231 protein-coding genes, 2 tRNA genes and 1 pseudogene (1 of these 234 running past the window's edge) are annotated in these 221,261 nt (G+C 67.8%); 74 read left to right on the top strand and 160 right to left on the bottom strand.

What is annotated here, in order from left to right; translation table 11 throughout:
* The 3 genes from pdhA to eno all read right to left on the bottom strand — a co-directional run.
* On the bottom strand, positions 1–730 hold the 5' portion of the coding sequence (pdhA, locus tag D1610_RS12255) for a pyruvate dehydrogenase (acetyl-transferring) E1 component subunit alpha (protein ID WP_118864471.1). 317 nt of this gene lie to the left of the window's left edge; 730 of the gene's 1,047 nt are visible here — the first part of the coding sequence; it begins with the start codon at positions 728–730; its stop codon lies beyond the left edge, outside the window.
* Between the two features lie 81 nt (positions 731–811).
* Positions 812–1,123 carry an FtsB family cell division protein gene (locus D1610_RS12250; protein WP_118864470.1) on the bottom strand — a complete coding sequence of 104 codons (312 nt, stop codon included), beginning with the start codon at positions 1,121–1,123 and terminating at the stop codon, positions 812–814.
* 143 nt (positions 1,124–1,266) lie between these two features.
* Positions 1,267–2,544 (bottom strand): phosphopyruvate hydratase, encoded by a 1,278-nt coding sequence (eno, locus tag D1610_RS12245; protein ID WP_118864469.1) that lies wholly within the window; start codon positions 2,542–2,544, stop codon positions 1,267–1,269.
* A 144-nt stretch (positions 2,545–2,688) separates the two neighbouring features.
* On the opposite strand from eno, the gene D1610_RS12240 reads away from it, so the two are divergent.
* The 5 genes from D1610_RS12240 to D1610_RS12220 all read left to right on the top strand — a co-directional run bounded on the left by D1610_RS12240 (position 2,689) and on the right by D1610_RS12220 (position 4,772).
* A complete protein-coding gene (locus D1610_RS12240) occupies positions 2,689–3,234 on the top strand; it encodes a hypothetical protein (protein WP_118864468.1) in 546 nt (181 codons plus the stop codon).
* Positions 3,235–3,241: 7 nt separating this feature from the next.
* Positions 3,242–3,589 (top strand): phage holin family protein, encoded by a 348-nt coding sequence (locus tag D1610_RS12235; protein ID WP_147414330.1) that lies wholly within the window; start codon positions 3,242–3,244, stop codon positions 3,587–3,589.
* A complete protein-coding gene (locus tag D1610_RS12230; protein ID WP_118864466.1) occupies positions 3,586–3,942 on the top strand; it encodes a DUF3618 domain-containing protein in 357 nt (118 codons plus the stop codon). Before D1610_RS12235 ends, D1610_RS12230 begins: the two co-directional genes overlap by 4 nt.
* The gene (locus D1610_RS12225; protein ID WP_118864465.1) at positions 3,939–4,481 is read left to right on the top strand and encodes a hypothetical protein; all 543 of its coding nucleotides are present in this window, start codon (positions 3,939–3,941) and stop codon (positions 4,479–4,481) included. Before D1610_RS12230 ends, D1610_RS12225 begins: the two co-directional genes overlap by 4 nt.
* Before the next feature lie 63 nt (positions 4,482–4,544).
* Positions 4,545–4,772, top strand: a complete 228-nt coding sequence (locus D1610_RS12220; RefSeq protein ID WP_118864464.1) for a DUF4170 domain-containing protein — start codon at positions 4,545–4,547, stop codon at positions 4,770–4,772.
* A 36-nt stretch (positions 4,773–4,808) separates the two neighbouring features.
* On the opposite strand, the gene D1610_RS12215 is transcribed toward D1610_RS12220, so the two are convergent.
* The 5 genes from D1610_RS12215 to carA form a co-directional block, all read right to left on the bottom strand.
* The gene (locus tag D1610_RS12215; protein WP_182466809.1) at positions 4,809–5,390 is read right to left on the bottom strand and encodes a rhomboid family intramembrane serine protease; all 582 of its coding nucleotides are present in this window, start codon (positions 5,388–5,390) and stop codon (positions 4,809–4,811) included.
* A gap of 53 nt (positions 5,391–5,443) precedes the next feature.
* Positions 5,444–5,920, bottom strand: coding sequence for a transcription elongation factor GreA (gene greA, locus D1610_RS12210; RefSeq protein WP_118864462.1), 477 nt, complete (start codon positions 5,918–5,920; stop codon positions 5,444–5,446).
* Positions 5,921–6,002: 82 nt separating this feature from the next.
* The gene (gene carB, locus D1610_RS12205) at positions 6,003–9,335 is read right to left on the bottom strand and encodes a carbamoyl-phosphate synthase large subunit (RefSeq protein ID WP_118864461.1); all 3,333 of its coding nucleotides are present in this window, start codon (positions 9,333–9,335) and stop codon (positions 6,003–6,005) included.
* Complete coding sequence (locus D1610_RS16875; protein WP_147414329.1) at positions 9,335–9,793, bottom strand: hypothetical protein; 459 nt, start codon at positions 9,791–9,793, stop codon at positions 9,335–9,337. The genes carB and D1610_RS16875 overlap by 1 nt, the downstream gene beginning before the upstream one ends.
* Entirely contained in the window at positions 9,790–10,989 is a 1,200-nt protein-coding gene (carA, locus tag D1610_RS12200; RefSeq protein WP_118864460.1) for a glutamine-hydrolyzing carbamoyl-phosphate synthase small subunit, read from the bottom strand. The genes D1610_RS16875 and carA overlap by 4 nt, the downstream gene beginning before the upstream one ends.
* 141 nt (positions 10,990–11,130) lie before the next feature.
* Between carA and D1610_RS12195 the strand changes: the two genes are divergently transcribed.
* The 4 genes from D1610_RS12195 (at position 11,131) to rpoD (ending at position 16,074) form a co-directional block, all read left to right on the top strand.
* Complete coding sequence (locus D1610_RS12195; RefSeq protein ID WP_118864459.1) at positions 11,131–11,583, top strand: GatB/YqeY domain-containing protein; 453 nt, start codon at positions 11,131–11,133, stop codon at positions 11,581–11,583.
* 169 nt (positions 11,584–11,752) lie between these two features.
* Positions 11,753–12,151: a GIY-YIG nuclease family protein gene (locus tag D1610_RS12190; RefSeq protein WP_118864458.1), complete on the top strand. Its 399-nt coding sequence runs from the start codon at positions 11,753–11,755 to the stop codon at positions 12,149–12,151.
* A complete protein-coding gene (gene dnaG, locus D1610_RS12185; RefSeq protein WP_118864457.1) occupies positions 12,148–14,001 on the top strand; it encodes a DNA primase in 1,854 nt (617 codons plus the stop codon). Before D1610_RS12190 ends, dnaG begins: the two co-directional genes overlap by 4 nt.
* A gap of 42 nt (positions 14,002–14,043) precedes the next feature.
* On the top strand, positions 14,044–16,074 hold the full coding sequence (gene rpoD / locus D1610_RS12180; protein ID WP_118864456.1) for an RNA polymerase sigma factor RpoD: 2,031 nt from the start codon (positions 14,044–14,046) through the stop codon (positions 16,072–16,074).
* Positions 16,075–16,210: 136 nt separating this feature from the next.
* On the opposite strand, the gene D1610_RS12175 is transcribed toward rpoD, so the two are convergent.
* Entirely contained in the window at positions 16,211–17,596 is a 1,386-nt protein-coding gene (locus tag D1610_RS12175) for a YadA C-terminal domain-containing protein (protein WP_222927004.1), read from the bottom strand.
* A gap of 151 nt (positions 17,597–17,747) precedes the next feature.
* Here D1610_RS12175 and D1610_RS12170 point away from each other — a divergent pair, with 151 nt between their 5' ends.
* The 3 genes from D1610_RS12170 (at position 17,748) to D1610_RS12160 (ending at position 20,329) form a co-directional block, all read left to right on the top strand.
* On the top strand, positions 17,748–18,659 hold the full coding sequence (locus tag D1610_RS12170) for a PAS domain-containing protein (protein ID WP_118864454.1): 912 nt from the start codon (positions 17,748–17,750) through the stop codon (positions 18,657–18,659).
* Positions 18,660–18,740: 81 nt separating this feature from the next.
* The gene (locus D1610_RS12165; protein WP_245942200.1) at positions 18,741–19,409 is read left to right on the top strand and encodes a DUF6975 family protein; all 669 of its coding nucleotides are present in this window, start codon (positions 18,741–18,743) and stop codon (positions 19,407–19,409) included.
* A 77-nt stretch (positions 19,410–19,486) separates the two neighbouring features.
* On the top strand, positions 19,487–20,329 hold the full coding sequence (locus D1610_RS12160) for an AAA family ATPase (RefSeq protein WP_118864452.1): 843 nt from the start codon (positions 19,487–19,489) through the stop codon (positions 20,327–20,329).
* Here the strand turns inward: D1610_RS12160 and D1610_RS12155 are convergent.
* Entirely contained in the window at positions 20,326–21,393 is a 1,068-nt protein-coding gene (locus D1610_RS12155) for a class I SAM-dependent methyltransferase (protein WP_118864451.1), read from the bottom strand. The two genes, D1610_RS12160 and D1610_RS12155, sit on opposite strands and share 4 nt — an antisense overlap.
* Before the next feature lie 157 nt (positions 21,394–21,550).
* Here D1610_RS12155 and D1610_RS12150 point away from each other — a divergent pair, with 157 nt between their 5' ends.
* Positions 21,551–22,729 (top strand): vWA domain-containing protein, encoded by a 1,179-nt coding sequence (locus tag D1610_RS12150; RefSeq protein WP_118864450.1) that lies wholly within the window; start codon positions 21,551–21,553, stop codon positions 22,727–22,729.
* Here D1610_RS12150 and D1610_RS12145 read toward each other — a convergent pair.
* Together D1610_RS12145 and D1610_RS17110 are read right to left on the bottom strand one after the other, a co-directional pair.
* Positions 22,726–23,190 carry a ferritin family protein gene (locus D1610_RS12145; RefSeq protein WP_118864449.1) on the bottom strand — a complete coding sequence of 155 codons (465 nt, stop codon included), beginning with the start codon at positions 23,188–23,190 and terminating at the stop codon, positions 22,726–22,728. The two genes, D1610_RS12150 and D1610_RS12145, sit on opposite strands and share 4 nt — an antisense overlap.
* A 30-nt stretch (positions 23,191–23,220) precedes the next feature.
* The gene (locus D1610_RS17110; RefSeq protein WP_182466808.1) at positions 23,221–23,367 is read right to left on the bottom strand and encodes a hypothetical protein; all 147 of its coding nucleotides are present in this window, start codon (positions 23,365–23,367) and stop codon (positions 23,221–23,223) included.
* A gap of 174 nt (positions 23,368–23,541) precedes the next feature.
* On the opposite strand from D1610_RS17110, the gene D1610_RS12140 reads away from it, so the two are divergent.
* Entirely contained in the window at positions 23,542–23,847 is a 306-nt protein-coding gene (locus D1610_RS12140; RefSeq protein ID WP_118864448.1) for a hypothetical protein, read from the top strand.
* Between the two features lie 2 nt (positions 23,848–23,849).
* On the opposite strand, the gene D1610_RS12135 is transcribed toward D1610_RS12140, so the two are convergent.
* On the bottom strand, positions 23,850–24,935 hold the full coding sequence (locus D1610_RS12135; RefSeq protein ID WP_281268979.1) for an anhydro-N-acetylmuramic acid kinase: 1,086 nt from the start codon (positions 24,933–24,935) through the stop codon (positions 23,850–23,852).
* Between the two features lie 115 nt (positions 24,936–25,050).
* Here D1610_RS12135 and tyrS point away from each other — a divergent pair, with 115 nt between their 5' ends.
* Together tyrS and D1610_RS12125 are read left to right on the top strand one after the other, a co-directional pair.
* Positions 25,051–26,265: a tyrosine--tRNA ligase gene (gene tyrS, locus D1610_RS12130; protein WP_118864447.1), complete on the top strand. Its 1,215-nt coding sequence runs from the start codon at positions 25,051–25,053 to the stop codon at positions 26,263–26,265.
* A gap of 81 nt (positions 26,266–26,346) precedes the next feature.
* Positions 26,347–26,670, top strand: coding sequence for a PilZ domain-containing protein (locus D1610_RS12125; protein ID WP_118864446.1), 324 nt, complete (start codon positions 26,347–26,349; stop codon positions 26,668–26,670).
* Positions 26,671–26,854: 184 nt separating this feature from the next.
* On the opposite strand, the gene recG is transcribed toward D1610_RS12125, so the two are convergent.
* Positions 26,855–28,918, bottom strand: coding sequence for an ATP-dependent DNA helicase RecG (gene recG, locus D1610_RS12120; RefSeq protein ID WP_118864445.1), 2,064 nt, complete (start codon positions 28,916–28,918; stop codon positions 26,855–26,857).
* Positions 28,919–28,993: 75 nt separating this feature from the next.
* Here recG and D1610_RS12115 point away from each other — a divergent pair, with 75 nt between their 5' ends.
* Together D1610_RS12115 and mfd are read left to right on the top strand one after the other, a co-directional pair.
* On the top strand, positions 28,994–29,260 hold the full coding sequence (locus D1610_RS12115) for an FAD assembly factor SdhE (protein WP_118864444.1): 267 nt from the start codon (positions 28,994–28,996) through the stop codon (positions 29,258–29,260).
* Positions 29,257–32,715: a transcription-repair coupling factor gene (gene mfd / locus D1610_RS12110; protein ID WP_118864443.1), complete on the top strand. Its 3,459-nt coding sequence runs from the start codon at positions 29,257–29,259 to the stop codon at positions 32,713–32,715. Before D1610_RS12115 ends, mfd begins: the two co-directional genes overlap by 4 nt.
* A gap of 90 nt (positions 32,716–32,805) precedes the next feature.
* Here the strand turns inward: mfd and D1610_RS12105 are convergent, their stop codons facing one another.
* The 4 genes from D1610_RS12105 to D1610_RS12090 form a co-directional block, all read right to left on the bottom strand.
* Positions 32,806–33,375 (bottom strand): hypothetical protein, encoded by a 570-nt coding sequence (locus D1610_RS12105; protein ID WP_118864442.1) that lies wholly within the window; start codon positions 33,373–33,375, stop codon positions 32,806–32,808.
* 150 nt (positions 33,376–33,525) lie between these two features.
* A complete protein-coding gene (locus D1610_RS17405) occupies positions 33,526–33,969 on the bottom strand; it encodes a YybH family protein (RefSeq protein ID WP_281268981.1) in 444 nt (147 codons plus the stop codon).
* A gap of 119 nt (positions 33,970–34,088) precedes the next feature.
* Positions 34,089–34,511, bottom strand: a complete 423-nt coding sequence (locus D1610_RS12095) for a hypothetical protein (protein WP_118864440.1) — start codon at positions 34,509–34,511, stop codon at positions 34,089–34,091.
* Complete coding sequence (locus tag D1610_RS12090) at positions 34,508–36,220, bottom strand: putative bifunctional diguanylate cyclase/phosphodiesterase (RefSeq protein WP_118864439.1); 1,713 nt, start codon at positions 36,218–36,220, stop codon at positions 34,508–34,510. Before D1610_RS12090 ends, D1610_RS12095 begins: the two co-directional genes overlap by 4 nt.
* Before the next feature lie 269 nt (positions 36,221–36,489).
* Here D1610_RS12090 and moaA point away from each other — a divergent pair, with 269 nt between their 5' ends.
* From moaA to D1610_RS12070, 4 genes are all read left to right on the top strand, one after another.
* Positions 36,490–37,506 carry a GTP 3',8-cyclase MoaA gene (gene moaA, locus D1610_RS12085; RefSeq protein WP_118864438.1) on the top strand — a complete coding sequence of 339 codons (1,017 nt, stop codon included), beginning with the start codon at positions 36,490–36,492 and terminating at the stop codon, positions 37,504–37,506.
* Entirely contained in the window at positions 37,503–38,276 is a 774-nt protein-coding gene (locus tag D1610_RS12080; protein WP_118864437.1) for an NAD kinase, read from the top strand. Before moaA ends, D1610_RS12080 begins: the two co-directional genes overlap by 4 nt.
* Positions 38,277–38,351: 75 nt before the next feature.
* Positions 38,352–38,426 (top strand) — tRNA-Asn (locus D1610_RS12075).
* A gap of 181 nt (positions 38,427–38,607) precedes the next feature.
* Positions 38,608–39,651 (top strand): rod shape-determining protein, encoded by a 1,044-nt coding sequence (locus D1610_RS12070; protein ID WP_118864491.1) that lies wholly within the window; start codon positions 38,608–38,610, stop codon positions 39,649–39,651.
* On the opposite strand, the gene D1610_RS12065 is transcribed toward D1610_RS12070, so the two are convergent.
* The 4 genes from D1610_RS12065 to D1610_RS12050 form a co-directional block, all read right to left on the bottom strand.
* Complete coding sequence (locus tag D1610_RS12065; RefSeq protein ID WP_118864436.1) at positions 39,648–40,394, bottom strand: sulfite exporter TauE/SafE family protein; 747 nt, start codon at positions 40,392–40,394, stop codon at positions 39,648–39,650. The two genes, D1610_RS12070 and D1610_RS12065, sit on opposite strands and share 4 nt — an antisense overlap.
* A 10-nt stretch (positions 40,395–40,404) precedes the next feature.
* Positions 40,405–43,146 carry a preprotein translocase subunit SecA gene (secA, locus tag D1610_RS12060; RefSeq protein ID WP_118864435.1) on the bottom strand — a complete coding sequence of 914 codons (2,742 nt, stop codon included), beginning with the start codon at positions 43,144–43,146 and terminating at the stop codon, positions 40,405–40,407.
* 86 nt (positions 43,147–43,232) lie between these two features.
* Positions 43,233–43,493 (bottom strand): hypothetical protein, encoded by a 261-nt coding sequence (locus tag D1610_RS12055; RefSeq protein WP_118864434.1) that lies wholly within the window; start codon positions 43,491–43,493, stop codon positions 43,233–43,235.
* Positions 43,494–43,571: 78 nt separating this feature from the next.
* Positions 43,572–44,162, bottom strand: coding sequence for an energy transducer TonB (locus tag D1610_RS12050; RefSeq protein ID WP_118864433.1), 591 nt, complete (start codon positions 44,160–44,162; stop codon positions 43,572–43,574).
* Positions 44,163–44,261: 99 nt separating this feature from the next.
* On the opposite strand from D1610_RS12050, the gene argJ reads away from it, so the two are divergent.
* A complete protein-coding gene (gene argJ / locus D1610_RS12045) occupies positions 44,262–45,485 on the top strand; it encodes a bifunctional glutamate N-acetyltransferase/amino-acid acetyltransferase ArgJ (protein WP_118864432.1) in 1,224 nt (407 codons plus the stop codon).
* On the top strand, positions 45,482–45,931 hold the full coding sequence (locus D1610_RS12040; RefSeq protein ID WP_118864431.1) for a GFA family protein: 450 nt from the start codon (positions 45,482–45,484) through the stop codon (positions 45,929–45,931). Before argJ ends, D1610_RS12040 begins: the two co-directional genes overlap by 4 nt.
* Positions 45,932–46,123: 192 nt before the next feature.
* Here D1610_RS12040 and D1610_RS12035 read toward each other — a convergent pair whose 3' ends face one another.
* The 8 genes from D1610_RS12035 to D1610_RS12000 form a co-directional block, all read right to left on the bottom strand.
* On the bottom strand, positions 46,124–46,684 hold the full coding sequence (locus tag D1610_RS12035) for a hypothetical protein (protein WP_118864430.1): 561 nt from the start codon (positions 46,682–46,684) through the stop codon (positions 46,124–46,126).
* Positions 46,685–46,789: 105 nt separating this feature from the next.
* Positions 46,790–47,110, bottom strand: coding sequence for a thioredoxin TrxA (gene trxA, locus D1610_RS12030; RefSeq protein WP_118864429.1), 321 nt, complete (start codon positions 47,108–47,110; stop codon positions 46,790–46,792).
* Between the two features lie 55 nt (positions 47,111–47,165).
* Positions 47,166–50,567 carry a double-strand break repair helicase AddA gene (gene addA / locus D1610_RS12025; RefSeq protein ID WP_118864428.1) on the bottom strand — a complete coding sequence of 1,134 codons (3,402 nt, stop codon included), beginning with the start codon at positions 50,565–50,567 and terminating at the stop codon, positions 47,166–47,168.
* A complete protein-coding gene (gene addB / locus D1610_RS12020; RefSeq protein ID WP_118864427.1) occupies positions 50,560–53,484 on the bottom strand; it encodes a double-strand break repair protein AddB in 2,925 nt (974 codons plus the stop codon). Before addB ends, addA begins: the two co-directional genes overlap by 8 nt.
* On the bottom strand, positions 53,477–54,238 hold the full coding sequence (locus tag D1610_RS12015; RefSeq protein ID WP_118864426.1) for a nucleotidyltransferase family protein: 762 nt from the start codon (positions 54,236–54,238) through the stop codon (positions 53,477–53,479). Before D1610_RS12015 ends, addB begins: the two co-directional genes overlap by 8 nt.
* The gene (locus D1610_RS12010; protein WP_118864490.1) at positions 54,235–55,221 is read right to left on the bottom strand and encodes an aminoglycoside phosphotransferase family protein; all 987 of its coding nucleotides are present in this window, start codon (positions 55,219–55,221) and stop codon (positions 54,235–54,237) included. The genes D1610_RS12015 and D1610_RS12010 overlap by 4 nt, the downstream gene beginning before the upstream one ends.
* On the bottom strand, positions 55,206–55,649 hold the full coding sequence (tsaE, locus tag D1610_RS12005; protein WP_118864425.1) for a tRNA (adenosine(37)-N6)-threonylcarbamoyltransferase complex ATPase subunit type 1 TsaE: 444 nt from the start codon (positions 55,647–55,649) through the stop codon (positions 55,206–55,208). The genes D1610_RS12010 and tsaE overlap by 16 nt, the downstream gene beginning before the upstream one ends.
* The gene (locus tag D1610_RS12000) at positions 55,646–58,000 is read right to left on the bottom strand and encodes a sensor histidine kinase (RefSeq protein ID WP_118864424.1); all 2,355 of its coding nucleotides are present in this window, start codon (positions 57,998–58,000) and stop codon (positions 55,646–55,648) included. Before D1610_RS12000 ends, tsaE begins: the two co-directional genes overlap by 4 nt.
* 110 nt (positions 58,001–58,110) lie before the next feature.
* Between D1610_RS12000 and D1610_RS11995 the strand changes: the two genes are divergently transcribed.
* The gene (locus D1610_RS11995) at positions 58,111–59,229 is read left to right on the top strand and encodes a TIGR03032 family protein (protein WP_245942192.1); all 1,119 of its coding nucleotides are present in this window, start codon (positions 58,111–58,113) and stop codon (positions 59,227–59,229) included.
* 47 nt (positions 59,230–59,276) lie between these two features.
* Here D1610_RS11995 and D1610_RS11990 read toward each other — a convergent pair whose 3' ends face one another.
* The 3 genes from D1610_RS11990 to D1610_RS11980 all read right to left on the bottom strand — a co-directional run bounded on the left by D1610_RS11990 (position 59,277) and on the right by D1610_RS11980 (position 64,737).
* Complete coding sequence (locus D1610_RS11990) at positions 59,277–62,438, bottom strand: TonB-dependent receptor domain-containing protein (protein WP_118864422.1); 3,162 nt, start codon at positions 62,436–62,438, stop codon at positions 59,277–59,279.
* A gap of 124 nt (positions 62,439–62,562) precedes the next feature.
* Complete coding sequence (gene ahcY, locus D1610_RS11985; RefSeq protein ID WP_118864421.1) at positions 62,563–63,972, bottom strand: adenosylhomocysteinase; 1,410 nt, start codon at positions 63,970–63,972, stop codon at positions 62,563–62,565.
* Between the two features lie 207 nt (positions 63,973–64,179).
* Positions 64,180–64,737, bottom strand: coding sequence for a YqgE/AlgH family protein (locus D1610_RS11980; protein ID WP_118864420.1), 558 nt, complete (start codon positions 64,735–64,737; stop codon positions 64,180–64,182).
* A 112-nt stretch (positions 64,738–64,849) separates the two neighbouring features.
* Between D1610_RS11980 and D1610_RS11975 the strand changes: the two genes are divergently transcribed.
* The 3 genes from D1610_RS11975 to D1610_RS11965 all read left to right on the top strand — a co-directional run bounded on the left by D1610_RS11975 (position 64,850) and on the right by D1610_RS11965 (position 67,246).
* Positions 64,850–65,332 carry a peroxiredoxin gene (locus D1610_RS11975; RefSeq protein ID WP_118864419.1) on the top strand — a complete coding sequence of 161 codons (483 nt, stop codon included), beginning with the start codon at positions 64,850–64,852 and terminating at the stop codon, positions 65,330–65,332.
* 111 nt (positions 65,333–65,443) lie between these two features.
* The gene (locus tag D1610_RS11970; protein WP_118864418.1) at positions 65,444–65,716 is read left to right on the top strand and encodes a hypothetical protein; all 273 of its coding nucleotides are present in this window, start codon (positions 65,444–65,446) and stop codon (positions 65,714–65,716) included.
* Positions 65,717–65,794: 78 nt separating this feature from the next.
* Entirely contained in the window at positions 65,795–67,246 is a 1,452-nt protein-coding gene (locus tag D1610_RS11965; RefSeq protein ID WP_118864417.1) for an AMP nucleosidase, read from the top strand.
* A 148-nt stretch (positions 67,247–67,394) separates the two neighbouring features.
* Here D1610_RS11965 and D1610_RS11960 read toward each other — a convergent pair whose 3' ends face one another.
* The 4 genes from D1610_RS11960 to recR all read right to left on the bottom strand — a co-directional run bounded on the left by D1610_RS11960 (position 67,395) and on the right by recR (position 70,738).
* Positions 67,395–68,750: a DNA recombination protein RmuC gene (locus D1610_RS11960; protein ID WP_118864416.1), complete on the bottom strand. Its 1,356-nt coding sequence runs from the start codon at positions 68,748–68,750 to the stop codon at positions 67,395–67,397.
* A 2-nt stretch (positions 68,751–68,752) separates the two neighbouring features.
* Positions 68,753–68,875, bottom strand: a complete 123-nt coding sequence (locus D1610_RS17530; protein ID WP_281268978.1) for a hypothetical protein — start codon at positions 68,873–68,875, stop codon at positions 68,753–68,755.
* A 244-nt stretch (positions 68,876–69,119) separates the two neighbouring features.
* Positions 69,120–69,650, bottom strand: a complete 531-nt coding sequence (def, locus tag D1610_RS11955) for a peptide deformylase (RefSeq protein WP_118864415.1) — start codon at positions 69,648–69,650, stop codon at positions 69,120–69,122.
* Between the two features lie 491 nt (positions 69,651–70,141).
* Positions 70,142–70,738: a recombination mediator RecR gene (gene recR / locus D1610_RS11950; RefSeq protein WP_118864489.1), complete on the bottom strand. Its 597-nt coding sequence runs from the start codon at positions 70,736–70,738 to the stop codon at positions 70,142–70,144.
* Positions 70,739–70,790: 52 nt separating this feature from the next.
* On the opposite strand from recR, the gene fmt reads away from it, so the two are divergent.
* On the top strand, positions 70,791–71,729 hold the full coding sequence (gene fmt / locus D1610_RS11945) for a methionyl-tRNA formyltransferase (protein ID WP_118864414.1): 939 nt from the start codon (positions 70,791–70,793) through the stop codon (positions 71,727–71,729).
* On the top strand, positions 71,726–72,463 hold the full coding sequence (gene truA, locus D1610_RS11940; protein ID WP_118864413.1) for a tRNA pseudouridine(38-40) synthase TruA: 738 nt from the start codon (positions 71,726–71,728) through the stop codon (positions 72,461–72,463). Before fmt ends, truA begins: the two co-directional genes overlap by 4 nt.
* 257 nt (positions 72,464–72,720) lie before the next feature.
* Here truA and D1610_RS11935 read toward each other — a convergent pair whose 3' ends face one another.
* From D1610_RS11935 to D1610_RS11910, 6 genes are read right to left on the bottom strand one after another with little or no spacing between them, the layout of a single operon-like run.
* Positions 72,721–73,896, bottom strand: coding sequence for a class I SAM-dependent RNA methyltransferase (locus D1610_RS11935; protein ID WP_118864412.1), 1,176 nt, complete (start codon positions 73,894–73,896; stop codon positions 72,721–72,723).
* Positions 73,881–74,639 carry an NAD(P)H-hydrate dehydratase gene (locus D1610_RS11930; protein ID WP_245942190.1) on the bottom strand — a complete coding sequence of 253 codons (759 nt, stop codon included), beginning with the start codon at positions 74,637–74,639 and terminating at the stop codon, positions 73,881–73,883. Before D1610_RS11930 ends, D1610_RS11935 begins: the two co-directional genes overlap by 16 nt.
* On the bottom strand, positions 74,636–74,998 hold the full coding sequence (locus D1610_RS11925) for a hypothetical protein (protein WP_425453219.1): 363 nt from the start codon (positions 74,996–74,998) through the stop codon (positions 74,636–74,638). The genes D1610_RS11930 and D1610_RS11925 overlap by 4 nt, the downstream gene beginning before the upstream one ends.
* Positions 74,979–76,700: a dihydroxy-acid dehydratase gene (ilvD, locus tag D1610_RS11920; protein WP_118864410.1), complete on the bottom strand. Its 1,722-nt coding sequence runs from the start codon at positions 76,698–76,700 to the stop codon at positions 74,979–74,981. The genes D1610_RS11925 and ilvD overlap by 20 nt, the downstream gene beginning before the upstream one ends.
* Before the next feature lie 10 nt (positions 76,701–76,710).
* Positions 76,711–77,427 carry an N-formylglutamate amidohydrolase gene (locus D1610_RS11915; protein ID WP_118864409.1) on the bottom strand — a complete coding sequence of 239 codons (717 nt, stop codon included), beginning with the start codon at positions 77,425–77,427 and terminating at the stop codon, positions 76,711–76,713.
* Positions 77,424–78,140 carry an enoyl-CoA hydratase/isomerase family protein gene (locus tag D1610_RS11910; protein ID WP_118864408.1) on the bottom strand — a complete coding sequence of 239 codons (717 nt, stop codon included), beginning with the start codon at positions 78,138–78,140 and terminating at the stop codon, positions 77,424–77,426. The genes D1610_RS11915 and D1610_RS11910 overlap by 4 nt, the downstream gene beginning before the upstream one ends.
* Positions 78,141–78,188: 48 nt before the next feature.
* Between D1610_RS11910 and D1610_RS11905 the strand changes: the two genes are divergently transcribed.
* Positions 78,189–80,015, top strand: coding sequence for a DUF885 domain-containing protein (locus D1610_RS11905; RefSeq protein ID WP_118864407.1), 1,827 nt, complete (start codon positions 78,189–78,191; stop codon positions 80,013–80,015).
* Here D1610_RS11905 and D1610_RS11900 read toward each other — a convergent pair.
* From D1610_RS11900 to D1610_RS11890, 3 genes are read right to left on the bottom strand one after another with little or no spacing between them, the layout of a single operon-like run.
* The gene (locus tag D1610_RS11900) at positions 80,008–80,841 is read right to left on the bottom strand and encodes a 4-(cytidine 5'-diphospho)-2-C-methyl-D-erythritol kinase (RefSeq protein WP_118864406.1); all 834 of its coding nucleotides are present in this window, start codon (positions 80,839–80,841) and stop codon (positions 80,008–80,010) included. The two genes, D1610_RS11905 and D1610_RS11900, sit on opposite strands and share 8 nt — an antisense overlap.
* 4 nt (positions 80,842–80,845) lie before the next feature.
* Positions 80,846–82,444 (bottom strand): tetratricopeptide repeat protein, encoded by a 1,599-nt coding sequence (locus D1610_RS11895; RefSeq protein WP_118864405.1) that lies wholly within the window; start codon positions 82,442–82,444, stop codon positions 80,846–80,848.
* A 28-nt stretch (positions 82,445–82,472) separates the two neighbouring features.
* A complete protein-coding gene (locus tag D1610_RS11890; RefSeq protein ID WP_118864404.1) occupies positions 82,473–84,128 on the bottom strand; it encodes an electron transfer flavoprotein-ubiquinone oxidoreductase in 1,656 nt (551 codons plus the stop codon).
* A 131-nt stretch (positions 84,129–84,259) separates the two neighbouring features.
* On the opposite strand from D1610_RS11890, the gene D1610_RS11885 reads away from it, so the two are divergent.
* The 4 genes from D1610_RS11885 (at position 84,260) to D1610_RS11870 (ending at position 87,755) form a co-directional block, all read left to right on the top strand.
* Positions 84,260–84,949: a uracil-DNA glycosylase family protein gene (locus tag D1610_RS11885; RefSeq protein ID WP_118864403.1), complete on the top strand. Its 690-nt coding sequence runs from the start codon at positions 84,260–84,262 to the stop codon at positions 84,947–84,949.
* Positions 84,946–86,694, top strand: coding sequence for a lytic transglycosylase domain-containing protein (locus D1610_RS11880; RefSeq protein ID WP_245942187.1), 1,749 nt, complete (start codon positions 84,946–84,948; stop codon positions 86,692–86,694). The genes D1610_RS11885 and D1610_RS11880 overlap by 4 nt, the downstream gene beginning before the upstream one ends.
* The gene (gene moaB / locus D1610_RS11875; protein ID WP_118864402.1) at positions 86,684–87,211 is read left to right on the top strand and encodes a molybdenum cofactor biosynthesis protein B; all 528 of its coding nucleotides are present in this window, start codon (positions 86,684–86,686) and stop codon (positions 87,209–87,211) included. Before D1610_RS11880 ends, moaB begins: the two co-directional genes overlap by 11 nt.
* A 64-nt stretch (positions 87,212–87,275) precedes the next feature.
* Positions 87,276–87,755, top strand: a complete 480-nt coding sequence (locus tag D1610_RS11870) for a GAF domain-containing protein (RefSeq protein ID WP_118864401.1) — start codon at positions 87,276–87,278, stop codon at positions 87,753–87,755.
* Between the two features lie 4 nt (positions 87,756–87,759).
* On the opposite strand, the gene D1610_RS11865 is transcribed toward D1610_RS11870, so the two are convergent.
* Positions 87,760–88,242: a YbjN domain-containing protein gene (locus D1610_RS11865; protein WP_118864400.1), complete on the bottom strand. Its 483-nt coding sequence runs from the start codon at positions 88,240–88,242 to the stop codon at positions 87,760–87,762.
* A gap of 106 nt (positions 88,243–88,348) precedes the next feature.
* Between D1610_RS11865 and D1610_RS11860 the strand changes: the two genes are divergently transcribed.
* Positions 88,349–89,428 carry a PA0069 family radical SAM protein gene (locus tag D1610_RS11860; protein ID WP_118864399.1) on the top strand — a complete coding sequence of 360 codons (1,080 nt, stop codon included), beginning with the start codon at positions 88,349–88,351 and terminating at the stop codon, positions 89,426–89,428.
* On the opposite strand, the gene D1610_RS11855 is transcribed toward D1610_RS11860, so the two are convergent.
* The 3 genes from D1610_RS11855 to D1610_RS11845 are packed head-to-tail and all read right to left on the bottom strand — an operon-like array spanning position 89,425 to position 92,082.
* Positions 89,425–90,408, bottom strand: a complete 984-nt coding sequence (locus D1610_RS11855) for a glycoside hydrolase family 5 protein (RefSeq protein WP_222927003.1) — start codon at positions 90,406–90,408, stop codon at positions 89,425–89,427. The genes D1610_RS11860 and D1610_RS11855 overlap by 4 nt on opposite strands.
* Positions 90,405–90,932 (bottom strand): hypothetical protein, encoded by a 528-nt coding sequence (locus D1610_RS11850; protein ID WP_118864398.1) that lies wholly within the window; start codon positions 90,930–90,932, stop codon positions 90,405–90,407. Before D1610_RS11850 ends, D1610_RS11855 begins: the two co-directional genes overlap by 4 nt.
* A 25-nt stretch (positions 90,933–90,957) precedes the next feature.
* Positions 90,958–92,082 carry an acyltransferase family protein gene (locus D1610_RS11845; protein WP_222927002.1) on the bottom strand — a complete coding sequence of 375 codons (1,125 nt, stop codon included), beginning with the start codon at positions 92,080–92,082 and terminating at the stop codon, positions 90,958–90,960.
* 246 nt (positions 92,083–92,328) lie between these two features.
* Between D1610_RS11845 and D1610_RS11840 the strand changes: the two genes are divergently transcribed.
* The 4 genes from D1610_RS11840 (at position 92,329) to D1610_RS11825 (ending at position 100,068) form a co-directional block, all read left to right on the top strand.
* Positions 92,329–95,547, top strand: a complete 3,219-nt coding sequence (locus D1610_RS11840; RefSeq protein WP_182466807.1) for a TonB-dependent receptor — start codon at positions 92,329–92,331, stop codon at positions 95,545–95,547.
* A gap of 86 nt (positions 95,548–95,633) precedes the next feature.
* Complete coding sequence (locus D1610_RS11835) at positions 95,634–97,151, top strand: tryptophan halogenase family protein (protein ID WP_118864396.1); 1,518 nt, start codon at positions 95,634–95,636, stop codon at positions 97,149–97,151.
* Positions 97,152–97,153: 2 nt separating this feature from the next.
* Complete coding sequence (locus D1610_RS17400) at positions 97,154–98,599, top strand: tryptophan 7-halogenase (RefSeq protein ID WP_118864395.1); 1,446 nt, start codon at positions 97,154–97,156, stop codon at positions 98,597–98,599.
* Entirely contained in the window at positions 98,596–100,068 is a 1,473-nt protein-coding gene (locus D1610_RS11825; RefSeq protein ID WP_245942185.1) for a tryptophan halogenase family protein, read from the top strand. The genes D1610_RS17400 and D1610_RS11825 overlap by 4 nt, the downstream gene beginning before the upstream one ends.
* Here D1610_RS11825 and D1610_RS11820 read toward each other — a convergent pair.
* Positions 100,065–100,805 (bottom strand): GntR family transcriptional regulator, encoded by a 741-nt coding sequence (locus D1610_RS11820; RefSeq protein ID WP_118864393.1) that lies wholly within the window; start codon positions 100,803–100,805, stop codon positions 100,065–100,067. The two genes, D1610_RS11825 and D1610_RS11820, sit on opposite strands and share 4 nt — an antisense overlap.
* A 55-nt stretch (positions 100,806–100,860) precedes the next feature.
* Positions 100,861–101,916, bottom strand: a complete 1,056-nt coding sequence (locus D1610_RS11815; RefSeq protein WP_182466806.1) for a glycosyl hydrolase family 18 protein — start codon at positions 101,914–101,916, stop codon at positions 100,861–100,863.
* A 118-nt stretch (positions 101,917–102,034) separates the two neighbouring features.
* Between D1610_RS11815 and D1610_RS11810 the strand changes: the two genes are divergently transcribed.
* The 3 genes from D1610_RS11810 (at position 102,035) to D1610_RS17105 (ending at position 105,071) form a co-directional block, all read left to right on the top strand.
* Entirely contained in the window at positions 102,035–104,569 is a 2,535-nt protein-coding gene (locus D1610_RS11810) for a family 20 glycosylhydrolase (protein ID WP_118864391.1), read from the top strand.
* Positions 104,566–104,700, top strand: a complete 135-nt coding sequence (locus D1610_RS17525; protein ID WP_281268977.1) for a hypothetical protein — start codon at positions 104,566–104,568, stop codon at positions 104,698–104,700. The genes D1610_RS11810 and D1610_RS17525 overlap by 4 nt, the downstream gene beginning before the upstream one ends.
* Positions 104,701–104,819: 119 nt before the next feature.
* Positions 104,820–105,071 (top strand): hypothetical protein, encoded by a 252-nt coding sequence (locus tag D1610_RS17105; RefSeq protein WP_182466805.1) that lies wholly within the window; start codon positions 104,820–104,822, stop codon positions 105,069–105,071.
* Positions 105,072–105,134: 63 nt separating this feature from the next.
* Here D1610_RS17105 and trxB read toward each other — a convergent pair whose 3' ends face one another.
* From trxB to D1610_RS11780, 5 genes are all read right to left on the bottom strand, one after another.
* Complete coding sequence (gene trxB, locus D1610_RS11800; RefSeq protein WP_118864390.1) at positions 105,135–106,100, bottom strand: thioredoxin-disulfide reductase; 966 nt, start codon at positions 106,098–106,100, stop codon at positions 105,135–105,137.
* A gap of 104 nt (positions 106,101–106,204) precedes the next feature.
* Positions 106,205–106,281, bottom strand: a tRNA-Met gene (locus tag D1610_RS11795).
* Between the two features lie 58 nt (positions 106,282–106,339).
* Positions 106,340–106,846, bottom strand: a complete 507-nt coding sequence (locus D1610_RS11790) for a 2'-5' RNA ligase family protein (RefSeq protein ID WP_118864389.1) — start codon at positions 106,844–106,846, stop codon at positions 106,340–106,342.
* A gap of 37 nt (positions 106,847–106,883) precedes the next feature.
* Positions 106,884–108,743, bottom strand: a complete 1,860-nt coding sequence (locus D1610_RS11785) for a potassium transporter Kup (protein WP_245942205.1) — start codon at positions 108,741–108,743, stop codon at positions 106,884–106,886.
* Between the two features lie 199 nt (positions 108,744–108,942).
* The gene (locus tag D1610_RS11780; RefSeq protein ID WP_118864388.1) at positions 108,943–109,383 is read right to left on the bottom strand and encodes an Lrp/AsnC family transcriptional regulator; all 441 of its coding nucleotides are present in this window, start codon (positions 109,381–109,383) and stop codon (positions 108,943–108,945) included.
* Between the two features lie 135 nt (positions 109,384–109,518).
* On the opposite strand from D1610_RS11780, the gene ald reads away from it, so the two are divergent.
* Both ald and D1610_RS11770 read left to right on the top strand, forming a co-directional pair.
* Positions 109,519–110,613, top strand: a complete 1,095-nt coding sequence (ald, locus tag D1610_RS11775) for an alanine dehydrogenase (protein WP_118864387.1) — start codon at positions 109,519–109,521, stop codon at positions 110,611–110,613.
* A gap of 1 nt (position 110,614) precedes the next feature.
* Positions 110,615–111,286, top strand: a complete 672-nt coding sequence (locus tag D1610_RS11770) for a spermidine synthase (RefSeq protein WP_118864386.1) — start codon at positions 110,615–110,617, stop codon at positions 111,284–111,286.
* Here D1610_RS11770 and D1610_RS11765 read toward each other — a convergent pair.
* Entirely contained in the window at positions 111,283–112,296 is a 1,014-nt protein-coding gene (locus D1610_RS11765; protein WP_118864385.1) for an inorganic phosphate transporter, read from the bottom strand. The two genes, D1610_RS11770 and D1610_RS11765, sit on opposite strands and share 4 nt — an antisense overlap.
* A 12-nt stretch (positions 112,297–112,308) precedes the next feature.
* Positions 112,309–113,415 (bottom strand): DUF47 family protein, encoded by a 1,107-nt coding sequence (locus D1610_RS11760; protein WP_245942203.1) that lies wholly within the window; start codon positions 113,413–113,415, stop codon positions 112,309–112,311.
* 175 nt (positions 113,416–113,590) lie between these two features.
* Here D1610_RS11760 and D1610_RS11755 point away from each other — a divergent pair, with 175 nt between their 5' ends.
* The gene (locus D1610_RS11755; protein ID WP_118864384.1) at positions 113,591–114,022 is read left to right on the top strand and encodes an MAPEG family protein; all 432 of its coding nucleotides are present in this window, start codon (positions 113,591–113,593) and stop codon (positions 114,020–114,022) included.
* 174 nt (positions 114,023–114,196) lie between these two features.
* On the opposite strand, the gene D1610_RS11750 is transcribed toward D1610_RS11755, so the two are convergent.
* From D1610_RS11750 to D1610_RS11475, 58 genes are all read right to left on the bottom strand, one after another.
* Positions 114,197–114,403 carry a hypothetical protein gene (locus D1610_RS11750; RefSeq protein WP_147414327.1) on the bottom strand — a complete coding sequence of 69 codons (207 nt, stop codon included), beginning with the start codon at positions 114,401–114,403 and terminating at the stop codon, positions 114,197–114,199.
* 175 nt (positions 114,404–114,578) lie between these two features.
* Positions 114,579–115,283: a gp53-like domain-containing protein gene (locus D1610_RS11745; protein ID WP_118864382.1), complete on the bottom strand. Its 705-nt coding sequence runs from the start codon at positions 115,281–115,283 to the stop codon at positions 114,579–114,581.
* Between the two features lie 16 nt (positions 115,284–115,299).
* Positions 115,300–115,935 (bottom strand): YmfQ family protein, encoded by a 636-nt coding sequence (locus tag D1610_RS11740; RefSeq protein ID WP_118864381.1) that lies wholly within the window; start codon positions 115,933–115,935, stop codon positions 115,300–115,302.
* Positions 115,932–116,981 (bottom strand): baseplate J/gp47 family protein, encoded by a 1,050-nt coding sequence (locus D1610_RS11735; RefSeq protein ID WP_118864380.1) that lies wholly within the window; start codon positions 116,979–116,981, stop codon positions 115,932–115,934. The genes D1610_RS11740 and D1610_RS11735 overlap by 4 nt, the downstream gene beginning before the upstream one ends.
* The gene (locus tag D1610_RS11730; RefSeq protein ID WP_118864379.1) at positions 116,978–117,439 is read right to left on the bottom strand and encodes a phage GP46 family protein; all 462 of its coding nucleotides are present in this window, start codon (positions 117,437–117,439) and stop codon (positions 116,978–116,980) included. Before D1610_RS11730 ends, D1610_RS11735 begins: the two co-directional genes overlap by 4 nt.
* On the bottom strand, positions 117,436–117,711 hold the full coding sequence (locus D1610_RS11725) for a hypothetical protein (RefSeq protein WP_147414326.1): 276 nt from the start codon (positions 117,709–117,711) through the stop codon (positions 117,436–117,438). The genes D1610_RS11730 and D1610_RS11725 overlap by 4 nt, the downstream gene beginning before the upstream one ends.
* On the bottom strand, positions 117,708–118,049 hold the full coding sequence (locus D1610_RS11720) for a hypothetical protein (RefSeq protein ID WP_118864377.1): 342 nt from the start codon (positions 118,047–118,049) through the stop codon (positions 117,708–117,710). The genes D1610_RS11725 and D1610_RS11720 overlap by 4 nt, the downstream gene beginning before the upstream one ends.
* Positions 118,046–118,564, bottom strand: coding sequence for a phage baseplate assembly protein V (locus D1610_RS11715; protein WP_182466804.1), 519 nt, complete (start codon positions 118,562–118,564; stop codon positions 118,046–118,048). The genes D1610_RS11720 and D1610_RS11715 overlap by 4 nt, the downstream gene beginning before the upstream one ends.
* The gene (locus tag D1610_RS11710) at positions 118,561–119,619 is read right to left on the bottom strand and encodes a phage baseplate assembly protein (protein WP_118864375.1); all 1,059 of its coding nucleotides are present in this window, start codon (positions 119,617–119,619) and stop codon (positions 118,561–118,563) included. The genes D1610_RS11715 and D1610_RS11710 overlap by 4 nt, the downstream gene beginning before the upstream one ends.
* Positions 119,612–120,829 (bottom strand): DNA circularization protein, encoded by a 1,218-nt coding sequence (locus D1610_RS11705; RefSeq protein WP_118864374.1) that lies wholly within the window; start codon positions 120,827–120,829, stop codon positions 119,612–119,614. The genes D1610_RS11710 and D1610_RS11705 overlap by 8 nt, the downstream gene beginning before the upstream one ends.
* Positions 120,826–122,385: a tape measure protein gene (locus tag D1610_RS11700; protein WP_118864373.1), complete on the bottom strand. Its 1,560-nt coding sequence runs from the start codon at positions 122,383–122,385 to the stop codon at positions 120,826–120,828. Before D1610_RS11700 ends, D1610_RS11705 begins: the two co-directional genes overlap by 4 nt.
* Before the next feature lie 103 nt (positions 122,386–122,488).
* Positions 122,489–122,833, bottom strand: coding sequence for a phage tail assembly protein (locus tag D1610_RS11690; RefSeq protein ID WP_118864372.1), 345 nt, complete (start codon positions 122,831–122,833; stop codon positions 122,489–122,491).
* Positions 122,833–123,201: a phage tail tube protein gene (locus D1610_RS11685; protein ID WP_118864371.1), complete on the bottom strand. Its 369-nt coding sequence runs from the start codon at positions 123,199–123,201 to the stop codon at positions 122,833–122,835. Before D1610_RS11685 ends, D1610_RS11690 begins: the two co-directional genes overlap by 1 nt.
* A gap of 48 nt (positions 123,202–123,249) precedes the next feature.
* Positions 123,250–124,716: a phage tail sheath subtilisin-like domain-containing protein gene (locus tag D1610_RS11680; RefSeq protein WP_118864370.1), complete on the bottom strand. Its 1,467-nt coding sequence runs from the start codon at positions 124,714–124,716 to the stop codon at positions 123,250–123,252.
* A gap of 3 nt (positions 124,717–124,719) precedes the next feature.
* The gene (locus tag D1610_RS11675; protein ID WP_118864369.1) at positions 124,720–124,917 is read right to left on the bottom strand and encodes a DUF2635 domain-containing protein; all 198 of its coding nucleotides are present in this window, start codon (positions 124,915–124,917) and stop codon (positions 124,720–124,722) included.
* A complete protein-coding gene (locus tag D1610_RS11670; protein WP_182466803.1) occupies positions 124,914–125,552 on the bottom strand; it encodes a phage protein Gp37 in 639 nt (212 codons plus the stop codon). Before D1610_RS11670 ends, D1610_RS11675 begins: the two co-directional genes overlap by 4 nt.
* Complete coding sequence (locus D1610_RS17100) at positions 125,549–125,725, bottom strand: hypothetical protein (RefSeq protein WP_182466802.1); 177 nt, start codon at positions 125,723–125,725, stop codon at positions 125,549–125,551. Before D1610_RS17100 ends, D1610_RS11670 begins: the two co-directional genes overlap by 4 nt.
* On the bottom strand, positions 125,725–125,922 hold the full coding sequence (locus D1610_RS11665; RefSeq protein ID WP_118864367.1) for a hypothetical protein: 198 nt from the start codon (positions 125,920–125,922) through the stop codon (positions 125,725–125,727). Before D1610_RS11665 ends, D1610_RS17100 begins: the two co-directional genes overlap by 1 nt.
* Positions 125,919–126,182 carry a hypothetical protein gene (locus D1610_RS11660; RefSeq protein ID WP_222927001.1) on the bottom strand — a complete coding sequence of 88 codons (264 nt, stop codon included), beginning with the start codon at positions 126,180–126,182 and terminating at the stop codon, positions 125,919–125,921. Before D1610_RS11660 ends, D1610_RS11665 begins: the two co-directional genes overlap by 4 nt.
* A 208-nt stretch (positions 126,183–126,390) precedes the next feature.
* On the bottom strand, positions 126,391–126,906 hold the full coding sequence (locus D1610_RS11655) for a phage virion morphogenesis protein (RefSeq protein ID WP_118864365.1): 516 nt from the start codon (positions 126,904–126,906) through the stop codon (positions 126,391–126,393).
* Positions 126,906–127,313, bottom strand: a complete 408-nt coding sequence (locus tag D1610_RS11650) for a gp436 family protein (protein ID WP_147414325.1) — start codon at positions 127,311–127,313, stop codon at positions 126,906–126,908. Before D1610_RS11650 ends, D1610_RS11655 begins: the two co-directional genes overlap by 1 nt.
* Positions 127,314–127,401: 88 nt before the next feature.
* On the bottom strand, positions 127,402–128,064 hold the full coding sequence (locus tag D1610_RS11645) for an HI1506-related protein (RefSeq protein WP_147414324.1): 663 nt from the start codon (positions 128,062–128,064) through the stop codon (positions 127,402–127,404).
* Positions 128,052–128,945: a Mu-like prophage major head subunit gpT family protein gene (locus tag D1610_RS11640; protein WP_118864362.1), complete on the bottom strand. Its 894-nt coding sequence runs from the start codon at positions 128,943–128,945 to the stop codon at positions 128,052–128,054. Before D1610_RS11640 ends, D1610_RS11645 begins: the two co-directional genes overlap by 13 nt.
* Before the next feature lie 16 nt (positions 128,946–128,961).
* On the bottom strand, positions 128,962–129,375 hold the full coding sequence (locus tag D1610_RS11635; RefSeq protein ID WP_118864361.1) for a hypothetical protein: 414 nt from the start codon (positions 129,373–129,375) through the stop codon (positions 128,962–128,964).
* Positions 129,372–130,409, bottom strand: a complete 1,038-nt coding sequence (locus D1610_RS11630) for a phage protease (RefSeq protein WP_118864360.1) — start codon at positions 130,407–130,409, stop codon at positions 129,372–129,374. Before D1610_RS11630 ends, D1610_RS11635 begins: the two co-directional genes overlap by 4 nt.
* A gap of 222 nt (positions 130,410–130,631) precedes the next feature.
* Positions 130,632–132,416, bottom strand: coding sequence for a phage minor head protein (locus D1610_RS11625; protein ID WP_118864359.1), 1,785 nt, complete (start codon positions 132,414–132,416; stop codon positions 130,632–130,634).
* Between the two features lie 3 nt (positions 132,417–132,419).
* A complete protein-coding gene (locus D1610_RS11620) occupies positions 132,420–132,893 on the bottom strand; it encodes a hypothetical protein (protein WP_118864358.1) in 474 nt (157 codons plus the stop codon).
* Positions 132,893–134,530, bottom strand: coding sequence for a DUF935 domain-containing protein (locus D1610_RS11615; protein WP_147414323.1), 1,638 nt, complete (start codon positions 134,528–134,530; stop codon positions 132,893–132,895). The genes D1610_RS11620 and D1610_RS11615 overlap by 1 nt, the downstream gene beginning before the upstream one ends.
* The gene (locus D1610_RS17095; RefSeq protein ID WP_182466801.1) at positions 134,530–134,676 is read right to left on the bottom strand and encodes a hypothetical protein; all 147 of its coding nucleotides are present in this window, start codon (positions 134,674–134,676) and stop codon (positions 134,530–134,532) included. Before D1610_RS17095 ends, D1610_RS11615 begins: the two co-directional genes overlap by 1 nt.
* Positions 134,677–134,685: 9 nt before the next feature.
* Positions 134,686–136,209: a phage terminase large subunit family protein gene (locus tag D1610_RS11610; protein ID WP_118864356.1), complete on the bottom strand. Its 1,524-nt coding sequence runs from the start codon at positions 136,207–136,209 to the stop codon at positions 134,686–134,688.
* Positions 136,206–136,331, bottom strand: coding sequence for a hypothetical protein (locus D1610_RS17520; RefSeq protein ID WP_281268976.1), 126 nt, complete (start codon positions 136,329–136,331; stop codon positions 136,206–136,208). Before D1610_RS17520 ends, D1610_RS11610 begins: the two co-directional genes overlap by 4 nt.
* A 95-nt stretch (positions 136,332–136,426) precedes the next feature.
* Positions 136,427–136,996 carry a DUF3486 family protein gene (locus D1610_RS11605; RefSeq protein WP_118864355.1) on the bottom strand — a complete coding sequence of 190 codons (570 nt, stop codon included), beginning with the start codon at positions 136,994–136,996 and terminating at the stop codon, positions 136,427–136,429.
* A gap of 1 nt (position 136,997) precedes the next feature.
* Positions 136,998–137,300 (bottom strand): VpaChn25_0724 family phage protein, encoded by a 303-nt coding sequence (locus D1610_RS11600; RefSeq protein ID WP_118864354.1) that lies wholly within the window; start codon positions 137,298–137,300, stop codon positions 136,998–137,000.
* Positions 137,297–137,668: a hypothetical protein gene (locus D1610_RS11595; protein ID WP_118864353.1), complete on the bottom strand. Its 372-nt coding sequence runs from the start codon at positions 137,666–137,668 to the stop codon at positions 137,297–137,299. The genes D1610_RS11600 and D1610_RS11595 overlap by 4 nt, the downstream gene beginning before the upstream one ends.
* On the bottom strand, positions 137,665–138,141 hold the full coding sequence (locus D1610_RS11590; protein ID WP_118864352.1) for a hypothetical protein: 477 nt from the start codon (positions 138,139–138,141) through the stop codon (positions 137,665–137,667). Before D1610_RS11590 ends, D1610_RS11595 begins: the two co-directional genes overlap by 4 nt.
* A complete protein-coding gene (locus D1610_RS11585; protein WP_118864351.1) occupies positions 138,138–141,860 on the bottom strand; it encodes a phage head spike fiber domain-containing protein in 3,723 nt (1,240 codons plus the stop codon). Before D1610_RS11585 ends, D1610_RS11590 begins: the two co-directional genes overlap by 4 nt.
* On the bottom strand, positions 141,851–142,102 hold the full coding sequence (locus tag D1610_RS11580) for a hypothetical protein (protein WP_118864350.1): 252 nt from the start codon (positions 142,100–142,102) through the stop codon (positions 141,851–141,853). Before D1610_RS11580 ends, D1610_RS11585 begins: the two co-directional genes overlap by 10 nt.
* On the bottom strand, positions 142,056–142,601 hold the full coding sequence (locus D1610_RS11575) for a hypothetical protein (protein WP_118864349.1): 546 nt from the start codon (positions 142,599–142,601) through the stop codon (positions 142,056–142,058). Before D1610_RS11575 ends, D1610_RS11580 begins: the two co-directional genes overlap by 47 nt.
* Positions 142,598–143,248, bottom strand: coding sequence for a glycoside hydrolase family 108 protein (locus D1610_RS11570; RefSeq protein WP_118864348.1), 651 nt, complete (start codon positions 143,246–143,248; stop codon positions 142,598–142,600). The genes D1610_RS11575 and D1610_RS11570 overlap by 4 nt, the downstream gene beginning before the upstream one ends.
* A gap of 56 nt (positions 143,249–143,304) precedes the next feature.
* Positions 143,305–143,724, bottom strand: a complete 420-nt coding sequence (locus D1610_RS11565; RefSeq protein WP_118864347.1) for a hypothetical protein — start codon at positions 143,722–143,724, stop codon at positions 143,305–143,307.
* Complete coding sequence (locus D1610_RS17090; protein WP_182466800.1) at positions 143,721–143,876, bottom strand: hypothetical protein; 156 nt, start codon at positions 143,874–143,876, stop codon at positions 143,721–143,723. Before D1610_RS17090 ends, D1610_RS11565 begins: the two co-directional genes overlap by 4 nt.
* Complete coding sequence (locus tag D1610_RS11560) at positions 143,873–144,601, bottom strand: gp16 family protein (RefSeq protein ID WP_118864346.1); 729 nt, start codon at positions 144,599–144,601, stop codon at positions 143,873–143,875. The genes D1610_RS17090 and D1610_RS11560 overlap by 4 nt, the downstream gene beginning before the upstream one ends.
* Positions 144,598–144,999 (bottom strand): helix-turn-helix domain-containing protein, encoded by a 402-nt coding sequence (locus D1610_RS11555; protein WP_118864345.1) that lies wholly within the window; start codon positions 144,997–144,999, stop codon positions 144,598–144,600. Before D1610_RS11555 ends, D1610_RS11560 begins: the two co-directional genes overlap by 4 nt.
* On the bottom strand, positions 144,996–145,250 hold the full coding sequence (locus tag D1610_RS11550; protein ID WP_118864344.1) for a hypothetical protein: 255 nt from the start codon (positions 145,248–145,250) through the stop codon (positions 144,996–144,998). The genes D1610_RS11555 and D1610_RS11550 overlap by 4 nt, the downstream gene beginning before the upstream one ends.
* Positions 145,247–146,203 carry an AAA family ATPase gene (locus D1610_RS11545; protein WP_118864343.1) on the bottom strand — a complete coding sequence of 319 codons (957 nt, stop codon included), beginning with the start codon at positions 146,201–146,203 and terminating at the stop codon, positions 145,247–145,249. The genes D1610_RS11550 and D1610_RS11545 overlap by 4 nt, the downstream gene beginning before the upstream one ends.
* A gap of 71 nt (positions 146,204–146,274) precedes the next feature.
* Complete coding sequence (locus D1610_RS11540) at positions 146,275–146,508, bottom strand: hypothetical protein (protein ID WP_147414322.1); 234 nt, start codon at positions 146,506–146,508, stop codon at positions 146,275–146,277.
* 44 nt (positions 146,509–146,552) lie between these two features.
* On the bottom strand, positions 146,553–148,499 hold the full coding sequence (locus D1610_RS11535) for a transposase domain-containing protein (protein WP_118864341.1): 1,947 nt from the start codon (positions 148,497–148,499) through the stop codon (positions 146,553–146,555).
* Positions 148,496–148,954 carry a hypothetical protein gene (locus tag D1610_RS11530; protein ID WP_118864340.1) on the bottom strand — a complete coding sequence of 153 codons (459 nt, stop codon included), beginning with the start codon at positions 148,952–148,954 and terminating at the stop codon, positions 148,496–148,498. Before D1610_RS11530 ends, D1610_RS11535 begins: the two co-directional genes overlap by 4 nt.
* 263 nt (positions 148,955–149,217) lie before the next feature.
* Positions 149,218–149,853, bottom strand: a complete 636-nt coding sequence (locus D1610_RS11520) for an HNH endonuclease (protein ID WP_118864338.1) — start codon at positions 149,851–149,853, stop codon at positions 149,218–149,220.
* Positions 149,850–150,089, bottom strand: a complete 240-nt coding sequence (locus tag D1610_RS11515) for a hypothetical protein (protein ID WP_118864337.1) — start codon at positions 150,087–150,089, stop codon at positions 149,850–149,852. Before D1610_RS11515 ends, D1610_RS11520 begins: the two co-directional genes overlap by 4 nt.
* Positions 150,079–150,429 carry a hypothetical protein gene (locus tag D1610_RS11510; RefSeq protein WP_118864336.1) on the bottom strand — a complete coding sequence of 117 codons (351 nt, stop codon included), beginning with the start codon at positions 150,427–150,429 and terminating at the stop codon, positions 150,079–150,081. The genes D1610_RS11515 and D1610_RS11510 overlap by 11 nt, the downstream gene beginning before the upstream one ends.
* A complete protein-coding gene (locus tag D1610_RS11505; RefSeq protein WP_147414321.1) occupies positions 150,426–150,719 on the bottom strand; it encodes a hypothetical protein in 294 nt (97 codons plus the stop codon). Before D1610_RS11505 ends, D1610_RS11510 begins: the two co-directional genes overlap by 4 nt.
* Positions 150,716–150,934, bottom strand: coding sequence for a hypothetical protein (locus D1610_RS11500; RefSeq protein ID WP_118864334.1), 219 nt, complete (start codon positions 150,932–150,934; stop codon positions 150,716–150,718). The genes D1610_RS11505 and D1610_RS11500 overlap by 4 nt, the downstream gene beginning before the upstream one ends.
* Positions 150,931–151,116, bottom strand: coding sequence for a hypothetical protein (locus D1610_RS11495; RefSeq protein WP_118864333.1), 186 nt, complete (start codon positions 151,114–151,116; stop codon positions 150,931–150,933). The genes D1610_RS11500 and D1610_RS11495 overlap by 4 nt, the downstream gene beginning before the upstream one ends.
* Before the next feature lie 11 nt (positions 151,117–151,127).
* The gene (locus D1610_RS11490; protein ID WP_118864332.1) at positions 151,128–151,319 is read right to left on the bottom strand and encodes a hypothetical protein; all 192 of its coding nucleotides are present in this window, start codon (positions 151,317–151,319) and stop codon (positions 151,128–151,130) included.
* Positions 151,316–151,585, bottom strand: coding sequence for a hypothetical protein (locus D1610_RS11485; RefSeq protein ID WP_147414320.1), 270 nt, complete (start codon positions 151,583–151,585; stop codon positions 151,316–151,318). The genes D1610_RS11490 and D1610_RS11485 overlap by 4 nt, the downstream gene beginning before the upstream one ends.
* Complete coding sequence (locus D1610_RS11480; RefSeq protein WP_118864330.1) at positions 151,582–152,688, bottom strand: ParB N-terminal domain-containing protein; 1,107 nt, start codon at positions 152,686–152,688, stop codon at positions 151,582–151,584. Before D1610_RS11480 ends, D1610_RS11485 begins: the two co-directional genes overlap by 4 nt.
* 2 nt (positions 152,689–152,690) lie before the next feature.
* The gene (locus D1610_RS11475; RefSeq protein ID WP_118864329.1) at positions 152,691–152,942 is read right to left on the bottom strand and encodes a hypothetical protein; all 252 of its coding nucleotides are present in this window, start codon (positions 152,940–152,942) and stop codon (positions 152,691–152,693) included.
* 110 nt (positions 152,943–153,052) lie between these two features.
* On the opposite strand from D1610_RS11475, the gene D1610_RS11470 reads away from it, so the two are divergent.
* Positions 153,053–153,460, top strand: coding sequence for a helix-turn-helix domain-containing protein (locus D1610_RS11470; protein ID WP_118864328.1), 408 nt, complete (start codon positions 153,053–153,055; stop codon positions 153,458–153,460).
* 19 nt (positions 153,461–153,479) lie between these two features.
* Here D1610_RS11470 and D1610_RS11465 read toward each other — a convergent pair whose 3' ends face one another.
* Positions 153,480–153,857 carry a hypothetical protein gene (locus tag D1610_RS11465; protein WP_118864327.1) on the bottom strand — a complete coding sequence of 126 codons (378 nt, stop codon included), beginning with the start codon at positions 153,855–153,857 and terminating at the stop codon, positions 153,480–153,482.
* Positions 153,858–154,126: 269 nt separating this feature from the next.
* On the opposite strand from D1610_RS11465, the gene D1610_RS16870 reads away from it, so the two are divergent.
* Genes D1610_RS16870 through D1610_RS11455 form a run of 3 tightly spaced genes read left to right on the top strand, consistent with a single transcriptional unit; the run spans position 154,127 to position 154,905 of the window.
* Positions 154,127–154,339: a hypothetical protein gene (locus D1610_RS16870; RefSeq protein ID WP_147414318.1), complete on the top strand. Its 213-nt coding sequence runs from the start codon at positions 154,127–154,129 to the stop codon at positions 154,337–154,339.
* Positions 154,336–154,581: a helix-turn-helix domain-containing protein gene (locus D1610_RS11460; protein WP_118864326.1), complete on the top strand. Its 246-nt coding sequence runs from the start codon at positions 154,336–154,338 to the stop codon at positions 154,579–154,581. The genes D1610_RS16870 and D1610_RS11460 overlap by 4 nt, the downstream gene beginning before the upstream one ends.
* A gap of 33 nt (positions 154,582–154,614) precedes the next feature.
* Positions 154,615–154,905 (top strand): hypothetical protein, encoded by a 291-nt coding sequence (locus D1610_RS11455; protein WP_118864325.1) that lies wholly within the window; start codon positions 154,615–154,617, stop codon positions 154,903–154,905.
* Between the two features lie 391 nt (positions 154,906–155,296).
* Here D1610_RS11455 and D1610_RS11450 read toward each other — a convergent pair whose 3' ends face one another.
* The 12 genes from D1610_RS11450 to D1610_RS11395 form a co-directional block, all read right to left on the bottom strand.
* Positions 155,297–157,183 carry an XrtA/PEP-CTERM system amidotransferase gene (locus D1610_RS11450; protein WP_118864324.1) on the bottom strand — a complete coding sequence of 629 codons (1,887 nt, stop codon included), beginning with the start codon at positions 157,181–157,183 and terminating at the stop codon, positions 155,297–155,299.
* Entirely contained in the window at positions 157,184–158,626 is a 1,443-nt protein-coding gene (gene xrtA / locus D1610_RS11445) for an exosortase A (protein ID WP_425453221.1), read from the bottom strand.
* Positions 158,627–158,736: 110 nt separating this feature from the next.
* Positions 158,737–159,909 carry a TIGR03087 family PEP-CTERM/XrtA system glycosyltransferase gene (locus D1610_RS11440; RefSeq protein WP_118864322.1) on the bottom strand — a complete coding sequence of 391 codons (1,173 nt, stop codon included), beginning with the start codon at positions 159,907–159,909 and terminating at the stop codon, positions 158,737–158,739.
* On the bottom strand, positions 159,909–160,952 hold the full coding sequence (locus D1610_RS11435; RefSeq protein WP_118864481.1) for a FemAB family XrtA/PEP-CTERM system-associated protein: 1,044 nt from the start codon (positions 160,950–160,952) through the stop codon (positions 159,909–159,911). Before D1610_RS11435 ends, D1610_RS11440 begins: the two co-directional genes overlap by 1 nt.
* 5 nt (positions 160,953–160,957) lie before the next feature.
* On the bottom strand, positions 160,958–161,800 hold the full coding sequence (locus tag D1610_RS11430; protein WP_118864321.1) for an XrtA system polysaccharide deacetylase: 843 nt from the start codon (positions 161,798–161,800) through the stop codon (positions 160,958–160,960).
* Positions 161,801–161,811: 11 nt separating this feature from the next.
* The gene (locus D1610_RS11425) at positions 161,812–162,837 is read right to left on the bottom strand and encodes an ExeA family protein (RefSeq protein ID WP_118864320.1); all 1,026 of its coding nucleotides are present in this window, start codon (positions 162,835–162,837) and stop codon (positions 161,812–161,814) included.
* Positions 162,838–162,850: 13 nt separating this feature from the next.
* Positions 162,851–164,452, bottom strand: coding sequence for a hypothetical protein (locus D1610_RS11420; protein WP_118864319.1), 1,602 nt, complete (start codon positions 164,450–164,452; stop codon positions 162,851–162,853).
* On the bottom strand, positions 164,449–165,417 hold the full coding sequence (locus tag D1610_RS11415) for a P-loop NTPase (RefSeq protein ID WP_118864480.1): 969 nt from the start codon (positions 165,415–165,417) through the stop codon (positions 164,449–164,451). Before D1610_RS11415 ends, D1610_RS11420 begins: the two co-directional genes overlap by 4 nt.
* 10 nt (positions 165,418–165,427) lie before the next feature.
* A complete protein-coding gene (locus D1610_RS11410) occupies positions 165,428–166,963 on the bottom strand; it encodes an XrtA system polysaccharide chain length determinant (protein WP_118864318.1) in 1,536 nt (511 codons plus the stop codon).
* Between the two features lie 13 nt (positions 166,964–166,976).
* Positions 166,977–167,615 (bottom strand): XrtA/PEP-CTERM system exopolysaccharide export protein, encoded by a 639-nt coding sequence (locus D1610_RS11405; protein WP_118864317.1) that lies wholly within the window; start codon positions 167,613–167,615, stop codon positions 166,977–166,979.
* A gap of 108 nt (positions 167,616–167,723) precedes the next feature.
* Positions 167,724–168,935: a pyridoxal-dependent decarboxylase, exosortase A system-associated gene (locus tag D1610_RS11400; protein ID WP_118864316.1), complete on the bottom strand. Its 1,212-nt coding sequence runs from the start codon at positions 168,933–168,935 to the stop codon at positions 167,724–167,726.
* Positions 168,932–170,413, bottom strand: a complete 1,482-nt coding sequence (locus tag D1610_RS11395) for an AMP-binding protein (protein ID WP_118864479.1) — start codon at positions 170,411–170,413, stop codon at positions 168,932–168,934. The genes D1610_RS11400 and D1610_RS11395 overlap by 4 nt, the downstream gene beginning before the upstream one ends.
* A 134-nt stretch (positions 170,414–170,547) precedes the next feature.
* Between D1610_RS11395 and D1610_RS11390 the strand changes: the two genes are divergently transcribed.
* From D1610_RS11390 to D1610_RS11380, 3 genes are read left to right on the top strand one after another with little or no spacing between them, the layout of a single operon-like run.
* Complete coding sequence (locus D1610_RS11390; protein WP_118864315.1) at positions 170,548–170,820, top strand: acyl carrier protein; 273 nt, start codon at positions 170,548–170,550, stop codon at positions 170,818–170,820.
* Positions 170,817–171,524 carry an alpha/beta hydrolase family protein gene (locus tag D1610_RS11385; protein ID WP_118864314.1) on the top strand — a complete coding sequence of 236 codons (708 nt, stop codon included), beginning with the start codon at positions 170,817–170,819 and terminating at the stop codon, positions 171,522–171,524. Before D1610_RS11390 ends, D1610_RS11385 begins: the two co-directional genes overlap by 4 nt.
* Complete coding sequence (locus tag D1610_RS11380; RefSeq protein WP_118864313.1) at positions 171,509–172,288, top strand: hydrolase 1, exosortase A system-associated; 780 nt, start codon at positions 171,509–171,511, stop codon at positions 172,286–172,288. The genes D1610_RS11385 and D1610_RS11380 overlap by 16 nt, the downstream gene beginning before the upstream one ends.
* Before the next feature lie 110 nt (positions 172,289–172,398).
* On the opposite strand, the gene D1610_RS11375 is transcribed toward D1610_RS11380, so the two are convergent.
* The 5 genes from D1610_RS11375 to hutI form a co-directional block, all read right to left on the bottom strand.
* A complete protein-coding gene (locus tag D1610_RS11375; protein ID WP_245942181.1) occupies positions 172,399–173,409 on the bottom strand; it encodes a cupin-like domain-containing protein in 1,011 nt (336 codons plus the stop codon).
* Positions 173,410–173,478: 69 nt separating this feature from the next.
* A complete protein-coding gene (gene hutU, locus D1610_RS11370) occupies positions 173,479–175,137 on the bottom strand; it encodes a urocanate hydratase (protein ID WP_118864312.1) in 1,659 nt (552 codons plus the stop codon).
* Between the two features lie 3 nt (positions 175,138–175,140).
* A complete protein-coding gene (hutG, locus tag D1610_RS11365; RefSeq protein WP_118864311.1) occupies positions 175,141–175,929 on the bottom strand; it encodes an N-formylglutamate deformylase in 789 nt (262 codons plus the stop codon).
* Positions 175,930–176,071: 142 nt separating this feature from the next.
* The gene (gene hutH / locus D1610_RS11360) at positions 176,072–177,592 is read right to left on the bottom strand and encodes a histidine ammonia-lyase (protein WP_118864310.1); all 1,521 of its coding nucleotides are present in this window, start codon (positions 177,590–177,592) and stop codon (positions 176,072–176,074) included.
* Positions 177,583–178,773 carry an imidazolonepropionase gene (gene hutI / locus D1610_RS11355; protein ID WP_118864309.1) on the bottom strand — a complete coding sequence of 397 codons (1,191 nt, stop codon included), beginning with the start codon at positions 178,771–178,773 and terminating at the stop codon, positions 177,583–177,585. The genes hutH and hutI overlap by 10 nt, the downstream gene beginning before the upstream one ends.
* Before the next feature lie 59 nt (positions 178,774–178,832).
* Between hutI and D1610_RS11350 the strand changes: the two genes are divergently transcribed.
* Genes D1610_RS11350 through D1610_RS11340 form a run of 3 tightly spaced genes read left to right on the top strand, consistent with a single transcriptional unit; the run spans position 178,833 to position 181,888 of the window.
* Positions 178,833–180,176, top strand: coding sequence for a formimidoylglutamate deiminase (locus D1610_RS11350; protein WP_118864308.1), 1,344 nt, complete (start codon positions 178,833–178,835; stop codon positions 180,174–180,176).
* Positions 180,177–180,208: 32 nt separating this feature from the next.
* On the top strand, positions 180,209–180,862 hold the full coding sequence (locus D1610_RS11345; RefSeq protein WP_425453220.1) for a histidine utilization transcriptional repressor HutC: 654 nt from the start codon (positions 180,209–180,211) through the stop codon (positions 180,860–180,862).
* 48 nt (positions 180,863–180,910) lie between these two features.
* Complete coding sequence (locus tag D1610_RS11340) at positions 180,911–181,888, top strand: NAD(P)H-dependent flavin oxidoreductase (RefSeq protein ID WP_118864477.1); 978 nt, start codon at positions 180,911–180,913, stop codon at positions 181,886–181,888.
* Here the strand turns inward: D1610_RS11340 and D1610_RS11335 are convergent.
* Together D1610_RS11335 and D1610_RS11330 are read right to left on the bottom strand one after the other, a co-directional pair.
* The gene (locus tag D1610_RS11335) at positions 181,885–182,346 is read right to left on the bottom strand and encodes a DUF1465 family protein (RefSeq protein ID WP_118864306.1); all 462 of its coding nucleotides are present in this window, start codon (positions 182,344–182,346) and stop codon (positions 181,885–181,887) included. The genes D1610_RS11340 and D1610_RS11335 overlap by 4 nt on opposite strands.
* A 69-nt stretch (positions 182,347–182,415) precedes the next feature.
* Positions 182,416–182,613 (bottom strand): YdcH family protein, encoded by a 198-nt coding sequence (locus tag D1610_RS11330; protein WP_118864476.1) that lies wholly within the window; start codon positions 182,611–182,613, stop codon positions 182,416–182,418.
* Positions 182,614–182,778: 165 nt separating this feature from the next.
* Between D1610_RS11330 and D1610_RS11325 the strand changes: the two genes are divergently transcribed.
* Positions 182,779–182,937, top strand: a complete 159-nt coding sequence (locus D1610_RS11325; protein WP_118864305.1) for a YdcH family protein — start codon at positions 182,779–182,781, stop codon at positions 182,935–182,937.
* A 42-nt stretch (positions 182,938–182,979) separates the two neighbouring features.
* Here the strand turns inward: D1610_RS11325 and D1610_RS11320 are convergent, their stop codons facing one another.
* The 4 genes from D1610_RS11320 to D1610_RS11305 form a co-directional block, all read right to left on the bottom strand.
* Entirely contained in the window at positions 182,980–183,345 is a 366-nt protein-coding gene (locus D1610_RS11320) for a PilZ domain-containing protein (protein WP_118864304.1), read from the bottom strand.
* A 70-nt stretch (positions 183,346–183,415) separates the two neighbouring features.
* Positions 183,416–183,865 carry an RNA polymerase-binding protein DksA gene (gene dksA, locus D1610_RS11315; protein WP_182466810.1) on the bottom strand — a complete coding sequence of 150 codons (450 nt, stop codon included), beginning with the start codon at positions 183,863–183,865 and terminating at the stop codon, positions 183,416–183,418.
* Positions 183,866–184,519: 654 nt separating this feature from the next.
* Positions 184,520–185,110: a hypothetical protein gene (locus D1610_RS11310; RefSeq protein ID WP_182466797.1), complete on the bottom strand. Its 591-nt coding sequence runs from the start codon at positions 185,108–185,110 to the stop codon at positions 184,520–184,522.
* Positions 185,111–185,218: 108 nt separating this feature from the next.
* Positions 185,219–185,659, bottom strand: coding sequence for a host attachment family protein (locus tag D1610_RS11305; protein WP_118864302.1), 441 nt, complete (start codon positions 185,657–185,659; stop codon positions 185,219–185,221).
* Between the two features lie 90 nt (positions 185,660–185,749).
* Between D1610_RS11305 and serS the strand changes: the two genes are divergently transcribed.
* The 3 genes from serS to D1610_RS11290 all read left to right on the top strand — a co-directional run bounded on the left by serS (position 185,750) and on the right by D1610_RS11290 (position 188,961).
* Entirely contained in the window at positions 185,750–187,015 is a 1,266-nt protein-coding gene (serS, locus tag D1610_RS11300; protein WP_118864301.1) for a serine--tRNA ligase, read from the top strand.
* 110 nt (positions 187,016–187,125) lie between these two features.
* Positions 187,126–187,896 carry a 5'/3'-nucleotidase SurE gene (surE, locus tag D1610_RS11295; protein ID WP_118864300.1) on the top strand — a complete coding sequence of 257 codons (771 nt, stop codon included), beginning with the start codon at positions 187,126–187,128 and terminating at the stop codon, positions 187,894–187,896.
* A 39-nt stretch (positions 187,897–187,935) separates the two neighbouring features.
* Positions 187,936–188,961, top strand: a complete 1,026-nt coding sequence (locus D1610_RS11290; protein ID WP_118864299.1) for a potassium channel family protein — start codon at positions 187,936–187,938, stop codon at positions 188,959–188,961.
* Here D1610_RS11290 and D1610_RS11285 read toward each other — a convergent pair.
* Positions 188,958–189,365: a DUF1761 domain-containing protein gene (locus D1610_RS11285; protein WP_118864298.1), complete on the bottom strand. Its 408-nt coding sequence runs from the start codon at positions 189,363–189,365 to the stop codon at positions 188,958–188,960. The two genes, D1610_RS11290 and D1610_RS11285, sit on opposite strands and share 4 nt — an antisense overlap.
* A 115-nt stretch (positions 189,366–189,480) precedes the next feature.
* Between D1610_RS11285 and rimO the strand changes: the two genes are divergently transcribed.
* On the top strand, positions 189,481–190,818 hold the full coding sequence (gene rimO, locus D1610_RS11280) for a 30S ribosomal protein S12 methylthiotransferase RimO (RefSeq protein ID WP_118864297.1): 1,338 nt from the start codon (positions 189,481–189,483) through the stop codon (positions 190,816–190,818).
* Between the two features lie 9 nt (positions 190,819–190,827).
* Positions 190,828–192,219 carry a leucyl aminopeptidase family protein gene (locus D1610_RS11275; RefSeq protein WP_118864296.1) on the top strand — a complete coding sequence of 464 codons (1,392 nt, stop codon included), beginning with the start codon at positions 190,828–190,830 and terminating at the stop codon, positions 192,217–192,219.
* Here the strand turns inward: D1610_RS11275 and tpiA are convergent.
* Entirely contained in the window at positions 192,216–192,962 is a 747-nt protein-coding gene (gene tpiA, locus D1610_RS11270; protein WP_118864475.1) for a triose-phosphate isomerase, read from the bottom strand. The two genes, D1610_RS11275 and tpiA, sit on opposite strands and share 4 nt — an antisense overlap.
* Before the next feature lie 109 nt (positions 192,963–193,071).
* On the opposite strand from tpiA, the gene D1610_RS11265 reads away from it, so the two are divergent.
* Entirely contained in the window at positions 193,072–195,012 is a 1,941-nt protein-coding gene (locus tag D1610_RS11265; RefSeq protein ID WP_182466796.1) for a peptidylprolyl isomerase, read from the top strand.
* A complete protein-coding gene (gene trpE / locus D1610_RS11260; protein ID WP_118864294.1) occupies positions 195,009–196,496 on the top strand; it encodes an anthranilate synthase component I in 1,488 nt (495 codons plus the stop codon). Before D1610_RS11265 ends, trpE begins: the two co-directional genes overlap by 4 nt.
* A gap of 4 nt (positions 196,497–196,500) precedes the next feature.
* Here the strand turns inward: trpE and D1610_RS11255 are convergent, their stop codons facing one another.
* The 5 genes from D1610_RS11255 to D1610_RS11235 all read right to left on the bottom strand — a co-directional run bounded on the left by D1610_RS11255 (position 196,501) and on the right by D1610_RS11235 (position 200,398).
* Positions 196,501–196,770, bottom strand: coding sequence for a hypothetical protein (locus tag D1610_RS11255; RefSeq protein ID WP_222927000.1), 270 nt, complete (start codon positions 196,768–196,770; stop codon positions 196,501–196,503).
* Positions 196,771–196,897: 127 nt separating this feature from the next.
* Positions 196,898–198,703, bottom strand: coding sequence for a M2 family metallopeptidase (locus D1610_RS11250; RefSeq protein ID WP_118864292.1), 1,806 nt, complete (start codon positions 198,701–198,703; stop codon positions 196,898–196,900).
* Between the two features lie 60 nt (positions 198,704–198,763).
* A complete protein-coding gene (locus tag D1610_RS11245; protein WP_118864291.1) occupies positions 198,764–199,525 on the bottom strand; it encodes an alpha/beta fold hydrolase in 762 nt (253 codons plus the stop codon).
* A complete protein-coding gene (locus tag D1610_RS11240; RefSeq protein ID WP_118864290.1) occupies positions 199,506–199,949 on the bottom strand; it encodes a GFA family protein in 444 nt (147 codons plus the stop codon). Before D1610_RS11240 ends, D1610_RS11245 begins: the two co-directional genes overlap by 20 nt.
* Positions 199,946–200,398 (bottom strand): GFA family protein, encoded by a 453-nt coding sequence (locus D1610_RS11235; RefSeq protein ID WP_118864289.1) that lies wholly within the window; start codon positions 200,396–200,398, stop codon positions 199,946–199,948. The genes D1610_RS11240 and D1610_RS11235 overlap by 4 nt, the downstream gene beginning before the upstream one ends.
* Positions 200,399–200,599: 201 nt before the next feature.
* Here D1610_RS11235 and D1610_RS11230 point away from each other — a divergent pair, with 201 nt between their 5' ends.
* From D1610_RS11230 to D1610_RS11220, 3 genes are read left to right on the top strand one after another with little or no spacing between them, the layout of a single operon-like run.
* Positions 200,600–201,001, top strand: a complete 402-nt coding sequence (locus D1610_RS11230; protein ID WP_245942179.1) for a MarR family winged helix-turn-helix transcriptional regulator — start codon at positions 200,600–200,602, stop codon at positions 200,999–201,001.
* Positions 200,994–202,073 (top strand): HlyD family secretion protein, encoded by a 1,080-nt coding sequence (locus D1610_RS11225; RefSeq protein ID WP_118864287.1) that lies wholly within the window; start codon positions 200,994–200,996, stop codon positions 202,071–202,073. The genes D1610_RS11230 and D1610_RS11225 overlap by 8 nt, the downstream gene beginning before the upstream one ends.
* Positions 202,070–203,602: a DHA2 family efflux MFS transporter permease subunit gene (locus D1610_RS11220; protein WP_118864286.1), complete on the top strand. Its 1,533-nt coding sequence runs from the start codon at positions 202,070–202,072 to the stop codon at positions 203,600–203,602. Before D1610_RS11225 ends, D1610_RS11220 begins: the two co-directional genes overlap by 4 nt.
* Position 203,603: 1 nt before the next feature.
* Here the strand turns inward: D1610_RS11220 and D1610_RS11215 are convergent, their stop codons facing one another.
* From D1610_RS11215 to soxR, 3 genes are all read right to left on the bottom strand, one after another.
* Positions 203,604–204,632 (bottom strand): aspartate-semialdehyde dehydrogenase, encoded by a 1,029-nt coding sequence (locus tag D1610_RS11215; protein ID WP_118864285.1) that lies wholly within the window; start codon positions 204,630–204,632, stop codon positions 203,604–203,606.
* Between the two features lie 160 nt (positions 204,633–204,792).
* Positions 204,793–207,027, bottom strand: a complete 2,235-nt coding sequence (locus D1610_RS11210; RefSeq protein WP_118864474.1) for a S9 family peptidase — start codon at positions 207,025–207,027, stop codon at positions 204,793–204,795.
* Positions 207,028–207,281: 254 nt separating this feature from the next.
* On the bottom strand, positions 207,282–207,725 hold the full coding sequence (gene soxR / locus D1610_RS11205) for a redox-sensitive transcriptional activator SoxR (protein ID WP_118864284.1): 444 nt from the start codon (positions 207,723–207,725) through the stop codon (positions 207,282–207,284).
* Positions 207,726–207,792: 67 nt separating this feature from the next.
* On the opposite strand from soxR, the gene D1610_RS11200 reads away from it, so the two are divergent.
* Positions 207,793–208,182, top strand: a complete 390-nt coding sequence (locus D1610_RS11200) for a VOC family protein (protein WP_118864473.1) — start codon at positions 207,793–207,795, stop codon at positions 208,180–208,182.
* Positions 208,183–208,416: 234 nt separating this feature from the next.
* Here D1610_RS11200 and D1610_RS11195 read toward each other — a convergent pair whose 3' ends face one another.
* Positions 208,417–209,154, bottom strand: coding sequence for a polysaccharide deacetylase family protein (locus tag D1610_RS11195; RefSeq protein WP_118864283.1), 738 nt, complete (start codon positions 209,152–209,154; stop codon positions 208,417–208,419).
* Between the two features lie 80 nt (positions 209,155–209,234).
* Here D1610_RS11195 and D1610_RS11190 point away from each other — a divergent pair, with 80 nt between their 5' ends.
* Positions 209,235–210,224: a patatin-like phospholipase family protein gene (locus D1610_RS11190; RefSeq protein WP_147414317.1), complete on the top strand. Its 990-nt coding sequence runs from the start codon at positions 209,235–209,237 to the stop codon at positions 210,222–210,224.
* Between the two features lie 142 nt (positions 210,225–210,366).
* On the opposite strand, the gene rplS is transcribed toward D1610_RS11190, so the two are convergent.
* Together rplS and trmD are read right to left on the bottom strand one after the other, a co-directional pair.
* A complete protein-coding gene (gene rplS, locus D1610_RS11185) occupies positions 210,367–210,753 on the bottom strand; it encodes a 50S ribosomal protein L19 (protein ID WP_118864281.1) in 387 nt (128 codons plus the stop codon).
* A complete protein-coding gene (gene trmD, locus D1610_RS11180; RefSeq protein WP_118864280.1) occupies positions 210,750–211,487 on the bottom strand; it encodes a tRNA (guanosine(37)-N1)-methyltransferase TrmD in 738 nt (245 codons plus the stop codon). The genes rplS and trmD overlap by 4 nt, the downstream gene beginning before the upstream one ends.
* 71 nt (positions 211,488–211,558) lie before the next feature.
* On the opposite strand from trmD, the gene D1610_RS11175 reads away from it, so the two are divergent.
* Positions 211,559–212,476, top strand: a complete 918-nt coding sequence (locus D1610_RS11175) for an NAD(P)/FAD-dependent oxidoreductase (RefSeq protein WP_118864279.1) — start codon at positions 211,559–211,561, stop codon at positions 212,474–212,476.
* On the opposite strand, the gene D1610_RS11170 is transcribed toward D1610_RS11175, so the two are convergent.
* From D1610_RS11170 to ffh, 5 genes and pseudogenes are all read right to left on the bottom strand, one after another.
* Positions 212,469–212,852 (bottom strand): type II toxin-antitoxin system VapC family toxin, encoded by a 384-nt coding sequence (locus D1610_RS11170; protein ID WP_118864278.1) that lies wholly within the window; start codon positions 212,850–212,852, stop codon positions 212,469–212,471. The genes D1610_RS11175 and D1610_RS11170 overlap by 8 nt on opposite strands.
* Entirely contained in the window at positions 212,845–213,120 is a 276-nt protein-coding gene (locus D1610_RS11165; RefSeq protein ID WP_118864277.1) for an AbrB/MazE/SpoVT family DNA-binding domain-containing protein, read from the bottom strand. Before D1610_RS11165 ends, D1610_RS11170 begins: the two co-directional genes overlap by 8 nt.
* A 30-nt stretch (positions 213,121–213,150) precedes the next feature.
* Positions 213,151–213,669 carry a ribosome maturation factor RimM gene (gene rimM / locus D1610_RS11160; RefSeq protein ID WP_118864276.1) on the bottom strand — a complete coding sequence of 173 codons (519 nt, stop codon included), beginning with the start codon at positions 213,667–213,669 and terminating at the stop codon, positions 213,151–213,153.
* Positions 213,670–213,873: 204 nt separating this feature from the next.
* Positions 213,874–214,338, bottom strand: a pseudogene (rpsP, locus tag D1610_RS11155) (30S ribosomal protein S16); the annotation flags it as partial.
* A gap of 36 nt (positions 214,339–214,374) precedes the next feature.
* Entirely contained in the window at positions 214,375–215,838 is a 1,464-nt protein-coding gene (gene ffh, locus D1610_RS11150) for a signal recognition particle protein (protein WP_118864274.1), read from the bottom strand.
* A gap of 225 nt (positions 215,839–216,063) precedes the next feature.
* On the opposite strand from ffh, the gene D1610_RS11145 reads away from it, so the two are divergent.
* Positions 216,064–217,683 carry a putative bifunctional diguanylate cyclase/phosphodiesterase gene (locus D1610_RS11145; RefSeq protein ID WP_118864273.1) on the top strand — a complete coding sequence of 540 codons (1,620 nt, stop codon included), beginning with the start codon at positions 216,064–216,066 and terminating at the stop codon, positions 217,681–217,683.
* On the opposite strand, the gene D1610_RS11140 is transcribed toward D1610_RS11145, so the two are convergent.
* Positions 217,658–218,236, bottom strand: coding sequence for a DUF924 family protein (locus D1610_RS11140; RefSeq protein ID WP_118864272.1), 579 nt, complete (start codon positions 218,234–218,236; stop codon positions 217,658–217,660). The two genes, D1610_RS11145 and D1610_RS11140, sit on opposite strands and share 26 nt — an antisense overlap.
* On the opposite strand from D1610_RS11140, the gene mtaB reads away from it, so the two are divergent.
* From mtaB to D1610_RS11125, 3 genes are read left to right on the top strand one after another with little or no spacing between them, the layout of a single operon-like run.
* A complete protein-coding gene (gene mtaB, locus D1610_RS11135; RefSeq protein ID WP_118864271.1) occupies positions 218,235–219,437 on the top strand; it encodes a tRNA (N(6)-L-threonylcarbamoyladenosine(37)-C(2))-methylthiotransferase MtaB in 1,203 nt (400 codons plus the stop codon). The genes D1610_RS11140 and mtaB overlap by 2 nt on opposite strands.
* A complete protein-coding gene (gene ftsY, locus D1610_RS11130) occupies positions 219,434–220,360 on the top strand; it encodes a signal recognition particle-docking protein FtsY (protein ID WP_118864270.1) in 927 nt (308 codons plus the stop codon). The genes mtaB and ftsY overlap by 4 nt, the downstream gene beginning before the upstream one ends.
* 3 nt (positions 220,361–220,363) lie before the next feature.
* Complete coding sequence (locus D1610_RS11125) at positions 220,364–220,993, top strand: septation protein A (RefSeq protein WP_118864269.1); 630 nt, start codon at positions 220,364–220,366, stop codon at positions 220,991–220,993.
* The last annotated feature ends 268 nt before the right edge of the window (positions 220,994–221,261 follow it).

Here is a 221,261-nt window from a genome sequence, read left to right as displayed (position 1 = left end):
CGGCCGCGCCGCGCACCGCGAGCACGTCCATCCCGTCGACCTGCAGCCCCGGGATGCGGAACGATTCGCCGCGGCGGTAGAGCTGGTCCTCGGCCGACGCGCGGTTGACGCTGGTGCCCATCGCATACTGGTTGTTCTCGATCACGAAGATCACCGGCAGCTTCCACAGCTCGGCCATGTTGAACGCTTCGTAGACCTGGCCCTGATTGGCCGCGCCGTCGCCGAAATAGGTCATCGCGACGCCATTGTCCTTGGCGTATTTGTGCTTGAAGCCCAGCCCCGCGCCCAGCGACACCTGCGCGCCGACGATGCCGTGGCCGCCGTAGAACTTATGCTCGACGCTGAACATGTGCATCGAGCCGCCCTTGCCCCGGGAGATGCCCGCGGCGCGCCCGGTCAGCTCGGCCATGATCACCTTGGGATCGATGCCGTAGGCGAGCATGTGGCCGTGGTCCCGATAGCCGGTGATGACGCTGTCGGTGTCGCCGTTCAATGCCGATTGCAGCCCGACCGCGACCGCTTCCTGGCCGATATAGAGATGGCAGAAGCCGCCGATCAGGCCGAGGCCGTAGAGCTGCCCGGCCTTCTCCTCGAAACGCCGTATCAACAACATCTGCTTGTAGAAGTCGAGCAACTCCCCCTTCGACGCCTCGAAGCGGACGGGCTCGGCGGGACGTTCGCGATTGGGAATGGCGGGCGCGGAGGCGCGCTTTGCGGGTGCTTTAGCCAAGGTACGGACAACCCTTGTTCCGGGGAAGGACGGGCACGGCCTATAGGCGCGAACTTGCCGCTACTGCAACCGGCCTTGAGGTCACTTCAGCGGCAGAATGACGTCGTCAGGGTGCGCGACGTTCAGCTGCTTGCGGACAAGCTCGTCGACCAGATCGGGATTGGCCTTTTTGGGGTCGAGCAGCGCCACGCGATTCTTGAGCTCGGCGCGCTTGGCTTCCAGCTTCTGAAGCTCCGCCTGCCGCTTGCTCATCTGGCGGCTGTAGTCGCCATAGGCGAGGATGCCGTTCGATCCGAACAGCGCATAGCCCGCAAAGATGGTGATCACGACGAAGGTGATCGCCGGCGCGCCCGTCCGCTTCAAAAGGGCCAGAATCTTGGGGTTGCGCCGCATGTTTATCATGAATCACAACAATGGAGGGGAAGCAAGCGTTTTCGCCGCCTTCGTCGCCCCTGCGCAGGCAGGGGCCTCGGGCGGCAAACGCGATTTCAGAAGTGCCACAAACCCAGCGGCCCCTGCCTGCGCAGGGGCGACGGTCACGCCTTCAGCACGCTGCGACCGGCATAAATCGCCGCGTCGCCCAGCTCCTCCTCGATGCGGATCAGCTGGTTGTATTTGGCCAGCCGGTCCGAACGCGCAAGGCTGCCGGTCTTGATCTGCCCGCAATTGGTCGCGACCGCGAGGTCGGCGATGGTGGTGTCCTCGGTCTCGCCCGATCGGTGAGACATCACCGCCGTATAGCCGGCGCGCTGCGCCATGCTGACGGCCTCCAGCGTTTCCGAAAGCGTGCCGATCTGGTTGACCTTGACCAGCAGCGAGTTGGCGAAGCCCCCATCGATGCCGCGCTTCAGCCGCTTGGGGTTGGTCACGAACAGATCGTCGCCGACCAGTTGCACCTTTCCGCCCAGCTTCTCGGTCAGCGCCTTCCAGCCGTCCCAATCGTCCTCCGCCATGCCGTCCTCGATCGAGAAGATCGGATATCTGGCGACCAGATCGGCAAGGAAATCGACATTCTCGGATGAAGAAAGGGTCTTCCCCTCCCCCACCATCTTGTATGCGCCGTCCTTGAAATATTCGGTGGCGGCGCAATCGAGCGCCAGCATCACGTCGTCGCTGGGCTTGTAGCCGGCGCTCTCGATCGACTTCATGATGAAGTCGAGCGCATCGGTGGTGCTGGCCAGGTTAGGCGCGAAGCCGCCTTCGTCGCCCACCGCCGTCGCCAGCCCCTTGTCGTGCAGCGCCTTCTTGAGCGTATGGAAGATCTCCGAGCCGCAGCGCACCGCCTCGCCGATATTCTCCGCGCCCACCGGCACGATCATGAATTCCTGGAAGTCGATCGGATTGTCGGCATGCTCGCCGCCATTGATGATGTTCATCATCGGCACCGGCAGCACATGCGCCGCGACCCCGCCGACATAGCGATAAAGCGGCAGCCCGCGCGCATCGGCCGCGGCCTTCGCCGCCGCCAGGCTGACGCCCAGGATCGCGTTCGCGCCCAGCCGGGACTTGTTGGGCGTGCCGTCCAGATCGATCATCGCGCGGTCGAGATCGGCCTGGTCCTCGGCTTCCAGCCCCAGCACCGCCTCGGCGATCTCGCCATTGACCGCGGCGACCGCTCTATCCACGCCCTTGCCCAGCCAGCGCGTCTTGTCGCCGTCGCGCTTTTCGACCGCCTCATGCGCGCCCGTCGAGGCGCCCGAGGGCACTGCGGCGCGCCCGAAGCTGCCGTCCTCCAGCATGACATCGACCTCCACGGTCGGGTTGCCCCGGCTGTCGAGAATGCGGCGGGCGTGCAGATCGATTATTGCGGTCACGAAACGAACCCCTATGTGATGGTGCCAGTCGCGGCGCGCTCTATCGGCACTCGCGCACGGGGGCAAATCCTTGGGCGGGGCGGAACCCTGCACCACGGCGCGGGTTGGAGCGGTGCAACGAATTTCTAGCGAGGACGATGAGAAATGGCTGTCGAACCCACCATTCCGCCCCAGCCCGCCGAGCCGGTGAAAGCCGGCGCGACCAGGAAGGCGACTGCGGCGAAGCCCGCCGCGCCCAAGGCGCGCGCGGCGGCGGGAACGGTCAAGGCGGACGCGAAGAAGGTCACGCGGCAAGCGACGGCCACCGTTCGGCAGGAAGCCGGCAACCTGAAGCGCAAGGCGTCCGACAAGGCGCATGCGCTGGCCGATCAGGGCAAGGCCGCCGCCACCGAGCGGCTCGACGGTTTCTCGCGCCTGATCGACGATGCGGCGACGCAGGTCGATGACCGGCTGGGAGCGCAGTACGGCGATTATGCGCGCAGCGCCGCCGATGCGGTTGCGGGTCTCGCCTCGACATTGCGCGGCAAGGAGGTCGACGATCTCGTCGCGGACGCGCGCGCCTTCGTGAAGAAAAGCCCGGTGATCGCGGTCGGCGCCGCCGCGGCGGTCGGCTTCGTCCTTGCGCGGCTGGTCAAGGCCGGCCTCGACGCCGCCGATCGCGCTGCCGACGGCCGCGAAGATCGCGCTTGATCTCCGCATGGAGCAAAAGGGGAACACCGACAGTATCGTCGGCCTGGTCACCAGGCTGATCGACGACGTCGAGCGCTTCGTTCGCGCCGAGATCAGCCTGTATCGTGCCCAGCTGTTCGATCGGCTGAAAGAGGCGCAGACCGCCATCGTCATGCTGATCGCCGTGTTCATGCTCGCCCAGGCGACGCTGTTCACGCTGCTGGTCGTGCTCGTGCTGATCCTGCGCCGCTGGATCGGCATCTATTGGGCGTCGGCCATCGTGATCGGCCTGGCGATCGTCATCATGGCCTTGCTCGCCAGCGCCGCCCTCAAGCGAATCAAGGCCGCGACGCGCGTGTCGGAGGGGGACGAATGAACACGCCGCCGTCCGATAGTCTTGCCCGCGCGACCGCGCGTTCGATCGCCGCGCGTCAGCAGCTGGCGGATACGCTGGTCGATCTCCAGTCGCGCCTTTCGCCCGATCGCCTGCTCCGCGACGGTCTGGATGAACTTCGCGACGCCGCGGCGGATATGGGCCGCGACGCGATCGACCAGGTCCGCTCCCGTCCCGGCCAGGCGATCGCGGTGGCCGTCGCCATCGTCATGTTCCTGGCGCGCGACCGGATCGCCGATCTTGTTTCGTCCGCCGGCCGCAAGGCGGTGAAACCGCTTCGCCGGCGGCGAGTTACTCCCAGGACAGTTGCAAATCCAAGGAAGGACAGGCCGTGACCGATCCCCAGCCCACCCCCGGCGCAGCGAACCAGCGCAGCGGACGCGTCCAGGCCGCCCGCGACGCCATTGAAGAGACCGCTCACAATGCGCGCGAGACGATGGAGCAAAGCTACCGCAAGGCGCGCGCCAAGGCTTCTTCCGCCTATGCCGGCGCGAAGGACGGCGCAGGGCATGCTGTTCAGGCGGGCAAGCGCACCGCGCGCACCGCTGCGCGAAAGACAGCCGACACGGTAGACAGCGCGCCCCTCGCAGTGCTGATCGGCGGCCTTGCCGTTGGGGCGCTTGCCGGCGGGCTGTTGCCGCGCACCCGACGCGAGGCGGAGGTGCTCGGCCCGGTCGGCCGCAAGGTCACGGGCACCGCGACGGCGGCGGCGCGCGCTGCCAGGACGGCGGGCAAAGATCAGCTCGATGCCGCCGGCATCACCACCGACAACGCCCGGTCGCAGCTCTCGAGCCTGGTCGAAGGCGTGTTCCGGGCGCTGGCCGAGGCGGGCAACGCCGCCACCGCGGAGGTGAAGCGCGCGCCAAGAGGATAGGGTGGCCAATCCTGGCGGAGGCGGCTATGCGCGCCGCAAGACGCCTCCCCACAAGGATTTGACATGAGCAAGCTGCACCTGGTGTTCGGCGGTCGCGTGCGCGATCCGCAGACGCTGGAATTCACCGATCTCGATTCGCTCGACATCGTCGGGCTGTTCCCGGACTATAAGAGCGCCGAAGAGGCCTGGCGCGGCGCCGCGCAGCGCACGGTCGACGATGCGGAAATGAAATATGTCGTCGTCCACCTCCACCGCCTGCTCGATCCCGAGGCGGAAGGCGTGAAACTGTAATATTCGTCGCCTCTGCCTCCGCAGGAGCGACGGAACTTACGCGTTCCTGTAGCGCCAGCGCACCAGCGGCCGGGCCAGGGCCACGCCGGCGATCAGCCCGCCCAGCGGCTCGATGACGCTCACCGAGAATTCTAGGCTGCTCGCCGCCAGCATGAAGAGCAGCTGGATCGCCACCCAGATGCCGGCAAGCGCAGCGATCTGGACGATCCGCCGCTGCCGCTGCGCGATGGGTATCCCGCGCGGAACGCCGTACAGCATCAGATAGGCGCCGACCACGGCGAACAGCGCCGGGGTCGATCCCGCGCTGGCGATCGGCGATCCCGGCGTCAGCAACAGCCGCGCCAGCGCGCCGCCATAAACGCCGGCGACGAACACCGCGCCCAGCCCAGCCGGCCCGATGGCCTTTTCGACGAACCGTCCGGCCAGCAGCAGGAAGAGCCCGTTGAACACCAGCACGATGATGCCGGTCGGAAGGAACTGCGACGCGAGCGGCGTCAGCAGCGCCCGCACCGGGCTCTGCACCCACGCGCCGGACGAGAATTCGAGCGGAATGAAGCCGAACCGGTTGGCCGCTTCCTGCAGCCCGAGCGCGAACAGCGCGAACAGGAAGACGAACACCGAAAACGCGATCAGCGCGTCGGTGAAGCGGCCCCGCGGAAGATGGATCCCGTTCAGATGAACTCGATCTTGGAGACGAGGTAGTAACGGTCGCCGGCGGGCACAGAGACCTCGACCTCGTCCTCCACCTTGCGGCCGATCAGCGCGCGGCCCAGCGGCGAGTTGTAGCTGATCCGTCCGGACTTTGCGTCCGCCTCGGTCTGGCCGACGATCTGGTATTTGACCGGCTTGTCGTCCTCGTCCAGCAGCGTCACCGTCGCACCGAACACGATCTTGTCGCCGGACAGGTCCTTGGGGTCGATGATCTGGGCGCGCGACAGCTTGTCCTCGATATCGTTGATCGAGGCCTCGATCTGGCCCTGGCGCTCCTTCGCCGCATGGTATTCGGCGTTTTCGGACAGGTCGCCATGCGCGCGCGCCTCCTCGATGGCGTCAACCACCTGCGGGCGCTCTTCCTTGAGGCGCTTGAGGTCCGCGGTCAGCTTGTCATGGCCTTCCTGCAGCATCGGCATCTTTTCGACCGTCGCCATGCTTCAACCCTTCGTCAAAATCCCTTTTCCCCGCCCGGGAGCCTCTCCGCCCCGGCCGGTCGCGCAACTCGATTGTGGGAGATCAATTGTGCGAGTGCGAATAATAGGACTGCAAGGGTTGGACTTCAAGACTCGCCCCGGCGAGCGCCACGATCGCCCGTGCCGCCGCCACGCTGGCCGAAGCGGTGGTGTAGGACGGCACGCGCTGGCCCAATGCCGCCATGCGGATCGCCTTGGAATCCTTCAGGCTCTGCCAGCCCTCGGTGGTGTTGAAGATCAGATCGACCCCGCCGTCCTTGATCCGGTCGACGATGTGCGGCCGCCCCTGCGCCACCTTGTTGATCCGCTCGACCGCGATGCCCTGCGCCGCCAGGAACTCGGCGGTGCCGCCCGTGGCGACGATGGAGAAGCCGTGATCGGCGAGGATCCGCACGCCGGGCAGCACCACCGGCTTGTCGCTGTCCTTGACGCTGACGAAGACGGTGCCCGCGGTCGGCAGCTCATTGCCCGCGCCGAGCTGGGATTTGGCGAAGGCGGTGGCGAAATCTCGGTCGATACCCATCACTTCGCCGGTGCTCTTCATTTCCGGCGACAGTACCGGATCGACCCCCGGGAAGCGCGCGAAGGGGAATACCGCCTCCTTCACCGCGATATGGTCGACCTGGCGGTCGATGCGCGGAAGGTCCTTGAGCCTCTCGCCGGCCATCACCCGCGCGGCGATCTTCGCGACGGGCGTGCCGATCGCCTTGGCGACGAAGGGCACCGTCCGGCTGGCGCGCGGATTGACCTCGATCAAATAGACCTTCTGGTCCTTCACCGCGAACTGGATGTTCATCAGCCCGCGCACCTTGAGCGCACGCGCGAGCAGCTCGGTCTGCCGCTCGATCTCGGCGACGACGTCGCTCGACAGGCTGTGCGGCGGCAGCGAGCAGGCCGAATCGCCCGAATGGACGCCCGCCTCCTCGATATGCTGCATCACGCCCGCGATCACGACATCGTCGCCGTCGCACAGAGCATCGACATCCACTTCGATCGCGTCGCGCAGATACTGGTCGATCAGAACCGGCGATTCGCCGGATACTTGCACCGCGGTCTGGATATAGGATTCGAGCTGCTCGGGCGAATCGACGATCTCCATCGCGCGCCCGCCCAACACATAGCTGGGTCGCATAAGGATGGGATAGCCGATCCGCTCGGCGACGGTCAGCGCTTCCTCGCGGCTCCGCGCGATGCCGTTCGCCGGCTGCAGCAGCTCGAGCTGCGCGATCAGCTTGGCGAAACGCTCGCGGTCCTCGGCCAGGTCGATCGCGTCGGGGCTGGTGCCCAGGATCGGGATGCCGGCATCCTCCAGCGCCTGGGCGAGTTTCAACGGCGTCTGCCCGCCGAACTGGACGATCACGCCAGCAAGCGTGCCGTTGGACTGCTCGACATGCAGGATCTCCAGCACGTCCTCGGCGGTCAGCGGCTCGAAATAGAGGCGGTCGGAGGTGTCGTAATCGGTCGAGACGGTCTCCGGATTGCAGTTGACCATGATCGTCTCATAACCGGCATCCTCGAGCGCGAAGCAGGCGTGGCAGCAGCAATAGTCGAACTCGATCCCCTGCCCGATCCGGTTGGGCCCGCCGCCGAGAATGACGACCTTCTTCCGATCGGTCGGCGCGCTCTCGCACTCGGGCTCGCCGAAGCTGGGCGCCTCATAGGTCGAATACATATAGGGCGTCTTCGCCTCGAACTCGGCGGCGCAGGTGTCGATCCGCTTGAACACCGGACGTACGCCCAGCTTGTGCCGCGCCTTGCGCACCTCGGCTTCGGTGACGCCGCCGGTCATCGCCTTGACCGTTTCGTGAATCAGGCCCGATCCGCGCGCCACGCCGCGCTCGTTTCCGCGCAGATTGGCGGATTTGAGCGCGAGGAAGGCGAGCCGCTTGTCGGAAAAGCCCATGCTCTTCAGCCGCCGCATGCCCGCCGCATCGCGTGGCAGGCCCTGGCGGCAGACCGCTTCCTCGGCCTCGACGATCTCGGCGATGCGCTCGATGAACCAGGGATCGTATTTGGCCAGCGCGCACACCTCGGCGACCGAGAACCCCTCGCGCAGCGCCTGTGCGGCGATCAGCAACCGATCGGGCGTCGCCTTCGAAAGCGCCGCCTCGATCTCCTCGCGCGGTGCGCCCGCCAGCGCCTCGACTTGGTCGAAGCCCGACAATCCCGTCTCCAGCCCGCGCAGCGCCTTCTGCATGCTCTCGTGGATATTGCGCCCGATCGCCATGACTTCGCCGACGCTCTTCATCGCGGTCGACAGCACCGGCTCGGCGCCCTTGAACTTCTCGAAGGCGAAGCGCGGGATCTTTGTGACGACATAGTCGATCGTCGGCTCGAACGATGCGGGCGTCGCGCCGGTGATGTCGTTGTCGATCTCGTCGAGCGTGTAGCCCACCGCCAGCTTGGCCGCGACCTTGGCGATCGGGAACCCGGTCGCCTTGGAGGCGAGCGCCGAGGAGCGCGACACGCGCGGGTTCATCTCGATGACGACCAGCCGCCCGTCCCTGGGATTGACCGCGAACTGGACGTTGGAACCGCCGGTTTCGACGCCGATCTCGCGCAGGCACGCGATGCTCGCGTTGCGCATGATCTGATATTCCTTGTCGGTCAGCGTCAGCGCCGGCGCGACGGTGATCGAATCGCCCGTATGCACGCCCATCGGATCGACATTTTCGATCGAGCAGATGATGATGCAGTTGTCCGCGCGGTCGCGGACCACCTCCATCTCATATTCCTTCCAGCCGAGCAGCGATTCCTCGATCAGCACCTCGGTGGTGGGGCTGGCGTCGAGCCCCTTCATCACGATCTCGACGAATTCCTCGCGGTTATAGGCGACCCCGCCGCCGGTGCCGCCCAGCGTGAAGCTGGGGCGGATGATCGCCGGCAGGCCGACCTTGTCCAGCCCCTCCAGCGCCTCGTCGACCGAATGGGCGATCGCCGAGCGCGCGCTTTCCAGCCCGATCTTGTCCATCGCCTCGCGGAACTTCAGCCGGTCCTCGGCCTTGTCGATCGCCTCGGCGTCGGCGCCGATCATCTGGCAACCGTATTTCTCCAGCGTGCCGTCGCGAAACAGCGCCAGCGCGGTGTTGAGCGCGGTCTGCCCGCCCATCGTCGGCAGCACCGCGTCGGGCCGCTCCTTCGCGATGATCTTGGCGACGATTTCGGGCGTGATCGGCTCGACATAGGTCGCATCGGCCAGCTCGGGATCGGTCATGATCGTCGCCGGGTTCGAATTGACCAGGACGATGCGGTAGCCCTCCTCCTTCAGGGCCTTGATCGCCTGCGTCCCCGAATAATCGAACTCGCACGCCTGCCCGATAACGATAGGCCCCGCGCCGATGACGAGGATGGAGGAAATGTCGGTGCGTTTGGGCATTAGATCGCTAGATTCTCAATGAGCGCAGACCAGTCAGCATCGGAAATCTCAGATGCCTGGAACGCGAAGTTTCCTTGAACGGTGATCAAGTGTTTCCGGGGATCGCTTCGCCCTGTTTCATGCATACTCGGCAGTAGCAGTTTCGCCTGTTCCACCGACATTGATCTGGTCGGATTGCCGAGTGGCTTGATGCTAAACGGCAGAACCCAAGGTTCTGACCAGATATTGGTCACCGTTTGTTGTGGATCAGGTTTCGAATACACCACAAATGGTGTCGTGTAGGCCGTAGTCTCCGTGCAATATAAAATACCGAAAGCGCCAATTGGCATTTTCTGAGCTTTGGTAAGACGGCCCTTGCTAAAAGATTCGTTCTTTGACGACCCAACCGCCCATTGTCCGGACCCGATACCAGCCCAGATGTTAGTCAAGCTATCCGAGGCAAACCCGTAGATTTTCATTGCTGCTTCTTTCCCAGCATCCCTACAAACCGTTCGAACAGATAGAAGCTGTCCTGCGGGCCGGGGCTGGCCTCGGGGTGGTACTGGACGCTGAAGGCGGGTTTGTCGGTCAGTTCGAAGCCCGCGTTGCTGCCGTCGAACAGGCTGACATGCGTCTCGCGCGCATTGGCGGGGAGCGTCTCGCTCAGCACCGCAAAGCCGTGGTTCATGCTGGTGATCTCGACCGCGCCGTCGGCGAGCCGCTTGACCGGATGGTTGGCCCCGCGGTGGCCCTGGAACATCTTGCTCGTCCTGGCGCCCACCGCCAGCCCGAGCAACTGATGCCCCAGGCAGATGCCGAAGATCGGCTTGCCCGTCTCCAGCAGCTCCTGGATCACCGGCACGGCATAATCCCCTGTCGCCGCCGGATCGCCGGGGCCGTTGGAGAGGAAGATGCCGTCGGGCGCCTGCGCCATCACCTCATCGGCGGTGGCGGTCGCGGGCAACACGGTTACTTCAGCACCGGCCTTAATAAGGTTGCGGAAGATATTGCGTTTGCTACCATAATCGATCGCAACGACATGCGGCCGCCGGTTTTCGCCGATAGTGTGACTTTCGTGTGACTTTCCGGCCACCTCATACCCCGCGCCCAGCCGCCAGACGCCGTCTCCCCAGCCGAAATGCGTCTCGGTGGTCACGTCCCTGGCCAGGTCCATCCCCTCCAGCCCCGGCCACGCCTTGGCCATTTCCACCAGCGCGGGAATGTCTAAAACTCCATCGGCCGAATACGCGATCACGCCGTTGGGCGCCCCACCCTCCCTGATCCGCCGGGTCAGCGCGCGCGTGTCGATGCCGGCGAGCCCGATCCGCCGGTGCGCCTTCATCCACTCCTCCAGCCGCTGCGTGCTGCGGAAGCTGGAGGGCGCGGTCACGTCCTCGCGCACGATGATGCCCAGCGCATGGGGATCGTCCGCCTCGATATCCTCCTCGTTCGCGCCGACATTGCCAATATGCGGGAAGGTGAAGGTGATGATCTGCCCGGCGAAGGAGGGATCGGTCATCACCTCCTGATATCCGGTCATCGCGGTATGGAAGCAGACTTCGCCCACCGCCGCGCCCTCGGCACCGAAACCGCGGCCCCACAACACCTCTCCGGACGCCAATACCAACGCCCCTGTGGCTCCTTCAGGCGCGGGCATGGGTTTGGCGTCGGCCATGGGGGCGGGCACTCCGTGGGTCTGGTTGTCGCGATGTCGCTAAGAGCCGTCCGCTAGAGCCGCCCTCCCCTTGCGTCAATCTATTAAACCGGCGCGGGCGCGGCTAAGCTCTCCGCTTTCCCGACGAAACGAGACCAACGCATGATTCGCGACGACATCAAGGCCGCCCAGATCACCGCGATGAAGGCCGGCGACAAGCAGGCGCGCGCGGCGATCGGCCTGATCCAGAGCGCGCTCAAGAATCGCGACATAGAACTGCGCACCGGCACGCCGCCCGCCGATGACAATGCGACCGTCGTCGAGGTGCTGCAGAAGATGGTCAAGCAACGCCGCGAATCGATCGAAATGTATGTGAAGGGCGGCCGCCGGGAACTCGCCGACGCCGAAGCCGCCGAGATCGCGGTGATCGAGCGCTTCCTGCCCCAGCAGATGGGCCAGATGGAAACCATCGCCGCGATCGAGGCGATCAAGGCCGAGCTCGACGCGACGGGCATGAAGGACATGGGCCGCGTGATGGCAGCGCTCAAGGAACGCCACGGACCCCAGTTGGACATGAGCAAGGCGAGCGGGCTGGTGAAGGCGGCTTTGAGCTAGTCAAAGGACGCTCAACGCCCCACTCCCGTTCGTTTCGAGCGAAGTCGAGAAACGCGCCCCGAGCGCTGCGCAGACGTTTCTCGACTTCGCTCGAAACGAACGGTTTAGGGATGAAGCAGGATCGGGCACAATGCTCGACTCCAATCGGATAGGCGGGCATTGAGCCTGGATGGCATTCTGGGTCTATCTCCTGCGCTGTTCGGATGGGCGTTACTATACGGACCATACCGATGACCTGGAGCGGAGGTTCGCCCAGCACCAGACTGGCGGCTTCTGCGATTTCACGTCCCGCCGGCGACCGGTGACGCTAGCCTGGTCGGAATATTTCCAGACGCGGATAGAAGCGCGCGAGGCCGAACGGATAGTCGGTGGCTGGTCTCGCGCGAAGAAGGAGGCGCTCATCCGGGGAGATTGGGGCACAGTCTCTTTCTTTGCGCGACCGCCTAAGGAACGTTTCTCGACTTCGCTCGAAACGAACGGAGCTAAGGAAGCGGAAGCTCAACATTTGCCCCCACAACCAACCCCGTTCGTTTCGAGCGAAGTCGAGAAACGTAACCCCACCCGATGAGTCTCTCCCCCGCCTTCCTCGACGAACTGCGCGCCCGTACGTCGCTGTCCGCGCTCATCGGCAAATCGGTGAAGCTCCAGAAGGCCGGGCGCGAGTGGAAGGCGTGCTGCCCGTTCCACAACGAGAAATCGCCCAGCTTCTACGTCAACGACGACAAGGGCTTCTACCATTGCTTCGGCTGCTCGGCGCATGGCGATGCGATCCGCTGGATGACCGACCAGCGCGGGCTGCCCTTCATCGATGCGGTCAAGGAACTGGCGCTGGCGGCGGGGATGGAGATGCCCGCGATGGACCCGCGCGGCGCGGAAAGGGCCGCCGCCCAAGCGGGCCTTCATGACGTCACTGAACGCGCCGCCAGATGGTTCGCCGAGCAATTGCATGGGCTCGATGGCGCGGAGGCGCGCAGCCTGCTCGAACGGCGCGGGGTGAAGGCCGAAACCGCGCGCGCCTTCGGTCTGGGCTTCGCGCCCGATTCGCGCACCCGGCTGAAGGCGGCGCTCAAGGATGTCGGCGACGAGAAGCTGGTCGAAACCGGTCTCCTCATCCAGGTCGACGACAAGGAGCCCTATGACCGGTTCCGCGGCCGGCTGATGATCCCGATCCGCGACGTGCGCGGCCGCGCCATCGCGTTCGGCGGCCGCATCATCGGCGACGGCGAGCCCAAATATCTCAACTCCCCCGATACCCCGCTGTTCGACAAGGGCCGCACGCTGTTCAACCTCGATCGCGCCGCCGGCCCCGCGCGCAAGGCGGGGCGGATCATCGTCGTCGAAGGCTATATGGATGTGATCGCGCTCGCCCAGGCGGGCGTGGAGGAGGTGGTCGCTCCGCTCGGCACCGCGCTGACAGAGGCGCAGCTCGAACGGCTGTGGCGCATCGCCGACGTGCCGCTGATCTGCCTCGACGGCGACAGCGCGGGGCAGAAGGCCGCGTTGCGCGCCGCGCACCGCGCGCTGCCGATGCTCGCGCCGGGCCGCAGCCTCGCCTTCGTCATCCTGCCCAAGGGCCAGGACCCGGACGATCTGGTGCGCACATCGGGCCGCGCCGCATTCGAGGCGCTGGCGAAGCGCGCCGAGCCGTTGGTCGACCTGCTCTGGGCGAGCGAGCACGCCGCAGAGCCGCTCACCACGCCCGAGGCGCGCGCCGGTCTCAAACGCCGCCTGGGCGAGCTTGCCCGCGGCATCGGCGACGCCGGCGTGCGCGAGGAATATCTCGCCGAGTTCCAGCGCCGTTTCGCCGCCTTGTTCGCCGGCCCGGCGCAACGCCCCTTCCAGCGCGAGCCCTGGAAGAAGGGGCAACAACGATCCCTGTTCCGCCCCGATCTCGCGCCCGTCACCGCCCAGGCGCGCACCAGCGCGGCGACGCCGATGGACGCCATCCTCGTCAAGGGCGTGCTCGCCGGGCTGATCCGCAATCCGGAGGAGATTTCGCGCCATGCCGAGACGCTCGCCGCGCTGAAACTGTCGGACGGTCCGCTCGCGCGGCTGCTCGACGCGGTAATCGACGTCGCGCTCCATGATCGGGCGCTTGATAGCGACGCGCTCGTCACCATATTGGCGACGTCCGGCTTCAACGAGGTGGCGAGCGAGTTGCTGAGGGCCGATAGCCTCCCCTTTTCCTTCACGAGCAAGGCGTCCGATCCCGAACGCGCTCGCGAGGACCTGCACGAGGCGATCGGCGTGATGGCGACGCGGCCCGCGCTCGACCAGGCTTTGGCGCAGGCCACCGCCAGGATGGAAACCGCGTTCGATGAGCAGGCTTTCGCCGAGCAGCAGAGGCTGCGCGCGCTGAGGGCCGAACTCGACGAACGGCTTGCAAATCTGATGCAGGCGGACAAGGACGAATTATAATTGCGGGCAAGCGGCGGCTGCCGGGCATTTTGAGGGTTTTTAATGGCGAAGGCGAACACGGCGGATGTGGCGGATACGGGCGAGACAGGCGGCGATGCGCCGCTGATCGACTTGAACGACGCGTCGATCAAGAAGCTGATCGCGCGCGCGAAAAAGCGCGGCTACATCACCTATGATCAGCTCAACGAGGCGCTGCCGCAGGACCAGATGTCCTCCGACCAGCTCGAGGACGTCATGTCGGCGCTCAACGAGATGGGCGTCAACATCGTCGAGAATGAGGAAGCCGGCGAGGACGGCGAGGACGAGCAGAAGGCCGAGGACGAGGTCGAGGCGGTCGATTCGGAAGATGATGGCCTGACCGTCGTCGAGAAGAAGAAGGAAACCGTCGACCGCACCGACGATCCGGTGCGCATGTATCTGCGCGAGATGGGCGCAGTCGAATTGCTCAGCCGCGAGGGCGAGATCGCAATCGCCAAGCGCATCGAGGCCGGCCGCGACACGATGATCCTCGGCCTGTGCGAAAGCCCGATCACCTTCAACGCGATCATCGCCTGGTCGACCGCGCTCAACGAGGGCACCATGCAGCTGCGCGAGATCCTCGATCTCGATGCGATGCTGTCGAAGGATCCCGCGCCCGAAAGCCTCACCGACGAGGACGAGGGCGACGGCGAGATATCCGAGAAGACCGCCGGCCCCTCCTTCAAGGAGGAGGACGAGCCCGAAGAGGCCTCCGCCGACGAGGATGACGAGGAGTCGATGACCGAACGCCGCGCCAAGCGGCCTTCGGACGACGAGGAGGAGGACAACACCCTCAGCCTCGCCCAGATGGAAGAGACGCTGAAACCGCAGGCGTTGGAGAAGTTCGCGGCGATTACCGCGCTCTACAAGAAATTCTCCAAGGTCCAGCAGCAGCGCATCGGCGCGATGGGCGCGGGCGGCGAGCTGTCGGGCGCCGAGGAGCGCAAGTACCAGAAGCTGCGCGAGGAGCTCACCGCCGAGGTCGAGAGCGTCCAGTTCCACCAGGCCAAGATCGAATATCTGGTCGACCAGCTCTACGCCTATAACCGGCGCCTGACCGCGCTCGGCGGCCAGATGCTGCGCCTCGCCGAGCGGCACAAGGTCAACCGCAAGGATTTCCTCGACCGCTATATCGATAACGAGCTGGCCGAGAACTGGCTCGAATCGGTCGCCGGCATCGACAAGAAATGGGCGAACTTCGCGGCGAACGAAGCTGCGGCGGTCGACCGCATCCGCACCGAGATCGCCGAGATCTCGCAGGCGACCGGCATGGCGCTCGGCGAGTTCCGCCGCATCGTCAACATGGTCCAGAAGGGCGAGCGCGAGGCGCGCATCGCCAAGAAGGAGATGGTCGAGGCCAATCTTCGCCTCGTCATCTCGATCGCCAAGAAATACACCAACCGTGGCCTGCAGTTCCTCGACCTGATCCAGGAAGGCAATATCGGCCTGATGAAGGCGGTCGACAAGTTCGAGTATCGCCGCGGCTACAAGTTCTCGACCTACGCCACCTGGTGGATCCGCCAGGCGATCACCCGCTCGATCGCCGATCAGGCGCGCACCATCCGCATCCCGGTGCACATGATCGAGACGATCAACAAGCTGGTCCGCACCAGCCGCCAGTTCCTCCACGAGCAGGGCCGCGAGCCCACACCCGAGGAGATGGCCGAGCGGCTTTCAATGCCGCTCGAGAAGGTCCGCAAGGTGATGAAGATCGCCAAGGAGCCGATCTCCCTCGAAACGCCGATCGGCGACGAGGAGGATTCGCATCTGGGTGACTTCATTGAAGATAAGAATGCCGTCATCCCGGTCGATGCGGCGATCCAGGCCAACCTCAAGGAAACCGTCACCCGAGTCCTTGCGAGCCTCACCCCGCGCGAGGAGCGTGTGCTTCGCATGCGCTTCGGCATCGGCATGAACACCGATCACACGCTCGAGGAGGTCGGCCAGCAGTTCAGCGTGACCCGCGAGCGCATCCGCCAGATCGAGGCGAAGGCGCTCAGGAAGCTCAAGCACCCGAGCCGCAGCCGGAAGATGCGCAGCTTCCTCGACCAGTAGCTACAAAGGCCTCAAAGCCGAAAAAGACCCCGGCGGACGATGCGCATGTCCGCCGGGGTGCTATCCGCCTGCCGTCAGGAGTGGGTGGCAGACGACGGACCTTCCCGTGATGTGGGGAAAAGGAAGGCCCGATCCCTCAGAAGTGAAACCCGACCGACGCGTTGTAGCTGACGGTCCCGCGGCGCGCGTCGATCGCGGCGCCTGCACGCAGCACCGGCGCATGCTCGCTGTCGAACGCCTTGGAGAGGCCCATGGCGAAGGCGACCTCCTCGCCCTTGCCGCCGATCGCCGCGCCCATCATCCCGCGCCCGGGCATGAAGGATTGCGGCAATCCGGCGAGCGCCGATGTGCCCGCGGCGATCGCGTTCATATCCTTGCGCAGCACCGCATTGTTCTCGGCGATCAGCATGCTCGCGCCCTCGCCGACCCGGTCCATCAGCTGCGCGATGCTGCTGTCGGTATAGGCGTTGGCGGAGGCGAGCGTGGCGGCGTCTCCGGCCTGCATCTGGGCGACGTTGGCGGCATCGCTGCCCGCCTGCCCCGCCGCGACACCGGTCAGCCGCCGGTTGCCCGCGGTGCCGGCGAAGCTCACCGCGTTGCCGCCGGTCGAGGCCGCCACCGTCACCGCGGCGTTCGGCCCCTGCTGCTGCACCAGCCCGATCGTTCCCGCCGCGAGCTCGCCGCGGATCGCCGCACCGTCCGCCCTCGCCAGCGCCGCGGTCTCGGCAGCCTGGCCGATCAGCGCGGTGTTCTGCGAGATCGCGCTCGCCTGCCCGCTCAGCCGGCCGTCGAGATCGGTGATCGCATCGCTGTTGGCCCCAATCCGGACGTCCTGTCCATCGTCACGCGCATCGTTCGCGGCGATCGCGGTCGCATTGGCGGCGATGGCGCTGTCCTGCCCGTCGTCGCGCAGGTTGTTGGCGGCGATAGCTGCGTCCTGCCCGTCATCGCGCGCACTGTTCGCCGCGAGCGCCGCGTCCTGTCCGTCGTCGCGCCGGTCGTTGGAGGTCATGCGCGTGTCGAGCGCGGCGATCGCGGCCGTGTTCGCTCCAATCCGGACATTATTGTCCGCCAGCGCCACATCGATATCCGCCAGCCGTACATCGTGCGCATCCACGCGCGCGTCGATCGCGACGATCGCACCGGCATTGGCGGTGATCTGGGTCGCGTGCGCCGCCAGCCTGTCGGCATGATCGATCAGCGTCAGGTCATGACCGTCGACGCGCCCGCTCAGCACGTCGAGATCCACCGAAATCCCGGCCAGCGCCGCGGCGTCCGCATCCAGCCGCGCATTGACCGTGACCAGTTCCCCGCCCAGCAGCGTCACGCGCGTGTCGAGATCGAGCAATGTGTCGAGGATGGCGGTCACATCCAGCAGCTGCGCCTGCGCCGGCTTGGGCGCGGCGACGAAGAAGGCGGCCATGATCAGGATGGGCAAGCGGTGTCGGGAAGCGAAGGCGGACATCGGGTCTCTCCAATCGAACGCCGCATTTTCGCGCGCGCCGATAACCAGCCCGGTCACCACGTCTTTCGGCCGAGGTGTGCAATTCCCGCATTGCAGTTGCCCGCGAATCCAGGGTCTTGCGCGGCCGCTAACGCCTCCACTTCGGACACAGCGTATTTTCGGGATTCACCGGCAGGATTAACCATTATGTCTCAGGGGGAGACACAATATGCGCCACGATCCTGTCCGCGCCGAATCGGTCACCGTGTCGGCCACGCATTTCGTCCGGCACTTCAGCGAGCTGCGACGAAACGCCGAACGCGGCCCGGTCTATATCGAGAACCACGGCAAGACCGGCTGGGCGCTGCTCTCCGCCGGCCTGCTCGACGCGCTGGCGCAGGGCGCCACCGGCGATGTCATGGCGCGCGAGGCGGAACGCCGTTTCGATGCGCTGATGGACGCGCTGACGACGCGCGTGTTGCTGCTCGACGATGATCTTCGCCTGATCCGCGCCAACGCCGCTGCCCGACGGCACCTGGGTATCGGTGACGAGGCGCTGGGCGCCGCGGTAACCGCCCTGCTGCCAAGGCAGCATGGAGAACTCATCGGCGACGCCGTCGCACGCACCCGCGATTCGGGGACAACGGAAAGCTTCGAGATCGACTCCGCACTCTATCCAGCGCGCGCCCTGCGCGTCGTGACCATGCGGATGCCCGCCGGTGTCGCGCTGATCGTCGATGATCTGGGTGATCCCGGCGCGCTGCGCAGCGTCACGGCTGAGATCGGGGCGATGGCGACCGCGCTGCGCGCGCTTCCCGCCAGCGGTTTCGGGTCGATCAACCTGCGCGGCGCGATCGACGACGCCGATTCCTCGCTCGTGGTGCTCAGCGGCGCGGCGCCGGCGCAGCTTGTCGGCGCACGGCTGGGGACCTTGTTCGACGTCGCGACCCGGGCCGTGGTGAACGATCTGATCGAGCGCGCATTGGGGGGAGGCGAAGCCGGCAGCACTCATGCCGCCATGCTCCTGAAGGGCGAAAATCCGCGGCCCGTCACCATCGCCCTTGCACCCAGGCGCGGGCGGCAGGGGATCGGCGGCGCTTCGTTCGTCATCGTCGCGGGCGGTGATAGAGGCGCCGCATAAACGCCCTCTTTACTCGTCTCGCCTATATCCGCCCGCACAGGAAGCTACGCGCCGGTGCGCGGGGAGTTGACGCGAATGACGATGGCAGGCGGCCCAATGCAGCACCGGCAGGGCGATGGCGGTTGGTCGGCGCTCGCCGGTCTTGTTGCGGCGGACGGCGCCTCGGCGCACACGCACGCAGCCGCTCTCACCCGCTCCTTCACAGCCGATCCGCGTGATCTGGCCGATGCGGTGCATCATCTCTGTCTGCTCCATGGCCGTCACCCGGGCGTGATCGATCATGCCGGACTGCACACCGTGCATGATGGCGCGCGCGGCTGGCTGATCGATGCGGCCGAAGGCTTCGCCAGCGAGCGCGGCGTGCTCACGCGGCTGGTGGTCGCGGCCGGTCCGATGCCCTCGACGCCCAACCACGCCGAAGCCGAATCGGCGATCACAACGCAGCGCCACGCGCTCGACATGCTCTCGCAGTCCGATCGCAACGGCTGCGCGATCGGCGCCGCCTTCGCGCTGGCGCTCGATTGGGCCGCGATTCGTGATGTACTCGCCGAGGCCGCCCGCCGCTTCGGCGTCGATATGCCCGAATCCGCGCTGCCCCCGGCCTTCGAGACCGCGATCGTCGCCGCGACCGTCGGCGAGGCTCCTGCGATCGAGCGCGCGATGCTGTTCGGCGCGCAGCAGTTGATCGCGCAGCATCGCGGCCTGTGGGATCTGCTCGAGGCGCGTGCGGAGGCGCGTCGCCTCGGCTGATCACGGCAGGGCTTGCACCCGATGACGCTTTGCCTCTACGCCAAACCCGATATTCGAAAATCGGGAATGGAATCCGCATGCGCTTCGAAGGCACGTCCAGCTATGTCGCGACCGACGACCTGAAGGTCGCGGTCAATGCCGCCGTCACGCTCCGCCGTCCGCTACTGGTCAAGGGCGAACCGGGCACCGGAAAAACCGTGCTGGCGCAGGAGATCGCGCGCGTGGCGGGCGCGCCGCTGATCGAATGGAACGTCAAATCGACCACCAAGGCGCAGCAGGGCCTCTACGAATATGACGCGGTCGCGCGCCTGCGCGACGGCCAGCTGGGCGATGAGCGCGTGCACGACATCGCCAACTATATCCGCAAGGGCAAGCTGTGGGAGGCGTTCACCAGCCCCACCCTGCCTGTGCTGCTGATCGATGAGATCGACAAGGCGGATATCGAGTTTCCCAACGATCTGCTCCAGGAGCTCGATCGGATGAGCTTCGACGTCTATGAGACGCACGAGACGATCACCGCTAAAGATCGCCCGATCGTCGTCATCACCTCGAACAACGAAAAGGAGCTGCCCGACGCCTTCCTGCGCCGCTGCTTCTTCCATTACATCAAGTTTCCCGATCGCGAGACGATGCAGGCGATCGTCGATGTTCATTTCCCCAAGATCCAGAAGATCCTGGTCAGCAAGGCGATGGACATCTTCTACGAGGTCCGCGAAGTCCCAGGCCTCAAGAAGAAGCCGAGCACCAGCGAGCTGCTCGACTGGCTGAAGTTGCTGCTGCACGAGGACATGCCCCTCGAACTGCTCAACTCGCGCGATCCCAAGAAGCTGATCCCGCCCCTGCACGGCGCGCTGCTCAAGAACGAACAGGACGTGATGCTGTTCGAACGCCTCGCCTTCATGACTCGGCGAACCGGCTAGGCACAGGCCTCCAGCACCATGTTGAACGGCCCCTCGGTCGCCCGGCGGACGCGCGAGAAGCCGGCGTCGTGAAGCAGCGCCGTCAGCTTCGCCTCGCCCGCCTGTGCGCCCAGCGCCTCGCCCACCTCCTGATCCAGCGACGTGGGCACGCAGATCATCGTGGAGGCATTGTAATAGAGGCGGCTGACCGGATTGCCGATATTCTCCTCCGGCCGGTCGGCGGCGATCGGCTCGACGATCATCCAGGTCGCATCGGGTTTCATCAGGCCTTTGACATGGGCGGCGCAGCCGCGCGGATCGCCCATGTCGTGCAGGCAGTCGAACACTGTGATCAGGTCGAAATCGCGCTCGGCGATGTCCTTGGCGGCCGCGGTTTCGAACCGCACCCGATCGGCCACCCCGTGCGCCGCCGCATGCTCCCGGGCCTGCGCGATCGACGGCTCGTGGAAATCGAAGCCGACGAAGTGGCTTTGCGGATAGGCCTCGGCCATCAGCAGCGTCGAAAATCCCACGCCGCAGCCGATGTCCGCGACCTTCGCGCCCGCTTTCAGCTTGTCCTGCACCCCGCCAAGCGCCGGCAGCCAGGATTGAACGACATTGTTGACGTAGCCCGGCCGGAAGAACGCCCCGACCGCGCAGAACAGGCAGCCGGCGGACTCACCCCAGGCGACGCCGGAGCCATCGCGAAAGCCGGCTTCGACCTTGGGCTCGCCCTCGATCATCGCGGCGGCGAGGTCGAAGGCGCCCTCCAGATAGACAGGGCTGTCCTTGACGCCGAACACCATCGCCTGTTCGGGCGACAGGCTGAACCGTTCGCCGGCCGCGTCATAGTCCAGATACCCGCTCGCCGCCTGCGCCAGCGCCCACTCGCGAACGTAGCGTTCCGCCAGCCCGCCCGCCCGCGCCGCGAGCTCCGCGACCGTCGCCGGTCCTCCCTCGTGCAACGCATCGAACAGGCCCAGCCGGAAGCCGATACGCACCGTTGGCACGCTATATGCTCCGCCCAGATCGCCAAGCATCTTGGCCACCAGCAGATGCAGTCTCGCTTCGTCGAAATCGGCCACAGGACCCTCCTCCCGAGCAGGACGGATGGGTCTCACCGGCGGGCCGAAATTGATAGGTATATTGCGACATCAGCCACTGGACGCGTGGCGAAAACGGCGGAATATGCGCTGAAATGCGGTCCGGTCTCGCTACGCCGGATAACAGGATAAGGCAGCGATGTTCTTCAACTTCCTAGACGAGCTGCGCGCCGCAGGCATTCCGGCGAGCATCAAGGAGCATCTGATGCTGCTGGAGGCGCTCGACGCCGATGTCATCGATCGCACGCCCGAGGCGTTCTACTATCTCGCCCGCGCGACCTATGTGAAGGACGAGGGACTGATCGATCGGTTCGACCAAGTCTTCGCCAAGGTGTTCCGGGGTATCGCGACCACCTTCGGCCAGCAGGCGGTCGACATCCCCGCCGACTGGTTGCGCGCGGTGGCCGAGAAATATCTCACGCCCGAGGAGATGGCGGCGATCGAGTCGCTCGGCTCGTGGGACGAGATCATGGAGACGCTCAAGCAGCGGCTGGAGGAACAGCAGGGCCGCCATCAGGGCGGCAACAAATGGGTCGGCACCGGCGGCACCTCGCCTTACGGCAATTCAGGCTACAATCCGGAGGGTGTCCGCATCGGCGGCGAATCGAAGCATAAACGCGCGCTCAAGGTGTGGGACCAGCGCGAGTTCCGCAATCTCGACAACACGCGCGAGCTCGGCACGCGCAACATCAAGATCGCGATGCGCCGGCTGCGCCGCTTCGCGCGCGAGGGCGCCGCCGACGAGCTCGACCTCGACGCGACCATCGACGGCACCGCGCGCCAGGGATGGCTCGACATCCATATGCGGCCCGAACGGCACAATGCGGTGAAGCTGCTGCTGTTCCTCGACGTCGGCGGCTCGATGGACCCGTTCGTCAAGCTGTGCGAGGAGTTGTTCTCGGCCGCCACCGCCGAGTTCAAGAACCTGGAATTCTTCTATTTCCACAACTGCCCTTATGAGGGCGTGTGGAAGGACAATCGCCGCCGCTTTTCGGAGCGCACGCCGACTTGGGACGTGCTGCACAAGTTCGGCCACGACTATAAGGTCGTCTTCGTCGGCGACGCCTCGATGAGCCCCTATGAGATCACCCATCCCGGCGGATCGGTCGAGCATATGAACGAAGAGGCCGGCGCGATATGGCTCCACCGGCTGACCAATACCTATCCCGCATCGGTGTGGCTCAACCCGATCCCGGAGGCGCAATGGGGCTATTCGGGATCGATCAAGATCATCCGCGATCTGATGAGCGGCCGCATGTACCCGCTGACGCTCGACGGCCTCGACGATGCGATGCGGGAGCTCGGGCGGAAGAGCTAATCCGGCGTGGCGGCGATCGCGCCCAGCCGTTCGCGCAGCGCCCGGTCGTCGGCAATATCGCCCTGCCGAAGGTCTTCCAATGACGAGGCCAGATCGCCGTCCGCCAGCGCGATGGCGGTTTCGTAGGACACGATCGCCGCGGCCTTGCCCTTGCGCACCGCCCCGATCAGCGCGGTGTCGAGCAGCGGCCCCGCCGCGATCGTCCTCGCGTCCCGGTCTGCGTCGTCGAGCACGCCCTTCATCCAGATATTGGGATCGCCGCCCTCGCCACGCCCCGTCTCGATCAACCGCTTGCAATCGGCCTCGGCCTTTTCGACAGCTCTTCTGAGCAGATCGCCCAGCCCAGCGTCCTCCACATGTTCGACGATGCCCGGCAGGCGCTTGGCGAGCAGCTCGTTCGCGTCTCGCAGATCCTGGATTGCGGTGGTCAGCAGCGCATCGCGCGTGTCTGTCTTGCTCATGCCGCATCAACGCGGCGGAGCGCGCCTGGTTCAGTTGGCGCGCAGCTCCTGAACCTTGCGCATATAGGTGTCGGCGAGGTTCTGGCGCCGCTCTCGAGCCGCGGCGGTGATCGCGCGCGATGCTGCAAGTGCTTCTTCCGCGGCGCGCCGCGAATAATAACGCAGATCCGACTCCATGCCACGACCCCCGGCAGAATTGATCGAGGTTAGACTGCGTCGCTTTCGGTAAATAAGTGGTTAACGCGCTGCGATCTTTCGCTCTGCCTTGATGCGCGCTCGATTCGCCGCCCAGTTCGGCCATGGCGACGATAATGCGAATGGTGTATGCTGTCCGTCATAAGGAGGTGTCCGATGCGTGTGCTCGTCCTTGCCCCTTTCGCGCTGCTCTTGCTGGGCGCCATGGCTGAGCCCGACGACACCGCGCGCACCAGCGACGCGGCCCGCAAATGCCCGCCGCCGGTCGTCGCCGTCAAAAAGTCGGACAAGCCCGGCTCGGGTCTCCGCAAGCTCAATGAGGAACCGCCGGCGATGCTCATCGCCGCGGTCCACAAGGAGGTCGACGGCTGCCCGGTGATGCTGGTGCTGAATGGCGGCGGCACGGGCGTCGACCGCGGCTGGACCCCGGCGCCGGAGAGCGGGATTCATCCAGCCGAATAGCCTCAGGCGCGGTGCACGACACCGCCCGGCATCGCCGACGGCACGCCGGTCGTCCCCGGAAAGCTGATCGGCAGTCCCTTGAGCGTCCGCACCGCCATATAGGCGAATCCCTCCGCCTCGGTCGCGTCGCCGTTCAGGCCCAGCGCCTCGCCGCGCTCGGGCGTCAGGCCGGTGCGCTCGCCGATCATCCTGAGCATCGTCGGGTTGTGCCGCCCGCCGCCGACGACGATCAGGCGTCTCGGGCGTGCGGGAAGCACGCTCAGACCTTCAGCCACCGCCTGCGCGGTAAAGGCGGTCAGCGTCGCCGCACCATCCTCCGTCGACAGGCCGCGCACCGCCTCCAGCGGAAAATCGAACCGGTCGAGCGATTTGGGCGGCGCGGCATCGAAATAGGGATGGTCGAGCATCGCCCTAAGCACCGCCTGATCCACCCGCCCCGCCGCGCCCAATGCGCCGCCCTCATCGAATCGGGCCCCGGTCTGCTGCGCGACCCATTGGTCTAGCATCCCGTTGGCCGGCCCCGTGTCGAACGCGACCAACGCGCCGTCTTCGCCGATGAAGGTCACGTTCGCCACGCCGCCCAGGTTGAGCAGCGCCACCGGCCTGTCCAGCCCGGCGGCGAGCGCGGCGTGATAGACCGGGATCAGCGGCGCCCCCTGCCCGCCCGCGGCGACATCGGCCGATCGGAAATCGTTGACCGTCGTGATCCCGGTCAGCTTGGCCAGCTGCGCGCCGTCGCCGATCTGCCAGGTCCAGCCGCGATCGGGCCGATGCGCGATGGTCTGCCCGTGGAAGCCGACTACGCCGACATCGCCCGCCGCGACCCCCGCTTCGTTGAGCAGCTTGCGCACCGCGAAGACATGCGCGCGCGTCACCAGCGCCTCGGCCTTGACGATCGGCGGGCTCGCGCGCGGGCGCTCGAAGGTCAGCGCCAGCTCGGTCGCCGCCATCAGCTCGGCACGCGCCGCGTCGGACCACGGCTCGCTGCGCCACGCCACCGCGCGCACCGCGCCCTCGCCATCGGTGTCTATCAGCGCGGCGTCGATCCCGTCGAGCGAGGTTCCCGACATCAATCCGATTGCGAGCAAGTCCAGTTCCTCCGCCTTCCCTGAAGATGCGCTGTAAACAAGGACCGGGCTTCGACAAGCTCGGTCCAAACGGAACGGGTGCAAATTGCATCAGTCGTGCTAAGCGCGCGCCGTCATGAGCTATCAGTCGAACCTCCTCCGCCTGCTCGACGAGCGCGGCTATATCCACCAGCTGACCGATGCGGCGGCGCTCGACGCGCTTGCCGCGAAGCAGATCGTTCCCGGCTATATCGGCTTCGATCCCACCGCGCCCTCGCTCCATGTCGGCAGCCTGGTGCAGATCATGATGCTGCGCCGCCTGCAGCAGGCCGGGCACAAGCCGATCGTGCTGATGGGCGGCGGCACCGGCAAGGTCGGCGATCCGAGCTTCAAGGACGAGGCGAGGAAGCTGATGACCGGGGAGGTCATCGCCGCCAACGTCGCGTCGATCCGCACCGTGTTCGAACGCTTCCTGACCTTCGGAAGCGGCCCCACCGACGCGATCATGCTCGACAATGCCGAATGGCTCGACGCCCTCGAATATATCCCCTTCCTGCGCGACATCGGCCAGCATTTCTCGGTCAACCGGATGCTCAGTTTCGATTCGGTCAAGCTCCGGCTGGATCGCGAGCAGTCGCTCAGCTTCCTCGAATTCAACTACATGATCCTCCAGGCCTATGATTTCCTGGAGCTGTCGCGCCGTTCCGCCTGCCGTCTGCAGATGGGCGGATCGGATCAGTGGGGCAACATCGTCAATGGCGTCGATCTCGCGCGCCGGGTCGACGGCACCGAGGTATTCGGCTTGACGACGCCCCTCATCACGACGGCGGACGGCGGCAAGATGGGCAAGACGATGGCGGGCGCGGTCTGGCTCAACGCCGACATGCTCAGCGCCTACGACTATTGGCAGTTCTGGCGGAACACCCAGGACGCCGATGTCGGCCGCTTCCTCAGGCTGTTCACCGATCTGCCGCTCGACGAGATCGCCCGGCTGGAGGCGCTCCAAGGGGCCGAGATCAACGACGCCAAGAAGGTCCTGGCCGATGCCGCGACAACGATGGCGCATGGCGAGCTGGCCGCGCGCGACGCCGCCGACACCGCTCGCCGCACCTTCGAAGAGGGCGCCGCGGGCGGCGACTTGCCGACGGTCGCCTTCGAGGACGGTCTGACCGTGGCCAGGGTGCTGGTCGCGCTAGGCTTCGCCGCTTCGAACGGAGAGGTGAAGCGCAAGCTCGCCGAAGGCGCGATCCGCGTGAACGGAGAGGTCGTCCGCGAGCCGGCGCATCCGGTCGCGGCGGGCGACAAGGTCAGCTTCGGCGCCAAGAAACACGGGCTGGTCGCGGCGCGGTAACCTTTCGTCCACCATGCCTGTTGCGGGCGGATTCATCGTCGGCGCGATAGCGTTCACATCGCTGCCAAAGGACCCGCGTAGATGGCGTTGAATGCCCAGGGAATGTTCGTTTCGGAAGCGCGTCGCGACATGCGCGAGGACGTGCATTTCCGCACGCGGGCGATCATGGCGGACGGGCGCTCGGTCGAGCTGCTGGTGGTCAACGTCTCCGCGCGCGGCCTGATGGCGCGCTGCGATGACGCGCGTATCGGGCCGGAGCAGAAGATCGTCGTGCGCCTGCCCGGCGCGGGCGGCGTGATCGGCGAGGTGCGCTGGGCACTGGGCGGCCGCATCGGCGTGGAGTTCGACGAGATGATCGAGCTCGCGCGCTATCTTCAGATGCTTGCCGAGGTGCTGAAGACGTAGCAGCGCGCTCGCAGCCCACCGGGATTCTCCAACTCTCCACCGTCACCCCGGCCTAGTTCCGGGGTTCATCAGGCGGCTGGGGCAGAAGCAAGAGGCGTCAACGCCGCGCTCGCGGCACAATGGACCCCGGAACAAGCCTGTCCTGAGCCTGTCGAAGGGTCCGGGGTGACGGGTGCATCGGCATCTATCCCGACCGCAGCAGCCCCACCCCGGCGTCGCGTTCGAACAGATACAGCGCCACCCGCGCCGCCTGCCCGCGCGGTCCGCTCAGGCCACCGTCGCGATCGACCAGCAGCCGGGCATCGTCGGTCGCCACCGGCAGCAGCTCCGTCATCTGCTCGGCGGAGGCCAGCCGGAAGCGCGCCTCGCCCGATTGCCGCGTGCCGAGCAGCTCGCCGCTTCCGCGCAACCGCAGATCCTCCTCGGCGATGCGGAAGCCGTCATTGGTCTCGCGCATCAGCGCCAGCCGCGCGCGCGCCGTCTCGCTGAGCGCGCCGGTCCGCAGCAACAGGCAGATCGACTTCCCCTCCCCGCGCCCCACGCGCCCGCGCAGCTGGTGCAGCTGGGCAAGGCCGAAGCGGTCGGCATGCTCGACGATCATCAGCGTCGCATTGGGCACATCGACGCCGACTTCGATCACCGTCGTCGCGACCAGCACCGCGAGATCACCCGATGCAAAGCGCGCCATCACGGCATCCTTCTCCGGCCCCTTCATCCGGCCATGCACCAGCCCGATCCGGTCCTCGCCGAACCGCGCACGCAGCCCCGCGGCCCGATCCTCGGCCGCAGCGAGATCGCTCTTCAAACTCTCTTCGACCAACGGGCACACCCAATAGGCCTGTCCGCCCGCCGACATGTGCCGCGCCAGCGCATCGACCACCTCGGCCAGGCGTTCGTCGGAGATCACCCGCGTTTCGATCGGCTGGCGGCCCGGCGGCATCTCGTCCAGCCGGCTGACATCCATTTCGCCGTAACGGGTTAAGGTCAGCGTGCGCGGGATCGGCGTCGCGGTCATCACCAGCAAATGCGGCGGGCGATCGGCCTTGGCGGAGAGCATCATCCGCTGCGCCACGCCGAAGCGATGCTGCTCGTCCACCACCGCCAGCCCCAGATTCTTGTAGCTGACCGCCTCCTGGAAGATCGCATGCGTGCCGACGAGGATGTCGATCGACCCGTCGGCCAGTCCCATCAGCGTCGCCTCGCGCGCCCGTCCCTTGTCGCGTCCGGTCAGGATGGCGAGGTTGACCGGCAGCCCGGCGAGCAGCCGTGACAATCCTTCGTAATGCTGGCGGGCGAGGATCTCGGTCGGGGCGAGCAAAGCGCCCTGCGCGCCTGCCTCCACCGCTGTCAGCAACGCCATCAGCGCGACCAAGGTCTTGCCCGAACCGACATCGCCCTGTAGCAGCCGCAGCATTGGCGTCGCCTGTTGCATGTCGCCGGCGATCTCCCCGACCGAACGCGATTGCGCGCCGGTTGGCGCATAGGGCAGCCGCAGCGCCCCGGTCAGCCGGCCATCGCCCTTCAGCGGCACGCCGCGCCGCTTGCGCGTGTCCGCCCGCACCAGCATCAGCGCCAGCTGATTGGCGAATATCTCGTCATAGGCCAGCCGCTGCCGCGCCGCGGCATCCTCGGGATCGGCATGCGCCTTCGCCAGCGCCTCGCGCCATGATGACCAGCCGCTCTGCGACAACAGCCCCGGCTCGATCCACTCGGGCAGATCGGGCGCGCGCGCCAAAGCCGCCTCGGCCAGCTGCGCCATGCGGCGGTTGGTCAGCCCTTCGGACAGCGGATAGATCGCCTCGCGGCCGGGCAGCTCCTCTGCCTCTTCCAGAGGCACGACGAAGTCGGGATGGACGATCTGCAATTCCTGGCCATAGGCATCGAGCTTGCCCGACACCCGGCGAGCCTCGCCGAGCGGCAGCAGCTTCTTCGCCCAACCCGGATTGCCGCCGAAATAGACCAAGGTGACGTAGTTGCCGAAGGCGTCGGTCGCATGCACGCGAAACGGCCCCCGCCCCGCGGCGTTGCGGTAATCCACCGCGGTCAGCGTGATCGCGATTACCCGCCCGACATCGCCCTCGCTCAACCGCTCGACCGGCACGCGGTCGACAAAGCCCACCGGCAGATGAAACGCGATATCCACCGCGCGCGCCAGCCCCAGCCGTTCCAGCGGCTTGGCCAGCGCCGGGCCGACGCCCTTGAGCGCGGTCGCTTCGGCAAAGAGCGGGTTGAGCAGTTCGGGTCGCATGACTATCTGACGCCTTCCCTATCGCCCAGCCGACAGCCGCGCCAGCGTCCGTCGGCCTTTCGCCGTTGGAGCAACATGGACCGCGAGACCCGCCTCAAACGCCTGCGCTTCCGCGCCTGGCACCGCGGCACCAAGGAGGCCGATCTGATGATCGGCGGCTTCTTCGATCGCCATGCCGCCGATTGGGGCGAAGCGGAGATGGCATGGTTCGAAGCGCTGCTGGAGGAACAGGACGTCGACATCATGGCCTGGGGCATGGGCGCCCAGCCCTTCCCCACCGCCTACCAAGGTCCCCAGGCGTCCGCCTTCCGCCAACTCGACTATATCCCGATCGCCGAATGACCGACCCGATCCAGCGCATATTGAAGGCGGAAACGCCGCTTACCCTCGCCGGCGCGCCGCAAGGTTTCCTGCCGCTGCTGCTGTCCGATCTCGCGCGCGCGGCGAAGGGCCGCGCGGTGTTCATCGCCTCCGACGAATCGGCGATGCGCGCGGTGGCCGACACCGCCACCTTCTTCGCGCCGGAGATCACGGTCACCACCTTTCCGGCCTGGGACTGCCTCCCCTATGACCGCGCCTCGCCTTCGCTGCGCGCCACATCGGACCGCCTCGCCGCGCTCCACGGCTTGCAAGCCAAAGCCAGCGGCCCGCAGCTGCTCGTCACCACGATCAATGCCGCGACGCAGCGCACGCTGACCCCGTTCCGCATCCGCCAGCTCGTCGCCCGGCTGGCCCCCGGCGAGCGCATCGGCCGCGACCGGCTGTCCGCGTTGCTCCAGGCCAATGGCTATGTCCGCACCGACACCGTCGCCGATCCCGGCGAGTTCGCGGTGCGCGGCGGCCTCGTCGACCTGTGGCCATCGGGCGAGGAACAGGCGCTGCGGCTCGACTTCTTCGGCGACGAGATCGAAAGCGTCCGCCGCTTCGACCCCGCCGACCAGCGCACCACCGGCCGCGTCGACGGCTTCACCCTGCTCCCCGCGTCCGAAGCGCTGCTGGACGAGGAATCGGTCAAGCGCTTCCGCAGCCGCTACCGCGAGACCTTCGGCGCCACCGCTACCGGCGATCCGCTCTACCAGGCGATCAGCGAGGGCCGCCGCCTCGCCGGAATGGAGCACTGGCTGCCGCTGTTCGAGGACAAGCTGGCGACTTTGTTCGATCACCTGCCCGACGACACCGTCATCGTCCGCGACGTGACCACCATCGCCGCGGGCGAGCAGCGCTTCGAGGCCATCGCCGACTATCACGCCAACCGCCTCCGCGCCCAGTCGAGCGACCCCGGCAGCTACCGACCGCTGCCGCAAAAGGCGCTCTACATGGACCCGTCCGAATGGGACGCGGCCGTGGAGGCCCGCGCCGTCCACCTCGCCACCCCGTTCCACGAGCCCGAAAGCGCCCGCGTCCTCGACTTCGCCGTCGACGGCCCGCGCGATTTCGCCCCCGAACGCGCCGCCAACGCCAATGTCTACGAGGCCGTCGTCGATCACCTCCACGGCTTGCAAAAGGCCGGCAGGAAGCCCGTCCTCGCCAGCTATTCCAGGGGCTCGCGCGAGCGCCTCTCCGGCCTGCTCGCCGATCACGGCCTGACCGCACTCAAGCCGGTCGACACATGGCAGGAGGCGCTTGGCGTCGGCCCGCGCTCCACCGCCCTCATCGTCCTGCCGCTCGAGCACGGCTTCACCGCCCCCGACGTCGCGCTCCTCACCGAACAGGACATGCTCGGCGACCGCCTCGTCCGCCGGCGCAAGCGCAAGAAATCGACCGACGCCTTCCTCGCCGAGCTCGCCAGCCTCACCCCCGGCGATCTGGTCGTCCATATGGACCACGGCATCGGCCGCTACGAAGGGCTGACCTCGATCCCCGTCGGCCAGGCGCCGCACGATTGCGTCGCGCTCACCTATCTCGGCGGCGACAAGCTGTTCGTCCCCGTCGAGAATATCGACGTCCTCTCGCGCTACGGCGCGGACAGCGAGAACGCCGCGCTCGACAAGCTGGGCGGCGAGGCGTGGCAGCGCCGCAAATCGCGGATGAAGGAGCGCATCCGCGAGATCGCCGGCGAGCTGATCGCCACCGCCGCGCTCCGCGCCGTGCGCGAAGGGCAGGTCGCCGAGCCCGATTCGGGCGGCTACCCCGCCTTCGTCGACCGCTTCCCCTATGAGGAGACCGACGACCAGGACCGCGCCATCGCCGACGCCATCGGCGACCTTTCCGCGGGCAAGCCGATGGACCGCCTCGTCGTCGGCGATGTCGGCTTCGGCAAGACCGAGGTCGCTCTTCGCGCCGCCTTCATCGCCGCGATGGCCGGCATGCAGGTCGCGGTGGTCTGCCCGACCACGCTCCTCGCCCGCCAGCACGCCACGACCTTCGCCCAGCGCTTCGAAGGCTTCCCGATCCGCATCGGCCGCCTCTCCCGCCTCGTCGGCGCGGCCGAGGCCAAGGCGACCAAGGAGGGCCTCGCCGACGGCACCGTCGACATCGTCATCGGCACCCACGCCCTCCTCGCCAAGGGCGTCGAGTTCAAGCGCCTCGGCCTGGTCATCGTCGATGAGGAGCAGCGCTTCGGCGTCACCCACAAGGAGCGGCTGAAGGCGCTGAAGGCCGACGTCCACGTCCTCACCCTCACCGCCACGCCGATCCCCCGCACGCTGCAGATGGCGATGTCCGGCCTGCGCGACCTGTCGGTGATCCAGACCCCGCCGATCGATCGCCTCGCCGTCAGGACCTACATCATGCCGTGGGACCCGGTGGTGCTGCGCGAGGCGCTGCTGCGCGAGCATTACCGCGGCGGCCAGGCCTATTTCGTCACCCCGCGCATCGCCGACCTGCCCGATATCGAGCAGTTCCTGCGCGAGGAGGTTCCGGAAATCCGCTACATCGTCGCCCATGGCCAGATGGCGGCGGGCGACATCGAGGAACGGATGTCCGCCTTCTACGACCGCAAATACGACGTGCTCCTCTCGACCACGATCATCGAGAGCGGCCTCGACATCCCCTCGGCCAACACCATCATCGTCAACCGGGCGGACAAGTTCGGCCTCGCCCAGCTTTATCAGATCCGCGGCCGCGTCGGCCGGTCGAAGACCCGCGCCTATGCCTATATGACCACGCCGCCCGGCCGGTTGCTCACCGAGACCGCGGAAAAACGGCTCAAGGTGCTGCAGGATCTCGACACCCTCGGCGCCGGCTTCCAGCTCGCCAGCCACGATCTCGACATCCGCGGCGCGGGCAATCTGCTCGGCGACGAGCAGTCGGGGCACATCCGCGAGGTCGGCTTCGAACTCTACCAGTCGATGCTCGAGGAGGCGATCCTCGAGGCGAAGGCCGGCGGCGCGCTCGGCCGCCCGCGCGATTTCAGCCCCCAGATCACCGTCGACGCGCCGATCATGATCCCGGAGGAATATGTCCCCGATCTCGACCTGCGCATGGGCCTCTATCGCCGTCTCAACGACCTGGACGACCGCCAGTCGATCGAGGCCTTCGCCGCGGAGCTGATAGATCGCTTCGGCAAGCTCCCCCAACCGACCGAAAACCTGCTGCGCATCATCGAGATCAAGCAGAACGCCAAGAAAGCCTGCATCGCCAAGCTCGACGTCGGCCCAAAGGGCGCGCTGGTCTCCTTCCACGACGACAAGCCGCCCAATGTCGAAGGCCTGCTCGCCTACGTCCAGCGCCTGGAGGGCACCGCCCGCCTGCGCCCGGATTCGAAGCTGGTCATCACCCGCAGCTGGGGAGATCCCCAGGCCCGCCTCAACGGCGCGCTGCAACTGTCAAAAGGCCTGGCCAAGGCCGCCGGCTGAAATCCTCCCCGAGCTTGCTCGGGGAGGGGGACCGCCGGCCGCAGGCCGGTGGTGGAGGGGCTGGCCAGCCGAACACACAGCCGCCAACCTCTAGTCCGGACCCACCTCGCCATCCCCCTTCGCCGCGACGCGAAAGAGAGCCGCCGAACCCAGCCACAGCGCCGTGAAGAAACCGCTGAACACCAAAATCCTGAACGATGCCCCCGCTATGCTCGCGGTCGAGGGCGCGGTTGCGATGGCCACGCCAAGCAGGGCCTGCATGATCGCCACGCCAAGCATGGTCCGCGCCATGCCTGCGGGCCGGAACCAGGCGGCAAACCCGCCGACCGCCACCGTCATGACGAGCAGGAAGAAGCCGATGCCGTTGCCGTCGTCGCGAACGATCGTGGTCCACACGGTCAGGAACGAGGTCACGAGCGCGACCGCGGCGCCGGCACGATAGGCCCGGCTGCCGCTCAGCCGTTCGGCAAACTCGTAGAGCAGCCCGACCCCGCCGATCATGACGCCGGCAAAGATGAAGCTGCCCAGGGTCCAGTGCCATTCGTCGCTGATCTGCATCATCATCAGCGGCGTCAGCAGCAGCGCCAATGCCGCGGCCCAACGCGCGATCCGCCAAGTGTTCCAGGTCCCCGTGGCGACCCTGCCGCTCGATGCCGTCATGTGCTTTCCTCCCGGTGACAATTGCGGACGTCACCTGCCAGGAGTCGGGATGAGCGGCATGAGGAAAAGGTGAGGAGTGGCTGAACAATGGCTTTCGGCTTCACGTCGAGGTTTCGGATAGCGTTTCCTCGACGCGAAAGCTCCAATCCCTCACCCGCTATGATCCGCCACGATCCGCCATCCGGCATCGGTCTTGCGGAACAGCAATGTAGTCGGCCCCTGCACGACCTCGCCGCCCGCCGTCGCCGGTGTCAGCCGATAGCGCGCCGTCAGCAGCGCATGCTCCGGTCCCACCATGCGGAAATCGAGGAAGGTGAAATCCAGGGCGCCGCGACTGTTTCCGCCACCCGCGAAGCTAGGCGCATAACGCGCGGCGATCGTGGACTTCCCTCGGATCAACCCGTCCTTGGTGACGAAGCTCGTCGCGGGATCGTCGGCATATACGCGCATGAACCGGTCCAGGTCCCCCGCGTTCCAGCCCGCCGCGCTGTCGCGCATCGCCGCCTCGATCGCAGCGCGCGCCTGTTGGGGCGAGGGCGCGGCCGCCGGTGCGCAGGCGGCCAGGAGCAGGGCAGCAGCGCATGCAAAACCCAAGCTCCTCAGGCCCGTTGGTGAGCGAAGTCGAGAAACCTTGCGCCACCAGACGTTTCTCGACTTCGCTCGAAACGACCGGAAATCCTGGTTGTCCGGTTTACATGGCGCATGCGCCCGCATCACCGCCCCACCAGATTGGCGAAGGCCGGTTCCTCGGCCATCTCGACCTCCTCCAACTCCTCCTCCTGCACCTGCGTCCGCGTCATCTCGAACCCGCCGGACCATTCCTCCAGCTGCCAGAACCCGCTCACCCGCGTGCCCTCCGCATTGACCGTGCCGGCATAGTTTACCGCGTGCGCCGCATCGCTTTCGCCGTCGTACATCTTGGTGAAGCTCACCTCGGCGCCTTCGCGGCTGCCGCGGATGAAGGCGTTCAGGTGCGTCGTCGTGCCGGCGATGGTGTTGGGCTCGCTGGTCGTGCCCGACAGGACGCCCGCCACCTCCTCCAGCGATGCGATGAACGACACATCGGGATCGCCGGTGCCGAGATAGCTGAAGCTGCCGAACCACGCCCCCGTCAGGTTCATCGGATCGTTGCTCATCCCCCCCGCTCCTCCAGCAAGTCCGCCAGCGCCGCGTCGGTCAGCGGCTCGGCGCACAGATAGCCCTGGTAGAAATTGCACCCCTCGCGCGCCAGCAGGTCGAGCTGCTCGGCCGTCTCCACCCCTTCAGCGATCACCGCCAGCCCCAGCGATCGCGCCATGTCGATCACCCCGCGCACCACCACCCGGTCGCGCGCGGTGCCGGCGATGTCCTGCGCCATCCGCTTGTCGATCTTGAGATAATCGAGCGGCAGCGACTTCAGATAGGCCAGGTTCGAATAGCCCGTGCCGAAATCGTCGATCGCGACGCGGATTCCCGTGGCGCGGAAGCGGGCGAAGAGATTGGCGGCGAGCGAAAGATCCTCGATCAGCCCGCCTTCGGTGATCTCCACCGTCAGGCGGCCCCGGGGAAAGCCGCTCGAATCGACCCGGTCGATGAACAGATCGGCGAAGCCCGGCCGGCGGATGTCGTTCGCGGTCAGGTTGATCGCGAGGCGCAGCCCGGCGCGCGCGCCGGTCCACGCCGCCGCCGCCTGCAATGTCGCGCGCTGGACATGGTCGCTCAGCGCCAGCACCAGATCGGCCCGCTCCGCGGCGGCGAACAGCGTCTCCGCCCCCAGCAGGCCCAGCACCGGATGGCTCCACCGCGCCAGCGCCTCGACGCCGCTGATCTCGCCGCCGCCGATCGCCACCTGCGGCTGGAAACGCAGCTCGATCTCGCCGCGCTCGATCGCGTGGCGCAGATCGATGGCGAGGTCGTAGGGCGCGGGCTCGGTGGTGCGACTGGCATAGCGCACCGTCGCGCCGTCCGATTCGCGCGCGGTCTCCAGCGCTTCGCCGGCGCGGCGCAGCAGGCGGGCGGCGTCGCGTTCGCCCGCCTCGCCCACCGCGACGCCGATGCGGGCACCCAGCGCGACGATCGCGCCCGAGGAGACGAACGGCCGCGCCACCGCTTCGGCGATCTGTTCGGCGAGCAATGTCACCCGCTCGGGATGCTCGGCTTGCCGTCCCAGCACGGCGAATTCGGAGCCGCCCATGCGCGCGACCAGCCAGTCGTCGCCCAGCACTTCGGCGGCGACATGCTCGATCCGCGCCGCGACGCCACGCAGCACCGTGTCGCCCGCGGTGCGACCATAGGCGGTGTTGACCATCTCGAACCGGCTCAAGGCGACGAGCAGCACCAGCACGCCCTCGCCCTCGCCGCTCGACAGGCGCCGGTCGAGCCAGCGCCGCGCAGCGAGCGCATCGCGCGCGCCGGTCACCAGATCGCGCGTCGCCGCGCGGCGCTGATCGGCGGGATCGGGCGGCGCGAGCGGCTCCATCGACCAGTCGCCGGCAAGCTTGCGCCCCGTCTCGGCAAGACCCGCCAGCGTCGCCGCCAGCGTGGACGGCGCGAACGGCGCGACCAGCAGATGCGTCGCGCCGGCCTCGCGCGCGGCGTGCAGCCCGGCCACGTCGTCAGGCCCGACGATGGCGAGCAGCGCCGCATGTTGGCCCAGGATCGCCGGCGCCAGCACCGCCAGCGCCTCGCGCCCGCCGCTGACGCGCAGATCGGCGACGACGGCGCGCGCCCGGCTGGCCAGGAACTGCTGGTCGAGCGGCGTATCGCCCGCCGCGCTGACCAGCCGCACCCCCTCTCCGGCCGGCACCAGCTGCCGCGCGGGGGCGACGAACACCGTCGTTTCGGGGCGAGCCGCCTGAACCATCATCGTGCCGTATCGCCCCCCATCACGGGCGACGCTAGAGCGAAACGGGGCGCGAAGGAATGGCCTGCTTCTCTCGCGCCGGGCGGATACGGGACACAGCGCGAGTGCTTTAGCCGTCGCCCCCGCGCAAGCAGGGCCGCTGGGTTTGCGGCACATCCGCCCTTGCGTATGCCGACCGAGGCCCCTGCCTGCACAGGGGCGACGATAGGTGGCCGCACCGCGATTCCCCGATCGCTCTTGCCGCTCGTCCTGCAACCGCCTAGCTCTGGCACATGGCCTGCGCTCTGCCCCGGACCGGCCCCGATGCCAGCTTGATCGACGTCCATGGGCGGCGGATCAGCTATCTGCGCATCTCGGTGACCGACCGGTGCGATCTGCGCTGCCGCTATTGCATGGCGGAGCAGATGACCTTCCTGCCCCGCGCGGCGCTGCTCAGCCTGGAGGAGATCGCGCTGATCGCCGATCGCTTTATCGCGCGCGGGGTCAGCAAGATCCGTCTGTCGGGCGGCGAGCCGCTGGTGCGGCGCGATGTCGTCGATCTCGCGCGGCGGATCGGTCGGCATCTCGGCGATGGCCTCGATGAGCTGACGATGACCACCAACGCCACCCGGCTCGCCGATCATGCCGATGATCTCGCGGCCGCGGGTATCCGGCGGATCAACATCAGCCTCGACAGCCTCGATCCCGAACGCTTCCGCTTCATCACGCGCCACGGCGATCTCGCCCGCGTGCTCGGCGGCATCGCCGCGGCAAAGGCCGCTGGCCTCGCGGTCAAGATCAACATGGTCGCCTTGAAGGGCCTGAACGACGCCGAGATCCCCGACATGCTCGCTTGGTGCGGCGAACAGGGCTTCGACCTGTCGCTGATCGAAACCATGCCGCTGGGCGCGATCGACGAGGACCGCGCCGACCGGTTCGTGCCGCTGACCGCGGTGTTCGACGACCTTTCCCGCCGCTTCACCTTGTCGCGCGACGCACACCGGACCGGTGGCCCGGCGCGCTATTGGCGGGTCGGTGAATTCGGCACGCGGCTCGGCCTCATCTCCCCGCTCACCGACAATTTCTGCGACGGCTGCAACCGGATGCGGCTGACCACCGAGGGCCATCTCTACATGTGCCTGGGGCATGAGGATCGGGTCGATCTCAAGGCGGCGCTGCGCGAGGGCGGCATCGGCGCGCTCGATGCGGCGATCGACGCGGCGCTCGGCCACAAGCCATTGCGTCACGATTTCCGCATCGATTCGGCGTCGCCCGCCGTCGCCCGCCATATGAGCGTGACCGGCGGGTGAGCGGCCGCGCGCGGGCGCTCGTCGCCTCCCCCACCGATGCCGCGCAGGCGGCCGCGCGCGACCTGCGCGAGCGCTATGATTGGGTCGCGGTCGAGGATGCCGATCATGTCGTCGCGCTGGGCGGCGACGGCTTCATGCTGCAGACGCTCCACGCCATGCTCGAACGGCGGCGGATCGTGCCGGTGTTCGGCATGAACCTCGGCACGGTCGGCTTCCTGATGAACGAATGGCGGTTCGAGGGGCTCGATGCGCGGCTGGAGCGCGTCCGTCCGTTCAAGGTCACCCCGCTCAGGATGACCGCCGAGACGGTGACCGGCGAGCGCGTGACCAGCCCCGCCATCAACGAGGTCTCGCTGCTGCGCGAAACGCGCCAGACGGCGAAGCTGGAGGTGACGGTCAACGGCCGCGTGGTGATCCCGGAACTGGTCTGCGACGGCGTCCTCGTCGCGACCCCGGCCGGCTCGACTGCCTACAATCTCTCCGCCAACGGACCGATCCTCCCCCTCGGCTCGGCCCTCCTCGCGCTCACCCCGATCAGCCCCTTCCGCCCCCGCCGCTGGCGCGGCGCCATCCTCCCAGACCGCGCCCGCATATCCCTCCGCGCCCTCGAACCCGAAAAGCGCCCCGTAAGCGCAGTGGCCGATCAGCGCGAGGTTCGAGAAGTTTCGCGCGTAGAAATCGAAATAGACCACGCCCGCGACCTCACCTTGCTGTTCGATCCCGAGCACGCGCTGGACGACCGCATAACGATGGAGCAATTCATCGCCTGAGGCGCTTGCAATCGGCGAAAAGGCGCTGCTATAGGCGCGCCTCCGAGACGCCACGCGTCACGCGGAAACAGGCATTCCCCGGTAGCTCAGCGGTAGAGCAATCGACTGTTAATCGATCGGTCGCTGGTTCGAATCCGGCCCGGGGAGCCACTTTCCTGGCATTTGCGCAATTTGTCGTTAGGCGCTCGTCTTCCGTGACGCTCGCTCTGTCGCACGCTTGGTTGACGCCATGACGGCGTTGGACCAGCCGAACTTCATCGTCACAAAGCCCGAAGTGGCGCGAACCTTCGGCCTTTTCCTCCGCTCCGGTTTCGAAGGGCATGATTGCTTCATGCGGTTTCCGTCGCTTTTCAGGCGTGCATCGCACGACATGGCCATCGATTTGGGGACGGTGAACACCGTCGTCTATGTCCGCGACCGGGGCATCGTGCTCAACGAGCCGTCAGTGGTGGCGCTGGAGACGCGCGACGGCGTGTCGCGAGTGCGCGCGATCGGCGCCGACGCCAAGCTGATGATGGGCAAGACACCCGACAATATCCGCACCATCCGGCCGCTGCGCGACGGAGTCATCGCCGATATCGAAGTCGCCGAGCAGATGATCAAGCATTTCATCGGCAAGGCGCATGGTGGTCATAGCCGTTTGCCTCGGCAGCCCAACATGGCGATCTGCGTCCCATCCGGGTCAACCATGGTCGAGCGCCGTGCGCTGCGCCAGGCAGCGACCAAAGCGGGCGCCGCCAAGGTCTTTTTGATCGAGGAGCCGATGGCTGCGGCGATCGGCGCGGGGTTGCCGGTGACCGAGCCGGTCGGCGCGATGGTGGTCGATATCGGCGGCGGAACGACCGAGGTGGCGGTTCTTTCGCTCCAGGGCCTCGCCTACAGCACGTCGGTGCGGGTCGGCGGCGACAAGATCGACGACGCGATCGCTTCCTATATCCGGCGCAAGTACAGCCTGATGATCGGCGAGGCGACATCCGAGCGGATCAAGCTTACCATCGGCACCGCCAAGCGCCCCGAGCGCAAGGCCGGCGAGACGATGCGGGTGAAGGGCCGCGATCTCGTCCAGGGCGTGCCGAAGGAGATCGAGGTCAGCGAGAGCGAGGTGGCCGAGGCCATCGCCGAGCAGATCGGCCAGATCGTCCAGACCGTGCTGATGGCGCTTGAGCAGACCGAGCCCGAACTGGCCGCCGATATCGTCGATCAGGGGATCGTGATGACCGGTGGCGGATCACTGCTGCGGCGAATCGACGAGGTGCTGGCGAGCGCTACCGGCCTTCCCGTGGTGATCGCCGACGATGCGCTGATCTGCGTCGCGTTGGGCGCCGGGCGCGCGCTGGAGGACAAGGAGTTCAGCGGAGTGCTCCTTGCGGGCTAGCGGGTAAAGAACTGCCAAATCAGCCGCGCGGCGACATAGAGGACGAGCAGCGCGGTTAATCGCCGGACCCAGGTTTCGGATAACAGCTTCAGCCCCATATGCGTGCCGAGCTGTCCGCCGACGAGCACGGCGAGCGCAAGCGACCAATAGGTCGCGGTCGCAGCCGCCATCCCCGCCCAGTCCAGCTTCATCAGTTGCCCGATGAGGCCAGCGATCGAGTTGACTAGGATGAACAGCGATGCCGTCGCCGCGATCGGGCGTGCCTGGCTCCACCGGGTCAGATGGAGGAAAGGCGACAGGAAGATGCCGCCGCCAATGCCGACCAAGCCGGAGAAATAGCCGATTCCAGCGCCGATGCTGTAGTCGCGCCAGCTGGTGTGGCGCGTCTCGGCAATGACGCGCTCCCGCTGCGTCAGCATCAACAGCCCGGCAACCAACAGTCCGAGCCCCAGCAGGCCGATGAAGACATGCTGCGGGATCGGCGTGCGCCCGCCCGCCCAGGCGAAGGGCGCGGCGACGAGCGCTATCGGGAGCGCGCGTCGCCACGGCATCACGCCGTCGCGCGTATAGCGGAACGTGCCGCCGGTTACGACGATGATGTTGCAGGTCAACGCGATCGCCGGAAGAACGCGGTAGTCGGTCTGCGCAAGTACCAGCAGGGCGTTGTAGGTCGATCCGCCGCCGAAGCCGACGCTGGCGTAGAGTGCCGCGGTGACCGCAAACAGAAGTGCAGTCACCACCATCTTCTAGCTCCTACGCCAGCTGCCCGTGACAGTGCTTGAACTTGCGTCCCGACCCGCATGGGCACGGCGCGTTGCGGCTGACGCCCTTCCACTGCTGGGGATCGTCCGGCAGCCCTTCGGGGGCAGCGGGTCGCGGCGCCTGCATCGGCGGCAGGCGCGTGCTGATCACGCCCATATCGTAATCGTCGCTGTCGTCCTCGCCCGAGAACGGGTCGATGTGGGTGGTTAGGAAGGGGGGGAGTTCGGGAAGCTCGTGTGTTTCGTCGAAGGCGGGGCCGGGCGCGAAGCGGGCGTGGGCGACGACGCGGGTGACGTCCTCGCGGATCGCCTCGAGCATGCGCTGGAACAGCGCGAACGCCTCGTGCTTGTACTCGTTGATCGGGGTCTTCTGCGCGTAGGCGCGCAGGTGGACGACCGCGCGCAGCGCGTCGAGCGTCGCCAGATGCTCTTTCCAATGATGGTCGAGATTCTGCAGCATGATCGACTTTTCGACCGAGTGCCAGGTATCCGGATCGAGCTCGGCCGCCTTGGCCGCGACGCCCTCGTCCGCCATCGCGCGGACGCGCTCCTCGATCAGCTCGGGCTCGACGGCCTCTTCCTTCAGCCAGTCGTCGATCGGCGGCTCGAGGCCGAGCACGTCGAACAGGCGGGTCTTCAGCCCCTCGATGTCCCACTGCTCGGGATAGGTCTCGGGCGGGCACGCCTCGCCGACCAGCGCGTTGACCGTCTCCCAGCGCATGTCGGTGACGACATCGTCGACGGTGTCGGCGTCCATGATGTCGCTGCGCTGCTCGTAGATCACCTTGCGCTGATCGTTCATCACGTCGTCATACTCGACGACCTGCTTGCGCTGCTCGTAGTTGCGCGCCTCGACCTTCTTCTGCGCGGTCTCGATCGCCTTCGAGAGCCATTTGGAGCCGATCGCCTCGCCATCGGCGATGTTCGAGCGCATCATCTTCGCGAACATCGTGTCCGGCCCGAAGATGCGCAGCAGATCGTCGTCGAGCGACAGGTAGAAGCGGCTGAGGCCGGGATCGCCCTGGCGGCCCGAGCGGCCGCGCAGTTGGTTGTCGATGCGGCGGCTCTCATGCCGCTCGGTGCCGAGCACGAAGAGGCCGCCGGCATCGAGCACCTGCTGCTTCTCCGCCGCGATCTCCGCCTTGATCCGCTCGATCGCGGCGTCGCGCTCGGCGCCTTCGGGCGTTTCGGCCAGCTCGTCCTCGATGCGGAATTCGAGATTGCCGCCCAATTGGATGTCGGTGCCGCGGCCGGCCATGTTGGTCGCGATGGTCACCGCGCCCAAGCGGCCCGCCTGCGCCACGATATGCGCCTCCATCTCGTGGAAGCGGGCGTTCAGGACGCTGTGCTTGACGCCTTCCTTGTTGAGGAAGTCCGACAGCAATTCCGACTTCTCGATCGAGACGGTGCCGACCAGCACCGGCTGGCCGCGCTCGCTATGCTCCTTGATCGAGCGCGCGATGGCGGCGAACTTCTCGAGCGTCGTCTTGTAGAACTCGTCCTCCTCGTCGATCCGCTGGACCGGCAGGTTGGTCGGGATGGTGACGACGTTGATCTTGTAGATGTCGAAGAATTCCTGCGCTTCGGTGGCCGCGGTGCCGGTCATCCCCGAAAGCTTCGGATACATGCGGAAATAATTCTGGAAGGTGATCGAGGCGAGCGTCTGGTTCTCGGGCTCGATCTCCACGCCCTCCTTGGCTTCGACCGCCTGGTGCAGGCCGTCCGACCAGCGGCGGCCGTCCATCATGCGCCCGGTGAACTCGTCGATGATGACGACCTTGCCGTCCTTGACGATGTAGTCGGTGTCGCGCTTGAACATCTTGTTCGCGCGCAGCGACTGGTTGACGTGGTGGACGACCTGGGTGTTCTCGATATCGTAGAGATTGGCGCCCTGGAGCAGCCCGGCGCCCTCCAGCAGCCGCTCGACCTTCTCGGTGCCGTCCTCGGTGAGGATGATGGTGCGCTGCTTCTCGTCCTTCTCGTAATCCTCGTCGGCGAGATCGCGGACGATCGCGTCGACGGAGATGTACATCTCCGACTTGTCCTCGGTGGGACCCGAGATGATCAGCGGCGTGCGCGCCTCGTCGATCAGGATCGAATCGACCTCGTCGACGATGGCGAAGGAGAAGGGCCGCTGCACCATCGCGCCGCGATCGAACTTCATGTTGTCGCGCAGGTAATCGAAGCCGAATTCGTTGTTGGTGCCGTAGGTGATGTCCGCGGCATAGGCGGTGCGGCGTTCGTCGTCGCGCAGGTTGGGCACGATCACGCCGACGCTCAGGCCCAGGAAGCCGTACACCCGGCCCATCCACTCGGCGTCGCGCCGGGCGAGATAGTCGTTGACGGTCACGACATGCACGCCGTTCCCGGGCAGCGCGTTCAGATAGGTGGCCAGCGTCGCCACCAGCGTCTTGCCCTCACCCGTGCGCATCTCGGCGATCTCGCCGCGGTGGAGCACGATGCCGCCGATCATCTGCACGTCGAAATGGCGCATGCCGAGCACGCGGACAGACGCCTCGCGCACCGTGGCGAACGCTTCGGGCAGGATCGCGTCGAGCTCCTCACCGGCCTCCAGCCGCTGGCGGAAGATCACCGTCTGATTGGCGAGCTCCTCGTCGGTCATGGCCTGCATATTGGCTTCGAAACCAGCGATCTGGCTGACGATCTTGACGAGCGATTTGACGTAACGATCGTTGGAGGAACCGAAAATGGATTTGGCGAGGCCACCGAGCATGGAATCGGACTTTCGTCTGGAATGTTGAATTGCCCGCATCGCGCGCGGACCAAATTGTGATGCGAGAGAGGGAGACCGCCGGCACTCTATTCGCGCCGCTTCTCCGCAAAGATCGGGGCCGCGGGCGCTAACGCCAGCGTGCGCGGTAGTGGCACAATGCGGCTGTAGAGCACGCCGTCAGGATGTAGCCCGGGCGAGATCACAACGACCACGTGCTCAGCGACGGCCGTGGCGACCTGCTCGACCGAGCGCGCGTTTGCCTGCACACGCGCCGTGGCTGCCCGCTCGCCAGAGATTATCCCGGTGAGGCTGGTCAGAAGCGCTGTAAGGACGAGGAGAAGGTTCAAGCGGGCTCTTTTGGCAAGGAGGACAGCGATCAGATAGTGATTTCGCCGTTCCGCGTCACCCCCAATAGGTTGTCGATTTTATTCCGGGAAGGTCGTGGAGATCGTCATTCTCTTCCTGATGTGAGCCTTGATGGGCTTCCCGTCCCGCAGATGTCCCGGCCCCATGCTCATGCCGGCCGGGACGTCCGCACATGCATCGAAGGGGGATGGCGGCTTTGTCTCAATCACTCGGCAGGTTTCGACCCTGCCTTGTTCATCGAGCACGATCTCCGTTTCCAAGATCGAATCGCTGAATATTGTTTCCGTCACTTCGATAGGTTCGGTGGGCGTATAATACTCACCCGACGCGCCTTGATCGGGCAAGCTCCAGACTATGGTTCGATGCGCGAACCGGTTCGGCGCACCCGGATTGAAGGCAGCTCGCTTGGACATCGTCGCACAGGTTCCTTCATCAAGCGATGCGTGACCGCTTGATTCAACAACGGTGCAATCAGAGACCCTTCCCGCCGCGTTGATCGCCAACCGGACTCGCACACCTCCTTGCGCCTTCGCCTTCAGCGCTTCGGCCGGATAATCATCAGTCGTTACCCAGCGAGCCGGATCGGTCATTGGTGTCAGAGCGTCCGGGAGGGCGGCCTGTGCGAGACCAATGGCGACCAGCGTTATCATCGATTTGTCCTCCCAGGCGACCTGACTATCCTGATCGATGGCCCATGCGCAATTGGCGCGGGGATTGCGCCACCTTCGCGGCGCATGCAAAGCGCCGCAATGATCAAAGCATCGCCGCTCGCCCGTCCCCTTCCTGATCTCCCCGCCATCGCCGGGGTGACGCCGCGCGTCGCGCGGGCGCGGTACAAGATTTGGGATCGGTGCGACCTGACCTTCGTCACGCTGGACGAAGGCGCGGCGGTCGCCGGGGTGCTGACGCAGAGCCGCTGCCCTTCGCCCGAGGTCGAGTGGTGCCGCGCTGCGCTGCCGCTGGGCCGGGCGCGCGCGCTGGTGGTCAACGCCGGCAATTCCAACGCCTTCACGGGAAACCGCGGACGCGCGGCGGTGGAGGCGATCGCGGCGCGCGCGGCGGCGCATATCGGCTGCGAACCGTCCGACATCTTCATCGCATCGACCGGGGTGATCGGCGTGCCATTGCCGATCGATAAGGCCGAGGCCGGGCTGGACGCCGCCTTCTCTGCGCCACCCTGTTCGTGGCGCGAGGCGGCCGACGCGATCGGCACCACCGATACCTTTCCCAAGGCGGTCGTGACCCGCGCGGCGATCGGCGACCGGACGGTGACGCTGGTCGGCATCATCAAGGGATCAGGCATGATCGCGCCGGACATGGCGACGATGCTCGGCTTCATCTTCACCGACGCGGCGATCGAGCCGGCCGTACTGCAGCAGATGCTGTCCGCCGCCAACACCCGCAGCTTTTCCTGCATCACCGTCGATAGCGATACCTCGACCAGCGACACCGTGCTGGCCTTCGCCACGGGCAAGGCCGGCAACGCGCGGTTGACGTCGATCGAGGATGCCGGGGCGGACGCCTTCGCGGCGGCGCTGTCGGACCTGTGCCTGCAACTCGCCCAGCTGGTGGTGCGTGACGGCGAAGGCGCGTCCAAGTTCATCGAGATCGCGGTCGAGGGCGCCGAAAGCGACGCCAGCGCCCACCGCATCGCGCTGTCGATCGCCAACTCGCCGCTGGTGAAGACCGCGATCGCCGGCGAGGACGCCAATTGGGGCCGCGTGGTGATGGCGGTCGGCAAGGCCGGCGAACCCGCCGAGCGCGACAAGCTTTCGATCCGCTTCGGCGACACTCAGGTCGCGCAAGGCGGATTGGCGGTCGAGGGTTATGACGAAGCCCCTGTCGCCGCGCATCTCAAGGGCCAGGAGGTGGAAATCGGCGTCGATCTCGGCCTGGGCGAAGGCCGCGCGACCGTTTGGACGTGCGACCTGACCCACGGCTATATCCAGATCAACGCGGATTATCGGACATGAGCACGGACACACGCCTTGCCGGAGGCTGCGCATGCGGCGCGGTGCGTTATTCGCTGGCCGATCCCTACGATACCGGCTGGTGCCATTGCCGGGTCTGCCAGCGCACCAGCGGCGCGCCGGCGATCGCCTTCACCACCGCGCGGCGCGCGGATTTCCGCTGGGAATCGGGCGAGCCGCGCATCTATCGCACGACATCGTTCGGGCAGCGCCGCTTCTGCGGCGCGTGCGGCACGACCCTGACCATCGAGGTCGACTTCCAGCCCGATGAGCTCGATGTGGCAGCCGCTACGCTGGACGACCCGAACGCGGTTCGGCCGGGCTTCCACATCTTCTGCGCCGAAGCGGTCGCATGGGCGCCGATCGACGACGGCCTGCCGCGCCATGACAAATTCCGGCCCGACACGCGCGGCCTGCCGCCGGGCGCGACCGAGCCGGGTGTGGATTAGCTCCCTTGAGCTCAACCGCTCGCGCCGAGTAGCGCCTTCGACGGGCATATCGAAGCGCCGTCCCATTCTCCGGCCTGCCGAAGAAGGACGATGCCTCGATACGCCGTCGACGCGGCTGCTCAACACAAACCGATCGCTTCGGTCTCAAGGATGGACTTAGGCCAGTTCGCCTTTCAACACCGATTTCAAGGCTTACAGTCCCTCGGTCGGCGCGGGCGTCGCGACGGCGTCTTCCGCGACTGGCTGCTCGACCACCGCGTCGGTCGGTTCGGTCGTCGCTGCGGCGGGCTCGGCCACGGCATCGGCCGGCTCGGCCGTGACGAGGGCCGCCTCGACCGCGTCGGCCACCGTCTCTATTTCGGCGCTGGACGCGGGCACCAGCGTCACCTCCAGCTTTCCCGGATAGAGGCTGTTGAGCGATCCGTTTGACCCATCGACCACACCGCCGATGATCCCGCCGAACAGCAGGTTGCCCGCCGCCGCTGCGCCGCCTCCGCCGCTGAGCTTGCTTTCGACATTCGCTTCCATGGGCTCATAGCCCGCCTTCGCGAACTTCGCGGTGAACGCGTCCTTGCGCTTCAGCTTCAATTTACAGGGCGTGACGCACTTGTCGCCGGTCGACAATGCGACATCCGCACCCGGCGGCTGCGAAGTGATTTCGTAATTCTGCTTTGTGCCGCGCGTGATCGTCGCGCAGGCCGACAGTGACGACGCGACCAGAACGGCCGCGCCGAGGCGCAGATAAGTATTCATCAATGACAACCCCCTAAAACGGACGCCCCCCGGCGCCCGTTCATGAAGGCTAGTCACCTATATCGTGCTGAGCAAGCGCGATTATCTCATCCGCTCGCAAATGGATCAAAGTTCTCCCTCGAGCCAGCCCTTGAGCGCGCCCTTGGGCGCGGCGCCGACCTTGGTCGCGGCGGGCTGGCCGTTCTTGAACAGGATCATCGTGGGGATGCCGCGCACGCCGTATTTGCCGGGCGCGTCGGGGTTCTCGTCGATGTTGAGCTTGGCGATGGTGACCTGCTCGCCCAGCTCGTCGGAAATCTCCTCCAGGCTCGGGCCGATCATCTTGCACGGGCCGCACCATTCCGCCCAGAAATCGACCAGCACGGGCTTGTCGCTGTCCAGCACGTCGTTCTGGAAGCTGGAATCGGTGATCGCCTTGGTGGCCATGACATGAATCTCCGTAACGTGTTGGCGCTCAATCTAGGTTGGGCCGCACCGACCCTCAAGCGGGCGAGGACAAGCTTTGTTCCGCGTCCGCATAGCCGGGCTTGTGCCGTTCGAGCAGCTCGGGCGCGAGATCGAACAGCGCCGGGCCCGCGGTGTAGAGCAGGCTGGCGGACACCGACCGGCCGGGGAAGATGATCCGCAGCGCGGCGGCATAGGCGGCCATCTGGCGCAGGTGATAGGTGGGAACCTCCTCGAACGCGGCGGGCGCGCGGCCGGTCTTGAAATCGACGATGCGGACGGCGTCGGGCGTGACGACCAGCCGATCGACCACGCCCGAGACGACGGTGCCGTCCGCCAGCACGGCGGTGAGCGGCGCTTCGGCCAGCGCAGCGGGCGCGAAGATCGCGGTATGGGCCGGATCGGCGATGATGCCGAGCGCGGTCGCCGCGATCGCGCCGGCCTCGGCGGCGTCGAAGCCGCGCTGGGCCAGCCAGGCCTGCGCCGCCGCTGCGCGCCGATCGGGCGGCAGCGCCGGCAGCCGTTCGAACAGCGCGTGGAGCGCCCTGCCCCGCTCCGCCGCCGCCCGCATGGCGGGGCCGGGCGGCGGGGTCGCGACATCGTCTTCGCCCAGCGCCGAGGGCGCGAGCGGACGCGGCGGGCGCGCCTCCACCGGCGCGGGGGTTCGCAGCCAGGCGGGCGGCGCGAAGGGCTCGGTGGGGGCGCTCGCGGGCCTGGCGCGGGGCTTGACCGGCGGTTCCGGGGTTCGGCCGACGAAGCGGCGCGCCTTGCCCTGCCCCTCCTCGACCTCCTCGCCGCCGAGCGCCTGCATCGCGAGCGCGGCGCGCGCCCACCAGCTGTCTCCGGGCGCCTCGCCCTTGCCCTTGGCGAGCGCGCCGGCGAGCACGAGGCGTTCCTCGGCGCGGGTCATCGCGACGTAGAACAGCCGCCAATGCTCGGCGCGGTCGCGGCGCTTCTGCGTCTCCAGCGCCTCGGCGATCGGTCCGGCGCGCTCCTCCTTGCGCGGGCTGAAGACGGGCAGCGGCTCGCCCAGCCCGGCGTCGAGCCCGAACAGATCGGTGCGCGAGCGGTCGGGGTCGCCGGTCGCGTCGGCCAGGATCACGAGCGGCGCCTGCAGGCCCTTGGCGCCGTGGACGGTCATCACCCGCACCGCGTCGCCGGGGCCGGACGCGTCGCGCTTGATGTCGACGTCGCCGCGATCAAACCAGTCGAGGAACGCCTGCAGCGTGGGCGTGTCGTTCGCCTCGAACTGGAGCGCGGCGCCCAGCAGCTCCTCGATCGGGTCGCGGGCCTCCGGGCCGAGGCGGGCGAGCAGGCGGCGGCGGCCGTCGAGCGGGCCCGAGAGGATGTCCTCGAGGAAGCGGTAGGGCGGGACGAAATCGGCGCGCGCCAGCATCGCCCGGAGCGGATCGAGCAGCGCCGGATCGCAGGTCGCCTGGAGATGCGGCCACAGGGCGGCGCCGCCTCGCCGGCCGCGGCGGTACAGCTCGTCCTGGCTCCAGCCGATGAGCGGCGAGACGAGCAGGCCGGCGAGGTTGAGATCGTCGAGCGGCTGGAGGACGAAGCGCACCGCCGCGAGCAGATCCTGGACCGCGAGCGGCGCGTTCAGCCGCAGCCGGTCGATCCCCGCCACGGGCACCCCCGTCGCGTGCAGCCGGGCGACGAGCAGCGAGGCCAGCTCGCCCCGCTTGCGCACGAGGATCATGACGTCGCCCGCGCCGAGGGGCCGGCCCTGGCTTTCGAGCATCAGCGGCTGATCGAGCCAGCGGCGGACCTGGAGCGCGACGCGGTCGGCGAGCGCGCGGGTGGGATCGGGCACCCAGCCCTCCTCGCCCGGATCGACCAGATCGGCGTCGGTGACGGGCTGCCACAGGGTGACGGCGCCCGGTCCTTTCACCTCGCTGGCGTGCGCCTCGAGCCGCTCGTCGCCGAGCTCCACCGGCCCCACCTCGGCGATCGCGGCGTCGACGAACTCCAGGATCGGGCGGGTCGAGCGGAAGCTGTGGGTGAGCGAGAGGGTGTTGAAGGCGTGGCTCGCTTGCCGCGCCAGCTCGGCGAAACGCTCGCGCGCGGCGCGGTACTCGGCGGGGTCGGTGCCCTGGAAGCCGAAGATCGCCTGCTTGAAGTCGCCGACCGTGAACAATGTGCGGACCTTCTCCGCATCCTCGCGCGCGACGGCGAAATATTCCTCCGCCAGCCGCTCGACGATCGCCCATTGCTGCGCGTTGGTGTCCTGCGATTCATCGACCAATATGTGATCGGTCGCGCGGTCGAGCTTGAACCGCACCCAATCCCCCATGCCGGGGGTCGCGAGCAGATCGAGCGTCCGGCGGATCAGATCGTCGAAATCGACCGCGGCGGCATGGCGCTTGGCGGCCGCATAGGCGGCGGCGTAGCGCCGGCCCACCCAGAGCGCGGCGGCGAGATCGTCGGCGTATCCGGCCAGCGCGCGCATCTGCAGCAGGCCCGAGCACCATTGGGCGAGGTCGGCGGCGAGCGCCTCATAATCCGCTTCGAAGCCGATCAGCCTGGCGGAGAATTTGCGCAGCTCGCCCTTGGCGGTGAGCGCGATGCCGGCGAGATCGGCGATCGTCGCGGCGCGAACGGTCGGATCGCCGGCCAGCCAGCGATCGGCGATATCGGCATGGCCGACGCCGGTCGCCGTCGCCCAGGCGCGATTGGCGGCGACGATGGTCTGGAGGCTTCGCGTATCAAGCGCTTCGCACGCCGCGCAGATCGATTGCTCGACATCACCCTCGGGGACGCCGAGCAGGCGCCGCACCATCGCGCCGAGGGCGGTGCGATCGGTCGGCAGGCTCGCCATGGCGACGGGCGCGCGGGCGCATTCGAGCAGGAAATTCTCGGCGCCGCCCTCACCGAGGCGCAGGCTGAGCGCTGCGATCGATTCGATCAGCAGCGCTTCACCGCCGGCTTCGGCTTCGAGCAGCATGGCGGCCAGCGCCTCGCGCGCGAGCTTGGCCTCTTCGCGGGCGTCGAGCGGGCGGAAACCCGGTGCGAGGCCGGCCTCGGCCGGAAAGCTGCCGAGCAGCGACTGGCAAAAGGCGTGGATCGTCTGGATACGCAGCCCGCCGGGCGCATCGAGCACGCGCGCGAACAGCGTGCGCGCCCGTTCGACCCGTTCGGGCCCGTGATCCTCGCCCAGCGCGATCAGATCGGCCGCGAGATCGGCGTCCTTTAGGCGCACCCAGCGCGCCAGGCGGGCGGAGATGCGCTCGGCCATCTCCGCCGCGCCGGCCTTGGTGAAGGTGATGCACAGGATCGCGGACGGATCGACGCCGGCGAGCAGCAGGCGCAGCACGCGCGCGGTGAGCACCTGGGTCTTGCCGGTGCCGGCGGAGGCGGACAGCCAGACGTGCTCGCCCGGCGCGCTCGCCTCGCGCTGGGCGCCCTTCAGCCTCGGAAAGCCGCGCTCAGCCACGGCCGAACCATTCGTCGCGGCGCATCAGCTGATCGTAATCGCCATAGGGGGCGTATTCGGGATGCAGCTTGGCGGTGAAGGCATCGCCGCCGGTGAGCCAGCGGCCAGTGGCATCGGTGAAGTTGTGCGCGGCGAGCGCGACGAAACGGTCGGCCGGGATGATGTCGCCGCGGCCCTGGTTGGGCGAGACGATCTTGCCGAAGCCGCCCTCCTTGTTGCGCGCGAGCGACCAATATTCGAACGCCTCGGCGACGCCCTCAATGCCGGGGAAACCGCCGCGCTCCGCGATCAGGCCGATCAGCCCCAATTGCAGGCTGTAGCCCGCCGCGACCGATTTGGTGCTGGGCGGCTCTCCGGTCTTGTAGTCGATGATGGCGAGGCCCCCGCCCGGCAGCCGATCGATGCGGTCGAACTTGCCGGTCAGCGTGACGCCGGCGATCTCGATCCGGCCCTTGACCTCGGCGTCGATCACCGTGCGGTCGCTTTCGGCGATCTGCGCGGCGATCCAGTCGATCGCCAGCAGCAGGCGCGGCTGCCAGAGCGCGCGCATCATCGGATGGACCTGCGCTTCGGCGAACATCGCCTCGGCGCGCGGGCGCAGGCGGGCGGGATCGCAGCCGTCCTCCTTCGCCCAGCGTTCGAGGATGTCGTGCACCGCGGTCCCGCGCCACGCGGCGCTGGGATCCGCGTCGACCGGATCGAGCGGATGCAGGCCGAGAATACGGCGCGCGTAGAAGGCGAACGGATCGGCCTTCAATCGATCGACCTCGGTGACCGAGATCTCCCGCGCGCGTTCAGCCACGGGAGGCGAAGGGCGCGGGCGCGGCGCGGGCGACGGAACCCCGCCATCGTCGATCGCCCGCGCCAAGGCCACGAGATCGGCATCGTTGGCCAACCTGTCGCCGACCAGCGCCTGCAGGCGCAGCCAGAGCCGCGACGCGACCGCGGGCGCGCTGGCATCGCGCGCAGCGCGCGTGACGAGCACGTCCTCCGCACCCAGCGCCATGGCGAAATCGTGCGCTTCGATGCCGATGCGCCGCTCCAGCCCCGGCAGTCCGAGCTCGGCGCGGATGCGCGGCGCAAGCCACGGATCGGGCGGCGGCAGGCCAGGCCAGACGCCCTCGTTCAACCCGCCGAGAATCATGAGGTCGGCGCGCTGCAAGCGCGCTTCGATCAGACCGTAGATGGCCAGACGGGGATGACCGCCATGCGGCGGACGCACCGCAACCTCCCCCAACAAGCTGCGCAGCAGCGGCGCGAGAGCGGCGGGATCGATCAGCGGCGGACCGTCGGGAGCGGCCTCCTCGATCGCGGCCAGGGCGTCGGCTGCGGCGCGGCCCTGGGGATTCGCCCACACCGCTCCGCCGGAAAGCGCATCGGCCGTGTCGCGCAGCGCGCCGATCATCTCGGTGATGGAGCGCGGGCTCGCGCATATCGCCTCTATATTCGCGAGCAGCGCGCGTGCTTCGGACCACCATTTCGCGGCTTCGCGCCAACGCGACGCCGCGAGGTGCGTGGCGACGCCGTCGAGTCCGGCTGCGGGACGCGGGCCGCGCAAGGCGAGATCGAGCAAGCGCGCGCCGTCGAGCCAGCGCAGGCGCGCTTCTCCGGCGCGAACCAAAGGGTGCTTGAGCAGCGCCATCAGCGGCACCGGCGCGAATCGCTGCGCCGCCGCGTCGGCGAGCGCAATGAGCAGCGTGCCGCTGGCGAGTTGCGACAAGGGCTGGCCGGCCGAATCGTCGATGGCGACGCCCCAGCGCGCGAGATGCGCGGAGACCCTCCGGGCGAGATCGCGATCGGGCGTGACCAGCGCGGCGGTGCGGCCCGGCGTCTCCAGCGCGCCGCGCAACCGGATGGCGATGGCCTGCGCCTCTTCGGCCGGCGTGTCGAACTGGGCGACCGAAACGCCGGGCAAGGTTCGATCGGTCTTCTCGTCGATCCATTTGCCCGTGAAGGCGGCGGGGCGGAGCGCGTTGGCCACCGCGCGCGAACGGGCGGGCGGCGTGCTCGTCTCGCCCCCACGCCACGGCGCCACCTCGCCGCGCCCGGCCCCCATGCGATCGAGCAGCAGCTTCAGATGGAATTGCGGATGGGTTTCGATCGATCGGCCGGCAAAGCCCGTCACCGGGTCCGGATCGTGGGGACCGAGCGCTTGCCACTCCTCATCGGGCATGGCGAGATCGAGCCCTGCGAACACCATCTGTCCGCGCGGCAGGCCCGCGATCACGCGCAGCAATCGGGCCGCGGCGGGCGCGCTGTTGCCGATGCCTGCGGCGACGACGAAGCCCGAAGGCGGATCGGCGCGCCAGCCCTGGGCGATACGGTCGAGCTGGCGGTTGCGGCGGTCCTGCAGGTCGATCCGGCCCATCGCGGCGAGAATGCGCGGCCAGTGATCGAGCACGATGTCGAGCAATTCGAGCGAGGTCCGCCAATGCGCGGAGAGATCGGGATCGATGTCGAGCGCGCGGAGACGTTCGGGGGCCACGCCTTCCACCGTCAGCTGATCGATCACGCGCGCGAGATCGCCGGCCAGCCGGACCGCCTCGTCCGCGCCGACGCCGCGCGCGCGCTCGATCAGCCGGGCGAGGATCATGCGGCGGCGCATCGGTTCGATCGCCGGCGGGATGGCCGCGTCTGCCGGATCGAGAGCGAGCCCTGCGCCCTCGCCCAGTTCCTCGTCGCCGATCGCGACCAGGCGCGGGAGCAGCAGCCCCCCGCCGCTCAGCCGGACGAACGCGTCGGTGACGGCGCGTACGGCGCGGTTGTTGGGGAGCAGCACCAGACCCCGCGCCAGCGCCAGCGGATCGCCGCCATGGCGCGCGGCAAGCCCTTGGGCCAGCGTATCGGCGAACGCCTTGTGCGGCGGGATGGTGAAGAGGCTGAGGGCGGCTTCCCTGCTTTCCCCTTCGTCAGCCATCGGCGAGGATGGCCTCTGTCTTCGCGATTGCCGCCGGGTTGCCGACATCGAACCACAGACCCTGATGGACGATGCCGTAGGCGCGGCCGGCGGCGATGGCGCGTTCCCAGAACAGATTGGTCGAGAAGGGGCCTTCGGGCGCGTCGGCGATCAGCCGCTTCGCCATCATCTGCACGCCGGTATAGACGAAGGGCGCGACCCGCCCCGGCCCGCGTCGCCGGGTGATGCGGCCCTGCGCGTCGATGTGGAAATCGCCCTGCCCGCGATGGCAATGCGCGCGCGCCTGCGGCACCAGCAGCAGCAGCGCGTCCATCTCCCTATCGTTCCATCGTTCGGCGAGCAGGCGGATCGCGTCGGTCGGCCCGTCGACCCACAGATTGTCGCTGTTGACGCAGAGGAAGGGATCGCAATCGATCAGCGGCAGCGCCTGGACCAGCCCGCCGCCGGTCTCCATCAACTGCCTGCGCTCGTCCGAGATGACGACCTCTATACCGCCGACCTTGTTGGCGAGCCACGCCTGCATCGTGTCGGCGAGATAATGGACGTTGACTACCGCCCGCTCCACCCCGGCCGCGCGCAGGCGATCGAAGACATGCGCGATCAGCGGCTGGCCCGCGACCTCGACCAGCGGCTTGGGCCGCGTCGCGGTGAGCGGGCGCATCCTCTTGCCCAGCCCCGCCGCCATCACCATCGCGGTGCGCGGCACGACGCCCGCCGCCGAAGGACGGATGGCGAGTTGGCGCTTGACGCTCATTCCCCGGCCAGCGCCATCGGATCGCCGCGCAGATGCCGCGGAACATTGGCGTCGAACCAGGCGGTGACGGGCGCGAGCGCCGGATGGGCGAGATCGCGTTCGAGATAGCGCCATACGCGCGGGCAGAGCGTGGGATAGCGCGGCTTGTGATCGCGCCGCCACAAGCGGGTGAAGATGCCGATGATCTTCGCATTCCGCTGCGCGCCGAGGATCGCGTAGGCGGCGTCGAAGTCCGCGCCCTCGCCCGTCACCGCGCGGTAGCGATCGAGCATCGCGGCCTCGATTCCCTCGGGCACGTCGCGCCGCGCGTCCTGCAGCAGCGACACGAGATCATAGGCGGGATGCCCGGCCAGCGCGTCCTGGAAATCGAGCAAGCCGAGATCCTCGCGCCCTTCGACCAGCATGATGTTCTCGGCATGATAGTCGCGCAGCACGGTGACGCGCGGGCTCGCCGCCTCGACGGGGCCGAGCACCGCGTCCCATGCGGCGGCATAGCCCGCCTCGTCGACCTCCAGCCCCACCGCGGGGCAGTACCATTCGGGCAGCAGCGCCGCCTCGCGCTGATAGGTGACGCGGTCGTAAGGCGGCAGGTCCGCCACGCCGACGTTGCGCAGCGCGATCAGCAGGTCGACCGCCTCGGCATAGATGCGCTCCTCGCTCTCGGGCGCGGCGTCGACCGTCTCGCGCATGCGCGCATCGCCGAAATCCTCGAGCAGCACCAATCCGGCTTCGGCATCGGCGGCGAGGATTTGGGGCGCGCCGAAACCTTTCTCCGATAGCCAGCTGGCGACGGTGATGAAGGGGCGCGGGTCCTCCTCGGGCGGCGGGGCGTCCATCAGGATGGCGACGCGGGGGCCGTCATAGACGCGGAAATAGCGGCGGAACGAAGCGTCGCCGGCGAGCGCGCGGACTTCCGCGTCGGCCCAGCCATGCGTTGCGAGAAAGGCGGCCGCGCCTGGCGGCGGATTCAGATCAGGGACCATCGCGCCTTCCATCCCGCCGGCACGCGCGCTGTCAAGCGCCGCGCGCCCGACGGTTGCGGCTGGAGCGTCAACACCAGCGCATCCGGCCACAGGCGCGCGCCCATCCGTTCCGGCCATTCGATCAACAGCGCCGAATCGCGCCGGGCATCGGCGAGGCCGAGCTCGTCGACCTCGTCCGGATGCTCGATGCGGTAGAGATCGACGTGGAGCACCGGCAGGCGCACCTCGGGCGGGTCGTAGGGCTGGACGATGGCGAAGCTGGGCGACGGCGCCTCCCCTGCCAGGCCGAGCGCGCCGAGCAGGCCGCGCGCCAGGCTGGTCTTGCCCGCGCCGAGCGGCCCGGAAAGCGCGATCACGTCTCCGACGCCGACATGCGCCGCGAGCCTGGCGCCCAGCGCGCGGGTTCCGGCTTCGTCGCGGAGGATCATGCGCGGGGCAACAGGATGGTCAGCAGCGTGCCCATGCCGGGTTCGGATTCGATGCCGATCCGCCCGCCATGCGCTTCGACGAACTGGCGGGCGAGCGGCAGGCCGAGGCCGAGGGCGCGGTCCTCGCCGCGCGCTTCGTCGGCGCGGGCGAAACGGTCGAACAGGCGGGCGGCCTCGGCCTCGTCCATTCCCGGCCCGTCGTCGGAGACGATGATGCGCGCCTGCTCCGCCGTTCCATCGGCATGCAGCAGGACGCGGCCCTCGGGCGGCGTGGTGGCGATGGCGTGGCGCAGCAGGTGCGCGACCGCCTGGCCGATCCGCTTGGCGTCGCCGTCGATCTTGCCGACGCTCGCATCCACCTCGATCACCAGGTCGATCCGCCGCGCGCGCGCCTCCTCCCCGTGCGCATCGCCGCATTCGGACATGAGCTTGGCGAGATCGATCTGCGCGCGATCGAGCTGCAGGCTGCCCGCATCGCCCTGCGTGAGATCGAGCACGTCGTCGATCATCTGGCCGAGCCGCTCGACCGATTGCAGGATGGCGGCGACATAGTCCTCGGCCTGTTTGGTGAGCTTGCCGGCATAGCCGCCCTCCAGCATCTCGGCAAAGCCGCCGATGCTGGTGAGCGGTGTGCGCAGCTCATAGCTCATCGCCGACATGAACGCGGTCTTGAGCCCGTCGGCGGTCTCCAGCGCCTCGTTGCGGTCGCGCAGCGCGCGCTCGATCCGGCGGCTGTCGCTGATGTCGAGCATGGTGAACAGCGCGTTGCCGTCCGGCAGCGGCACCGCGGCGAACTCGAAATGCCGCCCGTCGGCGAAGGCGATGCGGCCGCCGCGCTGCTTGCGCTCACCGGTCGCCGACCGCACCAGATCGCTGATCAGCCGCGCGCGCGCCGGATTGGCGAGGCGAGGCGCGATCTCGGCGACCAAAGTGTCGACGCGCGGATGGCGGGCGAGCAGTTCCTCCTCGAAGCCCCACGCGTCGCGGAAGCGCCGGTTCCACATCTGCAGGCGACCGTCGGCGGCGAAGACGCCCAGGGCTTCGAACAGATTGTCGAAGGTCGCGGTGCGGACGCGCAGCAGCGTGTCGCGCGCGCTGGAGAGCTGCGCCTGTTCGGTGCGATCCTCGAAGATCAGGAGAAGCCCGCCGTCGGGAAGCGGCTGCGCGACGACGCGCAGATGCGTGCCGTCCGCCAGCAGCCAGGATTCCTCGATGCCGCCGCCGGGCACGGTGAACCATTCGCGGCGATCGTCCTTCCAATGCGGGAAATCGCGGACCTCGGGCAGGCGCCCGGCCTCGCGCATCCGCTCCAGCACGCGATCGAACGCCGGCCGGTCGGTCAGCCATTCGGGCTTCATCGAGAAGATGCGCCGGAACGGCTGGTTGGCGTAGACCAGCGCGCGATCGGCGCTGAACTGCGCGACGCCGGCCGACAGTCGATCGAGCATGTCGCGCTGCGCGTCGAGATAACGCCTGAGCGCCGCGCGCGCCGCCTCCAAGTCCTCGATATCGACGGCGAAGCCGGCGACGCCGCTCGGCCCGAGCGGAACGTCGGTCACCTGCAGCATGCGCCGCGCGCCGGCGATCGTCACGGGCACGCGGCTGGCCACGGGCAAGCCGCCGCGGCGCGCGGCCTCCGCCTTGGCCAGCGGTCCGCCGCCGTCGGTGCGCTCGACCAGCTCTATCTGGCGGGTGATCACGGCTTCGGCGTCCGACGCCTCGACCGCGGACACATAGGCGGTGTTGACCAGCGTCAGCTTGAGATCGGCATCGCGGTGCCACATCGGCATCGGCGCCGCCTCGATCAGCGCGGTGAGCGCGTCGTAGGCGCGCGCCATCCGATGCAGCTCATCGCCCAGCCGCGTGATCTCCGCCTGCGCCTCGGTCGCGTCGAACACCCAGAGCACCGCGCTGCCGGGCGACGCGACCTGATCGGCGGCGCGCTGCCCGCGCAGCATCAGCACCCGATCGGAACCCTGGGCGCGCACGGTGCGGGTGAAGGCGCGGCCGGATTTCTGCGTGGCGTTGATCTCGCGCGCGATGAGCGCGGCATCCTCCTCGCCAAGTCCCCCGCCCGGCTCGGACAGATCGGCAAGGAAGCGCGGCATGCGCGACAGACCGAACCAATCGACCATGCGCCCGGGCATCTCGACGCGCCCATCGGCGCGAATGATCGCGGCGAGAGCGGGGGAGGATTCGAGCAGGCAATGCGCGGTGTTGCGATCGACATCGATCATCTTCGCCGTGCGTTGTGAGGCTACGCCTGCCAGAAGCGCCCACCCTGCTCCGCAGATGATCGCAGCGAGGACCACCCCCGCGATGACTGCCGTGGCCAGAGACAGTTCAATCATTGCGAGGGGCCGCTGCGATCGACAAATCCAAGATCATTCCTATCGACGACAAGCACAGCAAACGCCTTGCCGCATAGGCACATTTCCCGCATTCGGTGCACTGATCGATCATGGGATTTGGCGCTTTGAGTAACAAACACGGCGATCTGGTGGCAATGCTGCAAGCGGATCGGGAAGCCAAGCCCGACGATACATCCATCGCGATTAGCGGCACATTGCGCAATTGGTTGTTGGATAACGAAACATCCCTCGCCATGTCATCCTACCAGAGCGGCAGGCTTATAGTTGTCGGCGTTGGCCCCGATGATCGGGTGTCGTTCAACGAGCAGCGATATCCTAGACCCACCGGACTCTGCCTCCACCAAGGTTCGCTCTTCGTCGCCGCGATGTTTCAGATATGGCGGCTCGAAAACATCCTTGCGCAAGGTCAGTATGCCAACTCGGCGTATGATCAATATTTCGTTCCACGAAAATCCTATACAGTAAACTATGTCGATACACATGAATTAGGTATCGATAAGGACAACGGAATACTATTTGTATCCAGTCGCTATTCCTGCCTTGCAACAATTGATGAAAGGCATAGTTTCAAGCCAACTTGGAAACCAAATTTCATTTCCGCCCTGGTAGCAGAAGACAGATGTCATCTTAATGGATTTGCGCTGGAAGACGGCGAGCCAAAACTTGCTACTGCCATCGGGCAGACCGACACCGCTGGCGGTTGGCGTAGGCAGCGGGAAAAAGGTGGCGTGCTGATTGACATCCCCAGCAAAGAAATAATCAGCGACCAACTGTCTATGCCGCATAGTCCCCGTATTTATGGGGGCAAATTTTGGTCGCTCGATTCGGGGCGGGGATGGCTCGTTCAAGTCGACCCTAGAACTGGCCGACCTGAGGATATAGCATTCGTTCCAGGTTTCCTGCGAGGCTTAAGCTTCCATAACGGATACGCGCTCGTCACTGCTTCGAAGGCCCGCGAAGGAGAATTTTCTGGTCTGCCGCTCCAGGCAGAGATCGACGGCCGGGGCGAAAGACCTACTTGCGGCATATTCGTCATAGAGCTTTCAACGGGCAGGACTGAAATGCTGATTGAGTTTCGAGGCTCCACCTCCGAGTTGTTCGATGTTATCGCGCTGCCCGGTTGCCGCAATCCGGCATCCATTGGACCATCAACGGTCGACATGATCGGCGCGGTGTCATTCGATCCAGTCGAGTTCCCCGATACATAAAGGCCGGTCCGGGAATCCCGGCCGACCTCTATGCTGTCCTTTCCCCCTCAGAAGCCAAACGACGCGCCTAAACGGAAATACCGTCCAAGTACGCCTGGAAAGTAGCTGATCGTGCCACCGCCGACCGGAACCGGGAAAGGAGGTTCGCGATCAAACAGATTGTCTACGACCAAGCGGACGCTGAACTTCTTTTCGATCTGATACGATATGCCCGCATTTACGAAAGCAATGTCCTCGACCGACGCGGGTGTCTGGAAAGTCGCCGTTGTATCGGGATCGAACTGCGCCGGACCAGTGTAGTTAACTTGGACGTAGGAGTCGAAGCCACCATTGTTGTAATTCAGGCTTGCCGTCGCCTGATGGCGCGAATAGCCGATCGAACCGCCAGTCGTGACCTGTGCCGAATTTTCGTTCGCCTGCGAAGTCAGCGTGTCGATATATTGGTAACTGCCGTTCAACCCGATACTGGAATCGGCCCCGAGAAATGGCGTCCGCGTGCGATAAGCCACTTCGGCAAGAATGCCCTTGTACTCAAGCGCGGCACCATTGAAATAGCCGGTCTCGATGAAGTTAAGCTGGTTGTCCAACGCCGGGTTACCGACCACCGGGTTACGCTCGAAGCGCTCGCAGAATTCGTTATTCGGATAGTCAGTCGCATCATAGCAGTTGGCGACGATGTCATCGGAGGTCAACTCGGTGATGACATCCTTCACCGTGATGTCGACATAGTCCACTGTCGCACTGAAGCCGGGAAGGAAGCGCGGGCGTAGCACCACGCCGACCGTAAACGCGTCCGACTTCTCATTCTTCAGATTTGGATTGCCTGCAACCGCCTGCAAAAAGCTGGCATTGTCCGACTGTGCTTCGAAATCTTCAGGGATGCCCGCCGCAGCACAGTTCGCGGCACGCACCGTCGGATTGGGACCCTCATCACGCAGCGTGCGGTCACAAGGATCATTGGCGAAATCAAAGAAGCTGGACGACGGATTGAATGCTTCTGTGATGAAAGGCGAACGGATCGCTCGGGTGAAGTTACCACGAATTGTAATGTCCGAAATCGGTTGCCAGCTCCCTCCGGCCGTCCAGGTCAGATCGCCGCCTGCCACCGAATGGTCGACATAACGCGCAGCACCCTGAATTTCGAGTGAACGCACGAAAGGAATGTCGTTTGATGGGCCGATAAGCCCGGCACGGAGTTCGCCGAACACCTCGTCGGTATTATATTCGCCGAATAGCGGCTGATACAGCACAGACTGCCCGTAAGCGACGCGGTCGTTGGTCGGATCGCCGTCGCCGTCAGCATCGTCGGTCGGATCGGGATCAGGCGCGCCGCGCAGGACCTCACCCGGATCAAAATCCTGCGATTCCTCCCGATGTTCGTAGCCCAGCGCGAACGAGAGGTCGCCGCCTGGCAGAGCGAACAACGGTCCGGTGATCGATGCCGTAACGATCTTCTGCTTGTTGATCGAAGAAGGTCGAGTAATGGCGGTGATATAGTCGCGCGCCGCCTGGGACGTCTGCGCACCGAACAGATTGAGAGGAGCGCAGGTCGTACTAATCGTCGGGGCGTTGACCGTCGGCGCGCCCGGACGACATATAATGTTTCCGTTGCCGTCCTCCACCGCGTCAACCGCGTTCAAGAAGTTCTGCGTTACAAGCAGACGGCCTTCGCTATTGGTCTCGGACCGGCCGTAATTGCCCACCAACTCAGCGGTCCATTCTCGACCGCCAATTCCTGCGAATCTAGCATCAATGCCGGCAACGTATCGCTGCACCTCAACCTTGCCTCTCGCCTGGCCCGAAATGAGATCGGTGTTTGCCCGGTTCAGAAAGAACGTGTCGCCATCGGCCTGAGCCTGGATAATGGCGCGCGCCTGAGGCGTGAGGAACGGGTTGTCGGTGCTCAAGATGACCGCACCAGCCGGGTCGCCCGCATAGCCGAAGAAATAGGAATTATACTCCGGCTGGTCGCGCAGGTTCACCCCCGTGCTGCGACTATACCACGCTTCACCAAAAACACGGATCGCATCGGTAACCTGAAAGCTTGCCAGCATGTTGCCGTTGTAGCGCTCGGTGTCAGTCAGCAGGTTGGTCGTTGGAACCAGGCTGAAGCCATTGCCGCCCGACGTGTCGATCTGGAACGTGGTCGGCTGACCATTCTCATCCAGCGGCCCGAATGACGTGCCAAAATCGATCGGAATCAGATTACCCGCGGCGTCAAAGCGCAACGCGCGCCCTTGGTCATCGACGAAACCGCCTTGCGGAAAGCCGAGGTTCGCGGCCTGTCCGGGGCTGACTGGAATAAAGTCGAATACTGTCGGCACGCCGAATTCTGACAAGGTCGGAATGCGCCGGTCGTCGAAGATGACATTGTCGAACGGGGAGTCGGGATCGTTAGGGGCACCGAAGAACCCTCCCGTATAAAGGTCCGGTCGCTGCGTCGCCACCAGGCCTTCCCCACGATTGTACTCGCCCGATATCGTAATATTGCCTCGTCCGTCAGCGAAGTTCTTGCCGACAATTCCACGAAATCGGTAATTCGCACCGTCTCCCCGTTCGGCAATGCCATACTGGCCGTCAAGCTCCAGGCCCTCATAATCTCGCTTCAGTATGACGTTGACCGTGCCGGCGATAGCATCGGAACCGTAAATAGGCGCGCCGCCGATCACGATCGTCTCCACGCGCTCCACCAGCTTAGTATTGATAACGTTGAGGTCGACCTGGTTGCCGCCTTGCCCTGTCGGTCCAAAGATCGACGCAGTATTAGAACCGACGAAACGCCGACCGTTGACCAGCGTGAGCGTGCGCTCCGAGCCAAGACCGAGGAAGTTGACGAAGCTCTGACCCGGCCCGAGCTCCGATTGGCCGCCTACGGGACTGGAACCAGGCAGGCCGAAGGCAGGCAGTTCGTTGAGGGCTTGGCCCAGCGTCTCAAAGCCTCGTGCTTCGATCTGCTCAGAATTGATCACCACCGCCGGTTCGACGGTATCGAAATTGGGACGCGCGATCCGTGATCCGGTGACGACGATGTCCCCGTCCTCCGCTTCGACGGCCGGGTCCGTAATCACTTGTTCAACTTCCTGCTCGTCAGCTGATTGTTGAAATTCGACCTGCTGCGTCTCGGTCTGAGCCAGAGCAGCGCCGGGCAATGCCGCCGCCATCGCCAACGTTGAGACCGAAAGATGAACCGGAATCAATATCTTCCGCATGATTGGGAATCCCCTGCAAAGCTAGGCTCAATCTTGCCTAATCTCGCAATGCAGGAAACCCCAAAAGCTGGTCACCACGTATGAACGAGGAGTCGTGTTACAAAAATGCAACTCATCAACGCGATCAATACCGATAGTGATCCGGCTTGAACGGGCCTTCCACCGGCACGCCGATGTAATCCGCCTGCTTCCGGGTCAGCTTCGACAGCTTGACGCCGAGCTTTTCCAGGTGCAGCGCCGCGACCTTTTCGTCGAGGTGCTTGGGCAGGACGTAGACGTCGTTGTTGTAGGCCTCGGGCTTGGTGAACAGCTCGATCTGGGCGAGCGTCTGGTTGGTGAAGCTCGACGACATGACGAAGCTGGGGTGGCCGGTGGCGCAGCCCAGATTAACGAGACGGCCCTTGGCGAGGATGATGATCTGCTTGCCGTCCTCGAACTCGACCAGGTCGACCTGCGGCTTGATCTCGGTCCATTTGTAGTTGCTGAGCGCCGAAATCTGGATCTCGCTATCGAAATGGCCGATGTTGCAGACGATCGACATCGGCTTCATCGCGCGCATGTGATCGGCGGTGATGACGTCGGCATTGCCCGTTGCCGTCACGAAGATGTCCGAGCGGCGCACCGCCTCCTCCATCGTCACGACCTCGAAGCCCTCCATCGCCGCCTGCAGCGCGCAGATCGGGTCGATTTCTGTCACCAGCACGCGCGCGCCGCCGTTGCGTAGCGACTGCGCCGAGCCCTTGCCGACATCGCCGAAGCCGGCGACGGTCGCGACCTTGCCGGCGAGCATCACGTCGGTCGCGCGGCGGATCGCGTCGACCAGCGATTCCTTGCAGCCGTAGAGATTGTCGAACTTCGACTTGGTGACGCTGTCATTGACGTTGATCGCGGGGAAGGGAAGCTCGCCCTTCTTGGCGAGGTGGTAAAGGCGGTGGACGCCGGTGGTGGTCTCCTCCGACACGCCCTTGATGTTCCTGACGGTCTCGGTGAGATAGCCGGGACGCGCGGCGATGAACGCCTTCAGCGCGCGCTGGAACTCGACCTCTTCGTCATTCTCCGGCTCGGGCAGGGTCGCGCCGGCCTCAAGCTTCGCGCCCCACAGCGCGAACATGGTGGCGTCGCCGCCGTCGTCGAGGATCATGTTGCAGGTGGCGTCGCCCCAATCGAAGATGCGGCCGACATAATCCCAGTAGTCGGCGAGGCTTTCGCCCTTCACCGCGAACACCGGCACGCCCGAGGCGGCGATGGCGGCGGCGGCGTGATCCTGGGTGGAGAAGATGTTGCAGGTCGCCCAGCGCACCTCGGCGCCGAGCGCGGTGAGCGTCTCGATCAGCACCGCGGTCTGGATGGTCATGTGCAGCGAGCCGGTGATGCGCGCGCCCTTCAGCGGCTGCGACGCGCCATATTCCTCGCGCAGCGCCATCAAACCCGGCATCTCGGTTTCGGCGATGGCGATTTCCTTGCGGCCGAAATCGGCAAGGCCGATATCGGCGATGACGTAATCCTGCGCGTCGAGGACGGGAGCGGTGGCCACGAAACTTCTCCTGAACTGAAATATGGCGCGGCCCTAGCCGCCGCGCGCCTTCAAGGCAAATATAAAGATATCTTTATATGATGTCGAGGTGGAGGCGCGAACACCTCGCGCCGATGCGCCGCGCGAAGCAAAGGCGCACCGTCTCGACCGGCCGGCGGTGCTCAAGCACCGACCGACGACGCGGCTTTGCCGCGGCGCCAAACCTCCTCAAGCAGTCCCAGCCTGCGGGCTGAGCAGGCGTGGATCGATGCCCGCCTGCTGGAAGCTGTCCGCCCAGCGATCGGCGGTCTGATCGTACAGGGTGGCGAGATCGCCGGGGGTGGAGAACCAGCCATGGCGCGCCAGCTCTCCGTCGAGCTGCCCCTCCGCCCAGCCGGCATAGCCGAGCGCGACGAGCCATTCGGACGGCCCCTTCCCTTCGGCGATCGCGCGCAGGATATCGATCGTGCCGGTAAGCTTCCAGCGGCCGGCGACGTCGATGGTGTCCTGCCCGCCCCAATCGGGCGAGTGGATGACGAAGCCGCGCGTCGTTTCCACCGGCCCGCCGAAATGCACCGGACGATTGGGCGCGTCGCCGCGTTCGATGCCGAACTGATCGAGCACGTCGTGCAGCCCCAGCCCCTCGATCACCGCGCCGACGCCGACGCCGAGCGCGCCGTTCGAATCGTGCGCGCAGATCGCGATCACCGCGCGTTCGAAGCGCGGATCGCCGATGCCGGGCATCGCCAGCAGAAGCTGGCCGGTCAGGAAGCGCGGCGAATCCATGGCACAGGGATACCGGGCCGGCGCGTCCGCGTCCAACCCGGTTGAAAGCGGGGCGCGCCCTTCCCATCCTCGTGTCCGCGCCGCAGCTTCGCGGCAGTCCAGGGAGACGCGCATGACGATCAAGACCGGCGAGAGCCTGCCAGAAACCACGCTGACCAAGGTGACCGAGAACGGTCCGGAGCAGGTCAGCTCGTCCGATTTCTTCAAGGGCCGCAAGGTCGCGCTGTTCGCGGTGCCGGGCGCTTTCACCCCGACCTGCTCGGCCAAGCACCTGCCCGGCTATGTCGAGCGCGCCCAGGACCTGAAGGCCAAGGGCGTCGACGAGATCGCCTGCGTGGCGGTCAACGATCCGTTCGTGATGGGCGCCTGGTCCAAGGCGAGCGACGCCGGCCAGGCGGTGACGATGCTCGCCGACGGCAATGGCGACTTCGCCCGCGCGGTGGGCCTGGAATTCGATGGCAGCAAGTTCGGCATGGGCAAGCGCAGCCAGCGCTATTCGATGATCGTCAACGACGGCGTGGTCGAGACGCTGAACGTAGAGGCGCCGGGCGCGTTCGAGGTGAGCTCCGCCGACCATATGATCGGCCAGCTCTGACGTTCTCGCGGCGGGGCGCGCCGTCCGCACGCCCCGCCGACCGGCCGGAACTCCGCCCCGGGCGGCTCGTTATTTTGGTGACGCCCACCCTTTCGACACGGAGGAGTTTCCATGACCGCCAGCCCCGATCCCGCCGCCCAGCAGAAGACCATCCTGGAGACCGGCAAGGAGTATCTCGACGCGGCGGTGAAGTCCGCCAAGGCGCACCCTGCGGCGACCGCGGGGATCGCCGCCGGCGTCGCGGCCGCCGCGGCCGGCGCCGTCTATGGCGCGAGCAAGCTGCGCGAGAGGGGCGCGATCGGCGACGCTGGGAGCGCCACCGACGAGGCCGGCATCATCGATCCGCAGCGAGTGCCCGAAGCGCTGCCGATCAACGGCGAATGAGATGATATGAGGCCGGGTGGAGACGCCCGGCCCCTTTCGTACGGTTGCGGGAATCGGCAGGCCGCGGCATGACGCGCCATGACCATCCCGACCACCGCAGACGCCGACGCCCTCGTCGACAAGCTCCAGGCGCTTTACGAGGATTCGGTCGCGACGCTGCGCGCGGCGCTGACCGCCTATATCGAACATGGCGAGACCCCGACGCGCGACGCGCGCGACGAAGGCGCATTCGCCTATCCCGAGATCCATCTGCGCTACAAGGGCGATGAGGACCGCCCCACCCCGCCGCGCTCGTTCGCGCGGCTGACGACGCCGGGGCATTACGCCATTTCGGTGACGCGGCCCGCGCTGTTCCGCGATTATCTGATCGAGCAGCTGCGCCTGCTGAGCGAGGATTACGACGTCGAGATCAGCGTGGAGCGGGGGCGGCAGGAGATCCCCTTCCCCTATGTGCTCGATCCGCAGCACGGCTTCGACCTCGACCGGGTGACCGCCAACGACCTGTCGCGCTGGTTCCCGGCGACCGAGCTCGCGATGATCGGCGACGAGATCGCCGACGGGGTGGCGATGCTGTCCGACGCGGCGCGGCCGCTGGCGCTGTTCGATGGTCTCCGGACCGATTTCTCGCTCGCCCGGCTGCGGCATTACACCGGTACGCCGCCCGAGCATGTCCAGCGCTTCGTGCTGTTCACCAACTATCACCGCTATGTCGACGAGTTCGTTCGCTGGGGCTGCACCCAGCTGGGCAACGGGACGTACACCGCACTGTCGGGCGCGGGCGGGCTGATGATGACCAGCGCCGACGCCGATCCCGACGCGATCGTCACCGACAGCGCGTGGAAGCGGCACCAGATGCCGGCCTATCACCTGATGGCCGAGGGGCGCGTCGGCATCACTTTGGTCAATATTGGCGTGGGACCATCCAACGCCAAGACGATCTGCGATCATCTGGCGGTCCTCAGACCCGAGGCGTGGATGATGATCGGCCATTGCGGCGGGCTGCGCCCCAGCCAGCGGATCGGCGACTATGTGCTGGCGCATGCCTATCTGCGCGACGATCATGTGCTCGACGACGTGCTGCCGCCCGAGATTCCGGTGCCGGCGATCGCCGAGGTGCAGGTGGCGATGGCGCGCGCGGCCGAGCAGGTTTCCGGCCAGTCGGGCGACGAGCTCAAGCGGCGGTTGAGGACCGGCACGATCGTCACCACCGACGACCGCAACTGGGAGCTGCGCTATTCCAAATCGGCGCTGCGGTTCTCGCTGAGCCGGGCGGCGGGGATCGACATGGAGTCGGCGACCATCGCCGCGCAGGGTTACCGCTTCCGCGTGCCCTACGGCACTTTGCTGTGTGTGTCCGACAAGCCGCTGCACGGCGAATTGAAGCTGCCCGGCCAGGCCAACCGCTTCTACGAACGCGCGATTTCGGAGCATATGCAGATCGGCATCGCGGCGTGCGAGGTGCTGCGCGGCGAGGGCGCCAATTTGCACAGCCGCAAGTTGAGGGCGTTCAACGAGCCGCCGTTCAGGTGAGCCGGTCAAGGCGCAGCGAAGCTGCGGCGCGACGTAAGGCTCACCCGGCCGGCGGTGCTCCCGGCACCGGCCGACGGCGCGGCTTTGCCGCGCCCCCTCCACCACGCTGCGCGTGGTCCCCCTCCCCCAGACGAGCTGGGGGAGGATCTTATTCCGCCGCTTCTTGTTCGTTTTCGGGCGACGGCAGCATTTCGAGGGCGGGCGCCCGGGCCACCGCGTCCACGGGGTCGACCTGTTCGAGCTGGGCGTTGCCGGTGTCGACATTCAGCGCCTGGAAGCGGCGGGCGCTGACCATGACGCGGCCTTCGAAGCTGGCCAGGAACTTGTTGTAGTTGTCGACCGCCGAGTTGAGGCCGCCGCCGACGCGCTTGAGGTGAGTCGCGGCGGTCGCGAGGCGCTCGTACATCTCCTTGCCGAGCTTCCCCACCTCGCGCGCATCCTCGGCGAGCTTCTGCTGGCGCCACATGCCGGCCACCGTCCGAGCGAGCGGGAGGAAGGCGGAGGGGCCGGCGATGATGACGCGGTTGCGCGCGGCGCGCTCCCACAGCTCCATATCGTGTTCGAGCGCGCCCGAGAGGAAATTGTCGCCGGGTATGTACATGATGACGAAATCGGGGGCTTTCTCGAACTGCGCCCAATAGGCCTTGCGGCCGAGCGCTTCGGCATGGGTGCGCACCGCGCGGGCGTGCGCCGCCATCGCCGTCTGGCGATCCTCCGCGCTGGTCGCCTCCGCGGCCGCCAGATAGCCTTCGAGCGCGCATTTGACGTCGACGATGAGCTGCTGGTCGCCCGGCAGGCGGATGACAAAATCGGGGCGGAGCTGGCCCTCCTCGGTCGCGACCGAGACCTCGGCGGCGAAATCGACATGGCCGGAAAGCCCGGCGATCTCGATCAGGTTGCGGAACTGCTGCTCGCCCCAGCGGCCGCGCGTCTTGGGCGCGGCGCGGAGCGCGTTGACCAGCTTGGCGGTCTCGCTGCGCGTCTCGCCCAGCCCGGCCTTCACATGCTCGACCGCCTCGCGCAGCGCGCCATAGCTGTCGTTGCGTTCCTTCTCGACGCGGGTGAGGCCTTCCTCATAGCGCTTGAGCGTGGCCTCGACGGGCTGGAGCAGCGCCCTCATCCGCGCGCTGTTCGCCTCGCCCGCCTGGTTGAAGCGCGCATCGGCGCGTTCGAGGAAGGCCTTCTGCGCCTCGCCGAGCAATTTGCCGCCGATCTCGCTGAACTGGGCGGATAGCTGCTCGCGCGCGGCCTTCAGCTCCTCCATCTGCGCGGCGAAGGATCTGTCGCGTTCTTCGCGCGCGGCTTCAAGGCGCGCCAATGCGTCGCGCGCGGCATCGCGTTCGCGCACGGTGGCCTCCACATTGACGATCGCCTCCTTGAACCGCGCGAGATGATGATCCCGGTCGGCGGCGAGCCGGGCGAGCGGGCGGCTGCCGACGAGCCAGCCGACGCCTGCGCCGATGATCAGCGCCACGATCGCGACGAGGATAAGGGCGCCGTCCATGTTCAACGATTCGGTTGTATATGGAAATGGCGAAAATCCGCCATTTCCATGGGAAATGCGGACACGAAGTTCAGCGTCTTCAGTGTCCGGCGCGGTTTTTCGGCAGCGCGGTCGGCGGTGGGCATGACTGTGCTCATGCCATCAGCTTGGCATATTATCTTCTTGTAGGACAGACCAAAACGGGAACGCTATTCGCCGCTATGGCCGCCCGTCATTCCGGAGCCTTCGACAGGCTCAGGACGGGCCTGCTCCGCGTCCATCTCTCCGCCAGCGCGGTCCGCGCTCGGGGCACGATGGATGCCGGAACAAGCCTGTCCTGAGCCTGTCGAAGGGTCCGGCATGACGGAGCAGGAGGTAGTGATCGCGCCGTCAGGCTGCGGCCTTGCGCTGCTTGGCGAGCTTCTTCAGGATCATGTCGCGCTTGAGGCGCGAGAGATGGTCGATGAAGACGATGCCTTCGAGGTGATCCATCTCGTGCTGAAGGCAGGTGGCGAGCATGCCCTCGATCCGCTCGTCATGCAGCACGCCATGCTCGTCCATCCAGCGCGCGCGGCAGGTGGCGGGGCGATCGACGTCGGCATACTGATCGGGGACCGACAGGCAGCCCTCGGTATAGGTGTTGTAATGATCGGCCGGCTCGAGGATCTCGGGATTGATGAACACCCTGGGATCGCGGACGGGCTTGCCCTCCTCGTCCACCTCCTCCTGCAGGTCGATCACCAGCACGCGCTTCGGCACGCCGATCTGGATCGCGGCGAGGCCGATGCCGGGGGCAGCGTACATGGTTTCGAACATGTCGGCGATCAGCGTGCGCAGATCATCGTCGATCCCGCCTTCATGCGGCTTGGAGACGATGCGCAGGCGCGGATCGGGCACTTCGATGATCGGACGGATAGCCATGGCGCAAAGATAAGTTTTGGGTCTGTTCCGGTCAAGCGGAGCGGGGCGATCAGGGTGATCGACGGCCTCGCGAACGTACGAAGAAGAAGGTGGTTCACGCGAAGGCGCTAAGGCGCGAAGAAGGAAGAAGAAGGTTTTTCACGCGGAGGCGCGGAGACGCGGAGATGTCGTTTTCGCGGATATCTCCCGCGAAGCGGGTTGCATTTGGTTTGCGCGAGGAGTTGAGGCCGCTTCGCGGCAGTTCGCTTCTCTCCGCGTCTCCGCGTCTCTGCGTGAACCCCTCTTCCTTCGCGCCTTCGCGGCTTTGCGTGAACATTCTTTTCCGTGCTTGGGGTGGGGCCCCTCTCAACTTCGCCTAGCGAGCAAGCTCGCAAGGCTTCGTATCTCTCCCCTAAAGGGGAGAGAGAAGGTGGTTCGCGGATCTCCCGCGAAGCGGTAGCATTCGGTTTGCGGCGATCCTCTCTTCCTCTGCATCTCCGCGCGAACCAAGTTCAGGCCACCGGGCGCCTTGCCCGGAGCGCCTGGGCGAGCGTGCCTTCGTCCAGGTAATCGAGCTCTCCGCCGACCGGCAGGCCGTGGGCGAGCTGGGTGACGCGGACGGGGAGCCCCTCGATCCGTTCGGCGATGTAATGGGCGGTGGTCTGGCCCTCCAGCGTCGCGTTCATCGCGAGGACGACTTCGTCGATGCCGCCTTCCTCCAGCCGGCGGACGAGGGCGTCGATCGACAGATCCTCGGGTCGGATTCCCTCCAGCGCCGAAAGACGCCCGCCAAGCACATGGAAACGGCCGGGAAACAGGCGTGACCTGTCGAGCGCCCAAAGGTCCGCCACCTCCTCCACCACGCACAAGGCGCGGGCATCGCGGCGGGGATCGGCGCAGATGCCGCATGGGTCGGTCGTGTCGACATTGCCGCAAGTCGAGCAGGTGGCGAGATTTCGCCCGACCCGCTCCAGCGCGGCGAGCAACGGCACCAGCGCGGCTTCGCGCTTCTTGATCAGGTGCAGCACCGCGCGGCGGGCCGAACGCGGACCGAGGCCGGGCAGCTTCGCCAGCGCCTGCGTCAGCGCATCGATCTCGGGAGAGGCCATGTGGAACAGATAGGGGGTTGCGCGGGCGCTTGCCAAGCGGTGAAGGAGGGTCATGCGCATCGTCTTCATGGGAACCCCCGATTTCGCGGTGCCGGCGCTGGGCGCGCTGGCGGCGGCGGGGCACGAGATCGTAGCGATCTATTCGCAGCCGCCGCGCCGGAGCGGACGCGGAAAGGCGGTGACCCCCTCCCCCGTCCAGGCGCGCGCCGAGGCGCTGGGGCTGCCGGTGCTGACGCCGGTTTCGCTGAAGGATGCCGGGGCGCAGGCGGCGTTCGCCGGGCATGACGCCGATGTCGCGGTGGTCGCGGCCTATGGGTTGATCGTGCCGCGGGCGGTGCTCGATGCGCCCAAGCACGGCTGCCTCAACATCCACGGATCGATCCTGCCGCGCTGGCGCGGCGCGGCGCCGGTGCAGCGGGCGATCCTGGCGGGGGACGAGGCGACGGGCGTCGCGATCATGCAGATGGAGGCGGGGCTCGACACCGGGCCGGTACGCGCCGAGCGGCATGTGGCGATCGAACGCAAATCGGCCGGCGAGCTTTCCGCCGAGCTGGCGGCGCTGGGCGCGGCGCTGATGGTCGAGGTGCTGGACGACATCGAGGGATACCCGCCGGTGGCGCAGCCCGAGGCGGGCGTGACCTATGCCGCCAAGGTGGACAAGGCCGAGGCGCGGCTGGATTTTGCGGCCGGCGCCGAGGCGGTCGAGCGGCAGGTGCGCGCATTCAATCCAGCGCCGGGGGCGTTCTTCGAGTTTGCCGGCGAGCGGTTCCGGGTGCTGGATGCCGAGGTCGTGGAAGGTACGGCCGGCGGCCCCGGCCTTCGCCGGGGCGACGATGTCGGGTCCGGCACCGTGATCGACGACGCGCTGACCATCGCCTGCGGTTCCGGCGCGCTGCGGCCGTTGGTGGTGCAGCGGCAGGGCAAGCGGGCGATGACCGTGGCGGAGCTGCTGCGGGGCTTGCCGATTCCGGTGGGCACGCGGCTCTCGTGACGCGGTTTCGCCTGACGGTGGAGTTCGACGGCCGCCCATTCATGGGCTGGCAGCGGCAGGCGCACGGGCCGAGCGTGCAGGAGGCGATCGAGCGCGCGGCAAAGGCGGCGACCGGCGAGACGGTGACGCTGCACGCGGCGGGACGGACCGATGCGGGCGTCCACGGGCTGGCGATGACCGCGCATCTGGATGTGGAGCGAGCGATCACGCCGTTCCGGCTGATGGAGGCGCTCAACGCGCTGCTTCGGCCCGATCCGGTCGCGGTGCTGGCCTGCGAAGAGGCGCCGGACGATTTTCATGCGCGGTTTTCGTGCCTTGGACGGCATTATGTATATCGCATCATCAATCGCCGCGCACCGCTGACCCATGAGAAAGGGCTGGCGTGGCGGATCGCCGCGCCGCTCGACGCGGAGGCGATGCATGCAGCGGCGCAACGCCTGGTCGGGCGGCACGATTTCACCACCTTCCGTTCGGCCCATTGCCAATCGGAGAGCCCGGTCAAGACGCTCGACCGCCTGGACGTCGCGCGTGACGGCGAACGGGTGACGGTGCGCGCATCGGCGCGGTCGTTCCTGCACCATCAGGTGCGGTCGATGGTCGGGTGCCTGGCGCTGGTGGGCCAGGGGAAATGGTCGGCCGATGATCTGCGCGGCGCGCTGGAGGCGCGGGATCGTGCCGCGCTGGGGCTGAATGCGCCGCCTGACGGGTTGTTCTTCGTTCGGGCCGATTATTGAAGGGCTGGTTCACGCGAAGGCGCTAAGGCGCGAAGAAGGAAGAAGAAGGTTTTTTCGCGCGGAGGCGCGGAGACGCGGAGATGTCGTTTTCGCGGGTATCTCCCGCGAAGCTGGTAACATTTCTTTTGCGGCGAGGAGCTTGAGGCCGCTTCGCGGCGATCCTCTTCTTCCTCCGCGTCTCCGCGTCTCTGCGTGAACCCCTTCTTCTTCGCGCCTTCGCGCCTTCGCGTGAACCACCTTTTTCACTTCCGTGCCGATCAGTTCCGGCCGAAGCGCGCGGCCAGTTCGACGTGGGTGGACCAGCGGAACTGGCCGACGGGCTGGATCCAGTCGAGGCGGTAGCCGCCTTCGGTCATGATCCGCGCATCGCGGGCGAAGCTGTTGGGATTGCAGGAGACATAGGCGATGACCGGCGCGGTCGAGGCGGCCAGTTCGCGCGCCTGCGTCTCCGCGCCCGCGCGCGGGGGGTCGAGCGCGATCGCGGCGAAGCGGCTCGCCTCGGCGGCGGTGAGCGGGCGGCGATAGAGGTCGCGGTGCTCGACCAGCACGCGGCCGGTGCCCTTGAGCGCGAGCGTGGCGTCGCGCGAGGCCTCGGCAGCGTAGACCTTGCCGGGCAGCGACAGCGCGAAGGTCCCGAGCCCGGCGAAAAGGTCGGCGGTGGTGGCGGCGCCGGCGGTCGCCTCGCGCACGGCGGCGACCAGCGACCCTTCGCCGTCGGCGGTCGCCTGGAGGAAGGCGTCGATCGGCAGCGGCACCGCGACGCCGCCGAGCGTGATCGTGGCGGGTCGCGGCTCCCAGCGGACTTGCGCGCCGTAACCGTCATCGATCGACAGGCGGGCGAGATTGTGGGCCTGGGCGAAGGCGGTCAGCGCCTCGGCGGCGGCGAGGCTGTCGGCTTCGATGCCGGAAAGCGCGAGATCGACGCCCCGGTCGGCCATCGTCAGCGCGACGCCCGCGCGGCGACGCGGAGCGAGCAGGCCCGTCAGCAGCGTGCGCAATGGGGCGAGCAGCGCGAACAGCTCGGGCAGGAGAATCTCGCATTGACGGACATCGACCAGCGCGTTGCTGCCCGCCTCGCTGAAGCCGAGGATGACGTCGCGCCCGCGCCGCTCCGCCTGCAGGCCGGCGCGGCGGCGGGTGCGCGGGGGCGAGAGGTGCGGCGGACGGATATCGGCGGTCAGGCCCTGCTGGGCCAGCGCATTGGCGATGCGATCGATGATGAATTGCGCATAGCTGGCGTCGTCGAGATGCTGGAGCTGGCAGCCGCCGCAGCGCGGAAAATGGCGGCAGGGCGGGATCTGGTGATGCGGGCCGGGCGTGAGCGTGCCGTCCTCCGCCAGCACGTCGCCGGGTGCGGCGAGCGGGGCGTGGCGGCCGCTTTCGGTCACGCCGTCGCCGCGCGCGGCGACGCGGACGATCAGTTCGTCAGGCATTCGGCGATCGCCCTCGGGATCAGCGGGATGATGTCGTCGGCGATGAAGGCGGGGCCGGCGAGATCGGCGATGCGCGTGTGGAGCCAGACCCCCTGACACGCGGCGGCGAAGGGATCGGCCCCCTGCCCCGCCAGACGCGCGGCGACGAGGCCGGCGAGGACGTCGCCGGTGCCCGCGGTGGAGAGCCAGGGCGAGGCTTGCTCGTTGGTGGCGATGACGGTCGGCGAGGCGATGACGGTTTCGGCGCCCTTGTGGACGATCGTCGCGCCGGTTTTGCGCGCGGCCGCAAGGGTTTGCGTCGGCTTGTCGCCATCCATGTCGAACATGCGGACGAACTCGCCGCTGTGCGGGGTGAGGATCGTGGGGGCCTGGCGCGGGGTGTGGTCGCGGCCGATGAGGGTCAGCGCGTCGCCGTCGAGGACCAGAGGGAGATCGCTGGCGACGGCGGCGTCGACCCAGGCGCGGCCGTTTCGGCCGAGGCCGGGGCCGATCAGCAGCGCGCCGATACGATCGTCCTCGATCAGCTCATCGAGATCCGCGATCTGGCGGCGGACCAGCGCGTCCGGGCCGGGGCCGTGCGGATCACGGCCCGCCAGCACGACATAGCCCGCGCCGCCGTGCATCGCGGCGCGCGCGGCGAGCATCGCGGCGCCGGGCATCTCGCCCTGCACCACCACGACCATGCCGCGGCTGTATTTGTGATCGTCGCGGCCGGGCGGTGCGATCTTCGGACGCTCGATCACTTGACCGTGGCGGGGAGGCGATAGCGCGCGCCGCCGACCGCGACCTCGATCCGGTTGTCGCCGATGACGCTGACCGTCGCGGGCTCGGCGCCGTCGGCCGATACCACGCCGCGGCCGTCGGTGGTGACGAGCAGACGGTGGAAGCCGCCATCGGGACGGCGGACGGTGAGAATCAGCCCCTCATCGGACTGCATCCGGTCGAGCGTGCAGACGCGCGCGAACTCGGCGTCGCCGGGGGCCGCGCACTCGATCTCGCCCGCATCGTCGCTTGCCGGCGCGATGGCGTTGGGATCGGCGGCGCCCTCTCCGCAAGCGGCGAGGAGAAGCAATGCTAAACCGCTAGATATCCGCATAGACATGGCGTTCGGCGCTGGCCCCCGGGTGCGTGAGGGCGCCCTTATAGGCCGGGCCGACGATCTGCGCATAGCGCCACAGCGCGCCCGACTGATAATCGTTGACGCGCGGCGACCAGGCGGCGCGGCGGGCGGCGAGCACGTCGTCCGGAACGTCGAGGTCGATCGTGCCCGCCTCTGCGTCGATGCGGATGATGTCGCCATCCTCTACCAGCGCGATCGGGCCGCCTTCGGCCGCCTCCGGCCCGACATGGCCGATGCAGAAGCCGCGGGTCGCGCCGGAGAAGCGCCCGTCGGTGATCAGCGCGACCGATTCGCCCATGCCGAGGCCGTAGAGCGCCGCGGTGGTGGCGAGCATCTCGCGCATGCCGGGGCCGCCCCTGGGGCCTTCGTAGCGGATGACGACGACCTCGCCCTCACGGATCGCGCGCGCCTCGACCGCGGCGAAGGCGTCCTCCTCGCAATCGAAACAGCGCGCGGGGCCGGAGAAATGGAGCGAATGAAGCCCGGCGACCTTCACGATCGCGCCGTCGGGTGCGAGGCTGCCCTTGAGGCCGACGACGCCGCCGGTTGGGGTGATCGGCGACCTGGCGTCGTAGATCACCTTCTGATCGGGGTTCCAGGTCACCTGGTCAATATTCTCTGCGAGGGTCCTGCCCGTCACCGTCAGGCAATCGCCGTGGAGCAGCCCTTCGGCGAGCATCGTCTTCATCAGCATGTAGACGCCGCCGGCATCGTACATGTCGCGCGCGACATACTGGCCGCCGGGCTGGAGATCGGCGAGCCAGGGCGTGGTCTTGAAGATTTCGGCGACGTCGAACAGGTCGAACGCGATCCCCGCCTCGCTCGCCATCGCGGGCAGGTGCAGGCCGCCATTGGTCGAGCCGCCGGTCGCGGCGACGATGCGCGCGGCATTCTCGAACGCCTGGCGCGTGCAGATGTCGCGCGGACGGATGTTCTTCGCCAGCAGCTCCATCACCTGCACGCCCGCGGCGTGCGCGATCTGTTCGCGCGATGTGTAAGGCGCAGGCGCCATGTTGCTGTTGGGCAAGGACAAGCCGATCGCCTCGCCTACGCAGGCCATGGTGTTGGCGGTATATTGCCCGCCGCATGCGCCGTGGCCGGGGCAGGCGACCCGCTCAAGCTCGTGCACTTCGGACAGGGGGCAGGCGCCGGCGGCGTAGCGGCCGACGACCTCGAACACGTCCTTCACCGTCACGTCGCGGCCGTGGAAGCGGCCGGGCAGGATCGAGCCGCCATAGACGAAGATCGAGGGCACGTTGAGGCGCAGCATCGCCATCATCATGCCGGGCAGCGACTTGTCGCAGCCGGCGAAGCCGACCAGCGCATCGTAGCAATGGCCGCGGACCGATAGCTCGATCGAATCGGCGATCACCTCACGGCTGATCAGCGAGGATTTCATCCCCTGATGGCCCATGGCGATGCCGTCGGTAACGGTGATGGTGTTGAAGCGGCGCGGCATGCCGCCGCCCGCCTCCACACCCTTGCGCGCGACATCGGCCTGCGCATCGAGCGTGGTGTTGCACGGGGCGCTGTCGTTGCCGGCGCTGACGACGCCGACGAACGGGCGGGCGATCTCTTCCTCGGTCAGGCCCATCGCGTAATAATAGCTGCGATGCGGCGCGCGCTCGGGGCCGACCGACACATGGCGGCTGGGCAGGCGGGATTTGTCGAAGGTCTGGGTCATGGCGCGCGTCTCATGTCGCGGAAGGGGTGGTTTGCGCAAGTCTGTTGCGCACGTCGACGACGATCGGGGCGAGAATGTCTGCCCAATGCGTCGCGCCGGCCTCGTCACGGATCAGGTCGTTGCGCACCTCGAACATCAGATAGGGGATGCCGTTCCCTTCGGCATGGCGATTCATCGTGTAGTTGAGCAGGCGGCCCGAATAGGGCTCGTTGTCGCCGGCGAGGATGCCCGCCGCCCCCAGCAGATCGAGCGCGATGCGCGCGGCGCGGTCGTCGTGATTGTAGAGTAGTCCGACCAGCCACGGGCGCGCGCCGGGCCGCTCCTCCAATTCGGGCGTGAAGCTGTGGACGGCGACGAACAGCTCGGGCCGATGCGCGGCGATGGCGTCATGCCAGGGCGTGTGGAAGCGTGCGATGCGATCCGCCGGATCGACCGACGCATTGCCGGGGATGACATGGCCGTCGCTGACGTGCGGGATCAGGCCGTGATGGTCGGGCTCGCGGTGGAGATCAATCACCAGCCGCGATACGGCGCCGAGCAGCGCGGGCGCGTCCAGCCTGGCCGCCAGCGCGCGGGCGAGCGGCGCGGTGCCGATATCGATCGCGATGTGTTTTTCGAGCAGCACCGGATCGATGCCGAGATCGATATCCTCCGGCACATGGGCGGAGGCGTGATCGACGACGATCAGCAGGCCGGGATCATGCCCGTCAATGCGTTCGACGGTCATGTGAAGCGCGGCTTTCGCTTCTCGCGGAAGGCGGCGAGGCCTTCGGCGAATTCGGGGCCGTCGAACGCGGCGTCGAATTCGCCGTCGCCGGCTTCTCCGCGGATCGTCCGGCGGAGCAGCGCGACGGCGCCCGGGCCGTTGGCGGCGATCGCCTCGCCCAGCGTCATCGCGTCGGCTTCCCCGCCGATCATTTCGGCGAGGCCGATGCGCGCGGCCTCGGCGCCGTCGATGCTCGCGGCGCCCAGCAGCAGGCGCGACAACTGGCCGGGCCCGATCAACGCGCCGATGCGGGCGACATCCGCCGCCGGATAGCCGATGCCGAGCCTGGCGGGGGTGATGGCGAAGCGCGCCTCCGGCCCCGCGATGCGGACATCGGCGGCGGCGGCGAGCGCGACCGCGGCGCCGAAGCAGCCGCCCTCGATCAATGCGATCACCGGCGCGGGCGCGTTGGCCAGCCCATCGATCGCGCGGCGCATTGCCTGGCGGAAGGCGGGCCGCGCCGCCGGATCGGCCGCGAGCGCCGCCATCTCCGCGATGTCGGCGCCGGCCGAGAAGCTGCCGGGAACCGCCGATCGCAGGATGATGACACGCGCCTCCACCCCCGCCACGGCGTCGGCCAGCGCGTGCCAGTCGGCGATGCGGAGGGCGTTGCGCGTCGCGGGCTTGTCGAGCGTGAGCGTCACGACGGGGCCGGATTGCGCAAGGCTGATCATCTTCCGCCCTGTTGCAGGCTTGGCGCGGGGATGCCACCAGTTTCATCCATGATCCAGTTCCCTGCCCCCTTCACCCGCCGCACCGCCATGCTGGGCGGTGTCGCGCTTTCCGCCCTGCCCCTCGCCCGGCTCTCCGCGCAGCAGCGGACGCCCTCCCCGCTCGATGCGACGGCCGACCGGCTGCTGCCGCTGTTTCCCGAGACCGCGACCTATAACGGCGTGCCCGGATCGACCGACGGCGGGCCGCTCTCGCGCAGGATGGACGACTGGTCGCCCGCCGGCGAGCAGGCGCGGCGTTCGGCGCTTGCGGCGGAGGCGCAGCGGCTGGCGGCGGTCAGGATCGGCGATCCGGTGCTGGCGCGGCAGGCGGCGATCGTCTCCGCGCTGCTGGAGAACGGCGTGCGCTCCTCGGGCGTGTCCTATGGCCGGATCAATCCCTTCTGGTTCTCCGGCCATGTCCCCTATCTGATCACGCCGGTGGCGGGGCCGCACATCGACACGGTCAACCTGCTCGACAGCCAGCAGCCGGCGAACAGCGCCGCCGCGGTCGACGCCTGGATCGCGCGGCTCGACGATTTCGGGCGCGGCTTCGACGGGGTGATCGCCAAGCTGCGCGCGGATGAGGCCGCGGGATGCCGGCCGCCGCGCGTGCTGCTCGAGAAATCGCTGCCGGTGATCGACCGCTTCCTCGCCGGCCCGGCGCGCGAGCACACGCTGATGCGCTCGCTCGACAAGCGGATGACCGACGCGGGGCTTTCGCCGCGCGTGCGGGCGGCGGCGCTCAAGCGCGCGCGCACCGCGCTGGAGCGGCGCGCGCGGCCGGCCTTTGCGCGTCTGCGCAAGCAGGTCGCCGACATGGTTCCGCGCGGGCGCGCCGAGGATGGCGTGTGGGCGCAGCCCGACGGCGAGGCGCTCTACGCCGCCAATGTCCGCGCGCTGGGCGACACGACGATGTCGGCTGCCGAGGTGCACCAGGTCGGGCTCGACGAGGTCAAGCGGATCACCGCCGAGATGGACCGGCTGCTCACGGCGCGCGGGCTGACCAAGGGCTCGGTCGGCGCGCGGATGGTCGAGCTGGGCAAGGACCCGACGCAGCTGTTCGCCGACAGCGACGCGGGGCGCGCCGAATGCCTCGCCTATGTCGAAAGGATCGTGCGCGCGGCCGAGGCGCGCTATCCCGAGATCGTGCCGCCCGCGCTGGTTCCGCGCGCCAAGCTGGTGGTGAAGCGCGTGCCGGTCGCCAGCCAGGACGGCGCGCCGGGGGGCTATTACGACAGCCCCTCATTGGATGGAATGCGGCCGGGCACCTATTGGATCAACCTTGTCGACATGGCGGCGGTGCCCAAATTCGCGCTGCCGACGCTCAGCTATCACGAAGGCGTGCCGGGGCATCACCTGCAGGGCGCCGTGGCGGCGGCGCAGGGCGAGGCGCCGGTGCTGGTGCGCATCGCCAGCTTCAACGCCTATCAGGAAGGCTGGGCGCTCTATTCGGAGGCGCTGATGGCCGAGCTGGGCGCGTATGCGGACGATCCGGCGGGCGACCTCGGGCGGCTGCAGGACGAGCTGTTCCGCGCGGTGCGGCTGGTGGTCGACACCGGCATGCACCAGCTGCGCTGGAGCCGCGAGCGCGCCATCGAATATATGGCCGCGGCCACGGGCAACCCGCTGAGTTCGGTCACGTCGGAGATCGAGCGTTATATGGCGTGGCCGGGCCAGGCGCTGGGCTACAAGCTGGGCATGATCCGCATCCAGGCGATCCGCGAACGGATGAAGAAGGCCCGGCGGGACCGGTTCGACCTGAAAGCGTTCCATGCCGGCGTGCTGGAGGGCGGCGCGATGCCGATGGCCCTGCTGGAGGCGCGGCTGTTCAGCTGAGGCCGGCGGGCTCGATCCAATAGGTGGGATAAGCGGCGCGAAGCTGCATCAGCGCGCGATCGCGCGACTGTTCGTTGGCGTAGATGGTGAAGCAGGTGGCGCCGGAACCGCTCATCCGCACCACATTCGCGCCGGTTGACGCCATGGCTTCGAGCAGCTCGGCAATCTCCGGGACCAGCGCGATGGCGGACGGCTGGAGGTCGTTGCGGCCGGCGGCGGTGATCGCCGCCGCGTCGCCCCCGGGCAGGCCGCCGCGGTCGATCCCGTCCCACGCTGCGAACACCGGCGCGGTCGCGACGGCGACGCCGGGGTTGGCGAGGATGAGCGGCGCGCCCGCGAGCGCACCTAGGTCCACGGGGCGCAACGCCTCTCCTCGCCCCAAGCCGATCGCGGCGCGGGAGAGCAGGCAGGCGGGCACGTCCGAGCCGAGCCGCGCGGCGCAATCGATCAGCGCGGGATGATCGGCGGATACGTCCCACGCGCGCGCGAGTAGACGCAGCGTGGCGGCGGCGTCGGCCGATCCGCCGCCGATGCCCGAGGCGACGGGCAGCGCCTTGTCGAGGATGAGCGCGAAGGTAGGGTCGCGGCCTAGGACCTCGCCCAGCATTCGCGCCGCGCGGAGGACGAGATTGTCTTGTTCCGCATTCAGTTCCTCGGCGAACCTGCCACCGATCGCCAAGGACAGGGCATCGGCCGGAACGGCGGTGAGCCGGTCGCCGATATCGGCGAAGGCGAACAGCGTCTCGAGGTCATGATACCCGTCAGCAGGCCGCCCGCGGACGTGCAGCGCCAGGTTGAGCTTGGCGGGCGCGAATTCGGCGAACATCGGTTCAGCGCGCGGCGGATTGGAGGCCGTTGCTGATCTTGCCGGCGATCCGCGCCGACGCCTCGTCATCGGCGTAGAGGCGCGCGGCGCGCCAGGCGTAGCGCGCCTCGAAACGACGGCCGACCGCCCAATAGGCGTCGCCGAGATGCTCGTTGATCTCGGGATCGGCGGGCTCGGCCTTGGCGGCCTGCTCCAGCGTCTCGACCGCCTGCTTGTGGCGGCCCTGCATATATTGCGCCCAGCCCAGCGAATCGATGATCGCGCCGTCATCGGGACGCAGCGCCACCGCCTTGGCGATCAGCGCCTCGGCGGCGGCGAGGTTCTCGCCGCGTTCGACCTGCGAATAGCCGAGATAGTTGAGGACCACGGGCTCCTCGGGCGCGGCCGCGAGCGCCGCTTCGAGCAGCGGCTTGGCCTCCGCCCAGCGATCGGCCTGTTCGAGCGCGGCGCCGCGCTGCAGCAGCAGGGTCCATGGCACCGGCCGGCCCTCGGCGCGCAGCGCGTCCGCGGCGCGGCCATATTCGGCCGCGGCCTCGGCATGGCGGCCGGCATTGGTCAGGAGATCGGCATAGCCCGAGATGAAGGCGGGCGCGGCGTCCGGCTCGGTCGCACGGGCGTGGGCGAGCGCCAGCGCGCTATCCGTGTCTCCCATGTCGCTGCGGATCATCGCCGCCTGCGCCGCGGCGAGCGGCGCGAGCGGGCTCGCCTCGCCGATCCGGGCGATCTCGGCGAGCGCGAGCTCGGGCGTGTCCTCGGCCAGCGCGCGCGCCAGCACCAGCCGCGTGCGCGCCTCGTCCGGATCGAGCCTGAGCGCCGCTCGCGACAGCGCGATGCCGAGCAACGAGCCGCCCTCCGCGCCGATATCGGCGGCAAGCTGCGTAAGGAGCAATGCGATCCCCTCGGCGGCGGTGGTCGCACCGTCGCCGCGGCGGCGCTTGTCCCCCAGTTGTTCGCGGGCGCGGACCATCACCGGATCGTTGCCGGTGAGCAGCGCCTCGGCGGTCTGGCGCTGGCCCTTGTCGGCGAGGCGCGCCGCGGCGGCGAGGCGGAGGTCGAGATTGCCGGCATCGGCGCCGAGCGCGGCGCGCGTCGCGGCGACGCCGTCCTCGATCTTTCCTTGCGCGAGGAGGATCAGCGCGCGGTGCGAGCGGGCGTAGCGTGCGCCGATCGGGTTGCCCGCCTCGACATCGAGCAGGGCGGCGGCGTTGTCCTCACCCCTTTCCAGCGCGAGCCAGCCGCGCATCACCGGCGCGAGGAAATCGAGACTGCCGCTGGCGATGCGATCGATCGCCGCCTCGGCCTCCCGCAGGTCGTCCGCGGCAATGGCGGAGGAAAGCAGAAGTATCTCAGCATCATTGGGCGCGACATTGCTACGCCGCAATATGGCGGCCGCCCGGTCGGCGAGCGCCATGTCGCCGACCGTCAGCGCCTGGCGATAGGCGCGGATTGCGATCACCTCGTCGCCGGGCAGCGCGGCGAGCGCGGTGGCATAGCCGGCGGCGGCGAGCCTGGGCCGGCCATCGGCATCGGCGGCGCGGGCGCGCAGATAGGCGGCCATCGCCTTGTGGTCGCCGTCGGTCGCCGCCGGCGCCACGCCGGGCATGGCGAACGCCGCCGACAGAATCAGGGCCTTACATATTCGGATAGTTCGGTCCTCCACCGCCTTCGGGCACGACCCAGTTGATGTTCTGGGTCGGGTCCTTGATGTCGCAGGTCTTGCAGTGCACGCAATTCTGCGCGTTGATAACGAACTTCGGATCGCCCTCGTCCTCGCCCACCACCTCGTATACGCCCGCCGGGCAATAGAGCCGCGCGGGCTCTCCATAAAGCGGCAGGTTGTGCGCAATCGGCACGTCCGCGTCCTTGAGCGTGAGATGGACGGGCTGGTCCTCCTCGTGATTGGTGTTGGAGATGAACACCGAGGAAAGCCGGTCGAAGGTCAGCTTGCCGTCCGGCTTGGGATAGACGGGCGGCTCGACCATGTCCTTGCGCCACAGGCTTTCGTGATCGGCATGGTGCTTCATCGTGAAGGGCATGCGGATGCGCAGATATTCGGCCCACATGGTGACGCCGGCGAGCAGGGTGCCGAGCCCGTCGCCATATTTCTCGACCAGCGGCAGCGTGTTGCGAACCTGGCGCAGCTCCTTGTAAACCCAGCTGTTTTCGTAGGCCGTCGTGTAGTCGGCCAGCTCGTCGGCCTGACGGCCCGCCTTGACCGCGGCGAAAGCGGCTTCCGCCGCCATCATCCCGGTCTTCATCGCGGTATGGGTGCCCTTGATCCGCGGCACGTTGACGAAGCCCGCCGAGCAGCCGATCAGCGCGCCGCCGGGGAAGGTCAGCTTGGGCACCGACTGCCAGCCGCCGTCACTGATCGCGCGCGCGCCGTAGGAGACGCGCTTGCCGCCCTCCAGGATCGCCGCGATCGCCGGGTGCGTCTTCCACTTCTGCATTTCCTGGAAGGGCGAGGTGTGCGGATTGCAATAGTTGAGCCAGGTGACGAATCCGAGCGCCACCTGCCCATTGGACTGATGATAGAGGAAGCCGCCGCCATTGGTCCCCTCGCTCAGCGGCCAGCCCTGGGTGTGGATCACCTTGCCGGGTTCATGCTTGTCAGGAGCAACGTCCCATAATTCCTTGACGCCAAGGCCGTAAACCTGCGGCTGCACGCCTTCGCGCAGGTTGAAGATTCGCTGCAGCTCCTTGGAAAGATGTCCGCGCACGCCCTCTGCGAAGAAGGTGTATCTGGCGTGGAGCTCGAGACCCGGCTGGTAGTCCGGCTTGTGCGTGCCGTCGCGCGCCACGCCCATGTCGCCGGTGGCGACGCCCTTCACCGATCCGTCCTCGTTGAACAGGATCTCGGCCGCGGCGAAGCCGGGGAATATCTCCACGCCAAGCGCCTCCGCCTGCTCGGCCAGCCAGCGGCACATGTTGCCGAGGCTGCCGGTGTAGCAGCCCTCATTGTGCATGAAGGGCGGCGTCAGGAACTCGGGCATGCTGAACTGCCGGGTGGCGGTCAGCACCCAGTGATGGTTTTCGGTGACCGGCACCTCGGCCATGGGGCAGCCCTGGTCGCGCCATTCAGGCAGCAGCTCGTCCAACGCCTTGGGATCGATCACCGCGCCCGACAGGATATGCGCGCCGACCTCGGACCCCTTTTCGAGCACGCACACGGCCAGTTCCGCGCCCGCCTCGTTCGCCAGCTGCTTGAGCCGGATCGCCGCCGAAAGCCCCGCCGGGCCGGCGCCGACGATCACCACGTCATAGGGCATCGACTCGCGTTCGCTCATCCATTCTCTCCTTCGCGCGAGGCCGCCTGGGGAATCGACCGGATTCGGGTCGTCGTGGCAGCACCACGCCGTATCGCTCGCCGTGGTGAAGCGCATTGACGGCGCCGTCAACCGGGAGTCTGGTGCAAAACATGGGTTTTCAGGGGGGAAATGCGCTCGCGAGCGCGCTCGATTGGTGGGCCGAAGCGGGGATCGACACGCTGGTCGACGAGACGCCTCGCAACTGGCTGGCGCGCACGCCGCAGCGCGAGGTTCCAACCGAGCCCAGCCCCGCCGAAACGGCGCTGCCGACGACGCTCGAAGCCTTCATCGCCTGGCGGATCAGCGCGCCCGACATGCCCGAACGCGCCTGGACCCCTCGGCTGATCGCGCCCGAAGGCAATGCCGCCTCCGGTCTTTTCGTGCTGATCGACCAGCCGGACGACGACGCATTGCTTGCCCCCGCCGAGGCGCGGCTGTTCGAACGAATGCTGGCGGCGATCGGGCGCGACCTGGGCGCGGCCTATCTGGCGCCGCTGGCGCACGCCCGCGTCATCGTGCCGCCATCCAGTGAGGCGCGCGCGCGCCTGGCGGAGCTGGCGCTGCACCACATCGCGCTCGCCGCGCCCCGCATGGTGCTCGCGCTAGGCGATGCGGCGAGCCGTGCGCTAACCGGGCTGGGACTCGCCGAGGCACGCGGAAGTTTACGCGCCGTTAACCATTTACCCGGCAATTTCGGGGTGATTGCGACCCATCATCCGCGCTTCCTGCTGGACCGGCCGGCAATGAAGGCGGCGAGCTGGGCCGACCTGCAGCTGCTGAAAGGGGGATTGTCGTCGTGAAGCGTTCGGTGTTGCTTGCCCTGGCGATCATGTCCGCCCTGCCCGTTACCGCCGCCCATGCCGAGGCTGCTCCGCGCCAGACTGCCGAAGCACGGATTCCGCGCCAGCTCAACAACGACGAAAACGCCCGCTTCCGCGCGATCTTCTCCGCGATCGACCGCCAGCAATGGGCCGACGCCGCCGCGCGGATCGACGCCGAGCCGACCAGCGCGCTCGCCCATTTCGCCCGCGCCGAGCTATATCTCGCCAAGGGATCGCCACGCGTCGAGCTGCCGCAGCTGCTGGCACTCCTGTCCGCCGCGCCCACCCTGCCCCAGGCCGAGCAGCTCGCCCGGCTGGCCAAGATCCGCGGGGCGACCGATCTGCCCGATCTACCCGACGAGCAACGGCTGATCTGGGCGGGCGGCGCGCCGGTGCGCGGCCGCGCCGACGCGAGCAAGGACGCAGCCGCCGCCGCGCTTGCCGAGCAGATGGCGCCGCTGATCAAGGACGACCGCGCCGAGGAGGCCGAGGCGCTGCTCGCCGAGAATGCCGACGCGCTCTCCCCAGAGGCGCGCACCGAGTGGCAGGCCCGGGTCGCGTGGATCTATTATCTGGTCGGCGACGATCGGAACGCCCGCCGCATGGCCGCGTCAGCGCAGCGCGGCGCCGGCGAATGGGCGGCGCAGGCCGACTGGACGCAGGGTCTGGCCTCTTGGCGGATGAACGATTGCGCCGCGGCGGGCCAGGCGTTCCAGACGGTCGCCCAGCGCGCCGGTGACGTCGAGCTGCGCGCCGGCGGGCATTATTGGGCCTCGCGCGCCTCGATGCGCTGCGGCCGTCCTGACCTGGTTCAAAGCCAGTTGCGCGGCGCGGCGGCGTTCGACGAGACCTTCTACGGCCAGCTTGCGCGCGGGGCGCTGGGCATGGACGCGGCGCCGTCGCATCGCATGCCGCTCGCGCCGGCCGAATGGGCAAGCCTCGAGAACCGGCCCAACGTCCGCATCGCCGCGGCGCTCACGGAGATCGGCGAGGCGCGGCTGGCGGACGAGACGCTGCGCCACCAGGCGCGGATCGGCGCGGCGGCGGATCATACCGCGCTGCTCCACCTCGCTTCGCGGCTCGACCTCGCCGCGACGCAATTATGGCTGTCGCACAACTGCCCGAACGGGGTGCGTCCGCCGGTAATGGCGCGCTATCCCGCGCCCGACTGGACACCCGAGGGTGGCCTTAGGGTCGATCGTTCGCTGCTGTTCGCCCACGCCCTTCAGGAATCGCGCTTCCGCACCGAAGTCGTCAGCCCCGCCGGCGCATATGGTTTGATGCAGATCATGCCGGCGGCGGCGATCGATTATTCGCGGCGCACCGGCAAGGCGATCGACCGCGCCGCGCTGCGGCTGCCGGCGATCAACATGGCGATCGGCCAGAGCCATCTGGAGGCGCTGCGCGACCGCCCCGGAACCGGCGGGCTGCTGCCCAAGGTGATCGCCGCGTTCAACGCCGGGCTGACCCCGGTCGAGCGCTGGAATCTCTCCTCGCGCGACAAGGGCGATCCGCTGCTCTACATCGAATCGATCCCCTATTGGGAAACGCGCGGCTATGTCGGCACGGTGCTGCGCAACTATTGGATGTATCAGCAGCAGGCGGGCGTGGAGCCGATCAGCCGCGCGGCGCTGGTCCAGGGCATGTGGCCGCGCTTCCCCGGCATCGGCGGGCCGACCGCGGTGCGGCTCGATTCGGTGGCGGGCGTCGCCAGTGCCAATTGACGAGGGCGCGGCGTTCCTTCCGGTAAGGATCGCGGTGCTGACGGTTTCGGACACGCGGACGGCGGAGGACGACCGTTCGGGCGACACGCTGGTCGCGCGGCTGGAGGCGGCTGGGCATGTGCTCGCCGACCGCGCGATCGTGCGCGACGACGTCGATCGCATCGTCTCCCGCCTGCACGGCTGGATCGAGGACGAGAGCATCGATTGCGTGATCGCCACCGGCGGCACCGGCGTCACCGGGCGCGACGTGACGCCAGAAGCGCTGGCGCGCGTGCGCGACAAGGAGATCGAGGGCTTCGGCGAGCTGTTCCGCTGGCTGAGCTATCAGTCGATCGGCACCTCCACGGTACAGTCGCGCGCCACCGCCTGCGTCGCGCGCGGCACCTATATCTTCGCGCTGCCGGGATCGACCGGCGCCGTGAAGGACGGGTGGGACGGCATCCTCGCGAGCCAGCTCGACAGCCGCCATCGCCCCTGCAACTTCGTCGAGCTGATGCCGCGGCTGATGGAGCGATAGGACCCAACCCATTTTATTGCGGCCGCCGATCCCTTCGGTCATATTCGCGCGATCGAGGGGGCAGATGACACCGGACGAGTTCGCGCTGCTGCGCGACGATGACACGATCAGGACGATGCTGGAGGCAGTCTGCCGCACCACGCGGATGGGCTTCGCCGCGGTCGCACGCGTGACCGAGGAACAATGGATTGCCTGCCAGGTGGCGGACAGGATCGAGTTCGGGCTCGATCCCGGCGACGAGCTCGCGATCAAGACGACGATCTGCGACGATATCCGGCGGACCGGCAAGGGCGTGATCATCGACGATGTCGATGCCGAGCAGCAGTGGCGCACGCATCCGGTGCCGATCCTCTATGGCTTCAAGAGCTATATCTCGCTTCCTATCATCCGCGAGGACGGCAGCGTCTTCGGCACGATCTGCGCGATCGATCCCGAGCCGCGGACGCTGCGATCGAGCGAGATCGTCGCGGTGATGGAGGACTATGCCAGGCGGATCGCCGCGATCCTCGACGGCGCTCCCGTGGAGGCCGAATACGGCGAATAGCCCCTCACCCATTCTCCGCGAAGAATTTGGACGCCTCACCGAGCATCACCTGCCACCAGTCGACCACGTCGGCGAAATTGGCCGGATTGATGCCGCCTTCGGTGGTGACGTCGTAGGATAGCGACATGGTCTTGTCCTCCTTGACCGACATCTGGGCGAAGCGCTTCACCGCGTTCCACTTGTTGGCGTAATCGGGCGTGTGCACGTCGGCGGCCTTCCAGCCGGCGCGGAACTGCAGCGAGGTGCAGTCCTTGCCCGCCTTGCAGCCATAGAAGTAGATGTCGAAATCATAGCCCGACGCGGCGCTGGCGATCGTCGGGTCGCCGGTCGAGTCCTTGTCCAGCTTGGCCTTGAATCCGGCAGCGGCGAGCGCGGCGACGACGGTCTGCGGATCGGCCGCACACACCGTGTTGGCCGGACACGCGGCATTCGCCGCCGTCGACCCGATCCACAACGCCGCCGCGCCGCAAAAGAAACGTCGTCTCATTGCTGACTCCCCATTGCCCCGGCGCAGAGGCTGGCAACGAACGCGGATCGCCGCAAGTGCGATTGTTGTTCTTGATATGTTCTAGAGATGGGTCTATCGCTGGTTCATGGTCCAGACGAGACGGCCGGCGCGCGGCGCGACGCTCAACATGCTGAGCGACCGCTTCAATCTCGCCGCGCGCGAGGCCGATGGCGACTGGCTTGACGCGCGCGAGGGGATCGATGGCGCGCCGCCGCCGCTGCGGACCACCGTGACGGTCGAGCGACCGAAAACGATCATCGCGCGCAATCAGTCGCCGGACCTGCCGTTCGATCGGTCGATCAATCCCTATCGCGGCTGCGAACATGGCTGCGTCTATTGCTTCGCGCGGCCGACGCACGCGTTTCACGATCTGTCGCCGGGGCTCGATTTCGAGACCAGGCTGTTCGCCAAGCCCGACGCCGCCGAACTGTTGCGGGCGGAGCTCGCCAAGCCCTCATATACGTGCACGCCGATGGCGATGGGGACCAACACCGATCCCTATCAGCCGATCGAGGGCAAGTGGCGCGTGACGCGCGGCGTGCTGGAGGTGCTCGCCGAATGCGATCATCCCGTCGTCATCACCACCAAGTCGGACCGGGTGGTGCGCGATATCGATCTGCTGGCGCCGATGGCGGCCAAGGGGCTGGCGGGGGTGGCGATCTCCGTCACATCGCTCGACACGCGGATCGCGATGACGCTCGAGCCGCGCGCGCCGCATCCCGAACGCCGGCTGACCGCGGTGCGGCGGCTGGCCGATGCGGGCATCCCGACCTTCGTCAACATGGCTCCGGTGATCCCCGCGATCACCGATCACGAGGTGGAGGCAATCGTCGGCCGCGCGGCGGAGGCCGGGGCGATCGGCGTCTCCTTCATCCCGGTGCGGCTGCCCTGGGAGGTCGCGCCGCTGTTCCGCGCCTGGTTGGACGCGCATTTTCCCGAACGCGCGGGCAAGGTGATGGCCACCATCCAGTCGCTGCGCGAGGGCAAGGACAATGATCCCGGCTACTTCACCCGCATGCGCGGGTCCGGCCCTTGGGCGGACCTGCTGCGCACACGCTTCCTGATCGCGCGCCGGAAGCATGGCATCGAACGCAACAGCGAGAAGATGCGGCTGAGGACCGACCTGTTCCGCAAGCCGAGCGGGCCGCAGGGAGAATTGTTCTAACCGATCGCACTCCGACGACGCAGCATTTCGCGCACGAGGCGGCCCGATGGCGACAATGCCTCGTCCTTCCAGCCTCCCTTTGCCGCCGCGCCCGGGAGCAACGCCGCGGATGTCTCATCCTTGTCGGCAATCGACCAGTTGGCGTGACTGATGCTCCGCTCGTTCAAAAAATCGAGCCATTCGCGGCTTTCGTTCCAGGCCAGCCGGTCGTCGCCGGTCGCCTCGCTCGTTCCCCATTCGGTGACGAACAGCGCGACGCCGCGATCGAGGGCCTTCTGCGCCTTGTCGCGCAAGTGCTGGCCGTGCGAACCGGCATAGAAATGCAATGTGTAAGCGGTGTTGGCGTCGCCCAGCGGGTCGGCGGCCGCCTCGTCCACTTCCTGCGACCAGCTGCGCGTGCCGGCGACGATCAGATTGTCGGGGTCGGCGGCGCGGATGCGCGCGGCCACGGCCTGATGGTAGGGCATGAGGACGGTCTTCCACCCATGTTCGGGCAACGGCTCGTTATAGGGTTCGTAGATGATGTTGGGATGGCCGCCATATCTGGTCGCGATCGATGCGAAGAAATCCGCCGCCGCCTCTGGCTCCGGCTGGTGGGCATGCCAATCGACGATGACGTAGACGCCGAGTTCAACGGCGGCTTCGATCACCGCCTCCACCTTGGCGCGCTCGCGGGAGGGGTTGGTCATGTAGCCGCCCTGATGCACTGCCATCGCGGCGCGGACGACGGAGATGTTCCAGTCGTCGCGAAGCCAGCGGACGGCATCGGCATTGTAGAATTGCCCCATCCACTGGCTCCAGAACAGCGACATCCCGCCGAGCTGGACCGGCCGGCCATGATCGCCGACGATGCGATTGCCTTGCACGCGCAGCCGCCCGTGCCGCTCGACCGGCGACTTTCCGGATGCGCGCAGCGGCGTCGCCAGAGTGGAAAGCGCGAGCGCCGATCCGAGCAGCGCGCGGCGGGAAAGCATCGTCATTTCGCCAGTTTCATCACGAAGGCGGGCCCGAGATCGATCTTCTGCGCGGCGCCGCCGAGCTGCAAGGCGACATTGGTCGATCCGGCGGCGTGATCCGCCGCCGCGGTGCCGGTGATGCTGACCAGCTTCCATTCGCCGCCAAGCGTCACGCTGCCCGCGACGATCGGCGCGTAAGGCGGGCTCGCCACCTGGAGGATCGTCGGGATCTCGGCGCTGCCGCCCGTGCCTCCCGATTCGAGCCTCGCCCAGAAGGCGACGACGAGACGGTCGCCCTTGGCGATGGCGCCGCTGATCGGGGTCGATGCGCCGACATCCCAGACGTTCGCCTGCGCCTTGGCGACGTCGATCCGCATCGCGCCGCCGCCCTGCACATTATCGTCCTTGCGCAGCTTGTGCGTCTGGCCCGCACCGTAGACGTTCCAGCTTTCCACCGACGGCGTGTTGAGCATCGTCTCCGATTGCGCCGACAGCGCGACCGGTGCGGACGCCAGCATCGCCAGCACAAGAATGGCCGATCGAATCATTGTGAGCCTCCCCTGCCCGTTCCCCTCAAATCTTGATGATCCAGCCGTTGCGGCGCAACCAGGCGACGAAGGCCCAGAGGAGCGCCATGTAGATCAGTACCGGCGCGAGCGATGCGATGGCGGGCGGCGCCCAGCCGAGCATCCATCGATAGGGCGCGAGCAGCAGATCCCAGCCGAGCAGGCTGCCGGTCACCATGTGCAGCACATAGGCGGCGATCGCGTTCGATCCGAAGGCCGTCGCCACGCTCACGGGAAAGCAATCGGCCTTTTCCGGGCCGCGGCCGTCGAGCAGGACGTGCAACCCCACCAGCGCCAGCGTCGTCAGCCCGCAGGTGACGAGGACGAAGCTGCTGGACCAGATGTCCTTGATGATCGGGAACGCCAGACCCCACACCAGCCCCAGGGCGAACATCGCCGCGCCAGCCGCGGCGAGCATGGCGGCGAAGCGGCGCTCGCGGCGCATCAGATATTCGCCGAGCGCGACGCCGATCAGGCCGTGCGCGATGGCGGGAAGCGTGCCGAGCAGCCCTTCAGGGTCGTAACCCTCGGGGCCCTTCACATAATTATGCCCGCCGGCGCCCAGCAGCACGCGATCGACCGAGGCGACGAAGTTATGGCCGCGCTGCCATATGTCGTTGGGCAGGCCGTCCAGCGCGGGAACCAGCGTGAGCGGCCAATACAGCACGAGCACTGCGACTATGAGGACGATCCGGGCACGCGCTCCGGCGACGAGAAACAGCGCGGCGCACGCGCCGTACACCAGCGCGATGCGCTGCAGCACGCCCCACAGCCGCCATTCGCCGGATTCGAAGTCGGCGAACCAGTAGATGTTGGACAACAGGAAGCCGAGCACGAACAGCCGGATGGTTCGCCCGCCGATCCGCTCCGCCTGTGCGCGGTCCAGCCCGCCACCCGTTTTGGCGCGGGCAAGCGCCATCGGGATGGAGACGCCGACCATCATCAGGAACGCTGGAAATACCGTGTCGGCCAGGGTCAATCCCTGCCAGCTCGCGTGCAGCAGGGTCGAATAGACCGTTGCCTGCTGACCGTAGAACATGCCGGCGGCCGAGTTGACCAGGATCATTCCCATCACCGCCAGACCGCGCAGCGCGTCGAGCGATACCAATCGGCCCCGATTGTAATCCGCCACCGCATCCCCCGTACGTTGCGCAATCCCGATACAGCGCGTCCCGCCGCACAGCAATTTTATGATAGACACTGTAAGAAGTTTGTAGTCTATTGGAAAGTGCCAAAGGCGAATTGGTCATAACCAATCGCTCGTGCCGGGCGGGGGCCCGAAATAGAAAGAGCTAGGGAGCAGCGGCACATGAAGCGTTGTGGGGAAACGTCACCTTTCAAACGGGCCAGGCTGATGAGCGGGGTGTGCGGCGCGGCCATGCTGGCAATGGTCGCGGCGCCCGCCGCGGCGCAAGAGACCGAAGCCGACCCGCAGGCGCCCGGCATTCAGGAAGCGCCGGCCGAGGACGACCAGACCCCCGACGACATCATCGTCATGGGTATTCGGCAGAACCTGGAATCGGCGCAGGCGCGTAAACGCAATGCGGACACGGTGGTCGATTCGCTGACGGCGGACGAGATCGGGTCCTTCCCCGACAAGTCGGTCGCGGAGGCGCTGCAGCGCGTGGCGGGCATCACCGTCAGCCGCTTCGCCGGCACCGACGACACCTCGCACTTCTCCGCCGAACCTTCGGGCGTGATCGTCCGCGGGCTTCCCCAGGTCCGCTCCGAGTTCAACGGGCGCGACACCTTTTCCGCCAATTCCAGCCGCGGGCTTTCCTATTCGGACATCTCGCCCGAGCTGCTCGCCGGCGTCGACACGTACAAGAACCAGACCGCCGAGCTGATCGAGGGCGGCATCGCCGGCACGATCAACCTGCGCACGCGCCTGCCCTTCGACCAGAAGGACCTGTTCTCCGTCTCCGCCGATCTCAGCTACGGCGACATCGCGGAGGAAGCGACGCCGGCCTTTTCCGGCATTTTCTCGAAACGGTTCGAGACAGACATGGGCGAGTTCGGCGTGATGCTGAACGGCGCCTATTCGCAGGTGAAGACCGGCAGCCAGGGCGTGCAGTTCAACCGCATGGGCATTTTCGACCTGCCCGAAGGGACCGACGCGGAGGGCAACACCACCTATGTCTTCGGACCCGGGCAGCAATATATCCCTAGCGGCATCTGGATGCGCGACAATCTGTACGACAGGAAGCGCTACGGCATTTCCGCCGCGGCGCAGTGGCGCTCCAACGACGGCGGCAAGGAGCTGTCGCTTCAATATAATCGCTCTCAATACGACAACAGCTGGCGCGAGCGGTCAGTCTACTCAAGCGCGTTCGACCTGTTCGGGCTGCCGACCGACTATGTGGTCACCGACCCGACGCTGATCGCGCCTCTGACGGGCACCGATCCGTTCACCTTTGACGACGAGGGCAATTTCCTCACCGGATGGTGGTCGCCCATCCGCCCCTATGTCGGCGAAGGCGACGCCAATCTTGGCCTCGGCGTGAACGAGGATGGCGAGGCGTTCTTCAACCGTTGCTATACCTGGGAAACGACCTGTACCCAAGGGCAACGGCGCGCGCCGCAGATCGATGCGGCTTCGAACGCGCTTCGCAACAAGCAATATACCCAGGATATCGGCGCCAATTTCCGTTGGGACGTGAGCGACCGTCTGGGGCTGCGCTTCGATGTGCAATATGTCACGTCGGAGGTGAAGAACTATAACGCTTCTGTCACCACGCGCACGTTCGCCAACACCTATGTCGACCTGTCAGGCGAATATCCGCGCCTGGAGATCGTTCCCGACGTCGGTGAGAACATCAATCTTTCGAGCGGCGGGATCGCCAATCCCAACAACTATCATTATTACGCCGTCACCGATCATACCGAGGACAGCGAGGGCGAGGAAATCGCGCTGAGGCTGGATACCGATTACGAGTTCGATTCGGATTGGCTCCATTCACTCCGCATGGGTGTTCGCTATGCTGACCGAGACCAGGAAGTGAAGTGGGGTGCGTATAACTGGGCGAACATCGCCAACAACTGGACCTATACCCAGGCATCCTATTTCAACATCGATCGCCCGATCTATCCGTCCGGGAGTTACGAGACGGCCGGCTTCAGTGACGATTTCTTCGCAGGCAACCAGCTCAATGTGAATGATTTCGTGTTCTTCAACATGGACAGGCTAGAGAATCGCGAAGATTTGGCTGCGGCGCTCGGCCGGCCGTCGATCGGTGTCGGCGAATATTATCCGATCTGCTCAGGCCAGGGCAATCCGGGACGTGCAGGCGAATCCGTGACGGACGAGTTTGGCTGCTACCTGCCGAGCGAGGTGCTGCGAATCAGCGAGCGCACCATGGCGACCTACGCCATGCTCAAATTCGGCGGGCCGAATGCGCGAATGGGCGATATCGGTATATCGGGCAATATTGGCATCCGGCTGGTTTGGACCCGCGAAAAAACCGACGGTTCGTTCACGTTCCCCAGCGCCTTCGATTCCGCTGCGCTGTCTTGCCAGCGAGGGGAGGATCCCGACGGAAATCCAACCGCGACCGCCGGTTGCGTTACCGGGCCAGACGAGATCGCCTTCAACGACGGCACCGTCATTCCGGGCAGGGTCCGGGTGGAGCATTTCAATGCGCTGCCCAGCTTCAATCTCAAGCTCGATCTGACAGACAAGCTGGTCAGTCGCTTCGCCTATTCGCGTGCGATGTCGCGGCCCGACTTGGGGTTGCTGCGCAACTATGAAACGGTCAGCCGGGTCGCACCGAACCTAGCCGACCGCAACAATCCACTGATCACCTATAACGACGCGGGCGAAGCGATCGCCTATGATTTCCAATATACCGGCCGAGCGGGCAATCCGTATCTGAAGCCGATCGTGGCCGACCAGTTCGACCTGACGCTGGAATATTATTTCAATGCGTCCGGTTCCTTGACCGGCACCGTGTTCTACAAGAACTTCAAGAACTACATTCAGCTCGGCACCTATAATCTGACCGTCACCAACAATGGCGTGACCCGCGATGTGCTGATGCAGCGCCCCGACAATGGCGACGGGGCCAAGATCAAGGGCGTCGAGGTCGCCTTCAGCACCTTCTTCAACTTCCTCCCCTCGCCGCTCGACGGGTTCGGCGTGCAGGCCAACTACACCTATGTCGACAATGACGGGATCGAGACCATCAACCTGGTCAGCGAGACCGCCGCGGGCACAGCCGGCAACGGCGTCAGCTACGACACCACGGCGGTCAAGGCGAACGCGCTGGAAGGCATTTCCGACCATTCGTTCAACCTGATCGGCATGTACGAGAAGGGCCGGCTGTCGGTGCGCGCGGCCTATAACTGGCGATCCGAATATCTCGTCACCGCGGTCGATTGCTGCGTGGGCCTGCCGATGTGGCAGGATTCAGCGGGCTTCTTCGACGCCTCGATCCGCTACCGGGTGACCGACTGGATGGAGTTGAGCGTACAGGGCAGCAATCTGCTCGGCACCGATACGGTGTTGAAGCAGCAGATCGACAGCGACGGCACGCTCAAGCCCGCGTCCTGGTTCAAGAACGATCGGCGCGTGCAGGCGGGCATCCGCGTGACGTTGTGAAGGCCAAGGGGGCGCGGCCGGGGGACGTAGCGTCTTCCGGCCAAGCCCCTTTACCATGGCGACAGCGCCTCTAGTCTGATCGGCGGATGAGCAAACCGGTTGATATCGTCATCGTCGGCGGCGGCACCTCCGGCTGGATGTGCGCCGCGGCGCTGATCGCCAAGCTGGATCCCCGCCGCTACCGCGTTCGCCTGATCGAATCCGACGAGATCGGCACGGTGGGCGTCGGCGAGGCGACGCTGCCACAGATGAAAGAGTTCAACGATTTCGTCGGCATCGACGAGGTCGCATTCATGCGGGCCACGCAGGCGACGTTCAAGCTGGGCATCGAGTTCGTCGGCTGGGGCAAGCCCGGCGAGAGCTATATCCATCCGTTCGGCACCTTCGGCCGGCCGATCGGCGACGCCGACTTCTTCCAATATTGGTCGCGCGCGCGGGCGACCGGCCATGCGGAGGCGCTTTCGGACTATTGCTTTCCTATCGCCGCGGCGAAGGCAGATCGCTTCACCAAGCCGGAGAGCGGCGGGGCGCCCGATATCCGCACCGCCTATTCCTATGCCTATCATCTCGACGCCTTCCTCTACGCCCGCTTCCTGCGTGGCTGGGCGGAGGCGCGCGGGCTCGAACGGATCGAGGGGCGGATCGTCGATGTCGCGCGCGATGAGCGCGATGACGGCATCGCCTCGGTCGCGCTCGCCTCAGGCGCGGTGATCGCGGGCGACCTGTTCGTCGATTGCTCGGGCTTCAGGGCGCTGCTGATCGGCCAGACGCTGGGCGTGCCGTTCGAAAGCTGGGCGGAGTGGCTGCCGTGCGACCGCGCCCAGGCGGTTCCATGCGATCGCGCCGGCGCCTTTACCCCCTATACGCGATCGACCGCACGCAAGGCGGGCTGGCAGTGGCGCATCCCGCTGCAGCACCGCACGGGGAACGGCATCGTCTATTCGAGCGCGCATATCGGCGACGACGAGGTGGCGGAGACGCTGCTCGCCAATCTCGACGGCGCGGCGCAGGCGTCTCCGCGCGTGCTGCGCTTCGAGGCGGGCAAGCGCGCGCTATCGTGGAAGCATAATTGCGTCGCGATCGGGCTGGCCAGCGGCTTCCTCGAGCCGCTCGAATCGACCAGCATCTACCTGGTGCAGATGGGGATCATCTATTTGCTGACGCTGCTGCCGGGCGGCCGCCGTCCCGATCCTGCGCTCGTCGCCGAGTTCAACCGCACGATCGACGTCGAATATGACCGGATTCGCGATTTCCTGATCCTCCATTATCACGCCAACCAGCGCGAAGATTCCGAGCTGTGGCGGCACTGCCGGGAAATGGCGCTGCCCGATACGCTGACGGCCAAGATCGAGCGTTTCCGTCATCGCGGCCATGTCGCGACCTATCGCGACGGGCTGTTCGGCGCGCCGAGCTGGCACGCTGTGTTCGTCGGACAGAATGTCGTTCCCCAAGGCCATGACCGGCTGGCCGATCGCCTGCCATCGGCCGATCTGGTTCAGCGGCTCAGATCGCTGCGCGCGGATATCGAAGCGGGCGTGCAGGCGATGCCCGGCCATGACGAGTTCGTCCGCGGCTATTGCCCGGCGGACCCGCTTCCCGCGTGACGATGGCCCGCCCCGTCCGCAGCGTGGCGATCGTCGGGCGCGGCCCGCCGCTATGGCTGGCGGCGATCGCGCTGCACCGCGCCTTCGCCGCGACCGGTCTGGCGGTGACGGTGGTGGAGACTCCCTCCGCCGGACCGTCGCACGACGTCGTCGCCGCGCTGCCCGACCTCGCCCGGTTCCACCGGCTGCTGGGCATCGGCGACGCCGAGTTGATACGCCATGCCGATGCGGGCTTCTCGCTGGGGCAGCAGTTCGCCGGCTGGTCGGGCGGCGAGGACGCGTTCATCCATGGCTATGGCGAGACCGGCGAGGCGATCGGCGATCTGCCCTTTGCGCCCCTCTGGGTCCGCGCGCGCGCCGGCGGCCTGCGCGTCGGGTTCGAGGCGTTCAACGCGGCCGCGGCGGGCGCGCGGCTGGGCCGGATCGATCCGGCGGGGCCGCATGGCTATCACCTCGACGCGGCTGGCTATCAAAGGTTGCTCGCGCGGCATGCGGCGCGGATGGGGATCAAGGCGCTGCGCGATCCAGCGCCGTGCGCCGAGGCTGCGGAGGGCCATGTTTCACGAGTCCGGCTTTCCGACGGACAGACGATCGAGGCGGACCTTTATGTCGACGCGGGTGACGGCGCGGGCGCGTTGATCGGCGCGCTCGATCCCGCGCCCCGATATGTCGCCGGCCGCGGATCGCCGTGCGACCGGATGCTGACTGCGAGCGCGCCGCCGCTCGCGCCGCTGCCGCTCTACAGCCGCATCGCCGCCCATCGCGCGGGCTGGGTGGGGCTGTTTCCGCTGGCGAGCCGCACCGGCGTCGCCTTGGCCTATGCCGGCGACACGATGAGCGACGACGAGGCGGCGCGGCTGCTCCGCGCGCAGACAGGGAAGGCGGATATCGCGCTGCGCCATATCGGCGACCGCATCCGCGAGCGGCCCTGGATCGGCAATTGCGTGGCGATCGGCGCAGCGGCGGCGGGCGGCGATCCGATCGACGCGGTCGAACTGCACCGCCATCAGATAGCGATATCGCACCTGATATCGCTGCTGCCGGTCGATCGCGAGAACATGGTGGAGGCAGGCATCTTCAACGAGGATGTCGTCGCGCATCTGGCGCGCGTGCGCGATTTTCAGGCGGCGCATTACCATCTGAACGGTCGCGCCGGTGAAGACTTCTGGGACGCGGCGCGTGGCGCGCCCGTCTCGGCCGAGCTTGCCGCCAAGATCGACCTGTTCGGCGCGCGCGCGATGCTGGCCCAGCATAATCACGAGAGCTTCAATGCCGATAGCTGGTACGCGTCGTTGATCGGCCACGGCATTGTCCCGCGTTCATGGGATCCGCAGGCCGATCGGCTGCCCGACGCCGAGCTGATCGGACGGCTGCAGGCGATGCTTTCGGGGGTGAAGCAGAAGGTGGATGCGATGATCCCTCACCAGGCGGCACGCGAGGCGGCGTGATCCGGCGCGTCGTCATCGTCGGCGGCGGCACCGCGGGCTGGATGGCGGCCGCGGCGCTCGCACGCGGGCTGGGCACGACGCACGCCATCACCCTGATCGAATCCGCCTCGATCGGGACGGTCGGCGTCGGCGAAGCGACCGTGCCGCCGATCCGCGACTTCAACCGCTACCTGCGCATCGACGAGGACGAATTCGTCCGCGCGACGTCGGGCAGCTTCAAGCTGGGGATCGAATTCGTCGGCTGGAACGGCGAAGGATCGCGCTACTTCCACCCCTTCGGCTTTCTCGGGCCGGACATGGCGGGCGCCGATTTCCACCATGTCTGGCTGCGCCACCTGGCTGAAGGCGGCGATCCCGATATCGCGCGGATCAATCCCGAAACCGCCGCCGCGCGTGAGGGACGCTTCGCCCGGGACACGCGCCACGGTCCACTCCACCACGCCTTCCACTTCGATGCGGCGCGCTATGCGACGTTCCTGCGCGGATATGCCGAGGCGCGCGGCGTGGCGCGGATCGAGGGCGAGGTGACCGCGGTCGAGCGCGATGGCGAATCGGGCGACATCGCGGCGGTGCGTCTCGCTTCGGGCGCGGCCGTGGCGGGCGACCTGTTCGTCGATTGCTCGGGATTTCGCGGGCTGCTGATCGAAGGGGCGCTGGAGACCGGCTATGTCGACTGGACATGCTGGCTGCCCTGCGATCGCGCCGTCGCCCTGCCCACCGCGCGCATCGCCGATCCCGCGCCGTTCACCCGCTCGACTGCGCGCGAGGCGGGGTGGCAATGGCGCATTCCCCTCCAGCACCGCACCGGCAACGGCTATGTCTATTGCAGCAGCTTTTTGGGCGATGACGAGGCCGCCTCCCTGCTGGCGGCGCGGGTGGACGGCGAGCCGCTCGCCGAGCCCAACAGGCTGCGCTTCACCGCCGGGCATCGCCGCCTGTTCTGGAACCGCAACTGCGTCGCGATCGGGCTGGCGGGCGGGTTCCTCGAACCGCTCGAATCGACGTCGATCCACTTGATCCAGACCGCGATCATCCGGTTGCTCGCGCTGTTCCCCGGCGATCATGTCGATCCGCGGCTGGCCGAGCGGTTCAATCGCGAAGCCCAGGCGGAATATGAAGGCGTGCGCGACTTCGTCGTCGCACATTACGCGGTCGCCTCGGGCATCGATACGCCCTTCTGGCGCGCGATCGGCGAAGCGCCGCTGCCCGAAAGCCTTGCCGAGCGTATCGCGGTGTTCCGCGCGACGGGGACAGTCCTGTACGAGCGGGGAGATCTGTTCGGCCCGACCAACTGGTACGCCATCCTCACCGGCCAGGGCTGCGCGGCGTCGGCTTATCATCCCTTGGTCGGCGCGCTGGACGGCAAGCTCGTGCGCGATCGCATCGCGGCGCTGGAGGCCCGCTGCGCCCAGATGATCGCCGGGCTGCCAGGTCACGCCGACTTCATCGCCGCGCATTGCGGCGCCTAGGGCGCGTTGAGCTCCGCCACCACGTCATAGGCGTCGCCGCGATAATAGGATTGGGTGAACTCCGCCGCCCGCCCGTCGGCAAGGAAGCCGCGCCGTTCGATGAACAGCCCCGGCTGCCCGGCCTCGATACCGAGCTGCTCGGCCTGCTCCGCGCTGAAGGCGACCGCGCGCAGCCGCTGCAGCGCGCGGACGGGGCGGTGGCCGTGACGTTCGAGCGCGTCGTAGAGCGAATGCTCGACGACATCGACCGACGGCAGGCAATATCCGGGGATGGTCGAATATTCGAGCGCCATCGAGACGTCGTCGGCATAGCGGATGCGCTGGAAGCGATAGACCAGCGAGCCCGGCGACAACCCGAGCGACAGCGCCTCCTCCGGCGTCACCGCGCCGCCCGCGCGGCTGACCCAGCTGCTCGACGGACGCCGCCCGCGCGAGATCATGTCCTCCGAGAAGGACGACAGCTTGGAGAAGATCTTCTCGACCCGCGTGTCGGTGACGAAGGTGCCCGCGCCGCGCCGCCGCGTCAGCAGCCCCTCTCCGACAAGCCCGTCGACCGCCTTGCGCACGGTGATGCGCGACACGTCGAAATCGTTGGCGAGCTCGCGTTCGGTCGGGATGGCGCCCTTCGCCTCGACATGGCGCTCGGCGATCGCATCGCGCAGCACGCGCTGCAGCTGCAGGTAGAGCGGTGTCGGGTCTTCCTTCGCCAGCGGCCCCGCCAGTTCACGCAGCGACAATGTCCGTTCCTTCACCTGTCCGAGAAATGAGATGTGACCCAAGGCTCGCCGCCAGTCAATCGATAGGTGATGAATTGGTATTATCGGGCTGAGCGGCCCGGGCGAACGCCGCCCTCATCGCGCGGATCAGCGCGGCGTCATCGGTGTCCTGCGTGATCTCCCACACCATGACGCCCGCCGCCTCCGCCTGCGCCAGCGCGGCCTTGCGGGCGAGCGTGGCCGGGCCGTTATGGGTGACGTAGGAGCAGCCCGCGCAACGTTCGCCGATCACGTCGTTAGCCGCCGCAGGACCGTGTTCGGCGAGGATGTCGCGATAGGCATGGTTGGGCCGGTAGCCGCCGAAGCCATAGCCGTAGAAGGGCACGCCCAGCACCAGCTTCTCGCGCGCGACGCCGCGTTCGCGCCACAGCGCCAGGTCGCGCTGCGCCTGTTCGAAGGTGGAATGCTCGGCGCCGGGCGAGCCCCAGCTCGGCCCGATCGCGTCGTAGGACATGACATTGACCAGATCGAACCACGGCACCGAAGATCTGGGGATCATTCCGCCCTGATAGGAGGCGGTGGCACAGGTCAGCAGCTTTCCCCGCGCGCGCATCGCCGCACCAAGCTCGGCGATGAAGGGGGTATAGTTGCCGGCCTTGTCGATCGCGGTCAGGAGCGCACCCTCTATGTCCACGTCGATCCCGTCCAGCCCGTGCGCATCGACCAGCGCGACGAGATTGCGCACCACCGCCGGGCGACGTTCCGGGGCCAGCAACTCGGCCCAGTCGCCCGAACAGCCGGGGATCGTCCCGCCGCCGAGCGACAACAACGCCTTGGCGCCGGCCGCCTTGACCCGGCCGATCGCGGCATCGAGCTCCGCGAGCGTCACGTCGCCCTGCGCGCCGCCTTCCATGCACGCCATCGCATCGCCGTCGACTATCCGGCCGTCGGGCGCGGGATTGGCGAAGGCGAGGTTGATATGCGTGTAGTGCGTCATGTCCGCGCGCGCCGTCACCGTTTCGAGACCGCGAAACACCGGCAGATAGCCTACCCAGACGGGCTGCGAGGGTTGCGCTTGAGCGGCGGCGCCCAGGAGCAGCACTGCGCCGAGACCGAGGTTGAGAATACGCACAATATGACCTCCACCAGACCAATCCATCCAATATAAAATGGCAGATCGCAATTCGATCAGCGTTGACCAAGCAATTTCAGTATGACAAATCTATATCCAATTACAAAGGGAGATCGAGATGCGGCGATTGATTGCGGTGCTGGCCCTTGGCGTGTCCGCCCCTGCCCTCGCACAATCCGCCGGCCCGGCGCAGACCCAGCTCGACGATCTCGCTGGCAAGCTCGGCTACCGCTTCACCATCATCGACAACAATCCCGTCGATTGCCCCGGCAACGCCGGCGGCTGCTTCATCTCGGAGATCGCGATCACCACACCGGCGGAGCTGCCGCGGGCGCTGGCGACCGCGCCGATCGAGCTGCGCTACAGCTATGTCGCGCGCGTGCTGTCAGCGGAAAGCGATACGTTCGAGAACCGGCTGATCAACGGCGATCTCAACGCCCTGTCATTGAAGCCGGGCAAGACGCTGCGCCCGGCGACGACCTACCGGATCCGCCTGACCGGCACGGGGCACTTCTTTTCGACCTATTATCCGATGCCCAATGCGCATCTGATGCTGCCCGGCCTCCAGGGGCGGGTGATCGCCGCGAGCCGGCCGGCGATCGATCCCGAGACCGGCCTCGAATATCTTCCCTTCGTCGCGCCGATGACCGACGAGGCCGAGCTCGCCACCGCCGCGCCCGACGATCGCACGCGGTGGCGCACGCCGGAAAGGGCGTTCGCGATCAATACCGAACGCGGTGTGGGCGGCGAGCCGGCGCACGCTATCCTGCCCGCGCCGCGCAGCGTGAAGCCCGGCGACGGCGCGCCGGTCGATCTGACGCGCGGCGTTGATCTGCGGCTGACCGGGCTAACGCGCGAAGCGGTCGCGCCAGCACTCGACGCGCTCGCGCTCGGAACCGGCAATGTGCCGCTGACGATCGGCATCGATCGCGCGCTGGGCGCCGAGGGCTACCGCCTGACCGTGAAGGACAATGCCGTCGCCATTGTCGCGGGCGACGCCGCAGGCGCGAGCCACGCGCTGCGCTCGCTCGCGCAGCAGGCCGCGTACACCAAAGGCCGCGTCGCGCCGATGACGGTCGAGGATGCGCCGCGCTTCGGCTTTCGCGGGCTGCACATCGATTTCGCGCGCAACTTCCACAGCAAGGCGCTGCTGCTGAAGCTGATCGAGCAGATGGCCGTCTTCAAGCTCAACACGCTCCACCTGCATCTGGGCGACGACGAAGGCTGGCGGATGGAGATCAAGGCGCTGCCCGAGCTGACCGAGATCGGCGCGTTCCGCTGCTTCGACGCGAGCGAGACGCGCTGCCTCCAGCCTCAGCTCGGCGCCGATCCGGATCCCGAGGCGCCGGTGAACGGCTTCCTTTCCCAGGCCGATTATCTCGAGCTGCTGGCGGCGGCGAAGGCGCGGCATATCGAAGTGATCCCGTCATTCGACATGCCGGGGCACTCGCGCGCGGCGATCCGCGCGATGGAGGTGCGCCATGAGCGGCTGACGGCGGCGGGCAAGCCGGCCGAGGCGGCGCGCTACCGGCTGGTCGAGCCCGCCGACACCACCGAATATCGCAGCATCCAGAATTATGACGACAACACGCTGAACGTCTGCATCGACAGCACCTACCGTTTCCTCGACACGATGATCGACGAGGTGGCGGCGCTGCATCGCCAGGCGGGGCTGCCGCTCAAGACCTATCATATCGGCGCCGACGAGACCGCCGGCGCCTGGGGCGAATCCCCGGCGTGCAAGGCGATGATGGCGAAGACCGGCCTCAAGCCCGCCGAACTCGGCGCGCATTTCATCGAACGCGTGTCGAACGATCTGGCGAAGAAGGGCATCGCCGCCGCCGGCTGGAGCGACGGGATGGGGCATACCAAGCCCGAAAACATGCCCAAGGGGGTGCAGACCAACATCTGGGGCGGCCTGTTCGGCGGCGGCGTGGCGGAGGCGCACAACCAGGCCAATCGCGGGTGGAAGACGGTCATCTCCATCCCCGACATCGCCTATCTCGACATGCCCTATGCGCCGCACCCGATGGAACGCGGCTATGACTGGGCGGCGCGCGAGGTGGAGCCGTTCGAGACCTTCGCCTTCATGCCCGAGAACCTGCCGGCCAACGCCGCGGTCGCGCTCGACATCAAGGCGCGGCCCGGCAAGCTCGCCGACAGCGCGCCGCTGCAGCCCGGCCGCGGCATGGCGGGGATGCAGGCGCAGCTGTGGAGCGAGACGATCCGCAGCGACGATCAGGTCGAGTACATGTTCTTCCCGCGCCTGATGGCGCTCGCCGAACGCGCCTGGCATCGCGCCGATTGGGAGCCGCCCTATGTGGCGGGCGCGACCTATGCGCATGGCGACGCCAGGGTCGATCGCGCCGCGATCCTCGCCGATTGGCGCGATTTCACCGCGCGCGCGGCGGCGCAGCTGCCCGCGCTCGACAAGGCCGATATCGCCTACCGCCTCGCCCCGCCCGGCGCGCGCATCGCAGACGGCCGACTGGAGGCGAATACCGAATTGCCCGGCATCGCGATCGAGTATCGCGTCGGTGAGGGCGCGTGGCAGCGCTACACCGCGCCGGTCGCCGTGAGCGGCCCCGTCACGCTGCGCACGCGCTCGCCCGACGGCAAGCGCGCCAGCCGATCGGTCAAGGTCGAACCATGAAGGACCTATCGTTCCTTGCGCTCGCGCTGATCGCCGCCCCGGTCGCAGCGCAAGTTCCCGAGCGCTACATGCTTGTCTGGGCCGAAGAAATCGACAAGGACGGCGCGCCCGATCCGGCGACGTGGGTCTGAAACATACACGCCAACAAGACTGGCTGGTACAATGACGAGCTGCAATATTACGCCGGTGACGGTCCGGAGAGTGCGCGGGTCGAGGACGCCGGCTGATCACTCAGGGCAAGGCGAGCTGGGTGCTGGGCGCGGAGCGCGGCTGGCCCGACGGCGGCGAGATCGACATTATGGAGCATGTCGGCAACGATCCGGAGACAAATCGCGCCGGTCCATGGTTATGCCAGGAACGGCAAGAGCGCGGCCCGCTGGCCGTTCGATGCGTCGTAGTCCATGCTGCTCAATCTGGCCGTGGGCGCGCGATGGGCGGCAAAGTGGAAGATGCGATCTTCCTGCCCTCCACATGCGCGACGCTCAATGGCTTGCCTCGATAAGCCTCTGCTTTCGCAGGGACGACGGTGGATGTTGGTGGGACTGAAGCGAGGGGGCGTCTCCCTTTATTCCGCCGCTTCGGCCATCTCGAACTCGACCTCGGCGAGCCAGCGTTCGGCGTCGAGCGCGGCCATGCAGCCGGTGCCCGCGGCGGTCACCGCCTGGCGGTAGACCTTGTCCATCACGTCGCCGCAGGCGAACACACCGGGGATGTTGGTGCGGGTGGACCCCGTCTCGACCTCGATATAGCCGTCCTTGTCGAGCGCGACATGCCCGCGGAACAGCTCTGTCGCGGGATGGTGGCCGATCGCGACGAAGCCGCCTTCGACGTCGAGCGTGGACAACTCGCCGGTCACCGTGTCCCGAAGCTCGATCGCGACGAGGCCGGCGGTGCCGCCGCCATCGACGAAGCGCTCGACCGCCTTGTTCCACAGCACGCCGATCTTCTCATTGGCGAACAGCCGGTCCTGCAGGATCTTCTCCGCGCGCAGCGAATCGCGGCGGTGGATCAGGGTGACGTCGGGCGAATGGTTGGTGAGGTAGAGCGCCTCCTCCACCGCGGTGTTGCCGCCGCCGATCACCGCCACCTTCTTGCCGCGATAGAAGAATCCGTCGCAGGTGGCGCAGGCGCTTACGCCCTTTCCCTGCAACGCCGTCTCACTATCGAGGCCCAGCCATTTGGCCTGCGCGCCGGTGGCGATCACCAGCGTATCGCCTTCGAACACATCGCCGCTGTCGCCGATCAGGCGGAACGGGCGCTTCGACAGGTCGACCTCGACGATGGTGTCGTACATCAGTCGCGTGCCGACATGCTCGGCCTGCGCCTGCATCTCCTCCATCAGCCACGGGCCCTGGATGACGTCGCGGAAGCCGGGATAATTCTCGACATCGGTGGTGGTCATCAGCTGGCCGCCGGGCTGGATGCCCTGCACCACGATCGGCCGCATTCCCGCGCGCGCGCCGTAGATCGCGGCGGAAAGGCCGGCGGGACCGGAGCCGAGGATGAGCATGCGGGTCGAATGGGTGGTCATGGCGCTTCCGGCGATAGGTGGATCGATTCGCGCCTAGATGGCGCATCGCGGCCCGTCCGCCAAGCGTGACGGGCGGATGGAAAGTCTTGGCCGGATGATAATGATGGTAGCGGAGGAGGGACTTGAACCCCCGACACGCGGATTATGATTCCGCTGCTCTAACCAGCTGAGCTACTCCGCCCCAAGGGCGCCCGCGCCATCGCGGGGAAGCGGCCCTATAGGATCGGCGCGCGGGCCGGTCAACCGCGGAACATGTGGCGCGACAGCGGCTCCCACGGGCCACCGCGATACCACCAGGCGGCGAGCCCGGCGATGTGCAGCGGGCGCGGTTGGAACCCGGCCTCCAGCCTCGCCTTCAGCGCTCGCGCGACATCCGGCGCGACCTTGTTCTGCACGGTGACGTGCGGGCGCCAGGCCGCCTGATCCTGCGGCGTCAGCAGGCCGGCGAACGCCTGGGCGAGTTCCTCGCGGATCGCCTCGAGCCTAGCGCTTTCGATGCGGAAGGCCACGCCTCTGCCGAGCGACATGATGCCGGCCAGCCTGGCCGTGGGTGCCGGTGCGCGCACCGCTTCGGTCAGCCGCGCCTTGAGCTCCGCTTCTACCGATGGCGGCAGGTGGTGGAACAGCGTGAGATGTGCGTCGAGCCAGTTGCGCTCGGGCGGATAATGCGCGCGGCGCAGACCGTCGAAGAAAGCGAAATCCTCCGTGCCGAACAGCGCCGATACGATGATCGGCGCCGCCTTCATTCGGGGCCCCCGCAAAGCACCACTTTGCGGGGTATCCTCAAATCTCGACCTGGCTGCCCAGTTCGACCACCCGGTTGGTCGGCAGGCGGAAGAATTCCATCGCGCTTTCGGCGTTCCTCAGCATCCAGGCGAACAGCTTCTCGCGCCACACCGCCATGCCGGGCCGCGAGGCGGGCAGCAGCGTCTGGCGAGCGAGGAAGAAGCTGGTGTCCATCATCTTGAACTCCGGCCCGCAGCCGGTCAGGCGCATCAGCGCCGCCGGCACGTCCGGCTCCTGCATGAAGCCGTAGCGGATGATCAGGCGGTGGAAGCCGTTGCCCAGATCATCGAGCATGCAGCGCGTCTCCTGCTTGATGAACGGTTCGTCGGCGATCTTCACCGTCAGCAGGATCACGCGTTCGTGCAGCACCTTGTTGTGCTTCAGATTATGGAGCAGCGCATGCGGCACGCCGTCGGGCGTGGAGGTCATGAACACCGCCGTGCCGGGCACGCGAGTCGCCGAATTGGCGGCGGACGAGATGAAGATCTTGATCGGCATCGCCGCCTCGCGCATCCGCTCGATCATCAGCTTCCTGCCCTTGGCCCAGGTGGTGAGCAGCGTGAAGGCGATGCAGCCGACGAGCAGCGGGAACCAGCCGCCATCGGGCACCTTGGTCAGGTTCGCGCCGAAATAGGCGAGATCGACGAAGAAGAAGACCGCGAGCAGCACGCCCGCGATCGCCTTGTTCCATTTCCACAGCGAGAAGAGCACCACCGCCAGAAGGCAGGTGTCGATCAGCATCGCGCCGGTCACCGCGATGCCGTAGGCCGCGGCGAGGTTGGACGAGGACTGGAAGGTGACGACAAGCAGCATCACCATCCACATCAGCGCCCAGTTGATAACCGGGATGTAGATCTGACCAGCCGCGCTCGCCGAGGTGTGGGTGATCCTGAGGCGCGGAATGAAGCCGAGCTGAATCGCCTGCTGGGTGACCGAGAAGGCGCCCGAGATCACCGCCTGCGAGGCGATGACCGTCGCCATCGTCGCGAGGATGACGAGCGGCAGGCGCAGCTCCTGCGGGGCGAGCAGGAAGAACGGGTTCTTGATCGTCTGGGCGGCGACTTCGGGCGCTTGGCTCAGGATCATCGCGCCCTGGCCGAGATAGTTGAGCATCAGCGCGGGCAGGACGAAGCACAGCCAGGAGAGTCCGATCGGCTTGCGGCCGAAATGCCCCATATCGGCATAGAGCGCCTCCGCCCCCGTCACCGCGAGCACGACCGAGCCGAGCGCGAGGAACGCCATGAACCCGTCGCTCAGGAAGAACTGCACCGCATACCAGGGGTTGAGCGCGTAGAGGATCGAGGGATTGTCGGCGATATGCCAGACGCCGAGGCCGGCGAGCACGGCGAAATAGGTCAGCATGATCGGGCCGAACAACGCCCCGACCTTGGCGGTGCCGCGCGACTGGATGGCGAACAGGCCGGCGAGAATGCCGATGGCGATGGGCAGCACCCAGGGATCGAAGCTCGCTTCGACCACGGTCAGACCCTCGACCGCCGACAGGACCGAGATCGCCGGGGTGATCATCGAATCGCCGTAGAACAGCGCCGTCGCGAACACGCCGAGCAGCACGATCGGCGCGGTCCAGCGCTTTCCGCCGGTGGTGCGGTTGATCAGCGCGAGCAGCGCCAGGCTGCCGCCCTCGCCGCGGTTGTCCGCGCGCATGATGATCGAGACGTATTTGATCGTGACGACGAGCATCATCGACCAGAACACGAGGCTCAGCACGCCGTAGATGTGCAGCGCATCGGGATCGAGCGGATGGTGCCCGGCGAAGGTCTCGCGGAAGGCGTAGATCGGGCTGGTGCCGATATCGCCGAAGACGATGCCGATCGCCCCCGCGCAGAGCTTCAGGATGCCCTGCTCGCGGCTGTGCTGGTGGGAGGCGTTCGACTCGTAGGTCTCGGCCTCTCCGCTGGGGGTGACCGTCACGGGCGCGGGCACCCGAGCGGTTGAAATTGCGATGCGGTCATGATGACCCTTGCGAGACCCCCGGACAATGCGGTGCGCGCCCTAGCACTCCCGCCGCGCGCCCGCAACGTTGGCTTGGGATGGCTTAGCTGTCGACCGCCAGGGTGCGGATAGTGAACTGGGTCACCAGGCGGTGCACGCCCGGAAGCGCCGACAGAATCTCCCGGTGGACGCGCTCATAGCTATCGTCCGCGCGGACCGCGACCTTCAGCAGATAATCGGATTCGCCGCTCATCAGATGCGCCTCGCGGACCTCGGGGGTGTCGGCAAGCGCGGCCTCGAACGCCATCATCGTCGCCTGGCGCTGATCGACCAGCGTGACCGAGACGAACACCGTCGACGGCCGGCCCCGCGCCTCGGGAGAGAGGATGGCACGATAGCCGGCGATGAACCCCGCCTGCTCGAGCGTTCGCACGCGGCGATGCGCCGCGGACGGCGACAGGCCGACGAGGCTGCCCAGCCGTTCGCCGGTGATCCGCGAGTCTCGTGCGAGCAGATCGAGTATCTTGCGATCGATGCGGTCCATGCGCCGAAATCCTGCATGGGTAGCATAATTTTTGCAAGTTATACGCGTGGCAGCGCGATTCACCGCTTCAGATTGCAAATTCAGCGCGCCGCGACGGTGCTATGGAAGCGCCAATATAGTTACAGGAGAGACCAGATGCGAATCGGCGTTCCCAAGGAGATCAAGAACCACGAATACCGCGTCGGCCTGACCCCGCCTTCCGCCGCCGAGCTCGTCGCCGCGGGGCATGAGGTGATCGTCGAGACGCAGGCGGGCATGGGCATCGATTTCGAGGATCAGGATTATGTCGAGGCGGGCGCGCGGATCGTGCCCGACGCGCGCGCGGTCTTCGCCGAATCGGACATGATCGTGAAGGTGAAGGAGCCGCAAGCCGGCGAGATCGCGCTGCTCGAGCCGCGCCACACGCTGTTCACCTATCTCCACCTCGCCGCCGACAAGCCGCAGGCGGAAGGGCTGATGAAGTCGGGCGCGACATGCATCGCGTATGAGACCGTCACGTCCGATTCGCGCACGCTGCCGCTGCTGAAGCCGATGAGCGAGGTGGCGGGCCGCATGTCGGTGCAGGTCGGCGCCCATTATCTGGAGAAGGAACAGGGCGGCCGCGGCGTGCTGCTGGGCGGCGTCCCCGGCGTGGCGCCGGCGCGGGTCGCGATCCTGGGCGGCGGCGTGGCGGGCGTGAACGCCGCGCAGATGGCGGTCGGCATGCGCGCCGACGTGACGATCTACGACATCAACAACGATCGCCTGGCCGAGCTCGACATGTTCTTCTCCAGCCAGATCAAGACCGCCTATGCCTCCAAGGCGGCGATCGCGGCGGCGGTGAGGAACGCGCATCTGGTGATCGGCGCGGTGCTGATCCCCGGCGCCGCCGCGCCCAAGCTGGTGACGCGCGACATGCTGCCGACGATGAAGCGCGGATCGGTGCTGGTCGATATCGCGATCGATCAGGGCGGCTGCTTCGAGACCAGCCATGCGACGACGCATGACGATCCGGTCTACGAGGTCGACGGCGTGATCCATTACTGCGTCGCCAACATGCCGGGCGCGGTCGCGCGGACCAGCACCTTCGCGCTCAACAACGCCACCCTGCCCTTCGCCCTGCGCCTCGCCAATCTGGGCGCGGAAAAAGCGATGGCGGCGGACCGGCACCTCGCCGAGGGGCTCAACGTCTCGGGCGGCAAAATTCGCCACAGGGCGGTGGCCGAGGCGCTCGACCTGCCGTTCAACTGAGATGATCGCGCGCGAGCTTCTCGCCACCGCCGAAGTTCCGGGCGGGGAGCCGCTCAGGCTGTTCCGCCGGGGCGACGACCACATGATCGTGCTCGACCGCAACGAGCTGATGAACAGCCGGATGAGCGGTTCGGAAGAGGCGCTAGCGACGATGACCTGCACGCGGCTCGGCAACCGCCCGGCGCCGCATATCCTGATCGGCGGCTACGGCATGGGCTTCACCTTGCGCGCCGCGCTGGGCGCGATCGGTCCGGACGCCCGCATCACCGTGGCGGAGCTGGTGCCCGATATCATCGAATGGGCGCGTGGCCCCATGGCGCGGCTTACCGCGGGATGCCTCGACGATCCACGCGTCCGGGTGGTGTTGGGCGACGTCGCCGCCCGCATCGCCGAGGCGCGGCAGGACTATGACGCGATCCTGCTCGATGTCGACAACGGCCCGGACGGGCTGACGCGCGATGCGAACGACCGCCTCTATTCCCCGCGCGGCCTGCAGGTGGCGAAGGCGGCGCTCAAATCCGGCGGCGTGCTGGCGGTCTGGTCGGCCGGGCCCGACCAGGCCTTCGCCCGGCGACTAGGTGAGGCCGGCTTCTCCGTCGAGGAGATCGTGGTGCGGGCGCGCAGCAACGGGAAGGGCCCGCGCCACGTCATCTGGTTCGGCACCAAGCGCTAGAATAGCCGCGTCAGCAGGTAGAACAGCGCGCCGACCGCCGCCGAGGCGGGGATGGTGATCACCCATGCCGCCATCACGTTGCCCGCCACGCCCCAGCGCACCGCCGAGGCGCGGCGGGCGGTGCCGGCGCCGATGACGCAGCCGGTGATGGTGTGCGTGGTCGACACCGGAATGCCCATCAGCGAGGCGGTGAAGACCATGATCGAGCCGCCCGCCGACGCGCTGAACCCCTGGTGCTGCGAAAGCTTGGTGATGCGCGATCCCATCGTCTCGATGATTCTCCAGCCGCCTGACAGCGTGCCGAGCGCGATCGCGACATAGCAGCTGATCGCCACCCAGTGCGGCACCTCGAACTCACCGCTCAGATAGCCCGTCGAATAGAGCAGCACGGTGATGATCCCCATCGTCTTCTGCGCATCGTTGAGGCCGTGGCTGAGCGAATAGGCGGCCGACGAGACCAGGTGGAGGACGCGGAAGGTGCGCTCCGCGCCGCGCGCGGTCGCGCGCATGAACAGCCAGCTCGTCACCAGCATGATCGCCATCGACAAGAGCATGCCGAGGGTGGGTGAGAGCACGATCGCGATCAGCGTCTTGTTGAGGCCGGTCCACTGGATGCCCGAAACGCCGGCATGCGCCACGCCCGCGCCGACCAGCCCGCCGACCAGCGCATGGCTGCTCGACGAGGGAATGCCCTTGAGCCAGGTCACGACGTTCCAGAACATCGCGCCGATCAGCGCGCCGAACACGACCGCCGGCGTCACCAGATCCTTGTCGATCAGCCCCTGCCCGATCGTCTCGGCGACCTTGTGCAGCTCGGGAAAGACGATCGTCAGGAAATAGGCGGCGAAGTTGAAGAAGGCGGCGAATGCCACCGCCTGCACCGGCCGCAGCAGCCGCGTCGCCACCACCGTCGCGATCGAGTTGGCGGCATCGTGCAGGCCGTTCAGGAAATCGAACGCCAGCGCGACGATGATGAGGCCGACGAGCAGCGGGAAGGCGAGTTCGTGCATGTCCCGTTCCGCTCAGGCGTGATCGATGACGATGCCGTCGATCTCGTTCGCCACATCCTCCAGCGCATCGACGATGCGTTCCAGGTGCTTGTAGATCTCGCGCGAGACGATGAAGCGGAGCGTGTCGGTCGCGCCATATTCCTTGAAGGCGCGCTTGACCCCGGCGGCATGGATGTCGTCGGCATGGCCCTCCATCCGCACCAGCCTCTCGGTCAGTTCGTGCAGGCGCACGCCATTGCGCGCCACATCGCGCAGCAGCGGCATGGCCTCGGCGGTCAGGCGCGCGCCATCGACGATGATCGCGGTCATGTCGCGCATCTCTTGGTCGAACTCGGTGACCTCGTAGAGATCGATGGCGTTGACCGCCGCCTGCATCTCGTCGACCGCATCGTCCATCGCGCCGATCAGGCTGGTGATCGCGCCGCGGTCGAACGGCGTGAGGAAGGTCTTGCGGACGGTCTGCAGCACCTCGCGGATGATGTTGTCCGCATCATGCTCGCGCTCGATCACCTCGCGGATATGGTCGCGCGCCGCCGGGCCGCCCTGCAGTAGCCGGGCCAGCGCATCGGCCGCGGCGACGACGGTCACCGCATGCGCTTCGAACAGCTCGAAGAAATTGCCGGTCTTCGGCAGAAGGCGTTGAAACCAGGCAAACATGCTACCAACCCCTGATGTGTTCGCGACCGCGCCGAGCATTCCCGTACGCCGCGTCGCCGCCTTGAATTCCGACGCGCCGAACGAACGGATCAGATCCCGCAGATCGCTCTCCTCGACCGCGTCCGCCGCATCGGCGAGCGTGAACCAGCGCCGCTCGCGCTGATCCTGTTCCTTCCAGTGATCGAGCTCCTGACTGACCGCCAGCGGGAATACCTCGACGTCGATCATCAGCGACGCGCCGTTGCCGCGCCGCTTGCGGTAGCGATAGGAGCCGAGCGGGGTCGGGCAAACCGCGCCGCATACCCCGGCCTCCTCCTCCGCCTCCAATGCCGCCGCGTTATGGAGTGCGACGCCTGGCGCCGCGTTGCCCTTGGGAATCACCCAGCGGCGCGTTTCGCGCGACGTTACCAGCAGGATACGAACCGGCGCATCGATCGCGGTCCCTTCGGTGCGATAAGGCAGGGCGGCGATTTGGCGGATGACTGATTCCCCGGATGATGCGGCAGGTTGCAGATTTGTGACGGCCTGATGACAGGATTTGCCGGGCGCGCAAGCGGCAAGCGCCGGTTCGAGGCGCCGTTGCACGAGCGAACCGAATGTCGCAGGCTCCCGGCTTCTAGGGCGGGAGGATATTCGGATGGATACGCACAGCGCGATTCTGGCGCCGGTGGTGGCGCTGATCTGCTGGTCGCTGGTGATGTGGGTGTGGATCTACGCCACGCGCCTGCCCGCGATGAGGCGCGCACGGATCGATACCTGGAACCTGGTCGGCGGCAGCGGCGCCGACCTGCGCGCGCGGATCGAGCCGCGATCGCAATGGCCGGCGGACAACTACAACCATCTGATGGAGCAGCCGACGCTGTTCTACGCGGTCGCGCTGGTGCTGGCGATCACCGGCCAGGGCGACGGGCTGAATGCGACGATCGCCTGGGCCTATGTGGGGCTGCGCGTGCTGCATAGCCTGGTGCAGGTGCTGTCGAACCGCGTGCTGGTGCGCTTCGCGATCTTCAGCCTGGCGACGCTGGCGCTGATCGCGCTGGCGGTGCATGCGGCGATGGTGGTGTTCTGATACCTCCCCGGCACGGGGAGCGGGACCAGCCGCAGGCTGGTGGAGGGGGAGCGCCACGAACGGTGCGTTTGCGGCCAGCCCCCTCCACCACGCTCCGCGTGGTCCCCCTCCCCCGCTTTGCGGGTGAAGCGCGACACGGCTTTCTGGAGTCTTGGACACCACAATCTAGAGCACTCATTCGCCGCGAAGGCGTCTGAGATCGGCCTCGCGCAGCGCCGCCAGACGCTCAGTCATCGGGCGTACCGGCCCGGCGATCTCCTCCCGCACCAACGCTTCGGCCCTGCGGCGCGTGACCTCCGACCGGATGTCGACGGCGGTAGCTTCAAGTTCCCGGCCGTAGGTGCGGCCGAGCTGGCGAGAGCGGTCGACGATGAACTGCATGTCCGTCTCCTTCATCGACCGCTGATAATCAGCTCGCGCGCCGGCGTCACTCCTCCGCTCACGCGCGAGGGGATCGAACCCGGCGCGCGCCGGGCGAGGTGCGCGCCGCCAGCGCGCGGTTTGGCGTGTTGACGCACGCCGTCCCCCCTCCATTTTCAGGCAGGGGGAAGCTCCATCACCAGCCGATCGCGATGTAATCGAAGCCGTTGATCGTATTGAGCGCGGTGCCGGGGTCTTGCATGTAGATTGTCACGCCCGCAGCGTCATAGTCGACGATCTGCGCGCCGATGTCCTTGTTGCCGACCGAGCTGCTGTTGACGCTGGTGGCGGTCACCCGAAGGCAGGCGTTGGGAAACGGCGACGCCTGGCCGTCCGCGAGGAACTGCTTGTAGACCGGGCCCTGCGAATAATTGCCGCGCACCCCGCCCCATTTGATGATCAGGCCGCCCGGCATCTCGGCGCTGCCCTCGCTGGTCAGCGTTCCCGAGATCGACTCGGCCAGCGCCAGCGGCGTGATCGCCTTGGTGTCGTCGGTCCCTGCGGCCACCTCGGCGGGGCTCGCCTTGGGCACGGTGATCGTGCGGTCAGCGGTGAGATCGCCTCCGCCGGTGGCGAGGCCGGACGCCGAGATGGTGCGAGCCGTCGGAACACCCTCGCCGGTGCCGCCACCAACATTGATGATGCGCTGATCGATGGCATCCAGCAGGTCGGCCGCGCGCCCCTTCGTGGGGTCGACACCCGCCTCTGTCAGGACGTGCAGGACGTTGTCCTGGATGTCGTTGAGCCAATCGGCGGTGACCTTGGTGGCGCGTTGCCCCTGCGCCGGATTGCCCTCGCTGAACGCGCCGTTGACGCTGCCGGGGCCGTCGATCTTGTGCATTTCCCGCTCGCTCCGCTCAAATGAAACTGTGGTAAAATTCGGGGGTCGGCTCGACGTGGTAGGCGAAGAGCACGATAGTGTGGGCGGGCGCCGCCCGCTGAATGAGGCATTCGAGATCGAGCGCGCCGAAGCCGATCAGCCGATCGCCCGCGCTCGATCCGGCGCAGAACTCGGCGAAGCCTGCGCGATAATCGTCCGCGCCGATGAATATCTCGACGCGCCATGTGTGCCGCCAGTCCTCGCCATTGGCATCGTCGCCGGCGAGAAAGCCCGCATCGAGCGAGGTGAACTCGGTGATCTCGACATAATAGCCCAGGCGCGCCGCGATCTCGGTGAAGAACGGGATCGACTGGCCGCCGCGCTCGGCGATCTTGGCGTGCAGCGCGATCTGCCGCTCGCTGATCGCATCCGGCGCGCCGGCGCACGCGTCGGGCAGGCCGGCGACGCGCTCCCAGTCGGGCAGCAGCTCCAGCGCCGTGCGCGGATCGGCCTCCTCGACCAGGGCAAGCGAGCGAATGTCGGCGCGCGCGAGGCCGTCCGCCTCGGCGCCCAGTAGCCGGCCGAGGCGCGAGCCGGGATCGCGCGGCCAGGCGGCGCCCGGCGGCAGCAGCGCCAGCAGCATGTCATGATAGGCCGCCGCGTCCCGGTTCATTGCCAGGCGATCCCGTCAATCGTCGGCATGGCGCCAGGGGGCGCTTCCTGGTTGCTCGCGGGCGAGCGCAGCACATGATCGTGCTCACCCGCGGCGAGGCTGATCGCCTCGCGTTCGTGGCTCACCAGCATCGTTCCGCCGGGTTCGGCCTCGCGGGCGAACAGGTCGCGCAGCTCCGCCTCGATCGCGGCGCGCACCTCGACGTTGTCGGGCGTCGCGGTGATCAGGAACGAAATCGGCCAAGGCTCGGGTGCGAAGATCACCGGCGTGGCCGTGACCGGCCGCAGCGGCTCGATATGCGCCGCCATCGCGTCGAGATCGGCCTGCAGGGGAAAGATGTTCTCGCGGCCGTCGAACACGAAGGCGAGGCCGACCGTGCCTGGGCCGGTCCAGTTGGCGTAGGACCAGGCGCGGGTGACGCCGGGCAGCTCCAGCGCCCAGGCGACATAGTCCGAACGCGATCCCCCGTTGGGCGGCTTGCGGATGCGGGCGAGCAGGCGGGCGAGCAGCTCGGTGTCGGTCTCCTGGTCGGCCCCGCCGACCAGGCCCGCCGCGGCGGTCACCACGGCGCTTACGGCCGCGACCGGCGAGCGGAATGTGAGCGTCTTGCCGGCTTCGACCACCCCGGCCGCGCCTGCCTCGACCGCCTCGACCGCCACCTGCGCGCTGACGCCGGCGAGCACGATGCGCTCGGTGGTGCGGTAGAGCGCGCCGTCGACCCGCGCCAGCTCGGCGCCCTGGGGCACGATCGCGCCGACCAGGCCGGTGACCGTCACCGCGCCCGCGGCGCTGGCGGCCGCCTTGCGCGCCACGCCCCAAATCGACGCCCAGCGATCGAGATACTCGGCCTCCGCCGTGTCGGGCATCAGCTGGAGCGCGAGGAAGTCGAGATAGGCGTACACGCCCGCCAGCCCGCCGGCGTTGACCCGCGCCAGCACGTCGAGCACCGACCGGCGCAGGCGCGCGTCGGCGCCGGGCAGCCGCGCCTCCAGATCGGTGCGCGCGCGTTCGATCAGGTCGGACAGGGTCGGGCGGGCGAAGGTCAAGCGACGGCTCCGGTGCTGGCGTTCCAGGTGAAATCGTAGCGCTGGCGCGCCGGCCCCTCGGGTCGATCGAGCACGACGCCGATCGCGAGGATATCGGGCGCCTGCGCCTCGGCCTCGATCGCATAGGCGCTGCACACGCCGTCCGCTGTGAGCCAGGCGAGCGCCTCGCGCGCGTATTCGCGGGCGCGGGCGACGGTCGCCGCGGTGATCTTCTCGCGCGACAGCAGCCACAGGCGCGAGCCGGTCGCATCGCCCTCCGTGCCGAACGCGTCGCCCCACCAGCCGCGCCGATCGGCGCCGGGCTGCGGCAGCGGATCGTCGTCCTGGGCGCGCGCGTCGCTGAACAGCGAGATCAGGATCGCGGTGCGCAGCCCGTCGTCGGTGACCAGCCGGCCACCTTCGAGCGCGACGTCGGCCGCGCCGGGCTCGGCATCCCAGATCAGGGCGATGTCGGTCATCGGCGAGGCTCCGAGACAAGCCGGATCGCCATGCGCAAGGTATGGCCGCCGTCCTTGCGCAGCCACAGCGTGGCGCGCCAACCGCCGTCCCACATCGCCTCGACGCGGACCGGTCGACCGGCGGGATTGAAGCCGGCGACCGCGCTGATCGGATCGTCCTCGCTGGCGACGAACCCCGCCTCGCGAAACAGCCGCCCGGCCGCCGCCAGATCGTGCATCTGAACGGTGCGATAGCCGGTGGTCCGGCGCGCCTTCGGTCGCACCGCCCTCACGCCGCTTCCTCCATCGGCTGGCCGCCCATCATCAGCAGCTGCGCGCGGGTGAGGTTGCGCGTGGTGCCGTCGGGCCAATGGCCGAGATACATCTCGCCCTGGTCGGTCAGGATGCGGCGGCACGGCTCGACGTAGATGCGGTGCTGTTCCCAAACCGCTTCGGCGGCGTCGTAGGTCGCGTCGAGCAGCTTCAGCGCCTGCAGCTTGAACATCGCCTCGGCCTCCCAGCCGGTCCGCGCCTTCAGCGTGCGCCACATCTTGCGGGCGAGCACCTTGGCCCCGACGAGCTGGTCTTCGGCGCGCAGGGCGCGTTTCTCCCAGTCGATCCGGCCGCTCATACTGCCGCCACCGTGTCGGACCCGCTGACGATCTCGCCGGTGGCGAGGTTGACCATGTCGCCGACGCGCGCCACCGGCTGGCCGCCTTCGCCGCCCAGGTTGACCGTGTCGGCCTCGATCGTCGCGGTGTCGCAGGTGACCGTCACCGCCTGTGCGTCGATCGTCAGCGTCTTGCCGGTCGAGATCGCGATGCCGCCCCGTCCGAGCAGGACGTACTGGTCCTGGTCGTCGTGGATCGCGACATCGCCGGTGGCCAGGCCGCGCAGCCGGTAGCGGCGATCGCCGCTCGCGACGATGATGGCGTGGCTGCGTGTGCCGCCGACAAAGGCGACCAGCGCCTCGGCTTCGGGATGCGGCACGCTGGTGAACCCGTAGGCCTGGAAATGCTCCACCCCGTCCTGCGTCTCGTCGGCGAGCAGGTCGACCTGGGCCGACTGGATGCCGCTATTGTCGTCGATCGGGCCGATGATCGCGCGGGCGAGCATGCCGCGGATGCGCTGCATCAGCGCGGTCATGCCGCGCCGACGCGCGACGCGCGCGCCTCCTCGGGCACCGCCAGCTGGCTCCACGCCGCGGGCGGCACCAGCGCCAGCACCGCCTCCGTCCCGGCATCGCCCTTGGTCAGGTCGACGCGCTCGATCAGCATTGCGCCGCGCATGAACAGAGACGGCGACTGCAGGTCGACGATGGCGTTCGGCGCCCATAGCCGCCCGTCCGGCCGCCGCCAGCCCTGGACGGTCACCGTCGCCGGCTGGGCGCGGCCTGCGCGCGAGGTCGCCTCCCAGCGCGCGCGCTGCTGCAACCCGGCCGCGTCGGACTGGTCTTCGCCGATGACGATCAGCGGGCGGTGACGGCGCACGCCAGGATCGGTTGCGGTGGCCGATGGCGAGGCGACGGTGCGGCCGTTGGCGAAATCGTCGCCCGATGCCTGGCCCTTGGCCAGATACTCGCTGAACCGCTCGCTCACATCGTGGTCGGCCGCGCCGACCTTGATGTTGTCGCCCTCCGCGAGGCGCGCGACCGGGGCGCCGGCGATCGCCGGGGTGATCAGCTCGACCGTCCCGTCCGCCGCCGAGACGGCGAGCAGCCCGCGATAGCGCGCCAGCCGCTCGATCGCCGCCTGGACGGTCTCGCCCTGCTGGAGCGCGAAGCGGCGGATCGGCGCGCCGGTCGGCGCCGTCGCGCGTACCGAGACGCCGAACGGCCGCGCCAGCTCGGCGGCGAGCGCCTCCAGCGCGATGTTCGACCAGCTGCCCGGCTTCGCGATCGCCGAGCAGTCGACCAGGTCGCACGCCTTGTCGCGCCCGCTGATCGTGATGCGATGATCGCGCGCGTCAAAGGCGGGCGACAGCCGGTCGATCCAGCCGGTGATCAGCGTCTCGCCACCGACGCGCACCTCGCAGGCGGCGCCCGCCTCCAGCGCGAATCGCTCGGGCCGGTCGGCCCAGCGCGTCGCGAGGGTGACCGAGAAGCTGCCGACCATCGCATCGATCCCGCGCGAAACCGAGCAGCTGGTCCAGCCCTCGTGCAGCTCGCCGCCGATCGCCAGGGTGACGTTGTCTTCAGCCATTGGCGATCACCTCGATCGGCATCCCGCCCGGCACGAAGGCGGGGTGGCGCAGCCGATTGCGCGCGACCAGGTCGGCGGCGCGCGGCTCCAGCGTCGCGCCGTGGCCGTAGAGCCGCTGCGCGATCACCAGCCAGGGCTCGGTGCGCGCGGGGGTGAAGCCGTGGACGCGGGCCAGCGTGCCGCCGCGCCGGGTGATGTCGGCGACCATCGCGCGGTGCAGCAGCTCGTAGCACGCCGCCGCATCCTCATCGCCGGCGTCGGCCGCGACCAGGATGCGCTCCTCGAGGAGATCGGACACCTGGTCGCGCAGCGCCTCGGCGTCCGCGTGGCTGGAAAGCGGCGCGGCGGCGACGGCCTTGACCAGCTCGGCGCTGGCGATCTGGTCGACCAGCTCGTGCCAGGCGGTCGCATTGTCGCGCTCGCGGATCCGTGCCGGGGTCAGCACCGATGGCGCGTCGCGGCCGTCGCCGAGCCCGATCAGGCTGGCGATCGCGGCGATCCTCGCCAGCGGGCGGGTGCCGATCGCGCCCAGCGCATGGATCATCCCCAGGACCGCCTGGCCCAGGGCCAGGGGAGATCGCACCAGCGCCTGGGCGCTGTCAGGCAGCAGCCTGAGCCCCGCGTCGAATGCGTGCAGCGCCGGGCCGGCGCCGCCCTGCAAACCCCCGGCGATCGCCGCGACGGCGGCGGTGTCGCGCACCAGCCTGGTCGCCGCGTCCTCGACGAAGGCGGGCATGGCCGACACGTCGAAGCGCTGGGCGAACGTCACCGGCGCGGCCGCCGCGACCGTCTCGGCCGAACTGGCGGCGCGCGTCGCGGTGTCGGGCGCGACCGGTGCGGAGATCGCCGCGCCCGACTCGGCGAAGACGATCGAGAAGGTCGCCATGCCGCCCTGATCGGTGCTCTCTCGCATGCCGAAATCGACGCAGTTGACCGACTGGCTGCCGAGGAAGGGGTGGACCAGCGTGCCGGCGCCCGCCGCCTCCAGCGCGTCGACCAGCCGGTCGCGCGCCTGGCGATAGTCGGCGCCGTGGACGAACACCTCGATCGTGAAGGTCCGCGCCAGCTTCCCAAGGTCTTCGCCGAACGGCTTGTCGCGGCCGGGGAACTCGTGCGTCTGCACCCGCCGCCCGCCGCGCAGCTCATGCTCGGCGGTGACGAACGGGACGCCGCGAAAGCTGCCCGGCCGAAATTCGTCGCGCCAGCTCACGCGTCACCGTCCATCGCGCGGCCGAGCGAGGCGGTGATCGGCACCCGCCGGTCGTTGGCCGAAAGCTGGGTAACCCGCGCGCCGCGCGCGCCGTCGCCTTTGAGATGAATGTCGATGCGCCCGCCGACATCGACGCGATTGCTGGTCTTCACCGGGCGGGGCCAATTCTCGGGTTGCACGGACCGCGGCCAGTTGGTCGCCGGTGGGACACGCGGCCACGTTCGATCGAGCGGACGCGCGCCGGGGCGGATCGGCGCCCGGCCTGGGACGATGCGGCCGCCCGGCAAGGGCCGGCCGGCAGCGATCGCGTCCGCTTCGTCGAGGCGCCTCAAGCGTTCACGCCCGCTGCTGCGGACCCAAGGGAATGGGCTGTGCGCCTGGGCCGTCGCCTCGAACCGGTCAAACCGGCGCTTCGCCGCTTCGGCCTTGCCGATCCACTCGACCACCCGCGCGAGCGCTGAGACGATGGAGCCGATGTCACTGGCGACACGGCCCCAATCGGTCTCCCTGACGAACTTTGCCGCCTTGCGGGTGATGTCGGTGAGATAATCCGAAAGTGATTTCGCCCAGCGAGCGAGACGGCCATCCTTCTCGGCCGCGTTGAGCGAATCGAGGATGGACTTAAGCTCGCCCTTCACCACGCTCAGAAAGCCGGCATCGGCGGTGTCGAGCTGGAAGCCGCCGATCATGTCGGTGATGTTTGCCCAGATGCCCTTCAGCGTGCGCGACTGGCGGATCATCCCTCCGCCATATTTCTCGTCGAAGATTTCGAGCACCGCATCCCGGACTTCAGCCATGTCCTTCCGGATGGCGCGGGCAGCGCTCGTCCCGTCTCGCTTGAGATACTTGAAGGTAACGCGATCGCCGGCGACGGCCGTCGTGATGTTGAATTCTTTCAGCCGTTCGAATTCGAACTGCATTGCATCGCCGACGGCTTCGACGGCAGACATCAGCTCCTTGTTGGATCCGGATGCCGCATCGCCCATCTTGCGGAGCGAGCCGCTCATTGCGTCGATTCCAAGCCCCTTCGCACGGACGAACGCCGCGGTGACCTGGTCAACCTCATAGGGTGTGTCCCTGGCGAACTTGCGCACCCAGTTCATCGCAGCGCGCGCCTTCTTCTCCGTGCCGAGCAAACCTTCGAGCTGTACTTGGTACTGCTCGAAATCAGCGCCCTTCCCGATGATGCCGGAGAGGAAGAAGCCACTCGCCGCCCCAGCGGCCGTGCTTGCGCCGACAGCGGCCCATTTGGCCGTGGAGGCGAGCAGCCCGCCCAGCTTGCGCGTCGTCCAGCCGATCGCATGGCCCGCGCCATAGGCCGACCGCTCCAACGCCTTCATCCCGAGCGGCCCGGCCGTGCGGCGGATGCTCCGCGCCAGGCGATCAAGCCGGCCACTGCCGCCAAGGACCATGCGGTCGATCGCCCGGTCCAGCCGTGTCGCCGACTTGGCGGCGGCGTCGAGCCCGTTCCTCGCCAGATCCCTGGCGTCGCCCTTCATCTTGCGGACAGGCTTCGACCACCGGTCCACCGCCTGCAGGATGAGAGAGAGCTTCACTGGTCGGTTTCCTTAGCCAGGGCCATCGCGCGGCCGTGCCAGAAGCGGAGATCGTCGAGATCCATGTCGAGCAGCTCGGCCGCGCCGAAATGGAAGGCGGCGGCTATGTCGTCGAGGGCGTCGGGCCAGTTGCCTGGCCATCCGCCAAAGGGCCGGTCACCACTTGCGCGAGCGCATCGGCGTCGCCCTCGAAGATCGCGTCGATGGTGTCGATGTCCTCGCCGTCCATCTCGTCCATCTCGCGCGCGGAGAGGCCGACCAGCGCGCCGAGCATCAGCAGCTTGGCGCTGGCCGGCCCCGTCGCCTTGTCGGCGGCGCGCATGTGACGGCCCTTGATCCGCTCGGCGAGCGTCACCTCGCGGATGAAGCTCTCCTTCTCGACGCCCGCCTCGGAGAGCGTGACGACGCGGATCGGGTGCTTGAGCGCGTAGCGGCGCTTTTCGGCCATCACAGCATCTCCTCGGCGGGCGGGCCCTGGAAGACCACCGCCGCCTTGCCCTCGCCAGAGGAGAAGCTGATCACGTCGGCGACATAGGCGTTGCGCACGATGTAGGTCTGGCCGGTGTCGGCCTCGAACGTCACGGTCGCGTTGTCGATGTTGCGCAAGCCGACAAGGCTGAGCCCGGCCTTGATCAGCACATTGGCGGTCAGCTTCGATTCGGCGGTCGCCTCGCTGAACGCGCCGGCCTGGTAGTCGCCGCGCACGGCGGTACGCACCGGCCCGCCCAGCTCCATCTGCGATTGCCCGTCGGTCTCCAGCAGCTCGCCGTCATATTTGACGCGCGCCTGGCCCAGCACCTTGTTCCTGTTCGCCACTCTCTAACTCCCTTCTGATGTACGCTTCAGCGACCGCTCACGCGGTCCTCAGAGGCGGAACTCGATCCGCGCCGCGAACACGCGGAACTGGTTGACGATGTTGGGCGGCAGCAGCGCGTTGATCCGGCCGGGATCGGTCTTGTCGCGCTCCACGATCAGATCGGCCTTGAACTGCTCGATATTCTCGACCAGCCCGGCCTCCTCCAGCTGGCGCATGAGCGCGATCAGCTCGGCGTGCAGGATCCTCGGGGTGACGATCGCCTGGCCGGGGCGGAAGTTGGTGTCGTCGTCGGCCAGCTTGTGCCGTGGATATTTGAGCCCGATCATCGACCGCACCGCCAGGCGGATATAGGCGAGGGTGAGCGGGGTGGTAACGTCGAGGAAGGCGATGTCCTCCAGCCCTTGCGCGTTGACCTGATAGGTGGTGATCGCGCGCTCGATCATCGCCGCGCCGCCGGCGTCGACGGTGAAGGTGGAGATGCCGTCGGCGAGCAGCAGATCGCGCTCGATCCGCGTGAAGCGGTCCTTCTGGGCGGGCGGGATAACGCCGGGCAGGGTGAGCGTCTGGAACGGCCGCGCCGGATCGATCGCGCCGTTGAAGCCGACGACGCCGGCATAGCTCGCCGCCCATTCCCAGGGCGGCGTCGGGGAGGCCTTGGCGCCGATGATCGAAACGAGCTGGCTGTTTCGCGCCTCGCCCAGGTCGAGCAGCGCGCCGTGCGCGCCCCGCGCGCCGGCGAAGGCCAGCCCCTCGATCTGCCTGAGCGGCCCCCAGCGCGACAGCAGCTCGGCCTCGATCGCGGTCAGCGTCGCCGCGTCGGCGAAGCCCAGCACGATCGTCTGATACTGCTCGTCGCCGATCGCGGCGATCGCACCGGCGAGCGCCGGGTTGCCCGCGCCGGCGACGCCGGCGGCGACCGCGAGCGCGACGCCGGCGGGCAGCGCCTCGCCCTGGTAGAAGCTGTGACGGACATCGATGTCGCTGCCCGCCGTGCCCTTGTGCCGCGCGGTCAGCGTCACCACCGCGGCGGCGGCGGCGGCGGTCGCCGGCATGTCCGGATCGGCGTTGATCGCGGCGGCGATCGCGGTCGCGATCGTCGCGGCGGCGTCGCCCGGCAGCACCCCGATCTTGACCTGCCGGCCGGCGACCATCAGCGCGATCGACCCCGCCGCGGTCGCCGGTCCGGTGACCGTGATTGTGTGCGTCGCCGCGGTGCCGCCGGCGTCGTCGTCCAGCGCGACCGCCCAGCATTCGGTGCGCGGATCGGCGAGCTTGAGCACGCGCGCCATGGCCGCCAGCATCGATCCGCGGCCGAACGCCTGGACCGCCTGATCGGCGGAGACGATCCGCGTCGGCGTCAGCGCCGCGACCGTGCCGGCAGCGAGCCGCTGGCCGATCAGCAGATATTTGTTGGGCGCGGGCGGCAGGCCGCTCACCGCGCGCGAGCTGTCGAACTCGATATAGCTGCCCGGCGTGCGCAGCTGGGCGGGAATGGACAGGAAGCTCACGGACATCGATCAGCTCTCCGACTTGGAGTTGGGTTTGGGATGGCGGGTGGACTTGCGCGGCCGGCCGACCAGCACGTCGCGATCGTCGATGCGGCGCTGCCAGTAAGGCGAGGGCGCGACCGGCGCGCCCTCGCTCCCGAGGCGCGACCCGTCGGGATGGCGGACCAGGCGGCCGGGTGCCGGGCGAAGGAAGATCGTGTCGCTCATTGCGGCAGCTCGACATGGTCGGTCGCGTCGGCCGCGTCGTCGGCGGGCAGCTGGACGCCGGGCGCTTCGCGATCCGCATCGACCCCGCCGAAGGGCGCGATGTCCCAATTGGCGTGGAACACCTCGAACGGTGCGATCTCGCGCCCGTCCTCGATCGTCAGCGCGGCGATCGGCAGCTCGCAATCGAAGCGGATGCCGATCAAGGACGCGCCGCGTTTGCGCAAGCTCTCGTCGAGCGCGACCGCGGCCGCGCCGGCGAAGGTGAGCTCGCCCAACTCCTCCAGCCCGAGATCGGAGCCGTCGAGCAGCCCGACCGCGTCGAGCATCAGCTGATAGCTGCCCGGCTCGGCGTCGCCATGGCCGTGGCGAGCGCTCGCCTGGTTGCGCTTCGACTGAGAGGCGACGACCAGGCCGAACGAGCACTGCGCCATCAGACCGCCGCGATCGTCGCGCCTGGCCCCGCGAAACCCGTCGAAGCTCGCCCAGGCCGCCGGCGCGCGCCAAGGATCGTTGGCGAGGTAGGCGCCCCAATCCTCCGGATAGGTGTCGAGGGTCTTCCAGGCATAGCCCAGCCGATCGGCGTCGGCCGCCGCCTTGAGGCGCGCGAGCATCGCCAGCTCCACCGCCGAGATCACGACAACACACCCTTTCCCTGCACCGCGGAGGCTGCCCATAGAAACGCGGTTTCGAACTGGGTTCGCGTGAGGGCGATCGAGCGCGGATCGGCATCGGGCGCCTTGGCCAGCGCTTCGAGCATCGCGGCGACGGCTTCTAGGGCTATGCCGGTTTTGACGACGGCGTCGTCCATCACCGCTCGCCTCCAGCGATATCGATCTGGATGCCGATGCGGCCGCACGCCATCGCGATCGGCCAGAACAGGACCGCGAGCAGCAGCTCGATCGTTTCGGCAGTATCGTCGGTGTCGGCGCCCGCGAACATCACCGTCAGCAGCGCCGCGCCGGCGAGCCAGATGACCACGAGAATGGTGACGATCGCGGCGATCATCGCGCCGCGCCCCAGCCGTCGCAGGCGACGTCGAAACACCCCCACAGGAAGGCGATCGGCCACAGCAGGATGCAGAAGGCGGCGAAGGTCAGCTCGCGCCAGCCCTTGAGATCGCACCCGGCGAACAGCCAGGCGAGGAACACCGCCGGGACCGCCCAGCACAGCCACAGGATAATGATGCCGCCGGTCACCGCTGCCACCAGAATTTCAGGCGAGGTCGGGACACCATGCGCCACGATCCCGGCTCGCGCCCGGTCCATGCTGCCGATCGGACGATGCCCGCTCCAAGGTCGCGCAAGGCAGTTCTTTCAAACGCAAACCGAGGCAGGGAGAAGCTGACCTCGAACCAGATGAGGGCCCGGATACGCTCACCCTCAGGTGTAATTTCGGGCCGTGGCCAGAGAGCAGCAAAAAGAAGCCAGCCGTCATCACGCCAGTGATCGCGGCCGAGATAGAAGCGCAAGCCGGTCACGGCTCGACCTCGGGCGCGACCTCGGCGACCCATTCGACCGTCTGCGCCTCCAGCTCCTCGCGATCGTCGGCGGAGACGCCGAGGAACTCGCGCTGCGGGATGACGACCTGGTCGACGGTGCGAAAGCCGAGGGCGCCGGGCAACTTGAAGCGCAGCTTGCCGCCGCCCTTCGCACGGATGATCGCGCCGTCGTTGTGGGCGCGCGCGTAACGGAGATTGCTGCCCCATTCGACCTGATCGCGGCTTGCAATGTGGGTCTGGGACAGCCTTAGCAGCCCCTTGTCGGTCAGCGTCTTGCCGCCCTCAGTCTGCTTGCGGATGCTAGGCAACCAGGCATCACCCTGCGGATCGCGCTCGTCGTCGAATCGCTCGACCGTCGAGGTGACCAGCACCATGCCGAAGCGGTCCATCAGCGGCGTCAGATTGCCGAAGCGGGTGAGCAACCCGCCAAGCTTGCGTTCCAGATCGGCGACGCCGTCGATGCGCGCCTCGATCGCCTTCGCAGCCGACATCAGAAGCCCGCCATCGAATCGCGGCCGAACAGGCGTTCGGGCCGCTCGACCAAAATTGCTCCGTCACGCGCGGGGATGGTCTCCTCCCCGGCGTCCAGCTTGATCACCCCCTTTCCGATCTTCACGAGGTCCGACAGGGCCTCTTCGTAATCGTCCTTCACCTTCTTCGGCGTCTCATCGCGGTGCAGGTGATAATAGGCGATGACGCAGGCCAGCTCGGTGAGCAGCGGCGGCACGGGCAGGCCGCCCGTCCGGTATTTGGCGGCGACGTGGCCGTCGATGGTGACCGTGGCGCGGGTCAGCGCCTTGGTCACCCGCACCGCATCGACCGCGTCGTCGCCATCGGTGAGCTGGACCAGGTCCCGCTCCTCGAAGCGATCGAGCATGTCGGCGACGGTAGCGTACAAGGCGGGCGTCCTTCGAAATGGCCGGGGCGGTTCGCGCCCCGGCCGAGGCGGCAGGCGGGCGGGAAAGAGACCCGCCTGGGTGACGAACTCAGCTGGCCGGCTTGGCCGGGGGCTTCGCGACTTTGGGCTTGGCCGGCGTCAGCTTCGCGGCCTTCGCCGGGGCGGTCGGCTTGGGCGCAACCGGATCGGCCGGATTGGACGTGGGCGCCGCGACGCCCGCCTCGATCGCCGCCGCCGTGTCTGACTCCGGGCCGTTGGGCTTGTCGGCCACCAGCTCGGCCGCGGTGGCGTTGGTGTCCGCCGCGCCGGCCACCGGCAGCGCCGGCTCCGGATCAAGGGTCGGCTGCTCGACCAAGTCGTGCTCGCCCGCCGAGTGCTTGGCGCCGGCACCCGTGCCTGGCTCCGACGACATGCGCCCCAGCATCGCGCGCTGCACCTCGGCATCCACATTGAGGCCGCCGGTCAGCAGCCGGGCGCGGATCGCATCACGCGTCAGGCCGCGCGTCTCCTCGGCCAGCTGCCGCAGTTCCGCCAGCTCCTGGCCGGGGAACGTCACCCACCGCCCGTCCATCGCCATGTGGACGGCGAGCAGCGGCTCGTCGAGCAGCCGGACCAACTGCTCGGGAGTGACATCCTCGGCAGTTAGAATGGTCGGCTCGCGGCCGAACGCGAAGCCGGCTCGCCGGAACGGCCGCACCGCGCTGACCCGGATGGTGCCGCCCAGCGGCGCGTCCTCCATCACGCCAGCCACGGCACCACCTCCACCTTGGCGGTGCCCTTCCACTCGTTGGTCTCGCCGCCAGCGCCCAGCTCGTTGTTGACGATCTTGAGCGCGGCGGATTCGAGGCTTGGCGGCACCACCAGCTTGGTCGGCCGAAGGCCCAGCGGGCGGCCGTAATCGCCCTTCATGCCCATCAGCGAGGCGCGCGCGGTGGCATAGTTGGCGGCGTTCAGCGTCTGCTTGGAGCCCCAGGCGAACTGCCAGAAGCCGAAGCCGACATTGTAGCGGGCGTCGACGCCGTAGACGAACTTCTTGCGCATGAAGAGGTTTTCGTCGTCGGGGCGGTCGAGTGCGACCCATTGAGGTGCCTTGCGCTTCTGGAAGATCACCGGCTTCAGCGCGCGGGTGTCGTCGATCAGGAACCAGGGCGTTCCCGCGCCCCCATCCGTGTTCGCGACGGAGATGATGTTGCCGTCCGCATCGAGCACCGGATGATCGGTGTCGAAATAATATTGGCCGTCATAGCAGGGCGTGGTGAAGCCGGCCTTGAGAAGCCCGAACACCAACTCGTCGGGATGCGCTTCGGCGCCCCGGCCCATCTCCTGGAAGAGCGGGCTGTAGATGCCGATAGTGTCGTCCTCGATGTCGTTGCGATCGACCGCGATGGTGTCTTCCCAGTCCCGGTTTTTGATCGTGTAGTCGTGCGTCGCGATGTTGTTGATGACGCGGTCGCCGATCCATTCGCGCATGCCCGGCATCTTACCGAGCCAGCCATATTCCTCCTTGCCAGTGGTCGAGTTGATCACGGTCGCGACGGTCCCATACTGGGTCGCGGCCATGCCGAGGCCCTGCTTAAAGGCGGCGTTGAAGCCGACCCCGAGCGTGCGCAGATTGCCCGAATTGATGAGCATGTGTCGGTGTCTCCGGTTAGGTGAGGCGGACCCAGACGCCGGCGGCGTCCACGTCGACCACCTTCCCGGCCACCGAACGGGTGTTGGTCCCGCTGGTCTTGGCGACGGTCTGGTCATCGACGATGTAGCAGTCGGTGCCGATCTCCGCGATCGTGATCGCGTCGGCGGCCGCCGAATTGGCGAACGGGAAGACGCCCTTTTCCACCTCCACGGTCAGGTCGCCGTCATTCCCGTCGCTATTATCGACGGTGGTCTTGGCGATGCCGTCCGCCTTCAGCGTGGTGGCGGTGGCGCCTGGCGTGGCGAAGCCGGTGGCGGAAAGGGCAACGAGCGCGCCCTGATAGATCGTCACGCCTTCCGCCACCTTGCGGGCGAACACGTCGCCGGCGCGATTGCGGGTCTTGAGGCGCGGTGCGGTGAGGGCGGTCACTGCGCGGTCTCCTTGCGGGTCTTGAGGTAGGCCTCCTCCGAAAGGCCGAGGGCTGAAGCGACCGCCTTTTCGTCGGGGGTGAGGGCGTCGGAGGAAAGGTCGACATCGGGCTTGCCGCGGGCGCCGGGCGCGAGCACCGTCGCTTGGCCGCCAAGGAAGCTGGCGAAGGCGGCAAGCCCCTTCTCCTTAGCGTAACTCTCGGCCCAGTCCTTCTGGGCCGGCGTGATCTTGCCCGCCTGGATCGCGGTCGCGACGGCAGCGGTGATCCGCTCGCCCTTGATCTCGTCCAGCTCCGCCTTGACGCTGGCCAGCTCCGACGCATTGCCCTTGCCCGCCAGCGCCGAGGCCGCCGCCTCCTGGACCTGGGCCCCGGTGGCATCGGCGGCGAGGCCGAGCGCGCTCGCCGTGGCGGCGAGGTTCGTCCTGGCCTCCTTCAGCCCCGTGATCGAGGCGACCGCCGCCTCGACCGTCGCATCCTCGCCCAGCCCGAGGGCCGCGAGGATCAATGCAGGAATCGTCATGGTCAGGTCTTCTCCGGTGGTGGAGGCCGCGACGGCGGCCAGGTCGAAGTTCGGTGTGTTGGTGAGCCCGGCGTTGATGAGGAGCGTCACGCGCCCGTCAGGCCGGTGCAGGAAATAGGGGCTGATGTAGCGATACTCGCGGTCGCGGATGTGCTGGCTGGCCTTGGCGGTCCACTGGACGTTCTCCGCCCAGATGCCGTCATCGGCCGCGACCAGGTCATCCGCCTTCACCCAGGCCGAGGCGATCGCCGTCCCGCCGACGCCGGGCACCGCGCCGTTGGGCGCCTGGTGATCGTAGTCGACCATGAAATCGCTCTTGCCGAGCCGGGCCGCCGTGGCCGCGATCACCGCGTCGGCGTGCGCCCGGTCGCTCAGCTCATAGGGGCCGGCGCCGTTCTTCCCCTTCCAGCGGCCGATCGGCATGAGCTGGATGCGCGCCGGCGGCTCGGCCCCGGCGATCTCGATCGCCGAGCCGATGGCGTGTCCCGCAGCTGTCTGGAGCCCCCGCTTCATGACGCCGGCTATGGGGCCGGCTCAAGCGCGCTCTAACCTGACATTTGTCAGGAGAAAGCCGGCACAAAGAAGGGCGGCGAGGATCTAGCCGCGCCGCCTGGATGAACGCATGCGAATTAGGGCTTGGGCTTCGCGCCGAACAAGGGGCCTTCGGCATCGCCCCGCTTGGTGACGCGAAAGGCGTGTCCTCGATCGTCGAAGACACGCGGGTTGAGCGGCCGATCATTCGGCCGGCTCGATGTCGATGCGCGTTCCGCCTTCGTCAAAATCTCTCACCTTCCACTGCTGCCCCCGGCTGAACAGCACTTCATACTCGCCGGTTCCGACGCTGCTCTCGCGCGTCACGTCGAGCGCCGGTGTACCAGCTTTCGCGTGAATGATGAATAGCACGCCGCCATCCCCGCGCGACTGGGCGAAGCGATCGGCCTCGATCCAGCTTTTGCTGGTGCTGGTGAAGCCCGGATCGCCGAACTCGTCGCCCTTGCGCAGCTGCAGGCCGTAGACCTCGGCCGCCGGCACGCCGCGGTACAGGCGCATGTCGCTCGCCAGCCGCGACTTGGCGATCGCCGAATCGAGATGCGCCGCGGCGTCGTCGGCCTCGTCGAAGCTCAGCGAATAGTCGCCGTCATCGTCATGCCCGCGAAGATAGCCGTTGATCGCGGCGAAGCCGTCCCCCGTATAGGTTCGGATCGCCGCTCGCTCGCCCTCGGTCAGTGGCGCGGCCAACACGCAGACGCTGGCGGCGTGGCTGGTGTCCCGCCATCGTCCGCGCTGGTCGCGCGGCTGATGCGGATTGTAGGCGGCGATTGCCGCGCGTTCGGCCGACCAGGCGATCGCCCCGTTTCGCAGCGCCGCCAGCTCGCCGCCGCGGGCGATGCGGAAGCGCCAGCCGGCGCGGCCGACATCGACCACGCTGGCGACACGGGTGCCGGCGAGACGGAGGTAGCGGCGGAACAGCATCGCGCCGCCGCTCTCGCCGCGGATCCACACCCAGCGGATTTCGTCGGGCTCGGCGATCGTCTCCGCCGCCTGGTCGAGCTGGCCGCGCCGGTCGGGCGGCGGCAGCGCCAGGCGGCCGGCGGCGTCGCGGAACCAGGCGGCCGAGATCGCCAGCGGCCAGCCGCCGCGATCGGTGAACACGCGCCCGGCCGAATCCTCCCCGATGCCGAACGCGGCGAGGAAGCGCGCGATCGGCGACGCCGCCGCCGCGATGTCGGCGCCGCCGAAGCCCGCGCCGATCGGCGGCGGCGCCAGCCCGGCGAGATGCGCCTTGCCGACATTGTAGGACCAGCCCGCGCCGATGCCGCGCTCGATCGAATGCACCTCGCCGGTGCGCTTGTTGGTCCACAGCCGCGGCGGGAACGCTATCGGCGACGTCGTGAGCGTGAGGCCGCGCCTGGCGAGCTGGCGCGCGTTCATCGCCACAGCGGTGCAGCGGCACTCCCAGTCGCACGGCGGATAATGCGTCTCCCACCAATCATGGTCGACCAGCAGCGCGGTGTTGTGCCAGGCGCCATGCTCCTCGCGCTCGCGGCCGTCCTTGACCGACTTGTAGACCAGGATCGGGAAGGCCTTCTTCTGCCGCTCGATCCGCTCCCACCGCCCGGCCTGGTAGGCGGTGCGCATGTTGGCGCGGTAGATCACGCCGAGCCGGCGCGGCGATCCCAGCTGCACATTCTTGCGCTCGGCGGTGAGCGGGTCGATCATCGTCTTGCGGCCCCACCAGCCCTTGGCTTCGAGGATCGGCCGCAGGCCTTTTCGGAATTCGTCGGGCGTTTGGCCTTCGGCGATCGCCGCGTCGACGGCGGCGCGGATGTCCTCCAGCAGGTCGCGCGTCATCGCCTTGGCGACGGTGAAGGAGCGGGCATGCTCCTCCTGCCAAACGTCGAGCCAGGAGAAGCCGATCTCCAGCCCCTTCGCCCGGAAATAGCGCAGCGCCTCCTGTTGCTCGACCAGCGGGATCGGCGAGATCGCGCCCGAGCCCGATCTCTCTGGCGTCTCCGCCACGCTTCAGCCTTCGATCAGCGCGCGGCCGCCGCCCACGCCGATCGCCGCGCCGGCGCCGTCGACGAGCACCGATGCGAGCCGCCACCATTCGCCCTTCGCCCGCACCCGGCCCTCGCGCGGCTGGACGAAGCCGGGCAGCGCGGCGATCACCTGGTGGCGGCCGGTCTGCGCCAGGCAGCGGTCGATCGTCGCCGACGCGTCGCGCGTGTAGATCGCGCGCCGGTCGACCGCGCCGCCGCGGAGAACCGCGTGGAGCACCGTCATCGGCCCCGGCTGGGTGACCGGCGCGGCCAGCCGCACGCGGTCGCCCTGGCCGAGCGCCGGCCCCAGCTCGACCAGCAGGCCGAGCGGCACGCCGCTCTCGTCATGGTCGAAGCGCGGGCTGCCCGCCGGCGCGGTGACGCGGATGCCGCTCGCGTTGCGATGCTGCGCGGCGATCGGCCGCGCGAAGGTGAATGCTTCGCCGAGCCCGACCATCACGCCTCTCCGCGCGCGTCGAGATCGCCGGCCAGGCGCGCCGCGAAGCCGCCGCGCGCCAGCAGCTCGGTGAACGCGGCCGGGTCCATCTCGTCGATCGCGGACGTGAGCAGGGCCCGCGCCTCCCCCAGCGTCGAGGCGGAGGCGAGCAGCTGCTCGACAGGCTCGATCAGCGGCGTGACCAGCTCCTCCCAGTCGCCCAGCGCCTCATCGGTCAGATCGTCGATCGCGTCCGGTGACGCCGGCTCGGCCGCCACGCCGCTCGCCACCGATCTCAGTTGCCCCCGTGCGGGCGATTTAAGGCCTCTAAGAGCAGGGTCGGCCGCCTCTCGGGTATCGTCGGGCCCTGGAGGCTCTGGCAGCGCCTGCTGGGCGGCCTGTGGCGGGGCGAGCAGCTCGGCGCCCTCGGCCGGCGCGGGCAGTCCGGCGCGCTCGCGCACGTCCTCCTGGCTGACCTTCAGGCCGAGCGGCACCAGGATCTGCAGCGTGCGCGACATCTTCTCGACGTCGACCTCGTCGGGCCGGCCGATCTTGAGCCGTGGATAGCGCTTGCGCGGGCCCCGATTAAGCGCGACCAGCGGCACCACCAGGTCGCGGTTGAGCGTCGCGGCGAGCAGCTTGGCGTCGGCGCGCTCGATGTCGCCGCGCACGTCGTTGTGAACCTTGTTGCCGCCATCGCCGAGCCCGCCCTCCTTGCTGTCGGTGGTGCCGGTCTGGCCGAGCACCGCCTTGGAGATCTGGCTGTCGACATATTCGGCCTTGGCCCGCCACAGATCGTTGGGCGCGGTGCCCGCCTTGGTGTCGACGAACTCGACGTCCATGCTCTTCGGGAATACCGCCGCCGCATCCGATCCGAGATCCGCGACCGCCGCCATCAGCTTGCGGATATTCTCCTCGGTCTCGCCATTGTCGTAACGGCCGACCCGGTAGGGCATGCCGTATGTTTCAAGAAACGCGACCCAATCCTTGATCGCGTAGTTCTTGAACATGTAGCCCCAGGCGGCCGCGCGGGCGATGCCCCCACGCACCGGAGAACCCGACTTCGCCTTGTGAAAATGAACGATATACTTGGCAGCGGAAAGCGGCTGCGGCCCGCCCAGGTCGCGCAGCATCAGCTTCTCAGGATCCTCGGGGTCGAACTCGAACCAGCTTGGAGGGCGCCATAGACAGCGGATCGGCAGCCAAGGAACTGAGCGAGTGTCCCAGACAAGCTCGGTGCAGCTATAGCCCTTGCCGATCGCGTCGAGGATGTCGAATATCTCCGCTTCGAGCATATCTCGCTCAAGCCAGTCGCGGACGAGCTGGGCGTCGGCCTGCTCGTCGGCGCTTTCGCCGGCCGGCTCCACCTCGATCGGCAGCTGCGCGACGGCCCGCTTCCGGGTGCCCATCACCGATTGATAATGGAGGTCCTTCTCCTCCATCTCCTCGGCCAGCTCCAGATAGGCGGTGGCGTCGCCGGCCTCCGCGTCGAGCAGCAGCCGCGCCAGGCGCTGCGGCGTCAGCCCCTGCGCGGGATGCCCGCCCATCACCTGGCGCACGCCGAAGCGCTGCGGCCCGGCGACCTCGCGCGCCAGCTCCTCGCGGCGCATCGGCGCGCCATTGGCCCACACCAGGGGCGGCGGTTTCGCGTCAGCCATCAGCCGCAGTCCGGGCACGGGTCGGTGCCGTTGCCCCAGAACCCGCCGCACACGCACAGGTCGCCGCCGCAATAGCAGTCGACCTCACCCGTATTGTGGCAGGTCTCGCACCAGCGCTCGCCATCATCGAATTCCTCATCGTCCATGACCAGTCCTCACCAGCAGCCCGGCCGATCGAAGCGCGAGCCGCGCCCCATCGGCCGAATATCGTCGGGATGCTCGCCAGCGCGTTCCAGGAACGACCGGCCGATCGCCGCCTCGCGCGATCGGCGGCCGGGGACGGAGCGATAATCGTACAGCGCCTGCGGCAGATCGGCGGCGCGGCTGGCCAGCGCATAGGCCCAGAATCGGTCGGCGTGGACCTTGCCCTCATTGACGATGCGCACGCCGCCGCCGGCGCTGTCCAGCTTCTTGATCGCGCGCAGGTCGGCTCGGGTTTTCGGGTCGGGCCGGATACGGATGAGGCCGCGCTCGAATCGCGTGGCGAGGCCGATCGCCAGATCCAGCCGCGTCGGCCCGGTCAGCAGCTGGCCGACGACGCGGGAGGAGCCGTGGCGCAGCTGCGCATCCTCGACCACCTTCTCGCCCATGCCGGTCTGATCCAGCCAGGCGGCGGCGACGCGCCGTTCGGCGAACACCTGATCCATGAACGCGTCCTGGTGCGCGAAGGTCTGGCCGAATTCCTCATAGGTGTCGCGCTGCCACAGCACGTCGCCGACCAGCTCCATCGCATATTGGATCTGGCCGTCCTTCCGCCGCGCCACGTCGCGGCCGAGATAGACCAGCCCGCCCATATACAGGTCGGCGATGCCGGCGTCGGGATGCTCGCAAGCGGCGATGTCTTCGGGCTTGAGCAGCGACCCGCTGCCCGCCTTGGGGATGCAGTCCAGCTCCTCCTCGGCGTCGTCGCCATAGGAGGCACGGATCTCGGCCTCCCACTGCTCGGCCGGGGGCAGCTCGGCGCCCTTGGTTTTCGCAACCAGGGCGACGCGATCGTAGAGTCCGTCCGCCATTGCATCGGCGAAGGTGATCGTGAGCAGCCTGCCCCGCTTTCGGCCTGCGCGCACCTCGTCGCAGAGATCGTTAAACTTGTTGGCGATGCCGTCGTGCGTCGAGACGACGATCACCTGTCCGCCCCAGATCAGGAACGCCATCGCCGCCTTGAGCACCTCGTCCACATTCTTGTGGAACGCTGCCTCGTCGCACGCGAAGATGCCCTGCTTGCCGCGCAAGGCGCGGGGCACGCTCGGCAGCGCGGTGATCTTGAAGCCGGAGGCGAAGCGGATGCGGAACGCCTGGACGCCCTCGTTCACCCCGTCGAGGTCGAGCAGCTCCTCGCCCGTGTCCTCGATTCCGATATGGAACGCGCGCGCCCACATGGCGCAGGTCTCGATGAATTCGAGCGCCATGTCCTTGTCGTAGCCCATGTACCAGCAATTCTGCCCGCCGGCGGAGATCTCGGACGCGGCCCTCAGAACGAAATACGCTGCAATCCCCCAGGTCAGCCCGATACGCCGGGACTTCTCGATCAAAACAAGGGCGGTGCCGGCGAAGAGAATATCGATCGTGCGCTGCTGATAGCGCAGCAGCAGGTCGCCGCGGGGCAGGCGCTGCAGCGTCTCTTCGCCCGCAGCATTCTCCGCCCGCCGTTCGGCGAGCCCGAGTTCGATCGCGCTCATGTGGAGCGCGCCTCATCAGCTTCCTTCGCTTCGACAGCCGCGATCGCCGCTTCTCGCGCCTGCCGGTATGCGTCAGGATCGTGGCGCAGGTTGCGATAGGTGTCGAAAACCGCGTGGTTCAAAGCTCTCGGGACGCGCCGCCAGTGCGGCCAGCACATGAGCTGATTGGGCTTGGCGTGACGGGTGCACCCCGCGATAGGGCAAGGGTTCCCGCGGCTCACCCGTCGCTCCCCAGCACGGCCTTGCGGATGAATTCGACGGTGTCGCCCGACAGGCCCTTCGATTTGGCCGCGTCCACGGCCTTCTTCGCGGCCTCTTTGGTGGCGAGGTCGCGCACCTTGATCACCATGTCGGCATTGGTCTTCTTGGCGCTCGCGAGGCTTTGCAGCGAGCGCGACAGGAACATCACGTCCTCCGCGCCGAAGGTCACCGGCTGCCCGTCCCCTTCGTCATTGGTCGCGGTGAGGAGCCGCAGCATCATCGTGTGCATCAGCTCGATGTTGAGGTCCGCCATGCGGTCCTCCGGTGCGTCGCCGACCTGCTGGACGAGCGCGGCGGCCACCTCGCGGCTGTGCTTCAGCTGCGCGCCGACATCCTCGATCGATTTGACATGGCGGCCGAGCGCCGATCGCGACGGCAGCAGCTCTGCCGCGAGCATCTTCTCCAGCTGCTCGCGGATCTCGTCGATCGTGTAGCCCTTGTCGATGCGGAGCCGGCCGATCAGCTCCTTCACCTCGGGGTCGAGGCGGTCGACGGTGGATGGCCGCCGGCGGCCGGGCGCGGGCATCTCAGGCCTTCGGAGACGGGCGCTGGACGCCGGGCACGGTCGAGGCGCCCGAAGACACGTCCAGGCCGCGCTCGGTGATGCAGGCGACCAGCAGCGCCGGCGACGGCTCTTCGATCGTCACCAGCCGCTGTTCGCGCAACCAGGCCAGCTCGCTGCGCACCTGGTCGCGGCTGGCGCGCAGGCCCATCATGCCGACGGCCTCGGCGAGGATCGACGAATTGGCGCAATAGGAGGGCGCGTTGGCCAGCACGCGCAGCAGGGTGAGCCGCAGATGCGGCAGCCAGGCGTCTTCGAGATAGCTCATTTGCCGCTCCCCCGCAGATAGTCCTCGATCCGCGTCACGGTCGCGTCGGTCCGATCGGTCAGCTTCTCGATGCCGGCGATCCGCGCATTCAGCGTCGCGATCTGGCCCTGCAGCGCGATCACCTCGCCCGAGGACGCCACGCGTTTCTCCATTTCGGTCAACTCCCCCCGCAGCCCTTCGAGATCGGATTTGAGCGCGCACCCGCCGACGTCGGTCTTGAGCGTTTTCACCTCGGCGCCGATCGTGTTGAGCTGGCGCTGGAGTTGGCCGGTGCCCACCGGATTGGAGCTGCCCCCGCGCCAGATCGCGTAGATCAGAAACGCGATGATCGCGGTGCACAGGATCAGTTCCCAGATCTGGAAATTCACTTCGGCTCTCCCCGGCGCTCGGCCCAGGCGGCCGCGCCCTTGGTCGCGATCGCGACGAATGCGTCGATGATGATGCGCGCGCCGGCGACGACGCTGCGCGCCACCAGCTCGATGAAGCCCAGCCCCGAATAGCCGAGACCGATCGCCCAGCCGAGCGCGACGATCGGCCGCTTCTCCCCCGACACGATCAGCGCCAGCACGCCCAGCACCAGCAGCCCCGTCAGCGCCGCGTTGCCCGTCCGGCCGAGCGCGGCGCCCGCGGCCGACGCCGGCGCGACCCGCCGCGCCAGCAGCACGCCGATCAGCCCGAAGATCGCCGACAACACCGGCACGTCGAAGCCGAACACGATAACCAGCGGCGGGCCGAAGCTCGGCGCGGCCGCCTGCGCCGGTAAGGCGGCATGCGCGATGCTTGCCAGCCCCGCGCCAAAGAACGGCCCGGCGACGAGGCGCAGGATCAGCTGCCCGCTCATGCCGGCACCGCCAGCGTGAACGTGTGCTGCAGCTGCGCGGGAGGCTCGATGATGCCTTCGGCGATCATCTCTTCGCCGGTGGCGAACGTCACGCGCATCACCTTGACCGCGATATCGATCGCCTCGCCGCCGCCGTCGATCACGTCGAACACGCCGTACAGGCCGCTGACCTGGCTTGCCGGCCGCGCAAAGCCGATATCCCACGCCTCGGGCCCTCCGGTTGCCGGTTCCTCGTCCATTCCCGATACGAGCACTTCGGGCATCGGCATGCCGCCGCCGGTCGCATAGTCGTTGCCCGCGCCCGTGGAGATGCCCGCGGCGTGGGTGTCGCCGGACAGCAGCAGCACCTTGCCCGCCATGTCCTGCGCCTTGAGGTAGTCGGCGATCTCGCGGCGCTCGAAGCTCCAATCCTGCCAGTTCGCCTGTCCGGGCGCGCCCAGCACGTCGGGACCGGACCAGACCAGCGACGACAGGATGACGACGGGTTGGCCGGCAGCCTTGGCGGCGACGATCTCGTCCTTGAACCACTGCTTCTGTACCGCGCCCATCAGCGTGTTGGCCGGGTTGGGCGGGTCGATCGGATCGGCGGCGGAGCGCAGGTCGAGATAGATGAACCGGAGCCGGCCGTGCGTTTCGCTCCAATACAGACCCTTCGCGGGATCGGGATCGAACGGCATCGGCCACTGTTCGCGATACGCGGTCAGCGCCTGCGCTTTGCCCGGCATCGTCCTGTCCCCGCCGTTACCGCCGAAATCGTGATCGTCGATCTGCTGACGCGTCGGCAGTTCGCGCAACTGGCGCGCGCGCGTGGGGAACAGCGCAACGCGCGCCTCATAGGGATAGAGGAACGCGCTTTCGGACGGCGTGTACGGATCGAGATAGGTCATGTCGCCAAGGTGCGAGAAGAAGAGCGCGTTCTTCGCTCGCATCAGGTCGAACATCGGCCGGTCCTGGCGTGTGTTGGTGCAGCTCCCGGCAAGAAAGCGGAAGCTGTGCGCACCCAGCTTGCTGGTGCGGAACTTGCCGCGGAGCGCGCCGATCGCGCCATTCGCCTCGATCGCAAAATAATATTGCGTGTCGGGCGTCAGGCCGCCGATCGACACGCGCGCGATCTTGCCCGTCACGGACGTTGCCGGACCGTAAAGCGGATCGCTCAGGTCCTCCGCGACGGATACGACGATCCGCGCCGTGCAGTTCCGGGTCACGCGGCCGGTGGCGATGAACGAGGTGGCGAGGTTGGCGCCCGCCCACATGTTGACCACCTCGGACGGGCCAGCGGCCGGCGCCGTCCAGTTCGGCGCGGGCAGCACCACGCTCGGCGCGGGCGTTGCCAGCTCGCGCACGCGACCATCCCGGACACGGTTGGGGATGATGCCGATGAAGTCCAGAAAGAAGCTCCCCAGCGGGGGATTGTTCGGCACCTTGCTGCCGCCGATCGCCAGGCCGGTCGGGTCGACGGGGTTGTCGCGCGGCCACGCAGGAGCCACCGGCCCTCCGTTGAAGCTGATCGTCCGGCCGAGCCGATCCTCACCGACCGCGATCGCCCAGTCGCCCCTGCCGTCGCCGCTGCCGGCGTCTCCGTTCAGGCCATTGGCGCTCCCCTGGACGATCGACGTCACGGTCATTCGCGCGGTGCCCTTGTTCGGCAGAAAGGGGGCGGTTCCAAAGAACAGCTCGAAGCTTGGCTTGCCTGCAGAGTAGTCGGCACCGAGCAGCCGGGCTTCGCTGCCGCCGCGCATATCCCGCCCGCGCATCACCAGCGTGTAGTCACCGCCGACGAGCAGCGCCTGGACGCTCGCCGGCAGCACCAGGTCATCGAGTGCGGTTGTCGCGATCTGCGCGGTCAACGGATTGTGATGCACCGCCAGTCCGTGCGGCAGCTCGGCCTGACCGGCATCGGCGGTGAGTCCCCACCACGCCATCTCGCTCACCCCGTCGCCCGTATAATCGGTCACGCCGTCGGCGTCGCTCATGCCCCATCTGAGAGCGTAGGTTCCGCTAGAAAATCCGGTCCAGAACAGCCCGACGCGCCAGTGATCCGGGAACTCCTCGATCTCGACCGTACAGCCGGCGCCGATCGTGCCGAACGCGCCGGTTGCGGGGTCGAACCACGCGATCGCGGCGGCGGAGGCCGGCCGCGCGTCGAGATACGCTCGACGAGTAGCCGACTTCGGTACGAAGCCGGTCATACGGCCGGTATTCGTGGAACCGGTCTTGGTCACCGACTGGGTGATGGCGTGCGGACCGGTCGATGCATCCTCGATCAGCGGTCGCTGCGACTGCTTGCCGTCGGGTCCGACGGCCGCCGCGCCGATGGTTGCGCCGGTTTTGGTCCAGACTGCTTGTGAGGGATCGAGATTGTAGCGAAGCAGGTTGCCCGTCGCGATCGAGCGCCGGAACATCGGCCTGCCGTGGCGGTGGTCGATCGCCAGCTCGCGCAGCACGCTGTGGGCGGCATCTGTCTTCTCATACGCGACGATGGCGTCGCCTCGGGTCACCTGCGCGCCGCCGAGATACATTCCGCCGCCATTGCCGTTCGGCGTCAGGTCCGATCCGGCGGCGAGGCGAACGGTGAAGGTCGAGTTTTGCACGTCGGAGACGAGCCGGGCGCGATAGACGCCTCCGCCCAGGTCGGTGAGCGTCGCGTCGCGATGGAGCGCGTGTGAGGTCCCGACCGTGCCGGTGGCCAGGTCGAAGAAGGTGTCACCGTGCTGCGTGCCGATCACCAGCATCGAAAGCTCGGCCGCCTTCGCCTCGATCGCGAACGCGTGCGTCTGATAATCGAAGGTCGACACGGTGGCGATCCGCGCCGCCGTATTGTTGGCGACCTGGTTGACCTTGGTAAGCGTGGCCCCGCTGGGCGATACGAGCTGGTCGGCCAGCGTCACGCCGGTCTTGGTCCACTCTGCGCCGGAGAAATCCTCCGACTTGCGGATCAGGTTGCGACCGTCGTTGAAGTCGCGAAAAAGCCCGTCCTGGTCGACCACGAAGCGGGACCGATTGTCGACGCTGTAATTCGCCAGCCAATCCAGCTGCGCGGCAAGCGATGGCAGCGTGGCGTCCTCGGCGTCGGGCAGCGCATAGGAGTTCGCGCCGAAATCAGCCCAGGCGGCCATTCCGGCGTATTTCGAAGCGATGCCGGGCATCGGCTCGACGACGCTGCCGTCATTGTCCCAGCGCCATGCGGACCCATCGGAATAGGCGGGGCGGGGCGTATCGGAATAGTCGTCGATCAACAGGAAGCGCGCCGGGTCTGGATCTGGCAGGTCGAGAATCGGGTGCGGGCCGGCCGCGATGAGCGCCACCGCATCACCGAGTTGCTCGGCCGCATCGTCCAGCTGCTCGGTCTGCTCGGCGATCGCCACAAGCGCTGCGACCGTCGCCGCGTCGACTTCGGCCTTGGCCTGGGCGCCAAGCTTCTCGAACTGCACCCATTCCCCAGCCCCTTCGGCGCCGGTCTTGCGATACCAGCCGCAGCTGGCCGGCGTCGGATCGGCGAACACCAGCGCCACCTCGTTGGCGGGGTGCGCCAGGTCGGCCGCCAGATCGGCCGCCGTCTCCTTCGCGGTGTCGGTCGCGATCAGCTTGCCCAGCAGGTTCTTGAGCGCGACCTTGCCCGCCGGCCCGCCCGGCTCCTGGGCGATCGTCCAGGCGTCGGGCGAGACCGCGGCCAGCTCGGGCAGCTGCTCGATATCGCGCGTCTCGATCGTCACGGGCATTCGGCCCTGGCGTCGGCCAGGCGCTGCTCGAGCAGCGCCTCACGGTCCCAGCGCGCCGACAGCCAGGCCAGCGTCTCGTCGCTCGCGACGATCGCCGCCCCGGCCGGCATCGCGACCTGCGCCGGGATGTCGAGCAGCAGCTCGGCCGGGCAGACGGTGCGGGTTACCGTGCGCGTCTGGACGACTGGATCGGGCTCAATCGCCGGGCGTGCCTGCGGCGAGTGCGCGCAGGCACTCAGCATCGCAAGCCACGCGGCCATCGGCAGCGCGAGGCGCTGCGGCAAGCGTCGAGGCATTGGCGGCTTTCCTTGTTGCTTGGGCGGTGGCGCGCGCTTCGGCGCGGGCGACGGCGTCGCTCAATGTCTCGTCGGATCGCGCGAGCTGGCCCTGGGCATCGGCAAGATCGCCCTCAGCGGCGATCAGTTCGGCGAACAGCCGCTTTGTGGCGCCCGAGCAGCTCGCGCGAAGGGCGAATTCGTCGCGCGTCTTCGCGCCGGACCGGTCGCGCGCCTTCGGCTCCAGCGCCGCGTCGCACACGTCGGCGCGGCGCATCACGGTGATTGCGCCCTTCAGCCCCGGCTCGCACGGCTCCACGTCCTTCGCGGGATCCAGCGAGGCGGCGATGCACCGCTCGTGCGCCGCGTCCTGCTCGCGCAGGTCGATCCAGTCGAGCACGACATAGCCGAGCCCGGCGAGCAGCACCGCCGGCCCGAGCCATTTGAGCAAGGTCAGCCAGTTCACCAGTTCCTCCCCAGTTCGTCGGCGCGCCGCAGCCAGCCCTTCAGGAAGCGATTCTGGCTGGGATCGGCCGAAGCGATCGCGCGGTAGCGGAGCTTTGCCGCATCGCGGAACGCGCCGACCAGGCCGGGCATGCCGGGATGCGGCTGTTCGAGCAGCTGGGCCAGCTCGGAACGCGTGGCCGGCCCGATCACACCGTCGACCACGAGCTTGGGCTGCCCGGCGAACAGCAGTGCATTGATCGATTGCTGCAGCATCTTGCCCGCCGCGCGCGCGCCGCCATTCACCGCCTGGTCGAACACCATCTCGCCGATCGGGCGCGGGAGCAGCTCGATGTCGAGCCGCCGCCAGAAGCACCGGTGGTAGAGATAGCGCGCGTCGCCGATCGTCAGCTTGCGGATGTCCGCGCCGTCGATGTCGCCGTCCATGTCGAGATCGAAGTCGGCGATGCCGTCGGCGTCGAGATCGATCCGCCCTTCGCTCGCCAGGAAGCGGAGCGAGATGCCGTACTTGGTCTCGCCGCCGCGATCGACCGGATCGTTGACGTGTCCGCCCTCGACGCCGAGCAGGCGGTCGAACGCCACGCCGAAGCGGCGCGACCAGGCCCACACCTCGATATCGGTTGCGATGATGTCTGATTCTTGCCCCATCGCCGATGCTATGGCGGCAGAGCGGGGCGATCTCGTACCTGACAAATGTCAGGTGGTCAGGGGGTCTCGAACAGGTCGGGCTGGCCGTCGTCGGCGTCGCCGTCCGAATCGGCCTCGTCGCGCGCCAACATCCGGTAGATGTGCCGCTCGGTAAAGTCGGTGGCGAGCGCCACGTCGGCGATGCGGATCTCGCCGCCCGATTCCTTCGCTTGGCGCGCCAGCTCCAGCGCGCGCTGCCGGCGCGCATGCGCCTTGGGCAGCTTGATTACCCTGCCGTGGTAATACTCGGCCAGGCGCGCCGACGCCGCCGGACCGATCGCCACCATGATCGGATTGTGGCGGCCGATCAGCTTGGGGATGTAGAGGTCGGTCCCGCCCAGCGCGTCGACCAGCTTGCGCGCGGCGTCGGGGCCGATCACCTGCGTGATCTCCCCCAGCTCGCCCGCGGCGGCCGAAATGGCGCGGTGCGCGTTCACGCCAGCAGCTGCGCCAGCACCGCGGCGATCGCGCCCAGGGCGAACCAGACGAGGCGGCGGGGCGGCCGGCGGCGGCCGCTCGCCAGCAGCGGCAGCGAGGCGAATTCGACCGATTCGACCGGCTCGCGCGCGAAATAGCGAGGCGCGCTCACCGGACCAGCTCCAGCGCGGAGACCGGCTTCATCGGTGCGCGGCGCGCCTGGGCGAACGCCTGGACGACGCGGTCGGCGTCCTCGGCGCTCGCCTGCCACCAGCCGCCCCCGATCTCGACGCCTGCCAGCCGCTCGGCGGCGAGCAGGATGTCCCAGTGGTGCGGGATCAGGCCCTCATGCTTCAGCATCGCGAACAGCCGCTCGGCCAGCCGGCGCTTGAGGATGCGCGCCTTGGCCGCGGGCGCGACGCCTTCCAGATGCTGGTCCCAACCGGCGCGCTGGGCCATCGCCTTCAGCGCCTCGATCAGCTTGTAGCCCCAGGCCTGGTTGGCCCAGTGCCACTTGACCACGCCGAGCTGGCGCGCGGCGAACGCCTCCAGCGCCTGCTCGCTCGGGTTCTCGACCACGCCGAGCTGGTGGAGCGAGATCCACATCGCCCGCGCCTTCAGCGCCACCGGATGCATCGCCGGCTTCGCCTTGCCGTCGGCCTTGGCCCGGAAGCCCAGCCGGGTCAGCTCGGCGACGACGCGCTCCAGCTCGGCGTCGGACATCGCGCCGGCGCTGTCGAGGCCGGTGACGCGGATCAGCACCGCGCGATAATCGTCCTCGGTCAGCCCGAGCTGCTTCTGCGCGATGTGGATCTTGGCGAGCATCCCGCGCCGGCGCTGCTGGGCGGGGTTGAACTGGGCCTTTCCGGCCTGCCCTGAGCTACGTCGAAGGGTCATTGCGGTCCTCCCGAAAAGCGGTCGATCATGCGGTTGGTGAGCGCGCGGAACGCCGGATCCCGCAGCCGCAGCTGCTCAGCGCGGCGAAGCTGGTAGAGCGCGACGGTGTGGTCGCGCCCGCCGATCGAGCGGCCGATGACGGAGGAGCTGCACGCCAAAATCGTGCGGGCGCCCCAGGTGATGGCAAATCGCGCGCGCGCCTGCCTGGCGGTGCGGCCCTCTCCGATAATCTCGCGTCGCGACACTCCGGTCTCGAACGCCACCCAGGCGATGATGTCGGCGATCGTCCACCGGCGGTCGAGATCGCCCTCGACCGTGATCGTCACGCCCCGGCCGAGCGCGTTGATCGCGGCGATCGCCGCGGCGTCGAGCGGCAGCGACAGGCGGAGCGGCGTCATCGCGCCGGCCCCACCAGCGCGCCGATCGCCACCGCGATCAGCGGCACCACGACGAGAATGGCGGTCGCGACGGCAAGGGCTCCGCCTGCCGCGAGCGCGAAATCGAGCGGCCCGGTGCCCCACAGGATCGCCCACGCCTTGCGCCAGCCGCGATGCGGAGTCGTCGCGGCGATCACCGAGCGCGGCGAAAGGCCGAACTGGCGCGCCGCTTCGTCGACGCGGCGGCGCTCCTGGGCGGAACGCCCCCTCATGCCGCGAGCTGCCGGGTCGACAGATGCGACCAGGCGTCCTGCAGATGCGCGAGCTTCAGCGCGTCGTTCTCGGCGGCCGCGAGCATGTGCGCGGTTTCCATCACCATCGTACAGGTGCGGAGAGCGCCCGGCCGCTTGGCGACATCGGCCAGGAACCCGCGCTGGTCGGCCGCATCGACCCTCCAGGCATCGGCTAGCGCGGCGGCGTCGCCCTCCATCGGCCCGCGCGCGATGAAGCGGTTGGCGACACGGCTGGCGAGGCGCGCGAACGCGTCCTTCTTGCTGCCCAGTTCCAGGCGGAGCAGCACGTCTTCGTTGCCCACCAGCGCGACGCCGATGCCGGTCTCGTCGTGCCATCCGCGGACTTCCTCCAGCGCCTTTTCGCCGAGATTCTGCGCCTCATCGATCACCAGCAGTCCGCCGGTGCCGCGCACCAGCCGCTCGATGCGGGTGGTCAGCGCGAGCGGCGTGCCCTTGGCGTCCGGCTCGCCCATCGAAGCGAGTATCTTGACCTGCATGGTCATGATTCCGCCGGTCGAAGGCTTCATGGTGGCGCGCCACACCTGCGGGACGCTCGCCTGGTAGTTCTTGACCGCCTCGGTCTTGCCCAGGCCGGGAGCGGTCGCGATCACCGTGATCCGGCCCCGATGCGCCACCTGCAGCATGGTGGTCACGCGGCGCGAGGTCGGCGTCTCGAAATAATTGGGCCGGTCGGGCATCGCGATCGCCAGCTCGGCCTGGCTCGTCAGCAGCTGGCGGTAGGAGAACACCGCGCGCGCGATCCGCTCGTTGTCGCCATTGTAGCTGTTGAGCGCGAAGGGAGAGAGGGTGCCGCCAGGAATACCCATCTTCGGGCCGATCTCGGACCAGCTGAGCCGGGTGTCCGCCTTGTAGGCATTGAGCCAGGCGCGCTCGGCCTCGACGTCGATGGCTAGAGTGTCGGGATTGTTCATGATACGCGTCCTTTCGTGCTTGGGCACACAAGGCCGCGGCCGGGCTTCCACCCCGGTCGCGGCCCATTTCGTCAGAGATCGATGAAGGTCATTGCGACTTCGGCGTCGGCATCGACGTCGACGACGGTCGGCCGGAAATCGCCGTCAGGCATCTCGATGAGCGTGACGGTCGCCGCCGATTCATAATCCTGCAGGCCAAGCTCTTCGGGTAAGATCCCAAAGGGCAGACCAGCATTCACAGATGTGATCATTGCGGCCTGCGAATTGCCCATCGCGTTGGAGTAAATTGCCAGCCATCTGGTCATTTGCGTTCTCCTCTTCTCAGCCGGGAATGCGCCCGGCACGCTGTTCACCGGACCACCCGGAGCGCCGCTCCGAGCCGGTCGATGACGGGGTTGAGAGGCGCTTCACGCGCCTCTGAAGCGGGCTTCAGCGCCGCCGCGGCGCGGCCGCGCGGCTGGTGGCGGACCATCCGCACCGCGCCCGGCGCGGGCAGCTGCTCCTCGTCGGCATGGTCTGGCAGCATTGCCGCGAGATCGGCGGCGGCGATCAGGTCCTGCAGCTGCTCGGCCTCGCGCACGTGGCGGCGTAGTTCCTTTTCCTGCCGCGCGCGGTCCTTTGCCGACGCCATGTCGAAGAAGCCTGTCGGCGCGATCGGCTCGGCGGCGCAGATGTAGCGGCCCGTCCGATCGTAGACGTGGATCGCCTGGTGTAGGTTGTCGGGATCGAACCGTACCGTCAGCTTCTTGCCGGCATGGTCGGCCAGCTCGCTCGCCCAGTAGCGGTTGCCGGCGATCTTCAGCTCGCCCGACTTGCGATCGGCCGACAGCTGCTCCCCGGTCAGCAGCGCCATGCGCATCTGCTCGGGCGTCGCCTTGCCGATCGCCGACGCGGCGTAGCTCTCGGCGAACACGTCGTCGAAGCTGCGGCCGTTCGCCACTTCGGTGCGTCGGCCGGCGCGCGCATTGTGCGCGGCGATGCCCTTGGCGACGACGGCGCGGAACACGTCGATCGGCACTGCCTTCTCGCCGTAATTCTCGGGCTTCGCGTCGGGGCGGTTGCCCGTATAGGCCCCCGCGAACGCCGGGTGCTTGGCCACCGCATCGCATAGGTCGCGAAAAGCGCGCTCGATCGGCTTGGACTGGCCGCGATAAGGCTGCGCCCAGTGCAGCTTGATCCCGAGCCCGGTGAGCAGCCCGGTCGGCTCGTCTTCCTTGATCTTGAAGCGGAACCTAGTCTCCGCGCCGCCCGAAATCCATTTCGATGCGAACGCCCGGCCATTGTCCATCAGGCATTCGGCGGGAATGCCGAAATCGCGGAACAGGTCGGCGAAGGCGAGCCTGGTCAGCACCGCGCTCTCGGTTTCGGCGATGCGCCAAGCGAGAATCTTGCGGCTGTAGATGTCCTGGATCGCAACCATGGTCGGCCGGCCGATCGTGCCGTCGGGCCAGCGGACGAACACGTCCCAGCGGTGGCCGTCGATATTGACCGCCTGCATCGCATGCATCGCCGAAACCGAGCGCTGTTGCGGCGGCAGCATCGCTCGCAGGGCTTCCGCGCCCTCGCGCCTGGCGACGACGAGCTGGGGAGGGATGTCGCGCTCCAGCCTCCGCTGCAGCGTGCGCTGATGTGGCAGCGTAACGCCCATCGCCTTGGCCTGCTCGGCCGCGCGACGGTAGCAGCTCGAAAAGGTCGGTCGCTCAGCGCGCAGATAGTCCGAAACCAGCGTGCGCCAGATATGGGGTTCCACGTCCACTTCATTTCCTCCACCGGCGCGTCGGGGGGCGAGCGCCGGCAGCCGGTCGGCCAGCGGCACGCCATCGATCAGTGTCAGCCAGGTCCAGATCGTCGAGCTGCCGGCGCACGTCCGATCGGCGACCAGCGCGATCGCCGCCGTGCGGGTGAGCCCCGCCGCCTCATGCGCCTCGATCGCCTCGATCGCCGCCATCCGGCGCTGCGCCTCGGCCTTCACCTTGTCGCTCTGCCGCTCCAGCCAGGCCCAACCCGGCGAGCGCGCGTCGTTGGCCGGTCGTGGCGCGCTCTCGCCCATCGCGATGCCGCGATCGACCAGCGCGGTGCGCGCGGCCGCGGGCAGGATGCCGATATGGAATTCCAGCCCGCCGCCCCGGCCGGCGCGCGGCCGCGCCAGCGGCTGCCCGTCCACATCGACCCGCAGCGCCCAGCGTTCGATGGTGGCGCGCTCGTTGATCTTGCGCTTGGCCTTGGACAGGCCGGGCAAGGCGAGCGCGGCCAGCTCGGCCGCCGTGAACCACTGCTTCCCCCCCGTCGCGATCAAGCGTCGTTCCCCCTGAAAATCGGTGTCGTTCGCTGTTGGACGGCGCGGATTTCGGCGTCGATCTGGCGCTTGCGCGCCTGCAGATGGCCGAGCAGCGCCGCATTGATCTCCTCGCCCACCAGCACCGCCGCGCCGATCCGGCGCAGCAGCTGGTCGAGCAGGTCGAACCGCTCGGTCACCGCGATCAGCGCCAGCGCCCGGCCGAAGGAGATGTTGTGTCCCTCTCGCGCCGGCGAGGCGTAAGCGTCGAGCATCAGCCGGCTCACCGGCTCGCTCAACAGCGCCGTCATCGCCCCCGCGATCTCGTCGCGCGAGCGCACGTCGTCCTTCAGCGCGGTGCCGACGATGCCCGCCACGGCGCGGTCCAGCCCCGCCAGCTGAGCGTCGCCACGCGCCGGCTGCGGCGCCTCAAATGCAAACGCGATCTGATCGGGATGCGTTCTAACTTTACGCACCGTGCGCCTCCCAACCCGAGCAGGCCGGCGAAGAAACCCGAATGTCGGTTGCGCCGCCGCGAGTCTCTGTCAGCGCGCATTTGAAATAGGTCTGGGAATAAGTGCGGCGTCGAAAATGCGCGCAGCTGCCGCATGTTTCGCCCTCTGGTCCCGATCCGGGCCGCAAGAAATATCCGCGTCCGAGCTTCGCGCTCCCGCGCTTGGGCGCAAATTCGTTGCGCTGGCCCCGGAGCGGCGCATCCAGCGCGGCCTGGATGCGGGGATCAACCGGCATCGCTGGCGCGCTCCTTGGCCGCGTGCTTCACCTTGGCCATCGCCAAAATGACGGGCTTCAACTCGTCGGGTGCGGAATCGTATGGCATCGTCCAGCGACCGGCGAGGCGCGGCAGCAAAGCTCGCGGAATCGCGGCCCAGTTTGACGGGTCGGTGTTGAGCCGGTTGGCGTCGAGGCATTTGAGGCACATGCCCCTGGGCAACGGGCCGTTCTGCTCTTCCCACCGGATCAGGTGGACGGCGCGCCACCGCGATTGCAGGGGCAAGCCGTCGTGGATTTTCCGCTCGACATAGCCCTCCTTGCTGAGGCGCTCGGTCCCGATCGGCTTGTACAGCGCGCGCGCCCGGCCGCTCATGCTGCCCTTCTTGAACTGAGTACGCGCGCTATTCGCGTTGAAGGGCATCGACTTGCCCTTGTTGCTAGGCGTCATCCCCGGCGCGAACTGGCCGGTTCGGCCCGTCTTCCACCCCTTCCGGCTGCAGAGCGCCTTGATATGATCGGGCGATACATCGTCGCGGCCGAAGAACATGACGAATAGCCGGTGCAGGTCGCGCCGCGACATCTCGCGGTTCTCCTCCAGCCACGTCAGCTCCTCGGCCGAATAATGGATCGCCCGACCTTTCACTCCTTCGGCCCCTCGATCATCGCGAGGTGCGGCTTGAAGCGATCGCCGTGATCCGCGAGCACCTTCACCGCCTGCAGCGTGAGCGCCGCGCCGCGCACGACCTGCTCGGACACCGCCACGATCGCATCGGCGCGCTTGACCTCGACCTCGATCTGCTCGGCGGTCAGCTCCTCGTCGGACAGCCGCTCAAGCTGCGCGAAAAGGTGATTGTTCAAGTCGATCAGCTTATTCTTCACGGAAGTGCTCCTCTCCTGAAAGGGTGGTGGAGAGCGGGGGATTCGAACCCCGCTGGCCGACGCCCAGCAGCGCCGGCTGATCGCCACGATCACGCCCCCCATCGAATCCTTTGCGCCGCGCGAGCGCGACCAGGTCGACCCCGGCGAACGGCGCGGCGAAGCCGCCCGACACCCACCAGCGGCCGTCGCCGGCGCTAGACACCGACACGCCATGGCTGCGCAGCCAGGTGATCGCGCTACACACCTTCTCAATGTCGCCCAGGCGGCTGGTGATCGGCGCGATTGCCGCGCCGGGCGCGCCGACGCGGATGCGTGGCGCGGGATGGCGAGCGTCAGTCATCTGCCCCCCCCCCCCCGGATTTTGCCGCCGAACGGCTCGCGGCCGTCATGCTCGGCATCTTCCTCCGGCTCGAAATCCGGGTCGCCATCGATTGCATCGAGTAAGCCGATCAGCTGCTCGATCGCCTGCTCGATTTCGGCGCGGCTGCGCGCGGGGCGATCGATGCGGCTGACGACGAGTGGCGAATCGCCGACCAGCGCGCCAACAAGCCCCGGCGACAGCGCCTCACGCGGCATGCGGAGGTTTGATTGGGGTGGACGTTTGCCGCGGAAGGGCACGACGCGGCTCATGCGTCGTCGTCCTTGTAGGGCAGCCGGATGTTCGGATGGCGCACCGGCGCCGCGACCGTGCCGCACCGCCGCGCCAGGCTATCGGTGGCCGCCTGCCACCGGTCCCGCGCGATGCGGTCGCGCGCTTCGTCCAGCGAGCAATTGTCGGCGAGCGCGCGCTGCATCTCGGCGCGATGCCTCGCCAGGCGGCGGACGGTGTCGGTGGCGGCGGTCACGACAGCCGTCCATGGAGAATCTGCGGTCGACGCCGCGATCCGACCGCGACCGAGAACTTGGCCTCCCAGCGCCCGTCATCGCCTTGCGACGCTGAGCAACCGACGAAGGTGCCGCCGGAGGCCTTTGCCACCGCAACGGCAGCGGCAACGGCCACATCCATCGCGATATCCTCGTCATGCATGGCTCCGCCCCTCACGCGATCCTCCCGCGCACGAGATTTTCGCTCGGGTCGGCGACGACGAACTCGCACGAGAAGCTGCCGCCGCGCTCCGCGATCGGCTCGACCGCGACGACGAAACCGTCGATCGCCTCGGCGAGCGCGCGCGCCGCCTTCTCGCCCACCTGGTGGGCCACGCCCACGGTGCGGAACACGCCGTCCGTCATGCCGCTTCTCCCGGAAATAGGGGCTGGAATTCGCGCGCGTCGATCAGGTCGCGCGCCTCGGCGACGGCCTCGCGGAACACCGCGAACTGGCCGGCGCGGAACGCATTGGGGATCGCCCGGCGCACCGCCTCGGGCAGAGACCAGTAATGGTCCGGGCAGAACACTTGGCCGCGCTGCACCGTGGCGCGGCACAAGGTCGCCGCACAGGCGCACTCGCGCACAGGCCGCATGTCGATCCGCCCATCGGCAAGGCGACCCGGCCTCACGCCGCCGCTCCCGGCATCGGCACCGCGCCTGTGTTGGCGACCATCAGCGCCATCTGCAGCTTGCCTTTCGCCGCCGCGATCTCCTCGTCCTCGACCGGCTCGCCGTCGCCCTGCAGGCGCAGCAGAAGGTCGAAGGCCGCTTCCATCGCCTCGACCATCTCGATCCGGTATCGGTCGTCCGGCCGGCTCTCATGGCTCTCGTCGATCAAGCGGTGACCGGCCGGCATCAGCCCGCGCAGCTGGAACAGCGCGCCCTTCTTCTCGGACAGGCCCATGCGCTGGAACGAGCCGATAAAGGCCGAAAGCCGCTTCGCCTCCGGGTCGACCGCCCGGTTGCTGCCGCGCACACGCGCCAGCGCGTCGGATACGCTCTTCGCGGGGGCACCCGAAAACAGCAGCTTGTCGACCACCTTTTCCTGTTCGCCTGCATCCAGCTTGGCGAGCGCGCGCAGCTGCGAGGCGTTGCTCAGGATCGGATGCCGCTCATCCCGCAGGCGGGCCACCAGTGAGGGGAGAAGACGGCGATGGAGGAGGAGGGAGCGCTCCACCGTGCTGGGTGAAAAGCCAAGCTCAGCAGCAACTTCATCGGTCAGGCCATATGCAACCGTCATAGTGACGTTTGCATCCTGCGCATCGGCCTTCAGGCTTTTCTGCCATCGAACCGCCGCAGACACCGCACGCCCATCGGCCTGCGGATCGATACCCGCGCGCCGCTTGTGGATCGCCACCGCTTCGGCAACGAAGGCCGCGCGATCGAGCGGATCGAGGTCGCGCCGCCAGAGGTTTTCCGAAACCTCGCGCATTCGCCGATCATCGCGGTTGGCGCTGACGATCTCGGCGCGCAGATATTGGATGTCGACCAGCTCCGCGCCGGCGTGGCGATGGCCGCCTGTAACCAGCGTCCAACGCGTTGCTCCGGGAAGGCGGCAAATCTCGATCGGCGTGCGCTGACCTTCGCGCAGCATGACCTGGCCGAGCGCTTCCGCCCAAACCGGATCGATATCGCGCATCCTGTCGCCACGATCGACTTGATCGGTGCGAACAAGGACGAAGTCCTGCAGCGTGTCCGCTTCAAGGTTTGTGAGGTCAGGGGCGGTCGGCATGTCTATTCACCTGCCTCATTTGGACGGTGAACCGGGGCCGGCGCGCTGCTACAATCCAAAGAGTTGGATTCGGAGACCTGCTCTTGAAGAACCCTTTCGACCGCCTCGGCCGTGGGGCCGCTCGTGCGGCCGCGGAACAGGTCGCTTACCGACCTCTTCGCGAGATTTTCGGCCTCGTAGAACGCGTTGAGCGAGCCGTACTTCTTGCGGATCGCCGATTTTACGTCCTCGCGGTGCATCGTCTTGAGCAGCATGATCGAAAGTCCAACTCGTTGGGCCGACGAGTTGGATATGCACAACCATCTGTGATTCGACAAGCCATGAAGTGCGTTTGGCTTGTCTTGCTCTCTCCGAGGGTGTTCGCATGACCCTGCAGGCGGTTGGCCAGCGCCTCCGAGCAGAGCGGGTGCGGCTGGGGGTGGATCAGACCGAGTTCGCCAAATGGGGCGGGGTATCGAAGAACAGCCAAGGCTCTTACGAGGCAGGCCGGACGCCGCCCACGGTTGAGTATTTGCTATGGGTGGGGGAACACGGCGTCGATATCGGCTATGTCCTCACCGGCGAACGCGCGAACGGCAGCCTCGGAGCCGAGGAGCGGCTGTTCCAGGATATGCTGGGAAAGTTGAGCGCGCGCGAGCGGGAGGCGGTCATGACGATGTTGATGATCCTGACCGGCAACACCGTACCGGTCGGCGACCTGAAGGCCGGCGGAGGCGCCTTGGCCACCCTCCATGACCCAGCGACGTCCTTCCGGCACCAGTCCAATGAGTAGAAGGCTCCCGTCCTCCTTCTCATGGCGATTTTGCGCTCTTGCCGCCGTCAGTCTTGTAGCCGCCTGCGGCAACGCCGACGAGCGCCGCGCACCCGAGCCTCCTGCGCTCAACGTTACCGTGGCCGAGCTGGAGCGCGATGAAGTGGCTGCGTTCGACCTGGACGAGGTCGACGCTCGTGATCTCATCGAGCAGCTTGGCCGACCTTGGGCGGCGGGCGTTCTCGGTGATCCCGAGGAAGACGGCTTTACGGGCGGTTACAGCAGGATGGTTGCCGCGCAAGCGGGTTCCGCTGTGATCTTCACGCTCCCTGACGGTCGCGTCTGGCAGCTGCGCATTGGTGCCGGTATCGCCGACCGGTGCGGAGAGCCAGCGCAGATAGCACGCATTGCTGGTCAAGTGCTTGACGCGGTAGCGCCGGCTGCAAAGTTGTCGACAGAGCAGGTCCAATCCCTCGCTCACGCGGGCGGACGGCCCTATCGCGTTGATCTCCCCGGCGTCCGGCTCATCGGCTCCGGCGCGTGCGTCCGCTTGCTGACCATCAAGGCCATCTAGCACTACGGCTCTTCGGTTGTTGGAGGTGCGATTAGCCTGAGCTATAACGTTCGAGCCGGGCGGGTGGTCTAGACCCGCACCGGCTCTGACCACAACGATCATGGAGGATCGAAATGGCTGACGAAATCCTAACTCCAGTCGAACTGCGCCGCCAAGCCGCATTGCGGGAAATGGATCGCTTCGCCGAGAGGTACGAAACGACCGATCGCAACTGGCGCGAGGTCGACGAGGGGGATCGTATCGCGCTTGTAGGTACGACTGACGATGGTCGTCGCTTCTGGGTCGGCTATACCAAAGAAACGGACAGGGAGCGCTTGGACCGATGACCGGTGTGCGGGCGGAGATGTTTGGCGAGCGCATTCGCACGCGTGCGGCGGAGCTTGGCTGGGGCCTTTCGGACCTGAGTAGAGAGAGCGGAACAAAAAAGGCGACGCTGCAGAATTTCTGGGAGGGCAGGCTTTGCCGCGCCGACGTCCTGTTTCCGCTCGCGGATGCGCTCGGGGTCAGCCCGCGCTGGCTCGCCACGGGGGAGGGCGAGGTTGCTCCTGCCGTCTGGCGTCAATATTGACATCCCGCGATTCGATGTTCTCCAATCGTTCTCATGCACATTGTCGACCATGACGAACTTCGGATGCGCATTGGCATCCAGCTCAAGATGCTCGCGGGCCATCAGCAGCGTGAGCTTGGCCTGAAAGGCGAGCGGACGGCGAACGACGCCGCCGCGCAGATCGTGGCGCGCGTCTTCAGCGGAACGGTCACCGTCCGGCCCGACCTGGTGGAGGGAGAGCATCGCCCAGGCGTCTTTGGCCTCGACGAGCCCCATCCGTTTCCCGATCTCGTCGATGACGAAAAAACGGTCCCAGTTCCGCGCGATCCCGCTTCGCGGCTTTGAGCCCTCCTTGGCCCTCGATCGCCCGGAAATCCGCGCCGAATCGAAACTGGGACCCCGCCGCGCGAACTGGGACCCCCTTGGTCCCACTTCCGCATGGCCGCCGGCGCAGCGGGGACGCCGCGGCCGCCTTCTCATTGGTCGCTTAACTGGCGCTTTTCCGCCCCTAAGAGGCGCTTGACGGGCCGGCCGGCTTGACGCCGCCGACTCTAGTCGCTCTTGTCGCAGCGATGTCTAATCCGCCCCCGACTCTAGACACAGCCGCGAGGCCGATTTTTTGCAACACCCCTCCGGAGAGGCCCGGAAATGCGCCCTTTATCCCGCGTAATCCCGCCTGGTCCCGGTCAATCCCGCCCACTCCGGAATGAAGTGTCAACTATCAGCGGGGGAGGATTTAGGGGAACAGCCGCACCAGGCTTCGATCGAGCATCGCCAGCTGCCACAGCGTGCGGCCATGCTCCGCGCGGCCGGCGCGGTGATCGGCGGCGAGGCGCTCGATCGCCGGCATGTCGAACCAGCCGGTATCGGCCAGCGTGGGGGAGCGCGCGAGGCGCTGCGCCTCGTCGGCCAGTGGGCCGCGGAACCATGCGCTGACGGGCGTGACGAAGCCCATCTTCCGCCGGTGGAGGATATCGTCGGGCAGATGGCGGCGGAGCGCGCGCTTCATCAGCCACTTCCCCTCGCCGCGCCTGAGCCGCATCGACGCGGGCAGGCTGGCGCAGAACTGGACGAGCTCGTGATCGAGCAGCGGCTCGCGCGCCTCCAGGCTCACATCCATGCTGGTGCGATCGACCTTGGTCAGGATGTCGCCGGGCAGCCAGTGCTTGATATCGGCATATTGCGCACGGTCGATCGCGTCGCGCGCGGGCGCGTCGCGCATCGCGTCGACATAGCGCTCCTCCGCCCGGTGCCCGCCGAGCGCGCGCCTGGCCGCGTCGGAGAACAGACGGCCGCGGATGGCGGGCGTGGTGACGCCGACCGAGCGGGCATAGGCCTCCGCCCCGTCATCGGCGAGCGCGAGCAGGGTGGTCTTGAAACGCAGCGGGCGCGGCGCCCAATCCGCCTTGGGCCATAGCCGTCCCAGTCCGCCGAACAGCGGGCGGCGGAGCGCGGACGGGATGAGACTCCGCGCACGTTCCTCGGCCGCCTGGAACTTGTAGCGGCGATATCCGGCCAGCGCCTCGTCCGCGCCGTCGCCCGACAGCGCCACCGTCACCGTTTCGCGGGCGAGCGCGCAGACCTGCCAGGTGGCGAGCGCCGAGGCGTCGGCGAACGGCTCGTCGAACGCGGCGGCGAGCCGGCCGATAAGGTCGAAATCGTCCGAGGCGACCGTTCGCGCGCGGTGATCGGTGGCGAAGCGCTGGGCGATCTGCGCGGCATAGGCGCTCTCGTCGTGATCCGTTTCGTTGAAACCGATGGTGCAGGTCTTGACCGCCTGCCCGCTCGCCTCCGCCATCAGCGCGACCACGGCCGAGCTGTCGACGCCGCCCGAGAGGAACGCGCCGAGCGGCACGTCCGACACCATGCGCGACGTCACCGCCGCGCGCATCCGCTGGAGCAGCTCGTCGGCGAGATCGGCGGCGGAGCCCCTGGCGCGCCGCGAAAAATCGATATCCCACCATTGGCGCGGCACCGTCAGCGGCTTGCCGCGCCGGAGGGGCAGGAAATGGCCGGCGGGCAGCTTGTGCACGCCGGTAATCAGGCAGGCGTCGTCGGGCACATAGCCCAGCGCCATGAAATCCTCGACCGCGCGGATATCGGGCTCGCGCCGCAGCAGAGGATGCGCCAGCAACCCCTTCAATTCGGACGCGAAGGCAATGCTGCCGTCGGTCAGCTGGGCATAATGGAGCGGCTTCACGCCGAAGCGGTCACGCGCGAGGAACAGCGTCTGCGCGGTCCCGTCCCACAGCGCGAAGGCGAACATGCCGGTCAGGCGATCGAGCAGCCCCTCGCCCCATTTGCGCCAGCCGTGGAGCAGCACCTCGGTGTCGCCATCGGTTCTGAACATCGCGCCCGTGGCGGCAAGTTCGGCGCGCAGCGCCTTGTAATTGTAAATTTCGCCATTGTAGCTGACGACCAGATCGCCGTCCTGCATCGGCTGCGGCGATCCGGCGACGTCGATGATCGAGAGGCGGCGATGCGCGAGGCCGATGCCGGGCGCGGTCCACACCCCCGCCCCGTCCGGCCCGCGATGCGCCATCGCATCGGCCATCGCGACGAGGCGCGCGGGATCGACGGGCTTGGGCGTGGCGGGATGGAAGATTCCCGCGATGCCGCACATCTAGAGAATGCCCTCAATGGGGCCGAGGTCGCGCAGGAAACGGTCGATCGCCGCGCGATCGGTGCCGGAGACGGTCACCGCCACCGCCCGCGGATCGCTGCCGAGCAGCCGCGCCTTCATCGTCTCCAGCTTCACCCGCGTCTCGCTGCCCGTCATTTGCCCGCCGACGCGATAGAAGGTCAGAACCTCGCGCACCACCCCGCCGGGGCCGGTGATCCGCTCGGCGCGGGCGTGCGGCGCACCGGGCGCGGCGCTGGTCCAGATCCAGCGGCTGCCGGGGCCGATCGCGCCCTGGCCAAAGCCGACCAGCTCTCGCCCCTCGTCCTGCCGGGCATAGGCGGCGATGGCGAGCTCGACCTGCGCGCCCGACGCATCGACGTAGCTGCCCATCAGGCGCAGATCGGCGCCGGCATAATGCGGCGCCCAGGGCTCGCCCGCCGGTGCGGTACGCCGCCAGCCGGGGACGGCGGGGAGGTCGATATGGGTGACGGCGGCGGATCGCGCGGCGGTGACGCGGCTCCAGATGAATGGCGTCGCGACAAGGCCGACGACCAGCGCAAGCGCCAGTACCGGCTTCAGCGTGGCGGCGGATGGAGCGAAGCGCGCCGGATCGATCGCGATCTCGCCCGGCGCGCGGTCGAAGAAGCGCCACGCCGTCGCGACGACCAGCGCCATCACCGCGGCGAAGAAAAACCAGCCATAGACGACGTGATCGAACCCCGCGGCGGTGTCGATATCGGTCAGCCAGGCGAGCCAGATGGTCGCGAAGGCGCGGATGCCGTTGGCGATCACCGGCATGGCGAGCGCGAAGACGAGGAACGCGGCGCGCCGCCGCCAGCTTCGAAAGCAGAGATGCGCCGCGAGCACCGCGAAGGCCGCCATCGCCAGCACGAAATTGGCGCCCGCGCAGGCCTCCGCCACCTCGAAATAGCCGTTCGGGATGCGGATCAGCACGCCGTCCATCGTTGCGGGAACGCCGAACAGGTGGAGCAGCGCCATGCACATCTCCGCCGTGAGCATCTGCAGCGGCTGGACGAGGAAATCGCCGAAGGGAACGAGGAACAGCGCATAGGCGAGCGGGAAGAAGAGAGCGCGAGCGATGTGCGGCCCGAGCAGCATCACCACGGCGCCCTGCAGCATCAGCACCAGGGCGAGATGGCGCACGAGCGCGACCCCCGCCGCCTCGCCGAGCAGCCAGGCCAGGCCGCCCGCCCCGACCAGCGCGAGCGCCGGCCACCAGGCGCGCGGGGCAATCTCCGCCAGCGCCTGCCGCCGCTGCCACACCAGCCAGACGAGGATCGGCGGGACGAACAGCAGGTGTCCGAAGTTCGAATCGTTCCACCAGATCGCCGCCATGTCCACGGTGTCGCGGCGGAACAGCGCGAGGATGGCGAGCCACGCGGCGGCGAGGTGCGCGAGCGGTTTGCGCCAGGCGGGGACGATCGCAAGCTCCCCTCCCTGGAAAGGGAGGGGCTGGGGGTGGGTCGACGCCACGGACGCCGGCGCCAGCGGAGAGGAACTCACCCCCGCCCCCTCCCCTTCAGGGAAGGGAGTCATGGCGCCGGCTCCATCAGCGCATCGAGCGGAGCCAGCCGCGCATCCCAGCCGTAGCGCGCGATCACTTGCGCGCGGGCGGCCTTTCCCAGCGCGGCGGCTGTATCTGGATCGGCGAGCAGATCGAGCACCGCCCTCGCCTGCCCGCGCGCCTCTGCCACGCGGATCGTGCCGTCATGGTCGATTCCTTCGGCCGCTTGCGGCGAGGCGACCACCGGGCGGGCCATCGCCATCGCCTCGAGCACCTTGTTCTGGACGCCGCGCGCCAGCGTGAGCGGCGCGACCACGACGTCGGCGGCGGCGAGCCAGGGGCGGACATCGGGCACCTCGCCGGTGACGATCACGCCGTCCTGCGCGGCGAGCGCGCGAACGGCGGGGGCCGGTTCACGGCCGACGATGGCGAAATGCGCGCCCGGATGGCCGATGCGGATCACCGGCAGCACGTTCTGCGCGAAGGCGGCGACCGCATCGATATTTGGCCGGTAGTCCATCTGCCCGGTGAACACGATCAGCGGGTGCGGCGCGTTCTCGGCCGGGATGGCGGGATCATAGCGATCGGTGTCGATGCCGTTCTCGACCGCATGGATGCGCGCGCCGACCGCCCGGCTGCGGAACAGCGCGGCTTCCGCTTCGCTGACGAACAGGCTCGCTTCGGCGCGTCGCGCGACCCCCGCGTCGTGCGCGAGCAGCAGGCGCGCCTCGCGGCGCATCATCCAGCGCATGGGGCCGCGTGCGGTGTCGGCATAGGCGGCGAATTTGGCCGAATCCATGTCGACGAAATCCATCACGATGGGGCCCGAGAACGCGTCGACATAATGCGCCATCTGGCTGGAGAAGACGAAGGCGGTGGTGATGTCCTGCGCGGCGATGGCGTCATCGACGGCACGCTGCAGCGCGGGCGAATCGAACGCGGCGAGCGAGACGGGGCGGCCGGTGGCGATCGCCTCCAGCGCGGCGCGGACCCGGCCCTTGGTGCGGCGGACGAGCGCGACGCCGGCGGTGAACGGCGCGAGGCCTTCGCGCACCACCGTCTCGTCCTCGCCCTCGATGAAGGCGGCGAGGTGCACCCGCCAGCGCTGCGCCAGATGCCTGAGCAGGTGATAGGAGCGGATCTTGTCGCCCCGATCTGGCGGAAAGGGCGCGCGGTGGGCGAGGAACAGGAGGTCGCGCATCAGCCCAGCCCGCGCGCGATGAGCGGCCCCAGCCGGTTGGCGACGGGCAGCGGCAGGCGCTTCCACAGCTCCACCTTGGCGCGGTTCTTCGGATCGAGCGGGTTGATCGCGCGCGGCGCGGCGCCGTTCGCGGTGCGCGTGGCGTAGGACAGCGGCGCGCCATCGAAACTCCAGTTCTTCTTGAATGCCGCCGCGCCGGTGCCCGCCTTCGACCGGCCGAAATCGAAGCGGGCGCAGCCCCGCGCGCGGGCGTGGCACATCAGGGCGTAGTACATGCGGTCGTTCGCCCGCAGCGTCCGCGCCATAGCTGTGCCGCCGCCCCAATAGGGATGGACGACCCCCCGGAAATAGAGGCTGAGCACGCTCGCCACCGGAGCGCCTTCATGGCGGACGGTCAGAATGTCCGCATCCTGGCCGAACCGATCGAGCACCGCGTCGAACAGCGCGCTTGGGAACACCGGGGTGCCGAGATTGCGGACGCTTTCGGCATAGACGCGGTAGTGCGCGGCGCGATCGCCGATATCGACGGTCAGGCCGTTTTCGAGGCTGCGGCGCACTTCGGCGCGCTGCTTGCGCGGGATGGCGAGCAGCTGGGCCTCGTCATCCGCCGCCAGATCGCGGGCAAAGCCGAGATAGGTGGTGTCGTCGCGCCGCCAGCCCTCCCCCGGCGCGGGGCCCCCGCGCAGCTCGAGCGTCGGACAGGACAGCCGCTCGGCCAGCGTCCATGCGTCAGCCGCGAGCGCGCGCGCCGCCTTGGCGTGATCAGCGAGGATGCCGCCGCCGACCGCGAAGCCGTTCGACACCAGGGCGCGGCCGAACAGGGGCGAGTGCACCTCGGTCAGCGGCAACACGCCGCGAATGCCGCTTTGATCGCGAGCGATCAGGCAATGCGCGCGCTGGCCGCAGCCTTGGGCGACACCCAGCGACCAGGCGCTGAGATGGAACGGGGTCGCATCCGGGTGTGCGCGGACATAGGCGTCGATCACCTCGGCATCGTACGCCCAATCCGCCGGCGAGATCGTCACCGGCCCGTCGACCGGCATCGCGGTCACGGCGTGCGCGCCGCCTCGCGCGCGGCGATCGCGTCGGTGCGGTCCCATTCATACTGCCGCATCAGGCGGGACAGCTTGCCGGACATCGCCGACAAGCGGCTGTAATGACGTAGCTTGGATTTGATCGGCGCATTCGCCACGCGCGGCTGGCCGGGATCGATCTCCCAAGGGTGGAAGTAGAACACCGCCGGGCGGCCTTCGTCCGCGACCTGATCGATCGCCCAGCTGGAAAAGCGATAGGGCAGCAGCCGGAAGAAGCCGCCCCCGCCCGCCGCGAGCGTGCGCCCGCCCAGCCGCGCCGTCGTCACCGGCAATTCGATCAGATCGGCGTCGGCCACCGGCCGGAAGGCGAAGCGCGGCGCTTCGGGCCAGCCATAATGATCGTGCTTCACCGGCGCGACGCTGGAGGAATAGGCATAGCCTTCCTCGGCGAGGATCTGGTGGGCCCAGGGCGTGCGCGCATCGATCGAGAAGCTGGGCGCGCGGTAGCCGGTGACCTCTTGACCGGACACGTCTTCGAGCACCTTGCGTGCCAGGCGGATATCGTCGCGGAACTCGTCCGGTGTCATGGTGAACACGCGCAGGTGATCCCAGCCATGACTGGCGATCTCATGCCCCTCGCCCACCGCGCGCCGGATGATCGCGGGATAGCGCTCCGCCACCCAGCCGAGGGTGAACAGCGTCGCCTTCACCCCGGCGCTGGCGAAGAGATCGAGCACGGCATGGCCGTTCGCCTCGACGCGGTGCTCGCAGGCGTCCCAATCGGCCCGGTCGATCACGCGCTCGAACGCGCCGACCTGGAACCAGTCCTCGACATCGACCGACAGCGCGTGGCGCACCGGACTTCCCTTCAGGCGGTTTCGCGCAATCGTGCTGCGGCGGGGCTGTCCGCCTCGACCCAATCGACCAGCAGCTGCAACACCCGTCGCAGCGCCGCGTCCTGATCCTCCAGCCGGGCTTCGAGCTCGGCGATGCGTCGTTCGAGGAGCGGGTCCGCGTCAGCGGCGGGCACGGGATCGGGGGCGAGGTGGAGGCGGGTCGGCTGGACCGGCGCGCGGGCAGGCGCGTCGCCGGCCTGATCGGCCACGACCGTGTCGATCACGTCCTTGTCGAGCACGTCGATGCCCTCGACCGAGCCGTAGAGCATCGCGCGGCTGGCGAGCTGGTTGATCACGCGCGGAATGCCGCCCGAGGCGCGGTAGAGCGCCGAGCAGGCATCGGTGGTGAAATCGGGCCGCCCCTTCCAGCCGACCCGGGCGAGACGGTGCGCCAGATAGGGCTCGATCTCCTCGGCCTCCATCGGCTCGAGATGGTGCGTCGCGATCACGCGCTGGCGCAACTGCTCGCACTCCGCGCCGGTGTGCAGCCGCTCGCGGAACTCGGGCTGGCCGAGCAGCACGATCTGCAGCAGCGCATGGCCGCCCGCGGTGAAGTTGGAGAGCATGCGCAGCTCCTCGATCGCCGAGGCGCCGAGGCTCTGCGCCTCGTCGACGATCAGCAGCGTCCGCCGCCCGCCGCGCGCGACGGCGTGCAACCGCCGCTCGATCTCCGCCAGCAATTGCGCCTTGGCGAGGCCATGGGTCTCAACGCCGAGCGCCTGTGCGGTCAGGCGGAGCATGTCCTCATCCTCCACCTGGGTCGAGACCAGGCGGATCGGGTTGAGCGCGTCGCGGTCGATCGTCTCCAAGAGATGCGCGACGAGCGTGGTCTTGCCCGCGCCGACCTCTCCGGTGACGACGATGAAGCCTTCGCCCTGCGCCAGGCCATAGCCCAGATAGGCCATCGCCTTGCGGTGCGTGGCGCTGTCGAACCAGAATGCCGGATCGGGCGTCAGCTGGAAAGGCTTTGCCGACAATCCATAATGATCTTCGTACATTGCGGCCTTCCCTTTAGAAGTTATAGCGCATGCCGAGGCGCGCGGAAGCGACGGTGCTGTCTTCGAACCCATCCTGCTCGAAGCTCTGGATGCCGAGCGATCCGAGCGCATCGAAGCGGCCGAAGCTGTAATTGTAGGTGCCGACCGCGCCGGTCGAGAACACGTCCGACTGGGCGAAGTTGCTGCCGTACCAGGTGGCGTAGAACTGACCGTCGACCGACGAGTTCGGGCTCAGGCGGCGATCGACATAGGCCTGGAGGTAGGCGCTTTCGTCCTCGACCCCGAATACGGTGACGCCGGGGCCGAGATCGGGCGCATAATAGTCGCGGTGCGCATAGCCAGCGCCGACGCCGTAGCTCCATAGGCCATGGCCCGAGGAGAGCACCGCATCGATGCCGCGCACGCGGTAGTTGGCGGTCGAGATCGCGGCGAGCGCGTTGGTCAGGCAGCCGCCCGCCTGGCCTTCGCCGGTGCCGAATACGCAACCTGAGAAACCGCCCGTAAAGCTGTTGTTCGCACTGCGAAATCGGGTCGGCAGGCCGGCGAGGTCGTCGGTCAGGCGGCGGCCGAAGCTGTCGACGCTGTCATAAACGCCGATCTGCAGCGCGGTGCGCCGCCCCGCCTGCCATTGCAGCGATCCGGTGAAGCTGAAGCTGCCGTAACGCTCGCCGACCCGCGCCTCCAGGCTGGTGCGTGGCGACGGGCGCCACATCACGCCGACATCCCAGTAGAGCGCGTCCTCGGCATAGGCGACGAGGCGCGGACTGCCGGGATCGGTGACGAAGCGGCCATCGTCGTCGATCACGGGATCGCCGTCCTCGTCGAGCAGCGGCGCCTTTTGCGAGACGTCGATCTGTTCCCAGCCGACGCCGCCGACCGCGGCCAGCGCCGGGCTGAGCGGAACCACGACATCGCCGCGGGCGAACCAGCCTTCGTACCGCGCGTCGAGCTGGCCGGCGTCCTCGCGCGTATAGGCGCCGGAGATAGTCCAGCCGAACGGCAGATCGCTGCCGCGGCTGCCCATTCCGATGGAGCCCTGGGCGACATGGATCGTCGCATCGTCGTAATAATCGACGCCTGGCTCGATCGCGTCGGGCGCCTCGACCTTGGTGTAGGCGAAGCGATAGCCCGCCGAGACGTCGAGATTGCCGTAGCGCTCGGCGAAGCTCGGCCCGGCATAGAGCGCGTAGAGATTGGTGACGTCGTCGCGCGGGGCGATGTCGAAGGGCGTCTGCCCGCCGATGCCCGAGCGGACGCGTGTGGCGAGCGCCCCGCCCTCGATCGTCAGCGACCGGCCGACGCCGACGGCGGCGCGCGCCAGACCCGAATGCACCTCGTCATCGCCGAAATCGTCGTTCCAGGCGATGCGGCGCTCATAGCGATAGCTGACCTGGCCCTCGACATTCTTGCGCTGGATCGAAGCGTCTATGCCGGCGGCGAGCTCGGTATAGGTCAGCACCTCGTCGTCGGGCGACAGCTCGGCGACGACGACCTGGCCAACCTCGATATAGGGCGCGACATCGACCACCCCGCGCGATTCGGGCGGCGTTTCCTGCGCGTGCGCAGGCATCGCGGCGAGCGCAGCCATGCCGGCAAGAACCCAGCGCATCTTCATGATCCATATCCGTAATATGTGCCGAAGCGCTTGCCGCCGGGGGCGAAGCGCGCGCCGTTCAACAGCAATTGCAGATCGTCGCAGCCGTCGAGCAGCATCACCGCCTCGCGCAGCTCGCTCTCATTGGTGCGATCGGCGCGGACGACCATGACGACATGGCCGACCTGATGGGCGAGCGTCGAGGCGGGCGAAGCGGCGAGCGCGGGCGGCGAATCGAAGATCAGGATGCGGCGCGGATCGGCCGCCTGCAGATCGTCGAGCAGCGCGGCGGTGCGATCCGACGCGAGCAGCTCGGTATCGTCATGGCTGCGCGTGCCGGCGGAGAGCACCGAAAGCTGCGGAACATCGGTGCGGATGACCGCCGATTCGATGTCTATCGCGGGATCGGCGAGCGCATCGAGCAGGCCGATACCGGCGTCGAGGCCGAGCATCACCGGAACCTCCGCCTTGGCGAAATCGGCGTCGACCAGCAGGATCTCGACGTCCTTCTCCGCCGCCATCGACAGCGCGAGGTTGACCGCGCAGAAGCTCTTGCCCTCACCCGGCTGCGCCGAGCAGATCAGGATGCGCCGCGCCTTGGCGTCGCCGCGCGCGGCGAGCATCAGCTGCCGCTTGACGATGCGGAATTCCTCGGCGAGGCCGGTGACCGGCGCGCCGGGGAGGATCAGCCCCTGTTCGATCAGCCGATCGCGATCGATCGTGCCGGTGCGGTTGGCCGCGCGGCGGCGGGGTGGAGGTGCAGAGAAGCTGCCAGCAATATCCTGTCGCCCCTGCGGAGGCAGGGGCCCATCTGCGCTCCCCTCGGCCGCCGGAGCGTGCCGCACGCCCGGATGGGCCCCTGCCTTCGCAGGGGCGACAGGGAAGATGTCGGACGGAATCGCGACCTTCGCAGGCGCGAATGCGAAACGATCGGCGGCGCGTTCGAGCAGCGATCCGGTGAGGCGGCGGGGCGTGGCGTCGTTCATGTCCATTCCCTCACGCGACCAGGCTGCGCTGGACGAATTCGACGATGAGCAGCAGCGCGCAGGCGCCGCCCAATGCCCCGGCGCCGCCGGCGAACAGCTTCAGCTGCTTCAGCCGCGCGGCGCGATGGGCGGCAGTGACCACCTCGGTCACCGCGCCCAGCACCGGGAGACCGGTCGCCTTGGCGAGGCGCGGCGCGGTGGCGAAGCTCGCCTTGAGCTGTCCCATGCCGAACGCCGCCGCGGCGCCGCCGCCGAGACCCAGCACCAGCACCGCGATCAGGAACAGCGGGCGGTTGGGCGCGGACGGCGCCGCCGGCGCCATCGGCGGATCGATCACGCGGAAGCGGACCGCGTCGGTCTCCGTCCGTGCGCGGCCGCGCAGGCGGATCTCCTCGCGATCGGCGAGCATCTCGTCATATTGCGCCTTGAGCACCGCATAATCGCGGCCGATGCGCTCCATCTCCGCCGCCACGCCGGGATTGGCCGCCTGGCGCGAGAGCATCTGGGAGATTTCGGTGCTGAGCTGGGTCTTGCGCGCGGTGGCGGCGGCGACGGCCGCCTGGCGATCGGCCTGCATCGACCGGAGCGACAGGTACATCGGGTTGGGGCTGCCGTAGCTCGCCCCGCTGCGCGCCTCCGCCACGGCGGCGGCGCGCGCGGCGGCGAGCTGGCCGTTCAACGCGACGACATCGGGATGGGCGTCGGTCCAGCCCTTGGACCGCGCATCGGCAAGCTGCCCCTCGATCGCCGACAGGCGCGCGCGCGCCGGGCCGACCCCGCCGACGCCGGGCGTGGCGATGGTCTGCGGCGTGGTCGCCAGCTGCGCGTTGACCGACGAGAGCGAGCTTTGCGCCGACACCAGCTGCGATTCGATGTCCGAAAGCTCACGGCGCGCGGCGGCGATGCGGTCCATCACCGATCCCTCGCCCGGGAGCAGGCCCATATAGCGCTGCTCGAACTCGGCGCGCTTGCGCTCCGCCTCGCTCAGCTGGCGCTGGCGGTCGGCGAGCTGGCCGTCGAGGAATTCGAGGGTCTGGCGGGTCTGGGTGCGGTCGCCGGTCAGATTCTCCTCGACGAAGATATCGATCAGCTTCTGGACGATATCGCGGCTGAGCTTGGCGGTATCGGCATCGGACAGCGCGCCGCTGGAGACGGTCGCGCTGATCTCGAACAGGTTTTCCTGCTGCGCGGTGATCTTGATCTGCTTCTGCAAGCCGGCGACGCGCGACGCGACGTCGCGGTCGCTGGCGACGGTGTCGGCGAGCGCGGTGCCGCGGACGACCTTCTCCAGGTTGACCGCGCTGGTCAGCGTCTGGCGGACGCGGTCGATCTCGCGCTGCTGGTCGCCGGCCGAAACGCCGATCTTCGCCGGCAGCAGCGATTGCAGCTGGACGAACACCCGCGCCTTCGATTCATAGCTGTTGGGGATCAGCGCCACCACCAGCCAGCCGAGCAGGCACAGCGCCCAGGCGACCGCGAGCGCGAACCAGCGCCGCATCCACACGGTGTGCAGCGCCAGCCGCAGTTCCTCGTAGAGACCGTTCATATGTGCTCCGGCCTCAGAACATGCTTTCGGGGATGATGATCACGTCGCCGGGCATCAGCCGGACATTGGCGTCGACCTCGCCGCGCTTGACCAGATCGTTGATGCGGAGCGCGAACTCGGTCTGCTTGCCGGTGTCGCGATCGTAGCGGACCAGCCGCGCCTTGTTGCCCGCGGCGAATTCCGACATGCCGCCGACCGCGATCATCGCGTCGAGCAGCGTCATGTTGGCGCGGTAGGGCAGCGAGGCGGGCTTGTCGGTCGCGCCGACGATGCGGACCTGTTGGCTGTAGGTGCCGGCGAAGCTGTTGACGATCACCGAGACCAGCGGATCCTTGATATATTCGCTGAGCGCGACGCGGATGTCCTCCGACAGCTGCTTGGGCGTCTTGCCCACCGCCGGCATGTCGGTGATGAGCGGCGTGGTGATGCGGCCGTCGGGACGCACCTGGATCTTCGCGCCCAGCTCCGGATTGCGCCAGACGAACACGGTCAGCTCGTCGAGCGGGCCGATCACATAGCTTTCGCTGGGCGCCTCCGCCTGCGAGACGAAGGCGGCGGGCGGCAGCTGCGGGCCGCTGGAGCCGCCGCATCCGCTCAATGCGAGCGCCGCCGCGCTTCCCAGAAAGAGGATGGAGGTCTTATCCGCACGCATTTTCGAACACCCTTCGCTTGTGCGCCACCTTGGGGAAGACGGCCGCAGATTGGCGTCAGGCTATGCGGGGAAGAGGTGAAGATAGCGTTAGGACAGCGGACGTTGGCGTCAATCCAGCACGCGTTCCCGCGCTGGGACATGTCCCAGAAAGGCACTGGGGCTGGCGGTGACGCCATAGGCGCCGGCCATGAATATGGCGATGACGTCGTTAACCTCGGCACGCGGCAGCTCGACGCGGTCGCCCAGACGATCGAGCGGGGTGCAGAGGCAGCCGACGACGTTGACCACCTCGGTTTCGTCGCCCATCCCGCTCGCCAGCGCCAATGGATAATTGCGCCTGACCACGGTGCCGAAATTGCCGCTGGCGGCGAGCTGGTGGTGCAAACCGCCGTCGGTGATCAGGAAAGTCTCGCCATTGCTGACCTTCTTGTCGAGGATGCGGGTGAGATAGACCCCGGCCTCGCCGACCAGCCAGCGGCCGAGCTCGATGGCGAAGGCGGTTCGCGGGCTGCTCGGCAGCGTGTCCTTCAACGCCGCGCCGACGGCCGCGAGATCGACCGGCTGCTCGCCGGGGAAATAGGGGATGCCGAAGCCGCCGCCGAGATTGACCAGCGGCGCCGGACGGCCGACCGCTTCGGCCAGGCGCCGCGCCAGCGCGAGCGTCTGCGCCTGGGTCTCGACGATCGCTCCGGCGTCGAGCGCCTGCGATCCGGCGAAGATGTGCAGGCCGCGCCAGTCGCCGGCCCCGGCGTCGATCTCTGCGACCAGCGGCGCGACCTCGGCTGCGTCCATGCCGAACGGGCTCGCCCGGCCGCCCATGCGCATGCCCGATCCGCGCAGCTCGAAATCGGGGTTGACCCGGATCGCGAGCTGCGGCCGGACGCCCAGCCGCTTGCCGATGACGAGCGCGCGCCGGCCCTCCGCCGGGCTTTCGAGGTTGAGCGTCACGCCCGCGCGGATCGCCGCCTCCAGCTCATCGTCGCGCTTGCCGGGGCCGGCGAAGCTGATCCGTTCCGGAGCCATTACCGCGAGCGCCATCGCCATTTCGCCCGCCGAGGCGACATCGAGCCCGTCGACGAGCGGCGCGGTCGCCGCGAGCAGATCGGGATGCGGATTGGCCTTGATGGCGTAATGCAGCGCGAGCTCGGCGGGCATGGCGTCACGAAAGCGCGCGATGCGATCGCGGACGATGGCCATATCGTAAACGAACAGCGGCGTGTCCCCGGCGCGCGCGATCAGCGCCTCGGCGGTCTGGCCGCCGATCAAGAGCTTGCCGCCATCCCAGCGGTAATCGGCCGGCACCGCGCCCATCGGCTTCATGGTGCGATCTCCGCCTTGATGGCCGTGCGGTCGAGCTTGCCGTTGGCGTTGCGCGGCAGGCTTTCGCGCCAGACGTAGCGCTGCGGCTGCATGAAGGCGGGCAGATCGCGGCGCAGCCGGGCGCGCAGATTGTCCTCGCGCGCGGGATCGCCGGCCAGCGCGACGACCACCGCCTGGCCCAGCCGCTCGTCGGGGATGCCGAAGGCGGCGGCTTCGCGGGCTTCTCCACCGGCCATGACCGCTTCCTCTATTTCGTTGGGACTCATGCGATTGCCGGCTGACTTTATCATCTCGTCGTCGCGGCCGACGAAGCGCAGCCAGCCGTCGGGCCCGCGCCGCACCGTATCCCCCGACCACGCCGCCATCCCGCCGCTTTTCGACCAGACCGGCGCGGGGCGGAAGCGCTTGGCGGTGCGCTCGGGATCGCGCCAATAGCCCTGCGCGACCAGCGGGCCGGCATGGACGAGCTCGCCCTGCTCCGCCTCGGCCCCGTCGGGCCCGACGACCATGACCTCGGCGAAGGGGATCGCCCCGCCGATCGAATCGGGGTGCGCATCGATCAGCGCGGGATCGAGATAGGTCGAGCGGAACGCCTCGGTGAGGCCGTACATCGCGTAGATGTCCGTATCGGGCATCAGCGCGCGCAGCTTGCGCACCAGACCGGGCGTCAAGGCGCCGCCGGTGTTGGTGATACGGCGCAGGCGGTGCGGCGGCCATTCGGTATCGGCCAGCTGCATCCAGAGCGGCGGGACGCCGGCGAGCGTCGTGATGTCATGCCGCACGATCGCCTTGGCGACGTCGCGCGGCGTGAGATAGTCGAGCGGGATGTACGCCGCCCCCGCCGCCCAGGTGGAGAAGAGCTGGTTCTGCCCGTAATCGAAGCTCAATGGCATGACGCCGAGCACGCGGTCGTCGGCGGCGAGCTTCAGATAATGCGCGACGCTGATCGCCCCGAGCCACAGATTGGCGTGGCTGAGCATCACGCCCTTGGGCTGACCGGTGGAGCCCGAAGTGTAGAGGATCGCGACCAGATCGTCGGTGTCGGCGGACGATGGCGGCAAGCCGGTCTCCGGCGGATCGATCGCATCCTCGAACGCCGGCCGCGCCGATGCGAGGTCGCCATCCTCCAGCGTCGCGGCGCGCGCCTGCGCCGTCACCAGCAGTTCCGCGCCGCTATCGGCCAGGATGTGCGCCACCTGCGCACGCTTGAGGGCGGGATTGACCGGGACATGCACCAGTCCCGCGCGCGCCGCGGCGATCGGCATGAGGCAGGCGGTGCGCGTCTTGGGCAGCCAGGTCGCGACGCGCGCGCCCTTCGCCAGCCCCTGCCCCGCCAGCCATGCGGCGAGCCGGCCGGTCTCACGCTCCAGCCCGGCATGGTCGAGCGCGCCGGCCTTGTCGATCAGCGCCGCGCCGCGCCGCGCGCCGAGCAGGGCGATATGATCGAGCGGCCGGGGCGTGGGATCGAGTGGCGTCATCGGCATCGCTTCTAGAGGCAGGAAAGCGCCCCTTGCCAGCGAATTGCCCAAGACCCGGTTAACCGGCCGGGCCTTGTGACGCGCGCGCCCATTCTCTATCGGCGGCGGACCGGCATCGGCCAAGGGGATCGGTTTTGCTGCCCGAAGGAAGCGAAGAGGTTGAAGACGCGGTGCGCAGCGTGCTGCGCGACGTGCTGGGAATTTCGCAGGAGCGCGTCGACGCGTTCGCGGCGACGACACCGCTGTTCGGCGCGCTTCCCGAGCTCGATTCGATGGCGGTCGCGGGCGTGCTGACCGAGCTCGAGGACCGGCTGGGCATCATCATCGAGGACGACGAGGTCGATGGCGAGATGCTCGAGACGTTCGGCGCACTCTCCCGCTTCGCGATGGCGAAGGCGTTGGGGTGACGTCGCACTATGACTGGCGCGGCGGACGCGAGGCGATGATGCGCTTCGGTCTCGCCGATGCGCCGGTCGTGGTGATCGCGCCGCCGCCGTTCGAGGAGGCCAACCGCCTGCGCGCGCTGATGGCGACGGTGGCGAGAGGGCTGGCTCGCCAGGGACTTGCCGCGGTCATCCCGGATTTGCCGGGAACCGGAGAGAGCCTGACCGACATCGCCGCGACGCGGCTTGCGGACTGGCGTGACGCCTTTGCCGCGGCGAACGAGGCCGCGGGACCCGTTCGCCTGATAGCGAGCGTGCGTGCGGGCGCGCTGTTCGACGGCGGTCAGGGCGCCGTCGGCCATTGGCGCCTCACGCCGCAGGACGGGTCGCGGCTGCTGCGCGAGCTTGTCCGCACGCGGATCGCCGGGCTGCGTGAGGACGGGCGTGAGGCGAGTTCCGCCACGCTGACCGAAATCGCGCGGAACGATGGGATCGAGCTGTCGGGCCACTGGTTCACGCCCGCGCTGTTCGGCGATCTGGAGGAAGCGGCGCCCCTTCCCGCCCATCCGCTCCGCACCGTGCGGCTCGACGGCGATGCGCAGCCCGCGGATCATCGGCTGGCGGCCGCGCCGCTTTGGCGTCGCGCCGAACCGGGCAATGATCTTGAGCTGGCGCAGCTGGTTGCCGACGATATCGCCGATTGGATGCGAACATGCCTCGGCGGGTGATCACCTTTCCTTGCGAGGGCGCGACGCTGTTCGGCACGCTCGACGAAGCGTCGGGCCGCACCGGACTGCTGATCGTCTCGGGCGGCAACGAAATCCGCATCGGCGCGCATCGCGGCATGGCGTGGCTCGCCGCGCAGATCGCCGCCGCCGGCTATCCGGTGCTGCGTTACGACCGGCGCGGGATCGGCGACAGCGAGGGAGACAATGGCGGGTTCGAGGGCGCCGGCCCCGATCTTGGGGCGGCGCTGGCAGCCTTTCGCGAGCATGGCGTCGACCGGGTCATCGGCTTCGGCAATTGCGACGCGGCGAGCCTGCTGGCGCTGGATGGCCGCGCGCTCGACGGGTTGATCCTCGCCAACCCCTGGGTGATCGAGGCGATGGACGATCTGCCCGCTCCCGCGGCGATCCGCGCGCGCTACGCCCAGCGGCTGCGCGATCCGGCCGAATGGCGGCGGCTGCTGACCGGCGGGGTCGACCTGGGCAAGCTGGCGCGCGGCCTCGGGCGGATGCTGCCGGGCAAGGACGCCGGCGGTCTCGCCCAAAGGATCGCCGGTGGGCTGCGCGGGTTCGGTGGCCCGATCACGCTGCTGCTGGCCGAGCGCGACAACACCGCGATCGCCTTTGCCGACGCATGGCGCGGCAAGGCGTTCGACGCGGTTCGCGACCGTGCCAGGATCGAGCGGCTGCCGAGCGCCTCGCACAGCTTCGCCAGCGCCGAGGACCAGCTGTGGCTGCGCGAAAAGGTGCTGGCGGCACTAGTTTAATCGCAACCCGATCCAGTTCGTCGCCCCCGCGGAAGCAGGGCCTATCCACGATCGGGTTCGAGATCGACCATGTGCGGGTCTATCAGGCGCCCCGCCCCTGACCGGCGCGATCAGCGCCGCGTCAGCCCGCTGATCAGATACTGCTTGATCTGCTGATTGCGGGCCGGGCCCGGCGCCGCCAGCACGCCGCGGGCATGTTCGGGCAGGTGAGACGCGGCGTCGCCGGCGTCCTCCGCGAAGACATAGTGCTCGAACCACGCCCGCCACGCCTTTCGCTCCGCCAGGGGCAGATCGCGGATGCTGAGCAGCGCGTGGGCGAAGGCCATGAACGGCGATTCGGTCGGATCGGCGACGCTCCAGTAATTGACCAGCACGTTGAACGGCGTGGTCGCGCGGACATTGTGCCACCAGAGCGACGGGATGACGATCGCATCCCCCGGCGCCAGCTCTGCGGTGACGCCGTGCGCCATCGCCTCGGCGAACCTTGGATAGCGGTCGAGGTCGGGCGCCTCGATATCGACCATGCTGAGGGGCTGTCCCGCGACCGTCCGGTCGAGCGGGCCGACATAGAGGTTCACCAGCTGCTCGGGCGGGAACAGGGTGAAGGCGCGCCTGCCCGCGACCACGCAGGCGAGGTTCGAGGACACGTCGTAATGCGTCGAGACATGCGTCGCATTGCCCACCCAGACACGCGCCTGCACCTCGCCGAGCGGCAGCCCGATCGCATTCTCCGCAGCCCATCCCGGCAGATGGTCGTCGGCCATCGCCGCGCCGGCATAGAGCGACGGCGGATCGGGCAGCGGCGCGAGTCGCAGCAGCTCTTCGACCAGTCGGGACAGGGTGACAGGCTCTCGCCGGAAGTTGAACCCGTCCATGGCCTCGCGGTAGAAGAAGCGGCCACGGATGGCGGGCGGGCCGATCATCACCTCGGCCGGACGCCCGGTGTCGAACCGCGACAGATAGGCCGCAAGTTCCGCATCGCCCCGCCCCGCCGCGCGAACCGCGGGCCAGTCGCCGACCTGCCCGCGCAGCACGACCGGTTGCGCGATGCCGGCGATGTCGCGTTCGAAATCGGCGGGATCGATGCGTCCGCGCTCGGCTATCGCTGCGTATTCCGCCACCTGCGTCCTTCTTTCGACCATCACCGCTTGCACGCCACCTTAGCGGCGCGGGACGCTGGTTCCAGCGGCTTATCCAGCCAGGCTCGGCAGATCGAGGCCGCACGCGCGGGCGCATTGGGCGGCTTCGGCATAGCCCGCGTCGGCATGGCGCATCACGCCGGTGGCGGGATCGTTCCACAGCACGCGTTCGAGGCGGGCGGCCGCCTCCGGCGTGCCGTCGGCGACGATGACCATGCCCGCATGCTGCGAATAGCCCATGCCGACGCCGCCGCCGTGATGCAGCGACACCCAGGTCGCGCCGCTCGCGGTGTTGAGCAGGGCGTTGAGCAGCGGCCAGTCCGAAACCGCGTCCGATCCGTCGATCATCGCCTCGGTCTCGCGATTGGGGCTGGCGACCGAGCCCGAATCGAGATGATCGCGGCCGATGACCACCGGCGCCTTCAGCTCGCCCGATGCGACCATCTCGTTAAAGGCGAGGCCGAGGCGGTGACGGTCGCCCAGCCCCACCCAGCAGATGCGCGCGGGCAGGCCCTGGAACCGGATCCGCTCGCGCGCCATGTCCAGCCAGCGATGGAGGTGCGCATCGTCGGGCAGCAGTTCCTTCACCTTCGCGTCGGTCCTGTAGATGTCCTCAGGATCGCCCGACAGCGCCGCCCAGCGGAACGGCCCGACGCCGCGGCAGAAGAGCGGGCGGATATAGGCGGGGACGAAGCCGGGAAAGGCGAAGGCGTCCGCCACGCCCTCGTCGAGCGCGACCTGGCGGATATTGTTGCCGTAGTCGACCACCGGCACCCCGGCCTGCCAGAAATCGAGCATCGCCCGGACATGCGTCGCCATCGAAGCCTTGGCCGCCCGCTCGACCGAGGCGGGATCGCCCTCGCGCGCGGCCATCCAGCGATCGAGCGTCCAGCCCTGCGGCAGATAGCCGTTGACCGGGTCGTGCGCGGAGGTCTGATCGGTCACGAGATCGGGACGCACGCCGCGGCGGACCAGCTCTGGACAAATGTCCGCCGCATTGCCGAGCAGCCCGACCGAGACGGGCGAAGTCGCGGTGGTGACGATCTCCAGCGCCTCGTCCAGGCGGTCGGTCATGCGGTCGAGATAGCCAGTCCTGAGCCGCATCTCGATCCGGCTCGGCTGGCATTCCACCGCGAGGCACGACGCGCCCGCCATCGTCGCCGCGAGCGGCTGGGCGCCGCCCATGCCGCCGAGGCCCGCGGTGAGGATCCATTTGCCCGCCCAGTCGCCGCCGTGATGCTGGCGCCCCGCCTCGACGAAGGTCTCGTAGGTGCCCTGCACGATCCCCTGGCTGCCGATGTAGATCCAGCTGCCCGCGGTCATCTGGCCGTACATCATCAGCCCGGCGCGATCGAGCGCATGGAAATGCTCCCAGGTCGCCCATTTGGGGACGAGGTTGGAGTTGGCGATCAGCACGCGCGGCGCATCGCGATGGGTGCGGAACACGCCGACCGGCTTGCCCGACTGGACAAGCAGGGTCTGGTCATCCTCGAGCCTCTGGAGCACGCCGACGATACGATCGAAGCTCTCCCAGTCGCGCGCCGCCCGGCCGATGCCGCCATAGACGACCAGTTCCTGCGGATTCTCCGCCACGCGCGGGTCGAGATTGTTCATCAGCATGCGCAAGGGCGCCTCGGCGAGCCAGCTCTTCGCGCTGAGATCGGGGCCGGTCGGCGCCTGGATGTGACGGCTGTTGTCGAGACGGTTCATCGGTCAGCTTTCGGCGAAGGCGCGCGCGGCGTCGAGCACGCGCGCGAGCTGGGCGCGCAGCGGCGCGGCGAAATCGGGATCATAGGCGGGCGGCCAGTTGGCTTCGGTCGGCGTTTCGGCCGGCTCGCGCAGATAGGCGCGCATCGCGATCTCCATCTGGATCGCGTGGACGCCTTGCCCCGGCCGGCCATAATGCCGCGTGGTCCAGCCGCCGCGGAAACGGCCGTTCAGGACGTGGCTGCGGCCGGCACATTCGGCGAGCACCGCCTCGCTGAGCGCCGGATCGCAGGTCGCGCCGCCATCTGTGCCGATGTTCAGCTCGGGCAGCTCGCCCTCGAACAGGCGCGAGACATGGCTGCGGATCGAATGGCAGTCGTAGAGCACGACGCGGTCGTGACGCGCGCGCAGGCGGGCGATCTCGGTCTCGAGCGCGGCGTGGTAGGGATCGAACCATGCCCTTCGTGTCTCGACGTCGGGCGTCTCGCCCTTGTGATAGAGGGGATCGCCGTCGAAGGTTTCGACCGGGCACAGGCCAGTGGTCGCCTGACCGGGATAGAGCGACGCGCCCGAAGGATCGCGGTTGCAGTCGATCACGCTGCGCGACATGTCGGTCCAGATCAGCGTGGCGTCGGCCAGCCCTTCGTAGAGCGCGCGGATGTGCCAGTCGGCGTCGCGGACCGCCCACCAGCGCGAGCGGAAGGCGGGCAGCAGGTCGGCGGGTATATCCGTCCCGCCATGCGGGAAGGCGAGGATCAGCGGCGTATCGCGCCGTTCGACATGGAGCCAGCTCATATCGCGCTCGCCCCCACATCCCCGATCGTCACCCCGGACTTGTTCCGGGGTCCATGGCGCTGAGCAGGAGGCTCTTGCGTATTGCCCAGCCTCCCCATGGACCCCGGAACAAGTCCGGGGTGACGAGAATGGTGAGTGAGCGTCAACTTTCCAGTCCCGGCAGCGGCCCGGTCGCGTCGAGCAGCGCGGACGAGCGGACCAGCGCGATCGCCGCTTCGATGTCGGGCGCCATGTGGCGGTCGTCGGTCAGCGTCGGCACCTCGGCGCGGAGCAGTGCGCGCACCGCTTCGACCGGCGCGCTGGATGTGAGCGGCGCATGGAAATCGCAGCCCTGCGCGCCCGCGAGCAGCTCGATGGCCAGGATCGCATCGACATTCGCCGCCATCTCCAGCAGTCGGCGGCTGCCATGCGCCGCCATCGAGACATGATCCTCCTGATTGGCCGAGGTCGGGATCGAATCGACGCTTGCCGGCGTGGCGCGCTGCTTGTTCTCCGAAACCAGGGCCGCGGCGGTCACCTGCGGGATCATGAAGCCCGAATTGAGGCCCGGCCTGGGCGTGAGGAACGCCGGCAGGCCGGACAGCGCGGGATCGACCAGCATCGCGATCCGCCGCTCCGCGATGCCGCCGATCTCGCACAGCGCGAGCGCGATCATGTCGGCGGCGAAGGCGACCGGCTCGGCATGGAAGTTGCCGCCCGAAAGCGCCTCATCGGTGTCGGCGAAGATCAGCGGATTGTCCGATACGCCGTTGGCTTCGGTGACGAGGGTCGCCGCCGCCTGGCGCAGCAGATCGAGCACCGCGCCCATCACCTGCGGCTGGCAGCGCAGGCAATAGGGGTCCTGCACGCGCAGGTCGTCGACGCGGTGCGAGGCGCGGATGCCCGATCCTTCCATCATCCGCCGCAGCGCGTTGGCGGTTTCGATCTGGCCGCGATGGCCGCGCAACGCGTGGATGCGGTGATCGAACGGCGCGTCGGAGCCCTTGGCCGCCTCGGTCGAGAGGATGCCGGTGACCAGCCCAACGCGGTACAGCCGCTCCGCCGCGAACAGCCCGGCGAGCGCATGGGCGCAGGAGAATTGCGTGCCGTTGAGGAGGGCAAGCCCTTCCTTCGGTCCAAGTTCCAAAGGCGCGAGCCCGGCATCGACGAGCGCCCTCCCCGCCTCCACCCGCCTGCCGTCGACCAGTATTTCGCCGACGCCGATCATCGCCGCGGCCATATGCGCGAGCGGCGCGAGATCGCCCGAGGCGCCGACCGATCCCTGCGCCGGGATGACCGGCAGAAGGTCGCGTTCGAGCATCGCTTCGATCAGCTCGACCGTCCTGGGCGCTACGCCCGATGCGCCGCGCGCGAGGCTGGCGAGCTTCAGGGCCATCATCAGCCGCACGACGGGCGCGGGCATCGGCTCGCCTACGCCCGCGGCGTGGCTGAGGACGATGTTGCGCTGGAGCGTAGCGAGGTCGCCCGCCTCGATACGGACGCTGGCGAGCTTCCCGAAGCCGGTGTTGATGCCATAGACCGGTTCGCCCGCGGCCAGAATGCGCTCGACCGCCGCCGCGCTTTCGGCGACGGCGGCGCGGCAGGCGGGATCAAGGCGAACGTCCGCACCATCATGGATCGCGCGCCAATCGGCATAGGATACCGCGCCCGGGCTCAGCAGCATCGTCCGTCCTTCACGCGCATGTGCAAGGGATTGAAGCCGATCCGATAGACCAACTCGGCAGGGTCGCCGATATCCCACAGCGCGAGGTCGCAGGCCTTGCCGGGCTCCAGCGTACCGATCTCATCGGCAAGACCGAGCGCCCGCGCCGCATTTACGGTCACCCCGCGCAGCGCTTCGGACACGGTCAGGCGGAACAGCGTCGCAGCCATGTTGAGCATGAGCAGCAGCGACGTCGTGGGCGAGGTGCCGGGATTGCAGTCGGTGGCGATCGCGATCGGCACATGATGGGCGCGGAGCAGCTCGACCGGCGGCAACTTGGTCTCACGCATGAAATAGAAAGCGCCGGGCAGCAGCACCGCCACCGTGCCCGCGGCGGACATCGCGCGTACATCAGCTTCGCCGGCATATTCGAGATGATCGGCAGACAGCGCGCCGTGGCCGGCGGCTAGGCTGGCGCCGCCTAGCGCCGACAGCTGCTCGGCGTGGAGCTTTACGGGCATACCGGTCGCCTTCGCGGCGGCCAGCACGCGATCGATTTGCGCGGGCGAGAAGCCTATTCCTTCGCAGAAGGCGTCGACCGCGTCGGCCAGATTGCCGGCCGCCGGAATCATCGCGTCGCAGACCAGATCGACATAATCGTCGGCCCGGCCGGCATATTCGGGCGGCAGCGCGTGCGCACCCAGCAGCGTTGGCGAAACGCGCACCGCCCGCGTCTCGCCCAGCCCCCGCGCGGCGCGCAGCATCTTGAGCTCGTCCTCGACGGTCAGGCCGTAGCCCGACTTGACCTCGATGGTGGTGACGCCTTCGGCCAGCAGCGCGTCGAGCCGGAAGAGTGCGGTCTCGACCAGTTCGGCCTCGCTGGCGGCGCGGGTGGCGCGCATGGTCGAGAGGATGCCGCCGCCGGCGCGGGCGATCTCCTCATAGCTCGCGCCCTCCAGCCGCATCGCCCATTCGCCGGCGCGGTCGCCGGCATGGATCAGGTGCGTGTGACAGTCGATCAGCCCCGGCGTGATCCAGCGGCCGGCACAGTCGACGATCTCCGCGGCATCGGCAGGCCTCTCGGCACGCGCGCCGGCATAGGCGATGCGCCCGTCGCGGCAGGCGACCACGCCGTCCTCGACGATGCCGAGCCCATCCCCGGCCATCGTCGCGAGCCGGGCGTTGGTCCAAAGCCGATCCATGCCGCATCCTTGTCCACGCGCGATATTATGTCTAGACATAATATCGAGGAGAACGGCCGATGCAGCATCTCTGGTTCGCATATGCCTTGCTGCCGGGGGGATGGGCCGAGCGCGTGCGCATCGGCATCGACGACGGCCGGATCGCTTCGATCGAGCCGGATGTTTCGCCCGAAGCATCGGACGCGCGGCACGGCGCCGCGCTGCCCGGGCTGTGCAACGTCCACAGCCACGGTTTCCAGCGCGGCATGGCGGGCCTGTCCGAGCGGCGCGGGCGCCCCGACGACGATTTCTGGAGCTGGCGGGAGATCATGTACCGGTTCCTCGACCGGCTGACGCCCGACGACATCGCCGCCATCACCGCGCAGGCTTATGTCGAGATGCTCGAGACGGGCTATACCCGCGTCGGCGAGTTCCATTATCTCCACAATGATGTGGACGGCCGCCGTTATGCCGACCCGGCCGAGACCACGGGCGCGGTCGTCGCGGCGGCGGAGATCGCCGGCATCGGCCTGACCTTGCTTCCGGTTTTCTATGCGCATGGCGATTTCGGCGGTGCAGCCCCCGCACCCGGGCAGCGACGTTTCCTGTCCGATCCCGACAGCTTCGCCAGGCTGGTCGAGGCGAGCCGGGCGAAGCTGCCCGCCGATGCCGTGATCGGGATCGCGCCGCATTCGCTGCGGGCGGTGACGCCCGAGGAACTGCGCGCGATCCTGCCGCTCGCCAGTGATGGCCCCATTCACATCCACGCGGCCGAGCAGGTGCGCGAGGTCGAGGCGTGCCTCGCCTGGAGCGGCGCGCGGCCGGTCGAATGGCTGCTCAACCATGAAGATGTCGATCAGCGCTGGTGCCTGATCCATGCGACACATCTCGATTCCTCGGAATGCGACCGGCTTGCCGCGAGCGGCGCGGTCGCGGGCCTGTGCCCGGTGACCGAGGCCAATCTGGGCGACGGCACCTTCCCGGCGATGCGCTATCTGGGGGCGGGCGGGCGCTTCGGCACAGGCACCGATTCGAACATCCTGGTCGATGCCGCGTCCGAACTGCGTGCGCTGGAATATTCGCAGAGGCTGGCGCATCGACGCCGGGCGCTGCTGGCGGACGATGCCGCGCCATCGGTGGGGCAGCGATTGTTCGAGGGCGCGGTCGCCGGCGGGGCGCGGGCGCTCGGTGTCGAGACCGGGCTCAGGACCGGTGCGCCTGCGGATATCGTCGCGCTCGACCTGACCCGGCCCGCGTTCGCCGGAGCCGATCCTATGACCTTGCTCGACCGATGGATATTCGCTGGCGGGGCGATCGACACGGTCTGGCGAGGCGGCCGAAAATGCGTTGAACACGGACGCCACTTCGCCGCCGGACCAGTGGCCGAGCGCTATCGGCGAACGCTGGAGAGGCTGCTCGCGTGACGCTCGACCAGCGTATCCGCGCCGATATCGAAATGCGCATCCATTCGGGCGAATGGCGGCCGGGGACCCGCATCCCGTTCGAGCATGAGCTGGTCGCCGCCTATGGCTGCTCGCGGGCGACGGTGAGCAAGGCGCTCGGCGCGCTGGCCAGGGCGGGCCTGATCGAGCGCCGGCGCAAGGCGGGCTCGTTCGTCGCGCATCCGCAGGTGCATTCGGCGGTGCTCGACATTCCCGACCTGGCGCAGATCATCGCCGCGCGGGGCGAAGCCTATCGCTGGAAGCGGACCCTGCGCCGCGAAGCGGGCGCCGAGGACGGACCCTTCCCCCTCCCCGCGATCAGGGTCGACGGCGTGCACTTCGGCGGCGGCGAGCCGTTCGCGCTGGAGCGCCGGCTGATCGCGCTCGCATCCGTGCCCGATGCGGCCGGCAAGGCTTTTGTCGAGGAGGCGCCTGGCGCCTGGCTGCTGCACCATGTGCCGTGGACCTCGGCGCGGCATCAGATCAGGGCGGTCGAGGCGACGCGCGCCGAGGCCGCCGCACTCGGGCTGCGCGCGCGGTCCGCATGCCTTGAGCTCGATCGCACCACGTGGCGGGCGGGCGAGATGGTGACGCAGGTGCGCCAGCTGTTCCGCGGCGACCGCTTCGATCTGGTCGCCGAATTCAGGCCGGGCGGCGTGTTGCGCTAGCCTCGCATCAAGGGTGGACAGCCGTTTCGGTTGCGCTATGAAACGGGCATGCTCGAAGCATACCCGATCTTCCAATCGCTGCGGCTGCCCGTGATCGGCGCGCCGCTGTTCATTATCTCCGGCCCCGATCTCGTGATCGCGCAGTGCAAGGCGGGGATCGTCGGCGCCTTTCCCGCGCTCAACGCGCGGCCGCAGGCGCTGCTCGACGAATGGCTGCACCGGATCACCGAGGAGCTCGCCGCGTGGAACCGGGACAATCCGGACCGCCCCGCCGCACCCTTCGCGGTCAACCAGATCGTCCACCGATCGAACGACCGGCTGGAGGCCGATCTCGCAACCTGCGCCAAGTGGCAGGTGCCGATCGTCATCACCTCGCTCGGCGCGCGCGAGGATCTCAACACCGCGGTGCATGGCTGGGGCGGCATCACCCTGCACGACATCATTGATGACCGCTTCGCGAGGAAGGCGATCGAAAAGGGCGCCGACGGGCTGATCGCGGTCGCGGCGGGCGCGGGCGGCCATGCCGGGCGGCTGTCGCCCTTCGCGCTGGTCCAGGAAATCCGCGAGTGGTTCGATGGCCCACTGGCTCTGTCCGGCGCGATCGCCAATGGCGGCGCGATCCTGGCGGCGCAGGCGATGGGGGCGGACTTCGCCTATATCGGCTCGCCCTTCATCGCGACCGAGGAGGCCAACGCCGCCGAGGCCTATAAGCAGGGCATCGTCGAGGGACGCGCGGCGGACATCGTCTATTCGAACCTGTTCACCGGCGTGCACGGCAACTATCTGCGTGGCTCGATCCAGGCCGCCGGGCTCGATCCCGACAATCTGCCCGAGGGCGATCTCAAGACGATGAACTTCGGCGGCAACGAGGGCAGCAAGGCCAAGGCCTGGCGCGACATCTGGGGATCGGGTCAGGGCATCGGCGCGGTGCGCGCGGTCGAACCGCTGGCGGTGCGGGTCGATCGGCTGGCCAAGGAGTATCGCGCCGCGCGCGATAGCACCGCGAAGGTGGCCGCGCGCTTCTAGAAGGCGCCGCTCAGCTTGGCATGGAGCGCGTGGACCGGGCTGTCCTGGGCTTCGCGGCCAAGCTCGGCGTCCAGCCGGGCGATTCGATCGAACAATTCGCTGCTCGCCGCGACGATATCGCGCGCGCGATCGGGCAGTTGCGCCACCACATCGTCGTCGCTGATCGCGGGCGCGCCGAGCCGGCGTGACGGGCTGAGCGCTGCGTCGGAGGCGATCTCGCCGGCATCGACCGCGCGCTGGGTGAGCAGCCAGGCGATCACGTGCATCAGCCGCGTCGTGACCTTGAGCGATTCGCAGGCGAAGGATACGCGAAGCGCCGGATCGAGCTGCGAGCGATCATCGCGGCCGGCCTGGTCGAAATAGCCCCGCGCCTCGTCGGCGAGCACCATCGCCTCGACATAATGGGCGTCGATCACCCGGCGCGTCAGCCGCGCGCCGCCTTGCGAGAACATGCTCATCGGCCAAGGCTGGCACAGGCGACGGCGATTGCACAGGGAGGGAATCGGTTAACCCGAGTCCCATTATGGTCACGCGATGATGTCGGGCACCAGATTGTCCTCGATCGCGGCGATCTCGTCGCGCAGCCGCAGCTTCCGCTTCTTGAGGCGCGCCATCTGGAGCTGGTCGTGAAGCACCTGCTCGGTCAGCGCGGCGATCGCGGCGTCGAGGTCGCGATGCTCCTGCCTCAGCAATTCCAGCCGCTTGCGTGTTTCGGCATCGCCCATGCGCAACCCCCGTTCCACCGCTGCCCGCTACCCGTCCGCCGCGATCCCCAACGGATCGTCGCCGCGACTGATGCGTCCGTCGTTCTAACCGCTGAACAGGGCAGACAGCGAGAGCGATCTGTGATCTATTTGTCACCCACCCCGGAAAAAAGGAGGCACGACCTGATGGAAACCGCGCATATCGCCGCTCTCCAGGCAAAGCACGCCACGCTCGACCGGAAGATCCAGGACGAAGAACATCGTCCGATGCCCGATGCGGCGACGCTCTCCATGCTCAAGAAGCAGAAATTGCGGGTGAAGGAAGAAATGATCCTGTCCTGCTGACAGGCGCCGGGCCGCTCCATCGGGGCGGCCCGCTTCATTCGTCTATTCCAGTATCGGCCGAATCGGCTTGGCGCGCTTGGGCGCCGGATTCGACGTCTTGAGTACCGGCTTGCGCGCGGCGGCGGGATTGATCTCCCAATCGAACGCGATGCCCATCCGGTTCTCGACCCGCCAGACGACCTTGCCCGGCACCGATCCCATGTTGCGCAGCTCGACCTCGACGCGCGTATCCACCGGATAGACGAAGGCGTTTTCCGCCATCATGCCGCCCGCGGAAAGATTGCGGACCACCGCCGCGATCGGGTCATGGCCATCAAGCGAGCGAATTTCGGCGCGCAGCAACAGGCTGTCACGGCGCTGCGAACGCTGCTTGTCCGGCCGGGATTCGGATTTCGAAATCGGATTCATTCCATGCGCGATCCAGCTTGCGACACGGCCCCGCTTCTACGCCCCAAGGCTTTGGGAAGCGTTAAAGCGATCACTCGTCGCGTGAGATCTTCTCGTTGCGTTCGTGGCGCTCCTGCGCCTCGACCGTCATCGTAGCGATCGGACGGGCCTCCAGGCGAGCGAGCGAGATCGGCTCGCCGGTCACCTCGCAATAGCCATATTCGCCTTCGTCGATCCGGCGAAGCGCGGCGTCGATCTTGGAGATCAGCTTGCGCTGCCGATCGCGGGTGCGCAGTTCGATCGACCAGTCGGTCTCGCTCGATGCGCGGTCGGTAAGGTCGGCCTCGCGGAGCGGATCGGCCTGCAACTGGGACAATGTGCCTTGCGATTCGCGGAGGATCGCGTCCTTCCATGCGATCAGCTTGTCCCGAAAATAGCCCTGCTGGCGCGCATTCATGAATGGTTCGTCGGGGCTTGGTCGATAACCGCCCCGATTATCGGCGGCCCCGTCGTCGTTGATCGCCTCGAACTGGTCCGCCATACGCAATACCGTCGCCATTGCCCCATCTCCATTCCACCCCAGGCGGACGGGCGCCGGGCGAATGGATTCGCCTCTGATCCCCAACCGCTTGGCCGCGCCTATAGCCAGACGCCGATGCCCCGACAAGCGAAGCGATGGTTTCCTTGCGCGCGATGAGGTTGCACAAGTCTGAATCCCGGCTTCATCCTCCCGAAAGCTCGAATTCCGTTCCCCGATGGGACATTAACCATGCTGCTTTGCCAGGCTTGGCGCAGAGTCCGAAAATGGGCCACGCATAAGTGGTTAACCTGCTTGCGATAGCGCCGCCGCTCTGACCAGTTCGGATCACCACAGGCGCCTGGCCGGGACGAGAACAGCGATTTTCCTCCCGCCGGCGTGAAGAACGAGAGAGCAAGCGATGTCTGTTCGGATGGCCCTGGCAAAACTCTGCGCCTGCGCATGCGGCGGCGCCGTCGTCGGCGGTGGCGCGGTGCATTATGCGGAAAAGCCCCGCCCGGCGGTGGTCAAGTCGGCAAAGGCAAGCGCCAAGGCCGCCCCGCGCAAGCGGGTCGCGCGCGCACTGCCCAAGAAGCGCAAGGTCCAGACCGCGGCCAACTGCGCGCCGGCGGTGGTGACCGTCACCACCCAGGGAGCGCCCGTCCCGCTCGCCGCGCCCTATGCGCCGGTGCCGGTGCCGCTTCCGCCGTCCGAAGGCTTTGTCGGCGGATCGGGCGGGATGCCGGTCGTGATCGGCGGCTCGGGAGGCTTTGGCGGCGGCGGGTTCTTCGCCGGGGGCTTCTTCGGTGGCGGCGGCAGCTCGAGCGGCGGCAATATCGTCATTTCCTCGACCTCGTCGGGCGGTTCGACCTCGACCTCGTCGGGCGGATCGTCGAGCTCCACCTCTTCGGGCGGCTCCTCGACCTCGACCGGCGGCGTCTCCAGCACCTCCTCGACGTCGAGCGGCAACGTGTCGAGCACCTCCTCCTCGGGCAATGTGTCGAGCACGTCCTCGTCCTCGGGCAACGTGTCCTCTTCCTCGTCGACCTCGTCCTCGACGTCGTCGTCCACCTCGTCCTCGACCTCCTCATCGACGTCGAGCTCGACCAGCTCGTCCTCGTCGGGCAATGTCAGCTCGACCGGCGGCTGGAGCACGACCAGCACCAGCACCGGCGGCCACCCGCCCTCGTCCACCGGAGGCGAGCCGCCGACGCCGGTTCCCGCGCCGCCGGTGGTGCTGCTGTTCGGCGCCGCCGCGGCAGGGCTCATCGCCCGCCAGCGCTGGGCGAAGAAGAAGGCGGCCTGAGCCTCACAACGAAAGAGAGGCGCGTTCCTGACCGGGAACGCGCCTCTTTTTTCGTCCTTTCGGTGCCGGTATCACGCGGCGGCGAGTATCCTTTCGATCTGCTCCACCGGATGTCCGGTCAGGTCCTTGTCGAGCTCGGCGGTGAGACGCCCGCTGACTTCCTTGTGATAATGCTTCCTCAGCTCGCCGAGCGTCTTCGGCGGCGCCACCACGACGAGCGATTCGTAATCGTTGCGCAGCGCGCGCTTCTTGAGCAGCTCGGCGGTTTCGGCGGCGAAGCGGTCTTCCTCCAGCTGATGCCAGTCGGTCTCCTCGTAAGCGCTTCGCCCGGCGCCGTTGCTCGCGAAGGTGCGGCCCGGCGTATCCGTCCCCTGTTCGCTCGCGTCCGGATTTTCCTGCTCGCGCACGCGCTCGACCACCAGATTTGGGTGCATGGCGTCGCCCTCATTGCGAAAGAACAGCATCTTGCGGCCATCGGCCACCACGACGAAGCTCTTGTGGGGAAGCAGCATAAGGGTCTCCTTGTTATTGTCTGCCCCTTGCCAACGCGCCGCAGCGCGCGGGGTTGCGAAGCCGCGGCCAGCCGGTCATAGCCCGCGCCTATGCACGATATTCGTCTGATCCGTGACGATCCCGCCGCCTTTGATGCCGCGCTGGCGCGTCGCGGCGTGGGGCCAGTTTCTTCAGAAATCCTGACGTTGGACGAGCAGAACCGTCGCGAGCAAACCGAAGCTCAGGCAAACCTGTCGCGTAGGAACCAGATATCGAAACTTATCGGTCAGGCGATGGCCCGCGGAGATTCGCAGGAGGCCGAACGACTCAAGGCGGAAGTTGAAGTTCTTAAATATGAGGCCGTCGATCTCAGCGATGCTGGGAAACAGCTTCGTGAACTGCTGAGCGGAATCCCGAATATCCCCGCCGACGAGGTTCCGGATGGCAAGGACGAATCCGCCAATGTCGAACAGAAGCGCTGGGGCACCCCGCGCAGCTTCGATTTCGCGCCGAAGGAACATGCCGATCTCGGCCCGCCGCTCGGGATGGATTTCGAGGCCGGGGCGGCGATTTCCGGCGCGCGCTTCACCGTATTGCGTGGACAGATGGCGCGGCTGCACCGTGCGCTCGCCCAGTTCATGCTCGATTACCAGACCGGCGAGCGCGGTTTCACCGAAATCGCGCCGCCGCTGCTGGTGCGAGAAGAAGCGATGGTCGGCACCGGACAGCTGCCTAAGTTCGCCGAGGATTCGTTCAAGACCACCGACGGGCGCTGGCTAATCCCCACATCGGAAGTGAGCCTGACCAACCTGGTCCGCGAGCAGATCCTCGACGGCGCGGCCCTTCCCATTCGTTACACTGCGCTTACCCCTTGCTTCCGCTCGGAAGCAGGCTCGGCGGGACGCGACACGCGCGGCTTCATCCGCCAGCACCAGTTCGAGAAGGTCGAGCTGGTCGCGATCACTGCGCCCGAGGAATCGGAGGCCGAGCATCTGCGCATGGTCGAGGCGGCCGAGGCGATCCTCGAGGCGCTGGAGCTGCCCTATCGCCGCATGCTGCTGTGCACCGGCGACATGGGCTTCGGCGCGCGCAAGACCTATGATCTGGAGGTTTGGCTGCCCGGCCAGAACGCCTATCGCGAGATATCCAGCGTCTCCAACACCGGCGATTTCCAGGCGCGGCGGATGAACGCGCGTTACCGGCCGGAGGGCGAGAAGGGCACGCGTTTCGTCCATACCCTGAACGGCTCGGGCCTCGCCGTCGGACGCACGCTCGTCGCGGTGCTGGAGAACGGCCAGCAGGCGGACGGCTCGGTCGACCTGCCCAAGGCGCTCGCGCCGTGGTTGGGCGGATTGACGAAACTGCAATCGAACTAACCCGTCGCCTCTGCGAAGGCAGAGGCCTCTGGGTTTGTGGCATACCGGCCGCCGCTGTTGCGGCCTGAGGCCCCTGCCTTCGCAGGAGCGACGAGTTGAGAGGTCTATCAATGCGTATCCTCGTCACCAACGATGACGGCATTCACGCGCCGGGATTGAAAATCCTCGAAGCACTCGCCGCCAAGCTGTCGGACGATATCTGGGTGGTCGCCCCCTCCGAAGAGCAATCGGGCGCCGGGCATTCGCTCACCCTTACCCGGCCCGTGCGTCTCAGGAAGCATGGGGAGCGGCGCTTTTCGGTCTCCGGCACGCCGACCGATTCGGTGATGATGGCGCTGCAGGTGGTGCTGGGGGATGTCGGCAAGCCCGATCTGGTGCTGTCGGGGGTCAATCGCGGCGCCAACCTGGCCGAGGACGTGACTTATTCGGGCACCGTCTCCGCGGCGATGGAGGCGGCGCTGGCCGGCATTCCGGCGGTCGCATTGAGCCAGGTCTATGCGCGCGAGGGGATGGGCGACACCGTGCCCTTCGCCGCCGCCGAAGCCTGGGGCGACCGGGTGCTGGCGCCGCTGGTCGGCATGGACATGCCGCACCGCACGCTGATCAACGTCAACTTCCCAGCGCTCGCACCCGACGAGGTGCGCGGCATCAAGATCGCCAAGCAGGGCTTCCACGACTATGGCCGCTCGGCGATCGTGAAGGGCGTCGATCCTCGCGGCTATCCCTATTACTGGTTCGGCCTGGGCGTGACCGAGCACACGCCCGGCCACCAGACCGATCTGGAAGCGGTGCAGGACGGCTGGATCGCGGTCACGCCGCTGCACCTCGACCTGACGCATCATCAATCGCTGGAAGGCCTCGCGGCGACCTATGCGGGCTGACGGCTTGCGCAAGGCCGGCATTTCGCGTCAGACAGGGGCATGATCGCGCCGCGTCGATACCGGGGATACACCACGCTCAGGCGCGCCCCCACCACGCCGGTATGGGTTTCGATCGGCTGGCGCGTGCTGTTCGTCCTCGCCCTCGTCGGCGTCGCCATCACTGTCCACTGGCTCGACCGCGCGGGCCTGCGCGATGTGTATGACGGCGAAGTCAGCTTCGCCGACGTCATCTATTTCACGATGATCTCGATCACCACGACCGGCTATGGCGATATCGCGCCGGTCACCGAACGCGCGCGCCTGTTCGATGCGCTGATCGTCACGCCTATCCGCGTGTTCGTGATCCTGTTGTTCGTCGGCACCGCCTACAGCTTCGTTTTTCGCCGCACCTGGGACAAATGGAGGATGACCTTGATCCAGCGAAACCTCCACGATCACATCGTCGTCGCCGGCTTCGGCGTCAGCAATTCGGAGGCCGTCGACGAGCTGATCGCGCGCGGCACCGATCCGGCCGAGATCGTCATCGTCGATTGCGAGCATGAGGCGCTCGAACGCGCCGAGAAGCTCGGCTGCAACGTGCTGCAGGGCGACGCGACGCGCGATCAAACGCTGATGGACGTGAAGATCGATCGCGCTCGCTCGATGATCGTGTCGGCTGGGCGCGATGACACCTCGATCCTCATCACCCTCACCGCCCGGCACCTCGCGCCCAATCTGCGCATCAGCGTCACCGTGCGCGCCGAGGACAATGAGCTGCCCGCGCGCGCAGCGGGCGCGACGACGGTGATCAACCCGGTCAGCTTCGCCGGGCTGCTGCTCGCCGGATCGTGCAGCGGCCCGCATATCGCCGAGTATCTCTCCGATCTCGCCGCGATCGACGGTCGCGTTGCCTTGAAGGAGCGGATGGTCCACCCCGATGAGGTCGGCAAGCCGCTCTCCGCGATCGCGACCGGCCTGGGCGTGCGCATCTATCGCGGCGAGGAGCCGCACAGCTTCGCCGACCCGGAAGCGAAGGCGCTCCAGGCCGGCGATGTGATCGTCGAGATCGTTCCGCGACGAACCTAAGACAGCAGATCGAGGATCGCGCCCATCACGCAGTAGATGACGAACCAGTATCCCGCGTCGATCAGGAACAGTCTGAAGGACATGCGCGAGAACAGGTAATTCACCCCCATCGCGGGAATGACGAAGCCCAGCGCGATCCCGCCCGCGATCATCAGCGACAGCGTCATGTCGGGATCGCCGTAGGTGCCGAGCGTGTGATCGAGCACGAAGGCGGAGACGACGTTGAGGAGGAAGGTCAGCCCGAAGATCAGGCCCATGTTCGCGCCCTCCCTCAGCGCCTCGTCGCTCAGCCCGCGCGCGGCCTGCCATGCCTTGCCGAACAGCGGCCCGTACCACAGCCCGCCGACCAGGAACCCGGCGACGGACGCCGCCAACACGCCAAGCCAGTGGATCTCGGTTCCCATTGCGCCCTCCCCCTGTTGTTGCGCTGGCGACACGATACGCCCGCCAAACGCAAACGGGAAGCGCGCCCGCGACCCTGTTCAAAAGCCCATCGAATCGCTATGTGCGCGCCCGATCATGGCAACCCAATTTCCCGATACCCCCAAGGTGGGGATGGTTTCGCTCGGCTGTCCCAAGAATCTGGTCGATAGCGAGCGCATCCTGACCAAGCTCCGCTCGGACGGCTATGCCATGTCCGCCGATTACGCCGGCGCGGACGTGGTGCTGGTCAACACTTGCGGTTTCCTCGATTCGGCCAAGGAAGAGAGCCTGGAGGCGATCGGCGAGGCGATCGCCGAGAATGGCCGCGTCATCGTCACCGGCTGCATGGGCAAGGAGGCCGAGGTGATCCGCGCGCGCTTCCCCGGCGTGCTCGCGGTCACCGGTGCGCATCAATATGAGGAGGTCGTCGGCGCGGTGCACGAGGCGGCGCCGATGCCGCCGAACGCGTTCCTCAACCTGGTGCCCGAAAGCGGGCTCAAGCTCACCCCGCGTCATTACAGCTATCTGAAGATTTCGGAGGGCTGCAACCATCGCTGCGCCTTCTGCATCATCCCCGCCCTGCGCGGCGATCTCGTCTCTCGCCGCCCCGACGCGGTGCTGCGCGAGGCCGAGAAGCTCGTCGCCGCCGGCACCAGGGAACTGCTGGTCATCAGCCAGGACACGTCCGCCTACGGCATCGACATCCGCGACGAGCCGCGCATGTGGCACGGCCGCGAGGTGGTGCCGCACATGACCGATCTCGCCCGCGAACTCGGCGGCCTCGGCGCCTGGGTGCGGCTGCACTATGTCTATCCCTACCCGCATGTCGACCGCGTCATCCCACTGATGGCCGAGGGGCTGGTGCTGCCCTATCTCGATATACCCTTCCAGCACGCCTCACCCAGGGTGCTGCGCGCGATGCGCCGCCCGGCGAACGACGTGAAGGTACTCGAACGCATCCGCCGCTGGCGCGAGATCGCCCCCGATCTCGCCATCCGATCGACCTTCGTCGTCGGCTTCCCCGGCGAGACCGAAGAGGATTTCCAATACCTCATGGACTGGCTGGAGGAAGCCCGGCTCGACCGCGTCGGCGCGTTCCGCTTCGAGGCCGTCGAAGGCGCCGCCGCCAATGCCCTGCCCGATCCGGTGCCCGAAGAGGTCAAGGAGGAACGCTACGCCCGGCTGATGGCGCTCACCGCCCGCATTTCGGCGGAGAAGCTCCAGGCGAAGATCGGCCGCACGCTCGACGTCATCATCGATGCGGTGGATGCGGAGACCGGCCGCGCCACCGGCCGCTCCAAGGCCGATGCGCCCGAGATCGATGGCGAGGTTCATCTCCGCGATGCGGGCCATGTGGCGGAGGGGGATATCCTCAGGGCGCAAATCGAGGATGCCGACGAGCATGATCTGTTCGGAACGCCCGTGATCGCCTAGTCAGGCGCGATGACCGATTTCGCCTCGCTTCTCCAGCCCGACAAAGGCCAGTCCGCCCGCACGCTCCATGTCGTCCATCCGGATGCCTGGCCTGACTGGCTCGCCGCGCAGCCGCCGCGCGTGCGCGCCGCGGTCGCCGCGCACGGGCTCACCGGAAAGCCTGGCAACGCCGCGGTTCTCCCGGGCGAAGCGACCGAGGACTGGTCGGCGTTGCTCGTCTGCAACGAACCGACGTCGTCGCCCTGGCGCATCGCCTCGCGCGCGTCCGCATTGCCTGAGGGCGCCTATCGGCTTGCCGAGGGCGATGTCGGCGCGGCGGGGCTCGGCTGGCTGCTCGCCCAGCATCGTTTCGAGCGGTACAAGAAGGCCGAGGGGCAAACCGGCCCGCGCATCCTCCTGACGGGCGATCCGGCGCGAGTGGAGGAGACGGTGCGCCTCGCCGAAGCGACCGCTTTGGTCCGCGATCTGGTCGATACGCCCACCGCCGATATGGGGCCGCTCCAGCTTGAGGCGGAAGTCAAGCGTCTCGCGGACCGGCATGGGGCGATGCTGCACGTCACCAAGGGCGCCGATCTCGAAAAGCAGTTCCCAATGGTCCATGCCGTCGGCCGCGCCGCCGACAAGGCGTTCGCGCCGCGATTGATCGAGCTCCAATGGGGCAATCCGAAGCACCCACGCATCGCGCTGGTCGGTAAGGGCGTGTGCTTCGATTCGGGCGGGCTCGACATCAAGCCCGCCGCCGGCATGCGGCTGATGAAGAAGGATATGGGCGGCGCGGCGCACACGCTGGCCTTGGCGGCGCTGGTGATGGAAGCGCACCTGCCGGTTCGCCTCCACCTGCTGATCCCGGCGGTTGAGAATGCGATCGCCGGCAACGCCTTCCGCCCCGGCGATGTGCTGACCAGCCGCAAGGGACTGACCGTCGAGGTGACCAACACCGACGCCGAAGGGCGGCTGATCCTCGCCGATGCGCTGGCAAGAGCCGGCGAAGACGATCCCGCGCTGATCCTCGATTTCGCGACGCTGACCGGAGCGGCGCGCGTGGCGCTCGGTCCCGACCTGCCCGCGACCTTCGCCAATGACGAAACACTGGCGACGGACCTGCTCGCCGCCGGTGAGGCGGTCCACGATCCCCTGTGGCGGATGCCGCTATGGGACGGCTACAGGGACATGCTGAAATCGGACATCGCCGATCTCAACAACGCCCCCGAAGGCGGCTTCGCGGGTGCGGTGACGGCCGCGCTGTTCCTCCAGCGCTTTGTGCCCGGCGACGTGCCCTGGGCGCATTTCGACACCTTCGCCTGGCGTCCCGCCGCCAAGCCCGGCAGGCCGAAGGGCGGCGAAGCCTACGGCCTGCGAGCCGCCTGGGAGGTGCTCAAGACGCGCTATCCGGCGCGCTAGAGCGTCGCCGCCGCCTCGATGATCGGCACGAATTTCGCTGCGGTGAGGCTCGCGCCGCCGACCAATGCGCCGTCGACATGTTCGGCCGCCAGGATCGCGCCCGCATTGTCGCCCGTCACCGACCCGCCATAGAGGATGCGGATGCCGTCGGCGGCGTCGCCGACCAGCGATCGCATCTTGGCGCGGGCGATCGCGTGGATCGACGCGATCTCATCGAGCGTGGGCGTGCGGCCGGTACCGATCGCCCAACGCGGCTCGTAGGCCAAGGTCAGCCAGCCTCCCTCGGCGGTCTCGGGCAGCGACTTTTCGATCTGCGCCTGCACCACGCGCTCGGCGCGGCCGGCGTCGCGCTCGGCTTCGCTCTCGCCGCAGCACAGGATCACCTCGAGGCCGTGGCGGTGTGCCGCAGCGGCCTTGGCCCAGGCGTCCTGGCTGGTCTCATGCTGGTCGGCGCGGCGTTCGCTGTGGCCGACGATCACCATGCGCGCACCGATCTCCCGGAGCATCGCCGCCGAGATGCAGCCGGTATGCGCGCCCCTGTCCGCCTCGTGGCAATCCTGCGCGCCGATCGGCAGCGCCCCTGCGACGCCGACCGCCGCCTCGATCAAGGTGAAGGGCAGCCCCAGCATGACGTCGACGCCCGGATTTTCCACCGCCGCCCTCGCGATCGCCGCCACCTCGGGCAGATCCGCTCGAAGCCCGTTCATCTTCCAATTGCCTGCGACCAACTTGCGGCGCTGCATGGCCATCCCCCCGTTCCGAAGCTGGGCGACGGGTAGCAGCCGCGGCTTGAAGCGCAAGGGCACCACCCCTAAAGCAGCCGCTCCATCTCTATCGGGCGCGCCGCTTCTCATGATCACCTTCTTCCGCCGCATTCTCAATTCGAAGATCGGCCTGCTCCTCGCCTTCGTGCTGCTCGGCGTCATCGCGCTGGGCTTCGCGGCGATGGACGTGCAGAATCTCGGCGGCTTTGGCACGAACACCGGCGCAGGCGGCCCGGTCGCGGAGGTGGCGGGCGAAGAGGTGCCGCAGAGCGAGCTCGCCAATCGCGTCGATCAGGAATGGCGCACTGCGCGCCAGCAGCAGCCGACGCTCGACATCGCCGCCTTCGTCGCGCAGGGCGGCGCGGAGCAGACGCTGGAGCGCATCGTCAACGGCATGGCGCTGCAGGCCTTTGCGCAGGCGAACGGCATGCGCGTCAGCGAACGGCTGGTCGAGGGGCGCATCGCCAGCATTCCGGCCTTCCAAGGGCCTTCGGGCAAGTTCGATCAGGCGATCTTCCGCCAGATCCTCGCCTCCGAACGGATCAGCGAAGCGCAGCTGCGCGCCGATATCGCGCGTGAGACGCTGGTCAATCAGCTGATGGGGCCGATCGTCGGCGCAGCGCAAGTGTCGCAGCAGCTCGCAACACCTTATGCCAATCTGCTGCTCGAACGCCGTACCGGCCAGTTCGCGCTGATCCCCGCGACGGCCTTGCCGGAGGGCGCCGAGCCCACCGCACAGGAGATTCAGACCTATTATCAGCGCAACATCCAGCGCTTCACCATCCCCCAGCGGCGCGTGGTGCAATACGCGGCGTTCGACAAGAGCAAGGTGGCGGAGGCTGCGCGGCCGACCGACGCGGAGATCGCGCAGACCTACAATGCCAACCGCGCACAATATGCCGCGCGGGAGACCCGTGATCTCACCCAGGTGATCGTCGCCGATCAGGCGGGCGCCAACGCCATCGCGGAGCGCGTGCGCGGCGGCGCGACGCTGGCGGCGGCGGCGCAGGCGGCAGGGCTTGAGGCGACGACGATCGGCGATGTCGAAAAGGCGGCGCTCGCGGGGCAATCGTCCCAGGCCGTGGCCGACGCGGCCTTCTCCGCGGCCGAGGGCGCGGTCGCCGGTCCGGTCCGGTCCGCGCTCGGCTGGCATGTCGTGCGCGTCGAGGACGTCGCGCAGATCGCCGGCCGCTCGCTCGAACAGGCGCGCGAGGAGATCGCGGCCGAACTCACCACCAGCAAGGCCGCCAACGCGATGGCCGATCTGGTGACCAATATCGAGAACGCAGTCAGCGAGGGCGCGAGCTTCACCGAGGTCGCGCAGCAATTCGGCCTGACTCCTGTGAGGTCGCCCGCGGTCACCAGCAACGGCATGAACCCCGACGCGCCGCAGGCGACCCCCGCGCCCGAACTCACCGCCGTGCTGCAAGCCGCGTTTGAAGCGGAACAGGGCGACGATCCGCAGGTGGCGAGCTTGCCCGGAGACACCGGCTATGTGCTCTGGGGGCTCGAATCGATCGTCCCCGCGACGCCGCGTCCGCTCGCCCAGGTGCGGGACACGGTCGCGCGGTCGGTGGTGCTGGAACGTCAGCAGCGCGCCGCGCGCACGGCCGCGCGCGAGGTCGTCGCCAAGATCAATCGCGGCACTTCGATGGCCCAGGCGCTGCGCGAGACCGGCCTCACCCTGCCGCCGAGCGAGACCGTCGCCGGCACCCGGTCCGAGCTGACCTCGCAGCAGGGCCGCCTCGCACCGCCGATCGCGCTGATGTTCAGCATGGCGGAGGACAGCGCCAAGCAGCTCGAGGCGCCGAACAACCAGGGCTTCCTCGTCGTCTATCTGGACGAGGTGGTGGAGGGTGACGCATCGAAGAGTCCCGAGGTGATCGCCGCCACCCGCGCCGGCCTCGGCCGCGTCGCAGGCCAGGAATATGCCGAGCAGTTCACCAATGCCGTGCGCGCCGCGGTTGGCACGACGATCAACACGGAAGGCGTCGCAGCCGCCAAGCGCCAGATCAGCGGCGGGCAGTGAGCGAGGACGCAGCCGAACGTCTGCGGCAGGGCAAGCCGGCGCTCATCTGGCGGCGGCGCATCGCCGACACCGAAACGCCGGTGTCCGCCGCACTCAAGACGATCGAGCCGGGCCGCGGCGACTTTCTGCTCGAATCGGTCGAGGGCGGGCAGGTTCGCGGGCGCTACAGCCTGATCGGCCTCGCCCCTGACCTGGTGTTCCGCGCAGACGGCGACAGCGCCGCGATCAACCGCGCCTGGCTGACCGATCGCGGCGCGTTCGCGCCGTGCGAAGCCGGCGCGCTGGCGTCCTTGCATGCGCTGGTCGCCGAATGCCGCGCCGACATACCGGCCGAGCTGCCCCGCGCGCTTGCCTGCCTCGTCGGCTATTTCGGCTATGAGACGATCGGCCTGGTCGAGTCCCTGCCCCGCCCCGCCGCCGATCCGCTCGGCCTGCCCGACATGCTATTCGTCCGCCCGACGACGATCCTGGTGTTCGATCGTTTGGCCGATGCACTTTTCCTCATCGCGCCGGTCTGGGCGGGCGGCGATGCCGAGATCGCCGCGGCGGAGGAACGTCTCGATGCGATAGAGGCGCGCCTCGCCGCGCCGACGCCGTCGGATGCGCGCGACGCACTCGCCGAACCGCCGGAAAACTTGGCTCCGGTGTTGCCGCCCGGTCGCTATGCCGAGATGGTGGCGCAGGCGAAGGACTACATCGCAGCCGGCGACATCTTCCAGGTGGTGCTCGCACAGCGCTTCACCGCGCCCTTTTCCCTTCCTCCTTTCGCGCTCTATCGCGCACTCAGGCGGATCAATCCGTCGCCCTTCCTTTATTTCCTCGATTTTCCGGGCTTCGCACTGACCGGCTCCTCGCCCGAGATCCTTGTCCGCGCGCGCGATGGCGAGGTGACCATCCGCCCGATCGCCGGCACGCGGCCGCGCGGGCGGACCGCGGTGGAGGATGCCGAGCAGCGCGCCAGCCTGCTCGCCGATCCCAAGGAGCGCGCCGAGCATCTGATGCTGCTCGATCTCGGCCGCAACGATGTCGGCCGCGTGGCTACGCCCGGCAGCGTGCAGGTGACCGACAGCTATGCGGTGGAGTTCTACAGCCACGTCATGCACATCGTGTCGAACGTCGTCGGCCGGCTCGATCCCGCCAGGGATGCGATCGACGCACTGTTCGCGGGCTTTCCCGCTGGCACCGTCTCGGGCGCGCCGAAGGTCCGCGCCTGCCAGATCATTGCCGAGCTGGAGGGCGAGGCGCGGGGCGCCTATGCTGGCGGCGTCGGCTATTTCTCTCCGGACGGCAGCATGGACAGCTGCATCGTGCTCAGGACCGCGGTGGTGAAGGACGGCACGATGCATGTGCAGGCAGGTGCGGGCATCGTCGCGGACAGCGATCCCGCCTATGAACAGCGCGAGTGCGAGGCCAAGGCGGGCGCGCTGCTCGCCGCCGCGCGTGAGGCGGTGCGCGTCGCGGGTGAGGCGCGTTTCGGCCAGTGAGCCGTCAGGCGCGGGCGCGCAGGCTCCGCATCAGCTCGCGGCCATGCTGGGTGATCGAAGCGTAGCGATAAAGCGATCGCATCCCGGCGATCATCACCAATTCATACTGCACCAGACCTTGATCGACGAGGAACTGCACGTCGAGCGCGAACTGGTGCTCGTCGGTCCCCGCGCCCAGGCTGAAGATGTCGAGCGTCGCGGTTTCCGGCCACGCGCGGTCGAGGCGCGTCAGCGCCGCCCTGGCGAACGTCCGCCGCGCGACATCTTCAAGCATCTGGCGGTCGTCGGCCACGGGTTCGCGCTCCGGAAAAGCGAGATTGCGGTGCGCGACCCGAGAGCCCTGTGGGATGCGGTGTGCGTTTAGATTCGGTTCAGACCGGTTAAGATTCGGTTAACGCCGTTCACCAGCCGCATTGCTTGCCGCGGTTCTGCTGGTCGAGCCACGTCTTGAGCGGGGCGAAATATTCGACCATCGCCTTGCCGGACATCTCGCGGTTGCTGGTGAACGCCTCCAGCGCATCGGGCCACGGTTTGGACGCGCCCATCTCCAGCATCGCGTTGAGCTTCGCGCCGACCTCCTTGTCGCCGTAGAAGGAGCAGCGGTGCAGCGGCCCCTTCCATCCGGCCGCATCGCACGCCGCCTTGTAGAACTGGAACTGCAGCAGCCGCGCGAGGAAATAGCGGGTGTAGGGCACGCTGGCCGGGATATGGTATTTGGCGCCCGCGTCGAACTTGCTCTCGTCGCGTTCGGCCGGCGGCTCGATCCCCTGATATTGCAGACGCAGCGCATCCCAAGCCGATTGATAATCGGCCGGCTTGATCTGGCCGGAGAAAATACCCCAGCGATATTTGTCGATCAGCAGGCCGAACGGCAGGAAGGCGACCTTGTCCATCGCCTGGCGCAACAGCAGGCCGATATCCTTGTCCGCGCTCGGCACCTGCGACTGCTGGAGCAGCCCGATCTGGACGAGATACTCAGGCGTGATCGACAGCGCCACCATGTCGCCGATCGCCTCGTGGAAGCCGTCGTTCGCGCCGTCGAGGTGGAGATAATCCTGCTGGTTATAGGCGCGCTGGTAGTAGTTGTGGCCCAGCTCGTGATGGATGGTGACGAAGTCGTCCCCGTTCACCTTGATGCACATCTTGATGCGCAGATCGTCCTTGTTGTCGATGTCCCAGGCGGAGGCGTGGCACTGCACCTCCCGGTCGGCGGGCTTGGTGAACATCGACCGCTGCCAGAAGCTCTCGGGCAGCGGCGCGAAGCCGAGCGAGGAGAAGAAGCCCTCCCCGCCCTTCACCATCTTGATCGGATCATATTGCTTGGCGACGAGCAGATCGGTGATGTCGTAGCCGAGATCGCCCGCGCCCGCCGGCGCTACGATATCGTAGATGTTGCCCCATTCCTGCGCCCACATATTGCCCAGCAGATCGGCGCGGATCGGGCCCGTCTCCGCCTGCACCTGATCGCCGTATTTTTCGTTGAGCTTGTCGCGCGTGAAGCAGTGCAACGCATCGTAGAGCGGCTTGACCTCGCCCCACAGCGCATCGGTCAGCTTGGCGAATTCGGCCGGCGGCATGTCGTAGTTGGATCGCCACATCGCGCCGGCGTCGGCATAGCCGAGCTCCTTGGCGCCCTCGTTCGTCAAGGCGATCAGCTTGGCGTAATCGGCCCGCATCGGCGCACCGACATTATCGTGCCAGCTGGTCCACATTTCCTTGAGCTCGGCCGGGTTGCGGTTGGTGCCCATCGCCGCTTCGATGTCGCTGCCGTTGATCGGCTTGCCGTTCAGCGTGCCGCGCCCCTTGCCGTAGATCGACTGCAGCCCGGTCGAGAGGTTGGCGAGCTCGGTCGCCGCGCCGTCGCGCGTCGGCGCCGGCAGCGTGATGCCGCCGCGCAGCTTGTCGAGCTTGCGCTTGAGCTCTGGCGAGAGGCCGGGCGCCTTCTCGAATTTCGCCGCCTCGAGCGCATATTGGACGCGCAGCTCGGTCAGCGCGGCGGAGGATTCGGCGACCAGCGCATCGGTATCGTCGGTGATGTAGGTGGCGTTGACCCATTCGATGCGGCTGGCGTCGATCGATTCGTCGAACAGCCGCTTCTCGGCGGCGTCGACAAAGGCCTGCGCCTCGGCGGCGGTCTGGGCGTGAGCGGGCGCAGCAACGGCGAGCGCGGCGACGAGCGACAGCGGAGCGAATGCGAACAGGCGCATGATGCGGTTCCCCTTTGTGTTTTGCTATGCCTCGCACAGTGCGCGGGCCGCCACACGGGGTCAACCGGCCAGGAAGTCGGCGATGGCCTCTCCGAAAGGCGCCTTGGTGACGACGTTCATGTGATTGCCCGGCACCTCGACATGCTTCGCCGACGGCATCAACGCGGCGAGCGCCTCATGGCTGCCATTGTCGTCGTCGGCGTCGCCCGCCAGGATCAGCGCCGGCTGGTTGATCGCGGCGATCTCCGCTTCGGTCGTATCGACGAAGCTGTCGAGGATGCCGAGCAGCGCGACGGGATCGCCGCCGGTGGTCTTGAGGAAGGCCTCCGCGAACCACTCGGGCGTCCCCTTTTCGAAGCTGCCGAGATTGCTGAGGACGTTGCGGAAATGCGCGCCGCGCTTGCCGGTGTCGGTCAGCCCCTCCAGCCCCATGCCCGAGACAATGACCTTCCCGGGCGTCGCGCCCTTGACCAGCATGCGCACCACCGTCCGCCCGCCAAGCGAATAGCCGCCCAGGTCGTAATCGATGAGGCCAAGGTGCGCGATCAGCGCCAGACCATCGTCCGCCAGCACATCGGGCGGATAGGCGTTCGGGTTGTGCGGCTTGCCGCTTTCGCCATGCGCGCGCAGATCGGGCATGATCACGCGAAAGCCGCGCGCCGCGATCGCCGCGGCGTGGCCGTAGCGGATCCAGTTGGTGTCCGCGTCCGAGAAATAGCCGTGGAGCAGCACCACCGGCCGCCCCTCTCCCGTTTGATGCCAGGCAAGGCTGACGCCGTCGGGCGCGGCGAAACGATGCGATTCAATCGGGGAGCTTGCCAACGGCCTTGATCCATCTGTCTGTGAGGGGCTTGTATTCGTCAGCGCGGGCGCGCGGCAACGTGCTGGTATCGATCCAGGCTTCGTGCATGCTCTCCACCCCGAAATGATGCCTGGGGTGGAAGCGGGATGGATCATCGAAGCTGCCGACGGTCAGATCCATATTCTCGCTATCGGGATGCGCAAACCCCAGTGGCGTGCCGCACGCCGAGCAGAAAGGGCGCTGCGCGATCGGCGAAGAGGCATACCAGTCGGGCTCGCCATCCCACGCCACCGCCGCCTTTTTCACGTTCTTGAAGGCGATCGACACGCCGCCGGTGGCGCGCTGACACATGCGGCAGTGGCACAGATAGGCGTCGTCATCGCCGATCTCCGCGGTGTAGCGGACGCGGCCACACTGGCAGCCGCCGGTCATCCTGTCGGTCATTCGAGCTCTCCAGGTCCTGCGCCGCGCCAGGCGGCCAGATCCGACGGCTGGGTTTCATGCGCGGGAACGTCCGGGTCAAGCACTACCCAGGGCTGCTTGCGCGAGACCCACAGATGCGCCTGCGGCCTGAGCCAGCCGGTATCGTCGAGCGAACCGGCCTTGACCGTCACGCGGTCGTCGGATGCGCTGGACTGGTGATAGACGCGGCTGCCGCACACGCGGCAGAAATAGCAGCGCGTGCGGGTGCCGAGATCGGTGCCGCGCTCCCACCAGCCGGTTTCTCCCTCGACCGCGAAATGCTCGACGCGCACCGGCAGCGACATGCCGAAGGCGCTGGCCGACTGTTTCTGGCACTCGCGGCAATGGCAGGCATAGACCGCCGGGCGCGGGCCGGTGATGCGGTATCGCACCGCGCCACACTGGCAGCCGCCGGTCAGCGGTTCGTTCATTGGCTCTCTCCCTCATCGCAGGCCGCACTTCGATGAACGTAACGCCGAGCTGGGCGGAAATTGCCGGCGGCACGCGGAGACACGAATGCTGCACCGCAAAAAAAATATTCCGCGTGCCCCTTTCAATAGATAAGCATGCTTAATATATGTGCGCCTATGAGCGAACCTCTTGGCCTTTTGATCGCAGACGTTTCCCGCCTGATGCGGCGCCGCTTCGACGAGCGCGCGCGCACCATCGGCCTCACGCGCGCGCAGTGGCGCACGCTGGTCGTCCTTTCGCGCAACGAGGGCAGCAATCAGGGCAAGCTCGCCGAACTGCTCGATGTCGAACCGATCACGCTGTGCCGCATGGTCGATCGGCTGGAGGAAGCCGGCCATGTCGAGCGCCGCCGCGATCCCGCCGATCGCCGGGCCTGGCTGATCTACCTGACCGACGCCGCCCGCCCGCTGCTCGCCGATATCCGCGTGATCGCCGACGAGCTGTTCGAGGATGCGCTTGCCGGCCTCGACACAGCGGCGCGCGAACAGCTCTACGCGGCGCTCAGCGTCATCCGCGCCAATCTTTCCGACACAACCGAATTGAACGAGGTCGCCAATGGCTGATGCAGACCCTCGCCGCCCCGTGGCCGACGAACTGGCGATCGACGAGACCGCCGTCGCCACTGAAAAGCCGCGCCGCCGCTGGCTGAAGCCGCTGCTGATGTTCGGCGTGCCGCTGCTGATCGCAGCGGTGGTCGGCTATGTCTGGCTGACGTCAGGCCGCTATGTCTCGACCGACAATGCCTATGTCCAGCAGGACATGGTGTCGATCAGCCCCGATGTATCGGGCCGCATCGTCGAGGTGCGCGTGCGCGAGAACCAGACGGTCGAGGCAGGCGACGTGCTGTTCGTCATCGACCCCGAGCCCTATCGCATCGCGCTTGCCCAAGCCGATGCGGCGCTCGCCGCCGCGCGGGTGCAGGTCAATACGATGGCCACCGACACCGGCGGCGCCGCGGCCGATATCCAGAGCGCCAATGCCGATATCGAGCTGGCGCAGGCGACCTATGACCGGCAGGCGGCGCTGATGCAGCGTGGGTTCACCACGCGCGCCGCGCTCGACAGCGCCCGGCACGAGGTGGCGGCAGCTCGCGCCCGTCTGGCCAACGCGCAGGCCGATGCCGCTCGCGCGCGCCAGCAGCTCGGCAGCGGCACCGGCGCGTCGGGCTCCCCTGCGGCAATCCAGGCGGCGCTCGCCCAGCGCGAGAAGGCTGCGCTCGATCTCGAACGCACCACCGTGCGTGCGCCCGCCGACGGCATCGTCAGCCAGACCGGCCGCCTTCAGGTCGGCGGCATCGTGCCGAGCGGCGTGCCTGCATTGAGCCTGGTCAAGAGCGACCATGTCTGGATTGAGGCGAACTACAAGGAAACCGATCTCGCCCACATGGCCGTCGGCCAACCGGTGGCGATCGAGCTCGACGCCTATCCCGATATCGAGGTGCATGGCCGTGTCGCCAGCATCGGCGCGGGCACCGGCTCCGAGTTCTCCGTCCTCCCCGCGCAGAACGCCAATGGCAACTGGGTGAAGGTGACGCAGCGCGTGCCGGTGCGCATCGCCATCGAGGGCAAGCCTGCGCGGCCGCTGATCGCCGGCCTTTCCGCCGACGTCACCGTCGATACCCAGCCGGAGAAATGACCACGGCCCATCCCGGCGAGGCGGCGCTTCCGGTCAAGCACCGCTGGCTGCTCACCATCGGCGTTATGGGCGCGATGGTGATGCAGATCCTCGATACGACCATCGCCAATGTCGCCCTGCCGCACATGCAGACCAGCCTGGGCGCGACGATGGACAGCGTCACCTGGGTGCTGACCAGCTATATCGTGGCCACCGCGATCGCGTTGCCGGCGACGGGATGGCTGTCCGACCGGTTCGGATCGCGCAACCTGTTCCTGATTGCGGTCGGTGGCTTCATCATCGCGTCCATGCTGTGCGGCACCGCCGTCAACCTCGAAGAGATGGTGCTGTTCCGCATCTTCCAGGGCGTGTTCGCCGCCTTCATCAACCCGCTGTCGCAGACCGCGATGCTAGACATCAACCCGCCCGAGCGCCACGCCAAGGCGATGGCGGTATGGGGCATGGGGGTGATGGTCGGGCCGATCCTGGGCCCGGTGATCGGCGGCTGGCTGACCGAAAGCTACAACTGGCGCTGGGTGTTCTACGTCAACCTGCCGGTCGGGGCGCTGACCTTCGCTATCCTGTGGTTCCTGCTGCCGTCTCGGCCGAAGGGCGCGCGGGGCTTTGACATCACCGGGTTCGCGCTGATCGCCATCGCGGTCGCCGCGTTCCAGCTGATGCTCGACCGCGGGCAGGCCGAGGACTGGTTCCAGAGCTGGGAGATCATCGGCTGGGCGGCGCTGTCGGCGATGTTCGCCTGGATGGCGTTGGTGCATCTGGCGACGGCGAAGAATCCGCTGTTCGACCGGCATCTGTTCAAGAACCGCAACCTCGTCACCGGCATGTTCTTCATGCTGGTGATCGGCCTCGCGACGATGGCGCCGATGGCGCTGCTGCCGCCGATGCTGCAATCGCTGTTCGGCTATCCGGTGATCGACACCGGGCTGCTGCTCGCCCCGCGCGGGCTGGGCGTGCTCGTCACCATGTTCCTCGCCGGGCAGCTGATGGGCCGGATCGATCCGCGCTGGATGATCGGCATCGGCTTGGCGATCTTCTCCTTTTCGCTGTGGCAGATGGCGCATTGGTCGCTGGAGATGGATTGGCGGCCGGTGGCGATCAGCGGCTTCGTCCAGGGGCTCGGCATGGGGCTGGTGTTCATGCCGCTGAACGCGATGGCGTTCGCGACGCTCGGCCCGCAATACCGCACCGATGGGGCCAGCCTGCTCAACCTGTTCCGCTCGATCGGCGCCTCGGCCGGCATCTCGATGGTGACGATGTTCCTCGCGCGAAACACGCAGATCAGCCATGCCGATATCGGCCAGCATGTCACCGCGCAGACCATCCCCTCGCTCGACCTCAGCGCCGCCGACCGGTTCGGGTCATTGGCGGAAGGGGTGTTCGCCGCGGCCAATGCCGAGGTGACGCGCCAGGCGATGATGATCGCCTATATCGACGACTTCTACCTGATGGCGATCGTCTCGATCGCCGTCCTGCCCCTGGTGCTGCTGCTCAAGCGGCCGGCGAAGATCGAGATCGTTCACTCCGAATAGGTCAGGCGGCCTTCTTCAGGTGCCGGCGGCCGAGCAGCTCGGCGATCTGCACCGCGTTCAATGCCGCGCCCTTGCGGAGATTGTCGGACACGCACCACAGCGCCAGGCCGTTCTCGACGGTCGGGTCCTCGCGCACGCGGCTGACATAGGTGGCGTATTCGCCGACGCACTCGACAGGGGTGACGTAGCCCGCATCCTCGCGCTTATCGACCAGCATCACGCCGGGCGCCTCGCGCAGGATCGACTGCGCCTGCTTTGCCGAGATCTCGTTCTCGAACTCGATATGCACGGCCTCCGAATGGCCGACGAAGACGGGCACGCGCACGCAGGTGGCGACGACCTTGATCTTGGGATCGAGGATCTTCTTGGTCTCGACCACCATCTTCCATTCCTCCTTGGTGAAGCCGTCATCGAGGAAGCTGTCGATGTGCGGGATCACGTTGAAGGCGATCTGCTTGGTGAACTTGTGCGGAGTCGGCTGGTCGCCGACGAAGATGTCGCGCGACTGCTCGAACAGCTCGTCCATCCCCGCCTTGCCGGCGCCCGAGACCGACTGATAGGTTGCGACGACGACGCGCGTGATCTTCGCCGCATCGTGCAGCGGCTTCAATGCGACGACCATCTGCGCGGTCGAGCAGTTGGGGTTGGCGATGATGTTCTTCTTCGTATAGCCATCGATCGCCTCCGGGTTCACCTCGGGCACGATCAGCGGCACGTCCGGGTCCATGCGGTAGAGCGAGGCGTTGTCGATCACCGTGCAGCCGGCGGCGGCGAAGCGCGGGGCGTGCGCCTTGCTGCCTTCGGAACCGATCGCGAACAGGGCCATGTCCCAGCCGGTGGGGTCGAAATTCTCGATATTCTGGACCTTGAGCTTGCGCCCGGTCTCGCCGAAATCGACCTCGTCGCCCTGGCTGCGCGACGAAGCGAGCACGGCGATCTCATCGATCGGGAATTCGCGCTCCGCCAGGATGTTGAGCATCTCGCGCCCGACATTGCCCGTCGCCCCAGCGACCACCACCCGGTAACCCATTGTTCGACCCTTCAAACTTCGCGGCAAACTTCTCTAAGCTCGCGCATATGCGGTATGAATTTCGCGCCCGTGGCCTTGGCGTGGGGCGTCGCGCGGCGTCCGTAGCAGGACGCCGCGATGTAGGACAGAGGCGCGCGCTTTTGCGCTGCCAAGCCTGGCTTCATTCCGCCTCGAGGACGTGCCGGTCGAGGAAGTCCTCGATCGTCTTCCACAGGTGAACGCTGATGCCGGGCCCGCCGACCGAGTGGGTTTCGCCGGGATAGAGCATCGATTCAAACGGTTGTGCGTTCTTCTGCATCTTCGACATGAGCAAGGTGGTGTTGGTCAGGATGACGTTGTCGTCGGCCATGCCATGGATCACCAGCATCGGATCAACGATCTTCCCCGCCTCCGGAATCACGTCGGAGCTCGAATAGCTTTTCGGGTCCTTGTTCGGATCGCCCAGGAAGCGTTCGGTATAGTGGGTGTCGTAGAGGTCCCACTGGGTCACCGGCGCGCCGGCGATGCCCGCGGCATAGACGCCGGGGTTCGCCGCCAGCATCTTCGCAGTCATATAGCCGCCATAGGACCAGCCATAGGTGGCGATCTTCGCCGGATCGACGAAGCTCTGCCGCTTGAGCCATTCGGCCCCGGCGAGCTGATCGGCGACCTCGACCGATCCCATCGCATGATAGATGTGATCCTCGAACGCCTTGCCGCGATTGGCCGAGCCGCGATTGTCGAGAATGAAGACGACCCAGCCCTTGTCGACCAGATACTGGTGCAGCGGATTGGCCCAGTTGTGCATCACCTGCTGCGATCCCGGCCCGCCATAATGCTGGAAGAACACGGGATATTTCTTGCCCGGCTCGAGCGGCGGGGTGATCATCCGCCAGTGCAGCGTGGTGCCGTCGGCCGCCTTCAGCGTGCCGTACTGGCTCGGCCGGTGGCTCGCCATGTAAGGGAAATAGGGGTGGCCTTCGGCCAGCTTGTTCTCCGCGATCCAGGCGATCTGCTTGCCGTTCGCGTCCGCCAGGTACGACTGAGGCGGATTGTTGGGATTGGAGCGCGTGACGATGATCCGGCTCGCCGCGCCGTCCATCGACGCGCTGTTCCACCAGCCCGCCTCGGTCAGCCGGATGATCTCGGCCGGACGGGCAAGGTCCATCGCGTAGAGATGGCGTTCGAGCACGCCGTCCTTGTTGGCGGTGAAGAACAGCCGCCCCTTGGCCTCATCGAACCCGGCGATGTCGGCGACCTCCCAGTCGCCCTTGGTCAGCTGGGTCCATTTGCCGTCGGCAAAGCGATAGAGATGGCCGTGGCCGTCACGCTCCGACCACCAGATGAAGCTGCCATCGTCCATGAAGCGATAGGCGTCGCTCAAATTGATCCAGCTCCGGTCGCCCGATCTCTCGGTGAACAGCACGCTCGACTTGCCCGTCCGGGGATCGACCTTGAGCATGTCGAGCCGCTTCTGGTCGCGCGACTGGCGCTGGACGTAGAGCGCGGAGGCGTCGGGCGCCCAATCGACCCGGGCGATGTAGATGTCGGTCTCCTCGCCAAGATCGACCTTTACCGGATTGGAGCCGTCGGCGCGCATGATGTGCAGTTCGTTGAGCACATTGGGCGTGCCCGCGCGCGGATAGCGCTGGTCATAGACCTTGGTGCCCTCCGCGCCGATCGCCGCGCGGCTGACGATGCCGACGGGCGCCTCGTCGAAGCGTTGCACCGCGACCATCGCGTCGCCCGGCGACCACCAATAGCCGGTGTAGCGGCTCATTTCCTCCTGCGCGACGAACTCGGCCTCGCCCCAGTGGATCGTGCCGCCGCCGCCCTGGGTCAGCTGCCTCGCCTGCCCGCTCGCCAGATCGACCGCCCACAGATTCTGGTCGCGCACGAACGAGACATACTTGCCCGCGGGGCTGACCACCGCGTTCAACTCGGCTTCGGGCGTCTCGGTCAGGCGGCGGGTCTTGCCGTCCAGCGTGGCGAGATAGAGATCGCCGTCCAACGGCACGAGGATCGACTTGCCGTCGGGCGCCCAGTCATAGCTGACGATGCCCTTCTGCGATCCGATGCGGCGGCGCTCGCGCTGCATCTTCTCTTCCTCCGAAAGCTCGGCGCCGGTGCCGACCGCCTTCGAATCGACCAGCATGCGGGACTGGCCGGTGCGCGTGTCCATCGCCCACAGATCGAGCCGGCTCTGTTCGTCGGCGCGCGGCTTCAGGGAGGTGAGCAGCGTCCCGTCGGGCGAAAGCGTCTGGACGCCGCCGGTCGAACCGCTGAGCCCGGGATTGCCGAACACGCGCTCAAGCGTCAGTTCCCGAGGCGCGCCCGCTTGCGCAGCGTCCTCAGCCATGGCGGGGCTCGCCAGGCACGCGAGCAATGCGCTCGCCAGCAGCCGGGATTTCGGCATCGTCCATCTCCAGTTCCGATTGCGGATCGCCATGCGAATGCAGGCCTATGCCGGGCGTTATCGCGAGGTGAGACGAAGAGGTAAAGGGGTGGATTGAGGGGATATGCGCGCAAAACCTCCCCGGCACGGGGAGGGGGACCGCCGCTCGCAGAGCGGTGGTGGAGGGGGCTCTCCACTAGCGCCGCGCTTGTGGCGCTCCCCCTCCACCAGCCTGCGGCTGGTCCCCCTCCCCGTGCCGGGGAGGATCTCAGCTCCTAATCCAGCACGAAACGCGGACCGGGCCCTTCCCTCCCCAGCCTGTCCTCAGGGTTGGCGAGCTGGCATTTCTCCAGCGAGAGGCAGCCGCAGCCGATGCAGCCGTCGAGGCGATCGCGCATCCGTTCCAGGGTGGCGATGCGCGCGTCGAGCACCTGGCGGAAGCCGCCGCTGATCCGCCGCCAATCCTCCTGCGTGGGCGCGCGGCCGTGGGGAAGCTTGGCCATCTCGCGCGCGATATGGTCGAGCGGGAAGCCGAGGCGCTGCGCGATCAGCGCGAATGAGAGGCGGCGAATGTCCGCGCGCAGATAGCGCCGCTGGTTGCCGCGGGTGCGGTGCGGTTCGACCAGGCCCTTTTCCTCGTAGAAGCGGATCGCCGACACCGACAGGCCGGTGCGACGGGCGAGATCGCCGATGGTGAGCGTGGCGGCGGGTTCGGGCATCTTGACCTCAACCTAGCTTGAGGTTCTATCGGTCGCAATCGCAACGCGAATCATGAGGGACGATGCGATGAACTTCCGAACCGCCGCCACGCTGGAGCACGCCAATCTGACCGTGCGCAACCCGACCCGCACCGCCAGGCTGATGTGCCACCTGTTCGACTGGCATATCCGCTGGGAGGGCGCCGCGATGGCCGGCGGGCGCACCGTGCATGTCGGATCGGAGGACAGCTACCTGGCGCTCTACACGCTGGAAGGCGAGGCGACCGATCCCGACATCTTCGCCAAGGGCCGCCCGCTCAACCATGTCGGCGTGCTGGTGCACGACCTCGACGGCGTTGAGGCGCGGGTGAAGGCGGCCGGGCTGACGCCCTTTTCGCACGGCGATTACGAGCCCGGGCGGCGGTTTTATTTCCTCGACCATGACGGGATCGAGTTCGAGGTGGTGTGTTATGGCTAGCGTGGGGACAGGTCAGCGCCCGGCCTCCAGGGGTTCGCCTTATCCAAAGGCGTCATGCCGGGCTTGTTCCGTGTTCGAGCTTTGACTTGCCCCCGGCAAGTCAAGAATCCAGCCGGGGGATGGATTCTCGCTCGAATACCATCGTGCCACGATCCGCGAGGGCGTTTGTGGAGAGATGGACCCCGGAACAAGTCCGGGGTGACGGTTAGGGAGAGAGGAGCGCTTATTAGTCGATCACCCAGCCTCTTCGCGCGCTTCGACCTCGAGTAACTCACGCACCGTGACCACGCGATACCCCGCGGCGCGCAGGCGGGTCAGGATCAGCGGCAGCGCTTCTCGCGCCGTCCGGCCGCTTGCGTACATCGGGTGCATCAGGATGATCGAGCCCGGTCTGACGCCGCGCATGATGTGATCGGCATAGGCGGCCGGATCGCTGACGCTGCCGGGTGGATCCTCGACGTCCCAAGTGATCATGCGCAGGCCGGCGCGTTCCACCGCGATCGGCAGACCGGTCAGCTTCTTGCCATAAGGCGGACGGAACAGCAGCAGCCCGTTCACCCCTTCGGCGCGGAGCAGGCGGTTGGTCCGTTCAAGCTCTTCGGCATAGGCGCCGGGGAACAGGCCGAGCATGCGATCGTGGGCGTAGCTGTGATTGGCGATCTCGTGCCCCGCCGCCGCCAGTCGCCGCGCGAGGCCGGGATGCCGCTCCATCTCCTGGCCGATCAGGAAGAAGGTCGCGCGCGCGCCGTGCTCGCGGAGCACCGGGAGCAGCGCCGCGACGCCCTGCGGCGTGGGGCCGTCGTCGAAGCTCAGCGCGACGAGCTTTTGACTGGTCTGGACGCGGCAGGTGATCTCGCCGACCAGCTGGAAGCAGCGCGCGCGGCCGACCTGCCACAGTGCGTAGCCGATAATGGCGGCCGCCAGGACGAGGACGAGCGCCCATTTCAGGCGGCGGCGTGTGACGAGCCTCATGGCGGCATCTAGGGCGAAACGTGGGCGCGACGCCAGACCGGCTCCCCGCAAGAGCCGTTCCGGGGTGACGAGTCCGGAGGGTGGATGTATTCTACTCCAATATGGCCGGCGGACTTGCCATCGTGCTGAGCGGCGGAGGGGCCAAGGGCGCCTTCCAGGTCGGCGTGCTCGACGAGCTGATCACGCGGCGCGGGGTGGAGGTCGATATCTTCGCCGGGGTCTCCACCGGCGCGATCCAGGCGCTGGGCGGGGCGCAGGGCGACATTCCCGGCCTGATGGCGGCGTGGCTGGCGCTGAGGGGCAATGACGACGTCTATCGCGGGCGGCCGCTCGGCATCATCGGCGGGCTGCTCGGGGCCAATTCGATCTACGACACGCGGCCGATCCGCGCGCGGATCAAGGCGTTCGCCGATGAGGCGAAGCTGCGCGCGAGCGGCAAGAAGCTGCTGCTGGGCGTGGTCAGCCTGACCTCCGGCGAGTTCCGCAGCATCCATGAGGACACGCCGAACATTGCCGACTGGGTTTATGCCAGCTCGGCCATGCCGGTGTTCTTCCCGCCGCTCCTCACCCGCGACGCGCAGGGTCGCGAGGAGCAGTGGGTCGATGGCGGGGTGCGCAACGTGACGCCGCTCGACGCCGCGCTCGAATGGAATCCGCGCGCGGTGCTGGTGGTGGCCGCCTCGCCGATCAACCCCTCCCCCACGCCGGCGCGCCTCTATGACGATCTGGTCGCGGTGGCGCTGCGATCGGTCGGCATCCTGCAATCGGAGATCGTCTCCAACGACACCGCCAATGCCGACCTGATCAACGACCTGATCGCCGCGCGCGAGACGCAGGCGGTGGCGCTGGCGCGCGCCGGGGTGCCGCCGGCCAGGGCCGCGGCGATCCTCGCCCCGCTCGACCGCGCGCTTTCGACCTACCGCTTCGCGCCGATCCGCATCCTCGCGCCCACGAAGGAGGTGGCCGAGACGCTGGAGTTCGATCCGGCCAACATCCGGCGGGGGATCGATCTGGGGCGGAAGGCGGTGCGCGACGCGTGGGCGATGCTGACGCCGATCCTCATGCCTTGAAAAGCCAGGCCACCCACTTCCCGTTCGTTTCTCGACTGCGCTCGAAACGAACGGATGTTGGGGATATGGCGCAAATGATGACAACAAAAAGGGCGCGGAACCATCAGCCCCGCGCCCTTCTTTTTCTTCGCCGTGCGGCGGATCAGGCCGAGGCCTTCTCCTCGGTGCGGACCTCGCGGCGCTCGGCGATGCGGGCCGACTTGCCGGTGCGGCCGCGCAGATAATAGAGCTTGGCGCGGCGGACGGCGCCCTTGCGCACCACTTCGATCGAATCGACATTGGGCGAATAGAGCGGGAAGACGCGCTCGACACCCTCGCCGAACGAGATCTTGCGCACGGTGAAGCTGGAGCCCATGCCCTTGTTGGCGCGGGCGATGCACACGCCTTCGAAATTCTGCACGCGGGTGCGTTCGCCTTCGACCACCTTGACGCCGACCTTCAGCGTGTCGCCGGGGCGGAATTCGGGGATCTTCTTGGCCTCGGTGATCTTGGCGATCTGCTCGGCCTCGAGCGTCTGGATCAGGTTCATCGTTCTTCGTCCTTGGACCTTCGCTGCGCGCCAGAGGGCGACTGGACCCGAGCGCCCTCATGGCGCTCCCAAAGATCCGGCCGCCGTGACCGTGTATCCGACTCCGCCTGCGCCTTACGCCAGGCGGCGATCTTCGCATGATCCCCCGATCGCAGCACTTCGGGGATCGTGCGCCCTTCCCATGTGACGGGGCGGGTATAATGCGGATATTCGAGGAGGCCGCTTTCGAAGCTTTCCTCGTCCCCGCTGGAAGCCGCGCCCATTACGCCGGGAATGAGGCGAATGCAAGCGTCGAGCAGCACCAGAGCGGCGGTTTCGCCGCCCGACAGCACATAGTCGCCGATCGACACCTCCTCGACGCCGCGCGCCTCGAACAGGCGCTCGTCGAAGCCTTCGAAGCGGCCGCACAGGATGACCGCGCCGGGGCCTGCCGCGAGGGTACGGACGCGCGCCTGGGTGAGCGGGCGGCCGCGCGGCGTCATCGCGAGGATCGGCCGGCCATCGGCGACGCTGTCGAGCGCGGCGGCGACGATATCGGCGCGCAGCACCATCCCCGCGCCGCCGCCCGCGGGCGTGTCGTCGACGGTGCGGTGCCGGTCGGTGGCGAAGGCGCGGATATGCACCGTCTCCAGCGTCCACAGCCCCTCCGACAGCGCGCGCCCGGCAAGGCTGTGCGCCAGCGGGCCCGGAAACATCTCGGGGTAGAGCGTCAGGACGGAGGCGGCGAAGGACATGCTCTCCCCTTCCCGCCCCCGGCGCTCGCATGCAAGCCGGAACCATCGTCACCACGGCGGATTGAGCGGCGATGGATGAACGACCGATCGACTGCCTGATCGTCGGCGGCGGCCCGGCGGGGCTGACCGCGGCGATCTATCTGGCGCGCTATCACCTCCACATCTGCGTGGTCGATGCGGGCGACGGGCGCTGCGCGATGATCCCGCGCACGCACAACCATGCCGGCTTTCCCGGCGGCATTCCGGGGCGCGAGCTGCTCGCCCGGATGCGCGCGCAGGCGGCGGAGTTCGGCGTCGGCATCGTGGACGCGACGGTCGACCGGCTGGAACGCGAAGGAGAGAATTTCGCGATCAAGATCGGCGACGACGTCAAGACGGCACGCGCGGTGCTGCTGGCGACCGGCGTGGTCAACCACCGCCCGCCGATCGACGATGCGGTGCATGACGAGGCGCTCGAGCGCGGCCTGCTTCGCTATTGCCCGGTGTGCGACGGCTATGAGGTGACGGATCAGCGTGTCGGCGTGATCGGCACCGGCGATCACGGCGCGCGCGAGGCGCTGTTCCTGCGCGGCTTCACCCGCGACGTGACGCTGATCGCGCCCGACGCCGAGCACGCGATCCCCCGGAAGGACCGTGCGCGGCTGGAGGAGGCGGGCGTGGAGATCGCCGACGGGCCCTGCGGCCCGCTGCGCATCGATGGCGACAAGATCGTGGCGGATACGCCCGCCGGGCCGCTCGCCTTCGACAGCGTCTATCCCGCGCTCGGCTCGCGCATCAGGTCGCGGCTGGCGCAGATGGTGGACGCGGAGATGAGCGGGGACGGCTGCCTGGTCGTCGATGCGCACCAGCGCACCAGCGTTCCCGGCCTCTATGCCGCAGGCGACGTGGTGAAAGGGCTGGACCAGATCAGCCACGCGATGGGCGAAGCCGGGGTGGCGGCGACGACGATCCGCAACGATCTCGCGGAGAAACGGCCCGTGCTCAGGTGAGCGGGAGCGTCCAGTTTTCGACGCGCAGATCGGGGATGTCAGCGAAATCGGCGGTGTTGTTGGTAACCAGCGTCACGCCGAGCGATAGTGCATGGGCGGCGATCAGGCGGTCGAAACGCGCGCGCCGGAACGGCAGCCTCGCATAGGCTAGGGCAGCGACGGTGTCGAATTCGCGAACTTCCACGACGTCGAACAACGCCTGTGCTGCTTTGGTCTGAGCAAGCGGGATACCGTGCATGACCTCAGCATAGGCAATCGCAGAGGTGATGATTTCGCCCGGTTCAAATTCAGCGATCCGAAGCGCCGGCGCACAAGCGGCGTCATCCAGAACGTAGATCGCGATATTCGAATCGATCAAAAAGCGCGCGTCAGCCACGCTTGAGCAGCTTTCCTTCCCAATCGAGCTCGCGCTCCTCGAACTCTCGCTCCTCTCGCGTCAAAGGCTTCAGCCCCGGTATCGATCCCGCGATACCGGTCAGGTCGATCTTCTTGGGTTTGGGCGGCGGCGCGGGTTCGAAGCTGTATTTGCCCTGTTCCTCACGCAGCACCATGCGATCGCCTTCCTTCAGGCCGAGCGCCTTGGGGAGCCGCAACGCGACCGAGTTGCCCGACTTGAAGACCTTGGCTTCGTACTCGACGCCCATCGCCGCCTCCGTATATACATGCTGTATATACTAAGTCGCGAAGGCAGCGTCAATCACCAGCCGGTCCGCATCCCATTCGGGCACCGCCTCTGCGCGCATCGGAACCATGAAGCGTTTGCCGTCGGGGCGCTCGATCTCGATCACGTCGCCCGCGCCGAAATCGTCGATCGCGACCACGCGGCCGAGCGCTTCGCCGCCGGTTGAGACGGCGAGCAGGTCGAGCAGGTCGGCGTGGTAGTATTCGCCCTCGGCGAGTGGCGGCAGCGCCGAACGGGGAACGCTGAGTTCGGTGCCGCGCAGGCGTTCGGCGGCGTTGCGATCGGGTATCTCGGCAAATCGGGCGATCATGCCGTTGGAGCCTTCACGCAATGATTTCAGCGTGAAGGCGCCCGCATTGAAGATGCGATATGCGCTGAGATCCTCGGCGAAGACCTTCAGGCGCACCTCGCCCGTCACGCCGTGCGCGCCGGTGACGACGGCCAGCGTGACGGGACGATCACTCCCACTCCCCTTTAGGGGAGGGGGTTGGGGGGTGGGGGAGTCAGGCATGGAGGCTCCAGACAGGCCCCACCCCAACCCCTCCCCTGAAGGGGAGGGGCTTTATCATCAGGCCTTGGCTTCTTCTTCCTCGGCCGCGCCTTCGGCGGGAGCCGATGCGGATTCGTCGCTCGCTACTTCGGCGGCGGGCTCGTCCGCGCCCTCGGCGGGAGCCTCGGCGGAGACACCTTCGTTGGTGGCTTCATCGGCCGGGGTGGCTTCGGCTTCGGCCTCGGGGGCAGCTTCCTCGACCTTCTCGGCGGCGACTTCGACGGTCTCCTCCTCGGCGGCGGCTTCCTCGACCGCAGGCGCGGCGGCCGCCTCAGCGGCGGCTTCGTCCGCCGCCTTCAGCTTCTCGGCACGCTCTTCGGCGCGCTCCTTGGCCTTTTCGCCGGGCTCGGCCTTTTTCGGATTGTTGCGCGCGGCGCGCTCGCGCACGCCGGCGGCGTCGAGGAAGCGGGCGACGCGGTCGGTCGGCTGCGCGCCGACGCTCAGCCAATGCCTAGCGCGCTCGCCGTCGAGCACCACGCGCTTCTCGTCATCCTTGGCGAGCAGCGGGTTGTAGGTGCCGATCTTCTCGATGAACTTGCCGTCACGGGGCGAGCGGCCGTCGGCGACGACGATGCGATAATAAGGGCGCTTCTTGGAGCCGCCGCGCGACAGACGAATGCTGGTAGCCATGTTAGTTCCTTCTGCTTTCTATTCAGGTTGATACGCTTATTTCTTCATGAACTTGTCGAAGCCGGGCGGCAGCTGCGGCATGCCGCCGCCCGCGCCGGGCAGTCCGGGAAGGCCGCCACCTCCCCCGCCGCCGAACATCCCGGCAATGCCGCCACCTGGGCCCTTGCCGCCGCCCAGCATTCCGGCCAGCCCCTTGAGGCCGCCCATCTTCCTGAGCTTCTTCATCGCGGTGGACATTTCCTGGTGCATCTTGAGCAGCTTGTTGACGTCCTGCACCGTGGTGCCGGAACCCTTGGCGATGCGGATCTTGCGCTTGGCGTTGATCAGCTCGGGCTTGATCCGCTCCCGGGGCGTCATCGACCCGACCATCGCCTCCATGCGGATCAGCACCCGATCGTCGACCGCGCCCGAGGCCATGGCCGCCTGCGCCTTCTTCATGCCGGGGATCATGCCCGCCAGCGCGCCGAGGCCGCCCATGCGCCGCATCTGGCCGAGCTGCGCCTTCAGGTCGTTCATGTCGAACTGACCCTTGGCAAGCTTGGCCGCCATCTTCTCGGCTTCGTCCTGCTGGATCGATTCGGCGGCGCGCTCGACCAGGCTGACGACGTCGCCCATGCCGAGGATGCGGCCCGCGACGCGCGACGGGTGGAACGCCTCGATCGCATCGAGCTTCTCGCCGGTGCCGGCGAACTTGATCGGCTTGCCCGTGACCGCGCGCATCGACAGCGCCGCGCCGCCGCGCGCATCGCCGTCCATGCGGGTCAGCACCACGCCGGTCAGCGGCACCTGCGCCGAGAAATTGCTGGCGACATTGACCGCATCCTGGCCGGTCAGCGAGTCGACGACGAGCAGGATCTCGTTCGGCGTCGCGACATCGGCGACCGCCTTCATCTCGTCCATCAGCGCCTGATCGACGTGCAGCCGGCCCGCGGTGTCGAGCATGACGACATCGAAGCCCTGCAGCTTCGCCGCCTGCAGCGCGCGCCGGGCGATGTCGACCGGCTGCTGGCCCTGGACGATCGGCAGCGTCGCCACCTCCGCCTGCGTGCCGAGCACGGCGAGCTGTTCCTGCGCCGCGGGGCGATTGACGTCGAGCGACGCCATCAGCACCTTCTTGCGCTCCTTGGCCAGCCGCTTGGCGATCTTGGCGGTGGTCGTGGTCTTGCCCGAGCCCTGCAGGCCGACCATCATTATGACCGCGGGCGGGGTCACGTCGATCGCGAGATCGGACGCCTCGGCGCCGAGCATCTCGATCAGCGCGTCGTTGACGATCTTGACGACCTGCTGGCCCGGCGTGACCGAGCGCAGCACCTGCTGCCCCACCGCCGCTTCCGTGACCTTCTCGACGAAATCGCGCGCGACGGGGAGCGCCACGTCCGCCTCGAGTAGTGCGACGCGCACCTCGCGCATTGCCGCGCGCACATCGGCCTCGCCCAGCGCGCCGCGCCCGCGAAGCTTGTCGAATACGCCGCCCAGGCGATCGCTCAGGGTCTCGAACATCGTCACCTCAAATCAGCGCCGCGCGACAACGCAAGAAACGCCGGCGGACGAAACCTCGTCGGCCGGCGTCGGACCCGGATTCGGGGCCGTTCGGATGTCATCGCTTGGCGATACCGGCGCGCACTTAGTCCATGCGCGTAATTTTCGCAAGCCGGCACAGGATTAACCGATATTATACCCTGGCGGTGGCATCGCCCGTCCATGGGGCTTTCGTGGGGGTGGACGATGGACGAGAAGGCGGGCGTCAGTGCCGCCAGATCAGTGAGGGCCAGCCGCCGCGACGTGTTCGCGGCTGGCGTGACCACGGCAGCGATCCTGCTGTTCGTCGGCACCGGCGGCTCGGTCATGTCCTCCATCACCGCGACGATCTCCGGCCAGGGCGACGGCACCGACCGCAGCCTGGTCGTGGCGCTGCTGCTCAACATCGCGCTGATCCTGTTCGGCTGGCGCCGCTATCGCGACCTGGCCGAGGAGGTGCAGGAACGCACCGCCGCCGAGGAGCGTGCGCGCCAGCTCGCCTCGCGCGATCCACTGACCGGCTTCCTCAACCGCCGCTCGCTCGCCGAAAGCGGCGCCGAACTGCTGCAGCGCGCCGAGCGCCGCGACAAGACCGTGGCGATGCTGCTGCTCGATCTCGACCATTTCAAGACCGTCAACGACATGAACGGCCATGCCGCCGGCGACGCCCTGCTGTGCCAGGTGGCCGAGCAGATCGGCGAGACGATGCCCCCCGGCGCGCTGACGGCGCGCTTCGGCGGCGACGAGTTCGCCTGCGCGTTCCTCTACGACGCCAATGCGCCCGATATCGTCGACCGCATCGTCGAACGCCTGCTGTCGCGGCTTGCCACGCCATTCATGGCGACGGGGGCGCTCGTCCACATCTCCGGATCGATCGGCATCGCACGGTCGGAGGATGATTGCGCGACGGTCGATTCGCTCGTCCGCCGCGCGGACATCGCGATGTATCACGCCAAGGGCGCGGGCCGGAACCGGTACTGCTGGTTCGATTCGTCGATGGAGATGGAGCTGAAGGCGCGCAACGATCTGGAGATCGGCCTGAGAAGCGCCATTCCGGCGGGCGAGATCGTCCCCTATTTCGAGCAGCAGATCGACCTCAAGACGGGCAAGCTGCTCGGCTTCGAGGTGCTGGCGCGCTGGGAGCATCCGTCACGCGGCATGATCTCGCCCGAGCTGTTCATCCCGATCGCCGAGGAGACCGGCCTGATCGGCGAACTGTCGACCTCTATCATGCGCCAGGCCTTCATCGCCGCGCGCGACTGGGACGCGTCGATCACGCTTTCGGTCAACATTTCGCCGGGCGAGCTGCGCGACCCCTATCTGGCGCAGAAGATCGTCCGCCTGCTGGTCGAGACGGGCTTCCCCGCCGGGCGGCTGGAGATCGAGATCACCGAGACCTCGCTGTTCGAGAATCTCAGCCTGGCGCAATCGATCATCGGCAGCCTGAAGAACCAGGGCATCCGCATCGCGCTCGATGATTTCGGCACCGGTTACAGCTCGCTCGCGCATCTGCGCGCGCTGCCGTTCGACCGGATCAAGATCGACCGCAGCTTCGTCACCTCGATCAACGACAATTCCGAAAGCGCCGCGATCGTCAACGCCATCGCGCGGCTGGGCGACAGCCTCAACCTGCCGATCACCGCCGAAGGGGTCGAGGATCAGGCGATCCAGGACCGGCTGAACGGGCTCGGCTGCTCCAAGGGCCAGGGCTGGCATTTCGGCAAGCCCGTGGGCATCGCCGGCGCGCGCGTGCTGCTCGCCGAGCGCAACCTGCTCGCCGCGCGGACCGCCGAGCCCGAGGTCAATAGCCTGCGCCAGGCTGGCTGAGATATTCGAGCTCCTCGGGCGTCGATCTTCGCCCGAGCGCCTGGTTGCGGTGGGGAAAGCGGCCGAACCGGTCGATCAGCGCCTTGTGGCCTTGCGCATATTCCAGCACTTGCCGGTCGCCCAGCCTGGCGAACAGCGCGACGCTTTCCGCCTGCACGTTCGCATCCTCCGCATGCTGGAACGGCATGTAGAGGAACTGGCAGCGCTCGGTATCCATGCCGGTGTCCCACCCGTTGGCGATCGCCTCGCGCGCGAGCGAGAGCGCCAGCGCGTCCGCCTCGAAGGCGCGGGGACCGCCGCGATGGATGTTTCGCGAGAACTGGTCGAGCGCGATCACCGCGGCGAGCAGGCTGTCGGCATCGGCGCGCCAGCCCGACGCGCCGCTTGCGAGGATGGCGTCGCGGACATCGCCGAAGCGGCGCTCGCATTCGCGGTCGACCGCGTCGTCCTTGGCGAAGCGGGCTTCGGCCGGCATTTCATCGAACCAGAAGCGCAGGATCGCGGCCGCCTCTGCATGGACTTCTCGCACCTTGCCTCCTAGATCGTCCGCCATGTCGCTCCTTTCCACGTCCGGGCCCGATATCGTCAGCCTGGGCTGCCGTCTCAACATCGCCGAAAGCGAAAATATCCGCGCGCTGCTGGGCGGGCGCGAGGCGATCGTGATCAACAGCTGCGCGGTGACGGCGGAGGCGGTCCGCTCCACCCGCCGCGCGATCCGCCGCGCCCGCGCGCGGCGGCCGCATGCGCCGCTCTACGTCACCGGCTGCGCCGCGACGATCGATCCGCAAGCGTTTCGCGGCATGGTGGAGGTCGACCATGTCGTCCCCAACGCCGCCAAGCTCGCGCCCGAAAGCTGGGGCGCGGCGGCCGCCCCTGCCCCGCCCGCCTTCACCGGCCATGCCCGCGCGTTCGTCGAGGTGCAGAACGGTTGCGACCATGGCTGCACCTTCTGCATCATCCCCGCCGGGCGCGGCGCGTCGCGCTCGCTGCCCGCGGGCGGGGTGATCGAGCATGTCCGCGCGCTGGTCGATGGCGGCCACCGCGAGGTGGTGCTGACCGGGGTGGACCTCACCAGCTACGGCCCCGATCTGCCCGGCCGGCCGACCCTGGGCGCGCTCGTGCAGCGCATCCTGGCGCATGTCCCGCAGCTCGAGCGGCTGCGGCTCTCCTCGCTCGACTCGATCGAGATCGACGACGCGCTGTTCGAGGTGCTGACCGGCGAGGACCGGGTGATGCCGCACGTCCACCTCTCGCTTCAGGCGGGCGACGATATGGTGCTCAAGCGGATGAAGCGCCGCCACGCGCGCGCCGACGCGATCCGCATCGTCGAGCGGCTGAAGGCGGCGCGGCCGGATATCGCGATCGGCGCCGATCTGATCGCGGGCTTCCCCACCGAGACGCCAGAGATGTTCGCCAATACCGCCCGCCTGATCGAGGATTGCGACATCGTCTTCGCGCACATCTTCCCCTTCTCAGCCCGAGAGGGAACGCCCGCCGCGCGGATGCCGCAGGTGGAGCCCGAGGTGATTCGCGCGCGCGCGGCCGAGCTGCGAGCGCTGGGCGAGGCGCGGAAGGCGAAGTGGCTTTCCGACCTAGTCGGTACGACGCAGCGCGTGCTGGTCGAGCGGCCGGGCGATCGCGGCCATGCGGAAAACTTCGCCGAAATCCGGCTTCCGCCTGCCGCCGTCGGCTCGGTGGCCACGGTTCGCATCACCGCCGCCGACGGCGCCATCCTCACCGGAATACCCGCATGACCCCGCCATCCTGGCACCAGCGCCTGCTCGGCGGGTTCAAGCGCACCAGCGGGCGGCTGGGCGACAACCTCACCGGCCTGCTCGGCACCCAGCATCTCGACGACGCCACGCTCGACGAGATCGAGGACGCGCTGATCGCCTCCGATCTCGGCCCCGCCACCGCCGCCAAGGTCCGTGAACGGCTGTCGACCGAGCGCTACGAGAAGATGGACGCGCGCGGCGTGCGCGTGGTCGTCGCCGAGGAGATCGCCAAGGTGCTCGCGCCCGTGGCGAAGCCGCTGGAGATCGAGGCGTTTCCGCGCCCGCAGGTGATCCTCGTCATCGGGGTCAACGGATCGGGCAAGACCACCACCATCGCCAAGCTCGCGCATCTCCTGACCGAACAGGATTATTCGGTGATGCTGGTCGCGGGCGACACCTTCCGCGCCGCCGCGATCGGGCAGCTCCAGGTCTGGGCCGATCGCGTCGGCGTGCCGCTGATCTCGGGCAAGGAGGGCGGTGACGCGGCGGGCCTGGTCTACGAAGGCGTCAAGCGCGGCACCGCCGAGGGCATCGACGTGCTGATCGTCGACACCGCCGGGCGCCTGCAGAACAAGCGCGAGCTGATGGACGAACTGTCCAAGATCCGCCGCGTCCTCGGCCGCCTCAATCCGGAAGCGCCGCACGACGTCGTGCTGGTGCTCGACGCGACCACCGGCCAGAACGCCTTGAGCCAGATCGACGTGTTCAAGGAAAGCGCCGGCGTCACCGGGCTGGTGATGACCAAGCTCGACGGCACCGCGCGCGGCGGCGTGCTGGTCGCCGCGGCGGAGCGCACCGGCCTTCCCATCCACGCGATCGGCGTGGGGGAAACCCTGGACGACTTTCGCCCGTTCGATCCGAACGAGGTCGCCCGCATCATCGCGGGCGTTGATGAGGTTTGAAGCATGAATGACGCCGCGCCCTCGCAGCCGGAGGGCAACCCGCTGGTCAAGCTGGCGGTCGATTTCGGCCCGCTGGTGGTGTTCTTCGCGGTCAACACGCTGACCGGCGGCCTCGCCATCACGCGCGTGCTTACCGCCACCGCCGCCTTCATGGTCGCGACCGCGATCGCGATGATCGTCTCACGCTGGAAGCTCGGCCATATCTCGCCGATGCTGTGGATGTCGGGCGCGCTGGTGCTGGTGTTCGGCGGGCTGACGCTGTGGTTCCACGATGAGACCTTCATCAAGATGAAGCCGACCATCGTCTACGCGATGTTCGCGGCGATCCTGGGCTTCGGCCTCGCCACCGGGCGCCCGCTGCTCAAGATGCTGCTCGAGGCCGCCTATCCCGGGCTGACGGCGGAAGGCTGGCGCAAGCTGACGATCAACTGGACGATCTTCTTCATCGGCATGGCAGTGCTCAACGAGATCGTCTGGCGCAGCACGAGCTGGGACTTCTGGGTTGGCTTCAAGCTGTGGGGCGCGGTGCCGCTCACTATCCTGTTCGCGATCGCCAACATTCCCATGCTGTTGAAGCACGGTCTCAACACCGATCCAAAGCAAGCGGCGGCGGCGATCCCGCCCGAAGGCTAGGCGGATCGCCAGTTAATTCCTCCCCTCCCTAAGAGGGGGCCTTATTGGCCGAAGGCTAGGGTCCAAACTCAATTAGAACAGGGATCGTGATCGCCCGTGGAAGCCCGCCGACAAGGAGCGCGGCGCAGACGCGTAGCCGAAGCTACGCGCAAGCAAGCGACGGATGTGCAGGCCGCCGTGTCCCCCGGACACGGCTGGAACGATGCGGGGCATCGTTCCACCTGCACATCCAGCGGGCCTCTCCGGGCGACCGCCTCGGCGGCGGGCG

Source organism: Sphingomonas gilva (assembly GCF_003515075.1).
In the GTDB taxonomy this organism is placed as follows: domain Bacteria; phylum Pseudomonadota; class Alphaproteobacteria; order Sphingomonadales; family Sphingomonadaceae; genus Sphingomonas; species Sphingomonas gilva.
Note: the sequence above shows the minus strand (reverse complement) of the source record. Positions and strands in the feature narration are given on the sequence as shown.

Excerpts from the sequence above, each read along its gene's own strand:
- D1610_RS11690 (WP_118864372.1), bottom strand. The coding sequence starts at position 122,833 with ATGGCCGAAAAGCGCCGCTACGCGCTCAAGCACCCGATCCGCGTCGTC.
- D1610_RS11600 (WP_118864354.1), bottom strand. The coding sequence starts at position 137,300 with ATGAGCTATCTCGAAGACGCCTGGCTGCCGCATCTGCGGCTCACCCTG.
- D1610_RS11165 (WP_118864277.1), bottom strand. The coding sequence starts at position 213,120 with ATGGGCGTCGAGTACGAAGCCAAGGTCTTCAAGTCGGGCAACTCGGTC.
- D1610_RS12000 (WP_118864424.1), bottom strand. The coding sequence starts at position 58,000 with ATGATTGAACTGTCTCTGGCCACGGCAGTCATCGCGGGGGTGGTCCTC.
- D1610_RS11995 (WP_245942192.1), top strand. The coding sequence starts at position 58,111 with ATGGGATTTGGCGCTTTGAGTAACAAACACGGCGATCTGGTGGCAATG.
- D1610_RS12170 (WP_118864454.1), top strand. The coding sequence starts at position 17,748 with ATGCGCCACGATCCTGTCCGCGCCGAATCGGTCACCGTGTCGGCCACG.
- D1610_RS11240 (WP_118864290.1), bottom strand. The coding sequence starts at position 199,949 with ATGACCGACAGGATGACCGGCGGCTGCCAGTGTGGCCGCGTCCGCTAC.
- D1610_RS12090 (WP_118864439.1), bottom strand. The coding sequence starts at position 36,220 with ATGATGGTTCAGGCGGCTCGCCCCGAAACGACGGTGTTCGTCGCCCCC.
- D1610_RS11335 (WP_118864306.1), bottom strand. The coding sequence starts at position 182,346 with ATGAGCATGTTCTCGCAAGGCGGCGCGCGGCTGACGCGCCGGGTGATC.
- D1610_RS12240 (WP_118864468.1), top strand. The coding sequence starts at position 2,689 with ATGGCTGTCGAACCCACCATTCCGCCCCAGCCCGCCGAGCCGGTGAAA.
- D1610_RS11925 (WP_425453219.1), bottom strand. The coding sequence starts at position 74,998 with ATGTCTATGCGGATATCTAGCGGTTTAGCATTGCTTCTCCTCGCCGCT.
- D1610_RS12250 (WP_118864470.1), bottom strand. The coding sequence starts at position 1,123 with ATGCGGCGCAACCCCAAGATTCTGGCCCTTTTGAAGCGGACGGGCGCG.
- D1610_RS11665 (WP_118864367.1), bottom strand. The coding sequence starts at position 125,922 with ATGATCGCCGCGATCGTCACCATTCTCGTGGTCATCTGGCTCGCCGGC.
- D1610_RS11405 (WP_118864317.1), bottom strand. The coding sequence starts at position 167,615 with ATGCGTGCGGATAAGACCTCCATCCTCTTTCTGGGAAGCGCGGCGGCG.
- D1610_RS12230 (WP_118864466.1), top strand. The coding sequence starts at position 3,586 with ATGAACACGCCGCCGTCCGATAGTCTTGCCCGCGCGACCGCGCGTTCG.
- D1610_RS11855 (WP_222927003.1), bottom strand. The coding sequence starts at position 90,408 with ATGACGATGCTTTCCCGCCGCGCGCTGCTCGGATCGGCGCTCGCGCTT.
- surE (WP_118864300.1), top strand. The coding sequence starts at position 187,126 with ATGCGTATCCTCGTCACCAACGATGACGGCATTCACGCGCCGGGATTG.
- D1610_RS11285 (WP_118864298.1), bottom strand. The coding sequence starts at position 189,365 with ATGGGAACCGAGATCCACTGGCTTGGCGTGTTGGCGGCGTCCGTCGCC.
- D1610_RS11305 (WP_118864302.1), bottom strand. The coding sequence starts at position 185,659 with ATGCTGCTTCCCCACAAGAGCTTCGTCGTGGTGGCCGATGGCCGCAAG.
- dksA (WP_182466810.1), bottom strand. The coding sequence starts at position 183,865 with ATGGCGGACCAGTTCGAGGCGATCAACGACGACGGGGCCGCCGATAAT.
- D1610_RS12145 (WP_118864449.1), bottom strand. The coding sequence starts at position 23,190 with ATGAGCAAGACAGACACGCGCGATGCGCTGCTGACCACCGCAATCCAG.
- D1610_RS11590 (WP_118864352.1), bottom strand. The coding sequence starts at position 138,141 with ATGAGCGGGCAGCTGATCCTGCGCCTCGTCGCCGGGCCGTTCTTTGGC.
- D1610_RS11865 (WP_118864400.1), bottom strand. The coding sequence starts at position 88,242 with ATGAGACGACGTTTCTTTTGCGGCGCGGCGGCGTTGTGGATCGGGTCG.
- D1610_RS11145 (WP_118864273.1), top strand. The coding sequence starts at position 216,064 with ATGGACGAGAAGGCGGGCGTCAGTGCCGCCAGATCAGTGAGGGCCAGC.
- trmD (WP_118864280.1), bottom strand. The coding sequence starts at position 211,487 with ATGTCCTTCGCCGCCTCCGTCCTGACGCTCTACCCCGAGATGTTTCCG.
- D1610_RS11935 (WP_118864412.1), bottom strand. The coding sequence starts at position 73,896 with ATGCCTGACGAACTGATCGTCCGCGTCGCCGCGCGCGGCGACGGCGTG.
- D1610_RS11455 (WP_118864325.1), top strand. The coding sequence starts at position 154,615 with ATGCACATTGTCGACCATGACGAACTTCGGATGCGCATTGGCATCCAG.
- D1610_RS11265 (WP_182466796.1), top strand. The coding sequence starts at position 193,072 with ATGATCACCTTCTTCCGCCGCATTCTCAATTCGAAGATCGGCCTGCTC.
- D1610_RS11890 (WP_118864404.1), bottom strand. The coding sequence starts at position 84,128 with ATGAGCGAACGCGAGTCGATGCCCTATGACGTGGTGATCGTCGGCGCC.
- D1610_RS12105 (WP_118864442.1), bottom strand. The coding sequence starts at position 33,375 with ATGACGGCATCGAGCGGCAGGGTCGCCACGGGGACCTGGAACACTTGG.
- D1610_RS11275 (WP_118864296.1), top strand. The coding sequence starts at position 190,828 with ATGACCGATTTCGCCTCGCTTCTCCAGCCCGACAAAGGCCAGTCCGCC.
- D1610_RS11765 (WP_118864385.1), bottom strand. The coding sequence starts at position 112,296 with ATGCACGAACTCGCCTTCCCGCTGCTCGTCGGCCTCATCATCGTCGCG.
- D1610_RS11640 (WP_118864362.1), bottom strand. The coding sequence starts at position 128,945 with ATGCTCATCAATTCGGGCAATCTGCGCACGCTCGGGGTCGGCTTCAAC.
- D1610_RS11555 (WP_118864345.1), bottom strand. The coding sequence starts at position 144,999 with ATGACGCCGCTCCGCCTGTCGCTGCCGCTCGACGCCGCGGCGATCGCC.
- D1610_RS11655 (WP_118864365.1), bottom strand. The coding sequence starts at position 126,906 with ATGTCGGCTGCGAAGGCGATCGAGGCGCGCATCGACGGCGTCGCCGAT.
- D1610_RS11230 (WP_245942179.1), top strand. The coding sequence starts at position 200,600 with ATGCGGCGCCGCTTCGACGAGCGCGCGCGCACCATCGGCCTCACGCGC.
- D1610_RS11710 (WP_118864375.1), bottom strand. The coding sequence starts at position 119,619 with ATGGCTGAAGACAACGTCACCCTGGCGATCGGCGGCGAGCTGCACGAG.
- hutH (WP_118864310.1), bottom strand. The coding sequence starts at position 177,592 with ATGCTGCTGAGCCCGGGCGCGGTATCCTATGCCGATTGGCGCGCGATC.
- D1610_RS11915 (WP_118864409.1), bottom strand. The coding sequence starts at position 77,427 with ATGACCGTCGAACGCATTGACGGGCATGATCCCGGCCTGCTGATCGTC.
- D1610_RS11740 (WP_118864381.1), bottom strand. The coding sequence starts at position 115,935 with ATGAACCGGGACGCGGCGGCCTATCATGACATGCTGCTGGCGCTGCTG.
- D1610_RS11585 (WP_118864351.1), bottom strand. The coding sequence starts at position 141,860 with ATGCCCGTGACGATCGAGACGCGCGATATCGAGCAGCTGCCCGAGCTG.
- ald (WP_118864387.1), top strand. The coding sequence starts at position 109,519 with ATGCGAATCGGCGTTCCCAAGGAGATCAAGAACCACGAATACCGCGTC.
- D1610_RS11235 (WP_118864289.1), bottom strand. The coding sequence starts at position 200,398 with ATGAACGAACCGCTGACCGGCGGCTGCCAGTGTGGCGCGGTGCGATAC.
- D1610_RS17525 (WP_281268977.1), top strand. The coding sequence starts at position 104,566 with ATGAAGGACCTATCGTTCCTTGCGCTCGCGCTGATCGCCGCCCCGGTC.
- rimO (WP_118864297.1), top strand. The coding sequence starts at position 189,481 with ATGGCAACCCAATTTCCCGATACCCCCAAGGTGGGGATGGTTTCGCTC.
- tyrS (WP_118864447.1), top strand. The coding sequence starts at position 25,051 with ATGAGCTATCAGTCGAACCTCCTCCGCCTGCTCGACGAGCGCGGCTAT.
- D1610_RS11790 (WP_118864389.1), bottom strand. The coding sequence starts at position 106,846 with ATGAAGGCGGCGCCGATCATCGTATCGGCGCTGTTCGGCACGGAGGAT.
- D1610_RS17100 (WP_182466802.1), bottom strand. The coding sequence starts at position 125,725 with ATGGACGACGCCGTCGTCAAAACCGGCATAGCCCTAGAAGCCGTCGCC.
- D1610_RS11480 (WP_118864330.1), bottom strand. The coding sequence starts at position 152,688 with ATGCCGACCGCCCCTGACCTCACAAACCTTGAAGCGGACACGCTGCAG.
- D1610_RS12095 (WP_118864440.1), bottom strand. The coding sequence starts at position 34,511 with ATGAGCAACGATCCGATGAACCTGACGGGGGCGTGGTTCGGCAGCTTC.
- mfd (WP_118864443.1), top strand. The coding sequence starts at position 29,257 with ATGACCGACCCGATCCAGCGCATATTGAAGGCGGAAACGCCGCTTACC.
- D1610_RS11780 (WP_118864388.1), bottom strand. The coding sequence starts at position 109,383 with ATGGACCGCATCGATCGCAAGATACTCGATCTGCTCGCACGAGACTCG.
- D1610_RS11745 (WP_118864382.1), bottom strand. The coding sequence starts at position 115,283 with ATGCACAAGATCGACGGCCCCGGCAGCGTCAACGGCGCGTTCAGCGAG.
- D1610_RS12165 (WP_245942200.1), top strand. The coding sequence starts at position 18,741 with ATGGCAGGCGGCCCAATGCAGCACCGGCAGGGCGATGGCGGTTGGTCG.
- D1610_RS11730 (WP_118864379.1), bottom strand. The coding sequence starts at position 117,439 with ATGACCGACATCGCCCTGATCTGGGATGCCGAGCCCGGCGCGGCCGAC.
- D1610_RS11310 (WP_182466797.1), bottom strand. The coding sequence starts at position 185,110 with ATGAGCCCTGCCGCGGCGGCGCCGAACAGCAGCACCACCGGCGGCGCG.
- D1610_RS11450 (WP_118864324.1), bottom strand. The coding sequence starts at position 157,183 with ATGTGCGGCATCGCGGGAATCTTCCATCCCGCCACGCCCAAGCCCGTC.
- D1610_RS11505 (WP_147414321.1), bottom strand. The coding sequence starts at position 150,719 with ATGAGCCGCGTCGTGCCCTTCCGCGGCAAACGTCCACCCCAATCAAAC.
- D1610_RS11835 (WP_118864396.1), top strand. The coding sequence starts at position 95,634 with ATGAGCAAACCGGTTGATATCGTCATCGTCGGCGGCGGCACCTCCGGC.
- D1610_RS17530 (WP_281268978.1), bottom strand. The coding sequence starts at position 68,875 with ATGCCCACCGCCGACCGCGCTGCCGAAAAACCGCGCCGGACACTGAAG.
- D1610_RS12010 (WP_118864490.1), bottom strand. The coding sequence starts at position 55,221 with ATGGTCCCTGATCTGAATCCGCCGCCAGGCGCGGCCGCCTTTCTCGCA.
- carA (WP_118864460.1), bottom strand. The coding sequence starts at position 10,989 with ATGGCCGACGCCAAACCCATGCCCGCGCCTGAAGGAGCCACAGGGGCG.
- D1610_RS11545 (WP_118864343.1), bottom strand. The coding sequence starts at position 146,203 with ATGAACAATCCCGACACTCTAGCCATCGACGTCGAGGCCGAGCGCGCC.
- D1610_RS11255 (WP_222927000.1), bottom strand. The coding sequence starts at position 196,770 with ATGCTTGAAGATGTCGCGCGGCGGACGTTCGCCAGGGCGGCGCTGACG.
- dnaG (WP_118864457.1), top strand. The coding sequence starts at position 12,148 with ATGAGTCTCTCCCCCGCCTTCCTCGACGAACTGCGCGCCCGTACGTCG.
- D1610_RS11840 (WP_182466807.1), top strand. The coding sequence starts at position 92,329 with ATGCTGGCAATGGTCGCGGCGCCCGCCGCGGCGCAAGAGACCGAAGCC.
- D1610_RS11885 (WP_118864403.1), top strand. The coding sequence starts at position 84,260 with ATGGGTTTTCAGGGGGGAAATGCGCTCGCGAGCGCGCTCGATTGGTGG.
- D1610_RS11630 (WP_118864360.1), bottom strand. The coding sequence starts at position 130,409 with ATGAAGCGGGGGCTCCAGACAGCTGCGGGACACGCCATCGGCTCGGCG.
- fmt (WP_118864414.1), top strand. The coding sequence starts at position 70,791 with ATGCGCATCGTCTTCATGGGAACCCCCGATTTCGCGGTGCCGGCGCTG.
- D1610_RS12190 (WP_118864458.1), top strand. The coding sequence starts at position 11,753 with ATGGCATTCTGGGTCTATCTCCTGCGCTGTTCGGATGGGCGTTACTAT.
- D1610_RS11675 (WP_118864369.1), bottom strand. The coding sequence starts at position 124,917 with ATGAGCGACACGATCTTCCTTCGCCCGGCACCCGGCCGCCTGGTCCGC.
- D1610_RS11420 (WP_118864319.1), bottom strand. The coding sequence starts at position 164,452 with ATGAAGATGCGCTGGGTTCTTGCCGGCATGGCTGCGCTCGCCGCGATG.
- D1610_RS11400 (WP_118864316.1), bottom strand. The coding sequence starts at position 168,935 with ATGAAGCCGATGGGCGCGGTGCCGGCCGATTACCGCTGGGATGGCGGC.
- moaA (WP_118864438.1), top strand. The coding sequence starts at position 36,490 with ATGGCCTGCGCTCTGCCCCGGACCGGCCCCGATGCCAGCTTGATCGAC.
- D1610_RS11910 (WP_118864408.1), bottom strand. The coding sequence starts at position 78,140 with ATGATCAGCCTTGCGCAATCCGGCCCCGTCGTGACGCTCACGCTCGAC.
- D1610_RS11550 (WP_118864344.1), bottom strand. The coding sequence starts at position 145,250 with ATGAGGGGGCGTTCCGCCCAGGAGCGCCGCCGCGTCGACGAAGCGGCG.
- D1610_RS11350 (WP_118864308.1), top strand. The coding sequence starts at position 178,833 with ATGCAGCATCTCTGGTTCGCATATGCCTTGCTGCCGGGGGGATGGGCC.
- D1610_RS17400 (WP_118864395.1), top strand. The coding sequence starts at position 97,154 with ATGGCCCGCCCCGTCCGCAGCGTGGCGATCGTCGGGCGCGGCCCGCCG.
- D1610_RS11570 (WP_118864348.1), bottom strand. The coding sequence starts at position 143,248 with ATGGGGCAAGAATCAGACATCATCGCAACCGATATCGAGGTGTGGGCC.
- D1610_RS12040 (WP_118864431.1), top strand. The coding sequence starts at position 45,482 with ATGAGCACGGACACACGCCTTGCCGGAGGCTGCGCATGCGGCGCGGTG.
- D1610_RS11440 (WP_118864322.1), bottom strand. The coding sequence starts at position 159,909 with ATGCGCGACCTCCTGTTCCTCGCCCACCGCGCGCCCTTTCCGCCAGAT.
- mtaB (WP_118864271.1), top strand. The coding sequence starts at position 218,235 with ATGTCGCTCCTTTCCACGTCCGGGCCCGATATCGTCAGCCTGGGCTGC.
- D1610_RS11290 (WP_118864299.1), top strand. The coding sequence starts at position 187,936 with ATGATCGCGCCGCGTCGATACCGGGGATACACCACGCTCAGGCGCGCC.
- serS (WP_118864301.1), top strand. The coding sequence starts at position 185,750 with ATGCACGATATTCGTCTGATCCGTGACGATCCCGCCGCCTTTGATGCC.
- D1610_RS11610 (WP_118864356.1), bottom strand. The coding sequence starts at position 136,209 with ATGAGCGCGATCGAACTCGGGCTCGCCGAACGGCGGGCGGAGAATGCT.
- D1610_RS16875 (WP_147414329.1), bottom strand. The coding sequence starts at position 9,793 with ATGAAAATCTACGGGTTTGCCTCGGATAGCTTGACTAACATCTGGGCT.
- D1610_RS12220 (WP_118864464.1), top strand. The coding sequence starts at position 4,545 with ATGAGCAAGCTGCACCTGGTGTTCGGCGGTCGCGTGCGCGATCCGCAG.
- D1610_RS17110 (WP_182466808.1), bottom strand. The coding sequence starts at position 23,367 with ATGGAGTCGGATCTGCGTTATTATTCGCGGCGCGCCGCGGAAGAAGCA.
- D1610_RS12015 (WP_118864426.1), bottom strand. The coding sequence starts at position 54,238 with ATGAGCGTCAAGCGCCAACTCGCCATCCGTCCTTCGGCGGCGGGCGTC.
- D1610_RS12115 (WP_118864444.1), top strand. The coding sequence starts at position 28,994 with ATGGACCGCGAGACCCGCCTCAAACGCCTGCGCTTCCGCGCCTGGCAC.
- hutU (WP_118864312.1), bottom strand. The coding sequence starts at position 175,137 with ATGAACCGTCTCGACAACAGCCGTCACATCCAGGCGCCGACCGGCCCC.
- D1610_RS11495 (WP_118864333.1), bottom strand. The coding sequence starts at position 151,116 with ATGCATGACGAGGATATCGCGATGGATGTGGCCGTTGCCGCTGCCGTT.
- recG (WP_118864445.1), bottom strand. The coding sequence starts at position 28,918 with ATGCGACCCGAACTGCTCAACCCGCTCTTTGCCGAAGCGACCGCGCTC.
- D1610_RS11320 (WP_118864304.1), bottom strand. The coding sequence starts at position 183,345 with ATGAATCCGATTTCGAAATCCGAATCCCGGCCGGACAAGCAGCGTTCG.
- D1610_RS11215 (WP_118864285.1), bottom strand. The coding sequence starts at position 204,632 with ATGGGTTACCGGGTGGTGGTCGCTGGGGCGACGGGCAATGTCGGGCGC.
- D1610_RS11415 (WP_118864480.1), bottom strand. The coding sequence starts at position 165,417 with ATGAACGACGCCACGCCCCGCCGCCTCACCGGATCGCTGCTCGAACGC.
- D1610_RS11580 (WP_118864350.1), bottom strand. The coding sequence starts at position 142,102 with ATGCTGAGTGCCTGCGCGCACTCGCCGCAGGCACGCCCGGCGATTGAG.
- D1610_RS11345 (WP_425453220.1), top strand. The coding sequence starts at position 180,209 with ATGCGCATCCATTCGGGCGAATGGCGGCCGGGGACCCGCATCCCGTTC.
- D1610_RS11980 (WP_118864420.1), bottom strand. The coding sequence starts at position 64,737 with ATGGATTCGCCGCGCTTCCTGACCGGCCAGCTTCTGCTGGCGATGCCC.
- D1610_RS11490 (WP_118864332.1), bottom strand. The coding sequence starts at position 151,319 with ATGACGGACGGCGTGTTCCGCACCGTGGGCGTGGCCCACCAGGTGGGC.
- D1610_RS11410 (WP_118864318.1), bottom strand. The coding sequence starts at position 166,963 with ATGAACGGTCTCTACGAGGAACTGCGGCTGGCGCTGCACACCGTGTGG.
- rplS (WP_118864281.1), bottom strand. The coding sequence starts at position 210,753 with ATGAACCTGATCCAGACGCTCGAGGCCGAGCAGATCGCCAAGATCACC.
- D1610_RS16870 (WP_147414318.1), top strand. The coding sequence starts at position 154,127 with ATGGCTGACGAAATCCTAACTCCAGTCGAACTGCGCCGCCAAGCCGCA.
- D1610_RS11615 (WP_147414323.1), bottom strand. The coding sequence starts at position 134,530 with ATGGCTGACGCGAAACCGCCGCCCCTGGTGTGGGCCAATGGCGCGCCG.
- D1610_RS11810 (WP_118864391.1), top strand. The coding sequence starts at position 102,035 with ATGCGGCGATTGATTGCGGTGCTGGCCCTTGGCGTGTCCGCCCCTGCC.
- rpoD (WP_118864456.1), top strand. The coding sequence starts at position 14,044 with ATGGCGAAGGCGAACACGGCGGATGTGGCGGATACGGGCGAGACAGGC.
- D1610_RS11870 (WP_118864401.1), top strand. The coding sequence starts at position 87,276 with ATGACACCGGACGAGTTCGCGCTGCTGCGCGACGATGACACGATCAGG.
- carB (WP_118864461.1), bottom strand. The coding sequence starts at position 9,335 with ATGCCCAAACGCACCGACATTTCCTCCATCCTCGTCATCGGCGCGGGG.
- soxR (WP_118864284.1), bottom strand. The coding sequence starts at position 207,725 with ATGCCCGAACCCGCCGCCACGCTCACCATCGGCGATCTCGCCCGTCGC.
- D1610_RS11860 (WP_118864399.1), top strand. The coding sequence starts at position 88,349 with ATGGTCCAGACGAGACGGCCGGCGCGCGGCGCGACGCTCAACATGCTG.
- D1610_RS11720 (WP_118864377.1), bottom strand. The coding sequence starts at position 118,049 with ATGAGCGGCCGGATCGACTGGGAGAAACGCGCCCTGCGCGCCGAAGAC.
- D1610_RS11540 (WP_147414322.1), bottom strand. The coding sequence starts at position 146,508 with ATGACCAGATGGCTGGCAATTTACTCCAACGCGATGGGCAATTCGCAG.
- D1610_RS12160 (WP_118864452.1), top strand. The coding sequence starts at position 19,487 with ATGCGCTTCGAAGGCACGTCCAGCTATGTCGCGACCGACGACCTGAAG.
- D1610_RS11895 (WP_118864405.1), bottom strand. The coding sequence starts at position 82,444 with ATGCCCGGCGTGGCGCCGGCGGCGACCGACGGCGACCACAAGGCGATG.
- secA (WP_118864435.1), bottom strand. The coding sequence starts at position 43,146 with ATGCTCGGTGGCCTCGCCAAATCCATTTTCGGTTCCTCCAACGATCGT.
- D1610_RS11750 (WP_147414327.1), bottom strand. The coding sequence starts at position 114,403 with ATGCAGTTCATCGTCGACCGCTCTCGCCAGCTCGGCCGCACCTACGGC.
- D1610_RS11225 (WP_118864287.1), top strand. The coding sequence starts at position 200,994 with ATGGCTGATGCAGACCCTCGCCGCCCCGTGGCCGACGAACTGGCGATC.
- D1610_RS11510 (WP_118864336.1), bottom strand. The coding sequence starts at position 150,429 with ATGACTGACGCTCGCCATCCCGCGCCACGCATCCGCGTCGGCGCGCCC.
- D1610_RS11755 (WP_118864384.1), top strand. The coding sequence starts at position 113,591 with ATGGATACGCACAGCGCGATTCTGGCGCCGGTGGTGGCGCTGATCTGC.
- trxB (WP_118864390.1), bottom strand. The coding sequence starts at position 106,100 with ATGACCACCCATTCGACCCGCATGCTCATCCTCGGCTCCGGTCCCGCC.
- D1610_RS11900 (WP_118864406.1), bottom strand. The coding sequence starts at position 80,841 with ATGTTCGCCGAATTCGCGCCCGCCAAGCTCAACCTGGCGCTGCACGTC.
- D1610_RS12235 (WP_147414330.1), top strand. The coding sequence starts at position 3,242 with ATGGAGCAAAAGGGGAACACCGACAGTATCGTCGGCCTGGTCACCAGG.
- D1610_RS11990 (WP_118864422.1), bottom strand. The coding sequence starts at position 62,438 with ATGCGGAAGATATTGATTCCGGTTCATCTTTCGGTCTCAACGTTGGCG.
- D1610_RS11965 (WP_118864417.1), top strand. The coding sequence starts at position 65,795 with ATGACCATCCCGACCACCGCAGACGCCGACGCCCTCGTCGACAAGCTC.
- D1610_RS11125 (WP_118864269.1), top strand. The coding sequence starts at position 220,364 with ATGAATGACGCCGCGCCCTCGCAGCCGGAGGGCAACCCGCTGGTCAAG.
- D1610_RS11960 (WP_118864416.1), bottom strand. The coding sequence starts at position 68,750 with ATGGACGGCGCCCTTATCCTCGTCGCGATCGTGGCGCTGATCATCGGC.
- trxA (WP_118864429.1), bottom strand. The coding sequence starts at position 47,110 with ATGGCCACCAAGGCGATCACCGATTCCAGCTTCCAGAACGACGTGCTG.
- recR (WP_118864489.1), bottom strand. The coding sequence starts at position 70,738 with ATGGCCTCTCCCGAGATCGATGCGCTGACGCAGGCGCTGGCGAAGCTG.
- D1610_RS11470 (WP_118864328.1), top strand. The coding sequence starts at position 153,053 with ATGACCCTGCAGGCGGTTGGCCAGCGCCTCCGAGCAGAGCGGGTGCGG.
- D1610_RS11620 (WP_118864358.1), bottom strand. The coding sequence starts at position 132,893 with ATGGTCGGGCTCGGCGAAGCATTCACCTTCGCGCGGCCGATCGCCGCG.
- D1610_RS11425 (WP_118864320.1), bottom strand. The coding sequence starts at position 162,837 with ATGTACGAAGATCATTATGGATTGTCGGCAAAGCCTTTCCAGCTGACG.
- D1610_RS11175 (WP_118864279.1), top strand. The coding sequence starts at position 211,559 with ATGGATGAACGACCGATCGACTGCCTGATCGTCGGCGGCGGCCCGGCG.
- D1610_RS12050 (WP_118864433.1), bottom strand. The coding sequence starts at position 44,162 with ATGATAACGCTGGTCGCCATTGGTCTCGCACAGGCCGCCCTCCCGGAC.
- D1610_RS12035 (WP_118864430.1), bottom strand. The coding sequence starts at position 46,684 with ATGAATACTTATCTGCGCCTCGGCGCGGCCGTTCTGGTCGCGTCGTCA.
- D1610_RS12150 (WP_118864450.1), top strand. The coding sequence starts at position 21,551 with ATGTTCTTCAACTTCCTAGACGAGCTGCGCGCCGCAGGCATTCCGGCG.
- D1610_RS11970 (WP_118864418.1), top strand. The coding sequence starts at position 65,444 with ATGACCGCCAGCCCCGATCCCGCCGCCCAGCAGAAGACCATCCTGGAG.
- D1610_RS12065 (WP_118864436.1), bottom strand. The coding sequence starts at position 40,394 with ATGGTGGTGACTGCACTTCTGTTTGCGGTCACCGCGGCACTCTACGCC.
- D1610_RS11770 (WP_118864386.1), top strand. The coding sequence starts at position 110,615 with ATGATCGCGCGCGAGCTTCTCGCCACCGCCGAAGTTCCGGGCGGGGAG.
- D1610_RS12125 (WP_118864446.1), top strand. The coding sequence starts at position 26,347 with ATGGCGTTGAATGCCCAGGGAATGTTCGTTTCGGAAGCGCGTCGCGAC.
- D1610_RS11905 (WP_118864407.1), top strand. The coding sequence starts at position 78,189 with ATGATCCAGTTCCCTGCCCCCTTCACCCGCCGCACCGCCATGCTGGGC.
- ftsY (WP_118864270.1), top strand. The coding sequence starts at position 219,434 with ATGACCCCGCCATCCTGGCACCAGCGCCTGCTCGGCGGGTTCAAGCGC.
- D1610_RS11850 (WP_118864398.1), bottom strand. The coding sequence starts at position 90,932 with ATGATTCGATCGGCCATTCTTGTGCTGGCGATGCTGGCGTCCGCACCG.
- D1610_RS12195 (WP_118864459.1), top strand. The coding sequence starts at position 11,131 with ATGATTCGCGACGACATCAAGGCCGCCCAGATCACCGCGATGAAGGCC.
- argJ (WP_118864432.1), top strand. The coding sequence starts at position 44,262 with ATGATCAAAGCATCGCCGCTCGCCCGTCCCCTTCCTGATCTCCCCGCC.
- D1610_RS11250 (WP_118864292.1), bottom strand. The coding sequence starts at position 198,703 with ATGCGCCTGTTCGCATTCGCTCCGCTGTCGCTCGTCGCCGCGCTCGCC.
- D1610_RS11325 (WP_118864305.1), top strand. The coding sequence starts at position 182,779 with ATGGAAACCGCGCATATCGCCGCTCTCCAGGCAAAGCACGCCACGCTC.
- D1610_RS11330 (WP_118864476.1), bottom strand. The coding sequence starts at position 182,613 with ATGGGCGATGCCGAAACACGCAAGCGGCTGGAATTGCTGAGGCAGGAG.
- hutG (WP_118864311.1), bottom strand. The coding sequence starts at position 175,929 with ATGAGCTGGCTCCATGTCGAACGGCGCGATACGCCGCTGATCCTCGCC.
- D1610_RS11715 (WP_182466804.1), bottom strand. The coding sequence starts at position 118,564 with ATGACCGCGCTGATGCAGCGCATCCGCGGCATGCTCGCCCGCGCGATC.
- D1610_RS11200 (WP_118864473.1), top strand. The coding sequence starts at position 207,793 with ATGAACTTCCGAACCGCCGCCACGCTGGAGCACGCCAATCTGACCGTG.
- D1610_RS11395 (WP_118864479.1), bottom strand. The coding sequence starts at position 170,413 with ATGACGCCACTCGATCCCACGCCCCGGCCGCTCGATCATATCGCCCTG.
- D1610_RS11380 (WP_118864313.1), top strand. The coding sequence starts at position 171,509 with ATGCCTCGGCGGGTGATCACCTTTCCTTGCGAGGGCGCGACGCTGTTC.
- def (WP_118864415.1), bottom strand. The coding sequence starts at position 69,650 with ATGGCTATCCGTCCGATCATCGAAGTGCCCGATCCGCGCCTGCGCATC.
- D1610_RS11340 (WP_118864477.1), top strand. The coding sequence starts at position 180,911 with ATGCTCGAAGCATACCCGATCTTCCAATCGCTGCGGCTGCCCGTGATC.
- rimM (WP_118864276.1), bottom strand. The coding sequence starts at position 213,669 with ATGCCTGACTCCCCCACCCCCCAACCCCCTCCCCTAAAGGGGAGTGGG.
- D1610_RS17095 (WP_182466801.1), bottom strand. The coding sequence starts at position 134,676 with ATGGACGATGAGGAATTCGATGATGGCGAGCGCTGGTGCGAGACCTGC.
- D1610_RS11140 (WP_118864272.1), bottom strand. The coding sequence starts at position 218,236 with ATGGCGGACGATCTAGGAGGCAAGGTGCGAGAAGTCCATGCAGAGGCG.
- D1610_RS11435 (WP_118864481.1), bottom strand. The coding sequence starts at position 160,952 with ATGCCGGTCGACGGGCCGGTGACGATCTCGCCGGCGGATTGGGCGTAC.
- D1610_RS11605 (WP_118864355.1), bottom strand. The coding sequence starts at position 136,996 with ATGCCCGCGCCCGGCCGCCGGCGGCCATCCACCGTCGACCGCCTCGAC.
- tpiA (WP_118864475.1), bottom strand. The coding sequence starts at position 192,962 with ATGCAGCGCCGCAAGTTGGTCGCAGGCAATTGGAAGATGAACGGGCTT.
- D1610_RS12140 (WP_118864448.1), top strand. The coding sequence starts at position 23,542 with ATGCGTGTGCTCGTCCTTGCCCCTTTCGCGCTGCTCTTGCTGGGCGCC.
- ilvD (WP_118864410.1), bottom strand. The coding sequence starts at position 76,700 with ATGACCCAGACCTTCGACAAATCCCGCCTGCCCAGCCGCCATGTGTCG.
- hutI (WP_118864309.1), bottom strand. The coding sequence starts at position 178,773 with ATGGATCGGCTTTGGACCAACGCCCGGCTCGCGACGATGGCCGGGGAT.
- D1610_RS11660 (WP_222927001.1), bottom strand. The coding sequence starts at position 126,182 with ATGGACCGGGCGCGAGCCGGGATCGTGGCGCATGGTGTCCCGACCTCG.
- D1610_RS11680 (WP_118864370.1), bottom strand. The coding sequence starts at position 124,716 with ATGTCCGTGAGCTTCCTGTCCATTCCCGCCCAGCTGCGCACGCCGGGC.
- addB (WP_118864427.1), bottom strand. The coding sequence starts at position 53,484 with ATGGCTGACGAAGGGGAAAGCAGGGAAGCCGCCCTCAGCCTCTTCACC.
- D1610_RS11220 (WP_118864286.1), top strand. The coding sequence starts at position 202,070 with ATGACCACGGCCCATCCCGGCGAGGCGGCGCTTCCGGTCAAGCACCGC.
- ffh (WP_118864274.1), bottom strand. The coding sequence starts at position 215,838 with ATGTTCGAGACCCTGAGCGATCGCCTGGGCGGCGTATTCGACAAGCTT.
- D1610_RS11475 (WP_118864329.1), bottom strand. The coding sequence starts at position 152,942 with ATGCTGCTCAAGACGATGCACCGCGAGGACGTAAAATCGGCGATCCGC.
- D1610_RS11560 (WP_118864346.1), bottom strand. The coding sequence starts at position 144,601 with ATGACCCTTCGACGTAGCTCAGGGCAGGCCGGAAAGGCCCAGTTCAAC.
- D1610_RS12070 (WP_118864491.1), top strand. The coding sequence starts at position 38,608 with ATGCGGTTTCCGTCGCTTTTCAGGCGTGCATCGCACGACATGGCCATC.
- D1610_RS11460 (WP_118864326.1), top strand. The coding sequence starts at position 154,336 with ATGACCGGTGTGCGGGCGGAGATGTTTGGCGAGCGCATTCGCACGCGT.
- D1610_RS11975 (WP_118864419.1), top strand. The coding sequence starts at position 64,850 with ATGACGATCAAGACCGGCGAGAGCCTGCCAGAAACCACGCTGACCAAG.
- D1610_RS11210 (WP_118864474.1), bottom strand. The coding sequence starts at position 207,027 with ATGCCGAAATCCCGGCTGCTGGCGAGCGCATTGCTCGCGTGCCTGGCG.
- greA (WP_118864462.1), bottom strand. The coding sequence starts at position 5,920 with ATGGCGACGGTCGAAAAGATGCCGATGCTGCAGGAAGGCCATGACAAG.
- tsaE (WP_118864425.1), bottom strand. The coding sequence starts at position 55,649 with ATGATCCTCCGCGACGAAGCCGGAACCCGCGCGCTGGGCGCCAGGCTC.
- D1610_RS11195 (WP_118864283.1), bottom strand. The coding sequence starts at position 209,154 with ATGAGGCTCGTCACACGCCGCCGCCTGAAATGGGCGCTCGTCCTCGTC.